The 228259-nt window shown below is 70.2% G+C and carries 209 protein-coding genes, 2 tRNA genes, 2 pseudogenes and 1 riboswitch (1 of these 214 cut by a window edge); of the genes and pseudogenes, 138 read left to right on the top strand and 75 right to left on the bottom strand.

What is annotated here, in order from left to right:
• Positions 1 to 502, top strand: partial view of an ATP-binding protein gene (locus ACZK5N_RS03895; protein ID WP_459020176.1) — the 3' portion only. It extends 752 nt beyond the left edge of the window; 502 of the gene's 1254 nt are visible here — the last part of the coding sequence; its start codon lies off the left edge, out of view; it ends in the stop codon at positions 500 to 502.
• An 82-nt stretch (positions 503 to 584) separates the two neighbouring features.
• On the top strand, positions 585 to 1793 hold the full coding sequence (locus ACZK5N_RS03890) for a winged helix-turn-helix domain-containing protein (RefSeq protein ID WP_459020175.1): 1209 nt from the start codon (positions 585 to 587) through the stop codon (positions 1791 to 1793).
• Positions 1794 to 1857: 64 nt separating this feature from the next.
• On the opposite strand, the gene ACZK5N_RS03885 is transcribed toward ACZK5N_RS03890, so the two are convergent.
• Positions 1858 to 3234 carry an HNH endonuclease signature motif containing protein gene (locus tag ACZK5N_RS03885; protein ID WP_459020174.1) on the bottom strand — a complete coding sequence of 459 codons (1377 nt, stop codon included), beginning with the start codon at positions 3232 to 3234 and terminating at the stop codon, positions 1858 to 1860.
• A gap of 188 nt (positions 3235 to 3422) precedes the next feature.
• On the opposite strand from ACZK5N_RS03885, the gene ACZK5N_RS03880 reads away from it, so the two are divergent.
• Positions 3423 to 3593 (top strand): CsbD family protein, encoded by a 171-nt coding sequence (locus tag ACZK5N_RS03880; RefSeq protein WP_459020173.1) that lies wholly within the window; start codon positions 3423 to 3425, stop codon positions 3591 to 3593.
• A gap of 110 nt (positions 3594 to 3703) precedes the next feature.
• Here the strand turns inward: ACZK5N_RS03880 and ACZK5N_RS03875 are convergent, their stop codons facing one another.
• The 4 genes and pseudogenes from ACZK5N_RS03875 to ACZK5N_RS03860 all read right to left on the bottom strand — a co-directional run.
• Complete coding sequence (locus ACZK5N_RS03875) at positions 3704 to 4435, bottom strand: arsenate reductase/protein-tyrosine-phosphatase family protein (protein ID WP_459020172.1); 732 nt, start codon at positions 4433 to 4435, stop codon at positions 3704 to 3706.
• Positions 4372 to 5703 carry a dTDP-4-dehydrorhamnose 3,5-epimerase family protein gene (locus tag ACZK5N_RS03870; RefSeq protein WP_459020171.1) on the bottom strand — a complete coding sequence of 444 codons (1332 nt, stop codon included), beginning with the start codon at positions 5701 to 5703 and terminating at the stop codon, positions 4372 to 4374. Before ACZK5N_RS03870 ends, ACZK5N_RS03875 begins: the two co-directional genes overlap by 64 nt.
• Before the next feature lie 25 nt (positions 5704 to 5728).
• A complete protein-coding gene (locus tag ACZK5N_RS03865) occupies positions 5729 to 6193 on the bottom strand; it encodes an SGNH/GDSL hydrolase family protein (protein ID WP_459020170.1) in 465 nt (154 codons plus the stop codon).
• A 151-nt stretch (positions 6194 to 6344) separates the two neighbouring features.
• Positions 6345 to 6599 (bottom strand): annotated as a pseudogene (locus ACZK5N_RS03860) (sunset domain-containing protein); the annotation flags it as partial.
• A gap of 804 nt (positions 6600 to 7403) precedes the next feature.
• Here ACZK5N_RS03860 and ACZK5N_RS03855 point away from each other — a divergent pair.
• Positions 7404 to 8840, top strand: coding sequence for a MauE/DoxX family redox-associated membrane protein (locus ACZK5N_RS03855; protein WP_459020169.1), 1437 nt, complete (start codon positions 7404 to 7406; stop codon positions 8838 to 8840).
• A 61-nt stretch (positions 8841 to 8901) separates the two neighbouring features.
• Entirely contained in the window at positions 8902 to 9411 is a 510-nt protein-coding gene (locus ACZK5N_RS03850) for a peptidylprolyl isomerase (protein ID WP_459020168.1), read from the top strand.
• 75 nt (positions 9412 to 9486) lie between these two features.
• Here ACZK5N_RS03850 and ACZK5N_RS03845 read toward each other — a convergent pair whose 3' ends face one another.
• From ACZK5N_RS03845 to ACZK5N_RS03820, 6 genes are all read right to left on the bottom strand, one after another.
• Positions 9487 to 10245, bottom strand: coding sequence for an ABC transporter permease (locus ACZK5N_RS03845; RefSeq protein ID WP_459020167.1), 759 nt, complete (start codon positions 10243 to 10245; stop codon positions 9487 to 9489).
• The gene (locus ACZK5N_RS03840) at positions 10242 to 11174 is read right to left on the bottom strand and encodes an ABC transporter ATP-binding protein (RefSeq protein WP_459020166.1); all 933 of its coding nucleotides are present in this window, start codon (positions 11172 to 11174) and stop codon (positions 10242 to 10244) included. Before ACZK5N_RS03840 ends, ACZK5N_RS03845 begins: the two co-directional genes overlap by 4 nt.
• Positions 11171 to 11509: a PLD nuclease N-terminal domain-containing protein gene (locus ACZK5N_RS03835; RefSeq protein ID WP_459020165.1), complete on the bottom strand. Its 339-nt coding sequence runs from the start codon at positions 11507 to 11509 to the stop codon at positions 11171 to 11173. The genes ACZK5N_RS03840 and ACZK5N_RS03835 overlap by 4 nt, the downstream gene beginning before the upstream one ends.
• Positions 11510 to 11949: 440 nt before the next feature.
• On the bottom strand, positions 11950 to 12132 hold the full coding sequence (locus ACZK5N_RS03830) for a hypothetical protein (RefSeq protein WP_459020164.1): 183 nt from the start codon (positions 12130 to 12132) through the stop codon (positions 11950 to 11952).
• On the bottom strand, positions 12129 to 12929 hold the full coding sequence (locus tag ACZK5N_RS03825; RefSeq protein ID WP_459020163.1) for a GAF domain-containing protein: 801 nt from the start codon (positions 12927 to 12929) through the stop codon (positions 12129 to 12131). Before ACZK5N_RS03825 ends, ACZK5N_RS03830 begins: the two co-directional genes overlap by 4 nt.
• Before the next feature lie 58 nt (positions 12930 to 12987).
• Positions 12988 to 14754 carry a DEDD exonuclease domain-containing protein gene (locus ACZK5N_RS03820; protein ID WP_459020162.1) on the bottom strand — a complete coding sequence of 589 codons (1767 nt, stop codon included), beginning with the start codon at positions 14752 to 14754 and terminating at the stop codon, positions 12988 to 12990.
• Positions 14755 to 14815: 61 nt separating this feature from the next.
• On the opposite strand from ACZK5N_RS03820, the gene ACZK5N_RS03815 reads away from it, so the two are divergent.
• Both ACZK5N_RS03815 and ACZK5N_RS03810 read left to right on the top strand, forming a co-directional pair.
• The gene (locus tag ACZK5N_RS03815; protein ID WP_459020161.1) at positions 14816 to 15016 is read left to right on the top strand and encodes a hypothetical protein; all 201 of its coding nucleotides are present in this window, start codon (positions 14816 to 14818) and stop codon (positions 15014 to 15016) included.
• Positions 15017 to 15112: 96 nt separating this feature from the next.
• Positions 15113 to 16228 (top strand): C40 family peptidase, encoded by a 1116-nt coding sequence (locus ACZK5N_RS03810; protein ID WP_459020160.1) that lies wholly within the window; start codon positions 15113 to 15115, stop codon positions 16226 to 16228.
• Positions 16229 to 16244: 16 nt separating this feature from the next.
• On the opposite strand, the gene ACZK5N_RS03805 is transcribed toward ACZK5N_RS03810, so the two are convergent.
• A complete protein-coding gene (locus tag ACZK5N_RS03805; protein ID WP_459020159.1) occupies positions 16245 to 17024 on the bottom strand; it encodes an alpha/beta hydrolase in 780 nt (259 codons plus the stop codon).
• A gap of 66 nt (positions 17025 to 17090) precedes the next feature.
• Between ACZK5N_RS03805 and ACZK5N_RS03800 the strand changes: the two genes are divergently transcribed.
• Genes ACZK5N_RS03800 through ACZK5N_RS03780 form a run of 5 tightly spaced genes read left to right on the top strand, consistent with a single transcriptional unit; the run spans position 17091 to position 22206 of the window.
• Positions 17091 to 17852: a lysophospholipid acyltransferase family protein gene (locus ACZK5N_RS03800; RefSeq protein ID WP_459020158.1), complete on the top strand. Its 762-nt coding sequence runs from the start codon at positions 17091 to 17093 to the stop codon at positions 17850 to 17852.
• Positions 17845 to 19062 carry a sensor histidine kinase gene (locus ACZK5N_RS03795; RefSeq protein WP_459020157.1) on the top strand — a complete coding sequence of 406 codons (1218 nt, stop codon included), beginning with the start codon at positions 17845 to 17847 and terminating at the stop codon, positions 19060 to 19062. Before ACZK5N_RS03800 ends, ACZK5N_RS03795 begins: the two co-directional genes overlap by 8 nt.
• Positions 19059 to 19739: a response regulator gene (locus ACZK5N_RS03790; protein WP_459020156.1), complete on the top strand. Its 681-nt coding sequence runs from the start codon at positions 19059 to 19061 to the stop codon at positions 19737 to 19739. Before ACZK5N_RS03795 ends, ACZK5N_RS03790 begins: the two co-directional genes overlap by 4 nt.
• Before the next feature lie 56 nt (positions 19740 to 19795).
• On the top strand, positions 19796 to 21181 hold the full coding sequence (locus tag ACZK5N_RS03785) for a class II 3-deoxy-7-phosphoheptulonate synthase (RefSeq protein ID WP_459020155.1): 1386 nt from the start codon (positions 19796 to 19798) through the stop codon (positions 21179 to 21181).
• Positions 21178 to 22206: a threonine aldolase family protein gene (locus ACZK5N_RS03780; RefSeq protein WP_459020154.1), complete on the top strand. Its 1029-nt coding sequence runs from the start codon at positions 21178 to 21180 to the stop codon at positions 22204 to 22206. The genes ACZK5N_RS03785 and ACZK5N_RS03780 overlap by 4 nt, the downstream gene beginning before the upstream one ends.
• A gap of 175 nt (positions 22207 to 22381) precedes the next feature.
• On the opposite strand, the gene ACZK5N_RS03775 is transcribed toward ACZK5N_RS03780, so the two are convergent.
• The 3 genes from ACZK5N_RS03775 to pknB all read right to left on the bottom strand — a co-directional run bounded on the left by ACZK5N_RS03775 (position 22382) and on the right by pknB (position 26797).
• Positions 22382 to 23590 carry a hypothetical protein gene (locus ACZK5N_RS03775; protein WP_459020153.1) on the bottom strand — a complete coding sequence of 403 codons (1209 nt, stop codon included), beginning with the start codon at positions 23588 to 23590 and terminating at the stop codon, positions 22382 to 22384.
• A 154-nt stretch (positions 23591 to 23744) separates the two neighbouring features.
• Positions 23745 to 24638, bottom strand: a complete 894-nt coding sequence (locus ACZK5N_RS03770) for a DMT family transporter (protein ID WP_459020152.1) — start codon at positions 24636 to 24638, stop codon at positions 23745 to 23747.
• Positions 24639 to 24661: 23 nt separating this feature from the next.
• Positions 24662 to 26797, bottom strand: a complete 2136-nt coding sequence (pknB, locus tag ACZK5N_RS03765; protein WP_459020151.1) for a Stk1 family PASTA domain-containing Ser/Thr kinase — start codon at positions 26795 to 26797, stop codon at positions 24662 to 24664.
• Between the two features lie 149 nt (positions 26798 to 26946).
• Between pknB and ACZK5N_RS03760 the strand changes: the two genes are divergently transcribed.
• Positions 26947 to 27627 carry a thiamine phosphate synthase gene (locus tag ACZK5N_RS03760; RefSeq protein ID WP_459020150.1) on the top strand — a complete coding sequence of 227 codons (681 nt, stop codon included), beginning with the start codon at positions 26947 to 26949 and terminating at the stop codon, positions 27625 to 27627.
• Here the strand turns inward: ACZK5N_RS03760 and ACZK5N_RS03755 are convergent.
• A complete protein-coding gene (locus tag ACZK5N_RS03755; RefSeq protein ID WP_459020149.1) occupies positions 27615 to 30002 on the bottom strand; it encodes an HAD-IC family P-type ATPase in 2388 nt (795 codons plus the stop codon). The genes ACZK5N_RS03760 and ACZK5N_RS03755 overlap by 13 nt on opposite strands.
• The gene (locus ACZK5N_RS03750; RefSeq protein WP_459020148.1) at positions 29992 to 31083 is read right to left on the bottom strand and encodes a polyprenyl synthetase family protein; all 1092 of its coding nucleotides are present in this window, start codon (positions 31081 to 31083) and stop codon (positions 29992 to 29994) included. The genes ACZK5N_RS03755 and ACZK5N_RS03750 overlap by 11 nt, the downstream gene beginning before the upstream one ends.
• Positions 31084 to 31120: 37 nt before the next feature.
• On the opposite strand from ACZK5N_RS03750, the gene ACZK5N_RS03745 reads away from it, so the two are divergent.
• Complete coding sequence (locus ACZK5N_RS03745; protein WP_459020147.1) at positions 31121 to 32011, top strand: methylenetetrahydrofolate reductase; 891 nt, start codon at positions 31121 to 31123, stop codon at positions 32009 to 32011.
• Between the two features lie 134 nt (positions 32012 to 32145).
• On the opposite strand, the gene ACZK5N_RS03740 is transcribed toward ACZK5N_RS03745, so the two are convergent.
• Positions 32146 to 34344 (bottom strand): HelD family protein, encoded by a 2199-nt coding sequence (locus ACZK5N_RS03740; RefSeq protein ID WP_459020146.1) that lies wholly within the window; start codon positions 34342 to 34344, stop codon positions 32146 to 32148.
• 218 nt (positions 34345 to 34562) lie between these two features.
• On the opposite strand from ACZK5N_RS03740, the gene ACZK5N_RS03735 reads away from it, so the two are divergent.
• Positions 34563 to 35405 carry a formate/nitrite transporter family protein gene (locus ACZK5N_RS03735; protein WP_459020145.1) on the top strand — a complete coding sequence of 281 codons (843 nt, stop codon included), beginning with the start codon at positions 34563 to 34565 and terminating at the stop codon, positions 35403 to 35405.
• Positions 35406 to 35407: 2 nt separating this feature from the next.
• On the opposite strand, the gene ACZK5N_RS03730 is transcribed toward ACZK5N_RS03735, so the two are convergent.
• Positions 35408 to 36541, bottom strand: coding sequence for a hypothetical protein (locus ACZK5N_RS03730; RefSeq protein WP_459020144.1), 1134 nt, complete (start codon positions 36539 to 36541; stop codon positions 35408 to 35410).
• Positions 36542 to 36758: 217 nt separating this feature from the next.
• Here ACZK5N_RS03730 and ACZK5N_RS03725 point away from each other — a divergent pair, with 217 nt between their 5' ends.
• From ACZK5N_RS03725 to ACZK5N_RS03710, 4 genes are read left to right on the top strand one after another with little or no spacing between them, the layout of a single operon-like run.
• Complete coding sequence (locus ACZK5N_RS03725; protein WP_459020143.1) at positions 36759 to 37073, top strand: DUF6504 family protein; 315 nt, start codon at positions 36759 to 36761, stop codon at positions 37071 to 37073.
• Positions 37073 to 40882 carry a DNA polymerase III subunit alpha gene (locus tag ACZK5N_RS03720; RefSeq protein ID WP_459020142.1) on the top strand — a complete coding sequence of 1270 codons (3810 nt, stop codon included), beginning with the start codon at positions 37073 to 37075 and terminating at the stop codon, positions 40880 to 40882. Before ACZK5N_RS03725 ends, ACZK5N_RS03720 begins: the two co-directional genes overlap by 1 nt.
• 1 nt (position 40883) lies before the next feature.
• On the top strand, positions 40884 to 42071 hold the full coding sequence (gene dinB, locus ACZK5N_RS03715; protein ID WP_459020141.1) for a DNA polymerase IV: 1188 nt from the start codon (positions 40884 to 40886) through the stop codon (positions 42069 to 42071).
• A 37-nt stretch (positions 42072 to 42108) separates the two neighbouring features.
• Positions 42109 to 42837, top strand: a complete 729-nt coding sequence (locus tag ACZK5N_RS03710) for a gamma-glutamyl-gamma-aminobutyrate hydrolase family protein (RefSeq protein ID WP_459020140.1) — start codon at positions 42109 to 42111, stop codon at positions 42835 to 42837.
• Between the two features lie 6 nt (positions 42838 to 42843).
• Here ACZK5N_RS03710 and ACZK5N_RS03705 read toward each other — a convergent pair whose 3' ends face one another.
• From ACZK5N_RS03705 to ACZK5N_RS03690, 4 genes are read right to left on the bottom strand one after another with little or no spacing between them, the layout of a single operon-like run.
• Complete coding sequence (locus ACZK5N_RS03705; RefSeq protein ID WP_459020139.1) at positions 42844 to 43236, bottom strand: SCO2097 family morphological protein; 393 nt, start codon at positions 43234 to 43236, stop codon at positions 42844 to 42846.
• A 44-nt stretch (positions 43237 to 43280) separates the two neighbouring features.
• Positions 43281 to 45440: a transglutaminase TgpA family protein gene (locus ACZK5N_RS03700; RefSeq protein WP_459020138.1), complete on the bottom strand. Its 2160-nt coding sequence runs from the start codon at positions 45438 to 45440 to the stop codon at positions 43281 to 43283.
• Positions 45437 to 46624, bottom strand: a complete 1188-nt coding sequence (locus tag ACZK5N_RS03695; RefSeq protein ID WP_459020137.1) for a DUF58 domain-containing protein — start codon at positions 46622 to 46624, stop codon at positions 45437 to 45439. Before ACZK5N_RS03695 ends, ACZK5N_RS03700 begins: the two co-directional genes overlap by 4 nt.
• Before the next feature lie 43 nt (positions 46625 to 46667).
• Entirely contained in the window at positions 46668 to 47633 is a 966-nt protein-coding gene (locus ACZK5N_RS03690) for an AAA family ATPase (protein WP_459020136.1), read from the bottom strand.
• Positions 47634 to 47801: 168 nt separating this feature from the next.
• Between ACZK5N_RS03690 and mraZ the strand changes: the two genes are divergently transcribed.
• From mraZ to pyk, 20 genes are all read left to right on the top strand, one after another.
• Positions 47802 to 48236: a division/cell wall cluster transcriptional repressor MraZ gene (gene mraZ, locus ACZK5N_RS03685; protein WP_459020135.1), complete on the top strand. Its 435-nt coding sequence runs from the start codon at positions 47802 to 47804 to the stop codon at positions 48234 to 48236.
• Positions 48237 to 48370: 134 nt separating this feature from the next.
• Positions 48371 to 49333 (top strand): 16S rRNA (cytosine(1402)-N(4))-methyltransferase RsmH, encoded by a 963-nt coding sequence (rsmH, locus tag ACZK5N_RS03680; protein ID WP_459020134.1) that lies wholly within the window; start codon positions 48371 to 48373, stop codon positions 49331 to 49333.
• Complete coding sequence (gene ftsL / locus ACZK5N_RS03675; RefSeq protein WP_459020132.1) at positions 49330 to 49839, top strand: cell division protein FtsL; 510 nt, start codon at positions 49330 to 49332, stop codon at positions 49837 to 49839. The genes rsmH and ftsL overlap by 4 nt, the downstream gene beginning before the upstream one ends.
• A 2-nt stretch (positions 49840 to 49841) precedes the next feature.
• Positions 49842 to 51965, top strand: coding sequence for a peptidoglycan D,D-transpeptidase FtsI family protein (locus ACZK5N_RS03670; RefSeq protein ID WP_459020131.1), 2124 nt, complete (start codon positions 49842 to 49844; stop codon positions 51963 to 51965).
• Entirely contained in the window at positions 51965 to 53524 is a 1560-nt protein-coding gene (locus tag ACZK5N_RS03665; RefSeq protein WP_459020130.1) for a UDP-N-acetylmuramoyl-L-alanyl-D-glutamate--2,6-diaminopimelate ligase, read from the top strand. The genes ACZK5N_RS03670 and ACZK5N_RS03665 overlap by 1 nt, the downstream gene beginning before the upstream one ends.
• Positions 53502 to 54941: a UDP-N-acetylmuramoyl-tripeptide--D-alanyl-D-alanine ligase gene (locus tag ACZK5N_RS03660; RefSeq protein ID WP_459020129.1), complete on the top strand. Its 1440-nt coding sequence runs from the start codon at positions 53502 to 53504 to the stop codon at positions 54939 to 54941. The genes ACZK5N_RS03665 and ACZK5N_RS03660 overlap by 23 nt, the downstream gene beginning before the upstream one ends.
• The gene (gene mraY, locus ACZK5N_RS03655; RefSeq protein WP_459020128.1) at positions 54938 to 56008 is read left to right on the top strand and encodes a phospho-N-acetylmuramoyl-pentapeptide-transferase; all 1071 of its coding nucleotides are present in this window, start codon (positions 54938 to 54940) and stop codon (positions 56006 to 56008) included. The genes ACZK5N_RS03660 and mraY overlap by 4 nt, the downstream gene beginning before the upstream one ends.
• A complete protein-coding gene (gene murD, locus ACZK5N_RS03650; RefSeq protein WP_459020127.1) occupies positions 55990 to 57459 on the top strand; it encodes a UDP-N-acetylmuramoyl-L-alanine--D-glutamate ligase in 1470 nt (489 codons plus the stop codon). Before mraY ends, murD begins: the two co-directional genes overlap by 19 nt.
• Before the next feature lie 12 nt (positions 57460 to 57471).
• A complete protein-coding gene (gene ftsW, locus ACZK5N_RS03645; RefSeq protein WP_459020126.1) occupies positions 57472 to 58707 on the top strand; it encodes a putative lipid II flippase FtsW in 1236 nt (411 codons plus the stop codon).
• A 1-nt stretch (position 58708) separates the two neighbouring features.
• Positions 58709 to 59806, top strand: a complete 1098-nt coding sequence (murG, locus tag ACZK5N_RS03640) for an undecaprenyldiphospho-muramoylpentapeptide beta-N-acetylglucosaminyltransferase (RefSeq protein ID WP_459020125.1) — start codon at positions 58709 to 58711, stop codon at positions 59804 to 59806.
• On the top strand, positions 59803 to 61254 hold the full coding sequence (gene murC / locus ACZK5N_RS03635; RefSeq protein WP_459020410.1) for a UDP-N-acetylmuramate--L-alanine ligase: 1452 nt from the start codon (positions 59803 to 59805) through the stop codon (positions 61252 to 61254). The genes murG and murC overlap by 4 nt, the downstream gene beginning before the upstream one ends.
• A complete protein-coding gene (locus tag ACZK5N_RS03630) occupies positions 61251 to 61979 on the top strand; it encodes a cell division protein FtsQ/DivIB (RefSeq protein ID WP_459020124.1) in 729 nt (242 codons plus the stop codon). Before murC ends, ACZK5N_RS03630 begins: the two co-directional genes overlap by 4 nt.
• 176 nt (positions 61980 to 62155) lie before the next feature.
• Complete coding sequence (gene ftsZ, locus ACZK5N_RS03625; protein ID WP_459020123.1) at positions 62156 to 63301, top strand: cell division protein FtsZ; 1146 nt, start codon at positions 62156 to 62158, stop codon at positions 63299 to 63301.
• A gap of 106 nt (positions 63302 to 63407) precedes the next feature.
• Complete coding sequence (locus ACZK5N_RS03620) at positions 63408 to 63860, top strand: cell division protein SepF (protein ID WP_459020409.1); 453 nt, start codon at positions 63408 to 63410, stop codon at positions 63858 to 63860.
• A gap of 4 nt (positions 63861 to 63864) precedes the next feature.
• The gene (locus tag ACZK5N_RS03615) at positions 63865 to 64149 is read left to right on the top strand and encodes a YggT family protein (RefSeq protein WP_459020122.1); all 285 of its coding nucleotides are present in this window, start codon (positions 63865 to 63867) and stop codon (positions 64147 to 64149) included.
• Between the two features lie 107 nt (positions 64150 to 64256).
• Positions 64257 to 65195: a DivIVA domain-containing protein gene (locus tag ACZK5N_RS03610; protein WP_459020121.1), complete on the top strand. Its 939-nt coding sequence runs from the start codon at positions 64257 to 64259 to the stop codon at positions 65193 to 65195.
• A gap of 104 nt (positions 65196 to 65299) precedes the next feature.
• Positions 65300 to 65725, top strand: coding sequence for a TraR/DksA family transcriptional regulator (locus tag ACZK5N_RS03605; RefSeq protein ID WP_459020120.1), 426 nt, complete (start codon positions 65300 to 65302; stop codon positions 65723 to 65725).
• The gene (lspA, locus tag ACZK5N_RS03600; RefSeq protein WP_459020119.1) at positions 65689 to 66246 is read left to right on the top strand and encodes a signal peptidase II; all 558 of its coding nucleotides are present in this window, start codon (positions 65689 to 65691) and stop codon (positions 66244 to 66246) included. The genes ACZK5N_RS03605 and lspA overlap by 37 nt, the downstream gene beginning before the upstream one ends.
• A complete protein-coding gene (locus tag ACZK5N_RS03595; protein WP_459020118.1) occupies positions 66243 to 67163 on the top strand; it encodes an RluA family pseudouridine synthase in 921 nt (306 codons plus the stop codon). The genes lspA and ACZK5N_RS03595 overlap by 4 nt, the downstream gene beginning before the upstream one ends.
• A gap of 56 nt (positions 67164 to 67219) precedes the next feature.
• Positions 67220 to 68644, top strand: a complete 1425-nt coding sequence (pyk, locus tag ACZK5N_RS03590) for a pyruvate kinase (RefSeq protein WP_459020117.1) — start codon at positions 67220 to 67222, stop codon at positions 68642 to 68644.
• Between the two features lie 54 nt (positions 68645 to 68698).
• Here the strand turns inward: pyk and ACZK5N_RS03585 are convergent.
• Positions 68699 to 68784, bottom strand: a tRNA-Leu gene (locus tag ACZK5N_RS03585).
• 132 nt (positions 68785 to 68916) lie between these two features.
• Between ACZK5N_RS03585 and ACZK5N_RS03580 the strand changes: the two genes are divergently transcribed.
• Entirely contained in the window at positions 68917 to 69495 is a 579-nt protein-coding gene (locus ACZK5N_RS03580) for an ANTAR domain-containing response regulator (protein WP_459020408.1), read from the top strand.
• A 281-nt stretch (positions 69496 to 69776) separates the two neighbouring features.
• Here the strand turns inward: ACZK5N_RS03580 and ACZK5N_RS03575 are convergent, their stop codons facing one another.
• A complete protein-coding gene (locus ACZK5N_RS03575) occupies positions 69777 to 70604 on the bottom strand; it encodes an endonuclease domain-containing protein (RefSeq protein WP_459020116.1) in 828 nt (275 codons plus the stop codon).
• 187 nt (positions 70605 to 70791) lie between these two features.
• A complete protein-coding gene (locus tag ACZK5N_RS03570; protein ID WP_459020115.1) occupies positions 70792 to 71196 on the bottom strand; it encodes a PaaI family thioesterase in 405 nt (134 codons plus the stop codon).
• 90 nt (positions 71197 to 71286) lie between these two features.
• Between ACZK5N_RS03570 and polA the strand changes: the two genes are divergently transcribed.
• Positions 71287 to 73962, top strand: a complete 2676-nt coding sequence (gene polA / locus ACZK5N_RS03565) for a DNA polymerase I (protein WP_459020114.1) — start codon at positions 71287 to 71289, stop codon at positions 73960 to 73962.
• 1 nt (position 73963) lies between these two features.
• Here polA and ACZK5N_RS03560 read toward each other — a convergent pair whose 3' ends face one another.
• Positions 73964 to 74698: a class F sortase gene (locus tag ACZK5N_RS03560; RefSeq protein ID WP_459020113.1), complete on the bottom strand. Its 735-nt coding sequence runs from the start codon at positions 74696 to 74698 to the stop codon at positions 73964 to 73966.
• 204 nt (positions 74699 to 74902) lie between these two features.
• On the opposite strand from ACZK5N_RS03560, the gene rpsA reads away from it, so the two are divergent.
• Positions 74903 to 76342, top strand: coding sequence for a 30S ribosomal protein S1 (gene rpsA / locus ACZK5N_RS03555; RefSeq protein WP_459020112.1), 1440 nt, complete (start codon positions 74903 to 74905; stop codon positions 76340 to 76342).
• Positions 76343 to 76399: 57 nt separating this feature from the next.
• Here the strand turns inward: rpsA and ACZK5N_RS03550 are convergent, their stop codons facing one another.
• On the bottom strand, positions 76400 to 76555 hold the full coding sequence (locus ACZK5N_RS03550) for a lmo0937 family membrane protein (protein ID WP_459020111.1): 156 nt from the start codon (positions 76553 to 76555) through the stop codon (positions 76400 to 76402).
• Between the two features lie 60 nt (positions 76556 to 76615).
• Between ACZK5N_RS03550 and coaE the strand changes: the two genes are divergently transcribed.
• Positions 76616 to 77212 carry a dephospho-CoA kinase gene (gene coaE / locus ACZK5N_RS03545; RefSeq protein WP_459020110.1) on the top strand — a complete coding sequence of 199 codons (597 nt, stop codon included), beginning with the start codon at positions 76616 to 76618 and terminating at the stop codon, positions 77210 to 77212.
• 3 nt (positions 77213 to 77215) lie between these two features.
• Here coaE and gcvP read toward each other — a convergent pair whose 3' ends face one another.
• The 6 genes from gcvP to ACZK5N_RS03515 all read right to left on the bottom strand — a co-directional run bounded on the left by gcvP (position 77216) and on the right by ACZK5N_RS03515 (position 85651).
• Positions 77216 to 80047, bottom strand: a complete 2832-nt coding sequence (gene gcvP / locus ACZK5N_RS03540; protein ID WP_459020109.1) for an aminomethyl-transferring glycine dehydrogenase — start codon at positions 80045 to 80047, stop codon at positions 77216 to 77218.
• Entirely contained in the window at positions 80044 to 80406 is a 363-nt protein-coding gene (gene gcvH, locus ACZK5N_RS03535) for a glycine cleavage system protein GcvH (RefSeq protein ID WP_459020108.1), read from the bottom strand. Before gcvH ends, gcvP begins: the two co-directional genes overlap by 4 nt.
• A gap of 12 nt (positions 80407 to 80418) precedes the next feature.
• Positions 80419 to 81528: a glycine cleavage system aminomethyltransferase GcvT gene (gcvT, locus tag ACZK5N_RS03530; protein WP_459020107.1), complete on the bottom strand. Its 1110-nt coding sequence runs from the start codon at positions 81526 to 81528 to the stop codon at positions 80419 to 80421.
• 126 nt (positions 81529 to 81654) lie between these two features.
• A riboswitch (glycine riboswitch) is annotated at positions 81655 to 81740 on the bottom strand.
• 42 nt (positions 81741 to 81782) lie between these two features.
• Positions 81783 to 82787 (bottom strand): Gfo/Idh/MocA family protein, encoded by a 1005-nt coding sequence (locus tag ACZK5N_RS03525; RefSeq protein WP_459020106.1) that lies wholly within the window; start codon positions 82785 to 82787, stop codon positions 81783 to 81785.
• Positions 82788 to 82854: 67 nt separating this feature from the next.
• Complete coding sequence (uvrB, locus tag ACZK5N_RS03520) at positions 82855 to 84909, bottom strand: excinuclease ABC subunit UvrB (RefSeq protein ID WP_459020105.1); 2055 nt, start codon at positions 84907 to 84909, stop codon at positions 82855 to 82857.
• Between the two features lie 52 nt (positions 84910 to 84961).
• Entirely contained in the window at positions 84962 to 85651 is a 690-nt protein-coding gene (locus ACZK5N_RS03515; protein WP_459020104.1) for a maleylpyruvate isomerase family mycothiol-dependent enzyme, read from the bottom strand.
• Between the two features lie 25 nt (positions 85652 to 85676).
• On the opposite strand from ACZK5N_RS03515, the gene uvrA reads away from it, so the two are divergent.
• On the top strand, positions 85677 to 88529 hold the full coding sequence (uvrA, locus tag ACZK5N_RS03510) for an excinuclease ABC subunit UvrA (RefSeq protein ID WP_459020103.1): 2853 nt from the start codon (positions 85677 to 85679) through the stop codon (positions 88527 to 88529).
• Between the two features lie 629 nt (positions 88530 to 89158).
• On the opposite strand, the gene ACZK5N_RS03505 is transcribed toward uvrA, so the two are convergent.
• The gene (locus ACZK5N_RS03505) at positions 89159 to 89548 is read right to left on the bottom strand and encodes a Rieske (2Fe-2S) protein (RefSeq protein ID WP_459020102.1); all 390 of its coding nucleotides are present in this window, start codon (positions 89546 to 89548) and stop codon (positions 89159 to 89161) included.
• 31 nt (positions 89549 to 89579) lie between these two features.
• Between ACZK5N_RS03505 and uvrC the strand changes: the two genes are divergently transcribed.
• From uvrC to ACZK5N_RS03445, 12 genes are all read left to right on the top strand, one after another.
• Positions 89580 to 91499 carry an excinuclease ABC subunit UvrC gene (gene uvrC, locus ACZK5N_RS03500; protein ID WP_459020101.1) on the top strand — a complete coding sequence of 640 codons (1920 nt, stop codon included), beginning with the start codon at positions 89580 to 89582 and terminating at the stop codon, positions 91497 to 91499.
• 65 nt (positions 91500 to 91564) lie between these two features.
• Positions 91565 to 92155 (top strand): biotin transporter BioY, encoded by a 591-nt coding sequence (locus ACZK5N_RS03495; RefSeq protein ID WP_459020100.1) that lies wholly within the window; start codon positions 91565 to 91567, stop codon positions 92153 to 92155.
• Positions 92152 to 92847 (top strand): energy-coupling factor ABC transporter ATP-binding protein, encoded by a 696-nt coding sequence (locus ACZK5N_RS03490; RefSeq protein ID WP_459020099.1) that lies wholly within the window; start codon positions 92152 to 92154, stop codon positions 92845 to 92847. Before ACZK5N_RS03495 ends, ACZK5N_RS03490 begins: the two co-directional genes overlap by 4 nt.
• Positions 92844 to 93464: a CbiQ family ECF transporter T component gene (locus ACZK5N_RS03485; RefSeq protein ID WP_459020098.1), complete on the top strand. Its 621-nt coding sequence runs from the start codon at positions 92844 to 92846 to the stop codon at positions 93462 to 93464. Before ACZK5N_RS03490 ends, ACZK5N_RS03485 begins: the two co-directional genes overlap by 4 nt.
• A gap of 52 nt (positions 93465 to 93516) precedes the next feature.
• The gene (gene rapZ / locus ACZK5N_RS03480; RefSeq protein ID WP_459020097.1) at positions 93517 to 94380 is read left to right on the top strand and encodes an RNase adapter RapZ; all 864 of its coding nucleotides are present in this window, start codon (positions 93517 to 93519) and stop codon (positions 94378 to 94380) included.
• Positions 94377 to 95324 (top strand): gluconeogenesis factor YvcK family protein, encoded by a 948-nt coding sequence (locus ACZK5N_RS03475; RefSeq protein WP_459020096.1) that lies wholly within the window; start codon positions 94377 to 94379, stop codon positions 95322 to 95324. Before rapZ ends, ACZK5N_RS03475 begins: the two co-directional genes overlap by 4 nt.
• Before the next feature lie 32 nt (positions 95325 to 95356).
• Positions 95357 to 96340, top strand: coding sequence for a DNA-binding protein WhiA (whiA, locus tag ACZK5N_RS03470; RefSeq protein ID WP_459020095.1), 984 nt, complete (start codon positions 95357 to 95359; stop codon positions 96338 to 96340).
• A 120-nt stretch (positions 96341 to 96460) separates the two neighbouring features.
• Positions 96461 to 97456: a type I glyceraldehyde-3-phosphate dehydrogenase gene (gene gap / locus ACZK5N_RS03465; RefSeq protein WP_459020094.1), complete on the top strand. Its 996-nt coding sequence runs from the start codon at positions 96461 to 96463 to the stop codon at positions 97454 to 97456.
• A gap of 98 nt (positions 97457 to 97554) precedes the next feature.
• Entirely contained in the window at positions 97555 to 98766 is a 1212-nt protein-coding gene (locus tag ACZK5N_RS03460) for a phosphoglycerate kinase (protein ID WP_459020093.1), read from the top strand.
• Positions 98766 to 99545, top strand: coding sequence for a triose-phosphate isomerase (tpiA, locus tag ACZK5N_RS03455; protein ID WP_459020092.1), 780 nt, complete (start codon positions 98766 to 98768; stop codon positions 99543 to 99545). Before ACZK5N_RS03460 ends, tpiA begins: the two co-directional genes overlap by 1 nt.
• 126 nt (positions 99546 to 99671) lie before the next feature.
• Positions 99672 to 99932 (top strand): preprotein translocase subunit SecG, encoded by a 261-nt coding sequence (gene secG / locus ACZK5N_RS03450; protein ID WP_459020091.1) that lies wholly within the window; start codon positions 99672 to 99674, stop codon positions 99930 to 99932.
• A gap of 43 nt (positions 99933 to 99975) precedes the next feature.
• Complete coding sequence (locus ACZK5N_RS03445; RefSeq protein ID WP_459020090.1) at positions 99976 to 100332, top strand: RNA polymerase-binding protein RbpA; 357 nt, start codon at positions 99976 to 99978, stop codon at positions 100330 to 100332.
• A 22-nt stretch (positions 100333 to 100354) separates the two neighbouring features.
• Here the strand turns inward: ACZK5N_RS03445 and pgl are convergent, their stop codons facing one another.
• Genes pgl through ACZK5N_RS03425 form a run of 4 tightly spaced genes read right to left on the bottom strand, consistent with a single transcriptional unit; the run spans position 100355 to position 104978 of the window.
• Positions 100355 to 101086 (bottom strand): 6-phosphogluconolactonase, encoded by a 732-nt coding sequence (pgl, locus tag ACZK5N_RS03440; RefSeq protein WP_459020089.1) that lies wholly within the window; start codon positions 101084 to 101086, stop codon positions 100355 to 100357.
• A gap of 1 nt (position 101087) precedes the next feature.
• Positions 101088 to 101990 (bottom strand): glucose-6-phosphate dehydrogenase assembly protein OpcA, encoded by a 903-nt coding sequence (locus ACZK5N_RS03435; RefSeq protein ID WP_459020088.1) that lies wholly within the window; start codon positions 101988 to 101990, stop codon positions 101088 to 101090.
• Positions 101991 to 102000: 10 nt separating this feature from the next.
• Complete coding sequence (zwf, locus tag ACZK5N_RS03430) at positions 102001 to 103533, bottom strand: glucose-6-phosphate dehydrogenase (RefSeq protein WP_459020087.1); 1533 nt, start codon at positions 103531 to 103533, stop codon at positions 102001 to 102003.
• A 53-nt stretch (positions 103534 to 103586) separates the two neighbouring features.
• Positions 103587 to 104978 carry a glycosyltransferase family protein gene (locus ACZK5N_RS03425; RefSeq protein WP_459020086.1) on the bottom strand — a complete coding sequence of 464 codons (1392 nt, stop codon included), beginning with the start codon at positions 104976 to 104978 and terminating at the stop codon, positions 103587 to 103589.
• 103 nt (positions 104979 to 105081) lie between these two features.
• On the opposite strand from ACZK5N_RS03425, the gene ACZK5N_RS03420 reads away from it, so the two are divergent.
• The 3 genes from ACZK5N_RS03420 to ACZK5N_RS03410 all read left to right on the top strand — a co-directional run bounded on the left by ACZK5N_RS03420 (position 105082) and on the right by ACZK5N_RS03410 (position 108862).
• The gene (locus tag ACZK5N_RS03420; protein ID WP_459020085.1) at positions 105082 to 106008 is read left to right on the top strand and encodes a heme o synthase; all 927 of its coding nucleotides are present in this window, start codon (positions 105082 to 105084) and stop codon (positions 106006 to 106008) included.
• 36 nt (positions 106009 to 106044) lie between these two features.
• The gene (locus tag ACZK5N_RS03415; protein ID WP_459020084.1) at positions 106045 to 107370 is read left to right on the top strand and encodes a DUF4921 family protein; all 1326 of its coding nucleotides are present in this window, start codon (positions 106045 to 106047) and stop codon (positions 107368 to 107370) included.
• Positions 107371 to 107431: 61 nt separating this feature from the next.
• A complete protein-coding gene (locus tag ACZK5N_RS03410) occupies positions 107432 to 108862 on the top strand; it encodes an MDR family MFS transporter (RefSeq protein WP_459020083.1) in 1431 nt (476 codons plus the stop codon).
• A gap of 59 nt (positions 108863 to 108921) precedes the next feature.
• Here ACZK5N_RS03410 and ACZK5N_RS03405 read toward each other — a convergent pair whose 3' ends face one another.
• The 5 genes from ACZK5N_RS03405 to ACZK5N_RS03385 form a co-directional block, all read right to left on the bottom strand.
• On the bottom strand, positions 108922 to 109488 hold the full coding sequence (locus ACZK5N_RS03405) for a DinB family protein (protein WP_459020082.1): 567 nt from the start codon (positions 109486 to 109488) through the stop codon (positions 108922 to 108924).
• A gap of 66 nt (positions 109489 to 109554) precedes the next feature.
• A complete protein-coding gene (locus ACZK5N_RS03400) occupies positions 109555 to 111531 on the bottom strand; it encodes a M3 family metallopeptidase (RefSeq protein WP_459020081.1) in 1977 nt (658 codons plus the stop codon).
• Complete coding sequence (locus ACZK5N_RS03395) at positions 111482 to 112408, bottom strand: COX15/CtaA family protein (RefSeq protein WP_459020080.1); 927 nt, start codon at positions 112406 to 112408, stop codon at positions 111482 to 111484. The genes ACZK5N_RS03400 and ACZK5N_RS03395 overlap by 50 nt, the downstream gene beginning before the upstream one ends.
• Complete coding sequence (locus tag ACZK5N_RS03390) at positions 112396 to 113154, bottom strand: ABC transporter permease (RefSeq protein WP_459020079.1); 759 nt, start codon at positions 113152 to 113154, stop codon at positions 112396 to 112398. Before ACZK5N_RS03390 ends, ACZK5N_RS03395 begins: the two co-directional genes overlap by 13 nt.
• A complete protein-coding gene (locus ACZK5N_RS03385) occupies positions 113151 to 113852 on the bottom strand; it encodes an ABC transporter ATP-binding protein (protein WP_459020078.1) in 702 nt (233 codons plus the stop codon). Before ACZK5N_RS03385 ends, ACZK5N_RS03390 begins: the two co-directional genes overlap by 4 nt.
• Before the next feature lie 215 nt (positions 113853 to 114067).
• On the opposite strand from ACZK5N_RS03385, the gene ACZK5N_RS03380 reads away from it, so the two are divergent.
• From ACZK5N_RS03380 to ACZK5N_RS03335, 10 genes are all read left to right on the top strand, one after another.
• Entirely contained in the window at positions 114068 to 114685 is a 618-nt protein-coding gene (locus ACZK5N_RS03380) for a helix-turn-helix transcriptional regulator (RefSeq protein ID WP_459020407.1), read from the top strand.
• 8 nt (positions 114686 to 114693) lie between these two features.
• Positions 114694 to 116136: a Fe-S cluster assembly protein SufB gene (gene sufB, locus ACZK5N_RS03375; protein WP_459020077.1), complete on the top strand. Its 1443-nt coding sequence runs from the start codon at positions 114694 to 114696 to the stop codon at positions 116134 to 116136.
• Between the two features lie 48 nt (positions 116137 to 116184).
• Positions 116185 to 117372, top strand: a complete 1188-nt coding sequence (gene sufD, locus ACZK5N_RS03370) for a Fe-S cluster assembly protein SufD (RefSeq protein ID WP_459020076.1) — start codon at positions 116185 to 116187, stop codon at positions 117370 to 117372.
• Complete coding sequence (locus ACZK5N_RS03365) at positions 117369 to 117695, top strand: Rieske (2Fe-2S) protein (protein ID WP_459020075.1); 327 nt, start codon at positions 117369 to 117371, stop codon at positions 117693 to 117695. Before sufD ends, ACZK5N_RS03365 begins: the two co-directional genes overlap by 4 nt.
• Before the next feature lie 60 nt (positions 117696 to 117755).
• Positions 117756 to 118520 (top strand): Fe-S cluster assembly ATPase SufC, encoded by a 765-nt coding sequence (gene sufC / locus ACZK5N_RS03360; RefSeq protein ID WP_459020074.1) that lies wholly within the window; start codon positions 117756 to 117758, stop codon positions 118518 to 118520.
• 192 nt (positions 118521 to 118712) lie between these two features.
• Positions 118713 to 119951: a cysteine desulfurase gene (locus ACZK5N_RS03355; protein ID WP_459020073.1), complete on the top strand. Its 1239-nt coding sequence runs from the start codon at positions 118713 to 118715 to the stop codon at positions 119949 to 119951.
• A 3-nt stretch (positions 119952 to 119954) separates the two neighbouring features.
• Positions 119955 to 120404: a Fe-S cluster assembly sulfur transfer protein SufU gene (sufU, locus tag ACZK5N_RS03350; protein WP_459020072.1), complete on the top strand. Its 450-nt coding sequence runs from the start codon at positions 119955 to 119957 to the stop codon at positions 120402 to 120404.
• Between the two features lie 51 nt (positions 120405 to 120455).
• Positions 120456 to 120854, top strand: a complete 399-nt coding sequence (locus ACZK5N_RS03345) for a metal-sulfur cluster assembly factor (protein ID WP_459020071.1) — start codon at positions 120456 to 120458, stop codon at positions 120852 to 120854.
• Positions 120855 to 121008: 154 nt separating this feature from the next.
• The gene (locus ACZK5N_RS03340) at positions 121009 to 121920 is read left to right on the top strand and encodes a hypothetical protein (RefSeq protein ID WP_459020070.1); all 912 of its coding nucleotides are present in this window, start codon (positions 121009 to 121011) and stop codon (positions 121918 to 121920) included.
• 74 nt (positions 121921 to 121994) lie between these two features.
• On the top strand, positions 121995 to 123071 hold the full coding sequence (locus tag ACZK5N_RS03335; protein ID WP_459020069.1) for a hypothetical protein: 1077 nt from the start codon (positions 121995 to 121997) through the stop codon (positions 123069 to 123071).
• A 163-nt stretch (positions 123072 to 123234) separates the two neighbouring features.
• Here ACZK5N_RS03335 and ACZK5N_RS03330 read toward each other — a convergent pair whose 3' ends face one another.
• On the bottom strand, positions 123235 to 123837 hold the full coding sequence (locus ACZK5N_RS03330; protein ID WP_459020406.1) for a sensor histidine kinase: 603 nt from the start codon (positions 123835 to 123837) through the stop codon (positions 123235 to 123237).
• Between the two features lie 213 nt (positions 123838 to 124050).
• On the opposite strand from ACZK5N_RS03330, the gene ACZK5N_RS03325 reads away from it, so the two are divergent.
• The 3 genes from ACZK5N_RS03325 (at position 124051) to ACZK5N_RS03315 (ending at position 127541) form a co-directional block, all read left to right on the top strand.
• Positions 124051 to 124878, top strand: a complete 828-nt coding sequence (locus ACZK5N_RS03325) for an alpha/beta fold hydrolase (protein WP_459020068.1) — start codon at positions 124051 to 124053, stop codon at positions 124876 to 124878.
• A gap of 32 nt (positions 124879 to 124910) precedes the next feature.
• Positions 124911 to 125807 carry an EamA family transporter RarD gene (gene rarD, locus ACZK5N_RS03320; protein WP_459020067.1) on the top strand — a complete coding sequence of 299 codons (897 nt, stop codon included), beginning with the start codon at positions 124911 to 124913 and terminating at the stop codon, positions 125805 to 125807.
• Between the two features lie 135 nt (positions 125808 to 125942).
• On the top strand, positions 125943 to 127541 hold the full coding sequence (locus tag ACZK5N_RS03315) for an ABC-F family ATP-binding cassette domain-containing protein (protein ID WP_459020066.1): 1599 nt from the start codon (positions 125943 to 125945) through the stop codon (positions 127539 to 127541).
• Between the two features lie 80 nt (positions 127542 to 127621).
• On the opposite strand, the gene ACZK5N_RS03310 is transcribed toward ACZK5N_RS03315, so the two are convergent.
• The 5 genes from ACZK5N_RS03310 to ACZK5N_RS03290 are packed head-to-tail and all read right to left on the bottom strand — an operon-like array spanning position 127622 to position 132824.
• Entirely contained in the window at positions 127622 to 129589 is a 1968-nt protein-coding gene (locus ACZK5N_RS03310) for an alpha-glucosidase (protein WP_459020065.1), read from the bottom strand.
• The gene (locus ACZK5N_RS03305) at positions 129567 to 130931 is read right to left on the bottom strand and encodes a glycoside-pentoside-hexuronide (GPH):cation symporter (protein WP_459020064.1); all 1365 of its coding nucleotides are present in this window, start codon (positions 130929 to 130931) and stop codon (positions 129567 to 129569) included. The genes ACZK5N_RS03310 and ACZK5N_RS03305 overlap by 23 nt, the downstream gene beginning before the upstream one ends.
• 25 nt (positions 130932 to 130956) lie before the next feature.
• Positions 130957 to 131748, bottom strand: a complete 792-nt coding sequence (locus ACZK5N_RS03300) for a putative RNA methyltransferase (protein ID WP_459020063.1) — start codon at positions 131746 to 131748, stop codon at positions 130957 to 130959.
• Entirely contained in the window at positions 131745 to 132509 is a 765-nt protein-coding gene (locus ACZK5N_RS03295; RefSeq protein ID WP_459020062.1) for an SURF1 family cytochrome oxidase biogenesis protein, read from the bottom strand. Before ACZK5N_RS03295 ends, ACZK5N_RS03300 begins: the two co-directional genes overlap by 4 nt.
• A complete protein-coding gene (locus tag ACZK5N_RS03290) occupies positions 132510 to 132824 on the bottom strand; it encodes a DUF3099 domain-containing protein (protein WP_459020061.1) in 315 nt (104 codons plus the stop codon).
• 69 nt (positions 132825 to 132893) lie between these two features.
• Between ACZK5N_RS03290 and ACZK5N_RS03285 the strand changes: the two genes are divergently transcribed.
• Genes ACZK5N_RS03285 through ACZK5N_RS03265 form a run of 5 tightly spaced genes read left to right on the top strand, consistent with a single transcriptional unit; the run spans position 132894 to position 136945 of the window.
• On the top strand, positions 132894 to 133604 hold the full coding sequence (locus ACZK5N_RS03285; RefSeq protein ID WP_459020060.1) for a beta-ketoacyl-ACP reductase: 711 nt from the start codon (positions 132894 to 132896) through the stop codon (positions 133602 to 133604).
• Between the two features lie 13 nt (positions 133605 to 133617).
• Complete coding sequence (gene fabI / locus ACZK5N_RS03280; protein ID WP_459020059.1) at positions 133618 to 134391, top strand: enoyl-ACP reductase FabI; 774 nt, start codon at positions 133618 to 133620, stop codon at positions 134389 to 134391.
• Positions 134392 to 134438: 47 nt separating this feature from the next.
• Positions 134439 to 135224: an ABC transporter ATP-binding protein gene (locus ACZK5N_RS03275; RefSeq protein ID WP_459020058.1), complete on the top strand. Its 786-nt coding sequence runs from the start codon at positions 134439 to 134441 to the stop codon at positions 135222 to 135224.
• Positions 135221 to 135697 (top strand): NfeD family protein, encoded by a 477-nt coding sequence (locus ACZK5N_RS03270; RefSeq protein ID WP_459020057.1) that lies wholly within the window; start codon positions 135221 to 135223, stop codon positions 135695 to 135697. The genes ACZK5N_RS03275 and ACZK5N_RS03270 overlap by 4 nt, the downstream gene beginning before the upstream one ends.
• Before the next feature lie 60 nt (positions 135698 to 135757).
• Positions 135758 to 136945 (top strand): SPFH domain-containing protein, encoded by a 1188-nt coding sequence (locus ACZK5N_RS03265; protein ID WP_459020405.1) that lies wholly within the window; start codon positions 135758 to 135760, stop codon positions 136943 to 136945.
• Here the strand turns inward: ACZK5N_RS03265 and ACZK5N_RS03260 are convergent.
• Both ACZK5N_RS03260 and ACZK5N_RS03255 read right to left on the bottom strand, forming a co-directional pair.
• A complete protein-coding gene (locus ACZK5N_RS03260; RefSeq protein ID WP_459020056.1) occupies positions 136921 to 137892 on the bottom strand; it encodes a bile acid:sodium symporter family protein in 972 nt (323 codons plus the stop codon). The genes ACZK5N_RS03265 and ACZK5N_RS03260 overlap by 25 nt on opposite strands.
• A complete protein-coding gene (locus ACZK5N_RS03255) occupies positions 137889 to 139610 on the bottom strand; it encodes a chorismate-binding protein (RefSeq protein ID WP_459020055.1) in 1722 nt (573 codons plus the stop codon). Before ACZK5N_RS03255 ends, ACZK5N_RS03260 begins: the two co-directional genes overlap by 4 nt.
• A 54-nt stretch (positions 139611 to 139664) precedes the next feature.
• Between ACZK5N_RS03255 and ACZK5N_RS03250 the strand changes: the two genes are divergently transcribed.
• Genes ACZK5N_RS03250 through ACZK5N_RS03240 form a run of 3 tightly spaced genes read left to right on the top strand, consistent with a single transcriptional unit; the run spans position 139665 to position 141916 of the window.
• Positions 139665 to 140444 (top strand): TrmH family RNA methyltransferase, encoded by a 780-nt coding sequence (locus ACZK5N_RS03250; RefSeq protein ID WP_459020054.1) that lies wholly within the window; start codon positions 139665 to 139667, stop codon positions 140442 to 140444.
• Positions 140445 to 140456: 12 nt separating this feature from the next.
• On the top strand, positions 140457 to 140939 hold the full coding sequence (locus ACZK5N_RS03245) for a transporter substrate-binding domain-containing protein (protein WP_459020053.1): 483 nt from the start codon (positions 140457 to 140459) through the stop codon (positions 140937 to 140939).
• On the top strand, positions 140936 to 141916 hold the full coding sequence (locus ACZK5N_RS03240) for a cation diffusion facilitator family transporter (protein ID WP_459020052.1): 981 nt from the start codon (positions 140936 to 140938) through the stop codon (positions 141914 to 141916). The genes ACZK5N_RS03245 and ACZK5N_RS03240 overlap by 4 nt, the downstream gene beginning before the upstream one ends.
• Before the next feature lie 55 nt (positions 141917 to 141971).
• Here the strand turns inward: ACZK5N_RS03240 and ACZK5N_RS03235 are convergent, their stop codons facing one another.
• Together ACZK5N_RS03235 and def are read right to left on the bottom strand one after the other, a co-directional pair.
• The gene (locus ACZK5N_RS03235; protein ID WP_459020051.1) at positions 141972 to 144272 is read right to left on the bottom strand and encodes an ExeM/NucH family extracellular endonuclease; all 2301 of its coding nucleotides are present in this window, start codon (positions 144270 to 144272) and stop codon (positions 141972 to 141974) included.
• A 108-nt stretch (positions 144273 to 144380) separates the two neighbouring features.
• Positions 144381 to 144983 (bottom strand): peptide deformylase, encoded by a 603-nt coding sequence (gene def, locus ACZK5N_RS03230; protein WP_459020050.1) that lies wholly within the window; start codon positions 144981 to 144983, stop codon positions 144381 to 144383.
• Positions 144984 to 145081: 98 nt separating this feature from the next.
• Here def and ACZK5N_RS03225 point away from each other — a divergent pair, with 98 nt between their 5' ends.
• Positions 145082 to 145987: a tyrosine recombinase XerC gene (locus tag ACZK5N_RS03225; RefSeq protein ID WP_459020049.1), complete on the top strand. Its 906-nt coding sequence runs from the start codon at positions 145082 to 145084 to the stop codon at positions 145985 to 145987.
• A gap of 13 nt (positions 145988 to 146000) precedes the next feature.
• Here ACZK5N_RS03225 and ACZK5N_RS03220 read toward each other — a convergent pair whose 3' ends face one another.
• Entirely contained in the window at positions 146001 to 146900 is a 900-nt protein-coding gene (locus ACZK5N_RS03220) for a M23 family metallopeptidase (RefSeq protein ID WP_459020048.1), read from the bottom strand.
• Between the two features lie 289 nt (positions 146901 to 147189).
• On the opposite strand from ACZK5N_RS03220, the gene rpsB reads away from it, so the two are divergent.
• From rpsB to gdhA, 7 genes are all read left to right on the top strand, one after another.
• Entirely contained in the window at positions 147190 to 148176 is a 987-nt protein-coding gene (rpsB, locus tag ACZK5N_RS03215; RefSeq protein ID WP_459020047.1) for a 30S ribosomal protein S2, read from the top strand.
• Between the two features lie 29 nt (positions 148177 to 148205).
• Positions 148206 to 149015, top strand: coding sequence for a translation elongation factor Ts (gene tsf, locus ACZK5N_RS03210; protein ID WP_463624608.1), 810 nt, complete (start codon positions 148206 to 148208; stop codon positions 149013 to 149015).
• Between the two features lie 108 nt (positions 149016 to 149123).
• A complete protein-coding gene (gene pyrH / locus ACZK5N_RS03205; protein ID WP_459020045.1) occupies positions 149124 to 149831 on the top strand; it encodes a UMP kinase in 708 nt (235 codons plus the stop codon).
• 37 nt (positions 149832 to 149868) lie between these two features.
• Positions 149869 to 150423, top strand: a complete 555-nt coding sequence (gene frr, locus ACZK5N_RS03200) for a ribosome recycling factor (RefSeq protein ID WP_459020404.1) — start codon at positions 149869 to 149871, stop codon at positions 150421 to 150423.
• Positions 150424 to 151284, top strand: a complete 861-nt coding sequence (locus ACZK5N_RS03195; protein WP_459020044.1) for a phosphatidate cytidylyltransferase — start codon at positions 150424 to 150426, stop codon at positions 151282 to 151284.
• A 26-nt stretch (positions 151285 to 151310) separates the two neighbouring features.
• On the top strand, positions 151311 to 152429 hold the full coding sequence (rlmN, locus tag ACZK5N_RS03190; RefSeq protein ID WP_459020043.1) for a dual-specificity RNA methyltransferase RlmN: 1119 nt from the start codon (positions 151311 to 151313) through the stop codon (positions 152427 to 152429).
• A gap of 86 nt (positions 152430 to 152515) precedes the next feature.
• Positions 152516 to 153853, top strand: coding sequence for an NADP-specific glutamate dehydrogenase (gene gdhA, locus ACZK5N_RS03185; protein WP_459020042.1), 1338 nt, complete (start codon positions 152516 to 152518; stop codon positions 153851 to 153853).
• 1 nt (position 153854) lies between these two features.
• Here gdhA and ACZK5N_RS03180 read toward each other — a convergent pair whose 3' ends face one another.
• Complete coding sequence (locus tag ACZK5N_RS03180; protein WP_459020041.1) at positions 153855 to 154547, bottom strand: phosphotransferase; 693 nt, start codon at positions 154545 to 154547, stop codon at positions 153855 to 153857.
• Between the two features lie 64 nt (positions 154548 to 154611).
• Between ACZK5N_RS03180 and dxr the strand changes: the two genes are divergently transcribed.
• The 5 genes from dxr to ACZK5N_RS03155 all read left to right on the top strand — a co-directional run bounded on the left by dxr (position 154612) and on the right by ACZK5N_RS03155 (position 160967).
• The gene (gene dxr, locus ACZK5N_RS03175) at positions 154612 to 155808 is read left to right on the top strand and encodes a 1-deoxy-D-xylulose-5-phosphate reductoisomerase (protein WP_459020040.1); all 1197 of its coding nucleotides are present in this window, start codon (positions 154612 to 154614) and stop codon (positions 155806 to 155808) included.
• Positions 155805 to 157088, top strand: coding sequence for a M50 family metallopeptidase (locus ACZK5N_RS03170; protein WP_459020039.1), 1284 nt, complete (start codon positions 155805 to 155807; stop codon positions 157086 to 157088). Before dxr ends, ACZK5N_RS03170 begins: the two co-directional genes overlap by 4 nt.
• A gap of 67 nt (positions 157089 to 157155) precedes the next feature.
• Positions 157156 to 158298 (top strand): flavodoxin-dependent (E)-4-hydroxy-3-methylbut-2-enyl-diphosphate synthase, encoded by a 1143-nt coding sequence (gene ispG, locus ACZK5N_RS03165; RefSeq protein ID WP_459020038.1) that lies wholly within the window; start codon positions 157156 to 157158, stop codon positions 158296 to 158298.
• Positions 158299 to 158308: 10 nt separating this feature from the next.
• Positions 158309 to 159145 (top strand): GNAT family N-acetyltransferase, encoded by an 837-nt coding sequence (locus ACZK5N_RS03160; RefSeq protein ID WP_459020037.1) that lies wholly within the window; start codon positions 158309 to 158311, stop codon positions 159143 to 159145.
• A 52-nt stretch (positions 159146 to 159197) separates the two neighbouring features.
• The gene (locus ACZK5N_RS03155) at positions 159198 to 160967 is read left to right on the top strand and encodes a proline--tRNA ligase (protein WP_459020036.1); all 1770 of its coding nucleotides are present in this window, start codon (positions 159198 to 159200) and stop codon (positions 160965 to 160967) included.
• A 2-nt stretch (positions 160968 to 160969) separates the two neighbouring features.
• Here the strand turns inward: ACZK5N_RS03155 and ACZK5N_RS03150 are convergent, their stop codons facing one another.
• A complete protein-coding gene (locus ACZK5N_RS03150) occupies positions 160970 to 161866 on the bottom strand; it encodes a hypothetical protein (protein WP_459020035.1) in 897 nt (298 codons plus the stop codon).
• Positions 161867 to 161931: 65 nt separating this feature from the next.
• On the opposite strand from ACZK5N_RS03150, the gene rimP reads away from it, so the two are divergent.
• The 4 genes from rimP (at position 161932) to ACZK5N_RS03130 (ending at position 166535) form a co-directional block, all read left to right on the top strand.
• A complete protein-coding gene (gene rimP, locus ACZK5N_RS03145) occupies positions 161932 to 162420 on the top strand; it encodes a ribosome maturation factor RimP (protein ID WP_459020034.1) in 489 nt (162 codons plus the stop codon).
• Positions 162420 to 163394 carry a transcription termination factor NusA gene (gene nusA / locus ACZK5N_RS03140; protein WP_459020403.1) on the top strand — a complete coding sequence of 325 codons (975 nt, stop codon included), beginning with the start codon at positions 162420 to 162422 and terminating at the stop codon, positions 163392 to 163394. The genes rimP and nusA overlap by 1 nt, the downstream gene beginning before the upstream one ends.
• 37 nt (positions 163395 to 163431) lie before the next feature.
• Positions 163432 to 165303, top strand: coding sequence for an LTA synthase family protein (locus tag ACZK5N_RS03135; RefSeq protein WP_459020033.1), 1872 nt, complete (start codon positions 163432 to 163434; stop codon positions 165301 to 165303).
• Positions 165304 to 165398: 95 nt separating this feature from the next.
• A complete protein-coding gene (locus ACZK5N_RS03130; protein ID WP_459020032.1) occupies positions 165399 to 166535 on the top strand; it encodes a resuscitation-promoting factor in 1137 nt (378 codons plus the stop codon).
• 61 nt (positions 166536 to 166596) lie between these two features.
• Here ACZK5N_RS03130 and ACZK5N_RS03125 read toward each other — a convergent pair whose 3' ends face one another.
• Complete coding sequence (locus tag ACZK5N_RS03125; protein ID WP_459020031.1) at positions 166597 to 167166, bottom strand: hypothetical protein; 570 nt, start codon at positions 167164 to 167166, stop codon at positions 166597 to 166599.
• Between the two features lie 121 nt (positions 167167 to 167287).
• On the opposite strand from ACZK5N_RS03125, the gene ACZK5N_RS03120 reads away from it, so the two are divergent.
• From ACZK5N_RS03120 to ACZK5N_RS03100, 5 genes are all read left to right on the top strand, one after another.
• Entirely contained in the window at positions 167288 to 167521 is a 234-nt protein-coding gene (locus ACZK5N_RS03120) for a YlxR family protein (RefSeq protein ID WP_459020030.1), read from the top strand.
• 197 nt (positions 167522 to 167718) lie between these two features.
• Positions 167719 to 170646, top strand: coding sequence for a translation initiation factor IF-2 (infB, locus tag ACZK5N_RS03115; RefSeq protein ID WP_459020029.1), 2928 nt, complete (start codon positions 167719 to 167721; stop codon positions 170644 to 170646).
• Positions 170646 to 171086, top strand: a complete 441-nt coding sequence (gene rbfA, locus ACZK5N_RS03110; protein ID WP_459020027.1) for a 30S ribosome-binding factor RbfA — start codon at positions 170646 to 170648, stop codon at positions 171084 to 171086. Before infB ends, rbfA begins: the two co-directional genes overlap by 1 nt.
• Complete coding sequence (truB, locus tag ACZK5N_RS03105; RefSeq protein ID WP_459020026.1) at positions 171083 to 171952, top strand: tRNA pseudouridine(55) synthase TruB; 870 nt, start codon at positions 171083 to 171085, stop codon at positions 171950 to 171952. Before rbfA ends, truB begins: the two co-directional genes overlap by 4 nt.
• Complete coding sequence (locus ACZK5N_RS03100; RefSeq protein WP_459020025.1) at positions 171949 to 172854, top strand: bifunctional riboflavin kinase/FAD synthetase; 906 nt, start codon at positions 171949 to 171951, stop codon at positions 172852 to 172854. The genes truB and ACZK5N_RS03100 overlap by 4 nt, the downstream gene beginning before the upstream one ends.
• Before the next feature lie 8 nt (positions 172855 to 172862).
• Here ACZK5N_RS03100 and ACZK5N_RS03095 read toward each other — a convergent pair whose 3' ends face one another.
• The gene (locus ACZK5N_RS03095) at positions 172863 to 173342 is read right to left on the bottom strand and encodes a GNAT family N-acetyltransferase (RefSeq protein WP_459020024.1); all 480 of its coding nucleotides are present in this window, start codon (positions 173340 to 173342) and stop codon (positions 172863 to 172865) included.
• A 204-nt stretch (positions 173343 to 173546) separates the two neighbouring features.
• Between ACZK5N_RS03095 and rpsO the strand changes: the two genes are divergently transcribed.
• A complete protein-coding gene (gene rpsO, locus ACZK5N_RS03090; protein ID WP_459020402.1) occupies positions 173547 to 173810 on the top strand; it encodes a 30S ribosomal protein S15 in 264 nt (87 codons plus the stop codon).
• 56 nt (positions 173811 to 173866) lie between these two features.
• Here the strand turns inward: rpsO and ACZK5N_RS03085 are convergent, their stop codons facing one another.
• Positions 173867 to 177205, bottom strand: a complete 3339-nt coding sequence (locus ACZK5N_RS03085; protein ID WP_459020023.1) for a proline dehydrogenase family protein — start codon at positions 177203 to 177205, stop codon at positions 173867 to 173869.
• A gap of 219 nt (positions 177206 to 177424) precedes the next feature.
• On the opposite strand from ACZK5N_RS03085, the gene ACZK5N_RS03080 reads away from it, so the two are divergent.
• Entirely contained in the window at positions 177425 to 179626 is a 2202-nt protein-coding gene (locus ACZK5N_RS03080; RefSeq protein WP_459020022.1) for a polyribonucleotide nucleotidyltransferase, read from the top strand.
• 134 nt (positions 179627 to 179760) lie between these two features.
• On the top strand, positions 179761 to 180501 hold the full coding sequence (gene dapB / locus ACZK5N_RS03075) for a 4-hydroxy-tetrahydrodipicolinate reductase (protein WP_459020021.1): 741 nt from the start codon (positions 179761 to 179763) through the stop codon (positions 180499 to 180501).
• 45 nt (positions 180502 to 180546) lie between these two features.
• On the opposite strand, the gene ACZK5N_RS03070 is transcribed toward dapB, so the two are convergent.
• Positions 180547 to 181074 carry a GNAT family N-acetyltransferase gene (locus tag ACZK5N_RS03070; protein WP_459020020.1) on the bottom strand — a complete coding sequence of 176 codons (528 nt, stop codon included), beginning with the start codon at positions 181072 to 181074 and terminating at the stop codon, positions 180547 to 180549.
• A 70-nt stretch (positions 181075 to 181144) separates the two neighbouring features.
• Between ACZK5N_RS03070 and ACZK5N_RS03065 the strand changes: the two genes are divergently transcribed.
• The 6 genes from ACZK5N_RS03065 to ACZK5N_RS03040 all read left to right on the top strand — a co-directional run bounded on the left by ACZK5N_RS03065 (position 181145) and on the right by ACZK5N_RS03040 (position 186946).
• Positions 181145 to 182821 carry a ribonuclease J gene (locus ACZK5N_RS03065; RefSeq protein ID WP_459020019.1) on the top strand — a complete coding sequence of 559 codons (1677 nt, stop codon included), beginning with the start codon at positions 181145 to 181147 and terminating at the stop codon, positions 182819 to 182821.
• 117 nt (positions 182822 to 182938) lie between these two features.
• Complete coding sequence (rplU, locus tag ACZK5N_RS03060; protein WP_459020018.1) at positions 182939 to 183247, top strand: 50S ribosomal protein L21; 309 nt, start codon at positions 182939 to 182941, stop codon at positions 183245 to 183247.
• An 11-nt stretch (positions 183248 to 183258) separates the two neighbouring features.
• Entirely contained in the window at positions 183259 to 183510 is a 252-nt protein-coding gene (gene rpmA / locus ACZK5N_RS03055; protein ID WP_459020017.1) for a 50S ribosomal protein L27, read from the top strand.
• 90 nt (positions 183511 to 183600) lie between these two features.
• A complete protein-coding gene (obgE, locus tag ACZK5N_RS03050; protein WP_459020016.1) occupies positions 183601 to 185112 on the top strand; it encodes a GTPase ObgE in 1512 nt (503 codons plus the stop codon).
• Positions 185102 to 186196 (top strand): glutamate 5-kinase, encoded by a 1095-nt coding sequence (gene proB, locus ACZK5N_RS03045; RefSeq protein WP_459020015.1) that lies wholly within the window; start codon positions 185102 to 185104, stop codon positions 186194 to 186196. The genes obgE and proB overlap by 11 nt, the downstream gene beginning before the upstream one ends.
• 147 nt (positions 186197 to 186343) lie before the next feature.
• Positions 186344 to 186946, top strand: a complete 603-nt coding sequence (locus tag ACZK5N_RS03040) for a PQ-loop domain-containing transporter (RefSeq protein WP_459020014.1) — start codon at positions 186344 to 186346, stop codon at positions 186944 to 186946.
• 247 nt (positions 186947 to 187193) lie between these two features.
• Here ACZK5N_RS03040 and ACZK5N_RS03035 read toward each other — a convergent pair whose 3' ends face one another.
• A complete protein-coding gene (locus ACZK5N_RS03035; protein WP_459020013.1) occupies positions 187194 to 188042 on the bottom strand; it encodes an endonuclease domain-containing protein in 849 nt (282 codons plus the stop codon).
• A 287-nt stretch (positions 188043 to 188329) separates the two neighbouring features.
• On the opposite strand from ACZK5N_RS03035, the gene ACZK5N_RS03030 reads away from it, so the two are divergent.
• From ACZK5N_RS03030 to ACZK5N_RS03005, 6 genes are read left to right on the top strand one after another with little or no spacing between them, the layout of a single operon-like run.
• Positions 188330 to 189571 (top strand): glutamate-5-semialdehyde dehydrogenase, encoded by a 1242-nt coding sequence (locus tag ACZK5N_RS03030; protein ID WP_459020012.1) that lies wholly within the window; start codon positions 188330 to 188332, stop codon positions 189569 to 189571.
• Between the two features lie 46 nt (positions 189572 to 189617).
• The gene (locus ACZK5N_RS03025) at positions 189618 to 189755 is read left to right on the top strand and encodes a hypothetical protein (RefSeq protein ID WP_459020011.1); all 138 of its coding nucleotides are present in this window, start codon (positions 189618 to 189620) and stop codon (positions 189753 to 189755) included.
• Complete coding sequence (gene nadD / locus ACZK5N_RS03020) at positions 189752 to 190420, top strand: nicotinate-nucleotide adenylyltransferase (RefSeq protein WP_459020010.1); 669 nt, start codon at positions 189752 to 189754, stop codon at positions 190418 to 190420. The genes ACZK5N_RS03025 and nadD overlap by 4 nt, the downstream gene beginning before the upstream one ends.
• A complete protein-coding gene (gene rsfS, locus ACZK5N_RS03015) occupies positions 190407 to 190811 on the top strand; it encodes a ribosome silencing factor (RefSeq protein ID WP_459020009.1) in 405 nt (134 codons plus the stop codon). The genes nadD and rsfS overlap by 14 nt, the downstream gene beginning before the upstream one ends.
• Positions 190808 to 191425: a histidine phosphatase family protein gene (locus tag ACZK5N_RS03010; RefSeq protein ID WP_459020008.1), complete on the top strand. Its 618-nt coding sequence runs from the start codon at positions 190808 to 190810 to the stop codon at positions 191423 to 191425. Before rsfS ends, ACZK5N_RS03010 begins: the two co-directional genes overlap by 4 nt.
• Positions 191426 to 191432: 7 nt before the next feature.
• Positions 191433 to 192446: an LLM class flavin-dependent oxidoreductase gene (locus ACZK5N_RS03005; RefSeq protein ID WP_459020007.1), complete on the top strand. Its 1014-nt coding sequence runs from the start codon at positions 191433 to 191435 to the stop codon at positions 192444 to 192446.
• Positions 192447 to 192452: 6 nt separating this feature from the next.
• On the opposite strand, the gene hemQ is transcribed toward ACZK5N_RS03005, so the two are convergent.
• From hemQ to ACZK5N_RS02990, 3 genes are read right to left on the bottom strand one after another with little or no spacing between them, the layout of a single operon-like run.
• A complete protein-coding gene (gene hemQ, locus ACZK5N_RS03000) occupies positions 192453 to 193181 on the bottom strand; it encodes a hydrogen peroxide-dependent heme synthase (RefSeq protein ID WP_459020006.1) in 729 nt (242 codons plus the stop codon).
• Positions 193178 to 194233, bottom strand: a complete 1056-nt coding sequence (locus ACZK5N_RS02995) for a ferrochelatase (RefSeq protein WP_459020005.1) — start codon at positions 194231 to 194233, stop codon at positions 193178 to 193180. Before ACZK5N_RS02995 ends, hemQ begins: the two co-directional genes overlap by 4 nt.
• Positions 194230 to 195495, bottom strand: a complete 1266-nt coding sequence (locus tag ACZK5N_RS02990; RefSeq protein ID WP_459020004.1) for a glutamyl-tRNA reductase — start codon at positions 195493 to 195495, stop codon at positions 194230 to 194232. Before ACZK5N_RS02990 ends, ACZK5N_RS02995 begins: the two co-directional genes overlap by 4 nt.
• Positions 195496 to 195551: 56 nt before the next feature.
• On the opposite strand from ACZK5N_RS02990, the gene hemE reads away from it, so the two are divergent.
• The 8 genes and pseudogenes from hemE (at position 195552) to ACZK5N_RS02950 (ending at position 203562) form a co-directional block, all read left to right on the top strand.
• Entirely contained in the window at positions 195552 to 196559 is a 1008-nt protein-coding gene (gene hemE, locus ACZK5N_RS02985) for a uroporphyrinogen decarboxylase (protein ID WP_459020003.1), read from the top strand.
• The gene (locus tag ACZK5N_RS02980; RefSeq protein WP_459020002.1) at positions 196556 to 197839 is read left to right on the top strand and encodes a protoporphyrinogen/coproporphyrinogen oxidase; all 1284 of its coding nucleotides are present in this window, start codon (positions 196556 to 196558) and stop codon (positions 197837 to 197839) included. Before hemE ends, ACZK5N_RS02980 begins: the two co-directional genes overlap by 4 nt.
• Positions 197836 to 198720: pseudogene (gene hemC, locus ACZK5N_RS02975) on the top strand (hydroxymethylbilane synthase); the annotation flags it as partial. The gene ACZK5N_RS02980 and the pseudogene hemC (ACZK5N_RS02975), both read left to right, overlap by 4 nt.
• Positions 198721 to 198765: 45 nt before the next feature.
• Positions 198766 to 199470 carry a uroporphyrinogen-III synthase gene (locus ACZK5N_RS02970; protein ID WP_459020401.1) on the top strand — a complete coding sequence of 235 codons (705 nt, stop codon included), beginning with the start codon at positions 198766 to 198768 and terminating at the stop codon, positions 199468 to 199470.
• The gene (gene hemB, locus ACZK5N_RS02965; RefSeq protein WP_459020001.1) at positions 199467 to 200432 is read left to right on the top strand and encodes a porphobilinogen synthase; all 966 of its coding nucleotides are present in this window, start codon (positions 199467 to 199469) and stop codon (positions 200430 to 200432) included. Before ACZK5N_RS02970 ends, hemB begins: the two co-directional genes overlap by 4 nt.
• A complete protein-coding gene (hemL, locus tag ACZK5N_RS02960; protein ID WP_459020400.1) occupies positions 200429 to 201715 on the top strand; it encodes a glutamate-1-semialdehyde 2,1-aminomutase in 1287 nt (428 codons plus the stop codon). The genes hemB and hemL overlap by 4 nt, the downstream gene beginning before the upstream one ends.
• A 36-nt stretch (positions 201716 to 201751) precedes the next feature.
• Positions 201752 to 203416, top strand: coding sequence for a hydroxymethylbilane synthase (hemC, locus tag ACZK5N_RS02955; protein ID WP_459020000.1), 1665 nt, complete (start codon positions 201752 to 201754; stop codon positions 203414 to 203416).
• 73 nt (positions 203417 to 203489) lie between these two features.
• Positions 203490 to 203562: transfer RNA gene (locus tag ACZK5N_RS02950), tRNA-Ala, on the top strand.
• A 54-nt stretch (positions 203563 to 203616) separates the two neighbouring features.
• Here the strand turns inward: ACZK5N_RS02950 and ACZK5N_RS02945 are convergent.
• Positions 203617 to 204300 (bottom strand): ferredoxin--NADP reductase, encoded by a 684-nt coding sequence (locus ACZK5N_RS02945; RefSeq protein ID WP_459019999.1) that lies wholly within the window; start codon positions 204298 to 204300, stop codon positions 203617 to 203619.
• A 107-nt stretch (positions 204301 to 204407) separates the two neighbouring features.
• Here ACZK5N_RS02945 and ACZK5N_RS02940 point away from each other — a divergent pair, with 107 nt between their 5' ends.
• The gene (locus ACZK5N_RS02940) at positions 204408 to 204821 is read left to right on the top strand and encodes a thioesterase family protein (RefSeq protein ID WP_459019998.1); all 414 of its coding nucleotides are present in this window, start codon (positions 204408 to 204410) and stop codon (positions 204819 to 204821) included.
• A 3-nt stretch (positions 204822 to 204824) separates the two neighbouring features.
• On the opposite strand, the gene ACZK5N_RS02935 is transcribed toward ACZK5N_RS02940, so the two are convergent.
• From ACZK5N_RS02935 to mmsA, 5 genes are all read right to left on the bottom strand, one after another.
• Positions 204825 to 205034, bottom strand: coding sequence for a helix-turn-helix domain-containing protein (locus tag ACZK5N_RS02935; RefSeq protein WP_459019997.1), 210 nt, complete (start codon positions 205032 to 205034; stop codon positions 204825 to 204827).
• 1 nt (position 205035) lies between these two features.
• On the bottom strand, positions 205036 to 205542 hold the full coding sequence (locus tag ACZK5N_RS02930; protein ID WP_459019996.1) for a DUF2975 domain-containing protein: 507 nt from the start codon (positions 205540 to 205542) through the stop codon (positions 205036 to 205038).
• A gap of 418 nt (positions 205543 to 205960) precedes the next feature.
• Complete coding sequence (locus tag ACZK5N_RS02925) at positions 205961 to 207076, bottom strand: substrate-binding domain-containing protein (RefSeq protein ID WP_459019995.1); 1116 nt, start codon at positions 207074 to 207076, stop codon at positions 205961 to 205963.
• Between the two features lie 132 nt (positions 207077 to 207208).
• Complete coding sequence (locus ACZK5N_RS02920) at positions 207209 to 208516, bottom strand: sugar ABC transporter permease (RefSeq protein ID WP_459019994.1); 1308 nt, start codon at positions 208514 to 208516, stop codon at positions 207209 to 207211.
• 21 nt (positions 208517 to 208537) lie between these two features.
• The gene (gene mmsA / locus ACZK5N_RS02915) at positions 208538 to 210097 is read right to left on the bottom strand and encodes a multiple monosaccharide ABC transporter ATP-binding protein (protein ID WP_459019993.1); all 1560 of its coding nucleotides are present in this window, start codon (positions 210095 to 210097) and stop codon (positions 208538 to 208540) included.
• 259 nt (positions 210098 to 210356) lie between these two features.
• Between mmsA and ACZK5N_RS02910 the strand changes: the two genes are divergently transcribed.
• The 6 genes from ACZK5N_RS02910 to ACZK5N_RS02885 all read left to right on the top strand — a co-directional run bounded on the left by ACZK5N_RS02910 (position 210357) and on the right by ACZK5N_RS02885 (position 216367).
• Entirely contained in the window at positions 210357 to 211532 is a 1176-nt protein-coding gene (locus ACZK5N_RS02910; protein WP_459019992.1) for an ROK family transcriptional regulator, read from the top strand.
• Between the two features lie 5 nt (positions 211533 to 211537).
• On the top strand, positions 211538 to 212287 hold the full coding sequence (locus ACZK5N_RS02905) for an ATP-binding cassette domain-containing protein (protein WP_459019991.1): 750 nt from the start codon (positions 211538 to 211540) through the stop codon (positions 212285 to 212287).
• Positions 212284 to 213303, top strand: a complete 1020-nt coding sequence (locus ACZK5N_RS02900) for a LacI family DNA-binding transcriptional regulator (RefSeq protein WP_459019990.1) — start codon at positions 212284 to 212286, stop codon at positions 213301 to 213303. Before ACZK5N_RS02905 ends, ACZK5N_RS02900 begins: the two co-directional genes overlap by 4 nt.
• A gap of 30 nt (positions 213304 to 213333) precedes the next feature.
• Positions 213334 to 214032 carry a M48 family metallopeptidase gene (locus tag ACZK5N_RS02895; RefSeq protein ID WP_459019989.1) on the top strand — a complete coding sequence of 233 codons (699 nt, stop codon included), beginning with the start codon at positions 213334 to 213336 and terminating at the stop codon, positions 214030 to 214032.
• A gap of 162 nt (positions 214033 to 214194) precedes the next feature.
• Complete coding sequence (locus ACZK5N_RS02890; RefSeq protein ID WP_459019988.1) at positions 214195 to 215358, top strand: L,D-transpeptidase family protein; 1164 nt, start codon at positions 214195 to 214197, stop codon at positions 215356 to 215358.
• A 145-nt stretch (positions 215359 to 215503) separates the two neighbouring features.
• Positions 215504 to 216367, top strand: coding sequence for a DMT family protein (locus tag ACZK5N_RS02885; RefSeq protein WP_459019987.1), 864 nt, complete (start codon positions 215504 to 215506; stop codon positions 216365 to 216367).
• On the opposite strand, the gene ACZK5N_RS02880 is transcribed toward ACZK5N_RS02885, so the two are convergent.
• Entirely contained in the window at positions 216364 to 217002 is a 639-nt protein-coding gene (locus ACZK5N_RS02880; RefSeq protein ID WP_459019986.1) for a hypothetical protein, read from the bottom strand. The two genes, ACZK5N_RS02885 and ACZK5N_RS02880, sit on opposite strands and share 4 nt — an antisense overlap.
• An 83-nt stretch (positions 217003 to 217085) precedes the next feature.
• On the opposite strand from ACZK5N_RS02880, the gene ACZK5N_RS02875 reads away from it, so the two are divergent.
• The 4 genes from ACZK5N_RS02875 (at position 217086) to ACZK5N_RS02860 (ending at position 222343) form a co-directional block, all read left to right on the top strand.
• Positions 217086 to 217982 carry a DUF4192 family protein gene (locus tag ACZK5N_RS02875; protein ID WP_459019985.1) on the top strand — a complete coding sequence of 299 codons (897 nt, stop codon included), beginning with the start codon at positions 217086 to 217088 and terminating at the stop codon, positions 217980 to 217982.
• Between the two features lie 47 nt (positions 217983 to 218029).
• The gene (locus tag ACZK5N_RS02870; protein WP_459019984.1) at positions 218030 to 218950 is read left to right on the top strand and encodes a carbohydrate kinase family protein; all 921 of its coding nucleotides are present in this window, start codon (positions 218030 to 218032) and stop codon (positions 218948 to 218950) included.
• Between the two features lie 84 nt (positions 218951 to 219034).
• Positions 219035 to 221500, top strand: a complete 2466-nt coding sequence (gene leuS / locus ACZK5N_RS02865) for a leucine--tRNA ligase (RefSeq protein WP_459019983.1) — start codon at positions 219035 to 219037, stop codon at positions 221498 to 221500.
• 60 nt (positions 221501 to 221560) lie between these two features.
• Positions 221561 to 222343: a ComEA family DNA-binding protein gene (locus ACZK5N_RS02860; protein ID WP_459019982.1), complete on the top strand. Its 783-nt coding sequence runs from the start codon at positions 221561 to 221563 to the stop codon at positions 222341 to 222343.
• Positions 222344 to 222365: 22 nt separating this feature from the next.
• Here ACZK5N_RS02860 and ACZK5N_RS02855 read toward each other — a convergent pair whose 3' ends face one another.
• Together ACZK5N_RS02855 and ACZK5N_RS02850 are read right to left on the bottom strand one after the other, a co-directional pair.
• A complete protein-coding gene (locus ACZK5N_RS02855; RefSeq protein WP_463624607.1) occupies positions 222366 to 223190 on the bottom strand; it encodes a glycosyltransferase family 2 protein in 825 nt (274 codons plus the stop codon).
• Between the two features lie 41 nt (positions 223191 to 223231).
• Entirely contained in the window at positions 223232 to 224449 is a 1218-nt protein-coding gene (locus tag ACZK5N_RS02850; protein ID WP_459019980.1) for an FAD-dependent oxidoreductase, read from the bottom strand.
• A gap of 110 nt (positions 224450 to 224559) precedes the next feature.
• On the opposite strand from ACZK5N_RS02850, the gene ACZK5N_RS02845 reads away from it, so the two are divergent.
• Positions 224560 to 226896 carry a ComEC/Rec2 family competence protein gene (locus ACZK5N_RS02845; protein ID WP_459019979.1) on the top strand — a complete coding sequence of 779 codons (2337 nt, stop codon included), beginning with the start codon at positions 224560 to 224562 and terminating at the stop codon, positions 226894 to 226896.
• A gap of 40 nt (positions 226897 to 226936) precedes the next feature.
• Positions 226937 to 227905, top strand: a complete 969-nt coding sequence (holA, locus tag ACZK5N_RS02840) for a DNA polymerase III subunit delta (protein ID WP_459019978.1) — start codon at positions 226937 to 226939, stop codon at positions 227903 to 227905.
• A 69-nt stretch (positions 227906 to 227974) separates the two neighbouring features.
• On the opposite strand, the gene rpsT is transcribed toward holA, so the two are convergent.
• On the bottom strand, positions 227975 to 228235 hold the full coding sequence (rpsT, locus tag ACZK5N_RS02835) for a 30S ribosomal protein S20 (RefSeq protein WP_459019977.1): 261 nt from the start codon (positions 228233 to 228235) through the stop codon (positions 227975 to 227977).
• Positions 228236 to 228259: the final 24 nt, after the last annotated feature.

Here is a 228259-nt window from a genome sequence, read left to right as displayed (position 1 = left end):
TCAGGATGCACTCACCAGGCTCATGCTCCTTGAGGTACAGCCGGCATGGGCGACGCACCTGAGATCTCGGGCGCGACTGCGGGGGAGGCCGCGAACCCATCTCGTAGACCCCTCTCTCGCTGCGGCGGCCCTGGAAGCCAGCCCGACGAAACTCGTGCGAGATCTCAACACCTTCGGACTACTTTTCGAGTCGCTGGCGGTCCGGGACGCTCGTGTCTACGCTGATGCCCTCGATGGTTCGGTCTACCACTACCGTGACTCCGATGGGCTGGAGGTGGACCTGATCATCGCGACCCGGGACGGGACCTGGGGCGCGTTCGAGGTCAAGCTGGGGCCGGGACAGGTGGACCGAGCGGCGTCTTCTCTGCTGAAATTCGCGGCCAAAGTCGACACCGACAAGAGCGGTGCCCCGGCCGTCCTCGGGGTGATCACCGCGAGTGGCTACGGCTACACCAGGCCCGACGGAGTGATGGTGATCCCGATCGGTGCCTTCGGGCCGTGATCCCAGGCGCGCTCGGGGGCAAGGCGCAGGGGCGTACCGGGCTCGCGCCTCGGGTCCAGTGCCAGCCGCCTATCCTGTCCCAATGCCGCGACACTTGAGCCCAGCGGAAGCCAGACGACTCGCCATCTCCGCGCAGGGCCTAGCCGCGCCACGCCCGACGACGCCCACCACCGCGTCCATCAACCGGGCGATCGCACGTATGGGCGTCCTCCAGCTCGACACCGTCAACGTCTTCGAGCGCTCCCACTACCTCCCGCTGCTCGCGCGCCTCGGGCCGTATCCGAAGGCCGCCCTCGACGCCCTCCTCCACCACGACACCCCCGCCACACCGCGCCTCGGCCGCTACACCGAGTACCTGGCCCACGAGGCCACCGTCATCCCCGTCTCGGACTGGCCGCTGTGGCACTGGCATCGCGTCGCCCCGAAGCGCCCGGGCTTCCAGAACTGGGCCACCGAGAACAAGGAGCTGATTGCCGACGTCCTGGCCGAGTTCGCCGACCGAGGCCCGCTGCGCATCCGCGACCTCGACCATCCCCAGAACGTCTCCCTCGGCGGCGGCTGGTGGAACAAGAACGACGTGCACTGGGCAGCGCAGTACCTGTTCCGCACCGGCGATCTGGTCACCGTCGGCCGCCAACGCTTCGAGCGCGTCCTCGCCCCCGCCACCGCCGTCCTCCCACCCGAAACCCTCGAACCCATGCCCAAGCAGGACGCCGTCCGCGAGCTCGTCCGTCGCGCCGCCGTCGCGCATGGGGTCGCCACCCTCGACGACCTGGCCGACTATCCCCGCCTCAAGATCGCCGACGCGCGCCTCGCCGTCGAGCAGCTCGTGGCCGACGGCGAACTCCAGCCCGTGACCGTCGACGGGTGGGCGAAGGACGCGTGGATGCCGGCCGGCCGGCGCATCCCCAGGCGGGTCCATGCCGACGCGTTACTCAGCCCGTTCGACCCCCTGGTCTGGTACCGCCCCCGCGCGGAGCGGCTGTTCGACTTCCATTACCGCATCTCCATCTACACGCCCAAGGAGCAGCGCGAGCACGGCTACTACGTGCTGCCGGTGCTGCTCGACGACCAGATCGCGGCCCGCATCGACCTCAAGAGCGACCGCAAGGCCGGCATCCTGCGCGTCCAGCACGCCCACGTCGAGCCGACACATGAGGGGAGCGTCGACGACGTGGCGAGGCGCGTTGCCTCCCTGCTGACCGAGGCGGCCGAGTGGCAGGGCCTGTCCGACGTCGCGGTGACCGGCCCCGGCACCCTCGCCCCAGCACTGGCCGGACTCGTCAGCTGAGGGTCGCGAACTTCCCGACGCTGGGCGCGTCGGTCGATGTGCTCGATCTAGGGGCGACCGCATCCTACGGCCGACGGGGGACATGGTCCGGCCGTCGATCCTGGCCCCTCAAGTACAGCTGCATCCGTTTCGTGGGCGAGATCACCGGTTTCCTGGTGACTGGATCGAACGTGACGGTCCACTGGTCCGCGGCGTCGTTGAAGCGCTGCGGCTCTACGACCGCGTGGTGGTGGGCGCAGAGCAAGACCATGTTTCCCAGCGATGTGGGCCCGTCGAGGTACCACGGCACGACGTGGTGGGCCTCGCACGCCGTGTCCGGTGCGGTGCAGTTGGGGAAGGCGCAGCCTCCGTCGCGGATGGAGAGCGCCTTGCGCAGCCCGGCGGGGACGAGCCGCTTCGTCAGGCCGAGGTCCAGCACCTCGGACCGGGCGCCGAGAACCGCGGGCGTGAGGTCCGCGTCGCAGCAGAGCCGGCGCAGGTCCCCAGGCGCGATCTCCGCACCCGACGCCAACACGCCCACCGCCTCTGCGCGCTCCCGCAGGTCCGACTCCTGGATGGTGACGACGATCCGCGGCCGGTCTCCGGCCACCGTCGGCGCCCCGCGATGCTCCTTCATCAAGGTGGCGAACGCGTCCGCCCGGCGCTGCTCGGGGGTGCGGCCCTGATCCGCCGCCGCATGGTCGCGCAGCATCTGCGGGCCGGGGCGCAGCGCCCGGACGTCTGCCAGCCGATCCCGCGCCGCGCGTCGGTCCGCCTGCACGTACGCCTCGACGGCCGCCACGAGCGGCGCGGCGTCCACCGCGGGCAGCGACCCCCGGAACCACACCGACCCGTCGCCGTCGTCGCCGTAGCTGAACGCCCGCTTCGCACGGGCCCGTCGCGCCTGCGCCTCGACGTCCGCCACCCGCTGCTCCGGCGTGGGGACCTGCTCGGGTGCGACCTCCGCCAACACCACCGGCGCCAGCTTCGACAACTCGCGCGGCGTGGTGGAGCCCGCGCGCCCGAGGAACACCTCCTCAGCCCGCACAAGCTGCTCCGGGCTCAGCCCGGCCGGCAGCTGCGACATGCCCTGGGAGATGGCCACCGCATGCGCGGGCGAGACGTCACCGTCCAGCGCGGCCTGCTTCACCTGGGAGTGGGCGGCCACGTCGCGTGCCTGGAACACCTTCGCGGCGGCCTCCTTCGCGTCTCGCTGCTCCGTCACAGCAAGGAACGATGTGAGGGGAGTCCCGGCCGCCCTCATCGATGCCTGCGCCCGGTTGGCCTCGTCGGTGAGCACATGGGCGAGCGTCTCCAGCCGCTCCGACAACCGCCGCGCACGCTGCATCAGCCGGAGCCTGGCCGGGGCGTCGAGCCTCTCGCGCTCAGCGTGGTCCACCAGCGACAGCGCGGATTCCAACGCGCTGAGCGCCTGGTCCGTGGTGAGCCGCTTCTGGAACATGCCTCCATGCTAATCGAACACAAGAGCCATTCCAAGCCCCAGGGGAGACTGTTATCCAATCGTGATAATCGAACGCGTGAGCGGTAACGGGCTGAGGGTGGCCCCGGAGGAAGCGACCACCCGATGGAGGTTTGAGACGCCAAGTTCTGGGTACGAGACAGGTAACCATCTACCCCACAGGAGGAATCATGGGAGCCGACGACAAGATCCGCAACGCCGCTGAGGAAGCGGGCGGCAAGGTCAAGGAAGGCCTCGGCAAGGTCACCGACAACGAGCGCCTCGAAGCCGAGGGCAAGGCCGACCAGACCTCGGCCGATATCAAGCAGGCCGGCGAGAAGGTCAAGGACATCTTCAAGTAGCCAGCCCAGCCCCGACGACGGCGGCCGGTCACCTCAGCAGGTGGCCGGCCGCCGCCACGTCCATCCGCTCGCCGAGGAGGGCCCGCGTCTCGAAGGGGCGAGACCCAACGTCACCCGCCCAGCCGCGACAATGCTCCGACGATGACCCCCAGGTACCCGTCGATCTGCCGAGCCGCGACCCCAGCAGCCTCCGATCCCCGACGGTACGGATCCGCGACCTCGTCGCCCTCCTCGGACGTCCGGTGCCGCCACAGGTGCTCAACCACGGAATCCAACGTCACCTCAGCAGGCAGTTCGCCCAGCACCCGCGCCGCGTGCCCGATGACGAACGCCTTTCGCCCGAGCGCCGGCCACTCGTCGAGGATGTAGCGACGGTGCTCCGCGGCCATGGCCAGGATCAGGTCCGCCTCCTCCACCAGGGAGCGCGTCAGCTGCCGTGCCCGGTGCGCGTCCGCCTCTCCGCGACCCCCGAGCTCCGCGGCCATCGGCGGATCGATCCCCTGCCCGACGAGGGCGCGCGTCCCGGCCGACACGAACACCACCCCCTCCGGAGCCGACGCCCCTGCCGCGACCTCGGCATACGCCGACCGGCAGATGTTCCCCGTGCACACGAACAGCACGGTGTACGGCCGCTCACGCCCAGCACCCCCCGCCATGGCCGCCCCGGACGCCACCGGCACGGCAGCCACAGCCCCAGCCCCGGATGACTCGACGGCGCCCTCACCGGCGACGGCGCCACCGGACCCCGCTGGGCCGCTCTGTCGGGGCAGGTGGTCGATCAGATCCAGCCACGCGTTTCCAGGCCGGAAACCGCTGGCCTTGATCCGTTCGAGGCTGAGCACCCCCTCCTCCACGGCCGTACCGCCTGAATCCCCGACGGCGGTCTGCACCAGCCGCGGATCGGCGCCCATCGCTTGGTAGACGCGCCGGGCCACATCGGCCCAGCTGACCCCACGCGACCGTCGCCGGTCAGGTTGTAGGTGCCGGCCGCGACCCCGGCGTCCAGCAGGTGCGTGATCCCGGCGGCCAGCTGCGTGGCGAACGTCAACCGCCCGCTGCGCTCGCCGTCGACGGTGACCCGCTGACCGTGACGGGCGGAGGTCACCAGGTCGTGCACGAACCCCTCGTCCCGTCCCGCCACCCATCCGGTCCGTACGACGAGGTGGCGCGGCACGCCCGCCGCCACGGTCTCGCCGGCGGCCAGCGCCTGCCCGTGCGCGGTGGCGAGGCTCAGCTGGTGGTTCTCCGGGTGTTCGGGGGCGGGGCGGTCGAAGGGGCAGTCCGAGGACACGTGCACGTATCGCATGCCGTGCCGGCGGGCGAGGTCTGCCAGGCGCTGCGCCCGCCCTGCCGCGACACTCCAGCTCTCCCGCGCCCCCGTCTCGCCGGGGCGCCCGGTGGCGGTGGCTCCGTGGGCGTGGACGAGGGTGTCGTAGGCGGAGGCGTCGACGGCGTCGGGGCCGTCGAGGTCCTCGGCGGAGATCCCGTCAGCGCGGGGGAGCGCGGCCCGCAGGGCGCGGCCCAGGGGGGTGTCGGTGCCCAGCACCAGGGTACGGCGCGGCTCGACGGGTGTGGCGTCGGCGAGGAGGGGGTAGAGGGAGTCGCGGTGGGCAACGATGGCGCGGTCGCTGCTGATGGGCCAGGGGATGTGCAGGGCCGGGTCGAACAGGTTGATCGACGAGTACGTTCTCCGCGCCTGAGCGGACCAGTGGTGGTCCAGCAGGTAGGTGAGCGTGGTGTCGTCCTCGAGCACCTGGTGGCCGTTCGCGACGCCGCGGGGGACGAAGGCCGCGGTGTTGGGGTCGAGGTCCGTCGTGAAGGTGCGGCCGTAGCCCTCCCCGGCCCGCAGGTCCACCCACGCTCCCATGGCGCGGCCGCGCACCACGCTGACCAGGCGGTCCCACGGCTCGGCGAGGAAGCCCCGGGTGATGCCGCGCTGCACCATGTGGGTGACGTTGTGCTGCACGGGCTGGAAATCGGGCAGCCCGAGGGCGGTCATCTTGGCGCGGTGCCAGTTCTCCTTGAACCAGCCGTCGTCGTTGTACTGCACGCCCAGGTGCAGGATCAGCAGACCCGGGATCTCGGTGTGGGTGATGCGAAGCTCGTGCACGGGTCTCCTCTCTGGCCGCTGGGTACTACTGGAGCTGGTCCACAACCTTCTGCGCGATCTCCGCCTGCGCCTCACCGGACAGCGTCTCGCCGTCCCCGGCGCCGGGCTGCCCCACGTTGACGAACGTGCCGTCGACGGCCTCGACGGCGGCGCGGATGGTGCGGCCGTGCAGGGTGAGGAAGTACGGCACGGAGCCCTCCGTGGTGACGGGGGAGATGGCCACCAGCTCCGCATCCGGCAACGCCTGCCGCAGCGCGTCGAAGTACTTGGTCGCCGGGTCGGCGAGGCTGTAATCGCCGTCGGAGGTGCCACCGAACGTGACGACGACATCGGGCTCGGCCTCGGCGATAGCCGGGGATAGTGCGGACGAAGCTCGACGTCGCAGGACCTCGGTGCGGTCAGGTAGCCACGCCGGGGGAGGCGAGGTTGATGACGGTGCCCCAGCCGAGTTCTTCAGCGGCGCTGCCCACCCAGCTGTCCGACCGCTCACCGAGCGAGAAGCACTGTTCAGTCCGGATCCCGGCGAGCTGAGATTCGCGGGCGACGGACGAGCATTCCTGGCTGGCACCTGAGCCTGTTGCCGGGACGACAAGGGCGACGCCCCCGTCGGGGAGCGCCGCCCTTGTCATTGCGGTAATGCGTTACCGCTGGGCCTTCGTGAAGCCGGCCGCCTTGGCCGCGTCCTCGGAGTTGAACCACACCTCGGCGATGGTGCGGTCATACCCACCGCTGCCTGCCACGTGGTACTTCTTCGAGCGCTCGTTGCCCTTGATGGTGAAGCCCTCCGGCGGCTCGGTGCCCACGTAGGCGCCCTCACCGTAGGTGGCCTCGACAGCCGCGACACCCGGCTCCTCAACCGGCTCCGGCGTCCCGCCGTCGTGGTAGGCATCCTCGGCCACGCTATGCCCGAAGGCCTCGTCGGCCGGCTCGGGGGTCGTGTCCTCGACGGGCACGTCCGTCTGGACGCTCTCGTCGGTGGGGGTGACCACCTCGTCGGGCTGGCCCTCCGGTGCGGTGTCGGCGGCGAACTTCGCCGCGGTGGAGAAGGTGTCGTTGTTGTTGACGTACGCCTTCGACGGCTCGTGGGCCGTCCAGCCGTCGTCCTTCGGGGCAAGGAAGTGCCGCACAGCGGCGACGGCGCCTGCGACGATCGCGGCGATGGCGAGGAACTTGCCGAACCCCTTCAGCTTGGAGTGCTTCGGCTTCGGGGCCAGTTCGCCCTTCAGTGCCATGACGGCGGCGCCGCCACGCTTGCTGGCCTCGGCGATGGCCGGGTGCTCGGCCGCGGCGTGCAGGACCTCCTGCAGCCTGGGCAGGAAATCGTCCTCCACCCTCTCGCGCGCAGCGTCGACGGCGGGCGTCACGCGGTCCAGCGCGTCCTTGATGTGCGGCTCCAGATCATCCAGCCTGCGTGAGGCGAAGTCCGCGGAGCGGACCCTCGCGTCGTGCAGGATGGGGCCGGCCTGGTGGCGGGCCTCGTCCAACAGGACCTGGGCGCGCTCAATGCCTTCCTTGAGTGCGTGCTGACCGTACTCGGCGGCGGCGGAAGCGGATTCCGCGGCGGCCTTCTTCAGCTCTTGTGACTTCTTCACAAGTACCTCCCTAGTTGTGGCTCGTAATCGAGCAGTTTCTACGCTACCCGCTTGTGGGGTTCATGCAAGGTGCGTTTGAGGAAGATTGGTAGGGGATAGGGTCTGCGCGTGAGCTATCTGGTGTTGGGGAACCTGACGTGCGCCGTTCTACTGGCCGTCTCCGGGTGGGCCAAGCTGCGCGCGACGGCCGAGACGCGCGACGCCTTCCAGGCGCTGCGGCTGCCGGAGTGGCTGCGCCGCTCGCCGGCGCCGTCGCTGCTGCCGTGGGCGGAACTGGTGCTGGCCGTGGTGCTGGTGCTGGGGACGGGCTGGGTGCTCGTCGCGGGCTCGGTGGCCGCGGTGGCGCTGTTCGCCGCCTACGCCGTCGTGATCGGGCAGGCGCTGCGCTTCGACGAGCCGGTGCGCTGCAACTGCTTCGGGGCGCTGGGCTCGCACGACGTCTCCTGGCGGACCCTGGTGCGCAACCTGCTGCTCCTCCTCATGGCCGTGCTGGGGGTCATGGGCGTCCTTGTGGGGGTCGAGCTCTACAACCTGGAGGGCGGCAGCTGGGGCTGGGTGGCGATGGCCGCGCTGAGCACCGTCGTCGTGACGTTGTCGCTGGTACCGGGGCGCGACGCGGGGGCGGGTACCGGGGACAGGCCGCTCGGCTTCGCGGCGAACCTCAGCCTCACCGATGCGGAGACCGGCAAGGGCGTGCAGCTGCGCGCCCTCGCGCACCAGCACCGCGGGATGGTGCTGCTGTTCGTGGTGGCCGGCTGCGGCGGATGCGAGCGGGTCCTCGCCCAGCTGCCCGAGTGGCTGGCGCGGGTGCCCGGGCGCGTCATCGTCCCGGTGCGACCCGCCGGCTACTCCCTGCACGACCCGAAGTGGACGGACCTCACCCACCTCCACGACGACTGGGGCTCCAACGTCGCGCAAGCCCTCGTCGGCCCCTACACGCCTGCCGCGGTGGAACTGGACGCCAAGGGCGCCGTGGTGGGGTCCCCGGCCGTCGGAGAGAAGGCCGTGCGGGACCTCATCCTCCGGACCGCCGCCGAGCCGGAGGCGGCCGGGGCACCCGCGGCCAAGCCAGAGCCGGAAGCGGTGGAGCCCGAGCCTGCCGTCGTCGAGGAGGACGACGGCCTCGAGGACTATCAACGCCTCCCCATCCCAGACGGCGTGCTCCTGCGCCCCGACGGCGAGCCCGTCACGCTGCGGGCGCTCGCCGCGCAGCACGCGCAGCTGCTGGTCACCATCGACTGCCTGTGCGCTCCGGCCCGCGAGGCCATCGCCCGCGTGGGGGAGTGGCAGCGGCGTCTTCCGGTGCTGGAGGCCAAGCTGGTGCCCTCGATCCGCCCCTCGACGGGCACGCTGACCCGGGAGGTGGAGGCGGTGTCGCTGTACGACCACGACGGCGTCGCGGCCCGGGCGCTGCGCGCGACGGGCAAGGTCGCGGCGGTGCTCCTGGGCGCCGACGGCATGATCGCCGGCGGACCGGTCTCCGGGATCGACGCCGTGGAGGAGTTCGTGGCCGACATCGAAGCCCAGCTCCCGCCGTCGGAGTGACCCGCTTGCCCTCCTCTGCCACACTGGTCCAGACCACGAGAGCCAACCGAAAGGACCCTTTGTGAGCACCGCTACGCTCCACACGAACCACGGTGACATCGTCATCGAGCTCTTCCCGGACCACGCGCCCAAGACCGTCGAGAACTTCGTCGGCCTCGCCACCGGCACCAAGGAATACTCCGACCCGGCCACGGGGAAGAAGACCACCGGCAACTTCTACGACGGCCTCACCTTCCACCGCGTCATCGACGGCTTCATGATCCAGGGCGGCTGCCCCAACGGTGACGGTCGCGGCGGACCGGGGTACCAGTTCGGCGACGAGTTCCACCCGGAGCTGACCTTCAACAAGCCCTACCTGCTGGCCATGGCCAACGCCGGGCCCGGCACCAACGGCTCCCAGTTCTTCATCACCGTGGGCCCCACGCCGCACCTCAACCGGCGCCACACCATCTTCGGTGAGGTCAAGGACGAGGCCAGCCAGAAGGTGGTGGACTCGATCGCCACCACGAAGGTCGGTCGCGGCGACAACCCGGTCGAGCCCGTGGTGATCAACTCCGTCACGGTCGCCTGACCCAGATCGTCGAGAACGCCCGCCCGGCTGAGCCCGGGCGGGCGTTTCCGTTTCACAGCCAGCGAGGGGAGCGCGTCAGAGCTCGCGGCGCTCGAACACCCGGGCCGTCGCCCACACCAGCACGGCGGTCAGCGCCGCCGTCGTGAGCGCGGGCCACAGGAGGGAGACCTCGACGTCGGCACCGAGCGCCACCGGCGCGTTGACCATCCCCGCGGGCGTCCAGCGGAGCATCGGGCCCCAGATCCCCGAGATCATCAGCAGGAAGAAGAAGCCCAGCCCGATGCCGGCCGCGCCGGCGCCCGAGTCCACCGCCGCGGAACCCAGCAGCACCACCGCCACCAGCAGCAGCGCGAACAGAAGCCACGCCGCCGTCGCCGCCAGCAGGGGGCGCAACGGCGCGTCGGGGAACCAGATCAGCGTCACGCCCCACGTCACGAGCATCGCGGCCAGGGTGGCGCCCACCAGCAGCACCGCCGTCGAGACGAACTTCGACACCACGAAGCCCGCGCGCGACACCGGCTTGGTCAGCACCATGACGGCGGTGCCCGCGCGCTTCTCGCCGGAGATGGCGCTGCCCAGCATGATGACGAGAGCGAAGGCGACGATCTGGCTGAGGTTCTTGGTCCACTGCGCGTAGGAGTCCACCCAGGTGGGGTCCGGCATCTCGGCGGTGAAGATGTCGCCGCCGAGCGTGGCCAGCAGCTCGGGCGTGTAGGCGGCCGTCGGGGGCCCGGTGACGGCCGAGAACAGCAGGATCCCCGGCAGCACCCAGATCCGCCACGTGCGGACGATCTCCACCAGGTCCTTGGCCAGGAAGGCCCTGAAGCTCCTCATCGGTTCACCCCCACCAGGCCCACGAAGACCTCCTCGAGCGAGACCTCGAGCTCGTCGAAGCGGCGCAGCCCGAGCCTTAGCCCGGCGACGAGCCCGGGGAGTGCCTGCCGCGCGGCGGCGAGATCGCTGACCACCACGTCGATCGCCTCGTCATCCCGCGGCACCGGCATGTGCCGGACCGCCCACGGCTCGGCCGCGACGGCGGCGACCAGCGCCTCGATGCCGTGCGTGACGGCGATGCGCACGGTCGTCGAGCCGCCGTGGGAGCGACGGAGGTCAGCCACGGTGCCCTGCACTACGAGCCGGCCGTGGTCGAGGACGGCCACCTGGTCGCAGATCCGCTCCACGTCGCCCAGCAGGTGGCTGGAGAACAGGACGGTGGTGCGGCCCCGCAGTGAGGCGATCATCTCCAGCACCTCCGCGCGTCCCAGCGGGTCCAGGGCCGACGTCGGCTCGTCGAGGATCAGCAGGTCCGGCGCGTTGATGAGCGCCTGGGCGATGCCGAGCCGCTGCTTCATGCCGCGCGAATAGCCGCCCACGGGGTGGCGGTTCCCGGCCAGGCCGGCCATCTCGAGGAGGGCGTCGGCGCGCTGGGCGAGGACCGGCTCGGCGATGCCGAAGAGGGAGCCGGCCAACCGCATGAATTCCGCCCCGGTCATCCAGGGGTAGAAGCCGGGCACGTCCGGCAGGAACCCGACGCGGGCGTGGACGGCGTCCCGGCCGGCATGGGTGTCGTGGCCGAAGATCGTCGCGCCACCGGAGGTGGGACGCGCCAGGCCGAGCAGGATCCGCAGCATGGTGGTCTTCCCGGCGCCGTTGGGGCCCAGGAAGCCGAACACGGAGCCCTCCGGCACGGTCAGGGTGACGCCGTCGAGGGCGTGGACGTCGCCGTACAGCTTGGTGAGGTCGTGTGTCTCGACGACGTTCAACTCTTGTCCTCGTTCGTGCCGTAGAGGAGGTCGGCGGTGTCTGCGGCCGTGCGGCCGGCCGCGTGGCGCGCTCCGGGCTGGGCCTCCGGCTGCGCGGCTGCGGTGGCGTACCTGGCCTCGCTGCGCCGGACCAGGAGGAAGGCGATCGGGCCGAGGATCTGCACGAAGAGGATCAGCGCCAGCCACACCCACTTGTTCGGCTTCGGCATGAGCGCGTCAGGGGTGCGGGCCCAGGTGACGACGCCCACGATGAGGAACGCCAGTTCGATGACAAGAACGATGCCCAGCACCACGAGGAGCCAGGCGGGGAGGTCGAGGAGCTGCTCGAGAGGCATGTCTGTTCCCTTCTGTCGGGCGGGCGGCGTGTGGACGGACCGCGGCCCGTCGTCGCGCCATCGCCACTAGTCAACCGTAGTCCTCTCCCGCGGCGGAGGAGCCGCGGCGCGGCCGTCGATCCCTTCCGTGAGGAGGTCCGCCTGGGGAGAGGCGCGGGCCGTCTCGAAGGGTTGTGACGAGAGCTTCGAGCGGGACCGGCTGTCGGGGAGGGTTACGACCCTTCGAGACGCCCAACGGTCGCTTCGCGACGTGGGGCTCCTCAGGGGGCGAGGGAGGGTTCCGCCGGTGGAGCGGCGCGGGTTGTCAAATCCGTTCCCTGAGGAGGTCCGTCCGCGGAGCGGCGCGGGCCGTCTCGACGGGTGAGACTCCCGACTTCCTTCTCAGCCAGTTCAGCGAGGGGCAACGGTGATCGGCCCGGGAGATCGCTGCGTTCGGGATCCTACTTGCGCTCGTCGCGAGCCTGGAAGCCCACACGGCGCCGCGAAGCGTAGTACCCCCGACGGCTGGAGTCGAGGATACTGCGGGCTTCTTTCATTGCTCGCTCGTAGTACGCCTGTGCTTCGGGTCCGCTCGCCGAGACACCTCGGTCGCGGTCGTCGTTGCTCATTCGCACGTCAGTCATGATTCACCCTCCTCCTTCATAACAGCGTAGGCCACCGACAAAGTCCGGGCGAGGAGTTCCAGAACGGTTTCGTCGATGCCTGTGAACACATCAGCAACCTCGGCATCGATGTTCAGCATGCCGTAGACCTCGCCTTTGACGTCGAGGATGCCGCAGGTGCTGAAGGTCGCGTACTTGTTGCTACCAGGGATGAACCCCGGCGGCTGGTGTTGTGCCAAATCTGGGTAGGTCTTCGGCTTCCCGGTGCGGGCGGTCCGCCAAGCCTCCTTGTCGGCCAGCCCTCGGCCGCGGGCGGCGAACCGGCGCTGCGAAGGCTGCCCTGAGCTGAACCTGTCCAGCTTCGGCTGCAGGAACCCGTTTGTTGCTTCGAACAGGACACCGCGCACCCGAACGTCCGAGGGCCCGCAGATGTGGTCCGCCGCACTGATGATTGCCTCCTCGACGGATGCCAAGTGCTCCTTGCTCGGCTGTCCGACTTGCCTGGCCAATCGCATCAGAATTGGAAGGTAATAGAACTGAACCAATGCGATGAGCTCCTCAGCAGTGGCCCGCTCGTACTCGCGCGTCCACTTCGAACGCAGGCTTGGCAAGCCCAGGACGGCCATTACGATCACGACCGCCCCTACGATGGCTAGGACTGTGAACCGTCCTGGCGGGATGCTGCCGAGGTAGGCGCCGAGCAGCACCAACCCGACGTTCAGTACGACGATGATGGGCCAATAGAGCCAGCCTGTGACAAGGCTCCTGAGGAAGTCACCACCAGTCCTGGAGATCGGTGGGCTTGCGGTGGGTTGCACGGCCGGGAGTCTATTGCCTCGTTGGGTCCAATCCGGGCTGGTGGACCGGCCAGCTCCGCTAAGAGGCGAGGAGGGCCGCGACCGTTCGCCCCAGCGGATCGTCGACAGGCAGGGGCGGTGCCGGGCCGAGCAGCTCGTGGGCCAGGGCGCCGTCGGGTAGGCCCGCGTGGAGAGGCCAGGCCCACTCGCCGTCGGTCTCGATGAGGCGGACGCCCGGCAGCTCCAGCCACGCCGCGATCCGTTCGGCCTCCTCGACGCTGCCAGCGGGAATCCCGCCGCGCGGCGGGAGGATGGTCTCTGCCGCCGCCATGGCCTCCTCGGCCGCGGTGCGCGCCCGGGCCGAGGGCGCCGTCGTGGCGGCGGCGAGCTTCCCGTAACGGATGACGTGGATGTCCCAGCCCGCGGCCGACGGGATGGCCGCCACGAGCTGCCGGCACAGCGCCAGGGACCGCAGGCGGTGGAAGCGGATGGATGTGCGGTAGTAGGCCGTGAGCCGGTCCGAGATGGTGCCGGCCTCCTCGAAGCGCTCCTGCGCCACCAGCTTGCGCATCCGCACCCGCACGCTCCGCAGCACCGGGCGCACGTCGCCCAGCCAGCTGCTGGACACAGCCTCGGCGATGGCGGGGTACTGGGCGGCGCCGTCGCCCAGCTCACACGGCGCCACGCAGCGGCCCATCTCCCCGAGCGCGCAGGAGGAGGAGGGCTTCTTCGCCGAGAGTCTGGTGGTGCAGCGGCGGAGGCGGAAGGCGTCGTAGAGGGTGAGCGCGGCCTCGTCCGCGGCGTCGCGGCTGCGGAAGGGGCCGAAGTAGGTGCCGTCGTCGCGGACCTGCGTCACGATCGACAGCCGAGGAAACGCCTCGTCGGTGAGCTTCAGCCAGCTGACCTTGCGCTGGTTCTTCGAGCGACGGTTGTAGCGCGGGGCCAGCGACTCGATCATCCGCAGCTCCCGCACCTCCGCCTCCAGGTCCGTGGCGCAGGGCACGAACTCCACGCCGGTGGCCACGCGCACCATCTCGTGGATCCGGCCGCGCTTCTCCGCGGCGGAGAAGTAGGAGCGGACCCGGCGGCGGAGGTTGGTGGACTTGCCGACGTAGAGGACCTCACGCTTGTGCTCGCCGGTGGGGGTGACGGAGTCCGTGTAGAAGTAGTAGACGCCCGCGCACTCCGGGGCCGTGGTGGCCCAGGTGCGCTTGGCCCGCCTGTCCGGGGAGACCTGCAGCGCGAACTCGGTGAGGTCCTCCAGCGTGTGCACACCGAGGTTGCCCACGCGCTCCAACAGGCCGTGGAGGACGTCGACGGTGGCGCGGGCGTCGCTGAGGGCGCGGTGGTTGGGCTCCGTGCCGGCGCTGAAATAGCGGGCAAGGGTGGCCAGCTTGCAGTTGGGCACCTCGTCGCGAAGCAGCGCGGTGCGGGCCAGGGCGACGGTGTCCACGACGGTGGGCCGCGGCCACGCCAGGCCGAGCTGCTCGTATCCGCGCTTGAGGAAGCCGGTGTCGAAGCGGGCGTTGTGCGCCACGATCACCGCGCCTGCGGCGAACTCCGCGAAGGCGGGCAGCACCTGTGACGGCGGGGGAGCGGTGGCCACCATCTGGTTGGTGATGCCGGTGAGCACCTGGATCATGGCGGGGATGGGGGCCGACGGGCGGACGAGGGTCTGGAACTCGCCCAGGATCCGGCCCCCCTGGACCTTCACCGCGCCCACCTCGGTGATCTCCGAATCGGCCGAGCCCCCCGTCGTCTCCAGGTCCACCACCACGAACGTCACCTGGGAGAGGTGGACGCCGAGGTCCTCGAACGAGGGTTGCGCGACGGAGACGGTGGCCATGGGGAGAGGCTAGGTGGGCGGTCTGACAGAACTGTCGGTGGGGTGGGGGAGGGTGGGGCGCATGGCTACCTTGCATGTTGACTGCAACTCCTGTTCCGAGCGCGGCGCCGCGTGCTCGGACTGCGTGATCTCCCTGCTCCTGGGGCCGCCGGACGTGGGCCTCGAGGACGACGAGCAGCAGGCGCTGGTGGTGCTCGCGGAGGCCGGCCTGGTGCCACCGCTGCGGCTCGCGCACGACGGCGGGCACCGGCGCGCGGGCTAGTTGCGGGGCTCCCGATGGACACGGGAACTGGGACTTTGAGAAAAGGCTGAAGGCGCTTAGGATTCTCTCAGACTTACCCCCTCACCTGGAGTACCCGTGAACCGAGTCCGCATCGCCCTCGTCAGCAGCCTTGCTGCCGTCCTCGTCGCCACGTTGGGCATCTCCGCCCAGGCAGACCCGGCCGCCGTCGAGAAGGCCCGCGAGGAACTGGCGCGCATCCACCAGGAGTCCTCCGCCATCGACCAGGAGCTGATCGAGGCCAGCGAGCGCCTGCAGCAGGCGGAGGTGAAGCTCACCACCATCTCGGCTGACCTTCGGACGCAGGAGTCCAAGGTCGAGAAGCTGTCGGCGCAGATCGGCGACGTCGCCACGCTGCAGATGCGCAACGACTCCTTCAGCGTCACCGCCAAGCTCCTCACCAGCGGTTCGTCGGACAACCTGCTCAGCGGCCTCGCCGCGTTCCAGACCGAGATCGACCGCTCGAACGCGGGCGTCCAGCAGCTCCAGCTGGTCCAGGCCAAGCTGGCCACCCTGCGCGAGGACGCCGCCGCCACCGAGGCCGCGCTGAAGAAGGACACCGAGGCCAAGAAGGACCTCGCGAAGCAGTTCGAGGCCAAGGAGGCCGAGGCCGAGCGCGTCTACAACCGCCTCTCCGAGGAGGAGCGTCAGCGTCTCGCGGCCATCGAGGCCGAGCGCCAGCGTGTCGCGGCAGAGGCCCAGGCCGCCGCCGAGGCCCGCGCCGCCGCAGCTGAGGCCGCCAGCCGCTCCCGTGAGACCACCTCCAGCACGTCGGCTCCCGCCGCTGCCGCGGCCCCCAAGGTCGAGGCCGCCGCGCCGGTCAGCGACGGCGCCGCGTCGTCGCGCGCCCAGGGCGCCGTCAACGCAGCGCTCGCCAAGGTGGGCAGCCGCTACGTGTGGGGCACCTCGGGTCCCGACACCTTCGACTGCTCCGGCCTGACCAGCTACGCGTACCGCCAGGTGGGCATCACGCTGTCGCGCTCGTCGCGGACGCAGTACTCCAGCGAGGGCCGGAAGGTCTCGCTGTCGGAGATCAAGCCGGGTGACCTGGTGTTCTACTACAGCCCGGTCAGCCACGTCGCGCTCTACATCGGCAACGGCAAGATCGTCGACGCTGCCAACCCGCGGACCGGGGTGCGGATCGCGAGCCTTCAGTCCATGCCGATCACCGGCGTGCGCCGCGTCGTCGGCTGACGCTCGCCCCCTGGGGTCAGCGGAGGGATGTGATGAACCGCCGCGACTCCGCGACGATCAGGTCCGCGTCGTAGTCCAGCGTCGCCACGTGGTAGCTGCGGTCCAGTGAGGCGAGCCGGACGTCACGCACGTCGCGGCGAATGATCTCCGAACCCAGCGGCTCGACGACGTGGTCCACCGCGGACTTCATGAGCAGGACCGGCGCGTCGATGCGGCGCAGACCCTCCTGCACCTCGCGCCAGAGGCCGGCCATCGTGGCCGCGCTCCTCGCCGAGAAGCGCGGATAGGCCAGCTCCACCACGCCGGGCTTGGCGATGTCGGACGAGATCCCCGGGAAGGACGGCAGCAGCCCCGGCAGACGGGTCACCACCGGTGCCCGCCGGTCCGTCGTCGCGATCGACGGGTTGACCAGCACCACGCCGGCCACCGAATACTGGGCGGCCAGGTGCAGGGCGAGCGCCCCACCCATCGACAGACCGGCCACGAAGACGGTCTTGTGCTGCCCGGCGAGCTCCAGGTACGCGTCCTCGACGGCGCCGTACCAGTCCCACCAGCGGGTGCGCGCCAGGTCCTGCCACGAGGTGCCGTGCCCCGGGAGGCGGGGAGCGACGACGCGGGCCCCGGCCCAGTCGCCGTCGGAGGTGGCCAGCGCCTCGGCCCAGCCCGCGATCGCCTGCACGGACCCGGTGAAGCCGTGGATCATCACCACGCCGACGTCGCCGCCGCCGAGATGGAGCGGGCGCGCCTCCGGCCAGACGGGTGTCGCGGTGGGGCGGGGGAACAGCGAGCGCAGCATGGTCCGAGGATAGGCGCCTTCGGCGATCCGGGTGGGCGGCCCGGCCCCTGCCATAGACTGCGGCGCATGTGGTACCGCCTGTTCAAGACCCTGATCTTCCGCCCCCTGGTGAAGTACGGATACCGGGCCAAGGTGATCGGCGCGGAGAACTTCCCCCGGTCCGGCGGTGCCATCCTGGCCAGCAACCACATCGGGGCGCTCGACTCGCTCGTCGTCCCCGCCATGATGCCGCGACCCCTCACCTTCCCCGCCAAGGCCGAGCTGTTCGCCGGGCAGGGCGGGCTCGCCGGTAAGGCCATCGCCTGGTTCCTCACGGTGGTGGGCATGGTGCCCATGGACCGCAGCGGCGGCCGGGCCAGCGCCGACGCCCTCGGCGCCATCTCCGACGTCCTGGCCGAGGGCCGTGTCGTCGCCATCTACCCCGAGGGCACCCGCTCGCCCGACGGCCGCCTGTACAAGGGCAAGACCGGCATGGCGCGCATCGCGCTCATCAACGGCGTGCCCGTCATCCCCGTCGGGGTCATCGGCACCAAGTCCCACAAGGGCATCTTCGGCATCCCGTGGGCCAGGCGCCCCGTCGTCATCATCGGCAGGCCGCTGGACTTCTCCGAGTTCGGCCACGTCCCCGGCAACACCAAGGTGCTGCGCTGGGTCACCGACGAGGTCCTCGCCTCCATCCAGCGACTGACCGGCCAGGAGTACGCCGACGTGTACGCGGCCCGGGTCAAGCACGGCGACCTCAAGGACACCGGTTCCGACGCCTTCCTCCTCCCGCGCCCCGGCGGAGGCGCGAAGCCCCAGCTGCAGGCGACGGAGCCCGTTGAGTGACCGGCCCGCGCTGATCGACCGCACCCTCCTGCGCCGGCTCGGCCGGCCCAGCGCCGAGCGGATGGGATTCCGCGACCGCTCGGACCTCCTGGGCCGCGTCTACACCGTCGCGGTGGTGGCACGCTCACTGCTGGGGCTGCACGCCGTGTTCGTCAACCTCTTCTACGTGGTCAACTACACCGACAAGCCGCTGGGCGTCGTCGCCGCGACCCTCGCGCTCATCGCCTGGCACCTCTTCATCTCCTGGCGGATGCGCACCCCCGCCAACCGCACGTGGCAGGCGCACGTGGCGGACCTCGGCGTGACCGTCACCCTCATCCTCACCACCGTCGTCACCGTCCCGCCGCTCGCGGCGCCCCTGTCGCTGGCGGGGTACTGGATCAGCGGCTGCGCGGCCTACGCGGCCATCTTCCTCAGCACCCGGTGGGGCGTGGCCTTCGCCCTCGTCACGTCCGCGGCGCTGCTGGGGGTGCCGTCGCACTTCGAACTCCAACGCCTCGGCGCGGCGTTCGTCACCGTCATCCTCATCGCCAGCCTGGGCGTGCTGATCGAGCAGTTCCGGGCCACCATCGTCGAGCAGGAGGAGGAGCGCTCCCGCACCGCGGCGCTCGCGGAGCGGGAACGGCTCTCGCGGATCGTGCACGACGGCGCACTCCAGGTGCTCGCGCTGGTGGAGCGGGAGGGGCCGGGGCTCGGGGGTCGCGGCATCCGGCTGGCGGCGCTTGCCCGCGAATCGGAGGCGCAGCTGCGGGTGCTGCTGCAGGATCGCGAGATCGCGGCCGTCGAGCCCACCGCGTTGGTGGATCTGGCGGCGGCGCTCGACCGGTTCCATGCGGCGCGGGTGACGGTCTCGACGATGGCCAGCGTCGTGAGGGTGCCGCGGCATCTCGCCGCCGAGGTGCAGGCCGCGCTGACGGAGGTGCTGAACAACGTGGAGGCGCACGCCGGCGACGACGCGCAGGCCTGGATCCTGCTGGACCAGGAGCGCGACGACGAAGTGATCCTGTGGGTCCGCGACAATGGAGTCGGCATGGACCCCAGCCAGGTGGTCCAGGCCGCCGAGTCGGGCCGGATGGGCATCAAGGACTCGATCGTGGGCCGGATGACGGCCCTCGGCGGGTCGGCGATCCTCAAATCCTCACCCGGCGCCGGGACGGAGTGGGAGCTGCGGTTCCCCATCGATGTCGAGGCAGTGGAGCAGGAGCGATGACGCACGCAGACGAGGTGCCGGCGCGGCGGCGGGTGATGCTCGTCGACGACCACCCCATGTGGATCGACGCGCTCAGCGAGGACCTCACCGAGGTGGGGTTCGAGATCGTCGCCGTGGCCAAGAGCGGCGTCGACTGCCTCACCCGGGCCCGCGCCAGCCGCCCGGAGATCGTCGTGATGGACCTGCAGATCCCGGCACCCGACGGCGCCACCTGCATCGAGATGCTGCTGCAGGAATTCCCGGACCTCCAGGTGCTGGTGATCTCCGCGTCGGGGGAGCGCGACGACGTGCTCCGCGCCATGAAGGCCGGCGCCAAGGGCTACCTGGTGAAGTCCGCGTCGAAGGAGGAGTTGATCGACGGGGTGCGCAGGACCGCGGTGGGCGACGCGGTGTTCACTCCCGGGCTCGCCGGCCTCGTGCTGGGGGAGTTCCGGCGGATGGTGAACCTGGCCAGGTCGCTGAACGAGGAGAGTCCCGCGCTGACGTCACGCGAGATCGAGGTGCTGCGCCGTGTGGCGAAGGGCATGGCGTACCGGGAGATCGCCGACGAACTGTTCGTCTCCCACCGCACGGTGCAGAACCATGTGCAGAACGTGTTGAAGAAGCTGCAGCTGCACAACCGGGTGGAGTTGACGCTGTACGCCATCGACCAGGGCCTGCACGACCCGTCGGCGTAGTCCACCGTCGGCTCCGGGGCGAGGGCCGATTGCGGCGGTGCAGTAACCTTCGGGGCATGTCTAGCATCATCTCCCGGGAAGAACTACGCGCGCTGCCGATGGTCCAGCAGCCCACGTACCCGGACCAGGCAGCCCTGGACAAGACCATCGACGCGCTGGAGTCCCTGCCCCCGCTGGTGTTCGCCGGCGAGTGCGACGACCTGCGCCACAAGATGGCCGACGTGGCCGAGGGCAAGGCCTTCCTGCTGCAGGGCGGGGACTGCGCGGAGACGTTCGACGCCGTCACCGCGCAGAACATCAAGTCCAAGCTGCTGGTGCAGCTGTCCATGGCCGTGGTCATGACCTACGCCGCGCAGGTCCCCGTCGTCAAGGTGGGGCGCATCGCCGGGCAGTACGCCAAGCCGCGCTCCAACGACCTCGAGACCCGCGGCGGCGTGTCGCTGCCCGCCTACCGCGGCGACGCCATCAACGGCTTCGACTTCACCCCGGAGGACCGCGCCCACGACCCCGCGCGCCTCCTGCAGGTCTACAACTCCTCCGCCGCGACCCTCAACCTGGTGCGCGCCTTCGTCAAGGGCGGCTTCGCCGACCTCCGCGGCGTCCACACCTGGAACGGCCAGTTCGTCCGCGATTCCGAGGTGGAGGCCGAGTACGAGGAACTCGCCTCGGAGATCGACCGGGCGCTGGCGTTCATGGTGGCCTGCGGCGTCCACGACTCGGCCCTCGACACCGTGGACTTCTACGCCTCCCACGAGGCCCTCCTGCTGGAGTACGAGCGCGCGCTCACCCGCGTCGACTCCCGCTCCCAGGAGCTCTACACCTGCTCCGGCCACATGCTGTGGATCGGCGAGCGCACCCGGCAGCTCGACGGCGCCCACGTCGAGCTGCTGCGCCGCGTGCAGAACCCGCTGGGCATCAAGCTCGGCCCCACCACCACCGCCGAGCAGGCCATCGCGCTCGCGGACCGGTTGGACCCGAACCGCATCCCCGGCCGCATCACCTTCATCACCCGCATGGGCGCCAAGAAGGTGCGCGACGTGCTGCCGGGCGTCATCGCCGGCGTCGAGGCCACCGGCCGCAAGGTGGCCTGGGTGTGCGACCCCATGCACGGCAACACGTTCGAGGCCGCCAACGGCTACAAGACGCGTTCCTTCACCGACGTCGTCGACGAGGTGCACGGCTTCTTCGACGTCCACGAGCAGCTCGGCACCTGGCCCGGGGGGCTGCACGTCGAGCTCACCGGCGACGACGTCACCGAATGCGTCGGCGGCGTGATGAACCTCGTGGAGGACGACCTCTCCAGCCGCTACGAGACGGTGTGCGATCCCCGGCTCAACCGCAACCAGTCACTCGAACTGGCCTTCACCGTCGCCAAGCGCCTGCGCTCCGGGCGCCTCGGGCGGGTGAACCCGGTCCAGGAGTACAAGGCCAAGGACCTGTGATCGACCTCCGCTCAGACACCGTCACCCGGCCCAGCGCCGGCATGCTGGCCGCCATGGCCGAGGCCCCCGTCGGCGACGACGTCTACGGCGAGGACCCGACCGTGCTCGCCCTGGAGGCGCACGTCGCGGGGCTGTTCGGCAAGGAGGCGGCGCTGTTCTGCGCCACCGGGAGCCTGTCCAACCTGCTCGGCATCTGGCTGCACACCGAACCCGGCCGCGAGGTGCTGTGCGACGCGCACGCGCACATCGCCCGCGCCGAGATGGGCGCCCACGGCGCGCTGCACGGCGTGACGATGCGCACCTGGGTCTCGTCGTCGGGGCGGTTGGTGGCAGGCGACGCCCTCAGCCTGGTGGCGGTCAACTGCCGCCCGTACCTGGTGGAGACCGCCTGCCTCGAGGTGGAGGACACCCACAACTTCGGCGGCGGCACCGTGCAGGACTACGCGGAGCTCGTGGCGCTGAGCGAGGGGGCGCGGGACCTGGGGGTCGCGACGCACCTCGACGGCGCGCGCCTGGCCAACGCGGTCGCGGTGACCGGCCGGCCGCTCACCGACTACGGGCGGTTGTTCGACACCGTCTCCCTCTGCCTCTCCAAGGGCCTCGGCGCCCCCGTCGGCTCCGTGCTCGTGGGCACGGCCGACGAGATGGCGCGGGCCCGCGTGCAGCGCAAGCGCCTGGGTGCCGGGTGGCGCCAGGCCGGGGTGCTGGCCGCCGCCGGCCTGTACGCGCTGGAACACAACCTGGACCGGATCGTCGAGGATCACCGGGCCGCGTCGACGCTCGCGTCGGCCATCAACGAGGCGTGCCCGGGGGCGGTGGACGAGGCGTCGGTGCAGACCAACATCGTGATGATCCCGGCCGACGGGGCCCCCGGTGTCGCGGCGGGGCTGGCCGAACGGGGCGTGCGGGTCAGCGTGCTGGGGCCGTCGTCGCTGCGGGCGGTCACCCACATGGACGTGACGGAACAGGAGTGTCGCGAGGCGGGGGCCGTCATCGGCGCCGCCCTGGCGTCGCCCTCCGCCTGATCCCACTTCCTCTCGGGTGACGCGTGTGGGTTTGGCTCGGGCTGGGTATGGGTTTGAGCCGATGGATGGGTTCGTGGAGACCCTCCCGCGTGAGGTGAGCGTGGCCTGCTCCGCGAACCCATCCATCGGCTCAACCCCACCCCCCAGCCGGGGCAGCGCCCCAAGCCGCCCCGGCTCAGGCGTCGTAGGCCAGTTCAGCGATGGGGCGCGGCCAGGCGCCCAGTTGGCGCCACACGTGGTCCGGGACGCGGGCGAAGAAGCCGTGCAGGAAGCGCGAGGCCGCGTCGATGTCCTCCGGATACCAGGACCCGCCACCCCCGACGAGGATCCGGTCACCCGCGACGGCGAACTTCGGCGCACCGCAGCCCATCAGGTACTCCATCTGCCGCTGGTGGATCACGTCCGAGGCGAACCGTGGCGCCGAGGAGCGCACCTTGTAGCGGCGGTTGAACTCCTCCCACTCGAACTTCTGCGCCGCCCCGAACAGCTCCCAGTTCACCGACAACGCGTGGAACGGGAACGTGGTGCGGAATTCGCACAACTCCTCGCTGTGGTGGCGGGTCTCCGTGCGCGTGCGGCCCTCGGAGTCCGTGCGCGTGTGGGTGGTCTCCCACTCGTGGCGCAGGCGGAGGAACGGGAGGCCGTCGTTGTCGGAGTAGATGATGTCGTGCGCCTCGTGCCTCCGGCCGCCGCCGGTGTGGTCGAGCAGCGCCAGGTAGCTGTCGTCGCGCGGCACGTAGGTCCACCCCGGGCGCTGGTAGAAACTCAGCGACGGCGGGGCGGCCGGGCCCACGAAGGTCGCGGCGGGGGAGGCCAGCAGGCGAGAGCGGAGTGCGGCGAGCTGCTCGACGGCGGCCGCCAGCTCCTCGGCCGGCTTCGGCGCGTCGACCAGCACGAGGCGGTCGTGGTCCACCGTGACGCGGAACGGCCCCTGGAGCGGCGTCGCGGCGGCCTCGACGAGGGCCTGCGCGTAGCCGGCGTCTCCCGCGGCGGCGGTGAGATCGCCCAGCACCATCGTCTGGCCGGGGATGCTGAGCGTGGGCGCGGCGGTGCGGAAGATCTCGGCGGGCTGGAGGGGGCGTGGCAGGGGCATGGTGACGACGTAGCCGTCGGACCTCCACTGCGAGCACTTGTAGCGGAACGCGGAGAACCCGGTGCCGTCCGAGGCGCGGCCGAGGATCTGGTCGTCCACCGAGCGCTGGAACCCCATCCCGAACGGGGGCACGTTGAGGCCGTAGACGATCCCGATCGACGGTGAGGTCACGAACGTCCAGCCGCGCTCGCGGAGCTGCTTCACGTACTGGTGGCGGTGGATCCCCCACGCGGCGAACCCGAGGGCGGCCAGCGCCGCGACGACGATGAGGATCCAGACGATCTCGGACATGGATACGAGTGTGACAGGCGCGGGGGTCGCGCCGGATCGGAGAGCGGTCGCTCGCCTGCCCGGGAGGAGCTGCAGGATGCTATCTATACAGCGGCTTCTGCGTATATGCGCAGAAGCCGCTGTATAGATAGCAGGGTGCAGGAGCGAGCATCGCTCAGCCGACGGAGGCGACCTCAGGTATCGCCGAACGGCGGGGCAGGACCGCCAGCAGGAGCGCGCCCAGCACCAGCGATCCTCCCGCCAGCATCGTCACCGTCAACGGCTCCACCCCGAGGCCGACGGCGAACACGGCCGCCCACAGCGGTTCGGTGCACATGATCACCGCGGCCGGCGTGGCGGGCACATGGCTCTGCCCCCAGCTCTGCAGCAACAACGCGACCGCGCCGCAGATGATCCCCAGGTACAGCAGCTGCGCCCACGTCACAGGGTCGGTGGGCAGCGGCTCGCGCAGCAGCGGCCACAGCGCCACGCTCACCGCGACACCCGCGCCCGCCTGCGCCACCGTCAGCTGCACCACGGTGTTGCGCGTCACCCGCCTGCCGAGCAGCACGATGTGGACGGCGTAGAGCACGGCGCTCAGCAGCGTGAGGGAGGCGCCGACGGCGAAGTTGGTCGACTCGCCGTCGTGACCCAGCGCGAGCACCGTGATCCCCGCGACCGTCAGCAGCACCGCCACCCACGTCGCCGCCGGCTGGCGCTGGCGCAGGAACACCGCCGAGATCAGCGCGGTGAAGATCACGTACGTGGCCGTGAGGAAGCCCGTGGTCGACGGCGCGATCAGCTGCAGCCCGAGCGTCTGCGTGGCGAGGCCCGCGAACAGCAGCAGCCCCAGGCCGGCGCCGACGGCGGCCTCCCGCAGCGGCATCCGCAGGCGGTGCGGGAACATCAGCGCCAGCGTCACGCCGGTGAGGAACAGGCGGATGGCCACCACCCCGAGCGGCGACATGGTCGCGAACGCGCTCTTCGTCACCACCACCGTCGATCCCCACGCGACGGCGGCCACCAGCAGCGCGGCGACGGGCAGCCAGGCGCCGCGGGGGGAGGTCACGCGGTCACGCTAGCGCAGTTCGGTCAGGCGACGTGGAGGATGACCTTGGTGCCGACCGGCACGGATGTGCCCTCGCCCGGGTCCGTGCCGGAGGCGATGTCCAGCGGGATCGGGAAGTCCGACGACCTCCGCACCTCCACCACCAGATCCAGGTCCGTCAGCAGCTTCGTCGCCTCGTCGGTGCTCTTCAGCCGCACCGACGGGATGGTCACCATCACCGGCCCCAGCGAGCGGGTGATCGTGATGGTGTCGCCCCGCTTGCCCGTGCCGGTCCTGGGGTCCTGCTTGATGATCCGCCCGGCCTCGACCGTCGCGGAGTTCTCCTCCTTGACGCTCACCTTGAAGCCGAGCTTCTCCAGCTCCTTGACGGCCTGATCCGACTTGTCGCCCGTGAGATCCGGGATCCTGATCGGCTCCGGACCCTTGGACACCGTCATGTCGATCACCGTGCCCGGCTTCAGCTGCGCGCCCACCTCCTGCGACGCCTTCAGCACCTCGCCGGCCGGCCGCGACTCGGACCACGCCTCCGTGACGGTGCCCACCGCCATCCGGCCCTCCACGATGGCCCGCTCGGCCGCCTCGCGGGTGGCGCCCACCACCTTGGGCATGGGGTACCGCTCCGGCCCGCGCGACATCACGACCGTCACGGTCGAGCCGCGCAGCAGCCGGTCGCCCGCCGTCGGATCCGTGCTGATCACCAGCCCGGCGGGGACGGTCTCGGAGTACTCCTCGAGGGTCTCGATCACCACCGCGTTGGCCTCGGCCGCCTCGCTGGCCTTCGCCTGGTTCAGGTTCGCCATCGCCGGCACGGTGGTGAACCGCCCCGCCATCCACCACCACGAGCCGACGCCCGCGCCCACGGTGAGCATGACGATGAGCAGCATCGCGATCACGCCGCGACGCCGCCGGTGCACCGGGTCGTGGGAGACGTGCAGCTGGGGGAAGACGGGGGTGCGCTGGCTGCGCGGGCCGGCGCCGGGATGCGGGCGCGGCGAGACCGGCGCGCGGTCCGGGTGGCCGGCCTGCGCGAGGGGCGGCCGACGTTTCCCGGCCGGGTTCGCCGTCGACGAGGCCGCGACCCCGGCGACCGACCCGCCCGATCCCGTCCCCGCGACACTCGCGCCCCGCCAGTCATCGCGCTCACGCCGCACGACGACGGTCTCGGGCGTGTGCGGCGACGACGGCCTGGGCCGCTCGGAGGTCCGCGGATACCCGGGGGAGGGCTCGTCCTCCGCGGGGCTGGCCGGCAGGATCGCCGCGGCCAGCGCCGGATTGTCCGAGCCGCCGGTGCGGGACAGCTCGTGCCGGATGCGCCGCACCGCCGTCAACAGTTCCCGCCCGTCGGCGATCCGGGCCCGTGGGTCGCGCGCCACGCACGCGAGCACCAGCGTGTCCACATAGTCCGGGATCTGCCACTCGGCAGCGTGCCCGATCTCGCTGAGCCGCTCCGACGGCTTCTCGATGTCCACGTTCACGTGCCGGTAGGCGATCTGGTAGTTGTTCTCGCCCGTGTGGGGCTTGCGGCCGGTGAGCATCTCGAACATCATCACGCCGGCGGAGTACACGTCGCTGCGGCCGTCGGGCCTCGAGTGCGTCACCAGCTCCGGCGGCAGGTAGCTGGCCGTGCCGACCAGGACGCCGGTGGCCGTCATCTGCGGGGAGCCCACCTGGCGGGCCAGCCCGAAGTCCGCCACCTTGATCTGCCCGCGGGCGGTGATCATCACGTTCTCGGGCTTGATGTCGCGGTGCACCACGCCGGCCTCGTGCGCGCAGGCCAGCGCGGCGGCCACCTGCTCGAAGATCTCCAACGCCCGGTCCGGCGGCAGCGGGGCCTCGCGGCTGATCACCCGGCGCAGCGTCTCGCCGTCGATGAACTCCATCACGATGTAGGGCTGGCCCTGCGAGCTGCCCTGGTCGAACACGCTGACTACGGCCGGGTGGCTGAGGACGGCGGCGGAGCGGGCCTCCCGGTCGAACTTGGCGGCGAACTCGTCGTCCTCGCCGAGGTCGCTTCGCATCACCTTGACTGCCACCGCGCGCGACAGGCGCAGGTCGCGCGCGCGATAGACCGTGGCCATGCCACCGCGCGCCACCTTCGCCACAATCTCGTAGCGGCCGTCGAGCACGTGACCGACCAACGGGTCGAAAGTGCTGTTCATACCACTCCATGCACGGTCGGGGAAGAGGCCGTACGAGCCCGTCTGGACCCCGAGTGTAGTGCCGGTGGCGCGCCGAGCCGGTGCCGACGCGGCGGCGAGTCGGTGAGGAACCCGGAACAACGTGCCCGCCGCGGGCTAGATTGGGTCACATGACCGCTCTCGTCGGACTCAAGACACGCCTGCGCATGGCCCGCCTCGCCCTCGTGATCCCGCCGGATCAGGCGGACGCCTCAGCCGCCGATTTCGCCGCCCACGGCGCGGACCTGCTGATCCTCAGCCGCGGCGGGCGCAGCGTCGACGAGGCCGCCGAGGTGCTCGACGTGGCCCGCCGTCGCCTCTTCGGGCTGCAGACCATCGTCGCCACGGATTCCGCCGACGTCGGCGAGGCGTGCAACGCCGACGTCGTGTTCTACCGCCGCCCCGGCTGGCGCCCGTTCGGGATCCGCCGCCCGCACGACTTCTCCCTGCTCGGCCGCTCCATCGACGGGCCGGAGGACGCGGACAAGATCGACGGGGACCCGTTCACGTTCGGCTTCGTCGGCCCCGCCGTCGTCGACGGACGGGTGAGCGACGAGGTGGCCGAGATGGCGCGGCAGTACCCGCCCATGTCGCTGCCCGCCGCGCCCGTCTGGTTCGCCGCGGGTGGCATCGAGATGGGCAACCTCGCCGAGGTGCTGGCCGCCGGCGCCCGCCGCGCGGTGGTGTCGACGGCGGTGTTCCGCGCCGCGGACCCGTTCGCGGCCACGCAGGAGCTGGCCGACGCCCTCAAGGCGGCGTGGCTCGTGGAACCCGGCGCCGAGCACTACGGCGACGACGCCTACCACGCCTGACGCCGTCGTCCCCTGCCCGGCTCCCAGACGACGGGGCGTTCCCCGCGCACGGCGGCCGTGACCCACCACGTCGCCTCGACCACCGCCATGCCGACCGCCCCCGCGACGAGGCCCACCGTCAGCGCCGCGGGGTTCGTCGTGTCCAGCACCAGCGCGTCGTGCCACACGGGGATGTAGAACATCAGGAAGTAGAACCCGTACGCGAACGCCACCAGCCCCAGCCGCCACCAGTAGTAGGGCCGCGCGACGGTGGCCAGCACCCACGTGGCCGTCATGATCAGCGCCACGAGCGTCGCCGTCGACGCCTGCTGCTGCACCGCGTCCGGCACCTCACCGAAGCCGCGGGTCATCACGTAGGTGACGGTGGCCACCGCGGTCACCGTGAGGCCACCGGGGACCGCGACCGTCAACGTCCTGCGCACGAAGCCGGGCCGGGCGCGCTCCCGGTTGGGGGCGAGGCTGAGCAGGAACGCCGGGATGCCGATGGTGAACCACCCCACCACCGTCATCTGCAGCGGCAGGAACGGGTTGGGCAGCCCCATGAGCCCGATCACCAGCGCCAGCCCCACGGCGTAGATGGTCTTGGTGAGGAACAGCTTGGCCACGCGCTCGATGTTGCCGATCACCCGCCGCCCCTCCGCGACGACGTGGGGGAGCGTGGCGAACCTGTCGTCGAGCAGCACGATCTGCGCCACCGCGCGCGTGGCGGGCGCGCCGGACCCCATCGCCACACCCAGGTCCGCGTCCTTGAGCGCCAGCACGTCGTTGACGCCGTCGCCGGTCATCGCCACCACCTGCCGGCGCTGCTGCAACGCCCGGACCATCTGCCGCTTCTGCTCCGGGACCACCCGGCCGAACACGTCGTTGGCCTCGACGGCGTCCGCCAGCTCCTCGGATCCGCCGGCGGGGAGTGAGCGGGCGTCGATCGGGTCGCCGATGTCCATGCCCAGCGAGCGCGTGACGGCGCCGACGGAGGCCGCGTTGTCGCCCGAGATCACCTTCACCCTCACGCCCTGGTCCTGGAAGTAGGCCAGCGTCTCCGCCGCGTCCGGGCGGATCAGCTGGTCCAGCACCACCAGCGCCAGGGGGGTGAGGTGCCCGGGGGCGTCATCGTCGTCCACCCGCGCCGCGCAGCTGCCCAGCATCAGCACGCGGCGCCCGGACGCGGCGATCGCGTCGGCTTGGGCGGCGACGGCGGGCCCGGCCAGCACGTCCGGCGCGCCCAGCACCCACGACTCGCCACTGCCGAAGCTCGCCCCGGACCACTTCCGGGCGGAGGTGAACGGCGCCCGGGCGATCACCGGCCACGGCTCGGCAGCGGGCCCGATGGCCGCGGCCACGGCCTGCATCGACGCGTTGGGCGCGGGATCCGCCGCCACCAGCTGCGCCAGCACCTCGCGGGCGCGGGCGTCGTCGCCGGCGAGGCACACGATCTCGCCGAGCGTCATCGCGTGCTGGGTGAGGGTGCCGGTCTTGTCCGCGCACACCACGCTCACCCGCGCCAGGCCCTCGATCGCGGGCAGCTCCTGCACCAGGCACTGCCGCCGGCCCAGCCGGATCACGCCCAGCGCGAACGCCATGGAGGTCAGCAGCACCAGCCCCTCCGGCACCATCGGCACCAGCGCCCCCACCATCCGCAGCGCCGACTCCTGCCACGTCGTGTCCGGCTGGTTGAACTGCACGTAGATGGTCAGCGCGCCCACGGGCACGAGCAGGAACGAGACGTACTTGAGAATCTGGTTGATGCCCTGGCGCAGCTCCGAGTGCACCAGCGTGAACTTCGCGGCCTGCGCGGTGATCTGCGCGGCGTAGGCGTCGGCGCCGATCTTCTGCGCGGTGTAGGCGCCGGACCCGGACACGACGAAGGCGCCCGAGAGCACCTCGTCGCCGGGGCTCTTGGCCACCGGGTCCGCCTCGCCGGTCAGCAGCGACTCGTCCACCTCCAGGTAGTCCGCCGCCACCACGGTGCCGTCCACCACGATCTGGTCCCCGGGGCGCACGACGATGAGGTCGTCGAGCACCACGTCGTCGCGGGCGATCTGGCGGCGTTCGCCGTCGCGCACCACGACGGGGTGCGCCTCGCCGACCACCGCCAGGTTGTCCAGCGTGCGCTTGGCGCGCAGCTCCTGCACGATGCCGATGACGGAGTTGGCGACGATGAGCAACGCGAACGCGCCCTGGCTCGGGCTGCCGGTACTGAGCACGATGACGAACAGCACCAACAGGATGCCGTTGACGCGGGTGAACACGTTGGCCCGCACGATGCCCCACGTGGTCCGGCCGGAGCGCGACGGCAGGGTGTTGACCTGGCCGGCCTCGACGCGGGCAGCGACGTCCGCGGCGGTCAGGCCGCTCAGTTCGGGGTCAGTGGACACGCTGCACGCTCCGCGCGGCGAGCTCGCCCAGCGCGGTGCGGCCGTCGTGGGTGAGGGTGGCCCGGTCCAGCACGGCCAGCGCACGGGTGAGGCTGTCGTCGATGACGGCCTCCACGTGGGCGCGGGCGCCCGAGGCGTCGATGAGCTGTCCGGCGCGGGTGACGTCGCCGTCGGTCAGGCCGGGCGCGCCCAGCAGGTCCCTGAGCTCAGCGGCGGCGTCGGGGGCGGAGTCCCTCAGCGCGGTCAGCACCAGCACGGTCCGCTTGCCCTCATGGATGTCGCCGCCGTAGGGCTTGCCGGTCACGGCCGCCTCGCCGTAGACGCCGAGCACGTCGTCGCGCAGCTGGAACGCGCGCCCGATGATGGAACCGAACTCGCCGAGCGCGTCGATGAGCGCGTCGTCGGCCCCGCCGAGCGCGGCCCCGATCTGCGCCGGGCGGCGGATGGAGTAGCTGGCCGACTTGTATTCCAGCACCCGCTGCGCCACCTCGAGCTCCTCGGCGACCGTGGACGCGCCGGTCACGCCGTACTGGGCCGCGACGTCGAGGTACTGGCCGGCGGTGACCTCCGCCCGCATGAGGCTGAGCAGGGGACGCGCGCGGTCGAGGTGGGGTGCGCCGGAGGCGTCGACCAGGTCCAGGCTCCACATGAGGAGGAGGTCGCCGAGCAGGATGGCCGACGACGTGCCGAACGCCTCGGCGCTGCCGCGGCCCTCCCGGGCCGCATGCAGCTGCTCGAACCGCTTGTGGGCGGCGGGAAGGCCGCGCCGGGTGTCGGCCGCGTCGATGAGGTCGTCGTGCACCAGGGCGCTGACGTGCAGCAGGTCCAGGGAGGAGGCCACCTTGAGGACGGCGGTGTCGTCGTCCGGCCGGCCAGCGGCCGCCACGGAGGCCCAGTAGCAGTAGGCGGGACGCAGCCGCTTGCCGCCGGCGGTTGCCTCGCGGGCCACGTCGAGCATCGCCTCGGCCCCGATGGCCCGCAGCATGGGCTCCTGCGCCGCCAGGTAACCGTCGATGGTTTCGCTGACCGCGGACAGGAGTGTCGCGGCGAGCGGAAAGGCGGGGTCCAGGGAGCGGCTCACGCATCGAGCGTAGTCGCCCGAACCCTATTGTTGCCCCATGCCTGTGACTGAATCGAGCCTGCGGACCGTGGGAGAGCTGTTCCGCTCAGCCCTGGGTCCCCTCTACTCGTTCGAGTTCTTCCCCCCCAGGTCCGAGGACGAGGAGCCCATCCTGTGGGCCGCCGTCGAGGCGCTGGCGCCGCTGGAGCCGTCGTTCGTGTCGGTGACCTACGGGGCGAACGGGTCGCGGCGGGACCGGACGATCAGCGCCACGCGCCGGATCGCGGCGTCTGGCGGGCCGCTGACCGTGGGGCACCTGACGTGCGTGGGGCAGTCCAAGGCGGACCTGTCGGCCGCGCTCGCGGAGTACCGCGAGGCGGGCGTGACCAACATTCTGGCCATCCGCGGCGACATGCCGGGCGGCGGCCCCTGGACCGCGCACCCCGACGGCCTGCCCAACGCCACGGAACTGGTGCGCTTCGTGAAGGCCGAGGGCGACTTCTGCGTGGGTGTCGCGGCGTTCGCGAACCCGCACGAGACCAGCAACGACCCGGACCTCGACGCCCGGATCCTCCTGGACAAGGTGGAGGCGGGGGCGGAGTTCGCCATCACGCAGCTGTTCTTCGAGGGGGAGCGCTACGGCGAGCTCGTGGAGCGGATGCGCGGCCTGGGCTGTGGGATCCCGATCATCCCGGGGATCATGCCGTTGACGGTGATCTCGCAGATCGAGCGGTTCGCTGCCTTGTCAGGCCGGGAGCTGCCGTCTGGTTTCGTCGCGGAGCTGCGGGCCTGCTCGTCGAAGGAGGAGGTCCGGGAGGTGGGCCTGGCCGCGGCGGTGCGCATGTGTCGCGGCCTGCTGGACGCGGGCGCCCCTGGGCTGCAGTTCTTCACGCAGAACCGCTCGAAGGCCACCCGCGAGGTCCTCGCCGAGCTGAAGCGCCAGGACTGACGCCCGTTCCCTGGGGAGCCGCCTCGCCTTTCGCGGGAGTCCATCCGCAGGGATCCGCAATTGGCCCGTCCAGTGGTGATATCTGGTCGGTCTGCCATCCATGGATCCCCACTGTGGAGCGCTCCTCGGGATGATCAGGCGAGGAGGGCCTGCCAGCGCGAGGTGCCGAGGTCCAGCGTCACCATCCGCTGCGTCGCCCGGGTCAGCGCGACGTACAGCACCCGCTCCGCGCCGGGCGCCTCCGCGACGATCGCGTCCGGCGCCACCACCACCACCCCGTCGTACTCCAGGCCCTTCGCCTGCAGCGCCGTCACCACGATGAGCCGGTTCTCGAACTCCCGCAGCCGCACGTCCTGCATCACCAGCCGCTGCACCTCCTGGGCGAGCGACGGCGGGCAGATCACGCCGATCGTGCCGCTGACCTGACCGGCCAGCTCCAGCAACTCCTCGCGCAGCGCCTCGTGAAGGCGCTCGGAGGTGGCGTGCGCCAGCCTCGGCTCCACGCCCGTCGAGCGCACCGCCTTCGGTAGCTCCGCGCCGGGGAACACCTTCGTGATCACCCGCGCCGCCAACGCGAACACCTCGCTGGGGGAGCGGTAGTTGGTGCTCAGCGTGAAGGTCCGGTTCGGGCCCCGACCCACAAGGTCCGCCAACGCTCGCGCCGTCTCCTCCTGATGGGGATAGGAACTCTGCGCCGGGTCCCCGACGATGGTCCACGACGACTGCGGCCCCCGTCGGCGCAGCATCCGCCACTGCATGGGCGTGACGTCCTGGCCCTCGTCGACGAGGATGTGCGCGTAGGTGGTCTGTGGGTCGTCGTCGAGATCCACCACACGTTCGAAGCGCAGCAGGTCCGCCGTGCTCAGCACCTCCGGCACGTCCCCGCCCTCGAGGAACACGTCCATCTCCGGCTCCGGGTCCTCCGGTGCGGCGCCCAGCACGTCGATCAGCTCGTCGAGCAGCGCGATGTCGGCCACCGACCAGCCGCGCACGATCTCCGGCCCCTCGTCGCTGCCGCCCACCCACGCGTAGGACCGCACCAGAGCCTCCCGCTCGGCGGGCGTCAGGTCGGGCGCCACCTGCTCCACGACCGCGGGCTCCGCCAGCCGCGACAGCACGCGCGTGGCGGTGAGCGTGGGCCACCAGGCGTTCATGAACATCGCCAGGCTGGGGTGCTCCCGGACGCGGTCCTCCAGCTCGGCGGGCTCGATGGGCACGTCGTCGGGGAACTTGCGCATCAGCGCCTGAGCCACCAGATCCGTGGCCTGCTTGCGGCCGCGGTTGAGCTTGGTGCCGGACAGGACCTGGTCCCGGATGCGGCCGAGCTCGGACTGGCCGAGCCCGAGCACCTCGCCCTTGACGGTCACCCGCACCCGCAGCGCCTCCGGGTGGTCGATCAACGGGGTGCGCACCAGCCGCCGCAGCACCGAGAGCATGCCGAGGCTGCCCTTGACGGTGGCCGCGGCGGCCTCGTCGACCCGCTCGCTGGTGAGGCCCAGCACGTCGCCGGCCACGCCGCCGATGGCCTTGAGGGTCACCGAGTCCTCCCCGAGGCTGGGCAGCACCCGCTCGATGTAGTTCATGAACACGTTCGACGGGCCCACCACGAGCACGCCGCCCTTCTCGAGGCGGGCGCGGTTGGTGTAGAGGAGGTAGGCGGCGCGGTGCAGCGCCACGACGGTCTTGCCGGTGCCGGGGCCGCCGGCGATCACGGTGACGCCCTGGTAGGGGGCGCGGATGGCCTCGTCCTGCTCGGCCTGGATGGTGGCGACGATGTCGCGCATCGTGCGGCCTCGGGCCCGGCTGAGCGACGCCATCAGCGCGCCCTCGCCGAAGATCGGCAGGTCCGACTCGACCGAGTCGTCGAGCAGGTCGTCCTCGAGGCCGATCACGCGGTCGTCGCGGCACCGGAGGACCCGACGGCGCACCACGTTCATCGGGTCCGCCTGCGTTGCGCGGTAGAACGGCTCGGCGGCGGGGGCGCGCCAGTCGATCACCAGCGGCTCGTACTCCTCGTCGCGCACGCCGATGCGGCCGATGTAGCGCGTCTCCTCGACGGCGAGGTCGATCCGGCCGAAGACCAGGCCCTCGTGCTCGGCGTCGAGGATGGCGAGGCGACGCGCCGCCTGGTAGGCGAAGGCGTCGCGCTCGAACAGCGCGGTGCCGTCCTCCTCGCGGAGGAAGTTGGTGCGGTCGGTGAGGAAGATCTCGCGTCCCTGTTGGGCCATGGACTTCGCCGTCGCGGTGGCGGTGGACAGGTTGGCGTAGACCTTGTCCACGTGCCCCTGTTCCAGGGCGATCTCTCGTTCGAGGTCAGCGCGCGATGTAGACAAATCAATGCATCCTCTGGGTGAGACAGACAGTCAAGCCTACTCGGTGCGCGAGGGTCGCGGCGACGGGTCCGCCTGGCTCCGCCGTCGGCGCTGCCTCGGGTCCTGACGCCTGGTTGATGGCCACAGACGCGCTGTCACACCTATTTGTTTTGACAATTGAGGGACGAAATAGCCCAGCCCCCCTGTCCCAGCGAACTAAGTCATGTCAAACTTGTCCCGTGGACCCTTATCGCCAACGCCTGTTCCCCGGCCTCTTCTTCATCGACGCCGTCCTTGAGGCCGCCGACACCAAGGCGGAGATGTCGCGGCGGATCACGCTGCAGTACCTGCAGCGCGCCGCCATGGCGGGCATCCTCATCGGGCTGTTCTACCTGGCCTACTTCACCGTGCTGTCCGTCGTCGCCTCCGTCCCGGCCCTGGGGGAGGGCGGCTACGGGCTCGGCAAGGCCATCGGTGCCTTCGTGTTCGGCTGGGCGCTGGTGTTCATCTACTACACCAAATCCGAGCTCCTCACCTCCAACATGATGGTCAGCGCCATCGCCGTCTACCACCGCCGGCTCGGGCGGATGCGCGGGCTCCGGCTGCTGGGGCTGTGCTTCCTGGGCAACGCGCTGGGGGGCCTCGTCCTCGCGATCATGGCGAGGTTCTCCACCCTGACGGGCGGCGCCGTCGGCGAGAAGATGCTGGGCGCCGTCGAGGTGAAGCTCGGGTACATGTCCTCGATGTCCGGCGTCGGCGACCTGTTCGTCCGCGCCATCCTCTGCAACCTCATGATCAATGTGGCGATGCTGCTGGTCTACAACGGCTTCCTCAAGGACTCCATCACCATGGCGCTGACCATGGTGATGTCGGTGTTCATCTTCGCGTTCCTGGGGCTCGAGCACTCCGTGGCCAACACCATCCTGTTCACCATCGTGGGCTTCACCCAGGGGGTCGACGTGTGGCCCGCCATCGGCAACGTCGCGGTGGCCCTGCTGGGCAACTTCATCGGCGGCGGCGTGCTCATCGGCGTCTACTACGCCCATGTCAACGACGACCGGCGGCTCGCGGCGCGCGCCTGAGGTCACCGCCGCGCCCGGTTGGTGGGGCGCGCGTCCTCACCCGTGAGGCGCTCGTGCACCTCGTAGACCGCCAGGGCCGCGCTGGCCAGCTCGGCCCACGGCTCGGGGCCGGCGGGGGAGCACGACGACGCGGCCGGGACCGCCCCGACCACGCGCGGCCGGCGCAGCGCCGCCCGCCCCGACGTGGGCTCCAGCCCCCAGGCGAGGTCCGGCCGAGCGCGGGTGAAGTCCCACGTCAGCAGCCGATCCCCGTCCGGGCCGGGCGTCCGCCAGGTCACCACCGGCTGGGCCCCGGTGTGGTCCACCGCCTCGCCCGCCACGCCGCCACGGTCCGCCACCGAGGAGCCGACGGCGGGCGCCAGGGCAGGGCGCGCCCAGCGGGGGCGACGGGGGAGGCAGTCCACCGCGGGCGCCGCGGGGGCGCCGTCGACGACCTCCACCCGGCGCGTGGCCAACCGCCCCTCGAGCAGATCGACCAGCCGCGTGGCGCTCTGCGTGCGGCCGGCGTCGTCGACGACGATCCACCGCCCGAACGTGCGCTCCACCACCAGCCGGGTGGCCAGCAGCGCCGGGGCGCGGCGGGACCGGGTGCCGGCCGGCGGGGCCAGGTCCAGCACGATCCGCGCCAGGTGGGGATGGCCCACGCGGTCCGCGACGTCGGCGAGGGTGCGGTCCAGCAGCAACGCCCGGCGGTCCGCCCGGGTGGCCGGCGCGTCCGGGCGCTCCACGCCGAACCGCCGCGCCGCGAGCCAGGCGTCGTCCAGGGTGTCGAGGGTGTCGCGCCACCGCTCCGCGACCGGCCGCCCGTACCGGCTGCTGAGGACGGCGAACTGCTGCCCGCGCTCGGTGGGCAGCGCGAGCTCGGCGCCGTCGTCGAAGCGGTGGACGGCGGGCGGCGCCTCCGTCATGGCCAGGCCGGCGCGGGCCAGCTCCGCATCGAGGGTGCGGCCCGATTTCTTGAACAGGTCGCGCCAGGGGGCCGGCAGCGTCACGACGGGGGGCAGCTGCCCACGCTCGGCCGCCCACCGGCCGCCCATGGCCTCACCGCAGAGGTCGAGGCGCACCTGGTGGCCCAGTTTCGCGAGCCGGGCGGCGCAGGCCATGCCGGCCAGCGTGCCGCCGCGGATCGTGAGCATGCCGCCCAGGATAGGGGTTGACGTTCTGTCGGTGGGGGGGCATATAGTAGGAACTACCGAACGCCTGTTCTATTAGTTCGGGGAAGCTCTGGTGGAACAGGCGCACGGTATGGGCCGCCTGGGCCTGGCGTGGCTTCGACCCCTACGCCGGGCCAGGGCTCCCGGGTCGAGAAGCACAGTCTGCACCCCCTCATCTCCCCGGAAGGCCGCCATGCGCATGTACGACGAACCCATCCACGTGCTGTTCAGCGACGAGCCCCGCCAGTTCATCTGGCGGGACCGGCTGCTGCTGGTCAAGGAGGTCCAGGGGCGGTGGAGCCGCGCCACGCCGTGGTGGTCCGGGCGGCAGGTGCGCGCGGCGCGGGGCGAGGAGGTCGCGGCGGAGCGGGGCGAGGAGGTCGCGGCCCGCGACCTGCTCGGCGAGCGGGAGGTGTGGCGCGTCGAGGCCGGCAACGGGCGGCACCGCGGCGTCTACGAGCTGGCGCGCACGGTGGACGCAGAGGACTGGGTGCTCCAGGCGGTGCTGGACTGATGTCGGAGTTCGTGCACCTGCGCGTGGCCTCCGGATACTCCTTCCAGTACGGCGCGTCGCACCCCGGTGAGCTGGTGGCCGAAGCGGTGCGCCACGGCATGGACGCGCTCGCGCTCACGGACCGCGGCGGCCTCTACGGCGCGGTCCGTTTCGCCAAGGCCTGCCTCAAGGCCGGGATCGCCCCCATCGTCGGGGTGGACCTGGCGGTGCGCCCGGCCGGGTGGCAGGCCACGCGGCGCCCCTCGGCGGCCCGCGGCGGGCAGTTGCGCGACGAGCGCCTCCCGCGCGTCGTGGTGCTGGCCACCTCCAGGGCGGGGTGGGGCACGCTGTGCGCGCTCATCACCGAGGCCCAGCTCACGGGCGAACGCGGTGATCCGGTGGTCTCCCTCGGCATCCTCGCGCGGCACTGCGCAGGGCACGACGCCGTGGTGCTGCTCGGCGCGGATTCGGAGGTGGGCGAGGCGCTCGCCGTGGGCCGCCCGGATCTGGCGGAGGTCGCGGCCAGGCGGTGGCGCGCGGAGCTGGGCTCCGGCCTGGTCCTGGCCGCCACCAACCACCAGGTGGGTGGCCGCGGGGCGGGGTCGGCGCACCACGCGGCGGGCATGATCCGCCTGGCCCGCCGGCTGGGCCTCCCCGTCGTGCTCACCAACGCGGCACGGATGGCGCGCCGGGAGCAGGCCGCCACCGCGGACGTGCTGGACGCCGCGCGCCGCCTGGCGCCGCTGGACGTGCGCACCATCGACAGGCGAAACGCGGAGGGCTACCTGAAGACGGGGGAGGCCATGGCGGTCGCGGCGGACGAGGCGGCCAGGCTCGCCGGTGAGCCGGACGGCACGGCCCTGCTGCGCGCCACCCGGCACCTCGCCGAGCGGTGCCGGCTGGACCCCGTCGGGGACGTCGGGCTGGGGGAGATCCGCCTGCCGGAGTTCGAGACCCTCGGCACCACCGTCGAGCTGGCGCCCTCGGTGCTGCGGGCGCGCTGCGAGGCGGGCCTGGCGCAGCGGTACGGCGCCCTCACCGCAGAGGTGACCGGCCGCCTCGACGACGAGCTGGCCGTCATCGGAAAGCTCGGTTTCGAGTCCTACTTCCTCACGGTCGCCGACGTGGTGGGCCTCGTCCGGGAGCTGGGCATCCGCTGCGCCGCCCGCGGCTCCGGCGCCGGCAGCCTGGTCAACTACGCCCTCGGCGTCTCAGGGGTGGACCCCATCCGGCACGGCCTGATCATGGAGCGCTTCCTGTCCCCGCTGCGGGTGGCGCTGCCGGACATCGACCTCGACGTGGAGTCCGCCCGCCGCACGGAGGTCTACGACACGATCCTGGCCACCTTCGGCGGCCAGCGGGTGGCGTGCGTGGCCATGATCGAGACCTACCGGGTGCGGCACGCCGTGCGGGACGTGGGCGCCGCGCTCAGCCTGGCGCCGGTGGAGGTGGACGCCATGGCCAAGGCCTTCCCGCACATCCGCGCCCGGGACGCGCGCGCCGCGCTCCGGGACCTGCCGGAGTTGCGCGCCGCGGGCCTGGGGGAGGAGCGGCTGGACGTGCTGTTCTCGCTGGTCGAGTCGCTCGACGGGCTGCCCCGGCACATCGCCCTGCACCCCTGCGGCGTGATCCTCAGCGATTCGTCGCTCGGGCAGCGCACCCCGCTGGAGGCCAGCTTCGGCGGCTACCCCATGAGCCAGTTCGACAAGGACGACGTGGAGGATCTCGGCCTGCTCAAGCTGGACGTGCTCGGCATCCGGATGCAGTCGGCCATGGCGCACGCGCTGACGGAGATCGGGCGCACCTCGCCGTCGGGGCCCCCGGCCCTCATCGACGAGCTGGAGCCCTTCGACGACCCGGCGGTCTACGACATGATCGCCCACCGCGCCACGCTCGGCTGCTTCCAGATCGAGTCGCCCGGCCAGCGGGAGCTGGTGGGCAAGTTCGGGCCGGAGACCTTCCACGACATCATCGTGGACATCTCCCTCTTCCGGCCCGGCCCCGTGAAGTCGGACATGGTCACCCCGTTCCTCGAGGCGCGGCAGGGCTGGGCGGAGCCGGAGTACCTGCACCCCAGCCTCATCCCGGCGCTGGAGCAGACCCAGGGCGTCGTCGTGTTCCACGAGCAGATCATCCAGATCATCTCGGTGGTCACGGGCTGCTCGCTGGCCCAGGGCGACGAGGTGCGCCGGGCGCTGGGGGACAAGGAGGGCCAGGCGCAGGTCAAGGAGTGGTTCTGGCCCAAGGCGCGCGCCCGCGGCTACGAGGACCCCATCGTCGAGCAGATCTGGGACATCCTCGAATCGTTCGCCTCCTTCGGGTTCTGCAAGGCGCACGCGGCGGCGTTCGCGCTGCCCACCTACCAGTCGGCGTGGCTGAAGCGCTATTACCCGGCGCATTTCCTGGCCGGCATCCTCACGCATGATCCGGGCATGTACCCCAAGCGGCTCCTGCTGGAGGAGGCGCGTCGGATGAACATCGCGGTCCTCGGGCTGGACGTCAACCGCAGCACGGCGCAGTACCGCGCCGAGCGCCTGGCCGACGGCGAGGCCCCGATGGCCCTGCCGGAGCACCTCGCCATGGGGGCCCCGCCCAGCACCGACGGGCTGCCTCAGATCGACGGGTGGGGCATCCGGCTCTCGCTGGCGGACGTCAAGGGCATGGGGGAGGCGGAGATGGAGCGCATCGTCGCCGGCCAGCCCTATGCCTCGCTCTCGGACTGCTGGGCGCGGGCGCGGGTGGCGGAACCCGTCGTCGAGCGGCTGATCCTCGCCGGCGCGTTCGACCACCTCTACGGCATCGGCCGGCACGCGTCGGTGCAGCGCCGCGGCCAGGTCACCCGCCGGGATCTCCTCCTGGCGCTGGCGGACCTGCACCGCGAGCGACGGGCGGACGAGCGGGCCGCCACCCGCGCGAAGGGCCGGCGCCGCGCCGTCGCCGGGCAGGACCCCGGTGACCTCGCCTGGGCGCAGCGGCAACGGCTGGGCCACGCGCCGCAGGCGGTGCAGGGCGCGCTGGACTTCGGGGACGCGGAGGCTGAGCCGACGGCGGACGTCCCCGTCACCGGCCTGCCGGAGATGGACGACGAGCAGCGCCTGAAGGCGGAGCTGGAGATCCTCGGCCTGGACGCCAGCCAGCACATCATGGAGCGCTACCTCCCGCTGCTGCGGGCGCTGGGCGCCACCAGTTCCCGCACGCTGCTGGAGCAGCGCAACCAGTCCGAGATCCTCGTCGCCGGGGTGAAGGTGGCCACGCAGACGCCGCCGGTGCGGTCGGGGCGGCGGGTGATCTTCCTGACCCTGGACGATTCCACCGGCCCGGTGGACACCACCTTCTTCGAGGACGCGCAGGGGCCGTATGCGGCCACGGTGTTCTCGTCATGGATGGTGCTGGTGCGCGGCAAGGTCCGCCGCACGGGGCCCAGGGGCGTGTCCATCCGCGCCACCGGCTGCTGGGACCTGGGCCGGCTGGACCAGGCGTGGCGCGCGGCGCTGGCGGAGGGGGCGACGGAGGCGGAGGCGGTCGCGGCGGTGGTGGCCATCATCGACGAGGAGCCCGTGGGGTACAGCATGGTGGGCGAGTGGCGCCCCTCGAAGCCCTCGCCGGAGGTCGTCCCGGCGCCCCGGCCCGGCCCCGCAGGCCAGGACGACGAGCCGCCGCCGGATCCGCAGGAGCACACCCGCGCCGGGGGCATGGGGCGCCGTCGCGTGCTGGTGCACGCCAGCGGCTTCACGCAGTCGCCGTACTCGGACATCAAGCCGGCGGGCACGGGCGCGGCCGAGGCGCCGCGCAAGCTGTGGCATTCCAGCCCGGGAAGTTCGGGGAGGTGACATGCGCGTCATCGCACACGTGGACATGGACGCGTTCTACGCGTCGGTGGAGATGGCCCGCCACCCGCAGCTGCGCGACGTGCCGATGTTCGTCGGCGGCTCCACCCGCGGGGTGGTGCTCTCGGCCAACTACCCGGCCCGCCGGTTCGGGATCAGCGCGGGGATGCCATCGAGCCGGGCCCGGCGGCTGTGTCCCCAGGTGGCCGTCGTCCACCCGGACTTCGACCACTACTCCGCCGTCTCGGCGGGCGTCAGCGAGATCTTCGACACGCTGACGGACAAGGTGGAGATGGCCTCCATCGACGAGGCGTTCATCGACCTCACCACCGCGCTGCGCCGGCTGGGCGGAGACCCGGTCTCCGTCGCGGAGCAGCTGCGCGCCCAGGTGATGGACGAGCAGAGGGTGGCGTGCTCCGTCGGCATCGGCCCCAGCAAGTTCATCGCGAAGCTGGCCTCCAAGCAGGCCAAGCCCGACGGGTTGGCGCGGGTGCGCGACGAGGAGGTCATCGCCTTCCTGCACCCGCTGCCGGTGGAGGCCATCTGGGGAGTGGGGGAGGCGACGGCGGAGCGGCTGCACCGGCTGGGGCTCAGCACGGTGCGGGACCTCGCCACCACCCCCCGCGCCACCCTGCAGAGGGCCCTCGGCGACGGCCAGGGCGCGCTGCTGTCGGACCTCGCCTGGGGCCGCGATGAGCGCTCGGTGCTGTCCCGGGAGCCGGCGGAGCACAGCGTCGGCTCGCAGGAGACGTTCCCGCAGGACACCGACGATGCGGAGGTGGTCGCCACCGAAATCCTGCGGATGGCGGACCGCACAGCCTCGCGGATGCGGGCACAGTCCATGGTGGGGCGCACGGTGACGCTCTCGGTGCGGTTCGCGGACTTCACCACGATCACCCGCACCGGCACGCTCGCCGCGCCCACGGACCGCACCAACGACGTCTACGCCGAGGCGATGCGCCTGTTCACCCGGCTCAACCTCCAGCGCGCCCGGATCCGCCGGGTGGGGGTGCGGGTGGAGAAGCTGGTGCCCAGATCCAGCACCTACCAGCAGCCCGCCCTCGACGAGCCGGCGCGCGGATGGGCGGAGGCGGAGGAGGCGATAGACAAGGCGGTGCTGCGGTTCGGCCCGCATGCCGTGCAACGGGCCCGGCTCGCCCGCCGAAAGGACCCCCGATTGATCCACGCCTGATACCCGTTCGCAACGCGTCATGAGCACGATGGGTGAGATGAAGCTCCTTGTCATCGCCCCCGCCTCCCGCTACGAGCCCGGGCATTTCGGCGAACTCCTCACGGCCCTGGCGGACCGCACCGTGGACCTCGCCGCCGACGAGGGGTGGCAGGCCACCCTCATCGGCCTGCAGGACTGCGGAGACCACGTGTGGCACACCGCGCTGGCCGCGGCGGACGCCGTCGTCCTGCTCGGCGGGCACGACGTGGACCCTCGGGTGTACCACGGCCGCTCCGAATACCCCGGGTCCGGTGACCATCTCGGCACAGCGGACCGCCGCTCCATCGCGGTGGTGCAGGCCTGCGTGGCGGATCGCCGCCCGTTGCTCGGGATCTGCCGCGGCCTCCAGCTCATCAACGTCGCCTACGGCGGTGACATCGCCCAGCACCTACCCACGCACCTCACCCACCGGCTTCCGGACGGCGAGCGCGGCATGCGCGATCACCTCGTCGACGTGGCGCCCGGCTCGCAGCTGGCCGACGCCCTTCCCGGCGAGCAGCTACTGGTGCGCAGCTCTCACCATCAGGGTGTCGAACGGCTCGGCGCGGGCCTGGTGGCCACGGCGTGGGCCACGCATGACGGCGTCATCGAGGGCCTCGAGGACCCGGAGCGCCCGGTGCTGGCCGTGCAGTGGCACCCGGAGGACGCGGGGGCGGAGCCGGCTCAGCTGACCGGGCTCCTCGCCTGGCTGGAGGCGCACGTACGCGCGCAGCGGCTCAGCGCCTGATGTGCCTCAGAGGTCGCCCTGTTGGCGGCGGCGCCACCGCTCCTCGAGCTTGTCCATGAAGTCCTGCGAGGAGGTGGACGACGGGGGCCTGGGGGCCTGCGGGCGCAGCTTGCTTGCGTGCCCGCCGTCGTCCTCGACGCGGCGCCACGAGTGGATGCCGATGAGTGCCCCGCCGAGCATGAGCAGGAAGCCCAGCACGCTCACAGCCGGGTGAACCTGCACGCCCACGAGCAGCACCACGACCCCGACGATGAAGCCCAGCCCCGCGACGGCCGCCCGACGGCGGTGGATCCGGATGGACGACGACCCGCTCAGCGCATCAGCGAGCTTGGGGTCCTCGGCCATGAGGGACGCCTCAAGCTGCTCCAGCAGCTTGCGTTCCTGCTCAGAAAGCGCCATTGGTTCTCCCTCGTCCAGCCTTTCATCCCAGTCTATGCGCGGGGTCAACCCGCTGGAGCCCGCCTCCAGAGAGAGGCTGGAAGCAGTACCGCGCGGGCCCGGACCATGGGCGTGGACCGCGCCACCAGCGCGGCGCGCAGGGCCCGCACCTCGGCGGGGAGCCGCCCGGGATCCGCGGCCGTGCGCGAGAACCGGCTGACCTCGACGGTGTGCGCGATCGCCTTGAGAGCGGCGGCGCCGTTGGCGCCCAGCCCCTCGGCAGCCGCGACAGCCACGGGTCCGGGGGAGCCGTCGGGCCATGGGCGCCCGAAGTCGCGGAAGAGCGACTCCACCTCGAGCCAGGCGGACCCCGCCGCGACCCTCGGGTCCCCGCCCCGCAGCCGCCACCAGCGCTGGATGAGGCGCACGAGCGCGGGCAGGGCCAACAGCACCAGCACGCCGACCCCGACCAGCAGCCAGATCGTCCAGTCGGTTCCGCCGAACCCGCCGGGCGCAGTGGGGGTGAGCGTGGGCGTGGGGGCCTCCGGCGGGAGGGCCGAGGGCGTCGCGGACGCCGACGGGCTGGGCGAGGCCGACGCCGACGGGCTCTCCGAGGGCTGCGCGGCGGGATCGGTGTACTCCGTGGGCCCGTCGTAGGCAGGCGTGGGCTCGAACGGGATCCAGCCGAGGCCGTCGAAGTAGAGCTCGGGCCACGAGTGCGCGTCGTGGGCGGTGACCTCGAAGGAGCCGTCCTCGAGGCGCTCGCCCGGCGCGAACCCGATCGCCATGCGCGCGGGGATCCCCTCGGTCCTGGCCATGGTGATCATCGCGGCCGCGAAGTGGATGCAGTAGCCGGCCCGCTCGTCGAGCAGGAAGCTGCTGATGGCGTCGGTCCCCGTGGACGGCGGCGCGTCGAAGGAGTAGGCGAACTCCTCCGAGCGGAGGAACTCCTGGATGGCAAGGGCCTTCTGGCCGCTGGTCTCGGCGCCGGCCACCACCTCGGCGGTCAGCTCGGCCACCCCGGGGTCCAGCCCCTCGGGCACCGCCAGGGTGACCGCGTCGGTGCTGCCCGCCTCGGCGGCCTCGATGTCCTCGCGCGTCGGGGAGGGCATGGTCGAGACCACTGAGTAGGTGAGGTCGATGGTCTGCTCGAGGCGGTCCGGGCCGGAGGCCACCACACTCATCGTGTCCGGGTCGAAGCTCCAGCTCCCCGCGGCGTCGATGGAGTCGACGGCGAACGGCGCCGGGAGGTATTCCGAGGGGACGCCGGCCATGGTGACCTCGACCTCCACCCGTTCGCCCGGGAACGAGTAGGCGCCCGACAGCCCGAAGCGCGACAGCCGCATGGGCAGGAGCCGTGCCCCTGACGTGCTCAGTTCCGGCAGTGCGACCGTGCGGATGTAGGCCGGCTCGTCGTTGCTTGTGCGGTAGGTCAGCACCCGGCTGTCCTGGGGGCGTTTGAGGTCCTGCTCGAGGCGCACCGTCGGGTCGCTCAGCTGGATGGGGCCGTCGAGGCCCGTGGTGTTCCAGGGCTGCTTCTCGCCCAGGGGCACCAGCGGCGCCAGTAACAGGGCCAGAACAACGGCCACCGCGCCGGCCGCCACCGCCACCTGCGTGCGCGACAGCAGGTAGGCGCCCACCCGCGACGCCTTCCCGGTGACCTCGTCGGCGAGGCCCGTGGCGCTCAGCAGAACGGCCAGGTAGCCCACCACCACGGGCAGCAGGTAGGGGAACTCGAGGTCGGTGACCAGCGTGACGGCCGCGATGCCGTAGGCCAGTCCCAGCGGTGCGATGGCCCACCCCGGCTGTTCCAGCACGTTGATCAGCAGTTCCACCACCAGCACGAGGAGTGCGGTGAGGGCCACGATCAGCCACATCAGGCCGGGGGTGGGCTCGACGGGCGCCGCGCCCGTGCGGATGGTGAGGACCCCCTCGGCCACCAGTGACCCGATGGAGGAGACCGGCGCCATGATCCCGGCGCCGGCCAGCGCCGTCGCCCGCCAGGCGACGTAGGCGCCGACGGCCAGGATCTGGGCAAGGAGGACCAGCGCCCGCGGTAGCCGCAGCGCCGCCAACCCCGCCCCGAGCACGCCTGCCCCAGCCGTCACGACGGCCGCCTCGAGGAGGTAACCGGTGCCCTGCACCATCGTCGCCAGCGGGAGCAGCCCGAGCCACACGGCCACGGCGGCCACGACGCTCGTCCAGGGGTGGTAGCTGAATCTCACCGCGACACCCGGGTCCACACCTGCGGCACCGGCTCGCCGGGCCGGTAGCTCTCCAGGGTCCAGCCGTGGTTGCGCAGGAGCCGGCAGGCGTCGTCGTGCTCGTCGTCGACAGCTCCCCACGCCCGGGCGTCGGGGACCAGCGCCACCAGGCTGCGCGCGCGCCCGCCCGCCGCGACCAGCGCCGCCGCGTCAGCCGCGCGCAGCAGGCCCGTGGCGGCGATGATGGAGGCGGCCGAGGTGAGCGCCTCCGTGTCCGTGACGGCGCGACCGAGCCACGTCTCCTCCGACGGCGCCAGGTCCGTCATCGCCTCGAGCAGGGCGTGCTGGGCGCCGTGCCCGACGGCGTGTCCGGACTCGAACACCGTGCCCGACGGCGCCACCACCGCGAGCCGGTGGCGGCCCTCGACCAGGAGCGCGGCGATGGAGGTGACCGCGGAGACGGCCCACTCGAGGCTTCCCGTCGGCCCCTCCCCGCGGTGGGCGGCGAGGCGGTTGTCCACGACGAGCGTGCTCGACGGGTCCCACGGGTGCTCCTCCAGCCGGACCATGAGATCGCCCTGTTTGGCGGACATCTTCCAGTGCACGCGCCGCATGTCGTCGCCGTGGCGGTGCTCGCGCACCAGCACGTCGTCCTGCCCCGCCTGGCCGATCCGCTGCGGCGTGGCGTCGCCCGCCGCGCCGAGCCCGGCCCCGCCCGTGAGCTCGCCCAGCGGCCACACCCTCGGGGTGACGCGCAGGAGGGAGGAGTCGCCGGCCGAGGTGAACGTGCGGGTGGCGAGCCCGAAGGGGTCCGAGGCGTTGCCGAGCAGGGGCCCGACCTCGAACCGCCCCCTCAGGTCGGCCTCGAGGGTGTAGCCCACGGCCTGGCGCCACCGGCCGAAGCCGCGGGCGATGACGAAGCGGGCCCCGCCGCCGAGCACCTCGGGCGCCTCGTCGAGGAAGCGCAGCGCGCTGGCCTGCGCGGGGGACTGGTTGGCCACCTGCAGCACGATGCGGGTGGAGGAGCCGACGGGGATGGTGGCGGGGGTCAGGGAGCGCTGGTGGCTCACCCGTGGGCCCGCCAGGATCAGGTAGCCGACGGCGAGCAGCGGCAGGACCGCGAGCGTGAGGGCCACCCACATGAGGTCCCGCTCACCCAGGTAGCCCGAGCCGACGGTGGCGGCGGCGCCCAGGACCAGCAGCATGATGCCGCGGCCCGTCAGCCGTGTGCCCCGTTTCGGCAACGTGTCAGCCCCTGTTCGGCGCGGCGGTGGCGTCAACGATGGCGGCGACGATGCCCTCCGGGTCACGCCGCGACACCAGCGCCTCGACGGTGGGCAGCACGCGGTGCGCCAGCACGGACACCGCCAGGGTGTGCACGTCCTCCGGGATCACATAGTCCCGGCCGGCCAGCGCCGCCTCGACGCGGGACGCCCGCATCAGGTGCAGCGACGCGCGGGGGCTGGCCCCCAACCGCAGGTCGGGGTGGTGCCGGGTGCCCTCGACGATGGCCACGATGTAGTCGTTGATCACGGGCGCCACGTAGACCGTCCGGATCGTGCGGATGGCGGCGGCGATGGCGTCGGCGTCCGTGACCGGCGAGATGCTCGCCAGCTGGTCGCCGCCGGCGTTGTGCGTGAGCATCGCCACCTCGGCCTGCCGCGCCGGGTAGCCCATGGTGATCCTCGCCATGAAGCGGTCCCGCTGCGCCTCGGGGAGGGGATAGGTGCCCTCCATCTCGATGGGGTTCTGGGTGGCGATCACCATGAACGGCTCGCTCAGGTGGTAGGTGTGGCCGTCCGCCGACACCTGTCCCTCGGCCATGGCCTCGAGCAGCGCGGACTGTGTCTTGGGAGACGCGCGGTTGATCTCGTCGCCCAGCACGATGTGGGCGAAGATGCCGCCGGGCTTGAACTCGAACTCCCGCGTCGACTGGTTGAACACCGACACGCCCGTCACGTCGCTGGGCAACAGGTCCGGCGTGAACTGGATCCGCTTGACGTTGCCCGAGATGGCGCGGCCCAGCGATTTCGCCAGCACCGTCTTCCCGACCCCCGGCACGTCCTCGATGAGCAGGTGCCCTTCCGCCAGCAGCACGGCCACAGCCATCCGGATCTGATGCGGCTTGCCCTCGATGACCCGTCCCATCTCCTCAGCGATCCGGCGGGCGAGCTCGGACACCTCGGCGAGCGAGGGGGTGGCGGGTTGGTTCACCGGGACTCCTTGGGCTGACGGGTCGGGACGGCGAGTTCCAGCGTAGTTGAGCGCCGCAATGCGCAGCCAACACGCCGAAAAGTGGTGTGCTGGTGGAGGGAAGTGGGGTACGGTGGGGCGAAATGGAGTGAAGTGGATGGAAAGTGGAGCGAAAGGAGGTGCTCGGTCATGTTTCTGGGGACGTACACACCCAAGCTGGACGACAAGGGGCGCCTCATTCTCCCCGCGCGATTCCGCGACGCACTGGAGGCAGGACTGGTCGTCACCCGCACGCAGGAGCGGGCGTTGGCCGTCTACCCCAAGGACACGTTCGAGGCGCTGATGGCCGAGGCCATGTCCGCCCCGAGCACCGTGAAGCAGGTCCGCGATTACCAGCGCATGATGACCGCGGGCGCCAGCTTCGAAGTTCCGGACCGGCAAGGGCGGGTGACCATTCCCCAGATCCTGCGCGACTACGCCGGCCTGGATCGAGACGTCGTGGTGATCGGTGCGATGAACCGCGCCGAGATCTGGGACGCCGAGACCTGGCAGAAGTACTCCCAGGCCAGCGAGGAGAACTTCTCCGAGATGGACGACGAGCTCACCACCTTCCAACGGTTGTGACGGCCCACCCGGTGGCTCCCGGCCGGCGGCCCTGACCTCACTTCCCCGAGGTCAGGTCCACTCCGGAAGGGAACCTCCGGGTGGGGCGCGAGACGACGAACACGCACGAATCAACAGGACAAGGGTCGAGACACATGCAGGGCTACGCCGACGTTCATGATCCGGTCATGCGTGACCGCATCGTCGAGCTCCTGCGCCCGGCCCTGCAGCACCCGGGCGCCGTGTACGTCGACGGCACCCTCGGCCTCGCCGGCCACGCCATCGCCGTGCTCGAGGCGTGCCCCGAGGCCCGCCTCGTCGGCATCGACAGGGATCCCGACGCCCACGCCGTCGCCCGTGAACGCCTCGGTCCCCTCGCCGAGCGCGCCACGCTGGTGCACGCGGTCTACGACGAACTGCCGGACGTGCTCGAGGACCTCGGGCTCACGTCGGTGGACGCCATCCTGCTGGATCTCGGCCTGTCGTCGCTGCAGATCGACCGCCCGGACCGCGGCTTCGCCTACCGCATCGATGCGCCGCTGGACATGCGGATGGACCCGACGGAGGGCGCCACGGCCGCGGACGTGCTCAACACGTATTCCGCGGGGGAGCTTGCCCGGATCCTGAAGTGGTACGGCGAGGAGCGGTTCGCGGACCGGATCGCCCGCGCCGTCGTCGCGGAGCGTGCGCGTGAGCCGTTCACGCGCTCGGGGCGGCTGGTCGAGGTCATCTCCGGCGCCATCCCGGCAGCTGCCCGCCACACCGGCGGCCACCCCGCCAAGCGCACGTTCCAGGCCCTGCGGATCGAGGTGAACCGCGAGCTCGCGGCGCTGGAGGGCGTGATGCCGGCCGCCGTCGACGCCCTGGCGCTGGGTGGCCGGATCGCAGTCCTCGCCTACCACTCGCTCGAGGACCGGCTGGTCAAGCGCACCCTCGCGGCCAGGTCCGCGGACCGCGCCCCCCGGGACCTCCCCATCGTCCCCGAGAACCTCAAGGCCGAGCTGTCGCTGCTCACCCGCGGTGCCGAACGGCCCAGCCCGCATGAGACCGCCACCAACCCCCGGGCCGCCTCCGCACGGCTCCGGGCCGCAGTTCGCATCAGGGAGGCCACCGCATGAGCGCCCAGCCGATCACCGCCGCAGACACCACCGTCACCCCACGCCTGCGCGTGGTCAGGGTGCCCGGGGCCGCCGTGTCCACCCTGGGGTTCGCCGTCATCGTGCTCCTGCTCGTCGCGGCGGGTCTCGGCGCGGTGATGGTGGTCACCACGTCGGTGGGCGCCCAGTCCCGCGAGCTCGCCGCGCTGCGCCGCGAATCCACCGAGCTCGGCTACACCCAGGCCGCGCTGACCTCCCAGCTGCAGAAGGTCTCCAGTGCCAACGCGCTGGCGCTGCGCGCCTCGCAGCTCGGGATGGTGCCCAACCCGTACCCGGCCTTCATCCACCTCGCCGACGGGACGGTCACCGGGGTGCCCACGCCCGTGACCGGTGACGAGCTGCCCTTCCTGCGCGGCCGCCGGTCGGAGGCGCCGCCGGCGTCGGCCACCGTCACCACGCCGAGGCCGGTCGCCCCGTCACCCCAGCTGCCCGACGACCTCGTCGCCGCCGGAACGACGGGGGCATAGCAGTGTCGGACCGTACCCCGCCCCCTCGTCCCGCCAAGGACCCCCGCGGCACCGGCTCCGGGAAGTCCGCGGGCTCCGGCAGGTCCGCGGGCTCCGGCAGGTCCGCGGGCTCCGGTAAGGTCGCCGGCTCCGGCAAGGCCGCCGGCTCCGGCAGGGCCAAGGGCTCCGCCCGAACCTCCGCCGACCGCGCCGCCGCGGCCCGCACCGCGTCGGGCCGCGGATCGAAGTCCGCCCCCCGCCCGGCCGCGAAACCGGCCGCGAAGCGCCCCGCCCGCCCGAAGGCACCCACGGCCACCCCCGCCGCGCGCCGCTACCGCAAGACGATGCGGCTGCCCGTGGGGCGCACCAGCGTGCGGATCCGCGTGTTCATGGTCACCCTCGGGGTCCTGCTGTCCATCGCCGGCGTCCGCGCCGTCCAGCTCCAGGGCATCGACGCCCAGGCGTTCGCCGCTGAGGCCGCCGCGCAGATGCAGTCCACGCGCGAGCTGCCCGCCACGCGCGGCACCATCACCGACCGCAACGGCGTCGTGATGGCCGCCACCGAGCCCGCGATGATCGTGTCCATCGACCCGGACATGATCCGCACCAACGGGGCCGACAAGCGCTACGCCATGAGCGAGAAGAAGCAGGAGGAGGCCGCCGCCGCCCCGGACGCCGTCGCCGACATCCTCGTCAAGCACCTCGGGGGAAAGAAGTCCACCTACCTGGACCTCATCGCCACCCCGGACTCCCGCTACGAGATCGTCGAGCGCAAGGTCTCGGCCGCTCTCTACACGGCCATCCAGGCCGACATGAAGCTCGGCCTGGGCGGGGACGGGACGCGCCCCTGGAAGGGCGTCTTCGGCGACCCGGACCCCATCCGCGTCTACCCCAACCGCTCCGTCGCCGCCAACATCGTCGGCTTCGTCAACAGCGACGGGGCGGGCGCCGCCGGTCTCGAGTACGCCCTCAACGAGAATCTCGACGGCACGGCCGGCGCGATGGTCTTCGACTGGTCGACCTACGGCCGGATCCCGCTGGGCACCAACATCATGACCCCGGCCGTCGACGGCGACTCCTACGAGCTGACGATCGACTCGGACCTCAACTGGATGACCGAGCAGATCCTGGCCGAGTACGTGCGGCAGGCGGGGGCCTCCACCGGCAAGGCCGTCGTGATGAACGTCAAGACCGGCGAGGTCCTCTCCCTCGCCAACTGGCCCGGCTACGATTCCGCCAACCCCGCCGGCGCCGACAACGAGGACCTCGGCAACCGCTCCGTCACGGAGGCCTACGAGCCCGGGTCGGTGGAGAAGGTGCTCACCATGGCGGCCCTGGCGGACCAGGGGCTGGTCACGCCCAGCACCAAGGTCAAGGTTCCGGGGCGGATCGCCTCAGGCGCCGGGTACGTGCGCGACTCCTTCGAGCACGGCGACATCCAGCTCACCGCCGCCGGGGTGGTGGCGCAGTCCTCCAACATCGGCACCATCCTGCTGACCCGGCAGATGGAGAAGGACACCCTCGCCGATTACCTCACCAATTTCGGTCTGGGCTCGAATTCCGGCGTCGGCCTCCCCGGTGAGACGCCCGGCAGCCTGCCCGGAGCGGACATGGCGGACTACACCCGCGACCAGATCTCCTTCGGCCAGGCCCTGTCGGTCAACGCCATCCAGATGGCGGCCGCCATCAACACCGTCGCCAACGGCGGCGTCTACGTGGCACCCACCATCGTGAAGTCCGCCAAACGGGCCGACGGCACGGCCGTCGAGCTGCCGGAGCCCGCCACCCGCCGCGTCGTCTCCGAGGAGGCCGCGGACGCCACGCTGACGATGATGGAGGCCGTGATCGGGCTCAACGAGAACCGCGCCATCCCCGGCTACCGCACCGCGGGCAAGTCCGGCACCGCCCAGCGCTTCGACTCGTCCTGCAAGTGCTACAACGGCTACACCGCCAGCTTCGTCGGCGTGGCCCCCGCGGAGGATCCGCAGATCCTCGTCTACGTGGTGCTGGACCAGCCCACCAACGGCAACCTGGGCAGCCGGCTGGCGCTGCCGGCGGTCAACGACATCCTGGAGCTCGCGCTGCCCCGCTACAACGTGGCGCCCTCGACGACCCCCGCACCTGAGATCCCGCTAACGTTCAGCTGATGGACACGCCGCTTCGCCCCGCGCCCCCGCCCCCCGCGCCGCTCGCGGTGCTGGCCGACGGGTTGGCGCTGCTGGGCGATGCGCAGGCCGGCGTGGCCGTGGCGGGCGTCACGCTGGACTCGAGGGCCGTCGAGCCCGGCTGGCTCTACGTCGCCCTGCCCGGCACCCGTAGCCACGGCGCGTCCTTCGCGCAGACCGCCGTCGAGGCAGGTGCCACCGCCATCCTCACGGACGCGGCCGGCCGCGCCCTCCTCCCCGAGCTGGGCGTGCCCGTGCTCCTGGCCGACGACGCCCGCCACGCGGCGGCCGTGGTGGCGGCCCGGTTCTACGGCGAGCCCGCCCGCGCCATGACCATGCTCGGCGTCACCGGCACCAACGGCAAGACCACCACGGTGGCGCTGCTGCAGGCCGGGCTGGCCGCAGACGGACGGCTCGCGGGCACCATCGGCACCATCGGATTCAGGCTGGGCGCCGAGGAGCTGCGCACCACCCGCAGCACGGTGACCACGCCGGAGTCCCCGGACCTGCAGGCCCTCCTGGCGCTCATGCAGCAGCGCGGGGCCCGGGCCGTGGCCCTGGAGGTCAGCTCGCACGCGCTCGCCCTGGGCCGCGTCGACGGCATGGCCTTCGACGTGGTGGGATTCCTCAACCTCGGCCGCGACCACCTGGACTTCCACCGCGACCTCGACGACTACTTCGAGGCCAAGGCCCGCCTCTTCGCCCCCGGCCGCGCCGCGGCGAGCGTGGTGTGGATCGACGATCCCAGGGGCCGCGAGATCGCCCACCGCGTGGCCACGCACGGTCGCAGCCGGCTGGTCACCGTCGGCACCACCCCGGACGCCGACTACGTCCTCACCGGCTACGGCGCCGTCGCCCCGCTGGGCGGTCGCGCCACCCTGACGCGGGCAGGGGAGCCGCTGGCATTGGAGCTGACGCTGCCCGGCGAGTACAACATGATCGACGCCGCCGTGGCCTTCGCGATGCTCGAGGTGGTGGGCGTCCCCCCGGAGGCGGCCCTCACCGGACTGAGGCACGCGCAGGTCCCCGGACGCATGCAGCGCGTCGACCTCGGCGACGACGCCCCCCTGGTGGTGGTGGACTTCGCGCACACCCCCCAGGCCGTGGGAGCCGCCGTCGACGCCCTGGCCGGCCTCGGCCGCGTCGTCACCGTGCTGGGCTGCGGCGGGGACCGGGACCCGGACAAGCGCCCCGAGATGGGGGCCGCGGCCGCCCGCGGGAGCGACCTCACCATCATCACCGACGACAACCCGCGCACCGAGGACCCCGCCGCCATCCGCGCCCAGACCCTCGCCGGGGCCCAGGCGTCCCGCCGGGCCGGGGCGGAGGTCCGGGAGGTGCCCGGGCGGCGCGCCGCGATCGAGAGCGCGCTCCGGGGGGCCGACGCCGGTACGGTGGTGGCCATCCTCGGCAAGGGACACGAGCGCGGGCAGATCCTGGGGGACCGCGTCGTCGACTTCGATGACGTCGAGGAGGCGACGCGAGCGTGGCGCCGCCTGACCGAGGAAGGGGCGTCCGATGCGGCCGCGCACACTGAATGAACTCGTCGAGCTGATGCAGCCGGCACCCGTCGAACTCTTCGGCGACCCGGCCGACGCCGTGGTGGGCCCGGACGTCGTCATCGACAACCGGGCCGCCACGCCCGGCGCCCTGTTCGTCGCCATTCCCGGCGAGCGGGTCGACGGCCACGCCTACGCCCCAGCCGCAGTGGAGGCGGGCGCCGCCGCCGTCATCGGCCAGGCCCTCACGGCAGCGCCTGTGCCGCACATCCTGGCCGAGGACTCCGTGGCGGCCCTCAGCTGGCTGGCCCGCGGCATCGTGCGCGAGGCCCGGGCCCGCGGCATGATCAGCATCGGCGTGACGGGCAGCTCCGGCAAGACCAGCACCAAGGACCTCCTGGCGCAGGTGTTCGAGGCCGCCGGCCCCACCGTCGCCCCCGCAGGCTCACAGAACAACGAGGTCGGCGTACCGCTCACCGCCTGCCGGGTGGGCGACGACACCGCCTATCTCGTCTCCGAGATGGGCGCGCGGGGCGTCGGCCACATCGCGTGGCTCACCTCTCTGGTCGGCCTGGACATCGGCATGTGCCTCAACGTGGGCCGCGCCCACGTCGGCGAGTTCGGTGGCGTGGAGGCCACGGCTCGGGCGAAGTCCGAGATCGTCGCGGGCCTCGCCGAGGACGGCTGGGCCGTGCTCAACGCCGACGACCCGGCGGTCGCGGCGATGCGCGGGCGCACCCGGGCCCGCATCGCGTGGTTCGGCGAGGGCGACCTGCCCGACGGCGGGCTGCGGGTCACGGCCCGCAACGTCACGCTCAACGCCCTCAGCCAGGCCGCCTTCGACCTCGTGGTCGACGACGGCGAGGGCGAGCGCACCGCCCGCGTGACGCTCACCGTGATCGGGCGCCACCAGGTGGGCAACTCGCTCGCGGCCGCCGCGGCCGCCGTGGCCGCCGGGCTGGACCTCGGCCTCATCGCCTCCGCCCTTTCGGGCGCGGCCCCCCGGTCCAGCTGGCGGATGGAGCTGCACCCGCGCGCCGACGGGGTCCTCATCCTCAACGACGCCTACAACGCCAACCCCGATTCCATGGCGGTGGCACTGCGCACCGCCGTCGAGCTGGGCCAGGGCACCCGCACCGAGCATCCGGAGGCCCGCGTCGTCGCCGTGCTGGGCGACATGCTGGAGCTGGGCCCGATGGCTCCGGCGCTGCACGAGGAGGTGGGCCGGCTCGCGGCAGATCTCGGCGTCGCCGAGGTCGTCGCGGTGGGGGGACTGGCCGAGCACGTGGTGGCCGGCGCGGCCGCCGAAGGGCTGTCCGCGCGCGTCTCGGATCGGGATTCGGTGGCCGCTTCCCTTACCCTGGCACCCGGCGACGTGGTGCTCATCAAGGGCTCCCGCGGCGTCGGATTGGAAACGGTCGCGGCGGAGCTCGCGGACGGAAACGGAGGCGACCAGTGATCAACATCCTGACGGCAGGGGCCTTGTCCCTGCTGTTCGCCATGGTGGGCACCCCGCTGCTCATCAAGTTCCTCACCCGCCGCCAGTACGGCCAGTTCATCCGTGAGGACGGACCGACGGCGCACTACGTCAAGCGCGGCACGCCCACCATGGGCGGGCTCGTCATCATCGGTTCGGCCGTGCTGGCCTACTTCCTCTCCCACCTGGTCAGGTGGCAGGCGCCCAGCCTGTCGGGCGTCCTGCTGGTCGGGCTCGCCGTCGGCATGGGGTTCCTCGGCTTCCTCGACGACTGGGCCAAGATCTCGCAGGAGCGCAGCCTCGGGCTGACCGCGCGCGGGAAGCTGATCGGGCAGTTCGCCATCGGCGGCACCTTCGCGCTGCTCGCCCTCAACTTCCCCGACGACCGCGGCCTGACCCCCGCCTCACCTGCCGTGAGCTTCCTGCGCGACCTCCCCTGGCTGACGCTGCCCCTGGTGCTTGCGGTGGTGTTCATCATCTTCCTCATCATGGCCTGGTCCAACGCCGTCAACCTCACCGACGGCCTCGACGGCCTGGCCGCCGGCAGCGCGACACTCGTGTTCGCGGCCTACGCCATCATCAACATCTGGCAGTTCAACCAGTGGTGCGCACGCACCTCCACCGCCGGGCCCCGCTGCTACGAGGTGCGCGACCCGCACGACCTCGCGGTGGTCGCCATCGCCTTCGCCGGCGCCTGCTTCGGCTTCCTCTGGTGGAACGCCAAGCCGGCCAAGATCTTCATGGGCGACACCGGCTCGATGGCCATCGGCGCCACCCTGGCCGGCCTGTCGATGATGACCCGCACCGAACTGCTGCTGGTCATCCTCGGCCTCCTGTTCGTCATCGAGGTGGGCTCCGTCGTGCTGCAGGTGGGCTACTTCAAGGCCACCAAGGGCAAGCGCATCTTCAAGATGTCGCCCATCCATCACCACTTCGAGCTCCTGGGCTGGGACGAGGTGACGGTCGTGATCAGGTTCTGGATCATCGGCGGCCTCTGCGTGGCGCTGGGCGTGGGCGTCTTCTACGCCGAATGGGTGGTGGGTCAGTGACCGTGGACTGGATCAACGACGCCACGCGTCTCTCGGACTGGCCGTCGGCGCAGGTGGTCGTCGCGGGCCTCGGCGTGTCCGGCTTCGCCGCCGCCGACGGCCTCATCTCGCTCGGCGCCCGGGTGGTGGTCCTCGACGAGTCGGAGGCCCACGCGGACAAGGCCACCCTGCTGCAGCACCTCGACGCGACGGTGCTGCTCGGCCCGGGATCCACCGCGCACCTGCCTCCCGGCACGGATCTGGTGGTCACCTCGCCGGGCTGGCGCCCCAGCGCGCCGCTGCTGCGTCAGGCCGTCGCGGAGGGCGTCCCCATCTGGGGCGAGACCGAACTGGCCTGGCGCATGATGCAGCCGGACCGCGCCATCCCGTGGCTGGCGGTCACCGGCACCAACGGCAAGACCACCACCACCCAGATGCTCGAATCCATGCTCATCGCCGACGGCAGGAAGGCCGCCGCCGTCGGCAACATCGGCCGCCCCATCATCGAGGCGATCCTCGACGACGTGGACTACGACGTGTTCGCCGTAGAGCTGTCCAGCTTCCAGTTGCACTGGATGAACAACGTCAACCTTCACTCGGCCGCGGTCCTCAACCTCCACCCGGACCACCTCGAGTGGTACGAGGGCGACGGCGACCCCATGGCCCGCTACGCGGCGGACAAGGCGAAGATCTACCACGGCGTCACGCACACCTGCGTCTACAACGTGGCCGAGCCGATGACCGAGACCATGGTGGAGGAGGCCGACGTCGTGGAGGGAGCCCGTGCCGTCGGTTTCACGCTCGGCACGCCGGCCGTCTCCATGCTCGGCATCGTCGACGACCTCATCGTGGACCGCGCCTTCGTCGAACAGCGTCGCGATTCGGCCATGGAGCTGGCGAAGGTGGCCGACGTCCAGCCCTACGCACCGCACAACGTGGCCAACGCGCTGGCGGCGGCGGCGCTGGCGCGCAGCTACGGGGTCAAGGCGTCGTCGGTGGCCGGTGGACTCAAGCGGCTGCGGCTGGCCGGCCACCGGATCCAGCAGGTGGCCGACGACGGGGGAGTGCGATGGGTCGACGACTCCAAGGCCACGAACCCGCACGCGGCCAACTCGGCCATGCAGGCCTTCGATTCGTTCGTGTGGATCGCGGGCGGCCAGGCGAAGGGCACCACGTTCGACGACCTCATCCGGCACCACCGGGCCAAGCTGCGCGGTGCGGTGATCATCGGCGTGGATCGTCGGCTCATCGCCGACGCGCTTGCCCGACACGCGCCCGAGGTCCCCGTCCACGTGTTGGACAGCACTGAGACTGGGGTGATGGACGAGGTGGTTGCCCTGGCGGGTGCCTTGGCGCGTCCGGGGGACACGGTGCTGCTCTCCCCGGGATGCGCCAGCCTGGACATGTTCGACAGCTATTCAGCCAGAGGCGAGAAGTTCGCCGAGGCGGTGCAGCGGTACCTAGCCGGATAAGGAGGAAACCCGATGGCGTCCGACGCAGCTTCCCCGGCGCGGCCGATCACCGTCTGGTCCCAGGTCAAGACGCTGGCCGCCTCCCCGATGGCGCCCTACTACTTCATCGTGGCGAGCGTCACCGTTCTGGTGGGCCTGGGCTCGCTGATGGTGCTGTCCGCGTCCTCGGTCCTGGCGCAGGCCACCGAGGACGGCCCGTACTACTTCACCGTCAGGCAGATGGGCTTCCTGGTGGGCGGCGTGGCGGCGGCGCTGGTGCTGAGCAGGCTCAGGCCCGAGCATCTCCGACGGCTGGGCTGGCCGGCGTGGGGGCTCGCGGTGGTGCTGCTGATCCTCGTGGTGACGCCGATGGGCGTCAGCGTCAACGGCAACCGCAACTGGCTGGCCATCGGGAGCCTCCAGTTCCAGCCCTCGGAGTTCGCCAAGCTGGCCCTGGTGGTGTGGTGCGGAGCCGTGTTCCACATCAAACGCGGACGGCTGCACGAGCCGGGCCAGCTCGCCATCCCCCTGATCCCGCTGGGCGGGCTGATCCTCGCGCTCGTCCTGGCCGGCAAGGACCTCGGCACCGGCCTCATCGTCGGCGTGATCCTGGTCCTGGTGCTGTTCTTCGTCGGCACCTCGATGCGCGTGCTGGTCCCGCTGGGCGCCTCCGCGCTGGTGCTGGTGGGGCTCCTGGTGTACGGCTCCGGCAACCGGATGGACCGCATCAGCATCTTCCTCAACCCGGACTCCAACACGGACCTGTCCTCGCAGCCCATGGCCGCGCTCTACGCGTTGGCCTCCGGCGGCTGGTGGGGGCTGGGGCTGGGTGCGAGCAAGCAGAAGTGGGGCGGGCTCAAGACCGGCGCCCACACCGATTACATCTTCGCGGTGATCGGCGAGGAGCTCGGCCTGTTCGGCGTGCTGCTGGTCATCGTGCTGTTCGCGCTCCTCGGGTGGGCCGGTCTGGAGGTGGCCATCCGCTCCGAGGCCATGTTCAACAAGGTGGTGGCCGCCGGCATCACGGGCTGGTTCCTGGTGCAGGCCGTGATCAACATCTTCGTCGTCCTCCACCTGCTGCCCGTCCTCGGAGTGCCGCTGCCCTTCGTCTCCTACGGCGGATCGGCGCTGCTGTCGAGCCTCATGGCCGTGGGGGTCCTGCTGGCGTTGGCGAAGGACACCCCCGAGGCGCGGGTGTTCCTCGCCTCCAGACCCAAGAAGTCACGGCCGCGGATGACCAGCGTCATGGCCGCCACCAGGGAGGACTGACATGCCCAGCATCGTGCTGGCCGGCGGAGGCACCGCCGGCCATACCTCGCCGCTCATCGCCACCGCCAAGGCCATCCAGGAGCGCGCGGACGCGGACATCGTGTGCATCGGCACCGCCAAGGGGCTGGAGACCCGCGTCATCCCGGAGGCGGGCCTCGAGCTGCGCCTCATCGAGCCGGTGCCGCTGCCGCGCACCGTCAACCTCGAGCTGGCCAGGCTGCCCCTCACGCTGACGCGGTCCGTCCGCCAGGCCCGGCGGATCCTCACCGACGCCAGGGCCGACGTGCTGGTGGGCTTCGGCGGCTACGTGTCCATCCCGGCCTATCTCGCCGCCAGGCTGTCCGGCGTGCCGGTGGTGGTGCACGAGGCCAACAAGCTGCCCGGCATCTCGAACCGGATCGGCGCCCGCTTCGCCCGCTTCGTCGCCACCACGTTCAAGGAGACGACGATGCCCGGTGCCCGGCTGGTGGGCATGCCGATGCGCCGCTCCATCACGGATCCCACCGTCACCCCCTCCGAGGCCCGGGAGTCCTTCGGGCTCAGCGCAGACCTGCCCACGCTGCTGGTCAGCGGCGGTTCGCAGGGCGCGCGCAGCATCAACCTCGCCGTCGAGGAGGCCCGCGACGAGCTGCTCGCCGCAGGCATCCAGATCCTGCACGTGCTGGGCCCCAAGAACATGACGGAGTCCCACGTCGTCGTGACGCACCCCCTGGGCGCGAGGTACGTCCCGGTGGCGTTCGTCTCCGACATGGCCGTGGCCTACGCCGCCGCGGACCTCATGCTGGGCCGGGCCGGAGCGGGCACGGTGATGGAGACGGCCGTCTCCGGGCTCCCCGTGATCTTCGTCCCGCTGCCCTACGGCAACGGCGAGCAGGCGCGCAACGCCGCGGAGCTGGTGGCCGCGGGTGCGGGCTTCCTGGTGCCGGACGGGGAGATGACCGCGGCTAGACTGACCCAGCTGGTGCTGGACACGTTCGGAGACCCCGGGCGGCTGTCCGCAATGTCGGAGGCGTGTCGCGGGATGTACCCGTCCAACGCCGCCGACGTGCTCGCAGAGGCCGTCCTCGAGGTGGCCGCACATCGAAAGGGTTCCCACTGATGCTCCTCAATCCCATTGAGGTCCTCCCCGCCGATCAGGTCGGGCCCGTCCACTTCATCGCCGCCGGCGGATCCGGCATGAGCGGCATCGCCCGGCTCTACGCCGAGCTGGGCATCAAGACCTCCGGCTCGGACCGCTCGGACTCGACGGCGCTGCGCAGCCTCGCGCGCGCCGGCATCACCACCTACGTGGGTCACGAGGCGTCGCAGGTCGGCGACGCCCGCACCGTCGTCATCTCGTCGGCCATCCGCGCGGACAACGTGGAGCTCATCGAGGCCCGCCGCCGCGGTCTGCGGATCTGGCACCGCTCCGCCGCGCTCGCCGCCCTCATGCAGGGCAGGCGGGCGGTCTCCGTCGCCGGCACCCACGGCAAGAGCACCACCACCGCCATGACCGCCGTCATGCTGAGTGAGGCGGGCCGGGACCCCAGCTACGTCATCGGCGCCCCGCTGTCCACCACCGGCGCCAGCTCCGCCGTCGGCTCCGGGCCGGCGTTCGTCGTCGAGGCCGACGAGTCGGACGCGTCGTTCCTGCAGTACCCCACCGAGATCGCGGTGATCACCAACGTCGAGGCGGACCACCTCATCAACTGGGGCACGCCGGAGGCCTACGCCGACGGGTTCCGCGCCTACGCCACCCGGCCGCACGTCAAGCACGTCATCATCAACGTCGACGACCACGGCTCCCGCGCGCTCGCCCACGACCTCGTCGGCGAGGCCAAGCACATCATCCGCTACGGCGAGGCGGAGGACGCCGACGTGCGGATCACCGACGTGGAGGCGCACGGCAACGGGGTCGCGGCCACGCTCACCTACGGTGAGGACTCAGGCCGCATCGTGTTGCAGGTCCCCGGCAACCACAACCTCGCCAACGCGTCGGCCGCATACGCCGTCGGCCGCGTGCTCGGCCTCACACACCAGGAGGCGGTGGACGCCCTCGGCCGGTTCGAGGGCACGCTGCGCCGCTTCCAGCTGATCACGCACACCGCGGGCGTGCGGGTCTACGACGACTACGCGCACCACCCCACCGAGATCCGCGCAGCGCTGACCGCCGCCCGGCGTGCCACCGCGGCCGGCAACGAGGCCACGGGCCTGCCGGGCCGGCTCATCGCCTGTTTCCAGCCGCACCTGTACAGCCGCACGGTGGACTTCGCCGACGAGTTCGGCGAGGTGATGACCCTGGCGGACGTCGCGGTGATCAACGACGTCGACGGTGCCCGCGAGGACCCGGTGCCGGGCGTCACCGGGCAGCTCGTGGTGGACGCCGCGCTCAGGCACGGCGCCCAGGACGTGCACTACGTCAAGGAGAAGTACGACCTGCCGGCGGCCCTCAACGAGCTCGCCCGCCCGGGCGACCTGGTCATCACGCTGGGCTGCGGCGATGTGACCATCGTCGGCCCGCTGCTGGCGGACCTGCTCAAGCAGCGCCCCGACGCACAGGTGTCGTGACGGAGGCGCTCCCACCGGGCGAGTTCGCGAAGGCGCTGCAGCACAAGCGGCTCTCCGACCGGCGCCGCCGGTGGATCCTGCGCGGCTCCCTCATCGGAGCCGTCGTGCTCCTCCTGCTGGGGGGCTGGTTGGCGTACTTCTCCCCGGTGTTCGAGACGCGCGCGGTCGTCGTCGAGGGCACGGTGCTGCTCACGACGGAGGAGGTCGCGGCCGCGGCGGCCGTCGAGATGGGCATCCCGTTGATGCGTCAGGACGTGGCCGCCATCACCGAGCGGGTGCGGGCGTTGGCGCCGGTACGCGAGGCGCGGGTGTCGCGGCGGGCGCCGGACACCGTCGCGGTCGTGGTCACTGAGCGGGAGGTCGCGTTCCAGCGCCAGCGCGACGGTCAATGGGACTGGGTGGACGCAGAGGGCGTGCCCTTCCACCGCACTGCGGAGCCGCACGGGGCTGCCATCCAGGTGACCAGCAGCAGCACCGACGAGCGGCTGCTGCGCGACGTGGCCGTCGTCGCCGGCCGCGTGCCCGACGAGCTGCGGCCGGAGGTGGTGCGGATGACCGCCGAGGCGGTCGACCGGATCACCCTCACCCTCGACGGGGGCCGCACGCTGGTGTGGGGGAGCGCGGAGGAGTCGGAGCTGAAGTCCGAGGTGGCCTCGGCGCTGGTCAGCTCCGTCGACGCGAAGGTCTACGACGTCTCGGCCCCCCGCCACCCCACCACCCGGTAGGCCCATCCGCGGCTGAGGTGCGGCGCGGCTCCTGCGCTCAGCCCACCCGGTCATCGGCTGCCGTCAGCGCGCGCTGATCACCTCAGGTGAACCCTGAAGTAGCACTTGAGGTCAATCCGGATCGATTACGTCGTGCCGTTGGACGCTGGCCGCGCCACTCCCATAACCTTCGGGACATGGCAAGTGCATCTCAGAACTACCTCGCGGTGATCAAGGTCGTCGGCGTCGGCGGCGGCGGAGTCAACGCCGTCAACCGCATGATCGAGGCCGGCCTCCGCGGTGTGGAGTTCATCGCCATCAACACGGATGCGCAGGCGCTGCTGATGAGCGACGCCGACGTGAAGCTTGACATCGGCCGCGAGCTGACTCGCGGCCTCGGCGCAGGGGCGGATCCGTCGAAGGGCCGCCAGGCCGCCGAGGACCACTCCGAGGAGATCGAGGAGGCGCTCAAGGGCGCCGACATGGTCTTCGTCACCGCGGGCGAGGGCGGTGGTACGGGCACAGGCGGGGCACCGATCGTCGCGAAGATCGCCCGCTCGCTCGGAGCGCTGACCATCGGCGTCGTCACCCGTCCGTTCTCGTTCGAGGGCCGCCGTCGCTCCTCGCAGGCCGAGACCGGCATCGAGGGGTTGCGCGAAGAGGTCGACACCCTCATCGTGATCCCCAACGACAAGCTGCTGCAGATGACGGACCGCCAGGTGGCCATCCTGGACGCCTTCAAGCAGGCTGATCAGGTGCTCATGCAGGGCGTCTCCGGCATCACGGACCTCATCACCACGCCCGGGCTGATCAACCTGGACTTCGCGGACGTCAAGTCCATCATGAGCCAGGCCGGCTCGGCCCTCATGGGCATCGGGTCGGCGCGCGGTGAGGACCGCGCACGCGCCGCCGCCGAGATGGCCATCTCGTCGCCCCTGCTCGAGGCCAGCATCGACGGCGCCCACGGCGTCCTGCTGTCCATCGCGGGCGGCTCGGACCTGGGCCTGTTCGAGGTCTCCGCCGCGGCGCAGCTGATCGAGGAGGCCGCGCACGACGAGGCCAACATCATTTTCGGCACCGTGATCGACGACGCCCTCGGCGACGAGGTGCGCGTCACCGTCATCGCTGCCGGGTTCGACGGCGGCCAGCCGCAGAAGCGCCAGGCCCGCCCCATCGAGCAGCGTCCTGGGCAACCCTCGCGTCCCGCCGCCCAGGCGGCGGCGGTGTTCACCGCGCCGCAGGCCAGCCCGATGCCCGGCCAGCGCCCGGCCCCCGCGCCCCAGCCGGCGGCCAAGCCCGTGCTGGACGACGACGACCTGGACGTGCCCGACTTCATGAAGTGATCGGCGCGCTTCGGTGCGTCGGGCCCCCATTACCGGCGGTGCGCGCTAGCCTCGTGGCAATATCTATGAAGGAGGCAACGTGGGCGTTCGGAAGCTTGCTGCGTGGATGGGCCTCGTCGAGGACGGCCGCTACCGTGACGACGAGCACCAGGACGTCGACGGGGACCTCACCGACGACATCTACGTGGACGAGGAGAGCGAAGAGATGAGCAAGGTGGCTGCGCTGCCCACGCGCCGACCCGTGCCGGTGGCCGCCGTCCCGCAGAAGGAAGTGGCTGATCTCAGCCGCATCGTCAGCGTCCGGCCGCGGTCCTACAACGAGGCCCGCGTCATCGGGGAGAACTTCCGCGACGGCATCCCGGTCATCATGAACCTGACGGACATGGAGGACGGCGAGGACAAGCGCCTCGTGGACTTCGCCGCCGGCCTGATCTTCGGGTTGAAGGGCAACATCGAGCGCGTGTCGAGCAAAGTGTTCCTCCTGTGCCCGGTCAACCTCGTCGTGGGGCCGGAGGACAAGGAGCGCATCGCCTCCGGCGGCTTCTTCAACCAGAGCTGAGCCCGTGGTCGCCTACATCCTCTGGTGGCTGATCGGCCTCTACATCTGGGTCCTGCTGGCGCGGGTGATCCTCACGTGGATCCCCATGTTCGCGCCCACGTGGACGCCCCGCGGCTTCGTGCTGGTGATCGTCGAGTTCATCTACACGCTCACGGATCCCCCGGTGAAGGCGCTGGGTCGATTCATCAAGCCGGTCCGCATCGGCAACGCCTCGCTGGACCTGAGCGTCCTGGTGCTGTTCATCGGGCTGCAGATCCTGCAGTCCTTCGTCGGTCTCATCCCCTTCTGACCCAGCCCTCAACCCCAGCTGTAGCTGTTGGCCGGGGCGCGAAGCGCTACGCTAGCCTGAACTGAGCCGGGCCTGACCGGTCCGATCCGACTTCTATTGGAGCAACTATGAGCCTGACCCTGGATGAGGTTCGCCAGATCCGCTTCCGCATGTCGCGCCGTGGCGAGACCGGCTACCAGGTCGGTGACGTGGACACGTTCATCGACAAGGTGGAGCTGACGTTCGACGAGTTCGACAAGGAGCGCGAGCGCATGCGCCGCGAGCTCGAGTCCGCTCAGACCTCCAGCGTCTCCGGTGGCAACGATGCGCAGGCCGGTGCCGCTCTGCAGGAGAAGGACCGCGAGATCGAGTCCCTCCGGGCAGAGGTGGACCGCCTCAACGCAGCCATCACCGAGGGCGGCGAGTCCAGTGCTGCCCTGTCGGCCTCCGAGCAGCGCGTGCGGGAACTGTCCGCGGAGAACGATCAGCTGCGCGAGCAGCTGGAACAGGTCCGCTCCGAGTTCGACCGCGTCCGCTCCGAACGGGTCACCTCGGCCGGCGGCGTGCAGCACCTCACCGTCACCTCCAGCGAGGAGGCCGCTCCGGCCGTCACCCGCCTGCTGCAGATGGCCACGGACCAGGCCACCACCCTCGTCAACGAGGCCCAGGTGGAGGCCCAGCGCAAGCTCGACGAGGCCGAACAGCGCGCCAACGAGATCAAGACCGACGCCCGCACCAAGGCGGAGCGCATCGAGTCCGAGGCCCGCGTCAATTCCGAGCAGATGACCAACGAGGCCTCCTCGCGGGCCGCCGCCGTCGACCAGCAGGCCGCAGACCGCCGCCGCGAACTGTTCGCGGACCTGGAGCGGGAGCAGGGCGAGCTCACCGCCAAGGTGAACCACCTGCGCACCTTCGAGTCCAGCTTCCGCGAGAACATGACCGGCGTCCTGCACCGCTTCATGAGCACCCTCGACGGCGAGCGCCCCGAGCCCGATGACCAGCCCGAGCTGGCCCAGCGCTCGGAAACCCCCCGCCTCGACGCACTCGCCGGCGGAGATCAGCAGTAGTCACCCACACCTGTCAACAGGCCGACGCCTTCGGGCGTCGGCCTGTTCACGTGATCGGCGTGTGGTGTACCCTTCCCGAACAGCCCTGAGCAGGAGAGCAGACAATGCCCACGTCGAAGAAAGCCGCCGAGCCGATCGCGGTGCTTCCGGTCCTCGAAGGAGAGGAGCCCTGGACGCCCGAGGAGGTGGCCGAGCAGCGCGCCGAACTCCACGATGAGCTGGCGCGTCTCGAGCGCCGGATCGCGGCCACCGAAGCGGAGCTGGAGGCCCTCCTCAAGGGCGGCACCGACGGCGCCGGCCGGGATCCGGCGGACGTCGGATCCAGCAACTTCGAGCGGGACCAGGAACTGTCCCTGGCGCAGAACGTGCGCGAGATGGCGGAGCAGCTGCGGCTGGCCATCCACCTGTTCGACAGCGGCGAGTACGGCAACTGCGAAGTGTGCGGCAACGCCATCGGCAAGGGTCGCCTCCAGGTGTTCCCCCGAGCCACCCTGTGTGTCACCTGCAAGCAGCGCGAGGAACGGCGCTGACCGCCCGGCGCCGCGGCATCCGCAGGATCGCCGTCGGCATCGGGCTTCTCGGAGTGGGGCTGGACCAGCTCGTGAAGCTGGCCAGCCTCGCCGCGCTTGAGCCGGGCGTCCCGGTGGAGCTGGTGGGGCAGTGGCTCCGCCTCAATCTCATCTTCAACCCGGGCGCGGCGTTCGGCATGGGCGCGGACGCCACCGTCGTGTTCTCCGTGTTCGCCGTCGTGGCCCTCGCCGCCTGCCTCGCCGTGGCGCTGCCGCGGATCACGAGGCTGTGGCACGGCATCGCGCTCGGCCTGCTCCTGGCCGGTATCGCCGGCAATCTGGTGGACCGGATGACGCGGCCGCCCGCTTTCCTCCACGGGCACGTGGTGGACATGTTCCAACTGCAGTACTTCGGCGCCATCTTCAACGTGGCGGACGTCTGCATCACGTCAGCGGCGGCGCTCATCGTGATCGGCGGATTCCGCGATGAGCGGCAGGAGGCCAAGGCCGAGCTGCGGGCCTCCGAGGCGGGGCGCGCGTGAGCCTCTTCATCATCCCCGACTCACTGGCCGGTGAGCGGCTGGACGCCACCGCCGCGCGCATCTCGGGCTACAGCCGCTCCCGCATCGAGACACTCATCGACGCCGGCGGGGTGCAGCTCGACGGGACGGTCATCGGCAAGGGGTCCCACCGCGTCGGCGGCGGGGAGTTGCTGGAACTCACGGACGACGCCGCCCCCGCGGGTGTGCGGGTGTCGCCGCACCTGGCCGACGGCGTGCGGATCGTGTTCGAGGACGCGGACCTCGTGGTGATCGACAAGCCAGTGGGTGTGGCCGCGCACCCCAGCGTCGGATGGGAGGGCCCGTCGGTGGTCGAGCACCTCGCCGCCGCCGGCGTGCGGGTCTCCACCTCCGGGGTGGCCGAACGTCAGGGCATCGTGCAGCGGCTCGACGTGGGTACCAGCGGGCTCATGGTGGTGGCCAAGTCCGAGGTGGCCTACAGCGTGCTCAAGCAGGCCTTCCGGGACCGCACGGTGGACAAGACCTACCACGCGCTGGTTCAGGGCCATCCGGACCCGTTCGAGGGCACCATCGAGGCGCCCATCGCCCGGCATCCCGGCTCGGACTGGAAGATGGCCATCGTGGACGGGGGGCGGCACTCCGTCACGCACTACGAGACCATCGAGGCGCACCGCGCCGCCACGCTGCTGCGCATCCACCTCGAGACCGGCCGCACGCACCAGATCCGGGTCCACATGGCAGCCATCGGGCACCCGTGCGTGGGCGATCCGCTGTACGGGGCCGACCCCGTGCTGGCCACCCGGCTGGGGCTGGTGAGGCAGTGGCTGCACGCCGTCGAACTCGGGTTCACGCACCCCACCTCGGGGGAACAGGTCGTCTTCGGCTCGTCGTACCCCGCCGACCTCGAGCACGCCCTGGAGCTGGTCCGCGAGGGGTGAGTCGCCCCGTCGGGGCCCCCGGTGCGTGGCCGGACCTGTTCCGGTAGGGTTGCCCCGTGCGTAGAGCAAAGATCGTATGTACCCTCGGCCCATCGGCCGAGACTGTCGAGCGTCTGACTGAGCTCCTGAACGCGGGCATGAACGTCGCCCGCCTCAATATGAGCCACGGCGATTACGAGGAGCACGGTAACCGTCTCCGCAACGTCCGGGCGGCGGCGGAAGCCACCGGCGCCACGGTCGGCGTGTTCGCAGACCTCCAAGGACCCAAGATCCGCCTGGGCCGGTTCGAGAACGACCAGAAGGTCTTCCTCGCCACCGGTGCCCGGTTCACCATCACCATCGACGACATCCAGGGCACGGTCGAGCGCTGCTCGACCACCTACAAGGGCCTCCCCGGCGATGTGTCCGTGGGTGACCACATCCTCATCGACGACGGCAAGGTGGGCCTCAAGGCCATCGAGGTGACTGCCACCGACGTGGTGTGCGAGGTCACCGTCCCCGGCACCGTGTCGAACAACAAGGGCATCAACCTGCCCGGCGTCGCCGTCTCCGTCCCCGCGCTCAGCGACAAGGACGAGCGGGACCTGCGGTGGGCGCTGCACCAGGACGTCGACATGGTGGCCCTGTCCTTCGTCCGCTCTGGAGACGACGTCAAGCGCGTCCACGAGATCATGGACGAGGAGGGGCGTCACGTCCCGGTCATCGCCAAGCTCGAGAAGCCGCAGGCGATCGCCAACCTGCAGGACATCATCGATTCGTTCGACATGTTCATGGTCGCCCGTGGTGACCTGGGCGTCGAGCTGCCCCTCGAAGAGGTGCCGCTGGTGCAGAAGCGGATCATCCGCGCGGCCCGCAAGTGGGCCAAGCCGGTCATCGTCGCCACGCAGATGCTCGAGTCCATGATCACCAACCCGCGCCCCACGCGGGCCGAGGCCTCGGACGTCGCCAACGCCATCCTCGACGGCGCTGACGCGGTCATGCTCTCGGGCGAGACCTCCGTCGGTGACTTCCCGGTGGAGACCGTCGCCACCATGGCTCGGATCGTCGAGAAGACCGAGCGTGAGGGCCACGCCGAGATCCACATCATCGACTGGGACCCGCACACCACTGGCGGCATCCTGGCCAAGGCTGCGGCTGAGGTCGCGGAGCGCATCGGCGCCCGGTACCTCGTGGCCTTCACCAAGTCGGGTGACACGGGACGCCGGCTGTCGCGGCTTCGTTCCCCCATCCCCATGCTGGTGTTCTCCCCGGAGAAGTCCACGCAGCGGACCATGACCCTGTCGTGGGGCGTGGACACCCAGGTCACGCCTGAGTTCGCGGAGCAGGAGGAGATGGTCGAGGCCGTGGACCGTCACCTGCGCGAGCGCGGCATGATCGAGGTGGGCGAGCGCATCGTCATCGTGTCGGGCTCGCCCATGGGCATCCCCGGCAAGACGAACAACCTGCGCGTGCACAAGGTCAAGGAGCTCGGCGAGAGCTGAGTCCACCAGACAGCGAAAGGGAGCCCTCAGCGGGGCTCCCTTTCTGCGTTGCGGTGGTGCCCGGGAGGGGAGTCGAACCCCTAAGGCCTTTCGGCCAGACGGGTTTGAGCCGTCCGCGTATGCCATTCCGCCACCCGGGCGCAGCGCGTCAAACATTGTGCCACACCCTGCGTTCCGGCGCTGACTGGGCAAGCTGTGCTGATGCCGAGTAGGATCAGCGCAGTATTTCGGCCACCGCTCGTAGCCGGCCCGAGGAAGAAGTGACCAACAAGATGAACAAGAAGCCCACTGTGATCGTCGCTGAGGACGAGGCGCTCATTCGCCTCGACCTGGTGGAACTCCTCACCGAGGAAGGGTACGAGGTGGTCGGCGAGGCCGGCGACGGCGAAGAGGCCGTCAAGCTGGCCCGCGAACTCGAGCCGGACCTTGTCATCATGGACGTGAAGATGCCCAAGATGGACGGCATCAGCGCCGCGGAGATCATCGCCGAGGAGCGGATCGCCCCCGTCGTCATGCTCACCGCCTTCAGCCAGCGGGACCTGGTCGAGCGCGCCCGCGAGGCCGGCGCCATGGCCTACGTCGTCAAGCCGTTCGGCGCCTCGGATGTGATCCCGGCCATCGAGATCGCCATGGGCCGATTCCAGGAGATCAAGGCCATCGAGGACGAGTTGGTCTCCCTCGAGGAACGCCTCGAGTCGCGCAAGGTGATCGACCAGGCCAAGGGCATCCTGCAGCAGGACCTCGGGCTCACGGAGCCGGAGGCCTTCCGCTGGATCCAGAAGACGGCCATGGATCTGCGCAAGTCCATGCGCGACGTCGCCGAGGGCGTCATCTCGCACAAGAAGAAGTAGCCTTCCGAGGGCTCTCGTGGCGGGGGGCGTGTCTGGCGGGACCCCCGCGCCGGCCCGCTGCCTCCCGCGCACGCACGCCCGCCCGTCGCGCCCCGCCCGCCCGCCGCGCCCCCCGCGCACGCCCCGCCGCGCCCGCCGGCCTGCTTCGAAATGTGCACGACACGCCGGCCCGCTTCGAAATGTGCACGACACGCCGTCGAACCCTGCACCGGAGACCGAATACGACCGCCATGGGTGCAAACGGCGTGTATTGGTGCGCGACGGACGACGCCGCGGCTGGCTCAGCGACGCAGACCGCGCGTCCGCAACGCGGACAGGACGTCCGCGAGCACCTCGTCCCACTGGGCGATGACCTGGTGCCAGGTGATCCGGATGACAACCAGCCCCAGGCTCGCCGCGACCCTGTCGCGCCGTCGGTCCTCTTCGAAGCTGCCGTCCTGTGTGTGGTATTCACGGCCGTCCACCTCGATCACCAATCGGCCGATCATGAGATCCACTCGGCCGAGACCGGGCACCTTCACCTGAAGCCTTGGGCGCAGTCCGGCCGCGCGCAGGCGTTGCCGGACGATGGATTCGAGCGCGGATTCCGTGCGCGAATCGGCGCGCGGCAGGAGGAGCGGGGCGGTCTTCCCGTATTCGAGCAGCATCGATTCGAGCTCTGCGCGGCTGTACAGGCGCTGGTGAAGGATGGAGTCGAGAGCCATGACCACCTCCTCGGGGCCATGGTGGCGGATCGCGGCTCCAAGCGAGGCGGGAATGCCGTCAAGCGGCTGGGTGGTCGGGCCTGCTGGGCTTGAGCACAGGCGTGCACCAGGTGGGAGGCTGCGTCGACGCATGCCGTAACCGAGACGGCGGAGGTGCAGACCGCTCGACGGCATGGTCCAGATGCCGTGCGCCGCGAGCGCGGAAACGCAGGTGAGCGTGGCATCAGCCCGCGCTGCCTCGACCACGTCGGCGTTGGCATCGGGCCTCGCGTAGCGGCTCCGGTCCACCCGCACGAGCGTGCCGTCGCGTTCCTCTGCCTCGATCCGCCGTCGGGAGTAGCCCTCTGCGAGGAGTTCCTTGCGTGTGACGACGCCGCCGGCGCCATGAGAGTGGTAGATCCGCACCCTGCCTTGATCGTCGGGCGTTCCCCGGATTTCCCGGAGCGGCTCGCGCTGTGGAGGGGCGTGCACCAATGTCCACAGTTGTTGCCACTCAAGCCCGGTGGGAGGCTCCGGGGAGGGGTTCGACGGCGTGTCGTGCCCGGGGAGGTGGGCACGGAACGTGCGGTAGACGCGCGGTACGGATGAGCTGTCAGCGGGGAAGGGCGATCATCTGGCAGGTGAGCCGGCCGACGGCGGTGGTGCGGCCCTCGTCGTCGACGATCTCCACCGAGTAGGTGACCACGCGCCCACCGAGGCGGACCGCGGTCGCGGTCCCCGTGACGCGCCCGGAGCGGGCCGCTCGCACGTGTGTGACGCTCAGGTCCACGCCGACGCCCGCGCGCTCCGGGTAGCCGTACGCCATCGCGCCCATCGACGCCAGCGTCTCGATCAGCACGCCCGACGCGCCGCCGTGCAGGAGGCCGAAGGGCTGCTCGTTGCCCTCAACGGGCATCGAGCCGACCACGCGCTCCGGCGTCAGCTCGGTGATCTCGACGCCCAGTTTCACGTCGAGGGGGGAGACGACGTCCGCCAGCCACGGGGGAACCCTGTTCATGGGGGAACTCTGCCACACGTGGCGCGCCTCAGGAGAGGCGCTGCACGCGGCACGATTCGCCGGTGTGCCGGCTTCGGTAGGCTCGCCGGTGTGACTGACTCGGGCAAGCTGCTGTTGATCGATGGCCATTCGGTGGCCTACCGCGCCTTCTTCGCGCTGCCCGTGGAGAACTTCGCCACCACGACGGGGCAGCACACCAACGCGGTGTTCGGGTTCACGTCGATGCTGATCAACGTGCTCCGCGACGAGATGCCCACGCACCTGGTGGTGGCCTTCGACGTGGCGCGCGAGTCGTTCCGCACCGAGCAGTACCCGGAGTACAAGGCCAACCGGGCCAAATCGCCCGAGGAGTTCAAGGGGCAGGTGGCGCTCGTCAAGGACGTCCTCGACGCCCTCAACATCCCCTGGCTGGAGATGCCGGGTTACGAGGCCGACGACATCATCGCCTCGCTGTCGACCCAGGCGGCCGCCGAGGGCTACGACGTCTACATCGTCTCGGGTGACCGGGATGCCATGCAGCTGGTCAATGACCACGTCACCGTGCTCTACCCGCGCAAGGGCGTCTCGGATCTCGCCCGCATGACGCCGGAGACCGTCACCGAGAAGTACCTGGTTTCCCCCACCCGCTACCCGGAGCTGGCGGCCCTCGTCGGTGAGACCAGCGACAACCTGCCGGGCGTCCCGGGCGTCGGCCCGAAGACGGCCGCCAAGTGGCTGGACCAGTTCGACGGGCTGGACAACCTCGTCGCCCGCGCCGAGCAGGTGCCGGGGAAGGCGGGGGAGTCGTTCCGCGCCAACCTCGACGGCGTGGTGCGCAACCGACGTCTCAACGCTCTGGTGTGCGACCTGGACCTGGGCATCACGCTGGACGCCACGCAGCGCCACGAGTGGGACCGCGAGCGCGTCCACCAGCTGTTCGACGCGCTGGAGTTCCGCGTGCTGCGCGAGCGGCTGCTCGAGCTGGCGCCGGCCGAGCCGGCCACGACGGAGAGCTTCTCGGTGCAGGGCGAGCGGGTGGCCACAGGAGGGGTCGCGGCGTGGCTCCAGGCCCACGCCGTGGGCCGCACGGCCGTGCACTTCGTCGGCCATTGGGGCGGCGGAGGTGGGGACGTCACGGCGCTGGCCCTTGCCGCCGCTGACGGTGCGGGTGCCTACATCGACACCGCGGACCTCTCGCCGGCCGACGACGCCGCCCTCGCGGAGTGGCTCGCGAATCCGGCCCACGCCAAGCTGGTACACGGCTCCAAGGGCCCCACGCTGGCCTGCTGGTCACGCGGGTGGGACCTCGTCGGCGTGGCCCAGGACACCCTGCTGGCCGCCTACCTGCTCCGTCCGGACCAGCGCACCTACGACCTGGGCGACCTCGTCGTCCGCTACCTGCAGCGTGAGCTGTCGGCGGAACCCGCCACCGCGGAGGCCCCGCAGGCGGCCCTGGACTTCGGCGACGCGGACGACGGCTCCGTCGACAGGGCGCTGCTGCACGCACGCGCCGTCTTCGACCTCGCCGACGCACTGGAGGCACAGCTGGTCGAGCGCAACGCCACCGCGCTGCTGGCGGACCTCGAACTCCCCTTGCAGCGCACCCTGGCCGAGATGGAGCGCGTGGGCGTCGCCGTCGACACGGCCCGGCTGCAGGCGCTGCGCGACGAGTTCGACGCGGCGGTCGCGGCCGCCCAGCAGGCCGCCTTCGACGTGCTGGGCCACGAGGTCAACCTCGGCTCACCCAAGCAGCTGCAGGCGGTGCTCTTCGACGAGCTCGCCATGCCCAAGACCCGCAAGACCAAGTCCGGCTACACCACGGACGCAGAGGCCCTGGAGTCGCTGTTCGCCAAGACGGAGCACCCCTTCCTCGGCCACCTGCTGGCACACCGGGACCAGATCCGGCTGCGGCAGACCGTCGACGGGCTGCTGGCCGCGATCGGCGACGACGGCCGCATCCACACCACCTACGTGCAGACCATCGCCGCCACGGGACGCCTGTCGTCGACGGACCCCAACCTGCAGAACATCCCCATCCGCACGTCCATGGGCCGCCAGATCCGCTCCGCGTTCATTCCGGGCGAGGGGTACGAGTCGCTGATGTCGGCGGACTACTCGCAGATCGAGATGAGGCTCATGGCCCACGCGAGCGGCGACGAGGGGCTGATCGAGGCGTTCACCTCCGGCCGCGACTTCCACAACGAGATGGCGTCGCTGGTGTTCCGCGTCGAGCCCGAGGACGTCACCGGTGAGATGCGCGCCAGGATCAAGGCCATGAACTACGGCCTGGCGTACGGCCTCAGCGCGTTCGGTCTGTCCAACCAGCTCAAGATCTCCGTGGGGGAGGCGAAGGCGCTGATGGAGGACTACTTCTCCCGGGTCGGCGGAGTCAGCGCGTACCTGGCCTCCGTCGTCGACGAGGCGCGTAGGACGGGGTTCACCGAGACCATGCTGGGCCGACGGCGGTACCTGCCGGACCTCACCACCACGAACCGGCAGCGCCGCGAGATGGCGGAGCGGGCGGCGCTCAACTCGCCCATCCAGGGATCTGCCGCCGACGTGATCAAGGTGGCCATGATCCGCGTGGCGAGCGCGCTGTCACGGGAGGGGTTGGCCAGCCGGATGCTGTTGCAGGTGCACGACGAGCTCGTGTTCGAGGTGGCGCCGGGCGAGCGGGAACGGTTGACGGAAGTGGTGAGGGCGGAGATGACCGGTGCCTTCACGCTGGCCGTGCCGCTCGAGGTGTCGGTCGGGGTGGGCGGCTCGTGGCAGTCCGCCGCCCACTGACTCAGGCCGGGACCGGGGTTCCGTAGAAGAAGATCCGCGAGTCCCAGTCCTCCGTGGAGCGGTTGAAGTCCCAGCAGATGATGATGGCCAGCTGCGGGTCGCCCGTGTAGTCCACCATGACGTCGGAGTTCGGGTCGTAGTCCGCCACCCACACCTTGGTGGCGCCGGTGAATTCGTAGCACTGGACCTGGCCGTCGTCGCCGTACAGCTTGATCAGGTCCCCGGCCGCCAGCTGCGGCTGGCCCCCCGCGTAGAGCTCGTTGCCGAGCGCCTTTCCGGTGCGGTACGTGTGGATCGACAGCAGCGCCTTGCCCGCGTCGCTGCCTGGCATCGGGCCCGCGTTCCACCAGGACGCGGTGCGGGGCTCGTCCTTGGGTGGGGCCGCGATATTGCCGTCCTCGTCCAGGTTGAGCGACACGACCCGCTCGTCGGCGCCCATCGCGGGAATCGCGAAGCGGGTGGGGACGAATCCGCCGGCCGGCACCGTGCAATCCGCCAGTGCCGGGTCGGCCGGAGCGGAGGGGGACGGGCTGGCCGTCAGGGAGGGGATGGCTGACGGGGTGGCAGCCGGCGTCGGGGTGGGGGAGGCGGTGGGCGTCGGTGACGCGACCGGCGCCGCCACAGTGTCCCCGCCGCGGGGGAGGATGAGCGCGATCAGCGCGACGACGGCGACTGCGACGGCGAGGACGACGACCAGCGTCAAGCGGGAGCGACGGGGGTGCGGGGTGGAGCTCACGGAGCCAGCTTATGCAGTGGTCGGTTCGGGCCGGAACGGCCGGCCAGGCCAAGCCGGGAGAGCGGCGCTCGTCAGGTTGCTCTCGACCCCTCATGGCAGCTACGCTGAGCGGGCATTGTGGCCTGCATTCCCTCAGACGGAGTAGGGACCGCGCGTTTCGACAGGGCCCCGGTGCATTGTCATTCATTTTCGGAGCCCTACTACATGACCTCCTCCACTGAGGCATCGACGATCGCCGTCGACGACTTCGCATCACCTGAGGCCTTCATGGCCGCGGTGGACGCCACCATCAAGTACTTCAACGACGGAGACATCGTCTCTGGCATCGTCGTCAAGGTCGACCGGGACGAGGTCCTGCTCGACATCGGTTACAAGACCGAAGGCGTCATCCCCTCCAAGGAACTCTCCATCAAGCACGATGTGGACCCGTTCGACGTCGTCAAGGTCGGCGACGAGATCGAGGCCCTCGTCCAGCAGAAGGAGGACAAGGAGGGTCGTCTGATCCTGTCCAAGAAGCGCGCACAGTACGAGCGCGCCTGGGGCACGATCGAGAAGATCAAGGAAGAGGACGGCGTCGTCACCGGCCACGTCATCGAGGTGGTCAAGGGTGGCCTCATCGTGGACATCGGCCTGCGCGGCTTCCTGCCGGCCTCCCTCGTCGAGATGCGTCGCGTCCGCGACCTCCAGCCCTACGTGGGCATGGAGCTCGAAGCCAAGATCATCGAGCTGGACAAGAACCGCAACAACGTGGTCCTGTCCCGCCGCGCCTACCTGGAGCAGACGCAGTCCGAGGTGCGCCAGACGTTCCTCACCGGCCTGCAGAAGGGCCAGATCCGCAAGGGTGTCGTGTCCTCCATCGTCAACTTCGGCGCGTTCGTCGATCTGGGCGGCGTGGACGGCCTCGTGCACGTCTCCGAGCTGTCCTGGAAGCACATCGACCACCCCAACGAGGTCGTCGAGGTGGGCATGCCCGTCACCGTCGAGGTGCTCGAGGTGGACATGGACCGCGAGCGCGTCTCGCTGTCGCTCAAGGCCACGCAGGAAGATCCGTGGCAGACGTTCGCGCGCCTGCACCAGATCGGCCAGATCGTTCCCGGTAAGGTCACCAAGCTCGTCCCCTTCGGCGCGTTCGTGCGCGTCGGCGAGGGCATCGAGGGCCTGGTGCACGTCTCCGAGCTCGCCGAACGCCACGTCGAGATCCCGGAGCAGGTTGTCTCCGTGGGCGACGACCGCATGGTCAAGGTCATCGACATCGACCTCGAGCGTCGCCGCGTCTCGCTGTCGCTGAAGCAGGCCAACGAGGGCGTCGATGTCGCGGCTGACGACTTCGATCCGCTGCTCTACGGCATGCAGGCGTCCTACGACGATCAGGGTAACTACATCTACCCCGAGGGCTTCGATCCGGAGACCAACGACTGGAAGGAAGGCTTCGACGAGCAGCGCGCTGCCTGGGAAGCCCAGTACGCCCAGGCGCACGCACTGTGGGAGACCCACAAGCGTCAGGTCGAGTCCGCTGAGACCGCGGATCGCGACGCCTCCACGCTCGCCGCGGCCGGCTACACCACCGAGTCCGAGGGTTCGGGCGAACTCGCCTCCGATGAGACCCTGCAGGCTCTGCGGGACAAGCTCACCGGCGGTCGCTGACCGACAGGCACCAAGGAGCCGCCCCCCTCATGCGAGGGGGGCGGCTCCTTGCGTATGTCAGACTGCGCGCCGGCCGGTGACCAGGTTGTAGACCAGGATGGCCAGGGCGACGAGCAGCAGTAGGTGGATGAAGCCACCGGCGACCTTGGCGATCAGCCCGATCAGCCAGAGCGCAATGATGACCACGAACACGATCCACAGGATTCTTGCCATGGACGGAACCTCCTCAGGTAGGTGAGCGTGTCTCCAGCCTAACGGCGATAGCATCGGGCCATGGCACGGATCGCGCTGACGGGGGGCATCGCCTCCGGCAAGTCCATGGTGGCCGACGAACTGGCCAGGCTGGGCGCCGTCGTCGTGGACGCGGATCTCATCGCCCGCGAGGTGGTTGAGCCGGGCTCTGAGGGGCTCCGGCGCATCGTCGAGCGGTTCGGTGCCGGGATGCTGCGCCCGGACGGCACGCTGGACCGCGCCCAGCTCGGTGACCTGATCTTCGCCGATGACGAGGCGCGGGAGGATCTCAACGCGATCGTGCACCCCCTGGTTCGGGCCCGCTCGGACGAGCTGGTCGCGGCCGCACCCCCCGGGTCGGTGGCCGTCCAGGTGATTCCCCTGCTCGTGGAGACGGGCCTGGACAAGGCCTTCGACCACATCATCGTCGTGGACGTGCCGACCGAGACCCAGGTCCGGCGCCTCATGAACCGCAACGACCTCGGCCCCGACCAGGCACGCGCGCGGGTGCGCGTGCAGGCGTCCCGGGCGGACCGCAGGGCGGCGGCGGACTGGGTGATCGACAACTCGGGGGACCAGGCCGCCACGGTCGCCCAGGTCGAGGCGCTCTGGCCCAGCCTCGTCGCCCTCGCCGGGTGAGCGCTACGCGTCGGTGCCCTCCCATGGGGGGCAGGCGCACACCAGGTGGCGGTCGCCGTAGGCGTTGTCCACCCGGCCGACGGGCGGCCAGTACTTGTCCACCCGGAACGCTCCCGGCGGGAAGCAGCCCTGCTCCCGCGAGTACGGGCGGTCCCACTCACCCACCAGGTCCTGGGCGGTGTGCGGGGCGCGCCGCAGCGGAGACTCCTCGGCCGTCATCCCGCCCGCGACCACCACGTCGGCCTCACGCGCGATGTCGAGCATCGCGGTGACGAAGCGGTCCAGCTCGGCCAGGGTCTCCGATTCGGTGGGCTCCACCATGAGCGTCCCCGGCACCGGGAACGACATCGTGGGGGCGTGGAAGCCGTGGTCGATGAGCCGCTTGGCGATGTCGTCGACGGTGACACCGTGGGCGGCGTAGCCGCGGGGATCCAGGATGCACTCGTGCGCCACCCGCCCTCGCGCCCCGCGGTAGAGGATCGGGAAGGAGCCGCTGAGCCTGGCCGCCAGGTAGTTGGCGCTCAATATCGCGACCCTCGTGGCCTGGGTCAGCCCCGCCCCGCCCATCAGCAGCACGTATGCCCAGGAGATGAGGAGGATCGACGCGGACCCGAGCGGCGCCGCCGACACCGCGCCGGGCTCGCCGGTCCGCGGGTCGCCGGGGAGGTGCTCGACGAGATGACTCTTGACCCCGATCGGACCCATGCCCGGGCCGCCGCCTCCGTGGGGGATGGCGAAGGTCTTGTGCAGATTGAGGTGGGAGACGTCTCCGCCGATGTCGCCCGGCCGCACGAGACCCACCATGGCGTTCATGTTGGCGCCGTCGATGTAGACCTGCCCGCCGAACTCGTGGGTGATGTCACACACCTGCCGTACGGATTCCTCGAACACGCCGTGGGTCGACGGGTAGGTGAGCATCACCGCGGCCAGCGCGTCGCCGGCGGACTCCGCCTTCGCGCGGAAGTCGTCGACGTCGATCTCGCCGTCCACGGTGGCCCTGACCGCCACCACCCGCATGCCCGCCATCTGGGCGGACGCGGGATTTGTGCCATGGGCGGAGGTGGGGATGAGGCACACGTCACGCCGCTCACCGCGGGCGCGGTGGTAGGCGGCGATGGTCAACAGCCCCGCGTATTCGCCCTGGGCGCCGGAGTTGGGTTGCATGGAGAACGCGTCGTATCCCGTGATCTCGCACAGCTTCCGCTCCAGGTCCTCGACCATCTCCGCGTAGCCGGCGGCCTGATGGGCCGGCGCGTAGGGGTGGAGGGCGCCGAACTCGGGCCACGTCAGCGGCATCATCTCGGCCGCGGCGTTGAGCTTCATGGTGCACGAGCCGAGCGGGATCATGGCCCGGTCCAGCGCCAGGTCGCGGTCGCTCAACCGCCGCATGTAGCGCATCATCTCGGACTCTGCCCGGTTCATATGGAAGACGGGATGGGCCAGGTACTCGCTGGTGCGCAGCAGCGCGTCCGGGATGGCCGGCTCGTCGGCCAGGCCCGGGCGCTCGTCGATGCCGAAGGCGTCCAGGACCCTGCCGAGCACGTCGAGGTCCGTGGTCTCGTCGAGCGAGATGCCCACCCGGTCACGGCCAACGCGGCGCAGGTTGATGCCCCGATGCTCGGCGGCCGCCAGGATGCCGGCCTGACCCACGCCCACCCGCACCGTGACGGTGTCGAAGAAGTGCTCCGGCTCCACCTCGGCACCGTTGGCGCGCAGCGTCGACGCGAGGGTGGCGGCCATGAGGTGGGTGCGCTGGGCGATGGCGCGCAGCCCGACGGGGCCGTGGAACACGGCGTAGAACGATGCCATGACTGCCAGCAACGCCTGCGCCGTGCACACGTTCGACGTCGCCTTCTCCCGGCGGATGTGCTGTTCGCGGGTCTGCAGCGCAAGCCGGTAGGCCCTGGTGCCCGCGGCGTCCACCGAGACCCCGACGAGCCGGCCGGGCATGGCCCGTTTCAGCTCGTCGCGGCACGACAGGAACGCGGCGTGCGGGCCGCCGAAGCCCATGGGCACGCCGAAACGCTGCGCCGAGCCGATGGCGATGTCCGCGCCCATGGCACCCGGCTCCTTCAGGACGCACAGGGCCAGCAGGTCCGTGGCGACGACGGCGATGCCCCCGGCCTCGCGGACCGCGGCGCACTGCGCGGTGAGGTCGCGCACGTGGCCGTAGGTCCCGGGGTGCGCGAAGATGGCCCCGCACAGGTCGTCGGCGACGAACCCGTCGACCGGACCCACCACGAGTTCCATGCCCAGCGGCCGCGCGCGGGTCGCGAGGACGGCGAGCACCTGGGGGTGCAGGTCGTCGGCGGCGAAGAACCGGCTGCTCGTCGACTTCGCCGTTCGCCTGGCCATCCCCATGGCCTCCGCCGCCGCGGTGGCCTCGTCCAGCAGGCTGGCGTTGGCGATCGGCAGGCCGGTGAGGTCCGCCACCATGGTCTGGAAGTTGAGCAGCGCCTCGAGCCGGCCCTGGGCGATCTCCGGCTGGTATGGCGTGTAGGCCGTGTACCACGCCGGGTTCTCCAGCACGTTGCGCTGAATGGCCGGCGGCGTGACCGTGCCGTAGTACCCCTGGCCGATGAGGGAGGTGGCCACCTGGTTCCTGGCGGCCACGGCGCGCAGCCGCTGCGTGAGCTGATGCTCGGTGAGAGCCTCCCACGTCAACGGGTCCGCCTGCCGGAGCCCTTCGGGGACCGTCTGGTCGATCAGCTCGTCGAGAGAGCCGACGCCGATGGCCTCGAGCATCCGCTCCATCTCGGCCGGGCTGGGCCCGATGTGGCGACGGTGGGCGAAGTCGTCCGGGTCGTAGTCGACCCGCTGCCAGGCCCCCGTCATGCGCCGATGAGTGCGGTGTAGGCGTCCTCGTCGAGGAACTGGTCCACGTCGTCAGGATCGGTGGGGGTCATCCGGAAGAACCAGGTGCCCTCCGCGTCCTCGTTGACCAGCCCGGGATTGTCCGCCAGTTCGCCGTTGACGGCGGTCACCACGCCGCTGATGGGGGCCATGATCTCGGAGGCCGCCTTGACGGACTCGATCACCACCACCTCGGCGCCCGCGACCAGCTCCGTGCCCACCTCGGGCAACTCGATGAACACGATCTCGCCCAGCTCCTTGGCGGCGAACTCGGTGATCCCGACGGCGAAGTCGGACCCGTCGGTGTCGATCCACTCGTGGCTCTCGGTGTACTTGATCATGGGGGTGTCTCCTCAGCGCTTGTAGGACGGGGTGATGAAGGGGAGGTCGACGACATCGACGGGGACGCGCTTGCCGCGCAGCTCCGCCACGACGGTGGGGCCAACGTCCGTGGGGAGCATGGCCATGGCGATGGGGTGGGCCACGGTGGGCCCGTAGCCGCCGGACGTCACGGCCCCGAGGGGCTCGGTGGCGCCCGCGTCGGCGAACAGGAGGACGCCCTCCCGGATGGGGGCCCGGCCCTCGGGGCGCAGCCCGCGCCGCACCCGCGCGGCGCCGTCGCGCAGCTCGGCCAGCACCACCTCGGCGCCGGGGAAGCCGCCCGCGCGCGCCCCGCCGTCGCGGCGCACCTTGGGCACTGCCCAGCCGAGCGCGGCCTGGGCGGGTGTGATGTCCGGGGAAAGATCGTGCCCGTAGAGCGGCATCCCGGCCTCGAGGCGCAGCGAGTCCCTGGCGCCGAGTCCGGCGGGGAGCACCCCGTCGACCGAGAGGAGCGCGCGGGCGAAGCGCTCTGCGTCCGCGTCGGGGACGGAGATCTCGAAGCCGTCCTCGCCGGTGTAGCCGGACCGCGACACCCACACCTCCCGACCCTCCCACTGGAGGGGGAGCGAGTCCATGAAGGTCAGGCCGGTCACCGCCGGGATGAGGGTGGCCAGCGCGGCCTCGGATTCCGGGCCCTGCAGCGCCAGCAGCGCCCTGTCGGTGACGTGCTCGACGGTGACGTCCTCCAGTTGCGCCAGCCAGGCCAGGTCGTGTGCGGTCCGCGCCGCGTTGACCACGAGGAGGAACCGGTCACCGTGGTGGGCGACCATCAGGTCGTCCAGGATGCCCCCGTTCTCGTCGGTGAACAGTCCGTACCGCTGCCGGTGCTCGGCCAGGCCGAGGATGCTGGCGGGGATCAGCCGCTCCAGCGCCACCGCCGCGACACTCGTGTCCCCGGGCCGCGGCCGGACCAGCACCTGACCCATGTGGGACACGTCGAACAGGCTGGCGCGCGAGCGGGTGTGCAGGTGCTCAGGCATCACCCCGGCGAACTGCACGGGCAACTCCCAGCCCGCGAACTCGACGAGCTTCCCGCCGGATTCGAGGTGGAGATCGTGCAGTGCAGTGGTCAGCAGTGACATGGCTTGCCCCTTCCCGCCGGGTGACGGCGCCGTCGGGCGGCGTGATCCACCCTAGCGCCCCCTCTGTCGCGGTGCCTGAGATTTTTGATCCGTCGGCGGGCCTGGCGGCCTCTTTCCAGAGCTTGTCCTGCGTGCGCGGTCCTGGGGCCTGAGAGTTTCCGGGGCGGTTGCTCCTTCGGCATCGGCAGAGCCGATTCTCCCGCGAACGGGCCTCACTCTAGACGACGACGGGGCCCGAGGTCACGCGGCAGCCGTCAGTGGACCCCGGCCCACGCGACCGCGTGGCGAGGCTCCAGCCCGGCGGCGCGGTAGCAGGCGTCGATGACCTCCATCGTGGCGATGGAATCAGCCGCGTCGATCACCACGGGCCCACCGTGCTCGACGGCGGCGACGAACGCGGCGAGCTGCTCGCCGTAGCTGGTCACGTCCGGGGCCACCGTCTCCGTCGTGGACTGCCCGTCCACCGTCACGGTGAGCGAGTTGCCGCCGTGCGGCTTGACGAAGCCCTCGATCTCGAGGGTGCCGAGGGTGCCGACGAGGCGCGCGGACTGCTTCTCGACGTCCTCGAAGAGCGAGCTGGATGCGACGGCGGTGATGCCGCCGGGGAACTCGAGCTGCGCGGTGAGCGCCTCGTCGATCTGACCGCCCGCGAATCTTCGCGCCTCGGCGGACACGACGGTGGGCTCCGCCTTGAGCAGCGTGCGCAGCAGGTGGATGGAGTAGCAGCCGAGATCCATCGTGGCGCCGCCGGCAAGCTCCCAGTTGTACCGGATGTTGCTGCGGTCCGCCACCTGCACGTCGAACACGGCGCTGGCGGACAGGACCGGGCCGATGGTGCCGGCGGCCAGGATCTCCTCCGCGCGGTGGATGAGGGGATGGTGCCGGTAGTGGAACGCCTCCATCACGACCACCGGCAGGCCCGAGACGGCCTCGACGACCCGCCTGGCCTCCTCGGCGTTGGAGGCGTACGGCTTCTCCACCAGGACGTGCTTGCCGGCCTGGGCCGCGCGGACGGTCCACTCGGCGTGGGCGGAGTTGGGCAGCGGGATATAGACGGCGTCCACGTCCGGGGAGGCGAGGAGGGCCTCGTAGGACTCCAGCACCTGCTCGACGCCGTGCTCGGCGGCGAACTCCTCCGCGCGCCCGCGGTTGCGGGCCGCGACGGCGGTGAGCCGCACGTCGTCGTTGGCCCGGGCGGGGGCGATGAGGGCCGAGGGGGTGATCCCGGCGGCGCCGAGGATGCCGAAACGCACGGTCATGGTGGCCTCTCTTCAGTGGTGGTGCGGTCAGTCTAGGGGGGCCTCCGGGAGGGGCATGGCCCGAGGGCTACCTGCTGGCCTCGATCATGGCGCGCAGTTCCTTCTTGAGGTCCGCCACCTCGTCGCGGTGGCGGGCCGCCACCTCGAACTGCAGCTCGGCGGCCGCCTGGTGCATGGCGGAGGTGAGCTCCTCGATCAGCGTGGCCAGCTCGGTCTGCGCCATCGTCGACGGGTCCAGTCCCTTGCGGCCGGAGGGCTTGGCGGCCTCGAGGAGCTCGTCGGTGTCCGCGTCCTCCCGGGCGAGCATCTCCGACACTGCGGCGATGCGCTTGCGCAGGGGCTGCGGGTCGATGCCGCGCTCGGTGTTGTAGGCCACCTGGATGGCGCGGCGCCGGTTGGTCTCCTCGATGGCCGCCTCCATCGACGGGGTGATCTTGTCCGCGTACATGTGCACCTGCCCCGCCACATTTCGGGCGGCTCGCCCGATGGTCTGGATGAGCGAGCGGGCCGAGCGGAGGAACCCCTCCTTGTCCGCGTCGAGGATGGCCACCAGCGAGACCTCGGGCAGGTCGAGGCCCTCCCGCAGCAGGTTGATGCCCACCAGCACGTCGTACTCGCCCAGCCTCAGCTCGCGAAGGAGCTCGATGCGGCGGATGGTGTCGATGTCCGAGTGCAGGTAGCGGGTGCGGATGCCGTGGTCCATCAGATAGTCGGTGAGGTCCTCGGCCATCTTCTTGGTGAGGGTGGTGACCAGGACGCGCTCGTTGCGTTCGACGCGCAGCTTCACCTCGGCCATCAGGTCGTCGATCTGGCCCTTGGTGGGCTTGAGGATCACCTCCGGGTCCACCAGCCCGGTGGGACGGATGATCTGCTCGACGAAGCCGTCCGAGCGCTCCATCTCGTAGGGGCCGGGGGTGGCGGACAGGTAGACCGTCTGGCCGATCCGCTGCACGAACTCGTCGAACTTCAGCGGCCGGTTGTCGATGGCGCTGGGCAGCCGGAACCCGTGCTCCACCAGGGTGCGCTTGCGGGAGGCGTCGCCCTCGTACATGCCCCCGATCTGCGGGATGGTGACGTGGCTCTCGTCGACGATGAGGACGAAATCCTCCGGGAAGTAGTCCACCAGACAGCTGGGCGCCGACCCGGCCGTGCGCCCGTCGATGTGGCGGGAGTAGTTCTCGATGCCCGAGCAGGTGCCGATCTGACGCATCATCTCGATGTCGTAGCTGGTGCGCATCCGCAGCCGCTGCGCCTCCAGCAGCTTGCCCTGGGACTCGAATTCCGCCAGCCGCAGCGCCAGCTCCGCCTCGATCCCGCTGATCGCCCGCTCAATGCGGCCCGGGCCGGCCGAATAGTGCGTGGCGGGGAAGATGTAGATCTCCTGCTCCTCCCGGATCACGGTGCCGGTCAGCGGGTGCATGGTGGCGATGCGCTCGATCTCGTCACCGAAGAACTCCACCCGCACGGCGTTCTCCTCATACACGGGGAAGATCTCCAACGTGTCGCCCTTGACGCGGAAGGTGCCGCGGCCCGCCCCGATGTCGTTGCGGGCGTACTGGATGTCCACCAGGTGCCGCAGCAACTCGTCGCGATCCATCTCGCCGCCGACGCGGAGCGTGACGCGCTGCTCGAGGTACTCCTGAGGCGTGCCGAGGCCGTAGATGGCGGAGACGGTGGCCACCACGATCACATCCCGGCGGGTGAGCAGGGAACTGGTGGCCGCGTGGCGCATCCGCTCCACCTCCTCGTTGAGGGAGGAGTCCTTCTCGATGTAGGTGTCCGTCTGCGGAAGGTAGGCCTCCGGCTGGTAGTAGTCGTAGTAGGACACGAAGTACTCGATGGCGTTGTTGGGCAGCAGGTCCCGCAGTTCGTTGGCGAACTGCGCCGCCAGGGTCTTGTTGGGCTGCATCACCAGCATGGGCCGCTGAAGCCGCTCGGCCAGCCACGCGACCGTGGCGGTCTTGCCGGTTCCGGTGGCGCCGAGGAGCACCACGTCCTGCTCGCCGCTGCCGATGCGGCGCTCCAGCTCGGCGATGGCGCGGGGCTGATCTCCGGACGGCCGGTACTCGGAAATCACCTGCAGCGGCGCCACCTGGCGCTGGAGCTCTTCGATGGGACGCATACCAGCCAGGGTAATAGGCCCCGGCGACAGTCTCGCCGGTGGCGAGCGCCCGTCAGGACCAGGAGCGGATCAGCCGGGGGGACTTGACGCCACGCGCGAGCCAGGCGATGAGGTCACCGGCGGGCCCGCGCACCTCTGCCCGGTCTCCGTCACCCTCAAGCGTGGCCTCGTAGCCCTCGTCGGCCACCAGCCGCAGCGACGGTGGGTGGTGGCGCTCGGTCATGCGCTCCACCTGGAACGCCAGCAGCGACACCGCCGTCTCCGGTGCCAGGTCGGTGGTGGAGGTGTCGCTTCCCATGTCCATGTGGTGCAGCACCACCTCGCCCAGCCGCGCCAGGGGGATCTGCCAGGCGTGGATGGGATAGTCCGGCCGCAGCCACACCCGGGTGTCGTCGCCCTCCAGCGCGCCCAGGAGCTCCTGGAGCTCGCTGGCGGTGGTGTCCAGGTGGATCTGCAGCTCGAGGCCGCCGGCCAGTGCGCCGAGCTCGATGCTGCGGCGCTCCGCGTCGTCCGAGACGTGCATGGTGCAGGGCCGTCCGGAGTGCATGCCGTCGATGACCCTGACGAGGCCGCGGGCCCCGTCGACGAGGTGCGCGGCCACGTGGCTGCGGGTCCAGCCCGGCAGCGTCGTCGGCCTGGCCCAGTCCTCATCCGAGAAGCTGATGGTGTGCCCCAGGAGGAGGGAGGTGTGCTCGCGGACGGCGGCCACCACGTCTGCGAAGCGGGCGCGGCTCGTGGACATGGTCCCAACCTAGCAAAGCCGTACCATGGCGGGCGTGAATGATCGGCTCGTCGTGCGGGGTGCCCGCGTCCACAACCTCAAGAACGTGTCGCTGGATCTGCCCCGGGACGCGCTGATCGTGTTCACCGGGTTGAGCGGGTCGGGGAAGTCGTCGCTGGCGTTCGACACGATCTTCGCGGAGGGCCAGCGCCGCTACGTCGAGTCGCTGTCGGCGTACGCCCGCATGTTCCTGGGCCAGATGGACAAGCCGGACGTGGACTTCATCGAGGGGCTCTCTCCGGCGGTCTCGATCGACCAGAAGTCCACCAGCCGCAACCCGCGCTCCACCGTGGGCACCATCACGGAGGTCTACGACTACCTGAGGCTCCTGTTCGCGCGGATCGGGGTGCCGCACTGCGAGGTGTGCGGCGCGGTGATCGGGCGGCAGACGCCTCAACAGATCGTGGACCGGCTCATGTCCATGGACGAGGGCACCCGCTTCCAGATCCTGGCGCCGCTGGTCCGCGGCCGCAAGGGCGAACACGCGGAGCTGTTCCGCCAGCTCGTCGGCGACGGCTACAGCCGCGTCCGGATCGACGGCGACACCTTCCCGCTGACCGAGCTGCCGGCCATCGACAAGAACCGCAAGCACGACGTCGAGGTGGTGGTGGACCGGGCCGTGGTGCGGCCCAATGCCAAGCAGCGGATCACCGAATCGGTGGAGACCGCGCTGGGCCTGGCCGGCGGCGTGGTGACGATCGACTTCGTCGACCTGCCGGCGGGCGATCCTGAGCGCGAGCGCCGGTTCTCGGAGAAGATGGGGTGCCCCAACGAGCACGACGTCAACATCGACGAGCTGGAACCCCGCCAGTTCTCCTTCAACGGCCCCTGGGGCGCCTGCCCGGACTGCTCCGGCCTCGGCACGCTCCTGGATCCGGACCCCGAGCTGATCATCCCCAACGACGACCTGTCGCTGGCCGACGGCGCGCTGGCGCCCTGGAACACCCCCACCATCAAGGCCCACTACGAGCACGTGCTCCGCTCACTGTCCGAGGAGCACGGCTTCTCCGTCGACGTGCCCTGGCGGGAGTTGAGCGCGGCGGCGAAGAAGGTGCTGCTGCAGGGGGTCAAGGGCAACGTGGTGGTGAGCTACCGCAACCGCTTCGGCCGGGTGCGGTCCTTCTCCCAGAAGTACGAGGGGATCATCCCGTTCATCCGCCGCCGCTACGACGAGGCGGAGACCGACGCCGCCCGCGACCGGTGGGGCGGCTACATGCGCGAGATCAACTGCGCGGCCTGCGACGGGGCGCGCCTCAAGCCCTCCAGCCTGGCCGTGACCGTGGCGGACCGGACCATCGCAGACCTGTCGGCCCTGTCCATCGGTGACGCCGCGACCTTCCTCGCCACGCTGGAGCTGACGGAGCGGGAGGCGACCATCGCCGAGCGCCTGGTCAAGGAGATCAACACCCGCCTGCGGTTCCTTCTCGACGTCGGGCTGGACTATCTGACGCTGTCGCGGGCCGCGGGGACGCTCTCCGGCGGTGAGGCGCAGCGCATCCGGCTGGCCACGCAGATCGGCTCCGGGCTGGTGGGCGTGCTCTACGTCCTCGACGAACCCAGCATCGGCCTGCACCAGCGGGACAACCTCCGCCTCATCGAGACCCTCCACCGGCTCAGGGACCTCGGTAACACGCTCATCGTCGTCGAGCACGACGAGGACACCATCCGCGCGGCGGACTGGGCCGTCGACATCGGCCCCGGGGCGGGCGAGGGCGGCGGTGAGGTGGTGGTGTCCGGCCCGGTCGAGGCGTTGCTCAACCATCCCGAGTCCCGCACCGGCGCGTACCTCTCCGGCCGCCTGTCCATCCCCGTGCCCGCCATCCGCCGCCCCGGCAACGGGAGTCAGATCGTGGTGAGGGGCGCGCGGGAGCACAACCTGCGCGGCGTCGACGTCGCCTTCAACCTGGGCCAGTTCATCGCCGTCACCGGGGTGTCGGGCTCGGGCAAGTCCTCGCTGGTCAACTCGATCCTCTACACCGCCGCCGCCAAGGCCATCTACGGCGCCAAGGCGGTGCCGGGGCGGCACAAGTCCGTGCAGGGTCTGGAGCACATCGACAAGGTCATCCAGGTGGACCAGTCGCCGATCGGCCGGACCCCCCGGTCCAACCCCGCGACCTACACCGGCGTGTTCGACAAGATCCGCACGCTGTTCGCCAAGACCCCCGAGGCGAAGGTCCGCGGCTACCAGCCGGGACGGTTCTCCTTCAACGTCAAGGGCGGCCGCTGCGAGCACTGCATGGGCGACGGCACCATCAAGATCGAGATGAACTTCCTGCCCGATGTCTACGTGCCCTGCGAGGTGTGCCACGGCGCGCGCTACAACAGGGAGACCCTCGAGGTGCACTACAAGGGCAAGACCATCGCCGAGGTGCTGGACATGCCCATCAGCGAGGCGGTGACCTTCTTCGAATCCATCACGTCCATCGCCCGCTTCCTTCAGACGCTGACCGAGGTGGGTCTCGGCTACGTCCGATTGGGGCAGCCGGCCACGACGCTCTCGGGCGGTGAGGCGCAGCGGGTCAAGCTGGCCGCCGAGCTGCAGAAGCGCTCCACGGGACGGACGCTCTACGTGCTCGACGAGCCCACCACGGGCCTGCACTTCGAGGACATCCGGCGCCTGCTCGCGGTGTTGCAGCGTCTCGTCGACGCCGGCAACACGGTGGTGACGATCGAGCACAACCTCGACGTGATCAAATCAGCCGACTGGGTCATCGACATGGGGCCCGACGGCGGCAACCGGGGCGGGCAGGTGATCGCGACGGGAACCCCTGAGGAGATCGCCGTCACCGAGGGGTCCGCCACGGGAACGTTCCTCAAGGCGCTCCTCGACCGCGCCTGAGCCGAGGCTGCGGTGCCGTGGCGGGTCGGTTGGTCCTTGAGCGCTGTGGTCAGGTTGGACGTCGTGTGGTGGGGGCCGGGCCGCCCATGGTGCCGGCCGCGGCGTTTCGCGTTGGCCGTCGTCGAAACACCCCGCACCCGGTGCAGGGAGCCCGGACACGAGGCACAGGCGGCCGCTCTCCCCACGTCAGTACGCATTCGCCAGCTGGCCTGGAGTCAGGTATCGAGGCCGCCCGTGCCTCGTCTCCCGTCTCCCTGCACTGGATTGCCCGTGGCATGGTCGCGTTCGGGCGCGACCCGGCAGGGCGGCCCTGGGTCGAGCCTGTCTGGGCGGGAAGCCAGTTGGGTGATCGTCGGGTTGGGCACCGCTGCGCAGTGCCGCCCTGCCGTTTCCCGCCCTCGCGTCCATGGCGCGTTGCCCTAGCAAGTCCGGTTGCCTGGCTGTCACTTCTGGTGCCGTAGTCGACACCAGAAGTGACGGTCAGCGCTCCTGCCTCCAACTCCGTCCCGCTAAGAGTCAGAGGTGGCGGCGTAGTCGACACCAGAAGTGACATTTAGGCTGTCGGACCCAGCCCATCGACACGCAGGGAGGTCCAAACCCCTGGGGCATTCTCGGTCTGCAGAGTGGTGTCAGCCGGAGATGATCAGGTCGGTGCCCGATTCGGTGAGGGTGGCGCGCACCAGCGGGTCCGTGGCCGGGCCCTGCAGCGGCGTGCCGTCGAGGAGCGCGAAGAGCGAGCCGTGGCACTTGCAGAAGATGCCGTCGTCGCGCACGTCGGAGACAGTGCAGCCCTGATGGGTGCATCGCGACGAGAAGGCGAAGAACGCGCCCTCCTCGGGCTGGGTGACCACGAACCCCCCGTCGAGCACCAGACCGCCGCCGACAGGCACGGAATCCTTGCTCACCGTGACCTCATCGGCGGGGGCTGAGCTGGACGACGTCACATCCGCCGCGCACCCGGCCAGCAGGGCGGTGGCGATGGCGGCACCGGCGGCGATCAGCTCTCTCCGCGTGGTCATGGGCCCACCCTACGCACCTACACTAGCCGGCATGGCCGATCCCGCGAGCTACCGCCCTGCTCAGGGCAGCATCCCCACGGATCCCGGCGTCTACCGCTTCTTCGACGCGTTCGGCAACGTCATCTACGTGGGCAAGGCCAAGAACCTGCGCCAGCGCCTCAACTCCTACTTCGCGGACCCGTCGGCCCTGCACTTCCGCACCCAGACCATGGTGCGCACGGCCGCCAAGGTGGAGTGGACGGTGGTGGCCAACGAGTTGGAGGCGCTGCAGCTCGAGTACACGTGGATCCAGCAGTTCGACCCGCGGTTCAACGTCAAGTACCGCGACGACAAGTCCTACCCGTGGCTCGCCGTGACGATGGCCGAGGAGTACCCGCGCGTGTTCGTCGGACGCGGCGCCAAGAAGCGCGGCACCCGCTACTTCGGCCCCTTCGGGCAGGCGTGGGCCATCCGCGAGACCGTGGACCTCCTGCTGCGGGTGTTCCCGATGCGATCGTGCACCCAGGGCGTGTTCAACCGCGCCCGGTCGTCGGGCCGGCCGTGCCTGCTGGGCGACATCGGCAAGTGTTCGGCCCCGTGTGTGGGGCGGGTCACCGCGGAGGAGCATCGCGTGATCGCAGAGGACTTCTGCTCCTTCATGGGCGGCAACACCGGCGGCATCATCGGCCGCATCGAACGCGACATGTACGCGGCCTCGGCCGAGCTCAACTTCGAACGGGCGGCCGTGCTGCGGGACTCGCTCGGAGCGCTCAGGCGCGTGCAGGAGAAGAACTCGGTGGTGCTCAGCGACGGCACCCGCGCGGACATCGTCGGCCTCGCCGACGACGGGCAGCAGGTGGCCGTCCAGGTGTTCCACGTCGTGGACGGGAGGATCCTGGGCGAGCGCGGCTGGATCGCCGACCGGGCCGACGACCGCCCACTGACCGAGCTGCTGGAGGCGTTCCTCGAGACCGTCTACACCGACGACCTGGAGATCCCGCCCCACATCCTCAGCTCCGTCGAGGCCGAGCGGACGCTGGTGGAGCACCTCAGCCGGCGGCGTGGGTCCAAGGTGTCGATCAAGGTGCCGCTGCGGGCCGAGAAACGCGCCCTGCTGGACACGGCGGTGAAGAACGCCGAGATGGCGCTGACGCAGTCCAAGCTGCGCCGCGCCTCGGACCTGACGACGCGCAACGCTGCGCTCGACGAGATCGCCGACGCGCTCGGGCTGGCGGACCCCCCGCTGCGCATCGAGTGCTACGACATCTCCCACACCATGGGTTCCGAGGTGGTGGGCTCGATGGTGGTGTTCGAGGACGGGCTGCCGCGCACCAGCCAGTACCGACGGTTCATCATCAAGAGCTTCGAGGGGTCCAACGACGTGGCCGCCATCAGCGAGGTCCTCAGCCGGCGGGTGCGTCGCCTGCTCGACGAGCGCTCCTCCGACGTGAAGGTGGACGCCACGACGGGTGAGGCGGCCAGGTTCGCCTACCCGCCGGCCCTCATCGTCGTCGACGGCGGCCTGCCGCAGGTCAATGCCGCGGCGGCGGTGCTGCGCGAGGCCGGCCTCGACGGGGAGATCGCGCTGTGCGGGCTGGCCAAGCGGCTCGAGGAGGTGTGGGTGCCGGGGGAGGATTTCCCGGTGATCCTGCCCCGGGCGTCGGAGGGGCTCTACCTGTTGCAGCGGCTGCGCGACGAAGCCCACCGCTTCGCCATCACGCATCACCGGTCGCGGCGGGCCAAGCAGGTGGTCGAGTCCGTCCTCGACGACGTCCCGGGCCTGGGCGACCTACGGCGCAAGGCGCTGCTCACCTACTTCGGCAGCCTACGGAAGCTGCGGTCGGCCAGCGTCGAGGAGATCGCCGCCGTGCCGGGTTTCGGCCCCCGGCTCGCCCAGACCGTCAAGGCCGCCGTGGCCGACACGGGCGGCGAGGCGATCAATCTCACCACGGGCGAGGTGACGCAGACGTGACCCGATTTGAACATCGTTCAATCTCCAGGGCAAGATGGGGCCACCCCGTACCTCAGGAGCACGACATGACCACCACCACCGCCCCCTCCGTCCGGAGCTTCGCGCCGGCCGACCTCGCCTACGTCGCGGTCTTCGCGGCCCTGATCGCCGCGCTCGCGCTGACGCCCGCCATCCCGATCGGCAGCCTCGGCGTCCCCATCACGCTGCAGACCCTCGGGGTCGCGCTGGCCGGACTCTGCCTCGGGGCGTGGCGGGGCGCGGCGGCCGTGGGCCTCTATCTGCTCGTCGGTCTCGCCGGGCTTCCGGTGTTCTCCGGAGGCAAGGCCGGCCTCGCCGTCCTGGTGGGCCCCACCGGCGGATACCTCGTCGCCTTCCTCGTCTCCGCCTTCGCGGTGGGCCTCGTCGCCCAGTGGGTGGTGCGTCGCGGCCTGAGCCCGTGGACCCCGGTCCTGTTCTTCCTCGGCGTGTTCGCCGCCCGCGTGCTGATCATCTGGCCCCTCGGCGTGGTCGGCATCGCGCGCGCCGTCGGCAAGCCCGTCGGAGACATCTGGCTCAGCGACCTGGCGTTCTGGCCGGGCGACATCCTCAAGGGCATCATCGCCGCGCTCATCGCCTACGCCGTGCACAAGGCCTTCCCGAGGCTGCTGGGCCGATGATCAGCCTGCACGCGGTCACCGTCGTCATCCCGGCCGTGCGCCGGGGCGACGCGGACCACGTGCTGCTTCACCCCCTCACCCTCGACCTGTCCGAGCGACGCATCGCGGTGGTCGGGGCCAACGGGTCGGGCAAGTCCACGCTGCTGCGCCTGCTCAACGGCCTGCGCACCCCGACGGCGGGGACGGTCACCGTCGACGGGCTGGACACGGTCAAGGACGCCAGGGGGGTCCGGTCCCGGGTGGGCTTCGTCTTCACGGACCCGTTGGCGCAGCTGCTCATGTCCACCCCCGTCGAGGACGTCGAACTCAGCCTCCGCGGCCGGATCAAGGGTCGCGGAGAGCGGACGCGCCGCGCCCTGGACCTGCTCGAGGGTCGCGGACTGGGGCATCTGGCGCACCAGAGCATCTACGACCTCAGCGGCGGCGAGCGGCAGCTGGTCGCGCTCACCAGCGTGCTCGCCGTCGACCCGGCGATCCTGGTGGCCGACGAGCCCACCACCCTGCTCGACCTGCGCAACAAGCGGGCGCTGCGACGCACCTTCGCCGGCCTGGACCAGCAGATCATCTTCTCCACCCACGACCTCGAGGTCGCGGCGGACGCGGACCGCGTCCTGGTGCTGCACGAAGGTCGCGTCATCGCCGACGGGGCCCCCGCCGCGGCCCTGGCCGCCTACGAGGACGTGCTGGTGTGAACGCGCACGCGTCGCTGCTCGGGCTGTACGAGCCGGGGGAGGGCTGGCTGTTCCGGCTCCCCGCCGGCGCGAAGTACGTCCTGATGCTCGCCGTCACCGTCCCGCCGCTCGTCGCGGGCACGTGGTGGGCCACCGCGGCCGCCCTGATGGTCGTGCTGGGGCTGCTGTGGACCTCGGGCATCACGCCGTGGCGCGCCCTGCGCATCGGGTGGGTGCTCTGGATCCTGCTCGCCGTCATGGCGGTCTACCACCTCATCTCGCTCAACCCCGGCGCCGCGGTGGTCCAGTCCGGCACCATCCTCGTGGCCGTCCTCGCCGCGAGGATGCTGACCCTCACCACGTCGACGCCGGTGCTCATGGACGCGCTCGGCGCGGCACTGGGCCCGGTCCGGTGGGTCAGGCTCGACCCCCGGCAGGTCGCGTTGGCGGTCGCCCTCATGATCCGCTCCGTGCCCTACCTCATAGGGTCCATCGACGACGCCCGCGACGCCGCCCGCGCCCGAGGCCGGGACCGTAACCCGGCCCTGCTCCTGACGCCCGTGGTGGTCGGGGCCGTGGCGTACGCGGAGCGCACCGGTGAGGCCCTGCACGCCCGCGGACTCCCGGACGACGCCTGACCGGAGCGCATCGGGGCGCGCTCAGGATGCCTCCGGCTACTAGGCTGGCGCCATGACCGATGCCCCGCAGGAGATCGCCCTCATCACCGGCCTGTCCGGCGCGGGCCGCCGGACAGCGGCGCACACCATGGAGGACCTCGGCTGGTACGTGGTGGACAACCTGCCGCCGGTGATGCTGCCCAGCCTGGCCCAGACCCTCCGCGGCTACGGCACCCGGCGGATCGCCGTCGTCGCCGACGTGCGCTCCCGCGAGCAGTTCGAGCAGCTCCCCGAGGCCATCGACCGCCTCAAGGCGGAGGGCGCGACGGTGACCACCGTGTTCCTGGAGGCCGCCGACGACGTCATCGTCCGGCGGCAGGAGTCCAACCGCCGGCCGCTCCCGCTGCAGGGCGGCGACCGGCTGATCGAGGGCATCGAGCGCGAACGAAGGCTCCTGGCGGACCTGCGGGCAGACGCGGACATCGTCGTAGACACCACCTACCTGTCCGCCCGGCAACTGACGCAGCGGGTGGCCAACCACTTCGGCGACGAGGCCACGGACAAGCTCAAGATCGCCCTCATCTCCTTCGGGTTCAAGAACGGGGTGCCCATCGACGCGGACATGGTCTTCGACGTCCGATTCCTGCCCAACCCGTACTGGATCCCCGAACTGCGCCCCAAGTCCGGCCTCAGCAAGGACGTGGCGCAGTACGTGCTCAAGCACGACGCGGCGCAGACCTTCCTGGTCGCCATGGTCAACCTCCTCGAAGGGGTGGCGCCCGGCTACCTGGCGGAGGGCAAGCGTCAGGTCACCGTCGCCATCGGCTGCACCGGCGGCAAACACCGCTCCACGTCCATGAGCGAGGACTTGTCGCTGCGGCTCCAGGGTCGCGGCTTCCCGACCACCGTGCTGCATCGGGACCTGGGCAAGGAATGAGCCTCCAGCATCTTCCGCGGGTGGTGGCCCTGGGCGGCGGACACGGCCTCGCCACGTCGCTGACGGCGCTGCGCCGCGTGACGGACCGGCTCACCGCGGTGGTCACGGTCGCGGACGACGGCGGCTCCTCCGGCCGCCTGCGGCAGGAGCTGGACTGCCTGCCGCCGGGCGACCTCCGGATGGCGTTGGCCGCGCTGTGCTCCGACGACCACGTGGGGCGCACCTGGGCGAGCGTGCTGCAGGCCCGCTTCCACGGTGACGGGCCGCTCGGCGGCCACGCCATCGGCAACCTGCTGATCGCGGGCCTCTGGCAGCAGCTCGACGATCCCGTGGCAGGGCTGGACATGGTGGGGGACCTGTTGCGGACCCGCGGCCGGGTGCTGCCCATGAGCTCGGTGCCGCTGGACATCGAGGCGGACGTCGTGGGCCTGGACCCGCTGGCGCCCGACGAGGTGTGCACACTGTCCGGGCAGGCCACCGTCGCGAAGACGCGGGCCACCGTGCAGTCCGTCCGGCTGATCCCGGACCGCCCCCCCGCGCGGCCTGAGGTGCTGGCCGCCGTGCGCGAGGCGGACAGCGTGGTGCTGGGCCCGGGATCGTGGTTCACCAGCGTGATCCCGCACCTGCTCGTCCCGGAGCTGGCCAAGGCGCTGCTGGAGACGGACGCGCAGCGGGTCCTGGTCCTCAACATCGCTCCTGCCGAGGAAACCGACGGCTTCTCACCGTCACGGCACATCGAGCTCCTCGCGGAGCACGCGCCGGGCCTGATGCTGGACGTGGTCATCGCCGACAGCAGCTTCGCCGACACCGATCACCACCTCGAGGCCTACATCCGCTCCCTGGGCGGGACCCTCGTCACCGCGGACGTGAAGTCGCGCGACGGGTCGCCGACGCACGACCCGAACCGGCTCGCCGCGGTGTTCAGCGAGGTCCTCGGCCGCTGAAGCTGTGCCGGGGGGTGTGGCAGACTGCCCGCATGGCCCTGACCCAGAAGGTGAAGTCCGAGCTCGCCACCGTCCTCGCGCCGCACCCCTCCGTGCGCCGCGCCGAGGTCGCGGCGATGCTGCGCTTCGCCGGCGGCCTGCACCTGGTGGGGGGCCGCATCGTCGTGGAGGCCGAGCTGGACACCGGCTCCGCCGCACGCCGCCTCCGCACGTTCATCACAGACCTGTACAACGTCGAGAGCGACCTGCTGGTGATCAACGGCTCCGGGGTGCGCCGCGGCCCCCGCTACACCCTGAGGGTCGTCCGCGACGGAGAGCAGCTCGCGCGGCTCAGCGGGCTGGTGGACCAGCACCGCCGCCCCGTGCGGGGGCTGCCGCCGTCCGTGGTCGGTGGGTCCCTGGCCGACGCGGTCGCGATGTGGCGGGGCGCCTTCCTGGCCCGCGGGTCGCTCACCGAGCCAGGCCGGTCGATGTCGCTGGAGATCACGTGCCCCGGATCCGAGGCGGCGCTGGCACTGGTCGGCGCGGCGCGCCGGCTGGGCATCTCGGTCAAGGCCCGGGAGGTACGCAACATCGACCGCGTCGTCATCCGCGACGGCGACGCCATCGCCGAGCTGCTCACCCGCATGGGCGCGGGGGAGACGCGCCTGGCCTGGGAGGAGCGGCGCAAGCGACGCGAGGTGCGCGCCAGCGTCAACCGCCTCGCCAACTTCGACGACGCCAACCTGCGCCGGTCCGCCCGCGCCGCGGTCGCGGCGAGCGCCAGGGTGGAACGTGCGCTGGAGATCCTCGGCGAGAACGCTCCGGAACACCTGCGCACCGCGGGCGAGCTGCGGCTGGAACACCGCCAGGCCAGCCTGGAGGAACTGGGGCGCCTGCACGAGCCGCCGCTGACCAAGGACGCCGTCGCCGGCCGCATCCGCCGGCTCCTGGCCACCGCGGACAAGGCCGCCGAGGACGCGGGGCTCCCCACGACCGAGGCCAGCCTTCCCGCGGACATGGCAGACGACGACTGACCCCTCCCCGCCCGCGGAGGCAAACGACCCCCGCTCTTGCCGCGCGTCGGCATCTGGATAGGATGAGGGACGTCCGCATGCGCTTCTCGCGCAAGGTAGCTGAAAGGGATCGATTTCCTCATGACCGTAAAGGTTGCAATCAACGGCTTTGGCCGTATCGGCCGTAATTACTTCCGCGCGCTCGTCGCGTCGGGTGCTGATCTTGATGTCGTCGCCGTCAACGACCTGACCGACAACAAGACGCTGGCCCACCTGCTCAAGTACGACTCGATCCTCGGACGCTTCCCCGGCGAGATCACCTTCAACGACGACGCGCTCACCGTCGACGGCAAGGAGATCAAGGCCTTCGCGGAGAAGGACCCGACGAATCTGCCCTGGGGTGACCTGGGCGTCGACATCGTCATCGAGTCCACCGGATTCTTCACCGACGCCACGAAGGCCCAGGCCCACATCGCGGCCGGCGCCAAGAAGGTGCTCATCTCGGCCCCGGCCAAGAACGAGGACATCACCATCGTCATGGGCGTCAACGACGACAAGTACGATCCGGCGGCGCACAACATCATCTCCAACGCCTCCTGCACCACCAACTGCCTCGCCCCGATGGCCAAGGCGCTCAACGACGGCATCGGCATCGTCAAGGGCCTCATGACCACCATCCACGCGTACACGCAGGACCAGAACCTGCAGGACGGCCCGCACAGCGACCTGCGTCGCTCGCGCGCCGCGGCCCTCAACATGGTCCCCACCACCACCGGTGCGGCCAAGGCCGTGTCGCTGGTGCTCCCGGAGCTCAAGGGCAAGCTGGACGGCTACGCCATGCGCGTGCCCACCCCCACCGGCTCCGCCACGGACCTCACCTTCGAGGCCGCCCGCGAGACCACCGTCGAGGAGATCAACGCGATCGTCAAGGCGGCCGCGGACGGCAAGATCCTCGTCTACACCGATGACGAGATCGTCAGCAAGGACATCGAGACGGATCCCGCTTCCTGCGTGTTCGACTCCAAGCTCACCAAGGTGATCGGCAACCAGGTCAAGGTCCTCGGTTGGTACGACAACGAGTGGGGCTACTCCAACCGCCTCGTCGACCTGACCGTCCTGGTCGGCTCGAAGCTCTGATCTGACTCCCAGTGGTCGATACGACGGCCCTGTGATCCCCGACCGGGATCACAGGGCCGTCGTCGCCTCACAACACCTATGAAGAAGAAAGGCTCACTGTGAAGTCTGTTGCAGATCTGACAGATCTGGCCGGCAAGCGGGTACTCATCCGCTGCGATTTCAACGTCCCGCTGGACGGTGACAGGAACATCTCCGACGACGGCCGCATCCGCGCCGCGCTGCCCACGCTCAATGCGCTGCGCGAGGCCGGCGCCCGCGTCGTCATCATGGCCCACATGGGCCGCCCCAAGGGCCAGGTCAACCCCAAGTACTCGCTGGCGCCGGTCGCCGAGCGGCTCGGTGAGCTGCTCGGCGTCGAGGTGAAGCTGGCCGACGACGTCGTCGGCGAGTCCGCCGCCGCGACGGTCGCGTCGCTGGCCGACGGCGATGTGGCGCTCCTCGAGAACGTGCGCTACGAGCCGGCTGAGGAGTCCAAGGACGAGGCGGCCCGCCAGGAGTTGGCGGCCAGGTACGCGGCCTTCGGCGACGTGTTCGTCTCCGACGGTTTCGGCGTGGTGCACCGCAAGCAGGCGTCGGTCTACGACGTCGCGAAGCTGCTGCCGAACATGGCGGGCTTCCTGGTGGCCAAGGAGGTCGACGTGCTGCGCCGGCTCACCGAGACCCCCGAGCGCCCGTTCGTGGTGGTGCTGGGAGGCGCGAAGGTCGCGGACAAGCTCTCTGTGATCGACAACCTGCTGAAGGTCGCCGACACGCTCGTGATCGGCGGCGGCATGGTCTTCACCTTCCTCAAGGCCCAGGGCCACGAGATCGGCGACTCGCTGCTCGACGAGACCAACCTCGAGACCTGCCGCGGCTACCTTGAGGAGGCCAAGGCCAAGGGCAAGACGATCCTGCTGCCGGTCGACGTGCGCATCGCCGACGGGATGGACTTCGACGCCCGGGAGGTCACGGGAGAGGTGGACGTCGTCTCGGCTCACGCCATTCCCGCTGGGAAGCAGGGCCTGGACATCGGCCCGGAGTCCGAGAAGCTGTTCGCGGATGCCATCACCGGCGCCAAGACGGTGTTCTGGAACGGCCCCATGGGCGTGTTCGAGATCGAGGCACTGTCGCACGGCACGGCCGCTGTGGCCGAAGCACTGACGAAGGTCGACGGTCTCTCGGTGGTCGGTGGCGGAGACTCCGCCGCGGCCGTGCGGGTCCTCGGCCACGCCGACGACGAGTTCGGCCACATCTCGACGGGTGGCGGCGCCTCCCTCGAGTTCCTGGAGGGCAAAGAACTGCCCGGCATTTCTGTACTGGAGGAGAACTGATGACCCGCAAGCCGATCATGGCCGGTAACTGGAAGATGAACGTCGACCACATCGAGGCCACCGGACTGGTGGAGAAGATCCACTACGCACTGCTCGACAAGGACTACGACCCGTCGAAGTCCGAGGCCGTTCTCATCCCGCCGTTCACGGACCTGCGCACCGTGCGCACTCTCATCGACGGCGACCGCCTCCCGTTCCAGCTCGGTGCGCAGACCGTCTCCGAGCACGACAACGGCGCCTACACCGGCGAGATCTCCACCTCGATGCTGGTCAAGCTCGGGGTCTCCTACGTGGTCGTGGGCCACTCGGAGCGCCGCCAGTTCTTCGGTGAGACCGACGCGATCATCAACGCCAAGGCCGCCAAGGCCCTGGCCGCGGGCATCACGCCCATCATCTGCGTCGGCGAGGGCCTGGACATCCGCAAGGAGGGCCGCCACGTCGAGTACACGCTCGAGCAGGTGCGCGGCACCCTGGCCGGCCTGACGGCCGAGCAGGTGGCCGGTCTCGTCATCGCCTACGAGCCCGTGTGGGCCATCGGCACCGGCGAGGTCGCCACCCCCGAGGACGCACAGGAGGTGTGTGGCGCCATCCGCAAGGAGGTCGCCGCACTGTACGACGGGCCCACGGCTGAGGCCGTGCGTATCCAGTACGGCGGCTCGGTCAAGGCGGACAACGTCGCGCAGATCATGGCCCAGCCCGACGTCGACGGTGCTCTCGTCGGTGGCGCCAGCCTGAAGCCGGACGAGTTCGCGGCGGTCGTGCGGTTCTACCAGTTCTGAGGCTCGGCATGGGGAAGCGGCGCGGGCACCACGCCCGCGCCGCTCTTTCCGTTCCGTGGCCCGGCTGCGGTGGGCGAAGCAGGGCCGAATGTGGATTACCGGGCCGCGTCGGATAGTCTTGACGGCGTGATTGTCCCCCTCGTGTCTTGGCCGGTGACGACGCTCTCGATCATTGCGATTGTGCTCAGCGTGTTGCTCGCGGCCACTGTCCTTTTCCACAAAAGTCGTGGCGGAGGAATGTCAGATCTGTTCGGTGGCGGAATGTCGACCTCCATGGGTGGGGCGTCGACGGCGGAACGCCGGCTCGACCGCATCACGGTCGTTCTGGCACTGGCCTGGCTTCTGACGATCATCGGGCTTCTGGTGCTGTACCGCATCGGCGCCTGACCCCGGCACGACCCTTCATCACTGCTCTCAAGGAGAAACACAAGTGGCAGGTGGCAACGCCATTCGCGGCAGCCGTGTCGGCGCCGGTCCCATGGGTGAGGCCGAGCGGGGGGACACCGCTCCGCGGCTCCACGTCTCGTACTTCTGCGCGAGCGGTCACGTGACGCGTCCCGCGTTCGCGATCGACGCACCCATCCCCGAGTCCTGGGACTGCCCCAGGTGCGGGCTCCCGGCGAACACGGACGCGGACAACCCTCCGCCTCCGCCGAAGATCACCCCGTACAAGACGCACCTCGCCTACGTGAAGGAGCGCCGCTCAGACGCGGAAGCCGCTCAGATCCTCGAGGAAGCCGTCACGTCGCTGAGGGCGCGGCGCGCCTCAGGCGAGATCATCTACTGATCCCGACGCCCGGCGGCGCTCTTCAGAACGGGCAGGAGTACTGCTCGGGCAGACCGGAGGCAGCCGGGTCGTCGAGGTACCAGAAGGTGGCCACCTCGCCTCGGATGTGGGCAGCGGGAAGGCTGAGGTCGCCCTTGAGGGCGCGCGCGAGGGCGTCTGCCTTCGCCTCGCCGGTGGCCATCACCCAGATCTCGTCGGAGCGGTTGAGGGCCGGAATGGTCAGGGTGATCCGCTCCACCGGCGCCTTGGGTGCCTCGGTCACACCGATGACGTTGCGGGTGGTGGGATCGAAGCTCGGGTGGCCGGGGAACACGGAGGCGACGTGGCCGTCCTCACCCACGCCCAGCAGCGTGACGTCGAAGTGGGTGTCACCCAGTTCCGCCTCGTAGGCGGCGGCGCACTCGTGCGAGTCCTTCCGGCCGTCCTGGGCCGCCATCATGTGCGTGTCGGCCGACTTGATCGACACCGTGCGCGCCAACCGCGACACCGCCTGCAGGGAATTGCGGTCCGGGTCCGTGGCCGGCACGAACCGCTCGTCCCCCCACCACAGCTGCAGCTTGGCCGCGTCCAGCTCTGAGCCCTCCGCCAGCTCCGCGAACCGTTCGTACATGGCGTTGGCGGCGTTGCCGCCGGTGAGGCACACGTGCACGATGGGCTGCGTCTCCTGCAGCTCGATGAGCCGATCCAGCAGCCGCTGGGCCACGAGGTCGCTCACCTCGTCGGCCCGGGGCATCCGGATGACGCGGGTGTACACGTCAGCGGGCCTCGGCGTCGGCGACGATCTGCGCGCTCGCGGCCTCGAAGATGTCGTCGGCGTCCATGCGCTGCAGTTCCTCGGTCAGGAGGTCGGTCAGGGGACGACGGCGGAGGGCCACCGTGCGCTGTGGCTGGTGTGGCACCTGGTAGAGGGCCGTGCCCTCCGCCACCCGTCGGACGGTGATGTCGCCCTCGGTGGTGGTGAGCCGAACCTCGTTGACGCCCGGGCGGTCGCCGTCGAGGCGCTCCACCGTCACCCCCAGCCGGTCGCTGAGCCACGCGGCCAGCAGCGTCGCGGGGGCGTTGTCCGGGGCGGCCATCACCATGGCGCCCGTCACCTCGGCCTGGGTCTGATCCATGGCGGCCGCGAGGAGCGCGCGCCACCGCGTCAGCCGGGTCCAGGTGAGGTCAGTGTCCCCCGGAGCATGGTTGCGGGCCCGGCGCAGCAGGGCGTCCTGCGGGTCGTGACAGCCCGCAGCATCGGTGATCCTGCGGTCCGCAAGACCGCCGATGGGATCGTCGGCCAGGTGGTCCGGCGCCTCGTGCGGCCACCACACGATGGTGGGGGAGTCCGGGAGCAGCAGCGGCAGGCAGATGGAGTCCGAGTGGTGGCGCAGCTCGCCGTGTAGGCGCAGGACGATGAGGTCGCCCGGAAGGCCCTCGCCCACCTCGATCGTGGCGTCCAGCCGGGCCTCAACGGCGTCGGTGTAGGTGACGACGATCACCCGCGACGGATGTGCGGTGGCGGATGCCTTGGCGGCGCCCAGCACCTCGTCGAAGTGCTCGTCGGTGGTGACGATGAGGAGCGTCAGCACCAGGCCGCTCGCCCCCGCGGTGCGCTTGGCGCTGATGAGCGCGGACGCCACGTCGCGCGACGACGTGTCTGTCAATTCGATGATCATGGGTGGCTCCTCACGGCCTGCGCCAGCTGAAACCGTCACGGGCCAGCATCTCGTGGGCGGACGCGGGTCCCCACGTGCCGGACTGGTACTGCTCTGGCTGATCCTCGACGGAGGCCCAGTAGTTGATCACCGGGTCCAGGATCTTCCAGCTCAACTCCACCTCCTCCTGCTGCGGGAACAACGGCGGGTCTCCGAGCAGCACATCCAGGATGAGCCGTTCATAGGCCTCCGGCGACGACTCGGTGAATGAGCCGCCGTAGCCGAAGTCCATGGAGACCTCGCGGATCTCCATCTGCGTGCCGGGGACCTTTGCGCCGAACCGGAGCGTAACGCCCTCGTCGGGCTGGATCCGCATCACGAGGGCGTTGGTGCCGAGCTCCTCGGTGTCGGTGGCCGTGAACGGCAGGTGGGGGGCGCGCTTGAAGCTGAGCGCCACCTCGGTGACGCGACGCGGCATCCGCTTGGCTGAGCGGAGGTAGAAGGGGACGCCCGCCCACCGTCGGTTGTCGATGTCCACCCGCATGGCTGCGAAGGTCTCGGTCCTGGAGCCCTCCGGCACCCCGTCCTCCTGCAGGTACCCGATGACTGGCCTGCCGCCCTGCCAGCCGGCGGCGTACTGGCCGCGGGCGGTGTGCAGGTCGTAACGGTCCGGGACCCGGGCGGCGGCCAGCACCTTCTGCTTCTCCGCGCGCAGCTGGCCGGCCTCGAAGGACGTCGGCTCCTCCATGGCGGTCAGCGCCAGAAGCTGCAGGAGGTGGTTCTGGATGACGTCGCGGGCGATGCCGATGCCGTCGAAGTAGCCCGCCCGGCCACCGATGCCGATGTCCTCCGCCATGGTGATCTCGACGTGGCTGACGTAGTGGTTGTTCCAGATCGGCTCGAACATCTGGTTGGCGAACCGGAGCGCCAGCATGTTCTGCACCGTCTCCTTGCCCAGGTAGTGGTCGATGCGGAACACCTCATGGGGCTGGAACAGCGCCGAGACCACGTTGTCGAGCTCCCGGGCGGAGGCGAGGTCGTGCCCGAAGGGCTTCTCGATCACCACCCGGTTCCAGTTGGCCTCGTCTCGCTCCGTCATCCCGTGGCGTCGCAACTGAGTCATGACCTGCTCGAAGCTCGACGGCGGGATCGACAGGTAGAAGGCGTGGTTGCCGCCCGTGCCGCGGGCGTCGTCGAGCTCCTGGATGGTGGCGCGAAGGCGGTCGAAGGAGGCGTCGTCGTCGAAGGTGCCGGGCACGAACCGGATACCCTCCAGCAGTTGCTCCCACACCTCCTCCCTGAAGGGGGTGCGGGCGTTCTCCTTCACCGCGTCGTGGACCACTTGCGCGAAGTCCTGGTCCGCCCAGTCCCGCCGGGCGAATCCCACCAGGCCGAAGCCCGGCGGCAGCATGCCGCGGTTGGCGAGGTCGTAGACGGCCGGCATCAGCTTCTTCCGCGACAGGTCACCGGTCACCCCGAAGATGACCAGGACACAGGGCCCGGCGATCCGCGGAAGCCGACGGTCCTGAGGGTCGCGCAGCGGGTTCTCATACGTGTTCATCATGGCCAACCCTAGTCCCCGTTCCTCGGATTTGGCAGGATGGTTTCAGCTCGGCCTCATCCGGCGGTGCACATCTGCCGGTGCACCGTGTAGGGCGGCCACGTGAACGACTCCACCACGGCGCAGCCGTCGAGGGGATCCACCGAGATCATCCAGGTGGTGCCTGGGCCGGGCCGAACGGCCGATTCGGTCCGTAGGCCGCCCTCGTCGATCCATGTGATCCGGGCGTGCACCCGACCCCGGGGACCGACATCGAGCGCCAGTCGCCGCGCGTCCTCCCACAGCGACTCGTCCCGAAGGCCGAGCGCGATGGCCCCGATGTGTCCTGTGCTGGCGAACGTCTGGTCGATGACCAGCGAGTCGCCGACGCGGGCCCGGTCGGCCAGGCCGACGAGCAGCGGCGGGGGGTGGGGTGTCGCAGGGCGCTCCTGCGCCTGCCAGGTCCAGGTGGCGGCCAGGGCCGCAGCCAGAACCACGACCGAGCCCCCGAGGCGGCGCGACCGCGCCATCCCTGCCCATGCGGCCAGCATCAGCGCGAAACCGAAGGGCAGCAGCAGGAGGTAGCGAGGATAGAACATCGGAGTCACGACGGCAGAGACGACCACGTTGGCGGCCACCGGGATGATGACCAATGCCACTCCCAGCAACGGTTCCCCCGAGAGGCGCCTCCCGCCCCCCAGCAGTACCACGATCAGCACCCCGACGAGCGCCCAGAACCAGAGCCCCCCGCTGGCAGATCCGTACAGGGCTGTGACCGACTCCACCGTCGCGGGTGGAATCCACGAGAGTTGTCCAGTGGTCACGCGGCTTGACAGAAGCAGGCTGACAGGGATTCCGGCCGCGGTGCTCCAGGCGAGCAGCGGGGCCCACCGGGCCCGTCGCCGCATCCGCACGGCGACGTGGATGACGTGGATGAGGACCGCGGGCGCCATCAGCATGTTCATCAGGATGGCCATCGTCAGTGCCGCGCCGTAGAGAGCCCATGTCCCTCCGCTGGGAGTGCCCGCCATCAACAACGCCGTGGCGACCATGAAGAACGCCGTGACGAGTGTGTAGCTCCGAGCTTCGAGAAGATAGGGGCTCAGCAGCGGGTTGACCAGGAGGAACATGCCGGCCACCAGCCCGGCGGGCACACCCCACCACCGGGTGGCCAACCAGGCGGTCACACCGATGGACACACCGCCTGCGACGAGGCTGACGGCGCGCAGAGCGGTGAGGGACTGGGCGAGGGGAGAGACGAGAACGTAGTAGACCACCATGGTGCGGTCCACGTGCCCGGTGGCCCGCCAGAGGTCGGCAGGCGGAAATGAGGCGAAGATCATCGTGGCCGCCTCGTCCCGCCACGCTGCCCGATCGTCAAGGTGAGGAGCCCAGACGACGATCGTCGTCACAAGCATCAGTGCGGCGACCAGCCAGGGCCACCAGAGGCGGCGGATGATCGTCTGCACGGGCCCAGCTTGCCGCATGTGCGGGCCGGCAGGGGGGACGGTCTGCTTTGGGCACCCTCGCGCCGCGCGATAGACTGCCGGGAGCTAACTGAGAAGGAATGGGGTGGGTGTGGCCGTCGGCTCCGTCGCTGCGTCCCCGGGGGCCCGCTTCCTGGATGTGGTCAAGGCGTACATCGCCCTCACGAAGCCGCGCATCATCGAACTCCTCCTGGTGACCACCGCACCGGCGATGTTCCTCGCCGCCGGTGGCCTGCCCCCGTGGCGGCTGATCGTCGTGGTCATGGTGGGCGGGCTCTTCGCCGCAGCGTCGGCCAACACCTTCAACTGCGTGATCGACGCCGACATCGACGAGGTGATGCGGCGCACCCGGCGTCGTCCCGTGCCGAGGCATCAGGTCTCCACGCGCAACGCGCTGATCTTCGGCGTCGTGCTCGGCATCCTGGCCACCCTGGTGCTGGGCCTCGGAGCCAACTGGCTCTCCGCCGTCCTCGCGTTGGTGGCCAACGCCTTCTACGTGTTCGTCTACACGATGTGGCTCAAGCGCCGCACGTGGCAGAACATCGTCTGGGGCGGGATCGCCGGGTGCTTCCCTCCGCTCATCGGATGGACTGCCGTGACCAACCGGATCGACTGGGCGCCGCTGATCCTGTTCGCCGTCGTGTTCCTGTGGACGCCTCCCCACACGTGGGCGCTGGCCTTCCGGTACCGCGACGATTACGCCGCGGCCGGGGTGCCCATGCTGCCCGTGGTCTCCACGCCCCCGCGCGTCGCGGCGCAGATCTTCTGGTACACGCTGGGCACCGTCGCGGTGTCGCTGCTGCTGTGGCCGGTCACCCCCACGGGGCCGCTGTACCCGATCGTCGCGGGGGTGCTGGGGGTCGTCTTCCTGGTCGAGGCGGGTGCGCTGTGGCGGCGTGCACGCTCCGGCGCCGATGGGCCGCAGCTGAAGGCGATGCGGCTGTTTCACTGGAGCAACACCTACCTGGCGCTGCTGTTCCTGGCGGTCGCGATCGACCCGCTGATCTTCTAGGGTCCGCCGCCGCGCGCCGCGGACTATCGTCGGGGCATGCAGCCCTTCGCGCGCGAGCCCGATTACGTGAGCGTGCTGCGCGATGGCACCGTCAAGCAGATCAACCCGTTGACAGGGACCGAGGTGTGGACGGTGGCGGGACGCGCCGACCGGCCCCTGGGCGTCCATCCTCGGACCCCTCAGCCTCTGGATCCGGCCGCTCACGGGCGTCACTGCCCCTTCTGCCAGGCCCGCTATCTGGACACGCCGCCGGAGAAGTCCCGGGTGATCCGAACCGGCGGGCAGTGGGAGACGCTCTACCGGAACCCCGCTGAGGATCTGTTCGACACCGTCGCGGAGTTCCGCCGTGTCCCGAACCTCTTCGAGATCCTCAGCTTCGACTACTGGCACAGCAACTACGGATACGAGTTGCCGGAGCGGGTCCGCGTCCGCCGCGACGCCTACCTGGCGTCCCCAGCCGGACGGGCGCACGTGCTCGCCGTCATCGGGGCGAAGCTGCGGGCCTCCGGGCTCACGGCGGTGGAGGTGGAGGCGCTCCCCGTCGAGGAGCGGATCGCCCGCGCGAGCGGGTTCTTCGGCGGCGGCCACGACCTCATCGTGGCCCGGCGGCACTTCGTCGACGGCGCCACCGACGACTCACAGCTCGCCTCGTCTGGGACCCTCACGCCCGACGAGCACGCCCGGTTCGTGTCCTACACCGTCGAGTCGGCCAGGATGGCCTACGACATCAACCGCTACGCCCGGTACGTGGCGGTGTTCCAGAACTGGCTGAAGCCCGCCGGCGCCTCCTTCGACCACCTGCACAAGCAGTTGGTCACCATCGACGAACGCGGTGCGCAGCACGAGGCGACCCTGGCCAGGCTCCGCGACAATCAGAACCTGTTCAACGAGTCGGGCCCCAACTACGCGGCCCGCGGCAACCTCATCATCGCCGAAAGCGAGTACGCCGTCGCGTTCGCGGGCTTCGGCCACCGGTACCCGACGATCGAGATCCACTCCACCAGCGAGGAGTCGGACCCGTGGCAGCAGCGCGACGACGAGGTGCGCGGCATGTCCGACATGATCCACGCAATGCACGCGGCCACCGGCCCGGCCGTCCCGTCCAATGAGGAGTGGCACTACCGCCCGATCGACGTGACCCTGCCGATGCCGTGGCGGGTGCTGCTCAAATGGCGGGTCTCGACGGTGGCGGGCTTCGAGGGAGCGACGACGATCTACCTCAATACCATCGCACCGGCTACGCTGCGTGCCCGGGTCGTTACCGCGCTGGTCGATCTCCGTGAGCGCGGACTCATCGCTCCGGGCCTCGCCATCGGGACGGAGGCGCCCGGCCGCCCCAACCCGTTGCGGTACCGTCGCTAGGCTCCTGCCTCTGCGCTCAGGCGTCCGGCCCGCAGCCCGACCTGCCACGAAGGGACCGTCCATGTCCACCGATATGCCCCGCCCCGCCAGCCCCGGGGTCATCCCCATCCTGCTGGTGGCTGCCTTCGTCGTCATCCTGAACGAGACGACCATGAACGTCGCCCTGAGTTCGATCATGTCCGACCTCGGCATCACGGAACGCACGGCCCAGTGGCTGACCACGGCATTCATGTTGACCATGGCCGTCGTCATCCCTGTCACGGGCTGGCTGCTGGACCGGTTGCCCACGCGCCGGATGTTCGCGCTCGCCATGAGCCTGTTCAGTCTCGGCACCCTGGCGTGCGCCGTGGCGCCGAGTTTCACGTTCCTGGTGCTGGGGCGCGTGGTGCAGGCCACCGGGACCGCCATCATGATGCCCCTGCTGATGACCACCATCATGCAGCTCGTCGAGCGGGAGCATCGGGGCCGGGTGATGGGCAACGTCTCGATGGTGATCTCGGTGGCCCCCGCCGTCGGACCCACCCTGTCCGGCGTCATCCTCCAGGCGGCATCGTGGCGCGGGATCTTCTGGGTGGTGCTGCCGATCGCGCTGCTCATGCTGGTGCTGGGATATCGGCGCCTGACCGACGTCGGTGAGACCAAGGCCACTCCGCTGGACCTCGTCTCAGTACCGCTGACACTGCTCGCGTTCGGGCCGCTGGTCTACGGACTCAGCCTCGTGGGATCCGACGAGGTGGAGGTCTGGGTGCCGATGCTCGCCATCGGGATCGGCGTCGGTGGTCTGGCCGCGTTCATGGGCCGGCAGTTCGTGCTCCAGTCGCGGGACGCGGCGCTGCTGGACCTGCGAACCTTCAGCGACCCGACGTTCACGGTGGCGGTGGTGGTGATGTCGATCGCGATGATGGCGCTGTTCGGCACCATCATCATGTTGCCGCTGATCCTTCAGCGGGCATTCGGCCTGGAGCCGCTCCAGGTGGGGCTGATGCTTCTCCCGGGCGGGATCGCGATGGGGCTGTTGTCCCCGGTGGTCGGGCGGCTCTACGACCGCTACGGGCCCCGGGTGCTGGTGGTGCCCGCCAGCGTCGTCGTGATGGGCGTGTTCGCGTTCTTCGCCACCATCACGATCGCCACTCCGTGGTGGGCGATCACGCTCGGGCACGTCGTGATGAGTGTCAGTTTCGCCGCCATGTTCACGCCGCTGTTCACCGTGGCGCTCGGCTCCCTCCCGCGCGCGCTCTACTCGCACGGATCCGCCGTGGTCGGCACGGTGCAGCAGGTCGCGGGCGCCACCGGCACCGCGGTCTTCGTCACCGTCTTCGCCATGCAGTCAGCTGCTGCCGCCCCGGCCGCGGCATCCGAGGAGGAGGCCATGCTCGCCGGTGCGCGGTGGGCGTTCATGGCCGCGGGCGCCATCTGGACCGCGGCGGTCGTCGCGGGGCTGTTCCTCAAGCGGCCCGCGGACGTCGACGGGCCGGGCTTCGCGGCCCACTGACCCCCGGCGGGTGAAGCCGCACCGCTTCGCGGCCGCCACTTCTTAGGGAGGGGGCGGCGTCAGGCTTCCTCCGCCAGACGGGTCAGCTTCTCGGAGTGGGCAGCCCACCCCTCGACGGGCTCCCACAGGTTGGTGTGTCCGCTGCGCAGCCCTGCCACCCCGTCGATGCCCTCACGGAGGATGTCAGCATGGCCGGCGTGACGGGTGACGTCGCCCAGCACGTGCACCAGCACCCGGCCCAGGGTGGTGTCGCCCTTGTCACCCCACCAGGGCACACGCCCCGGCGTGTCGAGCGGCATCTCACCGATGGCCCGATCCACCACCTCACCCACCTCGCGGTAGAGGCGAACGAGGTCCACGGCCCGCTCACCGGCCGTGGCGTAGAAGTCACCGTTGGGGTCCGCGTCGTAGTCGATCACGGGGAGGGTGAGCGGGGAGGTACGCCCGAAGCAGTCGACGAAATAGCCGTGTTCGACGAGGGAGCAGTGCTTGACCAGCCCCAACAGGTTGGTGCCGGTGACGGTGCGGGGGAGGCGTAGCTCCCGCTCGCTCAGTCCTTCCACCTTCCACAGGAGTCCCTCCCGGGAGGCGCGAAGGTGGCGGAGCAGGGTCTCCTTGATGTCCATGCAGCCATTCTGCCCCCGCGACCCGGCCGCCGCGGCCTACCGACTGTCGTGGGCCGACCCTTCGGGCTAGAGGGTCAGCCCCAGCCGCTCCAGCAGTGGTGCCAGCTGCGGGTCGCGGCCGCGGAACCGGCGGTAGGTCTCCATCGGGTCCACCGACCCGCCCGGGGCCAGAAGCGTGCGCCGGAAGTGGTCTCCGGCCTCGCGCAGGGGACCGGTCTGCTCCTCGAACCACGCCACGGCGTCGGCGTCCATCACCTTCGCCCAGGCGTAGCCGTAGTAGCTGGCCGCGTAGCCGCCGCCCCAGATGTGTGCGAAGTACTGGCTGCGGTAGCGGGGCGGCACCAGGTCGTCGACGAGACCCCACCGGTCCAGGGCCGCGCGCTCGAAGGCCTCCACCTCGTCGGCCGAGGTGGGGAGCTCGTCGAGCGGGGTCATGTGCCAGGCCAGGTCGAGCAGCGACGCCAGTTCGGTCTCCGCCGTCGCGTAGCCCTGCCCGAACCGGCTGGCCTCCTCCAGCCGCGACGCCCACTCGCCCGGCAGCACGCGGCCGGGCGTCCACGCCCAGTGCTCGTTGACCTGGCTGGGGAACTCCACGAAGTCGCGTTGCGTGTTGGCGCCGGACCGGGAGGCGTACTTCGAGTTCGCCAGCAGGCCGTGCAGGGCGTGACCGAACTCGTGGAACATGGTGATCACGTCGTCCCAGCTGATCGACGTGGTGGCGCGCGTGTAGTTGCAGTTGTTGGTCACCACGGGCAGCGTCCGGTCCCGTGTGGACTGGTCCACGATGTTGCTCATCCAGGCGCCGCCCTGCTTGGTGGGGCGGGCCCAGAAGTCCATGAGGAACAGGCCGAGGGTGGAGCCGTCGGCGTCGCGCACCTCGAACGCCTGGGTCTCGGGTGCGTGCCCCACCACCCCGTCGACAGGCTGGAAGGTGATCCCGTACAGCTCGGTGGCCGCGGCGTAGACGGCATCCAGCACCTTGCCCACCTGCAGGTAGCCGCCCAGTTCGGCCTCGTCGAACGCGAACCGTTCCCGGCGCACGATCGCCTCGACGTAGCTCCAGTCCGCCGCCGTGAACTCCTGGCCCGGCGCGAGGTCCGCGTAGCGGGTCCGCAGCTCGGCGGCCTCCTCCCGAGCCTTGGCGAGCGCCGCCCGGGCGAGCGGCACCAGCATCGCCAGGATCGCCTCGGTGCTCGTCGCGGTTCCCGCCTCGGCCACGATCGCCGCGTGGTGGGGGTAGCCCAGGAGTGTGGCGCGCTCGGCGCGGGCGCGGGCGATCGCGACGACCACGGCCCGCGTGTCGAACTCCCCGGCCAGCGCGCGGGTGGTGGACGCCTCGAACAGCCGACGGCGCACCCCGGCGTCGGCCAGCTTGACCGCGAGCGGCTGCTGCGTGGTGTTGACCAGGTCGATCCGGGCGACGCCGTCGCGCCGCAGGGAAGCGCGCTCGTCGTCGGAGAGGCCCACGAGTTCCTCCTCCGTGACGACGATGCCGCCGGCGTTGCGCGCCTCCCGGTTGAGCACCTCGAACCTCGTCGACAGCTCGGCCAGGCGCCGGTTGAGCTCCCGCACCCGGGACTGGGCCTCGGTGGCGAGTTCGACGCCCGCCCGGCGGAACGCGCGGAGCAGTTCGTCGAGCGCGTAGCGGTCCTGCTCGTCGGCCTCCCCGTCGCCGCCCTCGATCCGCGACCGGAGCGCCTCCAGCCGGGCGAACAGGCCGCGGTCCAGGAAGATGGCGTCCCAGTGCTCCGCAAGCCTCGGCGACATCTCCTCGTCGATGGCATCCAGCTCCGGCGAACCGTCGGAGGAGTGCACCGCATAGAAGGCGTTGAGGGTGCGGCGAAGCGTGGCCTCGGCGTCGTCCCAGGCGCCGAGCACGTTGTCGACGGTGGGTGGAGCGTCCTCGTCGCGGAGGCGGCCCAGCGCCGCCAACTGCGCGGTCATGCCGGTTTCGAACGCCGCCCGGTAGTCGGCAGGCGTCGCCGACGCGAAGTCAGGAAGCGTGAAGGGAAGGTCGGTGGTCAGGACCGGGTTGGTGGGCACGGGCACTCCTCGTCGTCGACACCAGCAGCCAGGACACAGCCGCGGTGAGCACTGTCAACCCCACCATATGCAGTATCACGATGCCGACGGGCAGGCCGAGGAAGTACTGCGCGTAGCCGATGACGCCCTGGAGGGCGACCGTGATCAGCGTGAGCCGTGCGGCCCGCGCGGGGCGGCGTTGACCGGTTCGGCTGAACAGCCACACGCAGGCGACGACCAGTGCCACCACCAGCCACGCGGACAGGGAGTGCAGCCGTGCGACGGATTCGATGTCCGCACCGTTGCGGGGGGCCGCGGCGTCGCCGGCGTGGGGTCCCGCCCCGGTCACCACGGTGCCCACCACGATGGAGGTCATGGACGCGGCGAATGTGGCGATGACGAGCCACCGGGCGCCGGGGGCCACAGGCGTGGGCGCCGTGCCGTAGCCCACCCGCAGCGCCCACACGCACACCACGATGAGCACGATCGACAGCAGGAGGTGCGGCGCCACCCAGGACGGGTCGAGGCTGGTCAGCACGGTGATGCCGCCCACGATGGCCTGGAGGGGGATCCCCAGCCCCACGCCGAGCGTGATCCACCACAGCGTGGAGCCGCGACCGCGGTTGCGCCAGGCGGCGATGAAAGCGCCGAGCGCGGCGGCGACAAGCACGAAGGTCAGCAACCGGTTGCCGAACTCGATCACCCCGTGGATTCCGTAGGCCTCGTGCGGAACGTAGGACTCGTCGGTGCAGCGCGGCCAGGTCGGACAGCCCAGGCCGGAGCCGGTGAGGCGCACCACGGCCCCGGTGACGATGATGCCCATATTGCACACCAGGGAGATCCACAGCCAGGTGCGCAGGGCGCGTTCGCCGTCCACCAGTTTCCTCAGGACGTCCACTTGAACACCTTCCACGCGAGCGTCAGGGTTGCCGCACACCATAGTGCGGCCACCAGTAGCGGCCAGCCTAGGGCCTGGCCCTGCGCCGCTGCCCGCAGGGTCTCGCCGAGGGCGCCGGTGGGGGTCCCGGCGACGATGGGGTGCGCCCATGCCGGAAGCCGCGACACCGGGAGCAGTACGCCCATCGGCATGCCCACGAGGTAGAGCAGGTTGGCGACGGCGAGGGTGGCCTCCGGCCGCAGCGAGCCGGCGATGGCCAGGGCGAGACCCGCGAAGGCGCCCATCGAGAGCACGCCGACGGCGAGAGCGACGGCCGCTGACGCCGGCGTGAAGGTGGGATCCCATCCCAGGGCGAGCGCCACCACGGCCAGGACCGCCACCTGGCCGGCCGTGATGAGCGCGATACCCAGGCCCTTGCCCAGGAGGATGCCGGTCTTTCCCAGCGGCGTGGCGGCCATGCGCTCGAGCACGTTGTAGCGGCGCTCGAAGCCGGTGGCGATGGCCAGCGTGGTGAGGCCCGAACTCCACATCGCCAGGGCCAGCACCGAGGGGGCCGTCTCCTGGAGGCCCAGCCCCAACCGGCCGCCGAGGAACCGCCCGCCCAGCAGGATCGCCACCGGGATGACGACCGCCAGCAGGGCCTGCTCGCCGTTGCGCAGGATCAGTCCGGCCTCGGTGGTGGCGTGGGCCCAGACGCGCCGGCCGAGCGTGGCCGGCGCGGCGGCGGGGGCGAAGTCCAGGGTCATGACCGGTCTCCGGTGGTGTGGTGCAGGAAGGCGTCCTCGAGGCTGCCGTGCTCGGTGAGCTCGGTCACGGTGCCGGAGGCGGTCACCCGCCCCCGGTCGACGATGTAGACGTAATCCGCGAGGGCCTCGGCCTCGTGCATGTCGTGGGTGGTGAGGACGACGGCGACACCCGCGGCGCGCACGCGCTCCATCAGTTGCCAGGTGGCCCGTCGGCTTCGTGGATCCAGCCCGGCCGAGGGCTCGTCCAGGAACACCAGGTCCGGCCGGCCGACGAGGGCGCCGGCGAGGTTGACGGCCTGCTGCTGGCCGCCTGACAGGCGTCGGTAGGGAGTGGTGGCGAAGCCCGATATCCCGAGCAGGGAGATGAGACTCTCCACGGGCTGTGGTGATGCGTACAGGCGCGACAGGTACCGCAGCAGGCGGAGCGGGGTGATGCCGGACCAGGCGCCGGTGGCCTGCGGCATGAGGCCGATGCGGGGGAGAACCTGCGGCGATCCCGGTGCGGCCCCGAAGAGGGTGAGGGCGCCGCCTTGGGGGTGCTCCAACCCGGTGCAGCAGCGGATGAACGTGGTCTTGCCGGCCCCGTTGGGCCCGAGCAGCGCGGTGATCCGCCCGGCCTCAGCCTGCAGTGTCAGCCCGGCGAGGGCCTGGACGGGGCCGTACGACACGGTGAGGTGGCGGGCTTCGAGGACGGGCACCCGGACAGCGTAGCGCCGCGACGGCGGGACAACTCCGCGGAGACCGGGGGCCGCCGAGGTCCCAGGCCGTGAGACTTAGGGTGGCCTTCCTTGAATTGTGAAGGAGAATTGGAAAGACTGACGTAGGCTAATTCGAGGAAGGGGTGAGGCAGGTGACCATTGGTGCGCTGGAGGGAACCGATCTCCCGACCCGACGACGCGTCGTCGATCTCATCATGAACGACGGCCCCCAGACGGCCAAGCAGTTGGCCGAGCGCCTGCACCTCACCCCGGCGGCCGTGCGCAGGCACCTTGCCGTGCTGCTGGGCGACGGCACGCTGACCTCCCGCGAACAGCGCGTGTTCGGGGTGCGTGGCCGCGGGCGCCCCTCCAAGGTGTTCGCGCTGACCGACAGCGGCCGCGCCGTGTTCCGCCAGGCGTATGACGATCTGGCCATCGCGGCGCTCAGGCGCCTGGCCCAGGCCGAGGGCCCGGAGGCCGTGCGGGAGGTCGCCGAGGGTCGGGTGGCGTGCATCGAGGACCGCTTCCGCGCCGCCCGGGACGCGGACCCCGAGCGCCCCGCCATGGACCTGCTCGTCGAGGCCTTGGCCGTCGACGGATACGCCCCCTCGATCCGCCCACTGCATTCGGGCAACCAGTTGTTGCAGCATCACTGCCCGATCGCGCACGTGGCCACCGAGTTCCCGGTGCTGTGCGAGATCGAGACCGCCCTGTTCGCGCGGCTGCTCGGCACGCATGTGCAGCGGCTCGCCACCATCGCCCACGGCGACGGGGTGTGCACCACCCACGTGCCGCACCGCCTGCCCACCCCCCAGATCCCGAGAAGAAAGTGACGTCAGATATGACTCAGACTGCACCGCAGGCCCCCGGATTGGGCGCCACGCAGGACGAACACATCGAGGCCCTCTCCAAGTACCAGTGGGGATGGCACGACAGCGATTCCGCCGGCTCCACCGCCAAGCGCGGTCTCAACGAGGGCGTCGTGACGAACATCTCCGGGTTGAAGAACGAGCCCGAGTGGATGCGCGACCTCCGCCTGAAGGGACTCAAGCTGTTCGAGAAGAAGCCCATGCCCACCTGGGGTGCGGACCTCAGCGGCATCGACTTCGACAACATCAAGTACTTCGTGCGCTCCACGGAGAAGCAGGCCCAGACCTGGGAGGACCTGCCCGACGACATCAAGAACACCTACGACAGGCTCGGCATCCCGGAGGCTGAGAAGGCGCGCCTGGTCTCCGGTGTCGCGGCCCAGTACGAGTCCGAGGTGGTCTACCACAAGATCAACGAGGAGCTCGAACGGCAGGGGGTCATCTTCCTGGACACCGACACCGCGCTCAAGGAGTACCCGGAGATGTTCCAGGAGTACTTCAGCACGGTGATCCCGGTCGGGGACAACAAGTTCGCCTCGCTCAACACGGCCGTGTGGTCCGGTGGCTCGTTCATTTACGTGCCCAAGGGCGTCCACGTCACCATCCCGCTGCAGGCCTACTTCCGGATCAACACCGAGAACATGGGCCAGTTCGAGCGGACGCTCATCATCGTCGACGAGGGTGCCTACGTGCACTACGTCGAGGGCTGCACCGCCCCGATCTACTCCTCGGATTCGCTGCACTCGGCCGTGGTCGAGATCATCGTGAAGAAGAACGCGCGCTGCCGTTACACCACCATCCAGAACTGGTCCACCAACGTGTACAACCTGGTGACCAAGCGCGCCGTCTGCGAAGAGGGCGCCACCATGGAGTGGATCGACGGCAACATCGGCTCCAAGGTCACCATGAAGTACCCGGCCGTCTACCTGATGGGTGAGCACTCCCGCGGCGAGACGCTCTCCATCGCGTTCGCCGGTCCTGGGCAGCACCAGGACGCCGGCTCGAAGATGGTGCACTGCGCACCCCACACCTCGAGCTCCATCATCTCCAAGTCGGTGGCCCGGGGCGGCGGACGCTCCTCCTACCGGGGCCTGGTGAAGGTTGAGCCGGGGGCGTCGCACTCCGCGTCGTCGGTGAAGTGCGACGCGCTGCTGGTGGACAACATCTCCCGCTCGGACACCTACCCCTACGTCGACGTCCGCGAGGACGACGTCTCGATGGCCCACGAGGCCACCGTGTCGAAGGTGTCCGAGGACCAGCTGTTCTACCTCATGAGCCGCGGGATGGGCGAGGACGAGGCCATGGCGATGATCGTGCGCGGTTTCGTCGAGCCCATCGCCCGCGAGCTGCCCATGGAGTACGCGCTGGAGCTCAACCGCCTGATCGAACTGCAGATGGAAGGCGCGGTCGGCTGAGGCCCGGCCATTCCTCCCCACCCACCTGTGATGAAAGTGAATTCTGACGTGAGTACTGCAACCATGCCCGACGCCGCACTGAACGTGGCGGGCGCCATCGAGACCATCGAGTCCCACCTGCACCCGGAGCCCAGCTTCGACGTGGCCAGGCACCCCATGCCCACGGGCCGCGAGGAGATCTGGCGGTTCTCGCCGCTCAAGGCGCTCCGCCCTCTCCTGCAGGAGGGCGCCGTGCTCGGCGGACTCGATTGGGCCGGCGACCTCCCGCCCGGCGTCGAGCTGCGCAGGGTGACGCCCGCAGAGGCCCGCGAACTGGCCGTCGAGCCCCCGGTGGACAGGCTGTCCGCCATCGCCGCCCAGCGCACCGCCGAGGCGGTCCACATGGTCGTCGCGGCGGAGTCCGTCATCGACGAGCCCATCGTGCTCACCGCCACCGGCACAGGCCAGCACGCGGCGGAATCCTTCGTCGTGGAGTTCGGCCGCCACTCCCGGGCCACCCTGGTGCTGCACTTCGAGGGGTCGGCCCAGTACGCGGCCAAGTACGACTTCCGCGTCGCAGACGGCGCCGAGATCAACCTGGTCTACGTCAACGACTGGGCCGAGGACGCCGTCCACGGCGCGCAGATCTCGGTGCAGGTGGGCCGCGACGCCCGGGTCCGCACCATCCATGCGTCCCTCGGAGGCAAGGCCATCCGGATCGCCGAACGCGCCAGCTTCGCGGGGCCAGGCGGGGCGATCGAGCAGTTCGGCCTCTACTTCGTCAACGGCGGCCAACACGTCGAGCACCGCATGTTCGTCGATCACAACGAGCCGCACACGAAGAGCAACGTTGACTACCGCGGCGCACTCCAGGGCAAGGGCGCGCATTCGGTGTGGATCGGCGACGTGCTGATCCGCAAGGTCGCCAAGCAGATCGAGACCTACGAGTCCAACAAGAACCTGGTCCTGACCGACGGCTGCCAGGCCGACTCGGTGCCGAACCTCGAGATCGAGACCGGCGAGATCGCGGGCGCCGGGCACTCGTCGACCACCGGCCGCTTTGACGACAACCAGCTGTTCTACCTCAACAGCCGCGGAATCCCGGAGGACGAGGCGCGCCGCCTCATCGTGCACGGCTTCTTCAACGAGATCATCCGCCGCATCGGCGTGTCGGCGATCGAGCAGCGGCTGCTGGCCCAGGTGGAGCGGGAGCTGGAGTTGGTCCACGGCAGCACCGCGACGAAGGCGCACGAATGAGTTTCGTCACCGTCGCCCAGGTCGCGCAGCTGGATCAGGACAAGCCGTTGGCGGTGGACGTCGACGACGAGCTGACCGTCGCCCTGGTGCTGCACGACACCAAGGTGTACGCCATCGAGAACGAGTGCAGCCACGGCAAGGTCGCGCTCAGCGACGGTGACGTCGTGGGCGGGACCATCGAGTGCTACCTGCACGGTTCCACCTTCGACCTGGCCACCGGCCGCCCGCTCAACCTCCCCGCCACCGCACCCGTCCGGGTGTTCGCGTGCCGCATCGAGGGTGACGACGTCCAGATCGACGTCGACGCTCCCGCCACCTACTGACGCACGGGGGCCAGCCCCCACCGACCCCCCACCTCGATTCACTCAGGAGAACCAGCAACCATGTCCACTCTTGTCATCTCAGACCTGCACGTCGACGTCATCACCGAGGAGGGCAACAAGCCCATCCTCAAGGGCGTCAACCTCACCGTGAGGCCGGGTGAGATCCACGCCATCATGGGCCCGAACGGCTCGGGCAAGTCCACGCTCGCCTACGCCATCGCCGGCCACCCGAAGTACGTCATCACGCAGGGTTCGGTGACCCTGGACGGTATCGAGCTCACCGCACTGAAGGTTGACGAGCGTGCCCGCGCCGGCCTGTTCCTGGCCATGCAGTACCCGGTGGAGGTGCCGGGCGTGTCCGTCGCGAATTTCCTGCGCACCGCCAAGACCGCCCTCGACGGTGCGGCCCCGAAGGTCCGCACCTGGGTCAAGGAGGTGGAGGGCGCCCTCGGGCGGATGCAGCTGGACAAGACCTTCTCCGCGCGCTCCGTCAACGAGGGATTCTCCGGTGGCGAGAAGAAGCGCCACGAGATCACCCAGCTCGAGCTGCTCAACCCCAAGGCGGCCATCCTCGACGAGACCGACTCCGGCCTCGACATCGACGCGCTCAAGATCGTCTCCGAGGGAGTCAACCGCTACTCCGAGCAGGGTGACCGCGCGGTGATCCTCATCACGCACTACACCCGCATCCTGCGCTACATCGAACCCACCTTCGTGCACGTGTTCGTCGACGGCCGCATCGTCGCCGAGGGCGGCAAGGAGCTGGCCGACGACCTCGAGGCCACCGGTTACGAGGCCTACGTGAAGGCGTCCGCGGCGGCATGATGCGGTCGGGAGCGGTGGTGGACGGGTCCCTGTGGTCGGGTGCGGGCTGCCCGACGGGGGCCGGCACGCCGTCAAGGCGGCGTGCCTTGCCCAGCGCCCGACCTACCGCGACCGGCCCCCTTCGCTGGCCCAAACCGACCACTGGGCCGTTTCTCCGCTCACATTCGACGCTCACAGACTTGGTGACCACTCATGTTGACTGAACAGATCCGCGGGGACTTCCCGATCCTGCAGCGCGGGGTGGGGGAGTGGCCCCTGGTCTACCTGGACTCGGCCAACACGTCGCAGAAGCCTCGTCAGGTCGTCGACGCGATCGCCGAGCACTACCTGCAGCACAACGCCAACGTGGCGCGCGCCATGCACCTGCTCGGCGCGGAGGCCACGGAGGCGTTCGAGGGTGCCCGATCCAAGGTGGCCGGCTTCATCAACGCCGCGCGTCCCGAGGAGGTCGTGTTCACCAAGAACGCGTCGGAGGCGCTGAATCTCGCGGCGCACACGCTGGGCTCGCGGCTGAAGCCCGGCGACGAGGTGGTGATCTCGGTGATGGAGCACCACTCCAACATCGTGCCGTGGCAGATGGCCTGCCAGCGCAGTGGCGCCACCCTCCGGTGGTTCGACGTGACCGACGAGGGCCGCCTGGACCTGGAAGGCGCCGTCGGCGAGGACCTGATCAACGAGCGCACCAGGGTGGTCTCGCTGACGTGGGTCTCCAACGTCCTCGGGACGAAGAACCCGATTGCGGAGATCGCGGCCCAGGCGCACGCCGTCGGCGCGGTCATGGTGGTGGACGCCTCCCAGGGCGTGCCGCACCAGACCACGGATGTCGCCGCGCTGGGGGCGGACCTGGTGGCGTTCACCGGGCACAAGATGTGTGGCCCCACGGGCATCGGCGTGCTCTGGGGGCGCTACGACCTCCTCGCCGAGCTGCCGCCGTACATGGGTGGCGGCGAGATGATCGAGGTGGTGGAGATGAGCCACTCGACGTACGCTCCGCCGCCGCACCGCTTCGAGGCCGGCACCCCGCCGATCGCGCAGGCCGTGGGGTTGGGTGCTGCCGTCGACTACCTCACAGGCATCGGCATGGAGGCCATCGCGGCGCACGAGCAGGAGCTGACGGAGTACGCGCTGGCGAAGCTCACCGGCATCGAGGGCCTCGTTCTCCTCGGCCCGTGGACAGCCGTGGACCGCGGCAGCGCGATCTCCTTCAACATCACCGACGTGCATCCCCACGACGTGATGCAGGTGCTCGACTCACGCGGCGTCGCCATCCGGGGCGGTCACCACTGCGCCCGCCCCCTGCACAAGCGGCTCGGGCACCAGAGCTCCACCCGGGCATCGTCGTACCTGTACACGACACGCTCTGAGATCGACGCGCTGGCCGACGCGCTCGTGTTCACCCGCAACTATTTCGCCCCGCGATTCGGAGGTTGACCCGTGAATATCGACGAGCTGTACCAGACGATCATCCTCGATCACTACCGCGAGAAGCACCACTCCGGGCTCCGCGAGCCCTACGAGGTGCAGGTGCACCACGTGAACCCGTCCTGCGGCGACGAGCTCACGCTGCGGGTGCACCTCGACGGCGACACCATCCGTGATATCTCGTACAAGGGGGAGGGCTGCTCCATCTCGCAGGCCTCCACCTCGGTGATGACGGACCTGCTGATCGGCGACTCGACGGCCCACGCGCTGGACCTCCACGACAAGTTCCTGGAGATGATGCAGAGCCAGGGCCGCATCGAGCCCGACGAGGAGGTGTTCGAGGACGCCATCGCGTTCGCCGGCGTCTCCAAGTTCCCGGCCCGAGTGAAGTGCGCGCTGCTCGGCTGGTCCGCCGTCCGCGACGCGACGCTGCAGGCCACCTCCCACAACCCCGCCGGCTGATCCGCCCAACCCCCGGCGAACACGCCTGGACAACTCTCGAAGGAGCACCTCATGTACACCCCAGAACAGCGGCCCAGCGACCTCGTCAAGGACGAGCTGCCCCACGTCGACCTCTCCCAACCCGCCGCCCCGGCGAGCGCACTGCCCACCGAGGACGAGATCCTCGAGGCGATGAAGGACGTCGTCGACCCCGAACTGATGGTCAACGTCGTCGACCTCGGCCTGGTCTACGGCGTCCAGGTCGACGAGTACGGCAACGCGACCATCGACATGACGCTCACGTCGCCCACCTGCCCGCTCACGGACAAGATCGAGTACGACACGAAGTACGTCCTCGAAGGCCTGGTCGCCTCGGCGACGATCAACTGGGTGTGGCTGCCGCCGTGGAGCCTCGAGGCGATCACCGAGGACGGCCGCGAACAGTTGCGCGCCATCGGCTACAACCTCTGAGTGGTCCGGGCCCTTCTCCCGCCTGGCGGGGTGGTGCCGTGCTGCCAATTCCCCAGGTTCTTCGGTGTCCAGACACCCCCGAAGTGAGCTACTACGTCGCGTAGTGTCACGGTAAGGGCGTCGCCGCCCCCGCTTCCGAAAGGGGGATCCACGCATGATCAAGAGGTTGTCGGCTGCACTGATCGGCTGGGCCATTGTTCTGGGTGGGGCGCAACAGGGGTGGGCGTCGCCGCCGTCAGAGGACACTTCGACAATCGGGTTGGATGGTGACGGCGGTCCGCGGCGGACAGATGATCCGGCTCCGCCACCCGAGGTCGAGGAGATTCTGGCCTCCCGTCGCGTCGCGCGCGACGCCGCGCTGCGACGCTTTGACGTCACTCCACAGGGAGTGGTGGCCAGTGAGTTGAGCAGTGCAGTCATCTGTGACAGCACTGAACGGGGACGTTCCGACCTACAGCTCCTATATGGTCAACAACTGGCAGCCTCAGCAGTGCTCCAATTGGTGCGGGCCCGCGTCGATGCGCATGGCGCTGAGCCACATGAGTGTCGTGAAGACACAATCCGAACTGGCCGCGTCGGTGGGGATCACATGCGGCGGAACCGGCACCTATCTCGGGACGATGCATTCGGTCCTGAATGGAATCGGGGGCGCGGCTTCGCGTGGGACATCCAGTGGCTGCCCTACACCCCGACATCCGCCGACAAGTCGACATATGTGGGGCGGCTCTATGTGAGCATCCTCGGACTGACGGGATCGGGACGACGTTATCCACTGATCGGAAACATGTACATGGTGTCAGGTGGGCCCCATGCCCCTGGCTACAGCGAGACGAAGACGTACAAACAGCATGTGGAAATCAGCGGCTTCAAGGACTACGGCGCCACGTCCCATGTGCGGGATCCCGCGAGTGGAATGTCAGGATTCGAGGCAGTGCCCTCGAAATACCATATCGATTCCAATAAACTCGTGACAATCCTGGGCGCTCGTGGGCTACCTCTACTGAGTGCGCTATGGAACGAGGACTCGGGCTCGGCATGTGGCTGGCCCTATTCAGCATTCTGTTGACGAGTTGCTCAGGGATTCCGCGAGGCATGTCATCGTCGGATCCGCCGAATGTCACCCCCACGCATCCTGCTCTCGTGACACTTGGCCCCCGGCAGTCTTCCGCCCTGTATTCCGAGGATCCGGTGCTCGCGACGTGCCTGGTCGACGCTCTGGTGCAGCCTGAGGATTTCAGGCGCGACTCGGACGTTGTTTATCGCGATGAGGCACTGGTGTTGCGGCACCCGGCGATGAGGCTCGTGTGGGAGATGAATGGTGACTCTGGTCTCCTTTACGAGAGTGAACCACTGCCGAGGCCGGACCCGGACGGCTGGAATGGTGATCGTGTGAATGGACCGCCGCAGGTGAGCGATCGCTACGTCGTCTTCTACACGAATGACACACCCGAGGTTGCGTCCCCGTGGCAGATCTGGGCCTGGGACAGGCTTCACCCGCATGAGCCGCCCTGGGAGATCGGGGCGCTACCTGATGGCACGGAGATGAGTGGATTCGTCTCTCCGCAGCTCCGGGGCTCGCAGGTCGTCTGGAGCCAGCCCTCGAAGGACCACCCAGGCGAGATCGTGCTGTACGACCTCGATAAGCGACTCGGTCGAGTTCTCGCGGCGGGCGTGGTGTACGCCCCCCAGCTCTTGGATGATCACACCGTTGTGTGGCAGGCGCTCCACCCCGCACGCGAGTATTTCACCACGCTCACGGGTGTTGATCTCTCCACGGGCGCGAGCTGGTCTATTCCGCATGAGTTGGCCGATATCGACATGGGCTATTCGGGATATGTTGCGACTGGTGGACTCTACGTGCTGACCCGTGATCCGGGCGACGGGGGCGCATCCGGTACCTATGGTCTCGTGATCTGGCGCCCTGGATGGCCGGCTGCGATCGAAATCGAGGCAACCGAGCAGAGCGCGTTCCTCAGTGGCGCGTCACAGCTAGTCCAGGACGATCTGTTCACGTACCTGGTCTGGGAAGGTGACTACTACACCGTGCGGGTGATCAACACGAGAACCGGCGTGATTCACGAGGTATATCGGGATTGGGCCGTGCCGCGTTTCGTTGGCGGCTCGCTGCGCCTAATGCGTCTGCTCGACCGAGAGACTTTGGCCACCGGCAGTGTGGAGATTCCGGCATCCGAGTTCGACTCAACAGTGTGCGGCTGACACGTGGTTCTTCGTCATAGTTATACGCGTGGTGACTACCCTGGGCGGATCGTGGCTACCTGTATTGAGCGCGCTGCGGCACGCGTCAGGTCCGAGGCGCCGGTCTCCTGACACTGCTTGTGGCGTTGTCTGCGTGCCAATCGGGTGAACTTCCTGGGCCAGGTCAGGGGTGCGTGGCCTCGAAACCGCGGGGGAATCTCACCCTCACGTGCCACCAGCCGCCGTCACGATCCAGGGTGCATGTCCCCCGGAGCAGGCCGTCGCGCTCCTCGATGCCGATGAGGCCCAGCCTTCGTGGGTTGACCTTCCTGGCGAGCGTGCGGTTGCTGAGCACGGCCAGGAGGTCGCCGCCGTCGTCGGTGACGGAGAGCTGGCACAGCGTTCCGGCGGGGGCGTGCTTGAACATGTTGGTGGTGGCCTCGACGGTGACCTTCGTCAGCGTCGCGGCACGGGCCGGGCTGAGGGGCCCCACGCGCACCTCGGTGGCTGCCATGAAACCGTGTGCGCGCAGGCGCTCTGCCTGCTCCTCCACGGCGGCCTCGAGCGTGTCCGCATCCGCGAAGGGACCGACGAACGACGGCGAGGCGCCGTCCTCATGCTCGCGCAGCGGCGACAGCAGTTGCCGGCGGTCGTGCGCGGACGAGGAACACTCGTCGGCGATCACGGCGAGCTCCTCGGGGATGGGGGGTGACGCGTCCGGGTGCATGGCGAGCACGTGCGCGCGCATCGCGGCGTGCGAAAACGTCTGTGCGACGGTGTCGTGCAGGTCCCTGGTTGATCCGACGGTGACGTTAGGCCCCCACGAGGAACACCTCGCCCACGATCAGGACGCAACGGCGCAGCCGCGGAGGAACCGGGCACGTTGGTCGACTCCCCGATCAACTTTCGGGCATCGCCAGGAGCCCGGAACGGCTGACGGCCGCCCGGAACCGCACTAGCCTCGGGGGCAGGACCCTTGCACCGACCCGGGGAGGCGACGATGCCCACGTTCATGACCGCCGATGGCCTCAGCCTGCACTACACCGACAGCGGGGGCGGCGGCCGTCCGCTCGTCCTGGTCCATGGCTGGCCGCTGTCCGGGGAGGCCTTCTCCGGCAACACGGCGGCCTTCGTCGCGGCCGGGCACCGAGTGATCACCTACGACCGTCGCGGCTTCGGCGCCTCCGACAAGCCGGAGGGCGGCTTCGGCTACGACGTGCTCACCGATGACCTCGCCGCCCTCATCCAGCACCTGGACCTGCGCGACGCCGTCCTGCTCGGATTCTCGATGGGAGGCGGGGAGGTGGCCCGCTACTTCACGCGCCACAGCCACGAGAGGATCGCCGGAGCAATCTTCTCGGGCTCTATCACGCCCGCGCTCTGCATCACGGAGGACAACCCTGACGGCGCCATGCCGATCGACGGGTTCCAGGGCATGGCCGATCAGTGCGCCCAGGACCGGGACACGTTCCTCGACCAGTTCATCACCTGGTTCTACAGCACCGCCGACGGCGGGCTGCAGGTGGACGAGGGCACCCGCCTCCGGGCGCTGGCCATCGCGAAGCAGTCTGACCCGCGCGCCGCCGTAGAGACGATCCTGCTGTGGGCAACGGACCTGCGCGACGATTGTCGAGCCATCGACGTCCCCACCCTTGTCATCCACGGCGACGGCGACATCAACGTGCCGCTGGAGAAGTCCAGCCGCCGCATGGGCGAGTTCGTGCCGGGCTCCGAACTCGTGGTCCTCGAGGGGGCTCCGCACGGCGCCAACGATTCCCACGCCGCCCTCTGGCAGGGTGCCGTCCTGGACTTCCTGGCTCGCCTGTAAGGGCGCAGGGGCCCGGGCGGTAGGCTCGCCCGGTGCGCGATCACAGGGCTGGCCTGAGCTACGGGCTCGCGGCCTACGGGCTGTGGGGCCTCTTCCCGCTGTACTTCCAGTTCTTCGGCCGCTCGGGTCCGTTCGAGGTGGTGGCCCACCGCGCGCTGTGGTCCCTGGGCTTCTGCCTGATCCTGCTGACGGCGCTGCGGCAGTGGGGTCACCTGCGTGCCGTGTTCGCCGACCGGCGGACCGCCGCCTCCCTGGCGCTGGCGGGCGTGCTCATCGTCGTGAACTGGACCACCTACGTGTTCGCGGTGATGACGGAGCGGACGCTGGAGACCGCGCTGGGCTACTTCATCAACCCGCTTGCCGTGGCGGCGCTGGCCATCGTCGTCCTCGGCGAGCGCCTGCGCCGGCTGCAGTGGCTGGCGATGGCGTTCGGCGCGGCCTCCGTGGCGGTGATGGTGGTGGGCTACGGCCAGTTCCCCTGGATCGCCCTGACACTGGCCGGCTCCTTCGGCGTCTACTCGCTGGTCAAGAAACTCGCCGGCCGTTCCGTAGGCGCCCTCCCCGGGCTGGCGATCGAGACAGCCGCGGTGGCGCCGGTGGCCGTGGTCTACCTCGCGGTGCTCACTACGACGGGCGCGTCCACCGCGACGGGCGGGTACGGGGTGCTTCTGGCCACCACAGGCATCGTCACCGCAGTCCCGCTGCTGCTGTTCGCGGCCGCCGCCAGGCGGGTCTCGATGGTCACCATCGCCATCCTGCAGTACCTGGCCCCCATCGGGCAGTTCCTGCTGGGCTGGCTGGTGTTCGACGAGCCGATGCCGGCGGCGCGCTGGGCGGGATTCACTCTGGTGTGGGCGGCGGTGGCGCTCTTCGTCGCCGACGCCCTGCTGCAGACGAGGCCCTGGGGCGCGAAGAAGGGCTGGCGCTAGTGGAAGTAGCGCCAGCCCGACCGGTCAAGCATACACGCCCTCAGCGCTCCAGCCCCCACTCGTGCGCCGGGGCCGCGCGCACGCAGCGCCGGAGCCCGGTTTGCCCTGAGGGCACAACGCAGGGAGACTAACAAGGTGCTACAGGTCAAGGACATCGAGGTGCGCGCGGGCGCGAGGCTGCTGCTGTCACCGGTGTCCTTCCAGGTCATCGCTGGTGACAGGATCGGTCTGGTGGGCCGCAACGGTGCCGGGAAGACCACGCTGACGCGGATCCTCGCGGGCGAATCGTTGCCCGCCGGTGGGGCCGTGACGCGCGCCGGCCAACTGGGCTACCTTCCGCAGGACCCACGCTCGGGGGATCCCGAGCAGATCGCCCGGGACCGGATCCTGGGCGCCCGAGGCTTGGATCAGGTGATCCATCGGATGCGACGCGCCGAGGAGGCGATGGGCAGCCACAGCGAATCCGTCCGCGAGGAGGCCATGGCCGCCTATACCCACGCCGAGGCGGCGCTGATGGCCGCGGGCGGATACGCCGCCGAGGCGGACGCGGCGCGGATCGCCGCCAATCTCGGTCTGGCGGACCGCGTGCTGGGCCAGCCCCTCAAGACGCTGTCCGGCGGGCAGCGCCGACGCATCGAACTGGCGCGCATCCTGTTCTCCGACGCGGAGACCCTGCTCCTCGACGAGCCCACCAACCACCTCGACGCCGATTCCGTGGTCTGGCTGCGCAGCTACCTCCAGGCCTTCCCCGGCGGCCTGATCATCATCTCCCACGACACCGAGCTGCTCGACGCCGTGGTCAACAAGGTCTACCACCTGGACGCCAACCGCGCCGAGCTGGACATCTACTCCATGAACTGGAAGCGCTACCTGCTGCAGCGCGAGACGGACGAGAAGCGACGCAAGCGGGAGCTGGCCAACGCCGAGCGCAAGGCCACCCAGCTGATGGCCCAGGCGGACAAGATGCGCGCCAAGGCCACCAAGGCCGTCGCGGCGCAGAACATGGCGAAGCGGGCCGAGAAGCTCATGGCCGGTGTCGAGGGCGAGCGCCGTGTCGACGCGGTGGCGAAGATCCGCTTCCCGGAGCCGGCCCCGTGCGGCAAGACCCCCCTGCGCGGTCACGACCTCAGCAAGTCCTACGGTTCACTTGAGGTCTTCACGGCCGTCGATCTGGCCATCGACAAGGGCTCCAAGGTGGTCATCCTCGGCCTGAACGGCGCCGGCAAGACCACCATGCTGCGTCTCCTGGCGGGCATGGAGGAGCCCTCGTCTGGCGAGGTGGAGCACGGCCACGGCGCCAAGCTCGGCTACTACGCTCAGGAGCACGAGACGCTCGACGTCAAGCGCAGCGTGCTGGACAACATGAAGAGCGCTTCACCCAACCTCAACGACACCGAGGTGCGCAAGGTCCTGGGTTCGTTCCTGTTCACCGGAGACGACGTGGAGAAGCCGGCCGGAGTGCTGTCCGGCGGCGAGAAGACCAGGCTGGCGCTCGCCATGCTCGTGGTGTCCGCGGCCAACGTGCTCCTGCTCGACGAGCCCACCAACAACCTGGACCCCGCGTCTCGCGGCGAGGTGCTCAACGCCATCCGCACCTACGCGGGTGCGGTGATCCTCGTGACGCACGACCCGGGGGCGGTCGAGGCATTGGAGCCCGACCGGGTTCTCGTCATGCCGGACGGCGTCGAGGACCTGTGGAGCGACGAGTACCAGGAGTTGATCGACCTCGCCTGACGGACGCCCGGAGGCTCCCTCGACGGGCGGAGCTGGCCTGCGAGGGGTTCCGCAGGTTCCTGAGGCTCTGATGTCCTGCGTCAGAACACGCGGCTGACGGTCGCCTCCCACGGCTCCATCACGGCCGAGCGGGCGCCTCCCATCACCGGCACGATCCTGCCGCCGACGTGCGGCCGGGGCCGCTGCCTGGCAGAGGTGTTGCACTCGATGAGGAACACCTCGTCGCCGAGCTTGCGGTAGTAGGCGAAGTAGAACTTGTGGTGCGGATGCACCCACTTCAACGCCCCGATGGTCAGGGCGCGGTGGTTGCGGCGCAGCTGGATCAGCGCCTTGTGCCAGGCATAGACCGAATCCGGGTCCGCCACCTGTTCCTCGGCAGAGAAGCCCTCCTCCGCGTCGGTGCCCACCAGCCACGGCGTACCGTCGCTGAACCCCCCGTCGGGGGTCCACCTCATCGGGACCCGCGAGTGGTCCCGCGAGCCCGCCAGGATCTGAGCCCACGCCTCGTCGTCGGCCATCCCACGGTCCACCAGGGCCTGGTGCCGGTTGATGGACTCCACGTCGCGCAGCTGCCCGACCTCGACGAACGTCTGGTTGATGGCGGCCAGTTCCTGGCCCTGGTAGAGGAAGGGCGTGCCGCGCATGGTCAGCTGGATGGTGGCCAGCATCTTGCCGATGGACGTCCGCACCGCGGGGTCCCTCTCGAGACCCATGCCGAACTTGCTCAGCATCCTGGGGTTGTCGTGGTTGTCCAGGAACACCGCGATCCAGTCGTTGGGCGAGAGGTGCGAATCGTAGGCGCGGTAGAACCTCTTGAGGTAGTAGAGGTGATACCGGTAGGAGTCCCAGCGCACGTGCCCGGGATTGTCGAGCACGTCGAAGTTGAAGATGAGATCCAGCTCGCCGCGGCCGTACCCGCTGAGCAGCCGCCCCAGCTCCATCCCGATGCCGGGCGTCTCACCCACCATCACCCCGATCATGTCCGGGGGCAGCGGGTCGGCGAGGGTGCCGTCAGGGAGCCGACGGCGGGGCGAGGACACCGGCCGCTCCCGCCGGGTGAACCCGTCGCGCCGCAGTCCGCGGAGGAACTCGTGCAGGCGGGGTCCGTAGAAGTAGTGTTCGACGCCGACGAATTCCAGCACCTTCCCGATGAACGGGTGACCGTCCGGCAGGCCCGGTTTCTTGGAGATGTAGTTGATCACGTCCAGGCGGAACCCGTCGATGCCGCGCTGCATCCAGTAGCGCACGATGTCGGCCACCTCGTCGCGGACCTCCTCGTTGTCCCAGTTGAGGTCCACCTGCCCGTCGGCGAACAGGTGCAGCACCCAGCGCTGCGCCTCGGGGATCCACTTCCAGCCCGGCCCGGAGAAGAACGAGGTCCAGTTGTTCGGGGGGGTGTCCGGGTCGCCCTCCACCATGAAGTAGTAGCCGCCGTAGCGACCCTCGGGATCCGCGACCGCCTTCTGGAACCACTCGTGCTCGGCGGAGGTGTGGTTGACCACGAGGTCGAGGATCAGCCGCATGCCGCGCTCGTGGCAGGCCTCGATGAGCTGGTCGACGTCCTCGAGAGTGCCCATCTCCTCGTTGACGTCGCGATAGTCGCTGACGTCGTAGCCCATGTCCTCGTTGGGGGACCTGAAGATGGGGGAGAGCCACACGCAGTCGACGCCGAGGTCCTGGAGGTAGTCCAGCTTGCTGATCACGCCCTGGATGTCGCCCACCCCGTCGCCCGACGCGTCCCGGAAGGATCGGGGATAGATCTGGTAGAACACGGCCTCGCGCCACCACGGGGTGGGGTGTGGGGCGATACCGTGCAGGGGACGGTCACGCTCCGAGTTGACCAGGTCCAGGACTACGTCGAGCATGCCTGGGCCGGTCAGCGGCTCCACGAGCCGCTCGACCCACTTCAGCCGCATCCACTCGATGGTGTAGACCAGGCGCCTCGGCAGCCCGGTCTGCAGCAGGAGCTTGTCGATGATGTCCCGGCCCACCGGGTGGCGGTAGAGCTGGCGGACGGTGTGGCTCTTAGTCAGCAGCCTCGTTGACACGGGCGTTCCTCTCGGACAGGTCATCCACGACGGTGGCGTAGAACTCCTCATGCAGCCGGTACTTCGCGCGGAGGACGACATAGCTCACGATGATCAGGATGAGGGGAAGGACGAGCATCGCGAGGCGCAGGATGGTGAGCCCCTCGCCGGTGACGTCCTCCGGTGTGCGGGCCACGTCGATGCCGGACCAGATGAGCGTGGCGCCGACGACGGCGCTGGCGACGGCGTTGCTCAGCTTGTAGATGAACGGCTGCAGGGAGAACGTGACGGACTCGTTGCGCCGCCCCAGCTTCCACTCGCCGTATTCGACGGAGTCGGCGATGAACATCACCATCAGCAGCTGGATGGCGCCCTGCCCGGCGAACAGCAGCACCCCGGCCACACCCACCAGGAGGAGCGAGGTGCCGGAGACGAGGAAGACGAGGTAGCCGGCCACGCACATGAGCGTGGCGAGCAGGTGGATCCTGGAGCGGCGAAGCACCTTGGACACCAGGGGGAACAGGGCCAGCGCTGCGATCTGGGACACGCCGAGGACGGCCGCGAAGATCGAGTAGGCGCCCTCGTCGAGGAAGTAGTACTTGAAGTAGTACAGCCCGAAGGATGCGGTGGTGAGGTAGCCCGCCATGAACGACACCATGGCCAGCGTCACCCACAGCAGCTGGTCGTTGCCCGCGATGACCGAGAACAGCTCGCGCAGCGGCGTGGTCTCCCGGTGCCCGGCCACACGCTCCCGGGTGAACAGCAGCGTCAGCGTCTGGAACGCCAGCATGACCACGACGAGGCCGACAGCCAGCGCGAACCAGGCAGTTCTGGCGTCGCCGAACACGCTGCTCAGCCAGCCGGTGAGGGGAACCAGCGCCACCACGATGGCGAACAGACCGACGTTGGCGGCTATGCGCGCCACCACGCCGATCTTCTCGCGCTCCTTCTGGTCCTGCGTCAGTGACGGCAACATGGACCAGTAGGAGATGTCGTTGATGGTGTAGGCCACCTCGTAGACCAGGTAGACGGCCGTGAACAGCACCACGTACGCCCAGCCGTCGATGCCGAGATCGGCGAACATCAGCAGGCTGGCCGCCCCCCACAGCACGGCGCCGACGAGGATCCAGGGCTTGAACTTGCCCCACCGGCTGCGGGTGTTGTCCACCACGACGCCCATGACCGGGTCGTTGACGGCGTCGAAGACGCGCATCACCACGAGGATCACGGTGACGGCGGCCAGCTGTGCGCCGGACACGTCGAGCACCTCGGTGAGGTAGAACATGAGGTACAGCGACACCAGCGCCGCGAGCATGTCGCGGCCGAGGGTGCCGAGTCCGAAACCCCAGCGCGTCGCGGTCATGCGAACACAGTAGGACCTGCGCCGGTCATCGGGGGCGGGTGAGGGTGAGGACAGTGACCGCCAGGCGCGTCGACGCCGGGGCGGTGGAAGGGGGCGGGCCGTGGAAGGCGTTGGGTCCCATGGCGATGAGATCCGCCACCTCAGCGGCGGTCAGGTCCAGTGGCGCGGTGAGGGTCTCCGGGCGGTCCATGTCCCAGCCGGGCAGCGACGCCGCGACCGTCTCGGCCTTGTCCGCGGCCACGCCCAGAAGCCCGTAGTGGGCGCGGACGTCGGCGAGGTGGGCGGCTGTGGGGACCGCCACGACGAGGCGCCCGCCGGGTGCGAGGACGCGTTCGAACTCGGACGGGTTGCGGGGGGCGAACACGCAGAGCACGGCGTCGGCGACGCCGTCGCGGAGGGGGAGCCCGGCCCAGGTGTCGGCGACGATCGACATGGCCCTGTGATGGGCCCGCGCGGCGCGTTTCGCGGCCGCCACGGAGACGTCGGTGGCCAGCCCTTCGGCGTCGGGGTGTGCGTCCAGCGCCCGGGCCAGGTAGTGCCCCGTTCCCGCGCCCACCTCGATGATCCGCAGGGCGCCGTCGAGCCGGGCCGCGACGGCGTCGGCGAGGGGCGCGTAGTGGCCGGCGGCGAGGAAGCGGGCGCGGGCGTCGAGCATCCGGGGGGTGTCGGCGTTGGCGGGAGCCGCCCGGCCGAGCAGGTTGGCGTACCCCTGGCGTGCGACGTCGAAGGCGTGGCCGGTGGAGCAGCGCAGCGCTCCGTCGCCGCGGGTGAGCGGCTCCGCGCAGTGCGGGCAGCGCAGCCAGTCGAACCCGCTCACCGGGAGGGGTGCGCCGGGCGTGGGGGCGCGACACCGGGCGGGGACTGCTCCCTCCTCCGGTCGCGGAGGTCTGCTCGGACGAGGACCACCATGCCCACCACGCCGATGACGGTGAACGCGAACCACTGCAGGGCGTAGCTCAGGTGGGGCCCCTCGTTCAGGTCGGGCTCGGCCAGGGTCCGCAGCACGTCCGTCTCCGCGGGCGTCGACTCGATCAGCGCCACGTACCCGTCGACGAGGTCCTCGCCCATCGCGGCGCCGAGGGCGTCGGAACTGATCAGCCGGATCTGGTCCTCGTGCGGCGTCATGGCGCCCTCGTCACCGCGCTCGTTGCGGCGCACGAATCCGGTGACGGTCACCTCGCCCGGCGGCGGGGCCGGGAGCACGCCGTCGGGATAGCCGGGCTGCCGCACGAGGAAGCCCCTGTTGACCAGGAGGAGGTCGCCCTCGTTGGTCCGGAGGACGGCCACCGCCTCGCTGCCGTACGCGCCGTCGAGCGAGCGGTAGCGCACCTGGAACTGTTCCGGCTCGTAGCTGCCCGTGGCGGTGACGCGGTACCACTGGTCCGCGTCGGTGATGGGGCCGGTCATCACCTCGGTGTAGTGAGCGACGGGGAGGTCGCGGTGCGCCTCGACGACCGCGTTGTTCGCGCGCCGCTCGTCGAGGCGCCGCAACTGCCATTGGCCGAGCATGACGAAGACGGTGGCCAGGATCGCGGCGAACACGCCCATCGCGATCCAGCGCCTGACCTGCCTGCTCACTCAGTCCTCCTCAACGGTGCCGCGCACCACGTCTCCGCCGGTGATGGCAGGGTGAGTCACATCCGGCTCGTCGGCCGGGACCACGGGCGGCGGCCTGTGGTCCGCGCTGTTGGCGAACAGCACGGCGAACGCCGGCAGGAGCGCCGCGGCACCCAGGGCCGCCACTTTCCACCATCCCGGAACGACGAGGAACAGCAGGAAGCATGCGGTCCGCACGCCCATGGTGATGAGGTAGCGCCGCTGTCGTTCCTCCAGGTCCAGGGACCGGCCGCGACCCGCGCTGGTGATCAGCGTCGCGTCGCGATCCTTGGCCATGGCCGCCAGCATAGTCCGCGCTCCGCGGCGGCCCCGCCGCAGCGGGGCGGCTTAAGGTAGGTTGCTCCCGTGGCTGAATCAAGAGTCGTCCTCGTCACCGGAGGATCCAAGGGCATCGGCAGAGCGATCGCCGAGGCGTTCCGCGACGCCGGCTACCGTGTCGCGGCAACCTATCGATCGGGCGGCGTCCCAGACGGCGTGCTCGGCGTGACCTGTGACATCACTGACCAGGGGCAGGTGGATCAGGCGTTCGCGCAGGTGGAGGCGGAACTTGGCCCCGTCGAGATCCTCGTCGCCAACGCAGGCGTCACCAGGGACACCCTCCTCATGCGCATGTCCGACGAGGACTGGCAGTCCGTGATCGACACAAACCTCACCGGCACCTTCCGCGTGGTTCGCCGCGCCAGCCGCCCCATGATGCGCGGCCGCTTCGGCCGGATCATCCTCATCTCGTCCGTGGTGGGCCTGCTCGGCTCGCCGGGCCAGATCAACTACTCGTCGTCGAAGTCGGCGCTCGTGGGCATGGCGCGCAGCCTCACCCGCGAGATCGGAACCCGCAACGTCACCACCAACGTGATCGCACCCGGGTTCATCGAGACGGACATGACCGCAGTGCTGCCCGCGGACACCATCGCGGACTACACCAAGCGGATCCCCGCGGGCCGGTTGGGCAGCGTCGACGACGTGGCCCAGGCCGCACTATTCCTGGCCGGCGAGCACGCCGGCTACATCTCCGGCGCCGTCATCCCTGTTGACGGCGGCCTCGGCATGGGTCACTGAGAAAGGACCGTCGATGGGTCTCCTCGAAGGTAAGAACATCCTGGTCACCGGCGTGACCATGCGCACCTCCATCGCCTACGCGGTGGCGGAGATCGCGCAGCGCGAGGGCGCCAGGATCGTGGTCTCAGCGGCCGGGCGCGCCATCGGCCCAGCCCAGCGGGCCATCTCCAAGCTGGACCCGGTGCCGCCGCTCATCGAGCTGGACGTCACGGACCCGGAGCACCTCGCCGCGCTCCCGGGCGTGCTGGCGGAGCACTTCGAGGGCGGCCTCGACGGCATCGTGCACTCGATCGCCTACGCCCACCCGGAGAAGGCCCTGGGAGGCGCGTTCCTCACCACCGACTGGGAGACGGTCGGGGCAGCCCTGCACATCTCCGCCTATTCGCTGCAGTCCCTCACCATGGCCTGCAAGCCGCTGCTGAACCGCGGCGCCAGTGTGGTGGGCCTCACCTTCGACGCCCGGATCAGCTGGCCCACCTACGACTGGATGGGTGTGGCGAAGGCCGCGCTGGAGTCCACCTCGCGCTACCTGGCCCGCTACCTCGGCCCGGACGGCATCCGCTGCAACCTGGTGGCGGCCGGTCCGTTGGACACCGTGGCCAAGAAGGCCATTCCCGGGGCCGGGTCGTTCAACGACACCTGGTCGACGCGTTCGCCGCTGCCCTGGGACACCTCGGACGCCGTCCCGTCGGCCAAGGCCGTCGTCGCGCTCCTCAGCGACTGGTTCCCGGCCACCACCGGCGAGATGATCCACGTCGACGGCGGGCTGCATTCCACCGGAGCCTGACCGCACGCCTGCAGTCGACCGCTGTCAGCGTCCGGTAGGTTGGGGGCATGGCAGCGGTGGCAGAACTTGCGGGTGTGTCGATCAGGCGTGGCGGCGCCACTCTCCTGGACGACGTGAGCCTGGTCATCGGCGAGTCGGACCGCTGGGTCGTCATCGGCCCCAACGGCGCCGGTAAGACCACCCTGCTGCAACTCCTGTCCGCCCAGCTGCATCCCAGCGACGGGATCGTGGGGATCCTCGGGGAGGTGGTGGGCACCGTCGACGTCTTCGAGCTGCGGCCGCGCATCGGCCTGACCTCCTCGGCGCTCGCGGACCGTATCCCCGCGGAAGAGCTCGTGCGCGACGTGGTGCTGTCGGCCGCCTACGCCATCGTCGGACGCTGGCGTGAGGACTACGACGAGTACGACATCACGCAGGCGGACCAGCTGCTCGGCTCGCTCCGGGTGAGCCAGCTGCGGGACCGCACCTTCGGCACCCTCAGCGAGGGGGAGCGCAAGCGCGTGCAGATCGCGCGGGCGCTCATGACGGACCCGGAGCTACTGCTCCTGGACGAACCTGCCGGCGGCCTGGATCTCGCCGGCCGGGAGGCGCTGGTCGACACGCTCTCGGACCTGTGCCAGGACCCCGACTCCCCGGCCACGGTCCTGGTGACCCACCACGTGGAGGAGATCCCAGAGGGCATCACCCACTGTCTCCTGATGCGCGACGGCCGCGTGGTCGCCGACGGCCCGCTGCGCAGCACCCTCACCGACGAGAACCTCAGCCGCACGTTCGACATGCCCCTGCAGGTCACCCACGACGGCGTGCGCTGGAGCGCGAGGAGCCGTCGGTGAACGAGTTCCTCGACTGGGTCCGCGCCAACCTCTGGGCCGGCTGGGGGATCCTCGCGGCGCTGCTCGCCACCGCCGAGCTGCTCACCATGGACCTGACGCTCCTCATGCTGGCCTCGGGGGCCCTCGCAGGTGGGGTGACCGCCCTGATCATCCCGGGGCTCGTCTGGCTCCAGGTCCTCGTCGCGCTCACCACCGCCGTGCTGACGCTGTTCCTGCTACGTCCCACGCTGCTGGAGCGCGTCCGAAGGGCACCCGGGTACCGCTCGTCGCTGGACAAGCTGGTGGGTGCCTCGGGCCGCGCGCTCGGCGAGATCACCGGCAGGAGCGGCGAGGTCAAGGTGGAGGGCCAGATCTGGGAGGCCCGCTCGTTCGACCCGTCGGTGGTCATCGATGCCGGCGAGGAGATCGAGGTCTACGGTCTCGATGGCATCACCCTGATCGTCTATCCCGCACGTCGACAACTCGACAGCTAGGAGAAAGCAATGCCCGACATCACTGTCTGGGTGCTCGTCGCCCTGGCCATCCTCATCGTCATGATGCTGGCCGCCACCCTCAAGATCATCCGCCAGCAGCAGGTCGCGCTGGTGGAGCGCCTCGGCAAGTTCCGCAAGGCGCTGGAACCCGGCCCGCACCTGGTGGTGCCGTTCTTCGACCAGGTCCGCTACACGCTGGACATGCGCGAGCAGGTGGTCCCGTTCCCGCCGCAGGGGGTCATCACCGAGGACAACCTCATGGTGAGCATCGACTCGGTCATCTACTTCCAGATCGTGGACCCGGTGCGTGCCGCCTACGAGGCGCAGAACTACCGCGCCGCCATCGAGCAGCTCACCATGACCACGTTGCGCAACATCATCGGGGGCATGGACCTGGAGGCAGCGTTGACCTCCCGCGAGGAGATCAACCAGCGGCTCCGCATGGTCCTGGACGAGGCCACCGGCAAGTGGGGCATCAAGGTCAACCGGGTGGAGCTGCGCGCCATCGAGCCGCCGCCCACCATCCGCGACGCCATGGAGAAGGGCGCCCGCGCCGAGCGCGACAAGCGGGCATCGATCCTCATCGCCGAAGGCCAGCGCCAGTCCCAGATCCTCTCGGCCGGGGGTGACCGCGAGGCCGCCATCCTGCGCGCCCAAGGCGACAGGGAGGCCGCCGTGCTGCGCGCCCAGGCGGACAGGCAGGCGCAGATGCTGCGCTCCGAGGGCGAGGCCCAGGCCATCACCCGCGTGTTCAACGCCATCCACGCCGCCGAGCCGGACCAGGCGCTGCTCGCCTACCAGTACATGCAGATGCTGCCGAAGTTGGCCTCCGGGGATTCGAACAAGGTATGGATCATCCCGAGCGAACTCAACGATGCGCTCAAGGGCCTCGGCCAGGTGACCGACGCGCAGGGCATCCGCGAGTACGTGTCCCAGGCGGCGCAGAAGTTCGAGGCGCCAGCCATGGTGGACGTGCAGGCGGAGATCGAGGCTCAGGCCGAGCGAGACCGGCAGCGGTCGTCGGAGACGGTCGAGCAGGCCATCGCCGACGCCCAGGCGCTGGATGCGGGCCGAGCGGCGTCGCGCCGGGCCCATCGGGCCAGCCAGTCGATCTCCAGGTCACGCGCCAGGGAGGAGCAGCGCCAGCTGTCCGCCGGCGAGCATCTGCTGGAGGACCACGTCGACGAGCCGGCGCCGGTCAGCGATGAGGGCGAGGGCCAGCCTCACCCGTTCGGGCCCCCGGCCTGACCTTCGCGCAGTCTCGTGGCCAGCACCGAGCTGGCCAGGAGCTGTGCCTGGTGGAAGAGCATCAGGGGGATCACCAGTACGCCGACGGTGGCCCCGGGAAACAGGACGCTGGCCATGGGGACCCCCGTGGCCAGCGACTTCTTGGTGCCGCAGAACATCAGGGCGATCCGATCCTCGCGCGGGAAGCCCAGCCACCCGCCCAACGCCCACGTGAACCAGAACATGAGGGCCAGGAGGGCCAGTGCCAGGGGGATCAGCAGCGCGAGGTCCCGCCATCCGATCTCGCGCCACACGCCGGAGACGCGCAGCTCGGAGAAGGCGCCGTAGACGATGAGCATGATCACTGCCTGATCCAGGAGCTTGAGCCGCTTCCGGTGCGTCGCCATGAAGCCGGCGGTCACCACCCTGGACAGCTGCCCGAGGACGAAGGGCAGCAGGAGCTGCAGCACCACGCCCCACACCTGCTCGAAGCCGATGGATCCGCCGCTGGCCGTCGGGATGAAGGCCATCGCCAGCAGCGGGGTGATCACCACGCCCAGCACGTTCGACGCGGTGGCCGACACCATCGCCGCCGCCACGTTCCCGCCGGCCAGGGAGGTGAAGGTGATCGACGACTGCACCGTCGACGGCACCAGGCACAGGAAGATCAGCCCCACCCGGATGGGCGCCGACAGCACCGAGTCCGGAATCGCGAGGACGGGGAGGGCGAGCACGGGAAACACCACGAACGTGGTGCTGAGGATGGCCAGGTGGAGTTTCCAGTTCCTGATCCCGGAGCGGGTCTCCGCCGCGGAGAGGCGTGCGCCGTAGCCGAAGAACAGCACGAAGATGCCGACGCGCGTCACCACGTCGAGGACCTCGGCGGGGCGGCCGCTGACCGGCAGGAGCAGGCCCAGCGCGAGCGTGGCGAGAATGATGACCAGGATCGGGTCGACCTTCAGTTTCACTGGTGCGCCTCCAGCCGGGCGGGCAGGACCCCGCGCACGGCGTTGGTGACGACGATGGCGTCGGCGCGGCGAAGCTCGGCCACCGTCAGGGGGTGTTCGTGGACGGCCGCGGCGCCGAGGAGTCCTGGATCGGCCAGGACGGCGGCCCGCTGCACGCCGTCGAGCACCCCGAGGTCGAGCGGCGGCGTGACCCAGCGCCCGTCCAGGTGCGCGAACACCGAGGTGCGGCCGCCCTCCAGCACACGACCGGCGTCGTCGAACCCGATGGTGTCGAATGCGCCCACCGCGTCGGCGTCACTGATGGCCTCGTCGTACAGCGCGCGGGCGGACGTCTTGTGCCGGGCCAGAGGGCCCGGGACCCAGGGGTGGTCGGCCAGCCGGACGAGCACGTCCGAGACGACGTCATCCAGGGACGTGCGCGCAACGCTGAAGGAGCCGTCGGGCGACACGTCGACGGCGACGCGCCACCGGCCGGCGGGGGTGGCGCGGACGGCCTCGTCGATCACGCCACCGACGGCCGCGAAACCCAGCTCGCGGGCGGAGGCGCTCAGTCGAGCCTGGTGGCGCTGACCGAGCGTCGCGGTGTGGTCGACGACCCGCAGGGTCTCCTTGAGGGTGACGGTGGGCTCGAGTGTCGCGACGAAGGCTGCCTTCGCGAGGCATTCGGCCCACTCCGCGTCGGCGGTGCTGTCGGCCACCACGCCCGAGCCGATACCGAGCCGGACCGCCCCCTCGGCGTCGATCTCGAGCGTGCGGATGGCGATGCTGAGGTGCATCCGCCAGCCGAGGTCGTCGTCGGAGGGCTCCAGGAGTCCGAGGCTGCCGGTGTACAGGCCGCGACCCTCGCGCTCCACATTCCGGATCAGCCGCATGCTCGCCAGCTTGGGCGCCCCGGTGATCGACCCGCACGGGAAGGTCGCCGCGAGGAGGCCTGACGGCGTGGTGCCCGGGACCAGCCGCCCGCTGACGGTGCTGGTCATCTGCCACAGGCCACCCACGCGCTCCACCTCGAACAGCCGCGACACTCCGACGGTGCCCGGCACCGCCACGCGGCTGAGGTCGTTGCGGAGCAGGTCGACGATCATGAGGTTCTCGGCGCGGTTCTTGGGGTCGTCGCGCAGGGCTGAGGCGTCGGTGGCGGCGGGGGCGGTGCCCTTCATCGGCCGCGCCACGGCCGTGCCGCCCTCGACGTGCATGAACAGCTCCGGGGAGAGGCTCAGCGTCCAGGGCGCGGCGGGGGGCGGCAGGTGCGCCAACACCCGGTAGGCCACGGGCTGGCGCTCGCGCAGCCGGGCGTAGAGGGCCTCGGGGGAACCGACGAGGCGGCCGGTCACCCGGTGGGTGTAGTTGGCCTGGTAGCTGGTGCCGGCCGCGATGGCCTCCTGCACGTCGGCCACCCGGGCCGAGAAGTGGGCGAAGTCGACGTCGTGGGCCACGTCGGCGAGCCAGGCGTGCGCATCCGCGGGCAGGACGGCGAGGGGGTCGGCGGCGGCGCGGTCGGTGAACCAGTACAGGGCGCCGTGCCCCTCGTCGCGCAGGCCTGCGATCGCCTCGCCGAACTCGTAGGGCAGCCAGGCGAAGCAGTGCAGGCCCTCGGCCCATCCGGTGGCCAGCGCGGCGTCCACGGTGCCGAGGGTGACAGGTGTGACGCGCCGCAACCCCGTCAGCAGGGTCGCGCTGCCACGACGGGCGTCGTCGAGCAGCACGAACGGGTCCATGGCCGCAAGGCTATCCCGATCGTCCGCAGGGCGGTCCGGCGGTATCGTCGGTGCGTGCTGATCGACGTCACCGACCCCTCAGATCCGCGGCTGGCGGACTTCGTCGGACTCCGGGACGCGCAGTTGCGCCGCGGCGACGGCGCACGTTTCATCGCCGAGGGCGTCAAGATCATCGAGCGGGCCTTCGCTGCCGGGTGTGCGCCCCGGTCGCTCCTGCTGCAACCGCGGTGGCTGTCCGGGGTGCGGCACCTCCTCGACGACTGGCCGGACACGCCGGTGTACGTGGCCACGGAGGCGCTGATCGAGCGCGTCAGCGGCTTCCACGTCCACCGCGGCGCGCTGGGCTCGTTCGGCCGGCCGGCGGAGGCGTCGTGGGACTCGATCGCCGGGGCCGGCCGCGTGATCGTGTGTGAGGAGATCGTCGACCACGCCAACATCGGGGCGATCGTGCGCGTGGCGGCGGGCCTGGGGTGGGACGCGGTGCTCGTCTCACCCGGCAGCGCCGACCCGCTCTACCGCCGCGCCATCAAGGCCTCCATGGGGGCGTCGCTGACGTTACCGTGGCGACGGATGTCCTCGGACGAGGACCTGGACCGGCTCCGCGCGGCCGGATTCGCCCTCGTGGCCTCCACCCTCTCGCCCGGCGCCGTCGATCTCGCCTCCTTCGATGCGCCGGAGCGGGTGGCCCTGCTTCTGGGTACCGAGGGTCGCGGCCTGAGCGCCGCGTGGCTGTCGGCGGCGGACCACCACGTCACCATCCCTATGACCCCGGCCGTGGACTCGCTCAACGTGGCGACCGCCGCCGCGATCCTGGCCTATCGGCTGGCCCCGTGACACACTGCGACGATGGAGCGCATCGTCAGGCGGTGCGTGGCTGTCGTCCTGATGGTCACGCTGTCGGGCTGCGCTGAACCAGGGTTCCCCCGTGACCCTGACGGGACGCTCGAGCGGGCGCGCGGCGGGCCGCTGCTGGTGGGGGTCTCCGATCACCCACCGTTCACCGAGGTGTCCGACGACGGAAGGGTGGGCGGGGACGAGGCCGAGATCATCGAGGCCTACGCCGACAGCATCGGAGCCACCGTCGAGTGGCGCGAGGGGGCCGAGAGCGAGCTGATGGAGTTGGTGAAGCTCGGGCAGCTGGACCTCGTCATCGGGGGCCTGGCATCCGACTCGCCGTGGTCCACCCACGCCGCCTTCACCCGCCCGCACACGAGAACGATCGGATCCGACGGCAAGGCGGAGAAGCTCGTGTTCGCCGTCAGGATGGGGGAGAATGCGCTGTTGACCAACCTGGAGCGTTTCCTCATCGCGGAGGGGCACCAGGCATGACCAGCGTGACGCCGTCGGCCCTGCCCCCCGAACAGTCCGCCCTGCTGCACAAGGCGATCCGACTGGAGTGGATCTCCCTGGTGGTGATGGGGGTCATCATCGCGGCGGTCGGGATGGTGGCGGGTCAGTCGCAGGCCATGCGCACCGCCTTCGTGGAGGATTCGCTCGCACTGCTCCCGCCGATCGCGTTCCTCATCGGAGTGCGACGCGCCGCACGGCCACGCAGCCCCGAGCATCCCTACGGGCATCATCGGGCGATCGCCGCCGGGCACCTGGTCTCGGCTGTCGCGCTGCTGACCTTCGGGCTCTCGCTGCTCTACAACGGCGCATCCGGCCTCGTCACGGGGGCGCGGCCTCCCGTCGGTGCCGTCATGCTGCTGGGCCAGACCCTCTGGTCCGGCTGGCTGATGATCGTCGTCATGACGCTGAGCGCCATCCCGCCCGTGATCCTCGGACGGATGAAGCTGAAGCTGGCCGAGAAGCTGCACGACAAGGTGCTCGCCGCGGACGCGGACATGCTGAAGGCAGACTGGCAGACGGGACTTGCCACCGTCGCCGGTGTGGTGGGCATCGGGTTCGGGTTGTGGTGGGCGGACTCGCTGGCCGCGGTCCTCGTCTCGACCAGCATCGTCAAGGACGGCGTCACCAACCTCCGTGGCGCCGTCGCCGCCCTCCTCGACGCGAGGGCGACGCCGATCGAATCCCAGGACCCGCACCCGGTGATCGCGAAGCTGCGCGAGGCCGCGCTGCGCACCGACTGGGTGGCCGAGGCGGCCGTGCGGACCCGGGACATGGGCCACGTGTTCCACAGCGAGGTCTTCGTCGTCCCTGTCGAGGGGGCGTCCCTCTCGGTCGGTCGGGTCGAGGAACTGCGCCAACGGTGCTGCGACGTGGACTGGAAGGCGATCGACACTGTGGTGGTGGTCACCGACGAGATCCCCCACGGGCTGTCCGCGCTGGATCGCACCCCGTCCTGAGGAGACGCGCCGGGCCGGCCCCCCGGAGGAGGACCGGCCCGGCGATGCCTGCGGATCAGGGCCGGCCGAGGCCCTTGCCGGGCTTGGGTTCGGTCAGGTCGAGTCCCACGAGGACCGGGTCGTGGTCGGAGGATCGGTAGGGGTCGGCGGCCCACAGCTGCTCCTCGAGGGGCTGCTTGAAGGTCATGTCGTAGTCGAACAGGTCCGACTCGTCGGCGTTGATGTGCCAGGCCGCGGTGCCCGTGACCATCGCCGAGAGGGCGGCGTTGGACAACGCGTAGTCGAGGTAGCCGACCATGCCGTCGAAGACGTAGGTGTAGGCGCCCGCGCCCTCGTACTGCTTGAGCAGGTCGGTGTAGCCGGCGTCGACGAACGCGTCGATCGGGGCCTCGTGGTCGTAGCTGTTGAGGTCGCCGATCACCAGGGTCCGTGCCTCGCCCACGCCGGTGGGGTCGGCGGCGAGCCACTCGGTCATCCGCTCCACCGCGCCCAGGCGCGTGAGGTTGCAGTTGCCGGAGCCGTCGCCGGTGTCGGGATCGCCGACGGCGTTGCAGTTGGAGCCCTTCGACTTGAGGTGGTTGACCGCGACATTGACCTTCTCCGGGGACCGCACCTGCTTGAAGGTCTGCACGATGGTGGGTCGGTTGAGGTCGTCACCGTAGTCCAGCGCGGCCCATTCGCCGACGGGCTGGACCGTCGAAGGCTTGTAGATGAGGGCCTGGATGATGGCGTCCGTGCCCACGACGCCGGTGTTGACGGCACGGTAGGTGTCGGCGCCGAGGTGGGCGTTGAGGGCGGTGACGAGGTTCTCCACGGCGGTGCCGTTGTTCTCGATCTCCATGAGCCCCACGACGTCGGCGTCCATCTCCGCGAGCGCGGCCACGATCTTGGCCTGCTGGCGCTCGAACTCCTCCACGGTGTCCGCGCCGCGGGCGCTGCTGTCTTCAGACCTCAGAGTCGTGAAGTAGTTGAGCACGTTCATGGACGCGACGGTGATGTCGCCGCCCACCTCGGGCACCTCCGGGCGCGGGTTGGCGGCCGTGTGATCGGCCCCCTGCGTCGGCTGGATCTTCCATGCGCCGAAGTTGTAGCTGAGGACGCCGGTGATGTTGCCCACCACGTCGCCACCGCGGAAGTAGTTCCCGGCCGAGAACTCCTCGCCGTTGGGGTGGATGGCAGGGGTCGGATTCTGGGACGTGCGCCCGTCGTCGACGGTGATCCGGTTGGCCAGGTTCACGGCCCGCAGGTTACTCGCGGCGTTTCCCGGCTCGACGACTGCGGTGGGGGTGTGCTGGCGGGACGTGCCGTAGACGATCTCGCCGAAGCGGTCGTAGTTGAAGTACTCGATGATGGTGAGCTCATCGGGGAAGGTGACCAGCATCGACTCACGGCTCTCCGGGGCGGTGAGTGGTAGGCCGAGCTCGAGCGGTGTGACGGTCCTGCCGGTGGCGATGGTCTCGAGGGTGCCCTGCCGGATCTGGGTCTGGCCGTTGAATTCGCTCACCCCACCGGTGACGCGGACCTCGGTGCCGACGGGGACGGTGTCGGCGCCGGGGGCGTAGACGAAGAGGCCGTCGCTGGTGGTGTCGTCGTCGTCGCCGTCGTCCTGGATGAAGTAGCCGTTGAATCCGCCGGTCTGGAAGTTGCCCGTCACCACACCCTCGACGGTCACCTCCGTGCCCGCGTAGGGCGAGGTGTTCGTCGATCCCTGCACGGCGCCGATCTTCAGCACCTCAGGTGCCGGAGGCTCGGCGGGGGGCGTGGCGCCCCCGCAGCCGAATGTGCCGAGAATCGAGAGATCATCCTGGGCGTACGCGACCCACTGGGCCGTGGGGTCGAACGCGTCCGACGGCACTGTGTCGACGACACACGCGCTGCGCTTCAGGGAGCGGTTGGCCGTGGAGAGGTCGCCGCTGATCCATGCTGTTCCCGGATCGTTGCCCGTCTGTCCGAAGGAGTCGACGACTGCGCCGTCCTTGACCAGCTGGATCGCGTCGTCGCCGTTCCAGAGTCCGCTGGCGGTCTGGTCTGCCAGTGCGAGAAGCACCTCGGACGCGGCGCTGTCCACGAGGTGGCGGTAGCCTCCCGGCTCGAGCGTGCCGGTCATCGACCAGGTGTAGTTCGGCGTCGTGCGGCCGTTGGAGAACAGCAGGACCTGGTAGCCGGCCAGGGCGACGGGTGAGCCCGTGGGGTTGTAGATCTCCAGCGCCTTGTTCGAGCTGCTGCCCTCGATGTAGGCGCTGATCATCAACGTGTCGGGCGTGTCGGCGGTGGCCGGCTGCGGCGCCGCGGCCAGCAGGCCGGTGGCCAGCGCCGTGGCGGCGCCGATGGCCGTGAGGCGGGTTCTCATATGCATGGGCGTCTCTCTCGTCGTCGAAGCAACTTCTCGAGAGACTAGGCGACCCATCTGAACCTGAGTAGGCCCTTTGGTGAACGTCAGGTGAACCAGCTCACGGTGGTGGCGTTACTCCGCCGCGACGGGAGTGGCGTGTGGGGCCTTCGGTGAGACCGGCCAGTCGTCCGGGTAGCGCCACGCCAATTCCGCCACCTTCGCGTCGAGTTGGCGGCGTGCGCGCGCCGACAGCCTGTCGCCGAACACGGTTCCGTTGAGGTGGTCCGTCTCGTGCTGGAGGCAGCGGGCCAGGAGGCCGGTGCCCTGCACCTCGATCTGGCGTCCCCACGGGTCCTGCCCCACGCAGCGCGCCTTGTCCGGCCTGGCCAGCTGGGCGTAGCCCCCCGGGAACGACAGGCAGCCCTCATCGGCCGCCTCGAGCTGCCGGTCGACGCCCTCCGGGACGGTGATCACGGGGTTGCAGACCACCCCCACCTGGACCACGTCGTCGGCATCCGGGCACTGGTAGATGAACACCGAGAGACCGACGCCCACCTGCGTGGCGGCCAGGCCGACGCCGTCGGAGGCGCGCATGGTGGCGAACATGTCACGGATGAGGGTGTGCAACTCCTCACCGAACTCGGTCACCGGTGCGGTCTTCTCGTGCATGACCGGTTCGCCCCACCGCGTCATCGGCCGCACGGAGCCGCCCTGGGTGAGATCGTCCTGCGCCATGTTTCCTCCACTTGTCGAGCAGGCAGTTTCCGGCTGCCCAGTATGCCGCACGGGTGTCGTGCCGTGGCCTGGCCGGTCCGTGCGCGACACTGGCGGGCATGGAGCTCCCCCCGGGCTGGTCCGCCGTGCTGGACGAGTACTCGACGCATCTGCGCGTCGATCGCGGGCTGTCGGCGCACACGGTCCGCGCCTACGAGACCGACCTGCGGGACCTGGCGCGCTTCGTCGACGTGGAGGTCCGGCGGGTCACGCTGCCGCGTCTCCGGGGGTGGTTGGCGCTCATGGCCGACGAGGGCCACGCGTCCGCGACGGTGCAGCGCAGGGTGGCCTGCGTGCGCGGCTTCTTCGCATGGGCGCAGAAGGAAGGTCTCGTGGCCGACGACCCCGCCGCGCGGCTGAAGGCACCCAAGCGGCAGAGACGGCTCCCGACGGTGGTGGCGGCAGGCGCCGTCGAGGTCAGCCTGGCCAGCGCCGAGCAGCGGGCGGGCGAGGAGGACGATCCCCTCGCGAGGCGGGACCTCGCTCTAGTGGAGGTGCTCTACTCCAGCGGGCTGCGGGTCTCCGAGTTGTGCGGACTGCTCCTGCGGGATGTGGACCGTGAACGCAGCTCGCTGAGGGTCCTGGGGAAGGGGGGTAAGGAGCGCACGGTCCCGCTGGGGCTCCCGGCACTGCGCGCCATCGACGCCTGGCTGGAGGTGCGCCCGCACGTGGCGACCGACGCGAGCCCTGACACCGTGTTCCTGGGTGCCCGCGGGGGAGTCCTGGACCCGCGGGTGGCGCGACGTGTGGTGCACGCCACCACCTCCGCGGCCGGTCCCGGGGCGGACGTCGGCCCGCACGGACTGCGCCACGCGATGGCGACGCACCTCATCGACGGCGGCGCCGATCTGCGCAGCGTCCAGGAGATGCTCGGCCACGCGTCTGTGGCCACGACCCAGATCTACACCCACGTCTCCTCCGAACGCCTGCGCCAGGCGTACCGGCAGGCGCACCCCCGCGCCTGAGAGCGCGCGCCGGCTACTCCAGGGACAGGGGGTCCAGCAGGGCACCGTCGCGCCACGCCATCCAGTGGAGGTGGCACCCGGTGGACAGTCCGGTGGTGCCGACGCGCCCGATACGCTCCCCGGCCCGGACCCGCCGGCCCTCCCGCACGTCGAGCCCCGGAAGATGCGTATAGGCCATGACCAGCCCGCCGCCGTGGTCGATCCGGACCCGGTAGCCGTACGAGACGTGGAAGGAGGCGTCCACCACCAGCCCCGGCAACGTGGCGACGACGGCGGTGCCGCATGCAGCAGCGATGTCCACCCCGTCGTGCAGTCTCATCTCGCCCGAGACCGGGTGGCGGCGCATGCCGAACGGCGACGACACGGGGCCGCGCACCGGCCGCGATCCCACTGCGGCGACGTGGGCGGCGGAGAGTTGCGGAACGGCGGACGGCCTCGCGCCTGCAGGTAGGAGCCGGATCACCGGGACGCTCAGGTACGCAGTGGGGTCCAGGTAGGATCCTCCGTCGGTCAGGCCCCAGTGCAGGCACGACGATCCGGCGCAGTGCCCCGCCTCGAGCGTGCCGATCCGGTCACCTGTCGCGACGACGTCGCCCTTCCGCACCCCGGGTATCACGGGCTGGTAGGTGGTGCGCCAGCCGTTGCCGTGGTCCACTGAGACTGTGCCGCGGCCGGCCACGTGGCCGGCGAAAAACACACGGCCGGCCGCAGCCGCCAGCACCTCGGAACCGACGTCACCCGCGAGATCGACGCCCCGGTGACCGGCGGCGTAGGGGGACGGCGGCGCGTCGAACCCGCGCAGCACGCGGCCGCCCAGCGGAGGCTCGAGCAGGAAGCCGCCCTCGGCCGAGGCGGTGAGCGGGGTGAGGGTCAGCGTGAGCAGGACCCCGAGGGACAGGAGGAGGGCGCGCATGTCACCTTGATCGCCCGCCGGCCGGTGCGTTTCCCACGTGGATCCCCGGCTGTGGAGAAGGGTGGTGTTTGTGGCGCTGCGCCGGACTGTCTAAGATGAGCTCCGCAACCCTTGTGGGTTGACATCGCATGCGCTGCGCGGGTCACCGCCGGTGGTCGCGTGGTCCCGCTCCCCGGAGCGGGCGCGGCCCCGGGCGCATCAGGCAGGTCCACTCGGACCAACGTAACCACACGTGAGCGTCGCTCACCACAATCAGGCGGGGCGCAGCCTCGCCGCGAAAGGACCGGCCATGGCCGTCGTCACCACCCGCCAGCTCCTGGAGTCGGGCGTCCACTTCGGACACCAGACCCGTCGATGGAACCCCAAGATGAAGCGGTTCATCTTCGCCGAGCGCAATGGCATCTACATCATCGACCTGCAGCTGTCGCTGAGCTACATCGACAAGGCCTACCACTTCGTCCGGTCCACGGTGGCCCGCGGCGGCCAGGTGCTGTTCGTCGGCACCAAGAAGCAGGCGCAGGAGGCCGTGGCCGAGCAGGCCACCCGCGTGGGCATGCCCTACGTCAACCAGCGCTGGCTCGGTGGCATGCTCACCAACTTCCACACCGTCACCAAGCGGATCCAGCGACTCAAGGAGCTGGAGGGCATGGACTTCACCGACGTGCCCGGCTCCGGCCTCACGAAGAAGGAGCTGCTGCAGCTCGAGCGCGAGAAGATCAAGCTCGACAAGACCCTCGGCGGCATCCGTGACATGGCCAAGACCCCGCAGGCGGTCTGGATCGTGGACACCAAGAAGGAGCACCTCGCCGTTGATGAGGCGCGCAAGCTGCACATCCCGATCGTCGGCATCCTCGACACCAACTGCGACCCCGACGAGGTGGACTACGCGGTCCCCGGCAACGACGACGCGATCCGCTCCGTCCACCTGCTGACCCGCATCATCGCCGACGCGGTGGCCGAGGGCCTCATCGAGCGTTCCGCCGGCCGTGGGGGCGAGCAGGTCGCTGCCGAGCCCATGCCCGACTGGGAGCGTGAGCTGCTGGGTGCGGACCAGGCCGTCGCGGCGCCCGTCGTCGAGGCTGAGGCTCCGGTCGCCGAGGAGGCTCCGGTCGTCGAGGCTGAGGCTCCCGTCGAGGCCGAGGCGCCCATCGTCGAGGAGACCCCCGTCGAGGCCGAGGCGCCCATCGTCGAGGAGACCCCCGCCGCCGTGGACGAGGCGCCTGCCACCGAGGCTGAGGTCCCCGCTGAGGACGACACCACCACCGCCGCCAACTGAACAACTCGAGAAGACGGGAAACACCACTCATGGCAATTGCTGCCGCTGACGTGAAGAAGCTCCGCGACGCCACGGGCGCGGGCATGATGGACGCCAAGAGGGCTCTCACCGAGGCCGAGGGCGATTTCGACAAGGCCATCGAGGTGCTGCGCATCTCGGGGCTGGCCAAGGCCGCGAAGCGGGCAGACCGCGAGGCCACCAACGGCATCGTCGCGGGCCGCGACGGCGCCCTCATCCAGTTCGCCTCGGAGACGGACTTCGTCGCCAAGAACGCTGAGTTCGTGGGCCTGGCGGAGGAGATCGTCTCCGCCGTCATCACCTCCGGAGCAACGGATGTGGCCACCGCCAACGAGGCCACGCTGGCCTCCGGCGCGAAGGTCTCCGACGCGGTCCAGGACCTCGGCGTGAAGATCGGCGAGAACCTCTCGGTCGTCAACGCCGCCAACTTCGACGGCGCCACGCACCTCTACCTCCACCGCCGCGCCGCGGATCTGCCCCCACAGGTCGGCGTGCTCGTCGAGTACCAGGGCGACGAGGCGCTCGCGCACCAGGTCGCCATGCAGATCGCCGCGATGTCACCCCAGTGGGTCACCCGCGACGAGGTTCCGGCAGACGTCGTCGCCAACGAGCGTCGCATCGCCGAGGCCACCGCCAAGGAGGAGGGCAAGCCCGAGGGCGCCATCCCGCGCATCGTCGAGGGACGCGTGGGCGGGTTCTTCAAGGACGTCTGCCTCGTGGACCAGGCCGCGGTCTGGGAGGACAAGAAGTCGGTGGGTGACGCCCTCAAGGCGGGCGACACCGAGATCGTACGCTTCGTACGTTTCGCTTTTGGCGCCTGACCCAGGCAAACACCCCGCAGTTCAAGGGAAGTAGAGTGACGTGCGCCGCGATCCTTTCGGGTCGCGGCGCACGCGCATGATGCGCACCAGCCAGCACGAGGAGGCCCAGTGGCTTATCAGCGAGTCTTGTTGAAGCTCTCGGGGGAGGTGTTCGGCGGGGGACGGCTAGGCGTGGATCCCATAGTGGTGTCCAACATCGCGGCGGAGATCGCCGCAGTGGTGCACTCCGGGACCCAGGTGGCGGTGGTCGTCGGTGGTGGCAACTACTTCCGCGGCGCCGAGCTGTCGCAGAACGGGATGGCGCGGGACCGCGCGGACTACATGGGCATGCTCGGCACCGTGATGAACGCCATCGCCCTGCAGGACTTCTGCGAGAAGGCCGGGATCGAGACGCGAGTGCAGTCGGCGATCAGCATGGCTCAGGTCGCGGAGCCCTACATCCCGCGGCGCGCCGAACGGCACCTGGAGAAGGGCCGCCTGGTCATCTTCGGTGCAGGATCCGGCATGCCGTACTTCTCAACGGACACGGTCGCGGCGCAGCGCGCCCTCGAGATCGGGGCGGAGGTGCTGCTCATGGGCAAGCAGGGGGTCGACGGGGTGTACAACAAGGATCCGAAGACCAATCCGGACGCCACGAAGTTCGACCATCTCACCTACGACCAGTTCCTCACCGAGGATCTGAAGGTGGCCGATGCCACTGCTATCTCGTTGGCGCGTGACAACAATCTCAACATCGTCTTCTTCAACCTCTCCACCCCGGGCAACATCGGGCGCGTGGTCGCCGGCGAGCCGATCGGCACGCTGGTCTCGCGCTAGGCCCACACCCGCAAGCCACCCCAGAGGAGCACCCATGATCACCGAAACCCAGAAAGAAGCCTCCACCAAGATGCAGCATGCGGTGGAGCATGCCCGCGAGGACATGGCCACCATCCGCACCGGCAGGGCCCACCCCGCCATGTTCAACAGGATCACGGCGGACTACTACGGGGCGCCCACCCCGCTGCAGCAGCTGGCCACCTTCACCTCGCCTGACCCTCGCTCGATGGTGATCACGCCCTTCGACCGCAGCGCGATCGGTGCCATCGAGAAGGCGATCCGCGACGCGGACCTCGGCGTCAACCCCAGCAACGACGGCAACTCCGTGCGCATCCTGGTCCCTCAGCTCACCGAGGAGCGCCGCAAGGAGTACATCAAGATGGCCAAGTCGAAGGCCGAGGATGCACGCGTCGCCGTGCGCAACGTCCGCCGCCACTCCATGGACACCCTGAAGAAGGCACAGAAGGACGGCGAGATCAGCGAGGACGAGTTGCGAAGCGCAGAGAAGGCCCTCGACGCCTCCACCAAGAAGTTCGTGGAGAGCATCGACGAGCTTTTCAAGCACAAGGAAGCCGAACTCCTCGAGGTCTGAATGACCCAGAGCATCGCGCAGCCGTCAACCCCGAAGGCGGGCCGGAATCTTCCGGTCGCCGTCGGGGTCGGCGTCGCACTGTTCCTGGTGTTCGCCTTCGGCCTCATCTGGGCCCCGTGGGTCTTCATCGTCACCGCGGCGCTGGGGTTGTGCCTGGCGGCGGTTGAGCTCAACGGGGCGATGCTGCGCAAGGGCATGCGTGCAGAGATCGTGCCCATCGTCCTCGGCACGGCACTCAGCGTGATCGGCGGGTACCTCTCGGCCGTGGTCGACCTGCGCGTGACGCCCACCTCGTTCGTGATCATCTGCCTGGGTGCCACCATCATCGTGGCCCTCGCGTCGCGGCTCTTCCGGGGCGCGGAGGGATTCATCCGCGACATCGCGGCCAGCGCGCTGCTCATCGCCTACATCCCGGCGCTGGGCATGTTCGTCCCGCTGCTCATGGGCGCCCCCGACGGGCAGCTGCGGATCCTCACCGTCATCGTCTGCGTCGTTGCGTCGGACACCGGCGCGTACGCAGTCGGCTCGTTGCTCGGTCGCCACAAGCTGGCTCCGCACATCAGCCCAGGGAAGACGTGGGAGGGGCTGGCCGGGGGCGTGACCGTCACCGCGGCCGTCGCCGTACTGGCCACGGTCTTCCTGCTCGACGCGCCGTGGTGGGTCGGCATCCCGCTGGGCGTGCTGGTCTCCCTGGCCGCCACCGTCGGCGACCTCGTCGAGTCGCTGGTCAAGCGCGACGCCGGCATCAAGGACATGTCCAACTTCCTGCCCGGCCATGGCGGCGTCATGGACCGGCTCGACTCCATGCTGGTGGCATTCCCGGTGGGATGGCTCGTCCTGCACCTGGCCCTCGGCGGCTGACCTCCTCCCCCTCTCGAAGGTGACCCATGACCCGAACCCAGCTGCCCATCGTCTTCGACGCCCCGGCGCGAGGCAAGGCGCCCAAGCACTGGCTTGATCTCAGCGTGGACGAGCGGCTCGAGGCCACGCAGCGGCTGGGCCTGCCCAAGTTCCGCGCCAACCAGATCTCCCGCCACCTCTTCGACCGGCTCGAGGACGACGTGGCGGGTTTCTCGGACATCCCGTCGTCGATCCGCGAGGAGCTGGGAACCCAGCTGTTCCCGAGGCTGCTGGATCGGGTGACCCAGCGCACTGCAGACAAGGGGGCCACGGTCAAGACCCTGTGGCGGCTCCACGACGGCTCCCTGCTCGAGTCCGTCCTCATGCGCTACCCCGGCCGATCCACGCTGTGCATCTCATCGCAGGCGGGCTGCGGCATGGCCTGCCCGTTCTGCGCCACCGGGCAGGGTGGGTTGCAGCGCAACCTCAGCCAGGCCGAGATCACCGTGCAGGCGCTGGCCGCCAACCAGATGCTGGCCGCAGGGGAGGTCCCCGGCGCAACCGGCCGGCTCAACAACATCGTGTTCATGGGCATGGGAGAGCCGCTGGCCAACTACAAGGCCGTCCTGGGCTCCATCCGCACCCTGCTGGCGCCCAGCCCCGACGGGTTCGGCATGAGCGCGCGCGGCATCACGGTGTCCACCGTCGGACTGGTGCCGAAGATCCAGCAGCTGACGAGCGAGGGCCTCCCCCTCACGCTGGCGGTCTCGTTGCACGCCCCTGACGACGAGCTGCGCGACGAGATCGTGCCGATCAACACCCGGTGGAAGGTCAACGAGGTCGTGGACGCGGCATGGGAGTACGCGCGCACCACGAAGCGCCGGGTGTCCATCGAGTACGCCATGATGCGCGACATCAACGATTCGGTGCAGCGGGCGGAGTTGCTCGCCACCGTCCTGAAGAAGCGGGGCGACTGGGGGTGGGTGCACGTCAACCTCATCCCCCTCAACCCCACGCCGGGCTCGAAGTGGACGGCCTCCCGCAAGGAGGACGAGCGCGCTTTCATGCAGACCCTTGAGCGTCGCGGCGTCCCCGTGACGCTGCGCGACACCCGCGGCTCCGAGATCGACGGAGCCTGCGGACAGCTGGCCGCATCCGTGCAGTAGAGAGCGCGGATCCGGGACCCGCCCCCGCAGCCGCCCGTGAGGGTGGCTACTATCATCCCGCTGACAGTCAATCCGAAGGAGTATCGATGGAGCAACAACTGGAGGGTGTCTTCCAGAGTGTCGTCGCCCGCAACCCCGGGGAGGCCGAGTTCCACCAGGCCGTTCGCGAGGTCTTCGAGAGCCTCGACCCTGTGATCAAGCGCCACCCCGAGTACCTCGAGTCCAAGGTGCTGGAGCGCATCTGCGAGCCGGAGCGCCAGATCATCTTCCGCGTGCCGTGGATGGACGACAAGGGCGAGGTCCAGGTCAACCGCGGCTTCCGCGTCGAGTTCAACTCCGCGCTCGGCCCGTACAAGGGCGGCCTCCGGTTCCACCCCAGCGTCTACCTCGGCGTGATCAAGTTCCTCGGCTTCGAGCAGATCTTCAAGAACTCGCTGACCGGCCTGCCCATCGGCGGCGGCAAGGGTGGCTCGGACTTCGATCCCCGCGGCAAGTCCGACGCCGAGGTCATGCGGTTCTGCCAGTCGTTCATGACCGAGCTGTACCGTCACCTCGGCGAGTACACCGACGTCCCGGCCGGTGACATCGGCGTAGGGGGCCGTGAGATCGGCTACATGTTCGGCCAGTACAAGAGAATCACGAACCGCTACGAGTCCGGCGTCCTCACCGGCAAGGGCATCGCCTGGGGCGGCTCGCTGGTGCGCACCGAGGCGACGGGTTACGGCACCGTCGTGTTCGCCGACGAGATGCTCAAGACGCGCGGCGAGTCCTTCGACGGCAAGAGGGTCACGGTCTCCGGCTCCGGCAACGTGGCCATCTATGCCATCGAGAAGGTCCACCAGCTGGGCGGCACCGTCATCAGCTTCTCGGACTCCACCGGCTACGTCGTCGACGAGGCGGGCGTGGACCTGGACCTGCTCAAGCAGATCAAGGAGGTCGAGCGTGGGCGCGTCAGCGACTACGCCGAGCGCCGAACCTCCGCCACCTACCAGGCCGGCGGTTCCATCTGGGACGTCCCTGTGGATGTCGCGCTGCCGTCGGCCACGCAGAACGAACTCAACGGGGACCAGGCGGCCACGCTGATCAGGAACGGCGTCATCGCCGTCGCCGAGGGCGCCAACATGCCCACCACCCCTGAGGGCATCCGCGCCTTCCAGGAGGCGAAGGTCCTCTACGGTCCCGGCAAGGCCGCCAACGCGGGTGGCGTGGCCACCTCAGCGCTGGAGATGCAGCAGAACGCCTCGCGTGACTCGTGGAGCTTCGAGTACACCGAGGAGCGCCTGACCACGATCATGCGCAACATCCACGACATGTGCGCGGAGACCGCCGAGTCCTACGGCGCGCCCGGGGACTACGTGGTCGGCGCGAACATCGCCGGTTTCGAACGGGTCGCGGCCGCCATGCAGGCCTTCGGCCTGGTCTGAGTCAGGGCTCACCCCACAGGGTGCGATAGCGCCGGATCCGCTCAGGGTCCGGCGCTTCGCCGTACCCGGCCCAGAAGGCGTCCTCGTGGCCGCGGCCGAAGTTCCACTCCAACGACCACGACGCGATGGCCAGGTCCGCCCACCGGTCGGCCACGCCGAGCTCGCCGACGTCCACGGTGCCGACGAACGAGCCGTCGGGACCGAGCAGCGTGTTGGGCGCGCAGGCGTCCCCGTGGGTCACGACGAGGACGTCCACCTCGTCCTGGACACCGATCCAGCCGGCGGGTCCGAACGGACAGTCGTCCGGGTCCAGGGTGTGCAGCCGGGCGAGCCCGGCGCCGATCGCGAAGGCCGCCCGGTCCGGCTCTCCTGCCCACCTCGTCGACACGGCCGACTCGCCGGGGAGGCCGACCGTGACGACCAGCCAACCGTCGTCCAGTTCCTCGAAGTCCGCCATCCGCGGCGACGGGTGGCGGCCGGAGAGCCACGAAAGGCGCTCCGCCTCGGGGAGGAGGTCATGCGGGCTCCACTTGGCGTACAACGGGGTGGCGTCGTCGGCGACGAGGCGGGCGGTGAGGCCGCCCAGCTCGTTGCGCCAGACCAACTGCTCGACATGGCGGCGGTTCACGGCGGCCCAGTGGGTGATGGCGAACGGGACGGGGGTCCCGGGAGGGGGAGGGGCGGCGAGCGGCATGGGTCGATCGTCGCACAGCTCCTCGGCCAGGATGCGGCGGCGGGGCCGCGTCTACACTTGCCCGGTGCGCACACTCGTCCTGCTCGGCTCCACCGGCTCGATCGGTACCCAGACCCTCGACGTGGTCTCCACCAGGCGGGACCGGTTCCGGGTGGTCGGGCTGTCGGCCTCGGGCGGGAACCTCGAGCTGCTGGCGCGCCAGATCATCGAGTTCGAGCCGGAGACGGTGGGGCTGGCCAAGGCCAGCGCCGCTCAGGAACTCCAGCGGGCCCTCTACGCGGAGGCGGACCGGCGCGGGTGGAGCTCCGGCCAGTACCAGCTGCCCAAGCTGCTCCTCGGCCCGCAGGCGTCGACGCAGCTCGCCGCCCTCGGATCCGACGTGGTGGTCAACGCCATCACCGGCGCCGCGGGCCTCGGGCCCACCCTGGCCGCGCTCGCTGCGGGCAGCACGCTCGCGCTGGCCAACAAGGAGTCGCTCGTCATCGGCGGGCGGCTCGTCACCCAGGCGGCGGCGCCCGGCCAGATCGTCGCGGTGGATTCCGAGCACTCCGCGTTCGCGCAGGCACTCCGCTCGGGCCGTGCCGACGAGGTGCGGCGCCTCATCCTCACCGCCTCCGGCGGCCCGTTCCGCGGGCGGAGGGCCGACGAGCTGCTGGACGTCACCCCGCAGCAGGCCATGGCGCATCCCACCTGGGACATGGGCCGGGTCATCACCATCAACTCCGCCACCCTCGTCAACAAAGGCCTCGAGCTGATCGAGGCGGCCCTGCTCTACGGCGTGGACTACGACGACATCGTCGTCACGGTGCATCCCCAGTCGATCGTGCACTCCATGGTGGAGTTCCACGACGGATCGACGATCGCGCAGGCATCGCCGCCGGACATGCGGCTGCCGATCGGTATCGCCCTCACCTGGCCCGAGCGGCTGCCCGACGCCGCGGCGCCCTGCGACTGGTCGACCGCCGCCACCTGGACGTTCGAGCCCTTGGACCACGAGACGTTCCCCGCGGTGGAACTCGCCCGGCGTGCGGGGAAGGCGGCAGGCACCGCTCCCGCCGTCTACAACGCCGCCAACGAAGCCTGCGTCGAGGCATTCTGGTCCGGGAACATCGGTTTCCTGGACATCGCGCGCATCGTCGGTGTCTGCGTCGACGAGCATCTCGCGGGCGGGCACGTCGCGGACGAGGACCTCACCGTGGAGGCGGTACTCGGCGCCGACAGCTGGGGCCGGGTCCGCGCCGCCGAGTTGGCGGGCGCATGACCGCCCTGCTCACCGTGGTGTTCGCGGTGCTCTTCTTTGCGCTCATCATGGCGTCGATCGCCCTGCACGAGGTCGGCCACCTCGTCCCGGCGAAACTGTTCGGGGTCCGGGTCAGCAAGTACTTCGTGGGCTTCGGCAAGACGCTGTGGTCCACCCGTCGCGGCGAGACCGAGTACGGCATCAAGGCCATCCCGCTGGGCGGCTACGTGCGCCTCATGGGCATGTACCCCCCGCACCGTCCCTCCGCCAGGCCAGGCTGGCTGAGCCGGATGGCTGACGAGGCGCGCTCGGTGGAGTACGAGGACATCACCGACGCGGACAAGGGGCGCCTCCTCTACGAGAAGAAGACCTGGCAGAAGATCGTGGTGATGCTCGGCGGCCCGCTGATGAACATCGTGCTCGCCTTCGTCATCTTCCTCGGCATCAATGTCGCCTACGGCGTCCCCACGGCCACGTTGACGGTGGCCGCCGTCTCGGAGTGCGCCGTGCCGGTCGACCGGGCGGACCGCACCTGCCGCGACGGCGATCCGGTCACCCCCGCGGTCGAGGCCGGCGTGCGCGAGGGGGACCGCCTCGTCTCGTTCAACGGGACCGAGCTCACCAGTTGGGAGCAGATGGGCGATCTGATCCGGGTCAACCGCGACGGCGAGGCCCGCGTGGTCGTCGAGCGAGACGGTGAACGGGTGGAGCTCCCGGTGGTCACCACGGTGCTCAACAACGTGGCGGACCGGCTGGATCCGACCCGCACGGTGGAGGCCGGATTCTTCGGCGTCAGCCCCTCCATCGAACAGCGGCGCGGAGGCGTGGTGGAGACCGCGGACCAGATGTGGACCATGACGAAGCAGTCGGTGGTGGCCCTGGCCGGCTTCCCGGTGCGCGTCTACAACGTGGCGGCTGATCTGGTCACGGGTCAGCCGCGCGACATCAACTCGCCGCTGTCCATCGTCGGCGCCTCACGCGTCGCCGGTGAGATCGGGGCCAGCACCGAGCTCGAGGTGGCGGACAAGGCCGCGACCTGGCTGTCCCTGCTCGGCTCGGTCAACCTCTTCGTCGCGCTGCTGAACCTCGTCCCGCTGCTGCCGCTCGACGGCGGGCATGTGGCCGCGGCCGTGTGGGAGTGGCTGCGCCGCAGCTCCGCGCGGGTCCTCGGGCGCCCGGATCCGGGCCACGTCGACACCGCAAGGGGACTGCCGGTCACCTACATCGTCGGTGGATTCCTCCTTCTCGGCGGCGTGGTGCTGATCCTGGCCGACATCATCTCGCCCATCAGCATCTTCTAGTGGGCGGGCGGGCCCACCGCTCCGCAGCCGGAGCGGTTCACGCCCCGTAACAGGTAGTCTGGGCGCCATGTCCGTGAACCTCGGTATGCCCGCCGCGCCCGCCCCCGTTCTCACTCCCCGTCGCAAGACCCGGCAGATCAAGGTGGGCAAGGTGCTGGTCGGCGGAGACGCGCCGATCAGCGTCCAGTCGATGACCACCACCAAGACCACGGACATCAACGCCACGCTGCAGCAGATCGCGGAACTCACCGCCACGGGCTGCGACATCGTGCGCGTGGCGGTTCCGAGCCAGGACGACGCGGAGGCGCTGCCGATCATCGCGATGAAGTCGCAGATCCCGGTCATCGCGGACATCCACTTCCAGCCTCGCTACGTCTTCGCGGCCATCGACGCGGGCTGTGCCGCGGTCCGGGTCAACCCGGGCAACATCAAGCAGTTCGACGACAAGGTGGCGGAGATCGCCAAGGCGGCCTCGGACTCCGGGGTGTCGCTGCGGATCGGCGTCAACGCGGGTTCGCTGGACCGGCGGCTCCTCGCCAAGCACGGCGCGCCCACCGCGGAGGCGCTCGTCGAGTCGGCGCTGTGGGAGGCCTCGCTGTTCGAGGACGTCGGCTTCCACGACTTCAAGATCTCGGTCAAGCACAACGACCCGGTGGTGATGGTGCGCGCCTACGAAATGCTGTCGGAGAAGTGCGACTACCCGTTGCACCTCGGAGTCACGGAGGCCGGCCCCGCGTTCCAGGGCACCATCAAGTCATCCGTCGCGTTCGGCTCCCTGTTGAGCCGCGGCATCGGCGACACCATCCGCGTCTCGCTCTCGGCACCCCCGGCCGAGGAGGTCAAGGTGGGCCTCAAGATCCTCGAGTCGCTCAACCTCAAGCCCCGCAAGCTCGACATCGTGTCCTGCCCGTCGTGTGGCCGCGCGCAGGTGGACGTCTACACCCTCGCCGAGCAGGTCACGAAGGGGCTCGAGGGCATGCAGGCCCCGCTGCGGGTGGCCGTCATGGGCTGCGTCGTCAACGGGCCCGGCGAGGCGCGCGAGGCCGATCTCGGCGTGGCCTCCGGCAACGGCAAGGGTCAGATCTTCGTCCGGGGCGAGGTGATCAAGACGGTCCCGGAGGACGAGATCGTCGAGACCCTCATCATCGAGGCCCAGCGGCTGGCGGCCGAGATGGGCGAGATCGGCACGCCTGCCGTCTCCGTCTCCTAGGCTGTCGCGCATGGCTCCCCGGGTTCGCGCGCTGACAAGCGCAGACCGGGACGAGGCCCTCAGCTTTCTGGCCCGCAGCCCCATCGAGAACCTCTTTCTCGCGGCCAAGGTGGCCGCCTACGGCATCGACCGCCGTCGTCTGGGCAACGTCTACGCCTACCAGCAGGGTGGCGAGGTGACCGCGCTCATGCTCGACGGCGGCACGGTGTTCGTCGCCGGATTCGATCCGGGTGCCCTGCCTGCGTTCGTGGGCCAACTCGGCCCCGTGCGGCGCTGCACCTCCATCCTCGGGCCCTCGATCTCAGTGCTCGGGCTCCACCTTGGGCTCACCGAGAGATGGCGGGGATCCTGGGGCAACGTCAGCAACATCCGTGCCCGCCAGCCCCTGATGCTGCTGGAGACGCCGCCCGCCGTCGAGGCCGACCCGCGGGTCCGGCAGCTGACCGTCGACGACTACCCGAGCTACCTCGACGCCTCCGTCAACATGTACACCGACGAGATCGGCAGCTCGCCCTTCAAGTACGGCTCCGGATACGAGCGGTTCGTCATGCAGCGGCTCGTGGACGGCGACGCGTACGGCGTCGTCGACGAGCGGGGCACGGTGATCTTCAAGGCGGACCTCGGCCCCAAGCTGGGGCGGCAGGCGCAGCTGCAGGGTGTGTGGGTGGAACCGGCCCTCCGCGGCCGCGGCATGAGCGTGCCGGCGCTCGCGGGGATGCTCAGCCTGGCCATGCAGCGCTTTCCGCAGATCAGCCTCTACGTCAACGATTTCAACACCCCCGCCATCAAGGCCTACGAGCGTCTCGGGTTCGTGGAGGTCGGCGCCCTGGCCACCGTGCACTTCTGACCCATGGACTAGGCTTTGCTGCGCCCCACCCCCATGAAAGGCGCCCTGAACGATGCTTTCCCGCCTGTCGAGCCTGTTCGTCCGTACGCTCCGCGATGATCCCGCCGACGCAGAGGTGCCGAGCCACCGGTGGCTGGTGCGGGCCGGCTACATCCGTCGCGCCGCCCCGGGGGTGTACTCGTGGTTGCCGCTGGGCCTCAAGGTGTTGCAGAAGGTGGAGGCCATCGTCCGGGAGGAGATGGACGCCATCGGGGCCCAGGAGGTGCGCTTCCCGGCGCTGTTGCCGCGCGAGCCCTATGAGCTGACCGGGCGGTGGGCGGACTACGGGGACAACCTCTTCCGGCTGGTGGACCGCAAGGGCGCGGACATGCTGCTGGGCCCCACCCACGAGGAGATGTTCACCCTCATGGTCAAGGACCTGTACAGCTCCTACAAGGACCTGCCGCTGTCGCTCTACCAGATCCAGATCAAGTACCGCGACGAGGCCCGGCCGCGGGCGGGCCTGCTGCGCGGGCGCGAGTTCATCATGAAGGACTCCTACTCCTTCGACGTCGACGACGCCGGTCTCGAGGCCAGCTACCAGCGGCACCGCGCGGCCTATGAGCGGATGTTCCAGCGCCTGGGCCTGGAGTTCGTCATCGTCTCGGCGATGGCCGGTGCCATGGGCGGTTCCCGTTCCGAGGAATTCCTCGCGGTGGCCGCCAACGGCGAGGACACCTTCGTGCGATCCCCGGGCGGGTATGCGGCCAACGTTGAGGCCATCCGCGTGGCAGCGCCGCCCGACCTGCCCCTCGAGGACGCCCCGGCCATGTCGGTGGTCGAGACTCCGGACGCCGGCTCGATCTCCGCGGTGGTGGAGATTCTCAACCGTGAGCTCCCCGAGCGCTCGTGGACCGGTGCCGACACGCTGAAGAACCTGCTGTTCACCGTCACGGGCGCCGACGGGAAGAGCCGCCCTCTCGCCGTCGGCCTCCCAGGGGACCGCGAAGTGGACGTGAAGCGCCTCGCTGCTGCGCTGGAGCCCGCCGTCGCCGAGCCGTTCGGTCCGGACGACTTCGCGCGCCACCCCGCTCTGGTGGTCGGCTACATCTCCCCGGTCTCGCTCGACGGGAGCCGCGTGCTCGGCAAGGACTCGGCCACCGGCATCGAGTACCTGGTCGATCCCCGCGTGGTCTCGGGCACGTCCTGGGCCACGGGGGCCAACGAGCGCGACAGGCACCTGGTGGGCGTCACCGCGGGCCGGGACTTCGTCGGCGACGGCGTCCTGGACGTGGCCGAGGTCCGCGAGGGCGACCCGGCGCCGGACGGTTCGGGGCCGCTCACGCTGGCACGGGGCATCGAGATGGGCCATATCTTCCAGCTCGGCCGCAAGTATGCCGACGCGCTGGGCCTCAAGGTCCTGGACGCCAACGGCAAGCTGGTCACCGTCACCATGGGCTCCTACGGCGTGGGCGTGTCCCGTGCGGTGGCCGCGGTGGCGGAGGCGACCTGCGACGACAAGGGCCTGTGCTGGCCCCTCGCCCTGGCTCCCTATCAGGTCCAGCTGCTGGCCACGGGCAAGGATCAGTCGATCTTCGCCGAGGCCGAGCGGATCTCCGTCGAGCTGTCGGACCGGGGCCTGGACGTGCTCTACGACGACCGCAAGGCGAGCCCGGGCGTGAAGTTCGCAGACTCCGAGGTGATGGGGATGCCCATCGTCGTCGTCGTGGGTCGCGGCCTGGCCGACGGGGTGGTGGAGGTGCGCGACCGCCGGACGGGGGAGAGGCGAGAGATCCCCGTGGCGGACGCCGTTGATGTGGTCGTAGCGGCGGCCGGGCGCTGACCTCAGGCCCAGCCGGGCCACGACGGCAGGGGAGTGCCCACGGCGCGCGCCGCGTCGACCTGGGCCACCATGAGGTCCAGCCACCGGGGCACCCCCGGCCCCCCCGCCGCGACCAACCGGCCCAGGCCCTCCAGCAGGCCGAGTTCGAGCGCGCCCCATCCGGCTCGGATCTCGGCGCTCGTGGCCATGCCGGTGGGGAGCTCGAAGCTGGCCGGTTGCACCGGAGGGACCCCCGGAACGGCGTCGCGGAGCTCGTTGCGCACCTCCTTGGCATCAGCGAGGCGGGCCGCGCCCAGCGCGCGCAGCGGATCCGCCCCGTCCAGGCGCCCCAGCCCCACCCCCAGCCCGTAGACCAACGCCCAGGCGTGACTCAGGGCGATCGGCAGCGAGGCCGCGACCGTGGTGCCCTGGAAGTGCCGCGGGGCGGCGTCGCTCTGCACCGACGCCGGGCCGTCGCTGCGGTGGGCCCGCGCCGTGCAGGCACCCGAGGCGAAGAGCAGGCGCAGCGGCTGGCGGTCGGCCGCCAGTGCGGCGGCGCGAAGCGCATCCTCCGCCTCCTGCGCGGCGGCGGCCACCGTCTCCCCGGCGGCGACGGCGGACGGGGCCGGGGGCGGTGAGGGGGATGCGAAGACCGGCTCGCCGCCGGCCACCGGGTCCTCCGCGCGCAGCCGGTCCAGGAGCGCGGTGAGGGCAGAGGCGGCCCCCTCGGTGGGCGCCGGCGTGGCGTCGACGGCGGCCAGCAGGCGGGCCACGGCCTGGGCAGCCGCCAGCGTCTCCGGCGCCTGGCTGGGGGTGGGCCCGGGATCCGGGACCGGGCGGGTGGAGGACTCGACGGTGGCGTCCACCCCGCACCCGGACAGCAGGAGAGCGACCACCACCGCGCGTCGGCCACACCTCATGCGTTTCAGCCTATCGGTATGCTTGGGCTTCACAATTGAGGCCAACAACCGGATAGGGAGCCGAAATGCAGGAGAACTCGCTTGCGGCGGTCATCGAACCGATCCTCGCAGAGCACGGACTCGAGCTCGACAGCATGGAGATCACCCCCATCGGGAAGCGTTCGGTCCTGCGTATCGCCGTCGACGGGGACGGCCCCGTCGGTCGCGGACCGCTGCTGGACGACATCGCCCGCGCGTCGTCGGCCATCTCCGCGGCGCTGGACGAGAGCGCGGCCGTGGGGGAGCGTCCCTACACGCTCGAGGTGAGCTCGCGCGGTGTGAGCACCCCGCTCGTGGCGGCCAGGCACTACCGCCGGAACACCGGCCGCCTGGTGAGGCTGTGGCTGGTCGAGGGCGGAGAGATCACCGGCAGGATCCTGGAGGCCGCCGACGAGGCGGTCACCGTGGAGGTCGACGGCGCTCCCCGGACGGTCACGCTCGGCGACATCAGGAAGGCCGTCGTCCAGGTGGAGCTCAACCGCCCCGTGGCCGACGAAGACGGAGAGGATGCATGATGGATGTCGATCTGGCCGCACTGCGCGCTATCGAGCGTGACAAGGAGATCTCCGAGGAGTACCTCATCAAGACGCTGGAGGACGCGCTCCTCAACGCGTACAACAAGACTCCCAACGCGCTGCGCGGCGTCAAGGTCGAGGTGAACCGCAAGTCCGGCAAGGTCAGTGTCCTGGCGCCCGAGTTCAACGACGACGACGAGATCATCGGTTACTTCGACGACACCCCCACAGACTTCGGACGCATCGCGGCCGCGACGGCGCGTCAGGTGATCTTCCAGCGCATCCGGGAGGCCGAGGATGACCAGAAGTTCGGCCACTTCTCCGGCACCGAGGGCGACATCGTCGTGGGCACCATCGCGCAGGACCGCGACACCCGCGCCGTCCGCGTGGACCTGGGCACCCTCGAGGCCATGATGCCGCTGGCCGAGCAGGTGCCCGGCGAGGACTACTCGCACGGCCGGCGGTTGCGCGTCTACGTGGTGGCCGTGCGGCGTGAGCTGCGCGGCCCGCAGGTGATCGTGTCACGTACCCACCCGAACCTGGTGAAGAAGCTGTTCGCGCTGGAGGTGCCGGAACTCGGCCGGGGGATCGTGGAGATCATGGAGATCGCCCGCGAGGCCGGGCACCGCACCAAGATCGCTGTCCGCTCGAACCATGCCGATGTCTCCGCCAAGGGCGCGTTCATCGGGCCGATGGGTCAGCGCGTGCGGGCCGTGACCAACGAGCTGGGCGACGAGAAGATCGACATCGTCGACTACTCCGACGACCCGGCACGGTTCGTGGCGGCGGCGCTCTCGCCGGCCAAGGTGCTGTCGGTGACGGTCGTGGACGAGCAGGCTCGCGCCTGCCGGGCGATCGTGCCGGACTACCAGTTGTCCCTGGCGATCGGCCGCGAGGGCCAGAACGCGCGTCTGGCCGCCCGGCTCACCGGATGGCGGATCGACATCCAACCCGACACCGCGCCCAGCACATAGTGCTCCGCGTCGTCGGGGGGCGTAACATGTCCCGACGATGTCTGTTCACCGTGCGTTCACCTCGCGTTTCCTGAAGCCCCGACACACGTGGGGGCGACTCGTCGTGCTCCTTGCCCCCGTCGCAGTGATGGGCGTCTGGTTGAAGCTCGTGCGCACGGAGCGGTATTTTCCGGACGCCGGCGCCCTCGAGGTGACGGCCCGCATGTGGTCCGACGTCGCCTTCGGCGCCGGGTGGGCCCTTCTGTGGGCGGTGCTCTGCGCCGTCGGCGCGCAGTGGTGGCGGACGTCGGCCTTCTATCTCGCCCACGCCGCGACCCTGGTGCTGGGGCTCTTCTCAATCGTCAGCCACGAGTACGTGATGGAGACCGGCAATCCCCTGACCTGGGAGCAGATCGACTACGCCTGGCGGGCGAGGGGCGAACTGAGCGGGCTCCTGGGGTCGCAGGTCAGCCCATCCATGGTGGGGTGGTTCGTCGCGGTGGTGATCGGCACGTTCGTCGCGCCGCTGCTGCTGGGGCCGACGGTGTCGCGGCTGCTTCGCCGCACGCCCTCCCGGCGGGTCCACCGCGCCGTCGTGGCTGCCACGGCGGTCCTGCTGGCCGCGTCCACGTGGAGCGCCCCCACCATCTCGGCCGCCTTCGCACTGGCCCCACCCGTGCAGCTCATCGTGTCGCCGATCAGGGAGGCCTCCGCCTATCCGGTCAGCCCGGAGGACGCGGACCCGTCCGAGGGGGACGCCGCGCGCCTGGTGCCCCGCGGTGACGCCTCGCGGCGCAACCTGGTGGTGATCACGCTCGAGTCCCAGCGCGCCACGTCGACGCTGCCGGCGACCAGCCAACCGGTCACCCCGGTGCTCGACGCTCTGGCCGGGTCGAGCCTGACCCCCAGCCGCGGCTACACCGTCCTCCCGCACACGTCCAAGGCGATCACCGCCGTTCACTGCGGCCTCGCGCCGCCCACGGACAGCGACAACACCGAGGCGGATCCGGCGGGCCTGCCGATGCCGTGCCTGGCCGATCTCCTGGGCGCGCAGGGCTACGCCAGCGCGTTCTTCCAGTCCGCCACCGAGCACTTCGAGCGTCGCCGCAACACGGTCGAGAACCTCGGGTTCGACTTCTTCCGCGGCGTGGACTCCATGCGCAAGGTCGGGTTCCAGAGGGCCAACTACTTCGGCTACGAGGACGACATCATGCTGGGCCCGCAGCGTGACTGGCTCGAGACGCTCGACGGGCAGCCGTTCCTGATGAGCATGCTCACCGTGACGGGGCACCACGACTACGCTCTCGAGGGCTACGAGCCCATCAGCTTCGTCGAGGACCCGCTGCTCAACGACTACCTCAACGGCATCCACTACCAGGACGCCTTCGTCGGCCGCGTCATCGACATGTTCAAGGAGCTCGGGCTCTACGACTCCACGGTGTTCGTGGTCACCGGCGACCACGGTGAGGGATTCGGTGAGCACCGGATCTTCCAGCACGACAACACCATCTATGAGGAGGGCGTGCGCATCCCCTTCCTCATCCACGACCCCCGGCGCAGCGGTGAGCGCCTGACGCAGCCGGCCAACCAACTGGCGGTCCTGCCCACCGCCGTGGACGCCCTCGGCTTCGACCTGATCAGCGATCACACGTACCAGCCCTCGCTGTACAGCGACGCGCCGCAGGGCCCGCTGGTGTCCACCTGCCTCGACAGAGGGCGGTGCACGGCGGTGGTCGACGGTGACATGAAGCTGATCCACCACTTCGGGGACCGCCGCGACGAGGTCTTCAACCTGGCCGAGGATCCCTTCGAGCTCACGGACCTGGCCGCCTCCACCGACGAGGACTGGATGACCGCGATGCGCGACGAGGCGCTGGCCTGGTACGTGGAGACCGAGGCCGTCTACGCCGCGCACCGGGCGGCACAGTAGTCCATCACTGAGAGAATCTCAGGGTTTGTTTGGTTTTTTCTCAACTCCCGGGTTAGCCTGATTCACGTACCACTGAATCTGCTGAGGAGTTTTTGTTGAAGGCGAAGAAGTTCTGGATCCCCGCTGCTGCCGGCGGCTGTGCGCTCGCGCTGGTCACCGCAGCCGGCGTCGCCACTGCGCTGCACAAGAATGACGTGACCCTCGTGGTCGACGGCGTGTCCCGCACCATCGCGGTGCGCGAGGACACGGTCGCCGAGGTTCTGCAGTTGGAGGACATCAGCCTCGGACAGCACGACGTCGTCCTTCCCGGCCCGGACACCGAGGTCTCCGACGACATGGAGATCAGCGTCGCGTTCGGCCGCGAACTCGAGGTCACGGTCGACGGGGAGAAGCGCACGGTGTGGACCACCGCCCGCACCGTCGGGCAGGCCCTGGCCATGCTCAACCTCGGCGCCACCGATTCGAAGCTCTCGACGTCGCGCTCCACCGCCATCACCCGCGAGGGCCTCACCATGCAGGTGGCCACCGCCAAGGACGTGACGCTCACCGTCGCCGGCACCCCCGCACCGCTCACCGTGGCGGGCACCGTCGCTGATGCGCTCGCGCTCGCCGGCGTCAAGCCAGACGCGGACGACAAGGTGACCCCTGCCGCCGGCACCGCCCTGGAGGACGGTCTGGCCATCTCCGTCATCGACGTCGAGGTCAAGCAGGCGTCGAAGGACGTGTCCATCGCGTTCGAGAAGACCTCGGTCAAGTCCGACAAGCTGACCAAGGGCACCAGCAGGATCACCACCAAGGGGGTCGAGGGCCTCGCCCGGGAGACCTACACCGAGGTGTACGAGGACGGCGTCCTCAAGAGCTCGACCCTCGACGAGCGGGTGGTGTCGCGGCAGCCCGTCAGCCAGGTCACCACCGTCGGTACCAAGGTGGTCGCCCCGAAGCCGGTCGCCAGGACGAGTTCCTCCAGCTCGTCGTCGACGTCGTCGTCGGGTCTCAACCTGGCGCGTGAGGCGATGTGGGACCGGATCGCACAGTGCGAGTCCACCGGACGCTGGGACATCAACACCGGCAACGGCTACTACGGCGGGCTGCAGTTCAACCTCGCCACGTGGCGCTCCGTCAACGGCCAGGACTTCGCCGCGTACCCGCACCAGGCGAGCCGCGCCGAGCAGATCACCGTGGCCAACCGCCTCTACGCCATCCGGGGCACCCAGCCCTGGAGCTGCGCGTAACTCCACAGGCACGACAAGACCCGATGGCCGCTAGGCCATCGGGTCTTGTCGTCGCGCCCGGTCAGCGGCCGTGGTGCCCGCCGCGCGTCGACACGATTCCGGCGTCGATCGCCTTCTGGACGACGTCCGCCTCGGACTGGGTCAGGTCCCCGTCGGTGACGGCCTGGTCCAGTACCTCCTGGTCGGCTGCCGCGCGATCGGCCTCCCGCTCCGCCTGGATCTCGTCGAGCGCGGACTGCACCGTGCTCTCGTCGATGCCGAGCTCCCCGGCCAGGGCCTCGGCGATGGCCGCCTGCCGCTCCGTCCGCGCGGCCTCGCGCTCCTCCTGCGTGTCGTCAGAGGACCGCTCCGCGGGATCGACGGCGTCGCGAGCCGCGTCGAGGGCCTCCTCCAGCGCGTCCTCCTCGACGCCCAGCTTCTCGGCAAGCGTCGCGACGTCGGCGCCGAGCATGCCGCGACCTCCGTGGGCGCCCCTGCCGGTGCGCTCGGTGTCGGTGGAGGTGTCCGCCGAGGCGGTGGCGCTGGGCGTGGGGTCGGTGGTGGTGTCCGCACTGGCCAGCTGGGTCAGGCCGAAGCCGAGCCCCGCGGCCATGGCGGCAGCTGAGATCCCTGCGATCATCTTGTTCTGCATGATGTCTCCTTGTGGTCGTGGACGGGCTGAGTGCCCGACAGGACAACCATCCCGCCGGCCCCTGTCAGGATCCTGTGCGCGGACTGGGGGGTTGCTGGCAGTTGGCCGTAGGCTGCTGCCGATGACTCCGCAACGCACGTGCCTGGGCTGCCGACGGCGCGACGACCAGGGCCAGATGGTCCGCATCGTCCGCCGTGGTGACCTCGTCGTCGACGGCACCAGCCCCAGGCTCCCGGGGCGGGGGGCCTACATCCACAGCACGTGCGTCGGCCTTGCCGTCAAGCGCCAGGCCGTCCGCCGGGTCTTCGGGCCGGGCGTGGATCTGGCGCCGGAGCTGCTTCACCTTGCGCAGTGACGAGGCTGGCTGGTACCGGGCCGTTCTGAACGATATGATGACCAGCGGCCCATGCGTGCATGGGCGCATCGTTCCACGCCCCACGGGGCGGCAACCAGAAGGTGGGCTAACGCTCATGACCACTCGATGAGAACCCAACGATGATTCAGCACAACTAAAGGTCCGCCCCCTTGGAGGTCGGGCCGCAAAGGAGAGTAGTGGCAAAGCCTCGCGTCCACGAGATCGCCAAGGAAATCGGGAAGACAAGTAAAGACCTGCTGGCCTGGCTGGGAGAGAACGGCGAATACGTTCGCGGTCCGTCCTCCACGCTGGAATCGCCAGTGGTGCGCAAGATCCGGGAGGCCTTCGGAGGGTCCCCGGCCGGAAACACCCCGGCCGCCGCTGCTGGCGGCCCCACCGCCGCGCCGGTCGCGCGTCCCCAGACCCCGGCGGCCCCGGCCGCCCAGCCGGTAACCCCCGCGCCTGCGCCGTCGGCCCCCGCGCCCGCTGCCGTCCCAGCCGCCCCCGCTGCCGAGGCGCCCCGTCCGGGCGCGCCCCGTCCGCCCGCACCCGGTCCCCGACCGGCCACCCCGCCCGCGCCTGTGGCGCCTGCCGCTCCGGTCGCTCCGGCGGCTGCGGCCACGCCGGCGCCGTCGGAAGCCCCGAGCGTGCGTCCGCCCGCCCCCGCGCCTCAGCGTCCCACCCCTCCGGGCCAGCGCCCCGGCCCCGGTGCCCCGGCTCCTCGGCCGGGCGCTCCCGGCCCGCGTCCCGGCGCTCCCGCGCCTGGCGCGGCGGCCCCCCGCAAACCCGGCGCCCCGCGGCCGGGCAACAACCCCTTCGCCCCGGCGCAGGGTATGGGGACGCAGCAGCGTCGTCGTCCCGAGACGCCTCGTCCCGGTGTTCCGGGTGCCCGTCCCGGCGCTCCCGCCGCCCCCGGTGACCGGATGCCCAGGCCCGGCGGTACGGGCGGCGTGCCCGGCATGCCGCGCCCGAACCCGGCGATGATGCCCAAGACGGCCAACTCCCAGCTCGGCGCCCCCACGCGCGGCGGCGCCCGCCCCGGTGGTCCCGGTGGTCCCGGCCGCGGCCGCCCCGGCGGCGGTGGTGGCGCTGGTCGCCCCGGCGGCGGCACCGGTGGTCCCGGTGGTCCCGGTATGGGTGGCGGCATGGGTGCCCCCGCGGGCGGTGGTGGTCGCGGAGGCGGTCGCGGTCGCACCGGTGGTACCCAGGGCGCGTTCGGTCGCGGTGGTGCTGCCGGCCGTCGCGGACGCAAGTCCAAGAAGCAGCGTCGTCAAGAGTTCGACCAGATGGAGGCCCCGTCGATCGGCGGTGTGCGCCTCCGCAAGGGCGACGGCGCCACCGTGCGCCTCCGTCGCGGCGCCTCGCTGACCGACCTGGCCGAGAAGATCGGTGTGGAGCCGGCGTCGCTCGTGCAGGTGCTGTTCCACCTCGGCGAGATGGTCACGGCCACTCAATCGGTCGCGGACGACACCCTCGAGGTGCTCGGTGCGGAACTGGACTACAACATCGAGGTCGTCTCGCCTGAGGACGAGGACCGCGAGTTGCTGGAAAGCTTCGACCTGGAGTTCGGTGAGGACATCGGCGACGAGGACGACCTCGAGGCACGCCCGCCCGTCGTCACGGTCATGGGTCACGTGGATCACGGCAAGACCAAGCTGCTGGACGCGCTGAGGCACACCAACCTGGTGGCGAAGGAGGCCGGCGGCATCACGCAGGCCATCGGCGCGTACCAGGTGGTCACCGAGGTGGACGGCACCATCCGCCCCATCACCTTCATCGACACCCCGGGCCACGAGGCGTTCACCGCCATGCGTGCCCGTGGCGCCAAGTCCACCGACATCGCGGTGCTCGTGGTGGCGGCCGATGACGGCGTGATGCCGCAGACCATCGAGGCGCTCAACCACGCCAAGGCGGCCAACGTCCCGATCGTGGTGGCGGTCAACAAGATCGACAAGGAGGCTGCAGATCCCACGCGGGTCCGCGGACAGCTCTCCGAGTTCGGTCTCGTCCCGGAGGAGTACGGCGGCGACACGCAGTTCGTCGACGTCTCCGCGATCACCCGCCAGGGCCTGGAGGAGTTGCTCGAAGCCGTCGTGCTGACGGCCGATGCCGCACTGGACCTCCGCGCCAACCCGGACATGCCCGCTCAGGGCGTGGCCATCGAGGCCCACCTCGACAAGGGACGCGGCCCGGTTGCCACGGTGCTCATCCACCGTGGCACGCTACGCATCGGAGATTCGATCGTGGCGGGTTCGGCCCATGGGCGCGTCCGCGCTCTGGTCAACGACCAGGGCGAGACGATCAGCGAGGCCCCGCCGTCGATGCCCGTGCAGGTGCTCGGACTGACCTCCGTGCCCGGCGCCGGTGACAACGTGCTGGTCGTCGAGGACGATCGCATGGCCCGGCAGATCGCTGATAAGCGTGAGGCCCGCATGCGCGCCGCACAGCAGGCGAAGACGAGCCGCCGCAAGACCCTCGACCAGCTGTTCGAACAGCTCGAAAAGGGCGAGGCGCAGGAGCTCCTGCTCATCCTCAAGGGCGACGGCGCAGGCTCGGTCGAGGCCCTCGAGGACGCACTGTCCAAGATCGAGGTCAGCGACGAGGTGTCGCTGCGCGTCATCGACCGCGGTGTGGGTGCCATCACCGAGACCAACGTCTCGCTGGCGGCAGCCTCCAAGGCCGTCATCATCGGCTTCAACGTGCGGCCCACGCCGCACGCAGCCAAGATGGCGGACAACGAGAACGTGGACATGCGGTTCTACTCCGTCATCTACTCGGCCATCGACGAGATCGAGGCGGCGCTCAAGGGCATGCTCAAGCCGATCTTCGCCGAGGAAGTGCGTGGTCAGGCGGAGATCCGAGACATCTTCCGCTCGTCCAAGTTCGGCAACATCGCCGGCTGTATGGTCACCGACGGCACCATCCGTCGCAATGCCAGCGCGCGTCTCCTGCGCGACGGCATCGTGGTGGCCACCACCTCCATCGCGTCGCTGCGGCGCGAGAAGGACGACGCCACCGAGGTCCGCGAGGGCTTCGAGTGCGGTGTGACGTTGAACAACTTCAACGACATCCGCATCGGTGACGTCATCGAAACCTTCGAGATGGTCGAGAAGGAGCGTTCCTGATGCCCGGACCGAGAAACGCCAAGCTGGCGGATCAGATCAAGGTCATTCTGGCCACGACGATCGAGCGGCGCGTCAAGGATCCCCGCCTGGGGTTCGTGACGATCACGGAGGTGAGGCTCACCGGTGACAACCGGGAGGCCACCGCCTTCTACACCGTCCTCGGCGACGACGAGGCCCGAGCCGGATCGGCGGCGGCTCTCGAGTCGGCCACCGGCATGCTGCGCTCGACGGTGGGCCAGCACCTGGGCATGAAGTTCACGCCCACGCTGGCCTTCGTGAGGGACGCCACCCCAGAGGTGGCGCGCCACATGGAGGACCTCCTCGCGGAGGTGCAGGCCAAGGACGCCCAGGTGGCGGCCGCGGCCCAGGGCAGCACGTTCGCCGGTGAAGCTGATCCGTACCGGAAGCCGCGCGAGTCCGAGGAGGACGACGAGCAGTGACCCAGGCCTCGGGGGTGGTGATCGTCGACAAGCCGTCGGGGGTCACCTCCCACCAGGTGGTGGGTCGCCTGCGCCGCCTCCTGGGTACACGCAAGATCGGTCACGCCGGCACGCTGGACCCGATGGCCACCGGCGTCCTCATCCTGGGCGTCAACCGCGCCACCCGGATGCTCGGCCATCTCGCCCTCCACGACAAGCGATACCTGGCCACGGTGCGGCTGGGGGAGTCCTCTCCCACGGACGACGCCGACGGCGACGTGACCGCCGTGGCCGACGCATCCGCCATCACGGCGGTGCAGATCGAGGCCGCGCTGGAGCCCCTGCGGGGCCATATTCTCCAGGTCCCGAGCGCAGTCTCGGCCATCAAGGTCGACGGGAAGCGCTCCTACGCCCGCGTGCGGGCGGGGGAGACGGTGGAGTTAGCCTCCCGGCCGGTCACCGTGTCCCGGCTGGACGTGGTGGGGGTCCGCACGGACGGAGCCCGGATGGACGTGGACCTGGACGTCGAGTGCTCCTCGGGCACCTATGTCCGGGCGCTCGCACGAGATCTCGGGGCAACGCTCGGGGTCGGCGGCCACCTCACTGCGCTGCGGCGCACCCGGATCGGCCGCTACTGCCTGGAGGACGCCGTCGTGCTGGGCGACGAGGCGCCGCCCCTGATGTCGATGGCCCAGGCCGCCCGCCTGAGCTTCCCCGTCGTCGACCTCACCGACGAGGAGGCGCGTGACGTGGGATTCGGCCGGCCGCTGGCGCGGTCCGTGCCGGGCAGCCCCACAGGCGTGCTGTCTCCCTCCGGTGACCTGCTCGCGCTGTACGAGCCCGCGGGTGAAGGCGCCCGGCCGGTTGCGGTGCTGGTGGGGGCATGACAGATTTGACCACTGTGACGGAGACGGTGGTCGTGATCGGTAACTTCGACGGCGTGCACCGCGGCCATCGCCGCGTCCTGGCCGAGGCGGTCAGGGACGTCGACCACCCCCTCGTCGTGCTGACGTTCTGGCCGCACCCCGTCACGGTGCTGCGCCCCGCCGCGGCCCCCAAGCTGCTCAGCGACCTGCGCACCCGCATCGACCTCCTCAAGGGCGCCGGGGCGCACGAGGTCCGAGTGATCAGGTTCACGCCAGAGGTCGCCGCCATGTCACCGGCGCAGTTCGTCGACCGCTTCCTCCTCCCGCTCCATCCCGTCAGGGTGGTGGTGGGACAGAACTTCCGCTTCGGCCACCGGGCCGCCGGAGACGTCACGACGCTGGCGGAGCTCGGTGAGGGCCGGTTCGAGGTCCTCCCGCTTCCGCTCGAGGTGATCCACGACGAGGTGTCCTGCTCCACAGGCATCCGCGAGCTCCTGGCCGCCGGCGATGTCGCCGAGGCGGCTGAGCACCTCACCCGCCCGTTCCGTTTCCGCGGGGTGGTGGTGGTGGGGGACCAGCGAGGCCGCGACCTCGGCTTCCCCACCGCCAATCTCACCGTCCCGCCGGACATGGCGGTGCCGGCCGACGGAGTGTACGCCGGGTGGCTGACGAATCTCGACGACAGGGGCGGCGCACCCATGCCGGCGGCGATATCGGTGGGCACCAACCCCACGTTCGACGGTGCCGACCGCCGCGTCGAAAGCTATGTCCTGGACCGCACGGACCTTGAGCTCTACGGCGCGGAGGTGGCCGTCGACTTCGTCGAACGGCTGCGCGGGCAGGTCCGCTTCACCGGGATCGAGCCGCTCATCGAGCAGATGCACGCCGACGTCGAGGCCGCTCGACGCTGCCTCGGGGCCTGAACAGGGGCTCAGCGAGCGGTGAGCGACTTCTTGTAGATGGCGTAGTGCTCGCTGGGTTCCGCGTCACCCTCCACCTGAGGCACCTCCGGGCGGTCTACGAAGAGATGCTCACCCGTGGGGTGGTACTCGAGGGAGACGTACAGGGGCACGGCCTTCTCGTTGTTGGGATCCACCGCCAGGTAGACCGCCGAGAAGCCCCGGGCACGCGCCTCGGACTCGAGGTACTGGCTGAGCGCGCGGCCTGCTCCCTTGCGGCGGGCGTGGGGGTAGACGAACATGTTGCGCAGCTCGGGTGTCATGGAATCGGCGTCGAGGTCCAGCACCGCCGTGCCGAGGGGCTCGGCACCGTCGTGGGCGACGGCGAAGATGAGGTCTCCTCGCTCCTGCGCCTCGAAATGCTGGTCCACGAGGCCGAGCTCGGGGCGCGCCTGGTGGGCGCGAAGGGCTTCGAGGTCTGCGGATGTCGCAGGACGGACGCCGATGGCCATCAGGGGCTCCTTGCTCAATCTTCCGGGACGCTCCTACCCTACCCCGTGCTGGGGCGCCGCTTCGGCGCGTGCAGGCGTTTGGAGCCGGTCCCGCCCGATGATAGGGTTCTCAGGTTGCCGTTAGATCGGCCACGGACCAGTCAGAGCCCCGACAGCACCCGCGCCTGGGGCGCCGTGCAGCGATCCGGAAGGAGCCCCATGTACATGGACGCTGAAAACAAGAAGAAGATCATCGACGAGTACGCGACCACCCCTGGTGACACCGGATCGCCGGATGTGCAGATCGCCCTGCTGACCAAGCGGATCGCTCACCTCACCGAGCACCTCAAGGCACACAAGGGTGACCACCACAGCCGTCGTGGCCTCATGCTCATGGTCGGCCAGCGCCGCCGCCTGCTCAACTACGTCGCCAAGAACGACGTCGAGCACTACCGCGCGCTGATCGCCCGCCTGGGCCTGCGTCGCTGATCGCACCGAAAACTCACCTTCTCAGGGCACCCCGGACGGGGTGCCCTGAGTCGTCTCTAGCCCGCCGCGCGAGGGTGGCCGAACCGGTGGGCCGTGACGGAGACCGCCTGCTCCCGCACGTACGGCAAGCACGCCAGGGGCCCCGGCAGTGGCGGGCCGGCATGGACGGTGGCGTCGATCGATCCGCCGAGGTCGGCGAGGAGGTCGCGGGTCCCGAGGTGCCGTATCCGTCCTGACGCGGTGGCGTCGAACGCGGTGTCCGCGACCTCCTCCACCTCGAGCCCTGCGGCGCGCAACACCGCCGCGACCCCGGGGTCCAGGCCCTCCCGCGCCGAGAACCGCGCGGGCGCGCCGACGGCGAGCGCGGCCGAGGCCTCCCGCAGCGCCGGCCACGCCTCCGTGGTCTCCACCCGCACGGTCACGACCGTCGGCCGGTACCGCAGCACGTTTCGCTCCACGGTGAGGGCCGACGGGTCGTGCGACGCGGTGAACACCGTCCTTGCCGCCTCCTCGTCGCCCACCGCCGCCGCGCGCAGCCGGCCCAGGTCGTCGTCGCCCAGCACGCCGCGCGCACCGCGCACGAGCCGCGCCAATGCCGGGGTGGTCGGCTCGCCGCCAGGGCCGGGCCGCCCGGGTGAGGGTTCCCACCGCCCCAGGCCGGCCACGTAATGCGGGCCGCCCGCCTTGGCGCCGGGTCCCACGGCCGAACGCTTCCACCCGCCGAACGGCTGCCGGCGCACGATGGCGCCGGTGATGGTGCGGTTCACGTAGCAGTTGCCCGCCTCGATCCTCTCCAGCCAGGTCTGGATCTCACGCTCGTCCAGCGAGTGGAGGCCGGCCGTGAGTCCGTAGGGGGTGCCGTTCTGCCAGGCGACGGCCTGCTCGAGGGTCGCGGCGTGCATGAGCCCGAGCACAGGGCCGAAGTACTCCACCTGGTGGAACTCGCAGCCTGGGCGGACGCCGGCACGGATGCCCGGGCTCCACAACCGGTCGCCGTGGCGCCGCGGCTCCAGCAACCACCGCTGACCCGGTTCCAGGCGCGTCAGACCACGGAGGAGCTTGTCCCCGGGGGGCTCGGTCAGGGGGCCCATCTGGGCGGCAGGGTCCGACGGCCAGGCCACCCGCAGCGACCCGACGGCATCGAGGAGCTGATCGCGGAACCTCCGCGACCGACCCACCGAGCCCACCATGATCCCGAGCGACGCGGCCGAGCACTTCTGGCCGGCGTGCCCGAAGGCCGAGGTGACAAGGTCCGCCACAGCCAGGTCCAGGTCCGCCGACGGCGTCACGACGATCGCGTTCTTGCCGGAGGTCTCCGCCAGCAACGGCAGCGACGCGCGCCACGACCGGAACAGCGCCGCGGTCTCGGCCGCGCCGGTGAGGATGACCAGATCCACGCCGGGGTCGGTGATCAACGCCCGGCCGAGCGGGCCGTCGTCGAGCACCGCGAACTGGACCACGCCCCCGGGGAGGCCGGCTCGTGCGCACGCCTCGGCCAGGACGGCGGCCGTCCGGCGGGCCGGGGGAGCCGGCTTGAGGATGACCGCGGAACCGGCGGCGAGCGCCGCGGCCACCCCGCCCAGCGGGATGGCGATGGGGAAGTTCCACGGGGGTGCGACCACGGTGAGCGTGGGCGGCACGTGGCGGGCCCCGTCCACCACGTCCAGCGCCCGCGCCGCGTAGTAGCGCGCGAAGTCCACGGCCTCGGACACCTCGACGTCGGCCTGGTCGATCAGCTTGGCCACCTCGTCGGCCGCGACCGTGATCAGCTCCGTCCGGGACTCCTCCAGTTCCTGTGCGAGGCGGCGCAGCGCGGCTGCCCGCTGCGGCGCGGGAACAGCGGCCCATTGCGCGCCGGCGGCGCGGCCGCGGCGCACGACCGCCCGAAGCGCCGGCGCATCGGTCAGCGTCGCGTCGCGCACCGTGGCGGCGCCCAGCGCGGGGACCGGCAGCGAGGCGTGGATGGCCGCCGCCCACTCCTGGTTGGCGGGGAGCGCGGGGTTGGTGTCCTGTGCGTTGGCGAACGCCGGCCCCCCTCGGGGGCGGGCCTGCCGCGCCCAGCTGTCGGGCACCGGGGCGCCGACGAGGCCCGTCGCCGCCCGGAAGCGCGCCTCCTCGCGATCTAGGAACGAGGCGTCGTGCCCGAGCCGTGCGGCACCGGACATGAAGTTCTCGTGCGCCGCGTTCTCCTCGAGCCGGCGGACCAGGTAGGAGATCGCGGAGTCGAACTCGGCGCGCGGCACCACCGGGACGTAGAGCCTCAACCGGCCCACCTCCCCCAGGATCACCTCCTGCAGGGGGACACCCATGCCGGAGAGCATCTCGATGTCGACCTGGCCCGTGACGCCGCGCTCCTTCGCCAGCTCCCAGGCCATGGCCAGTGCGTAGACGTTGTGGCTGGCCACGCCGACGTGCAGCCGCCTGGCGCGCTCCGGGGCGAGGCAGAAGTCGAGGGCGCGCAGGAAGCTGGCGTCGGTGTGCTCCTTGTCCGGGTGCACCGGGTTGTCCCAGCCCCGCAGCTCCGCCTGGACCCGCTCCATCGCCAGATTGGCGCCCTTGACGAGGCGCACCTTCAGCGGGACGCCGCCGGCGGCCTCGCGTCGCCGCGCCAGGTCGTCGAGAAGGTCGATCACCAGGCCGGACTCCTTGAGGTAGGTCTGCACCGCGACGCCGGCCCGCAGACCCAGCAGGTCCGGCTCCAGGACGAGCCGGCTGAACACGTCGAGGGTGAGGTGGAGGTCGCGGTACTCCTCCATGTCCAGATTCACGAACTTGCCGGCCGCCGCTGCCTGCAGCAGGAGCGGCCGCAGCCGGGTGACGGCCTCCTCGACGGTCGCGGCGTGGGCCCACGGGGCGTGCGGGCCGAGGACCGCTGACACCTTGATGGAGACGTAGTCGACGTCGTGGCGGGCCAGGAGGCGCATCGTCTCCCGCAGCCTCCCACCGGCGTGGGCGTCGCCCAGCACCGCCTCGCCGAGGAGGTTGACGTTGAGGTCGCTGCCCCTGCGCCGCGCGCGGCGCAGTGCGGGACCGAGACGGCGGCCCACGTCCACGACGTGGTCGCCGACCAGCGCGCGGAAGGCGGCCCGGACCAGGGGTAGCGCCGGGCGTGGCGCCACCCGGACGGCCCGCAGGCCCACACGCAGCGGCACCGGAAGGAACGGCGCCGGGCGCTTGGCGAGCTCACCGAGCGCCCTCGAGGCCACCGATGCGTCCTCCGGGCGGAGCACGTCGTCGACGAAGTCGAGCGTGAAGGCGAGGCCCTGCGGGTGGGCCAGGACGCGCGCCAACAGCCGTGCGGCAGGGGGTTCGGGATGGCCGGCGCTGGCGGCCGCCCACCGCCTGGCGGTGGCCACTGCCGCCTCGATGGCCTCCGGCGAGGTGACACTGAGCATTCAACCATCGTGGCTCAAGCGGCTAGACTGCACAGGACAACTGAAACAACTGTCAACACAATTCCACCCCCGCCGCCCAGCGCACGTGTCCGTCTGGTCCTCGGTAGTGGTCTTCGGGTGCGCCGTCGGCGGCCCCGCGGGCCTCGATCAAGGACCGGCAGGCGTGGCGAGCATCGCCGTGCGCACGGGTGGCGAAAACCCCCCGAAAGGAGCCTGTCCATGGAAGGACCAGGCATCGAATTCGCTGAGGCCGTTATCGACAACGGCAAGTTCGGCAAGCACACCGTCCGCTTCGAAGCGGGCGTTCTGGCCCAGCAGGCCGACGGCGCCGCCGTCGTGTACCTGGACGACGACACCATGCTGTTGTCGGCCACCACCGCGCAGAAGACCCCGCGCGACTCGCTGGACTTCTTCCCCCTCACCGTGGACGTCGAGGAGCGGATGTACGCCGCGGGCCGGATCCCCGGCTCGTTCTTCCGCCGCGAAGGCCGCCCCGGTGAGGGCGCCATCCTCGCGTGCCGCCTCATCGACCGCCCGCTGCGCCCCGCGTTCGTCAAGGGCCTGCGCAACGAGGTCCAGGTGGTGGTCACCATCATGGCGCTCAACCCCAACGTCATCTACGACGTGGTCGCGATCAACGCCGCGTCGATGTCCACCCAGATCGCGGGCCTTCCGTTCTCCGGCCCCATCGGCGGCGTCCGTGTAGCGCTCATCGAGGACCAGTGGGTCGCGTTCCCGACGGTCGAGCAGGTCGCCAAGTCCGTCTTCCAGATGGTGGTGGCCGGCCGCGTGCTGGCCGACGGTGACGTCGCGATCATGATGGTCGAGGCCGGCGGCACCGAGGCCACGTGGGAGCTCGTCCGCTCCGGCAGGACCGCCCCCACCGAGGAGGTCGTGGGCCAGGGCCTCGAGGCGGCCAAGCCGTTCATCAAGGCGCTGTGCGACGCGCAGTCCGAGCTGGCTGCCAAGCTTCCCAAGGAGACCTTCGACTTCCCGGTCTTCCGGGACTACCAGGACGATGTGTTCGAGGCCGTCTCGGAGCTCGCCTCGGATCGTATGGCCCAGGCCATGCAGATCGCCGGCAAGCAGGAGCGCGACGAGGCCACCCACGGCATCCGTCAGGACGTCACCGAGCAGCTCGCGGGCCGCTTCGAGGGTCGGCAGGGCGAGGTGTCGGCCGCTCTCAAGGCGCTGACCAAGAAGATCGTGCGGCACCGCACCCTCACGGACCAGATCCGCATCGACGGCCGCGGCCCGGCGGAGATCCGCGAGCTGGCCGCCGAGGTGGCGGTCATCCCACGCGTGCACGGCTCGGCGCTGTTCCAGCGCGGCGAGACCCAGATCCTGGGTGTCTCCACGCTCAACATGCTGGACATGGAGCAGAAGATCGACACGCTCTCCCCGGAGAGCACCAAGCGCTACATGCACAACTACAACTTCCCGCCCTACTCCACCGGTGAGACCGGCCGGGTGGGGTCGCCGAAGCGCCGCGAGGTCGGTCACGGCGCGCTGGCCGAGCGGGCCCTCGTGCCCGTGCTGCCGACGCGTTCGGAGTTCCCCTACGCCATCCGTCAGGTGTCCGAGGCCCTCGGGTCCAACGGGTCCACCTCGATGGGTTCCGTGTGCGCCTCCACGCTGTCCCTGCTCAACGCCGGGGTGCCGCTGAAGTCGGCCGTCGCCGGCATCGCGATGGGCCTCATGTCCGAGGACGTCGACGGCGAGACGAAGTACATCGCGCTGACCGACATCCTGGGCGCCGAGGACGCGCTGGGTGACATGGACTTCAAGGTGGCGGGCACGCGGGACTTCCTCACCGCGCTGCAGCTCGACACCAAGCTCAACGGCATCCCCGCCGTCGAGCTCCAGAAGGCCCTGCTGCAGGCCCGCGACGCCCGCCACACCCTGCTGGACGTCATGAACGAGGCCATCGACGTGCCGGATGAGATGAGCCCGTTCGCTCCCCGCATCATCACCGTGCGGATCCCGGTGGACAAGATCGGCGAACTCATCGGCCCGAAGGGCAAGATGATCAACCAGATCCAGGACGACACGGGCGCGAACATCTCGATCGAGGACGACGGCACGGTGTACGTCGGCGCCGAGACCGGTGAGGCCGCTGACGCCGCCGTCGTCATGATCAACGCGATCGCCAACCCGCACATGCCGGAGCGCGGCGAGCGGTACCTCGGTACCGTCGTGAAGCTCACGACGTTCGGCGCCTTCGTGTCGCTCATGCCGGGCAAGGACGGCCTCCTGCACATCTCGAAGCTGCGCCCGCTCGCGGGCGGCGCCCGCGTCGAGAACGTGGAGGACCTCCTCTCGGTGGGTCAGAAGCTGCAGGTGGAGATCTCCGACATCGACGATCGCGGCAAGCTGTCGCTGGTCCCGGTGGTGGAGGAGAAGGCGGAGTCGAACGACTGACCTCGGTCACACGCACATGCCGCAGGGGCGGGTCCGGACGAACCGGGCCCGCCCCTGCGGCATGCACCCGCGGGTGGCGGCGCCCCGCCGTCGATGCTTGGATGGACGTGGATCAAACCAGAAGGGATCACCTCATGACAGAGATTCGTGTGGGCGTGTTCGGGGTCAGCGGCAGGATGGGCAGCGAGGTGGTCCGGGCCGTCACCCGCGCAGAGGGCATGACCCCCGTGGGTGGCGCGGACCTGGGAGAGTCACGGGACCTGGTCAACCGCGCCCAGGTGGTGGTGGACTTCACGCACCCGGACGCTGTGATGGACAACATCGAGTGGTGCCTCGGGCGAGGGCTGCACATGGTGATCGGCACCACCGGCTTCACAGACCAACGCCTTGCGAGGGTGCGGGAGCTCTGCGCGGCGCACCCTGAGGTGGGCGTGCTGATCGCCTCCAACTTCTCGATCGGCGCGGTGCTCATGATGAAGTTCGCCGCACTGGCAGCGCCCTTCTACCCGTCGGCGGAGATCATCGAGCTGCACCACCCCAACAAGGCCGATGCGCCCTCAGGTACCTCCGCCACGACGGCGCGTCGGATCGCGGCGGCCCGCGCGGAGGCGGAGCTTGGCCCGGTCCCCGACGCCACCGTCCACGACGACGGCGCCCGGGGGGCGGTGGTGGACGGCATCCACATCCACGGCGTCCGCCTGCAGGGCCTGGTGGCGCACCAGGAGGTTCTCCTGGGGGCCGCGGGGGAGACGTTGACCATCCGCCACGACTCCTACGACCGGGCCTCGTTCATGCCCGGCGTGGTCGCCGGCGTCCGCCACGTCATGAACCACCCGGGCCTGACCCTCGAGATGGAGTCCGTGCTCGGGATCTGATCCCCTGCAGAGGGCGCGGCGGTCTCGAAGGCTCGCGGACGCGGCCTACTGTGAGATGTCGGTGTGCATGCGGATCAGCTTCACGGGCTCCGCGCCGTCGTCGAGGCCCACCTCCTGATGGGCCCCGTCGGGACCCCATCCGCCACCCGTGAGGAAGGCCCTCAGGGCGTCGTCGCGGGCAGGCACCCACATCGTCGCCACCTGGTAGCCGTCCTGGCGCAGGGTGTCGACGGCGGCGTTGATCAGCCGCGAGCCGTGCCCGGCCCCCCGGTGCCGCGGGTCGACGACGAACTCCGCGATCGTCCCGTCGCGGTCGTCGCGGTCCGGGTCACCGCTGGGGCCCGTGACCGCGAAACCCACCACACCCGGCTCGCCGATCGCCACCAGCACCCGGAGGTGGGCGAGCGGGGGCTTCACGATGGCCTGGTGCCAGGCCCTCGTGGCCTCGTCGGCCGACACCGCCCCGCCGGCCGCGGCCAGCAGGCCGGACCCGGCCCACGCGCGCCGCTGGATGCGGGCCACGTCGACGGCTTCGGCGGGCAGTGCGAGGCGAACGGTATCGACGGCAGACATGAACGCCATCCTAGGCGGCGGCGGTCGCCCGCCCGGCTCGTGACCGCGGCTCATCCACTAGCCTGAGCCCATGACCGACATCAAGACACCCCCGAAGCTCGCTCCCGGCACGCTGCGCGTGATCCCTCTGGGCGGGCTCGGTGACATCGGTCGCAACATGACCGCGTTCGAGATCGACGGCCAGATCGCCCTCGTGGACTGCGGCGTGCTGTTCCCCGAGGACACACACCCCGGGGTGGACCTCATTCTCCCGGCCCTGGACTACCTCGACGACCGGCTCGACGACATCGTCGCCCTGGTGCTCACGCACGGTCACGAGGATCACATCGGCGCAGTGCCCTACCTGCTCAAGAAGCGCGCCAACATCCCGATCTACGGCTCCAAGCTGACGTTGGCGTTCGTCGCCACGAAGCTGCGGGAACACCGCCTGCGGGACTTCGACCTCGATGCGGTCGAGGAGGGCGAGATCATCGAGATCGGCAACTTCGAGTTCGAATTCCTGGCCGTCAACCACTCCATCCCCGACGCGCTGGCCGTGGCGATCCGCACGAAAGCCGGCCTGGTGCTGCACACCGGCGACTTCAAGATGGACCAGCTGCCCCTCGACGGCCGGATCACGGACCTGCGGGGCTTCGCCCGCCTCGGCGAGGAGGGCGTGGACCTCTTCATGGTGGACTCCACCAACGCGGAGACCCCCGGCTTCACCACTCTGGAGCGCGACATCGAGCCGGCCATCTCCCGCGTGTTCGATCAGGCAGCGGGCAAGCTCATCGTCGCCTGCTTCGCCAGCCACGTGCACCGCGTCCAGCAGGTGCTCAACATGGCCGTGCGCTATGACCGCAAGGTGGTCTACGTGGGACGTTCCATGATGCGCAACATGGCCACCGCGCGGGACCTCGGGTACCTCAAGGTGCCCGCGGGCACGCTGATCGAGCTGAAGGACATCGACAAGTACCCGAAGAACAAGGTGGTCATCGTGTCCACCGGGTCCCAGGGCGAGCCGATGGCGGCTCTCAGCCGGATCGCGAACCGCGAGCATCCGGTGATCGAGGTGGGCCCGGGGGACACCGTCCTCCTGGCCAGCTCGCTCATCCCAGGCAACGAGAACTCGGTCTACCGGGTGATCAACGGGCTGTCCAAGCTGGGCGCCAACGTCGTGCACAAGGGCAACGCGCTGGTGCACGTGTCCGGGCACGCGTCGGCCGGCGAGCTGCTCTACTGCTACAACATCCTCACCCCCCGCAACGTGCTGCCGGTGCACGGCGAAGCGCGCCACCTCATCGCCAACGCCAAGCTCGCCGTCGCCACGGGGGTTCCCGAGGCGCGGGTGGTCGTGGCCGGCGACGGTGACGTCATCGACCTCGCCGACGGTGTGGCGCGGAAGGTGGGAGCCATCGACGCCAGCTACGTGTTCGTCGACGGGTCGATCGTCGGCGACATCTCCGAGTCGATCATGGACCGTCGGATCCTGAGCGAGGAGGGGTTCGTCTCCGTGATCACGGCGGTGGACCTGCACAACCGCACCATCATCAGCGGCCCGGACATCCACGCGCGAGGCATCGCCGAGGAGAGCAGCGCGTTCGACGAGGTCCGCGAGCGTGTGGCCACCGCCCTGATCGCCGCGATGCGTGACGGGGTCGACGACGCGTTCAGGCTCCAGCAGGTGACGCGGCGCACGGTCGGGCAGTGGGTGGCGAAGTCCCTGCGGCGCCGGCCTATGATCGTTCCTGTGGTGATCACCACGTGACGGGCGACGTCGGTTTGACCCGTCACGGACCGCCGCGTAGAGTTGGCCCTCGGTGCTTTGCCCCCTCAGGGTTGGGCGCGCCGCGAGGCTTTAAGCAAACAAGAAGGTAGGTCAGTCGTGTACGCGATCGTGCGCAACGGTGGACGTCAGCACAAGGTTGCTGTTGGCGACGTCCTGGACATCGATCTGGTGTCCGAAGAGGTCGGCAACACTGTCACTCTGCAGCCCCTGCTGCTGGTCGACGGCGACTCGATCACCTCGGACGCCAAGGGTCTCGGCAAGATCAGCGTCACCGCTGAGGTGCTGGGAATGAAGAAGGGTCCGAAGATCCGGATCCTCAAGTACAAGAACAAGACCGGCTACAAGAAGCGCCAGGGGCACCGCCAGCGGTACACCCAGGTCAAGGTCACTGGGATCGAGAGCTGAGGAGCTGAACTATGGCACACAAGAAGGGCGCGTCCTCGACGCGCAACGGTCGTGACTCGAACGCCCAGCGCCTCGGCGTGAAGCGCTTCGGTGGCCAGGTCGTCGGCGCGGGCGAGATCCTCGTGCGCCAGCGCGGCACCCACTTCCACCCCGGCGACGGCGTGGGTCGTGGTGGCGACGACACCCTGTTCGCACTGGTCGAGGGCCAGGTGCAGTTCGGCGTGAAGCGCGGCCGCCGCGTCGTCAACGTCGTCTCCGCCTGATCGTCGTCACACTTTTTCGAGAACGGCCCTCCGGGGCCGTTCTTGCTTTCTGGATACACTGAGCTTCGGCTTTGAGAAGGAGCTTTCCCTATGGCTATTCCCTCGTTCGTCGACCGGGTCAAACTGACCGTACAGGCCGGCAACGGCGGCCACGGCTGCACCTCCATCCACCGCGAGAAGTTCGTGCCGCTCGGCGGGCCGGACGGCGGTAACGGGGGCAACGGGGGCTCCATCATCTTCCGCGTCGACGACTCGCTCTCGACGCTGGTCGAGTTCCACCGGCAGTCTGTCCGGAAGGCCGTCAACGGCCAGCCGGGCAAGGGGGACCACCACGACGGTGCCCGCGGGGAGGACGTCGTGCTCGCCGTGCCGAGCGGCACCGTCGTGACCGATGCCGAGACCGGAGAGGTGCTCGCGGATCTCACCGAGCCGGGGGCCGAGTACGTCGCCGCCGCAGGAGGCAGGGGCGGGCTCGGCAACGCGGCGCTCGCCTCCGCTGCGCGCAAGGCCCCCGGTTTCGCACTGCTCGGTGAGGAGGGGGAGAGCCGGCTGGTCCAGCTCGAACTCAAGGTGGTCGCGGACGTCGGCCTGGTCGGTTTCCCGTCCGCCGGCAAGTCCTCACTCATCGCGGCCATCTCGCGTGCGCGCCCGAAGATCGCCGACTACCCCTTCACCACGCTCATTCCGAACCTCGGCGTGGTCGTCGCGGGGGAGGTGACCTACACCGTCGCGGATGTGCCGGGGCTGATCGAGGGGGCGTCCGAGGGCCGGGGGCTAGGCTTCGACTTCCTGCGCCACATCGAGCGGTGCCAGGCCATCGTGCATGTCATCGACCTGGGTACCTACGAGCCCGGGCGGGACCCGGTCACGGACCTCGAGGTGATCGAGGCGGAGCTCGCAGCGCACGGCGGTCTCGAGGACCGGGTGCGGCTCATCGCCCTCAACAAGGTGGACGTGCCCGACGCCCACGACCTGGCGGAGATCGTGCGTCCCGAGTTGGCCAGGTTCGGCCACCGGATCTTCGAGATCTCCACCAAGACGGGCGAGGGCCTCAACGATCTGAAGTTCGCGATGGCTGAGATCGTGGCTGCCCGCCGCGCCGCGCTGCCCGAGGCGGCGAAGCCGAAGCAGGTGCTGCGCCCCGCCCCAGTCGCACGCAAGGCTGCAGGCCCGGAGTTCACCATCGTCCAGAAGGGCGACGGCGAGGGCGGCCTGGTCTGGCGGGTGCGCGGTGAGAAGCCGGAGCGGTGGATCAGGCAGACGGACTTCGGCAACGCCGAGGCCGTGGGCTTCCTGGCGGACCGCCTCAACCGGCTGGGCGTCGAGGACAGGCTGCTGGAGATGGGCGCCAGGCCTGGTGACGCGGTGGCCATCGGCGGCGAGAACGCCGTGGTGTTCGACTTCGCTCCCCAGGTGGAGACGGGCGCGGAGATCCTCAGCCGCCGTGGCGAGGACGTCCGGTTGGAGACCGAGCGCCCCGCCGCCGCGCGACGCCGTCGGATGGACACTGACTATCACGCCGCCAAGGCCTCCGGCATCGACTTCACCACCTCGGGATACGAGCCCGATCCGGAGGTGCGGGGCGACGACGATGAGGCCTGAGGTCTCCGCCGCCACCCGTGTGGTGGTGAAGGTCGGCTCGTCGTCCCTGACCAGGGCCGACGGGCACCTGGACCCCGCCCGGGTGCAGATGCTCGCGCGAGTGCTGTCCTCGCTGCACGACCGCGGTACCCGAGTGGTGCTCGTGACCTCCGGCGCCATCGCCGCTGCGCTGGGGCCGCTGGGGTTGACGCGCCGGCCGCGGGACCTGGAGACCCAGCAGGCGGCCGCCGCCGTCGGCCAGGGGCTGCTCATCCGGCACTACTCGGACGCGTTCGCCGAGCACGGCGTCACCGTCGCCCAGCTGCTCCTCACCGTCGAGGACGTGCTGCGGCCCTGCACCTACCGCAACGCACTCAACACCATCTCGCGGCTCTTCCGCCTGGGCGTGGTCCCCATCGTCAACGAGAACGACACGGTGGCCACGCACGAGATCCGGTTCGGCGACAACGACCGCCTCGCGGCCCTCATCGCCCACCTGGTGCGGGCGGACACGCTGATCATCCTCAGCGACGTGGACGGCCTGTACACCGCGCACCCGGACACCCCCGGGGCGGAGCGGATCGACCGCGTCGACGACATCGCCGCCCTTCGCGTGGATACCTCCCGCGTCGGCTCCAAGGTGGGCACCGGCGGCATGCGCACCAAGGTCATGGCCGCGGACATCGCCACCCAGGCGGGTGTGAGCGTCGTCCTCAGCCATGCCGACCACCTGGAGAGGGCCATCGCGGGCGAGGACGTGGGCACCTACTTCCTGCCCACCCGCAAGCGCCGGCCCCGCCGGCTGCTGTGGCTCGCGTTCGCGTCGGAACCGCGCGGCTTCCTTCACGTCGACGAGGGCGCCCGGCGGGCGCTCGTGGACAAGAAGGCCTCCCTGTTGGCCATCGGGGTGCGCGACGTGGTCGGCACCTTCGCCGAGGGCGAGCCGGTGGAGATCGTGGGGCCGGACGGCCAGCCCGTGGGTCGCGGCTTCGTGGGCTACTCGAGCGCGGAGCTGATCGCCGAGGTCGGGCACAGCAGCGTCGAGGAGGGCCACCGCAGCCAGCGCCCCGTCGTGCACCGCGACCACATGATGCTCGCGGAATAGAGGCAGCCAGAGGATTCCAGCGGACGTCAGCGGCTCCACGCTCGGCCGGTGCCTTGCATCAGGCGTACAGCCCGCACAATCGTTTCCGTAATTTGGGCGACGGTCAACCGATTTCATTCCGTCGCGCGCCCGGCTTAGGCTTGTCCGGTGATAGAGGTCTTCGGGTGGGTGGCGGCTGCCATCGGTGTGGCGTCCAACCTTCCCCAGTTGATCCGGATCCTGCGGGCGAGGACCAGCGCCGGGGTGTCGCTGCGGCTCTGGCAGATCTCGGCCGCCACCACGGGCGCGTGGATGGTGCACGGGTTCCTGGTCCAGAAGGGTCAGATGCAGTGGCCCAACCTCTTGATGTCGCTGCTGGGCCTCGTGATCGTGGTGTTCGTCCTGCGCGACAGGAAGCAGGCCGTCGCCCCCCAGCTCGTGCTGCCGGTGGTGTTGGCGGCCGCACTGTCCGGAAGCGAGCTCCTCTTCGGCGCCATGGCCTTCGGTCTCGTCATCGCGGTGCCGCAGCTGTACGGCCAGGTCTCACAACTGCGCGAGATGGTGTCCGCCCCTGATCTTTCCGGCGTGTCGGTCGGCTACCTGTCGATCATGCTCGTAGTGCAGGTGATGTGGTTCATCTTCGGCCTGTACACCTTCGACTGGGCGTTGATCATCTGCGCCGGCGCGATGACGGCGGTGTGCAGCATCAACCTGACGGTGTTCATCGTGCGCCACCTCCGCGCCCGCGCCCGCGTCGCGCTCGCCGTCTGAGCCGTCCACATCAGCCCGGCCCCGACGTCGGTGCGTGGCCGTCGTCGATCCGCTGCCGTGGGCGCCCCATCGTCGCCCCGCTGCGATCAGGGCCGTGGCTCTGAGTGGAGTTGAGCCGGACACGGCTTTCGGCGGAGGTGCTTGAGCCGGACACGGCATTCGTTCGGGCGCGACGAGCCTGGCCTGGACGTCGCGACGGGTCGATCGTTCAAATCGCCCCGGCGCTTCGTCGACATCCAGATCAGGCTCAACGCCGGCTGTGCAGAAGCGCAATCAGCGTGTCCGGCATGGAGGCGAGGTTCTCGCTGGAGAACCGAAGGACGTGCCAGCCTGCTGCTGTGAGTGCGGCATCGCGTTGCCTGTCCGCGTGGAACGACTCCTTGGTTCCGTGGAACTCGTATCCGTCGATCTCGACGGCGATCTTCAACAGTGGCCAGGCGATGTCGAGGTAGTACGTGACAGTGCCGAGGCGGACCCGAAGGTTCGTCACCCAGCCGTTGATGCGAGCCTCGCGGAGCGTACGGTGCGCCAGCCTCTCCAGCGCGGACCAGGGGGAGTCCCGGGAATCGGCCAGGGCCTCCCGTCGGGCACGGTTTCCACGGCGGCGAGGGGTCATCGCGAGCGCGGCTTGAAGCTGGCCCAACGTGACGACGCGTCGGCGCAGCGCCTCGTCGACAACGCTCGAGCCGATGTCGGGGATCAGATCCAGCACGGTGAGAGGGGGCGAAGTGATAGGGAGGGCGCCTGCACGGTTGACCATCGGTTCGGGGATGAACCGCTCATGGAACTCGAACCCGGACCTGTTCTCCAGAACCCCGGGATGGACCAGTGACACCACCGGGCACTCGAGTTCCGGCCACCAACTCGATCTCGCAGCTGCCCTGCCGACGGCGATATAGGGACGGGTGGAGACTGCGGCGGCGGCCATTCGGGTGCCGAACTCGTGTGCGCGATCCGGCAGCGAATAGATGCCGGGCAGTACCGCCGCCAGTTCGCCGCGACAACGCAGGGCGTTGAGCGCCCTGTCGAGCTCAGGGTGTGCTGTGGAACTGATCACGCCGTCGTGTTCCAGGCGGATCCGGATGTCTTCTCTCATGCCCCCTTGATCGCCGACTGAGCGATCCGTTTCCCGTTGTCACCAGCATCCATGAGCCGGATCTGCGGCTCGACGATGGGGTAGGGCGATATTGATCGTTCCAACCGTGTCGACGTCCATGCCAGGCTCGTCGCGCCACACCGAGAGCCGTGTCCGGCTCAAGGCCCTCCAGCGAGAGCCGTGTCCGGCTCAACTCCCATACATCCCCAGCACCCAGACGGTGAGAACGAATCTCCGCTGAGTCGAGACGGGGGAGGGGCTCGGGCGGGGGCCAATAGACTGATGCCATGGATTTCCGGACCCAGGCCACCGCCGCCCGTCGGGCCGCCGTCGAACTCGCCACGCTCCACCGCGCAGCCAAGGATCGCGCCCTCGCGGCCATGGCCGACGCGCTCGCCGCCGCCGAGCCCGAACTGCTGGCGGCCAACGCCACCGATGTCGCGGCCGCCCGTCAGGCCGGCACACCGGAGTCCATCGTCGACCGCCTCGCGCTCACGCCATCACGCGTCTCGGGCATGGTGCAGGGTCTCCGCGACCTCGCCGCCCTCCCCGATCCCATCGGCGACGTGGTCCGCGGCTGGAGGCTGCCCAACGGCGTCTCCGTCACCCAGGTGCGGGTGCCGTTCGGTGTGGTGGGCATCATCTACGAGGCGCGCCCCAACGTCACCGCGGACGCGGCCGGCATCTGCCTCAAGTCCGGCAACGCGGCTCTCCTGAGGGGCTCCTCGTCGGCGCTCAACACCAACCGCGCCACCGTCGCCGCGCTCCGCAAGGGGCTGGAGGACGCGGGCGTGACCCCCGACGCTGTCCATCTCGTCGAGGGCGGCCGCGAGGTGACGGGCGAGCTCATGCGCGCCCGAGGGCTGGTCGACGTCCTGATTCCGCGCGGCGGGGCGGGCCTCATCCAGGCGGTGGTCGACGGCTCCACGGTGCCGGTGATCGAGACCGGCACCGGCAACTGCCACGTCTACGTCGACGCCGACGCTGATCTCGACCAGGCCCTGGCCATCCTGCTCAACGCGAAGACCCAGCGCCCCAGCGTCTGCAACGCGGCCGAGACCCTCCTGGTGCACCGCGACGCGGCCGACGAGTTCCTGCCGATGGCCCTGGCCGCCCTCGGGCACTCGGGGGTCACCGTGCACGGTGACCCGGCCACTGCCGCCTACTCGGACGCCGTCGTGCCGGCCACCGCGAACGAGTACGACGCCGAGTACCTGACGCTGGACCTCGCCGCCAAGGTGGTGGAGTCTCTCGACGAGGCCCTTGAACACATCCGTGCCTACACCACCGGGCACTCGGAGACCATCGTCACCCGGAGCAGGAAGAACGCCGATCGGTTCGTCGCGGAGGTGGACGCGGCGGCGGTGCTGGTCAACGCCTCCAGCCGGTTCGTCGACGGCGGGGAGTTCGGCTTCGGCGCCGAGATCGGCATCTCCACGCAGAAGCTGCATGCCCGCGGGCCGATGGGGCTGCCGGAAATGACGAGCAGCAAGTACGTCATCGAGGGCGACGGGCAGGTCCGCACATGAGCGCGACGCCCGCCGCCTCGGCATCGCCTTGCTAGGATCGGGCGCCATGAGCCTTCTTCTGGAGACCGCCGCTGCCGCACCTCCCGTGCCGAGCTGGGTGATGGGCGCGTTGGCACTGGCAGTGCTGGTCGGCGTGATCGCCTGGATCGTCGGATTCGGGTCGGGCCGCCCGCACTCCAAGTGAGCACCACGGAGCTCGCACTGGCGCGCAAGGAGAAGTCGCGCCGATACCGGTTGGGCGTGATGGGTGGCACGTTCGACCCCATCCACCACGGCCACCTCGTGGCCGCATCCGAGGTGGCCGCCAAGTTCGCCCTCGACGAGGTGGTCTTCGTGCCCACCGGGATGCCGTGGCAGAAGAGCCACCGTGAGGTCTCGCTCGCCGAGGACCGCTACCTCATGACGGTGATCGCCACCGCGTCGAACCCCCGCTTCTCCGTGTCGCGGGTGGATATCGACCGGCCCGGCAACACCTACACCGTCGACACTCTCAAGGACCTGCGGGCCGAGCGAGGCGACAACACGGACCTGTTCTTCATCACCGGCGCGGACGCGGTGCGCCAGATCCTCACCTGGTACGGCGCCGACGAACTGTTCGACCTCGCGCATTTCGTCGGAGTCACCCGCCCGGGCGTGCCGATGACCCGCGACGACCTGGCCCACCTCCCCGAGGACGCCGTCACCCTTCTCGAGGTGCCGGCCCTGGCCATCTCGTCGACGAACTGTCGCGAGCGGGTCCACGCCCACGAGCCGATCTGGTACCTGGTGCCAGACGGTATCGTGCAGTACATCGCCAAGAGGGGGCTGTACCCGGCCTCCGGATCAGGAGTTCCCAGTGACCGTAGCTGACGACGTGCTCAAGCCCGTCCAGATCGCCGCCCAGGCAGCGGCAGACAAGAAGGGCCACAAGATCGTCGCCTTCGACGTGTCGGAGCAGCTCGTCATCACCGACGTGTTCCTCGTCGCGTCGGCGGGCAATGAGCGCCAGGTCGGCGCCATCGTCGACGGCGTGGAGGAGCGGTTGCTCGCGGCCGGCTACAAGGCCGTGCGGCGCGAGGGGGACCGGGAGAACCGCTGGGTGCTGCTGGACTTCATCGACTTCATCGTGCACGTGCAGCACACCGAGGAGCGCTCCCTGTACAACCTCGAGCGGTTGTGGAAGGACTGCCCGCAGATCCCGCTGGAGCTGCACCTCCCCGAGCCGGACGACGACGAGGCCCCCGACGACGCGGCGCAGTGAGGCTCGAGCACTCGACGCGCCTCCTGGTCCTCCGCCACGGGCAGACGGACTGGAACGCGCAGCAGCGCTTCCAGGGGCTCGCCGACGTGCCGCTCAACGACGTCGGCCGCCGTCAGGCTGAGGACGCGCGCGCGGCGCTGGCCGACGTCCGGTTCGACGCCGTCTATGCCTCGCCCCTGTCGCGGGCGGTGGACACCGCGACACTCGTGCGCCCCGGCGAGCCCGTCCGCACCGATCCGCGGCTCATGGAGATCGACGTCGGCAGCTGGGCCGGGCTGACGTGGGACGAGGTGAAGGCATCCATGCCGGACTACGAGTCCAAGTACGCCAACGGGGTGGACTTCCGCCGATCGCCGGAGGGGGAGACCCTGGCCGATGTCGTGGCGCGCGGGCTGCCGGCTTTCGAGGAGATCGCCGGCGCCCACGCGGGCGGCACCGTCCTCGTCGTGTCCCACGGACTGCTGCTCAACCGGATCATCCACGCGCTGCTGGGCCTTGAGGGACGCGTGCTCGGAGGGTTGGGCAACGCGCACTTCTCGGAGCTCGGTCTAGCCCACGGCGCGTGGCGCCTCGTGGCGCACAACGTGGGAATATTCCACCCGACGTCGCGTTAGGCCAGATATGAAGAGGATCGGGTTCCTGTCCTTCGGCCACTACCGCCATGTGGTGGGGGCCCGGGTGCCCGATGCCGGCGCTGCGTTGCGCCAGCACGTCGAGTTCGCCCGGATCGCCGACGAGGTGGGCCTGGACGGGGCCTGGGTCAGGGTGCACCACTTCGAGGAGTCCCACACCGCACCGTTTCCGTTGCTCGCCGCCATGGCTGCCGTCACCACACGGATCGACGTCGGTACCGGGGTGGTGGATCTGCGCTACGAGAATCCCCTGTACCTGGCGGAGGAGGCCGCCGCGACGGATCTCCTCTCCGGTGGGCGGCTGCAGCTCGGCATCAGCAGGGGCAGCCCCGAGCAGGCCGTCGACGGACAGAAGCAGTTCGGCTACCGCCTGACCGACGGCGATTCGTGGGCGGACCACGCCCACTCGAAGGCCGCCAGGTTCCGCCGTGCCATCTCCGGGGAGCCTGTGGCCCACTCGGCGGCCGCGCAGTTCTCCGGGGACGGCCCGGACCTGCCCATCCGGCCGCTCAGCCCCGGTCTGCCGGACCGGATCTGGTGGGGTGCCGGGAGCCAGGAGTCTGGGGTGTGGACCGGCGAGCAGGGCATGAACCTGCTGAGTTCCACGCTACTGCTGGCCGACGACGGGCGGCCGTTCCACATTCAGCAGGCGGATCAGCTGCGGGCCTACCGCCGTGAGTTCCGGCGGCACGCCCATACCGGCCCGGGACTGGCCGCCGTGACCCGCCCCGTCTTCCCGGTGACCAGCGACGACGACCGCCGATATTTCGGGCTCCGAGGGGACAACCACGACAGCGTCGGCATCCTCGACGGCTCCAAGGCCCGCTCCGGCCCGCAGATGGTGGGATCGGTCGACGAGGTGGCGAGGATGCTGCGCGCCGACGAGGCCGTCAGCGAGGCTGATTACGTGCTGTTCGCCATGCCCAGCCAGCTCGGGGTGGACTACAACGCGCACTGGATGGAGAACCTGGTGGCCGTGGCTCGGGAGCTGGGCTGGGCCTAGCGCCGATCAGACGAGGGGTTGCCGCGAGATCCACTCGTCGAGCCCGATGCGTGGCCCGGTGAAGAACGGCGTCTCCTCGCGCACGTGCAACCGTGCCTCCACCGAGCGCTGGTGGCGCATCGCGTCGGTGAGCCGGTGCAGTTCGTCGGCTTCGAACGCCAGGATCCACTCGTAGTCGTTCAGCGCGAACGACGACAGCGTCGAGGCCACCACGTCCGGGTACTCGCGCCCGGCCAGGCCGTGCTCCATGAGCATCTTCGAGCGGTGGGCGTCGTCGAGGTAGTACCAGTCGTAGCTGCGCACGAACGGGTACACCGTCAGCCACGGGCGGGGCGCGAAGCCCGCGAAGCAGCTGGGCACGTGGGTGCGGTTGAACTCGGCGGGGCGGTGCACGCCCATGACGGACCACACCGGTTCCAGGAAGGAGCCGAGGTCGCTCTGCCGGATGGCGTGGTAGCCGGCCTGCAGCGACGCCGGGTCGTTCGACAGCGTCCACACCATGAGGTCTGCGTCGGCGCGGAAGCCGCCCAGGTCGTAGAAGCCGCGCACGGTCACCCCGGCCGTCCCGAGCGCGGCCTCCAGTTCCACGGCCAGCGCCGAGGCTTCGAACCGGGACGCCGGCAGCGGCGCGGCCGTGGCGAAGACCGAGTACATCGCGTACAGCGGCTGCGCGTTGATGGCCTCGAGGTCCACGTCCTGCTCGTCGCGCTCGTCGCGGCCCGGGTGCTTGCTCATGCGGAGGTCCTGTCGGTGGGGGTGGGGCGGGGCAGGCAGCAGCGGCCTGTGGAGAACCGGCAGCGGCCCTGGGTGGCCACCTCGCCGCGCGCGGCGGCCGCCTTCGCGAGGAGTTCGTCCACCAGGAGGGCCACGAAACCGGCGTCCGTGCCGACGGTGGCCGCGCGCTCGTAGGGCAGGCCCAGGCCGGCGGCCGTCTCGCGTGCCTGGGTGTCGAGGTCGAAGGCCACCTCCATGTGGTCGGAGATGAACCCGATGGGAGCCGCGACAATCCCGTCCACGCCGTCGGCCTGTACCTCGGGCATCCGGTCGTTGACGTCTGGCTCCAGCCACGGAATATGCGGCGCCCCCGACCGTGAGCAGAACGTCAGCTCCCACGCGAGCTCCTCGCCCAGAGCCTGGGATGCCTCGGCGGCCACGGCGGCCGCGACCCTCAGGTGCTGCGCGTCGTAGCGACGCTCGGGCTCGCCGGTGGACGACGCCGCGTTCATGGCGCCGGGGATGGAGTGCGTGACGAACAGCACCCGGAGTGCGCCGTCGCCGATGCGTGCCCGCAGCCGGCGCACGGCCTCGACGAGGGCGCGGGCGTTGGCGGAGACGAACCCGGGCGTCTCGGCGAAGGGGTCCACCTTGTCGATGTGGATGGGGCGGCCGTCGGCGGCTCTCTGGAGATCCTCCCCGTACTGGCGGCATCCGCTGTAGGAGGAGTAGGCCGAGGTGGCCAGCGCCAGGACGCGCTCATGCCCGTCGTCGACCAGGGCCTGTACGGTGTCGGCGAAGTACGGGTGCCAGTTGCGGTTGCCGATCACCACCGGCACGTCCACACCGCGGCGCGCCAGTTCCGCACGCACGGCGTCCATCAGGGCCGCGTTGAGCTCGTTGATGGGGGAGCGACCGCCGAACAGCTCATAGTGCTTCGAGACCTCGAGCAGGCGCTCGTCGGGGATCCCCCTCCCGGCGGTCGCGTTGCGCATGAAGGGCAGCACGTCGGCGGACTCGTTGGGCCCGCCGTACGACGCGAAGAGGACCGCGGTGTACGGGGCGAGGGTCACATGGCCTCCCGGGCCTCGGCGGAGTCGAGATCCTCGACCCCCATGTGGGTGACGGGGCAGTGCTGGGACTCTATGGCGTCCGGGTCAACCACCTCGGGGCCGATGCCGTACAGCTCGGCCATGGCCAGCAGGTATTCCTCCGTGCGGCCGCGCTCGGCGGCGAGCCGGGCCCTCGTGGAGGGCACGTGGAGCAGCCGCGTGGCGAGCCGGCGCAGCGCCAGGGCGGCGTCGTCGTGCGTGAGCGGGCGTTGGGGCAGGCGGGCGGCCTCGTCGTCCACCATGGCCATCACGGCCTGGCGGAGGCCCACGACGGCGGGGTCCACGATCCGGGCCCGCAGCCTGGTCAGGACGTCCGCCACGCCGGCGTCGACGAGCGCCTCCGCGCGCCGCGTGTCGTCGGCGAAGCACGGCTGGATGGAGGCCTGGATGGAGGCCAGGTCCACCACGCGCACGCCCACCAACGCCGCGACCTCCGGTGCCACGTCGCGCTGCAGCGACAGGTCCAGGAAACGCTGCGGGCCGCGCACATCTGCCACATCGATGACGGGTGAGCCCATGCCGCGGCACGTGACGACCAGGTCCGTGCCGGTCAGCGCGTCGGCGAGGGTGGCGACGTGGGCCAGGTCGTGGCTGTCGGCGAACGTGGAACCGCGACCGCTGGCCGAGTGCACGCGCAGCTGGGCCACCCCGCGGGCGCGCAGCGCCGCGACGACCGCGCCAGCATATGAACCGGTGCCGACGATGGTGACCGTGGCCTCGGACCAGTCGGGGATCCCCATGAGGTCCAGGCCCACGCTCACCACGGAACGTCCGGCGCTCTCGAGCGCGGTTTCGTGCGCGATGCGCCGGGAGGTCTTCAGGGCCTCGTCGACGGCGATGCTCAGCGGCAGCGACGCCGATCCGTTCTCCTGGGCCGACGCCAGTGCCCGACGGAGCTGCCCGGCGATCTCGCGCTCGCCCACCACCATCGAGTCCAGCCCGGCAGCCACCCGGAAGACGTGCCCCAGAGCCGCCTCGCCGAGGTAGAGGTCCCAGGAGGGCGCGGCGTCGAAGCCCGCATTGAGGGCGGCACGCAGGTGGGAGTTGGAGGCCCCGCCGGTGGTGTCCAGCAGGATCTCGACCCGGTTGCAGGTGCTGAGCACGATCGCCCCGTTGACCTCCGGCAGGGAGGTGAGGCGGCCGGCGACATCGTCGACGCATGCGCTGACACGTTCAACCTCCGGCAGGCCCTGCCGGTCGTGCTGAATGGAGAACACGCGCATAGTCACAGTGGTCCCTATTCAACCACGCACGCTTGATGAGGCAGAATCGTGTTCAAATGACTTCCATGCTTTCCGCGCTCAGCGGACACCGTCCCGAACGTCTGCCGGTCTGGTTCATGCGCCAGGCCGGCCGGTCGCTGCCCGAATACCGTGCCCTCCGCGAGGGGACCACCATCCTGGAGGCATGCCTGATCCCGGAGCTGGCGGCCGAGATCACGCTGCAGCCGGTGCGACGGCACAAGGTGGACGCGGCCATCTTCTTCTCCGACATCATGACACCGCTGGTCCTGGCGGGCGTCGAGGTGGAGATCCACTCCGGTGTGGGCCCGGTCATCGACAAGCCGGTGCGCACCGCGGCGGACGTGGCCCGCGTCACCCGGCACGCACTGATCGAGACCAGCCCCATCACCGAGGCGGTCCGCATGGTGGTGGCCGAGCTGGGGGAGGACACGCCGCTGATCGGCTTCGCGGGGGCACCGTTCACGCTGGCGGCCTACCTGGTGGAGGGGCGCGGGTCGCGTGATCACCTCGCCGCGCGGGCGATGATGCACGCGGATCCCGAGTCCTGGCACCGGCTGCTGGCCTGGTGCGCGGACCTCTCCGGGCAGTTCCTGAACGTGCAGGTCGACGCAGGGGCCCGCGTGGTCCAGCTGTTCGACTCCTGGGCCGGTGCCCTCACCCGGGCGGACTACGTGGCCCACGTCGCGCCGCACTCCGCCGCCGTCCTGAAGGCCGTGGAGGGACGCGTCCCGCGGATCCACTTCGGCACAGGTACCCGGCACATCCTCACCGACATGGCCGCCTGCGGCGTCGAGGCCATGGGCATCGACTACCGCACACCGCTCGACGAGGCCGCCGCGGTCCTGCCGGGCCTGCCGCTGCAGGGCAACATCGATCCCGCACGGCTCGCCGCGGGATGGGACTCGTTGGAGGCTCACGCGCGTGACGTCGTCGACCGCGGCCGGGCGGCCCCGGCGCACATCGTCAACCTCGGCCACGGCGTGCCCCCCACCACCGACCCGGGGGTGCTCACCGACCTGGTGGCGCTCCTCCACACGCTGTGACTGCCGTCGTCGTCGGCGGGGGCCTCGCCGGGCTCCTGGCCGGGTACCGCCTCACCCAGCAGGGCCGCACGGTGACGCTGCTGGAGGCGTCCACGCGACTGGGCGGGATGATCGCATCCATCGAGATCGGCGGGGTGCGGGTGGACTCCGGCGCAGAGGCCTACGCCGTCCGTGGCGGTGTGGGCCGGGCGCTCTGCGAGGAGCTCGGCCTGGAGGTGGCGGGCCCCGCGGGTCAGCCGCACATCTGGCGGCCCGACGGCGTGTGGCCGATGGCGGAGGGAGTGCTGGGCATCCCGGCCTCCCTGGACGATCCCGCGTTGGGGGCGCTGTCCCCTGAGGACCTCCGCCGCCTGGCGCAGGACGCCGACCTGCCGCCCGAGGTGGGGGCGGACGCCACCACGGTCGGCGAGCTGGTGCGCGCGCGCCTGGGCGACGGCGCCCTCGTCAGGCTGGTGGCGCCCGTGGCGCAGGGCGTCTACTCCCTGGCTCCGGACAGGATGCCGCTGGCGGCCTTCGCGCCCGGGCTCTCCCAGGCCCTGGCGCACCAGGGGACCCTGCTGGGCGCGGTCGCGGCGGTCCGCCGTCCGGGGGTGGCGGCCGTGGAGCAGCCCGTCGGCGGGATGTTCCGGTTGACCGAGGCGCTGGCCGGGGCCATCGTGGCGGGCGGCGGGCAGATCCGGCTCGCCTCGCCGGCGGTGTCGCTGCGACGCTCGGGCGGCCAGTTCGCCGTCGGCCTGCCCGACGGTGAGACCGTGACGGCGGACCGGCTGGTGCTCGCGTCCTCGGCCGCGTCGGCCTGCGCGTTGCTGGCCCGCATCGGCATCGATCTCACGCCTCCGCCGGTGGTGACGGCGCGCCTGGCCGTGCTGGGCGTCTCCCACCCCGGGCTGCTGGAGGGCCCCATCGGGTCCGGGCTGCTCGTGGGCGAGCGCGACGACTCCATCCATGCCAAGGCGCTGACCCACTACTCGTGGAAGTGGCCGGGCGCGCGGCGCGACGGTCAGGAGATCCTGCGCCTGTCCTACCCGGAACAGCTCATCCCCACGCGGGCGGACGCGCTGGCGGATGCCTCGCGATTTCTCGGCATCGAGCTCGCGGACAGGGACGTGACCGGGTTCGCGTCCGTGTCCTGGGAGTCCATGCCCACCCGCATGGAGCACGCCACGCGCGAGTACTACCAGGAGGCCGTCGCAGCGGTGGGCGTGGACCTCGTCGGCGCCTGGGTGGACGGCAACGGGATCGCCTCGGTCATCGCCGGCTGTGATCGGCTGGCACGGTGAGGCTGCGCCTGGGCACCCGCGGCTCTGCGCTGGCCGTCGCGCAGTCGGAGCAGGTCGCCGACGCGCTCCGCGCGCGCGGCCACGCCGTCGAGTTGGTGCGGATCAGGACCGGCGGCGATGTGGAGCGCGGGTCCTTGACGCGGCTGGACACCCTGGGGGTGTTCGCCGCTGAGCTGCGCACGGCGCTGCTCGAAGGTCGCTGTGACTTCGCCGTGCACTCTCTCAAGGACCTGCCCACCGCCGCCGTCCCGGGACTCGTCATCGCGGCCGTGCCGCTGCGGGCGGATGCCCGCGACGCGCTCTGCGCCCGGGACGGCCTGACGCTGAGGGAGCTCCCGCCGGGGGCGACCGTCGGCACCGGATCGCCGCGGCGGGTCGCCCAGCTGCGGGCGCAGCGGCCGGACCTGCTGTACGTGGACGTGCGCGGCAATGTCGGCACCCGGCTGGCCAGGGTCGCCGACGGTGACCTCGACGCCGTCGTGCTGGCCGCGGCCGGCCTCGCCCGGCTCGGCCTGGGCGGACACATCACGGACCTGCTGGACATCCTTCCCGCCCCCGGCCAGGGCGCCCTCGCGCTGGAGTGCAGGGCGGACGACGACGCGGTGAGGGCAGAACTGGCCGCGCTCGAGGATCCCGCGACCCGGGAGGCGGTCGAGGCGGAGCGCACCGTGCTCGCCGGGCTGGGCGGGGGGTGCGCCGCGCCCATCGGCGCCTGGGGGCGCGACGGGGAACTCGTGGCCGGCGTGTTCGCCATCGACGGATCCACGGCCACGCGCACGCGGGTCCAGATGACGGCCCGTGCGGGTGAGACCGCTGCGGAGGAGCTCATCCACCACGGCGCCTCGGACGTGGCCGAACTCGGCGCGAGCCGGCCGTCGCGCCTCGAGGAGCTGCACGACGACACCTCGCTCTGGCGCGGCCCGGCGGTGCTGGCGGGGTTGCGGATCCTGCTCACCCAGGCCGACGGCGCCCTCGCGGACGCGCTGCGGGCCGCCGGCGCCGAGGTGGTCGCGCAGCCGGTCCAACGCCGCGTCACGCTTCGCCCGGACGGCTCGTTCGATCGCGCGGACTGGGTGGCGTTCACCTCCGCGGCCACGCTGGAGGTCATCGCCGAGCTCGGGCTGACGGTGCCGGCGGGCGCCCGGGTGGCCGCCGTCGGACCCCGGACAGCGGCGGCGGCGGAGGCGGCCGGCCTGACCGTGGATCTGGTGCCGGCCGCGGAGTCCAGCGCCGCCGCCCTGGCGCGTGCCTGGCCAGAGGGCTCGGGCCGCGTGGTGATTCCCGGCTCGGCCCTGTCGTCGACGGTGCTGGCCGACGCGCTGCGTGCCAAGGGCTACGGCGTCGAGGTGCTGCCGCTGTACACGATGGAGCCGCTCGACCACCTGCCCGGGGTGCTGGTGTACGAATGGCGCGATGGGCTGTTCGACGCCGTGGCCGTGACGTCCGGATCGGCCGGCGCCGCCGTCGGCCGGCTGCTCGGTTGGCGCGACGACACCGCGGTGGTGGCGTTCGGCCCACCGTCGGCGGAGGCGTTGCGGCGCGAGGGCGCGAGTGTCGCGGCGGTGGCGGCGACACAGGATGCAGAGGGACTGATCCGGGCGATCTCGTCCATAGGAAGGGAACACCCATGATCCAGATGCGGCCGCGAAGGCTCCGCACCACTCCCGCCATGCGCAGACTGGTCCGCGAGGTGGAACCCAGGGCCTCGCAGCTCGTTCTGCCCGTGTTCGTCGCCGAGGCGCCCGGGGCCATCTCCTCGATGCCGGGCGTGCACCGCCACGACCTCGACGGCGTCCGCCGCGTCGCCGAGCAGGCGGTGGCCGCCGGCATCGGCGGTGTGATGCTGTTCGGCGTGCCCGACGACGCAGACAAGGACGACACCGGCACGCAGGGATGGGCCGAGGACGGCATCCTGCAGCGCGGGCTGCGGGCCGTGCGCGACGCCGTCGGCGACGAGACCGTCGTCATGGCCGACACCTGCCTCGACGAGTTCACCACGCACGGACACTGCGGGTTCGTCACCCCGCACGGCCTCGTGGACAACGACGCGACGCTGGCGGCGTACGCGTCGATGGCCATCGCCCAGGCGGACGCGGGCGCCCACGTCGTGTCGCCGTCGGGGATGATGGACGGTCAGGTCGAGGCCATCCGGGCCGCGCTCGACGGAGCCGGACACACCGACACAGCCATCCTCGCCTACGCGGCGAAATACGCCAGCTCGTTCTACGGCCCGTTCCGCGAGGCCGTCACCTCCACCCTGATCGGTGACCGCAAGACCTATCAGCAGGATCCCGCCAACCGGCGCGAGGGCCTTCGCGAGGCCGAGCTGGACCTCGCCGAGGGCGCGGACATGGTGATGGTGAAGCCGGCGGGGTACTACCTGGACGTGCTGGCCGACGTGGCCGCCGTCTCGGATGTGCCGGTGGCGGCCTACCAGGTGTCGGGGGAGTACGCAATGATCGAGGCGGCCGCCGAGCGCGGCTGGATCGACCGCCAGGGGGCGGTCACGGAATCGGTCACCGCCATCGTGCGGGCCGGAGCGGACATCGTGCTGACCTATTGGGCACTGGAACTGGCGGGGTGGATGAAGTGACAGGCATGGACCGGCTCTTCGAGCGGGCGCGCGGCGTGATTCCCGGCGGCGTCTCATCGCCCGTGCGGGCGTTCGGGTCCGTCGGGGGCACGCCGAGATTCGTCTCGTCGGCCCGCGGCCCCTACATCCTGGACGCCGAGGGTGTCGAGTACGTGGACCTCGTCTGTTCCTGGGGCCCGGCCCTGCTGGGACACGCGCATCCCGAGGTGGTGGCGGCCGTGCAGGCAGCCGCTGCGCGCGGGTTGTCCTTCGGTGCCCCCACCGCGGCGGAGGTGGAGCTGGCCGAGGTGATCAGGGCCAGGGTGCCGATGGCCGAGCAGGTGCGCTTCGTCTCCACCGGCACCGAGGCCACCATGACCGCCATCCGGCTGGCGCGCGGCGCCACCGGCCGCGACGCCATCGTGAAGTTCGCGGGCTGCTACCACGGCCACTCCGACGCGCTGCTCGCGGCCGCCGGGTCGGGCGTCGCCACCCAGGGGCTCCCAGGCTCCGCGGGCGTCACGCAGGCCGCGGCGGCGGACACGATCGTCGTGGACTACAACGACATCGAGGCGCTGGCCCGAGTCTTCGACGAGGCGGGGGAGCGGATCGCGGCCGTCATCACCGAAGGCGCGCCCGCCAACATGGGCGTCGTCCCGCCGGCGCCCGGCTTCAACGCCGCCATCCGCGACCTCACGGCCCGCCACGGCGCGCTGATGATCCTCGACGAGGTGCTCACGGGCTTCCGCGTCGCGCCCGCCGGGTGGTTGGGGCTCGAGGGCGGCTACCTGCCGGACCTGGTGACCTTCGGCAAGGTGGTGGGCGGGGGCATGCCCCTGGCGGCCCTCGCGGGCCCGGCCCGGCTGATGCAGATGCTGGCACCGGTGGGGCCGGTCTACCAGGCGGGCACCCTGTCCGGAAACCCGTTGGCCACGGCGGCCGGCCTCGCCACGCTGCGCCTGGCCGACGCCGGCGTGTACGGGGAGGTGGACCGCCGCTCGGCCGAGCTGCAGGTCGCCGTCGCGGACGCACTGACCGCCGCATCGGTGCCGCACGTCGTGCAGAGCGCCGGCAGCCTGTTCTCCGTGTTCTTCCGGGAGGAGCCCGTCGCAGACTACGACGACGCGAAGGCGCAGGACACGGCCGCGTTCGCGCGCTTCTTCCACTCGATGCTCGACCACGGGGTGGCCCTGCCGCCCTCGGCCTTCGAGGCGTGGTTCCTGTCCTCTGCCCACGACGACGCCGCCATGGCCCGGATCACGGATGCTCTTCCGGCAGCCGCTCGGGCCGCCGCGCATTCGTGAGAAGCTAGCCCCGGGCACTTCAGAGAGGAATCAACGGTGAAGTTTCGGTTGGGCACACGCGCGTCCGCGCTGGCGCTGGCGCGTTCGGAGATGGTGGCGGCCACGCTGCGCGAGGCGGGACATGAGGTGGAGATCGTGCCCGTGGCGTCGGCGGGACAGGACACCGTCCACATGCCCGACGGCTACTCGCAGGGCGTCTTCGCGATGGAACTGCGAGATGCGCTGCGCGCCCACGAGGTGGACGTGGTGGTCCATTCGGTCAAGGACATCCCGCTGTCGGACAAGCCGCAGGACCTCACCATTCCCGCCGTGCTGCCGCGCGGCGACCACCGCGACGTGCTGTGCACCCGCGGAGGCGTCACCCTGGCGGCGCTGCCCCGGCACTCGCGCGTGGGCGTCACGTCGTTGCGCCGGATCGCCCAGCTGCGCGCGCTCCGCCCGGACCTCACCTTCGTCGACGTCGGTGGCTCACTCGAGGAGCGCCTGCGCCACCTCGAGCCCGGAGACCTCGACGCCGTCGTGCTCTCCGCGGCGGGCGTCGAAACGCTGGGGCTGGCCGACCGCATCGCCGAGTACCTCCCCATTCTCACGGCCCCGGGACAGGGCGCGCTGGCGCTCGAGTGCCGTCGCGACGACGACGACATCGTCGCCGCGCTCAAGGGGTTCGACGACATCGAGACCCGGATCTGCATCGACGCGGAGCGGGCGGTCCTGGTGGGGCTCGGCACCACCTACATGGCCCCGGTGGGGGCCCTGGCGTCGCGGCGGGGGATCCTGTCGCTCAAGGCCGGTGTCTTCGCCATCGACGGCACCAAGCGCAACGTGCTGGAGGTGGGGCTGCCGACCTCCGAGTTCCACGCCGTCCGCACCGGAGAGAACGCGGCTGCCGCGCTCAAGGAGCGTCGTGCCGAGCGGTTCTTCTCTCCGGAGGCGCTGGCCTCGGTGAAGCTCTCCGCCGAGCACGACGACGAGTCACCGTTCATCGAGGTGCCGGGCGACGACCGCATCCGCGTCCTGCTGCCGCGCCAGGAGGGACGCCTGGCGCAGGCGCTCCGCAAGAACGGACTTCGCGTGGACTGTGTCTCCTTGCAGGAGGCCAAGCTCATCTCGGCGGACAACATCCTCGGCTGGGCGGACTGGGTGGTGCTGCCCTCCGCGCAGACCGTGTGGGCCCTGCGCGAGCGGGGATGGGAGATTCCCGCGAACACCAGGGTCGCGGCGATGGGGTCCACCACGCAGCTGTCGGCAGAGGACGGCGGCATCACCGTCCACCTCGCCCCGGAGGGCACGGCAAGCTCGCAGAAGCTGGTCGAGATGTTCCCTGTGGCGCAGGGGCAGGAGCGCGTGGTCATCGCCTGCGCAGACCAGCTCTCAACGAACCTGGAGAACGGGTTGCGCGCCAAGGGCTACACCGTCGAGCGCCTGGAGATCTACACCATGGTGGACGTCGATTCCCTGGACCCCCGCTTGACTCAGATGTGGTCCGACGGCGCCTGGCAGGCGATCCTGCTGACCCAACCCTCGCTGGCCTCGGCCTACGTCAACCTGCTCGGGCACCGCGACGGCGTGCACGTCCTGGCGTGGGACGAGCCCACGGCCAAGACGCTGGGCGGGCTCGGGGTCCCGGTGCTGGCGGTGGCCAAGTCAAAGGACGAGTTCGGTGTCGCGGCCCTGGCGCGTGAGCTGGTCAAGAGGCGCTGACTAGCGGCTCGCCGCGATTTTCCTTCTGGCTTGAGGTGCGCTATCGTTCTTCGAGTCGCCGGAAGGCGGCGATGGGGCTATGGCGCAGTTGGTAGCGCGCTTCCATGGCATGGAAGAGGCCAGGGGTTCGAATCCCCTTAGCTCCACCGAACGGACAAGGCCCTGCCAATGGCGGGGTCTTGTCCGTTTCTGCGCGACCCTCAGATGTCGTCGGCCTGATATCCCGGGAAGAAGTCCTCCTTCAGCTGCGGGTCCGGCAGACCCGCGTCGCGGAGGGCCCCGCCGAGAGCCTCGACCATCGGCTCCGGGCCGGACAGGTAGACCAGACTGTGGTTGAGCTCGGGCACCAGCCGCTTCAGCACCTCGACCGAGAGGGGCTCGCCCACCACCCTGTGGACGGTGAGCGCGGGGTCAGCCTCCTGCCACTGCCTCAGCTGGTCGCCGAAAGCCACGTCGTCGGAGCTGCTGCCGTAGATGAGGGTCACCGCCAGCGGGTCGCCGTCGTGGGCCCTCTGCTTGAGGATGCTGTGGAACGGCGTGATGCCGATGCCACCGGCCACGAAGACGGTCGGGATATCCGTCTCCTGCCACGTGAAGTCGCCGTCGGGATCCTCCAGGAGCTCGATCCTCTCGCCCGGCTCGAGTCTGGACAGTGCCTGCTTGAAGGTGGTGGACGTGACGCGGGTGGTGACCTGCAGGATTCCCTCGTAGGGCGCGGCGGAATTGGTGAACCACCGGGTGGTGCCCTCGTCGTCGGGATTGTCGTGGGGCACCTCCACCCGCACGAACTGGCCGGCCTCCCAGGCGAGCGGCTCGTCGCTGCGGAAGCGGAACGCCCAGATGTCGGCCGCCTCGTGGGACTTCTCGATCAGGGTCAGGGACATGGGGGCCTCCTGGGGTGAGTGGTCGTCTCCGACGCTACCCCGCCGTCGCGTGCCGCGCCGGGGATTAGCATGTGGGTGCCCACTCCGAGTCGAGTTCAGGAGAAGCCGTGAAAGAGACCCTGCGTCCAGGCATGTCACACACGATGACCTACCAGGTGCCCCCGCACCGCACCGTGCCGCACCTGTTGCCGGAGTCGCCGGATTTCGTGTCGATGCCGGAGGTCCTGGCCACCGGCTACCTGGTGGGCGTCATCGAGTGGGCCTGCATCGAGTCTCTTCATGGGCACCTGGACGACGGCGAGATCACGCTTGGCACCCACGTCGACGTATCGCACCAGGCCGCGACCGTTCCCGGGTCGACCGTCACGGTTCAGGTGAGCCTGACTGACGTCGACCGTCGTGCCCTCGTGTTCGCCGTGACGGCCAGCGACGAGAGTGCCGTCATCAGCACAGGCACGCACAAGCGTGTGGTGGTCGACCGGGAACGGTTCGTCGCGAAGCTGGGGCGCCCCGGAAGCTGACCGCTACCCCTCAGGCCGCCACTGGAGGATGTCGCCGGGCTGGCAGTCCAACGCCTCGCACAGCGCCTCCAGCGTGCTGAACCGCACGGCCTTGGCGCGCCCGTTCTTCAGGACCGCCAGGTTGGCGGGGGTGACGCCCACCTTCTCGGCCAGCGCGCCCACTGCCATGCCGCGTTTCGCGAGCATGACGTCGATGGTCACGACGATGGGCACGTCAGATCACCCCGTCGAGCTCGGTCTTGAGGTCCCGCGCCTCGGCCGCCGTGGCCACGGCCTGCACCAGGAGCGCGCGCATCACGCGGACCAGCATCGCCACCCCCGCGATGACGAGCGAGGCGCCGCAGAGGAGCGCGACGACGCCCGGCGCGACCGCGTCGCCGGGGATGGTCCGGTTGGTGACGGCGGCCACCACCGCCAGGCTGAAGGTGAGCACTGAGGCGGCCGCGATGGCGCCGACGGTGACGTCGACGTAGCGGAACGCCGCGTGGGAGAAGACGGTGTCGCGGCGGACCATCGTGAGCAACCGCCAGATGCACACCCCGCACGCCTGCAGGGCCATCACCCCGAGCGCGAGGATGGTCACGACGGCGACGCGGGTCCAGGCGGGGGCGCCGTCCATGTCGAGCCAGAGCAACGGCAGGAGGACCAGCTGCACGGCGAGCGAGCCTGCGAGCGCGACGGCGATGACGAGGCGGAGCACTGTGATGACAATGCGTCCCATGACGATTCTCCTATCGATAAACAATAGAAATATATCGTGGAACGATAGCCTGGGGCAATCCGCGCTGGCCGGTCTCCCCGGTTTGGATGAGGGTCTGAGCCGGACACGGCATCCGCGGGAGCCCGTTGAGCCGGACACGGCATCCGCGGGAGCACGTTGAGCCGGACACGGCATCCGGGCACCCCCGTCGAGCCGGACACGGCATCCGGGCACCCCCGTCGAGCCGGAACCGGGTCTGGCGAGGGTTTGCTCGTTCAAATCCCGCAGGAACGAGGTTGACACTGGATCCAGGCTCGTCGCGGCTCCGCGAGAGCCGTGTCCGGCTCAACTCCATTCCGACCGGAGAGCGCGACGAACCGGCGAGCACGCACGAGGGGGGCGGCCCTCGCGGACCCGCCCCCCTCGTGCGTGCTCAGGATCAGCCCTCGAGCAGCGCCAGGCGGTCGGGATCGTTGGCGAACACCTCGGCGGCGTTGGCCTGGGTCACGACCACAGGGTCGAGCTGGTAGATGTTGACGTCCACCTTGCCGTTGTTGGCGGTGTCGTCGGTGGCGGGGAGGCCCTCACCGGTCTGCAGCAACTTGATCAGCTCGACGGTCTTCGCGACGAGCGCGTCGGTCGGCTTGGCGACGGTCGAGTACTGCTCGCCGGCGGCGATGGAGATGATCGACTCGTTCTCGGCGTCAAGGCCGGTCACGACGGGCAGGTCCATCCCGGCCTGCTTCACGGAGGTCAGGATGGCGCGGGCGATGCCGTCGTTGGGGGAGAGCACGCCGTCGATGGTCTTGTCCGAGTAGTTTCCGGACAGGAGGGAGTCCATGCGCGCCTGCGCCTTGGCGTTGTCCCAGTCGGGGGTGGCCACCTGCGTGAACTCCTGCTGGCCGGACACCACGACGAGGGTGCCGTCGTCGATCTTCGGCTGCAGGACGCTCATGGCGCCGGTGAAGAAGTTCGGCGCGTTGGGGTCGGCCGGGCCGCCACCGAAGAGCTCGATGTTGTACGGGCCGGGGCCCGTCGCCTCGAGGCCATCGAGGAGGGACTGGCCCTGCAGCTCGCCGGTGCGGATCGATCCGAACTGGACCACGCCGTCGATGGCGGTGGTGTTCTCGATGAGACGGTCGTAGCCGATCACCTCGATGCCCGCGTCGTGCGCCTTCTCCAGGACGGAGCCCAGCTGCGTGCCGTCGACGGGGCCGACGACGATGACCTCGGCGCCCTGCTCGATCATGGCCTCGATCTGCTGCTGCTGCTGCGGCACCTTGTTGTCGGCGGCCTGGATCAGCGAGGCGAAGCCGGCGGCCTCGAGCTGCTCGGCGAACATCACCTCGGCCTCCTTCCAGTTCTGCGTGCCGAGCCAGGGCAGGGCCACGCCGATCGTGGCGTCGGCGGCGAAACCCTCAGCCGCGGCGGCGCTGGAGGAGGTGGAGGAGGTGGGATCGGTGGTCGTGGTTCCCTCGCGTCCGCCACCGCAGGCGGTCAGCGCCAGCGAGGTGACGAGGAGGCCCGTGAGTAGGCCAGCTGCCTTCGTTTTCATTGCAGTACCTTTCGGAAGTTCCCGACCGGCCGATCCGGTTCGGGGACGGGCGTCTGTGCCCGGGTGACATGCGCAGGGCGCACTGGGTGAGGGGTCGGTGCCAATCGGCACCACCCTGAGGGGGTGAAGCGGTTATCTGGCCTGCGTGGGCATCGTGTCGGCGGCGTCCACCACCGGACCCTCCTCCACGGGGACCTCGGGTGCGGGGGAGGGGGGTGCGGCGACGGCGGGCTCGCTGCGGAAGGACCGCATGAAGCTGCCGATCATGGATGGACGTCCCTGCTGCTTGTTGTAGACGTCGAAGGCGACGGCGGCCAGGAGGACGAGGCCCTTGATCACCTGCGTCTGGTCCGCGCCCACGCCCATCAGCATGAGGCCACTGTTCAGCACGGCCATCACGAGCCCGCCGATCATCGACCCGACGACGGTGCCGATGCCGCCGGAGACCGCCGCGCCGCCGATGAACACGGCAGCGATGGCGTCCAGCTCCCACATCGTGCCGTCCGAGGGGCCGGCGGCGGTGGCCCGTCCGACGAACAGGATGCCGGCGATGGCCGCAAGGAAGCTCATGTTGAGCATGACCAGGAAGTAGGTCTTTGCGGTGTTGACGCCCGACAGGGCCGCCGCCGCCTTGTTGCCACCGACGGCATAGATGTGGCGGCCGAAACGGGTGCGCTGGGTGAGCACGTGGTACACGATGACGAGGATCACCAGGATCACGCCCGGGATGGGGAACGACGTGCCGGGGCGGCCGCTGCCGAACAGCCAGGTGACGTAGCCGATGACCGCGACGATCAGGGCGATGCGCACCAGTGTGGCCCACATGGGGGCCTCGACCCCGCGCTCCAGGGCGTGGGAGCGGCGCCGGAACTCGCTCCAGATGATCCAGGCCGCGGCGAGGATACCGAGCAGCAGCGTCGAGTTGTTGAGGCCTGTGAACGAAGGACCCCACTCGGGCAGGTAGCCGGCGCCGAAGAACTTGTACTCGGTGGGCACGGGCACGGAGATGGACTGCGACATCCAGATCACCAGGCCTCGGAAGATCATCATGCCCGCGAGCGTGGTGATGAAGCCGGGGATGCCCACCTTGGCCAGCCAGAACCCGTGCCAGGCGCCGATGAGGGCGCCGGCCAGCAGACCGGCCAGGATGCCGGCCCACCACGGGAAGCCGTAGGTCGCCGTGGTCAGCGCCGTCGTCATGCCGACGAAGCCGGCCACCGAACCGACCGAGAGGTCGATCTGCCCGATCACGATGACCATCACCATGCCGATCGCCAGGATCAGCACGTAGGCATTGCCCGAGATGAGGTTCTGGAAGTTCGACGAGGTGAGCATCCGGCCACCGGAGGCCACGTCGAAGACGACCGCGAGGAGCACCAGCGCAAGGGCCATCGTGTACTGCTGGAGGTTTCCTCCGAGAACTTGCTTCAAAGCCTTCATAGTTTTCTCGTCCGTTTCGGGTCAGGCCGGCAGCGCTGCGGCTGAGGTGGTGCTGGTGGTGGTCATTCGTCGCATGAGGGTTTCCTGGTCGGCGTCGGCCGCGGCCAGTTCGCCGGTGATGCGGCCCTCGCAGATGGTGTAGATGCGGTCGCAGATGCCCAGGAGCTCGGGCAGTTCGGAGGAGATCACGACCACGCCCTTGCCGGAGTCGGCGAGCGCGTGGATGAGCTTGTAGATCTCGTACTTGGCTCCGACGTCGATGCCGCGGGTGGGCTCATCCAGGATCAGTAGCTGAGGCTCGGGGTACATCCACTTGGCGAGCACCACCTTCTGCTGGTTGCCTCCCGACAGGGTGGCCACACCGACGTCGACGCTCGGCGCCTTGATCCGCAGGTCCGTGCGGTACTTCTCCGCCACCGCCGCCTCCTTGCGCAGGCTCAGCAGGAAGCGCGTCACGACGTCCTTGAGATTGGCCGAGACGATGGTGCTCTTGATGTCGTCGATGAGGTTGAGGCCGAGCGTCTTGCGGTCCTCCGTGACGTACGCGATGCCCTGCTCGATCGCCCGGGCGACGGTGGGCGTCTCGATCCGCTTGCCGCCCAGGTGCATCTCGCCCGAGAGCCAGCGCCCGTAGGAGCGGCCGAAGATCGACCGCGCGAGCTCCGTGCGACCGGCTCCCATCAAACCGGCGAAGCCGACGACCTCACCGGCGCGGACGTCGAATTGCGCATCCTTGACGATGAGGCGTCCCGGGATGGAGGGGTGCTCCACGTTCCATCCGCGGATGTCGAAGAGCACGTCGCCGATGTGCGGGGCGCGGGTGGGGTAGCGGTTCTCGATGGAGCGACCCACCATGGCGCGGATGATGCGGTCCTCGTCGACCTGACCGGCCACGACGTCATAGGTCTCGACGGTGCGCCCGTCGCGGATGACCGTCACGGCGTCGGAGATGGCGGCGATCTCGTTGAGCTTGTGGGAGATCATGATCTGCGTGATGCCGCGTGCCTTGAGGCCGCGCATGAGGTCGAGCAGGTTGCGGGAGTCGTCCTCGTTGAGGGCCGAGGTGGGCTCGTCGAGGATGAGGAGCTTGACGTTCTTGGCCAGCGCCTTGGCGATCTCGATCAACTGCTGCTGGCCCACGCCGAGCGTCTTGATCGGGGTGTCGGGGTCGATGTCCAGCCCGACTCGCGCCAGGAGGTCCAGCGCCTTGAGGCGTGCCGACTGCCAGTCGATGAGGAGCCCGGAGGTCACTTCCGATCCGAGGAAGAGGTTCTCCGTGACCGACAGCTCCGGGATCAGGGCCAACTCCTGGTGGATGATCACGATGCCGCGCTCCTCGGACGCCTTGATGCCGCCGAAGCTCATCGCCTCGCCCTCGTAGACGATCTCGCCGCTGTACGTGCCGTGCGGGTAGACCCCCGACAGGACCTTCATGAGCGTGGACTTGCCCGCCCCGTTCTCCCCGCAGATGGCGTGGATGTCGCCTCGGCGCACGTTGATCGTGACACCGTCCAGGGCTTTGACCCCTGGAAATTCCTTGGTGATGCTGCGCATCGCGAGCAAGACGTGACCGTCGTCCATACGTTCCCGTGTCTCCTTCGACTCCGCTGGCGTGCGACATTCGCCGTCGCTGCCCCCGATGTGTAGAAGGTAAGCGGCTTCGGCCATTGGCGTCAATTCTTAAACTCAAGCGTTATCGGATTGTTATCATGCAATCGATACCACTCGGCCTGACTAGGGGCTATGCAATGTGGCCCCGAAGGGCGTTACCCGCCACAGTGACTTCGCGAACTGAAGACAACGTTGATGCTCCCCGCGCACCTCCTGCTAGCCTTCAAGCGTGAACAGGGTCGTTGGCGCGCCGGGCTCGCAGCCCTCACTGCGCGAGGCGAACAGTGCGCGCATCGTTGAAGCAGTGAAGGCGTACGGACGCATCACGCAGGTAGAACTGGCCAGCGCGACCGGGCTGTCGCCGGCCACGGTGTCCAACATCGTCAAACAGCTCCTCGAGCAGGATGTCGTCGTCACCAGCGCCACCACCCGCTCCGGCCGCCGTGCCCAGCTTGTCGCGCTCAAGCCCTCATCTGCGCTCGCGGTGGGAATGCACATCGACCGTCGGTCGCTGGTCCTCGTCATCGCCGACGCGACGCTGGAGGTGCTCGCATCCAAGCGGTTGCCGCTGCCGATGGACCACCGCTCGGACACGACGCTGGACCGGGCCGCCATGCTGGTGGCGGACCTCGCCGACGAGGTGGGCGCCTCCATGGACCACATCGGAGGCCTGGGACTCGCCCTGCCCTCGAGCGTGGGTCGTGGTGGCCGCGCCGGGGCATTCCAGCTACCCGGATGGGAGGAGCTCGACGTCGACCGGCTGCTGTCCGCGCGGATCCAGCGCCCCGTGCTGGTGGTCAAGGAGGCGGACGCGGGGGCGCTTGCCGAGTCCCGCCTGGGAGCGCTGAGGGGGGTCCAGTCTGCGCTGTACGTGCACGCCTCCCACACCACGGAGTCGAGCTTCCTCCTCGGCGGTGTGGTCCATCAGGGGTTTCGGGGCGGTGCAGGCGCCCTCGGGCACGTCCGCGTCGACCCGGCCGGGCAGATCTGCCGCTGCGGCGCCCGCGGATGCCTCAACACCGTCGTCTCGGGTGAGGCGTTGGCCGAGCTGGTCCGGCTCAGTCACGGGGCCATGGACCTGCGCGCCATCGTGAAGGCGGTCCGCGACGGCGACCCGGGATGCAGGCAGGTGGTGGCCGACGCTGGGAGTCTCATCGGCACGGCGCTGGCGGACCTCGCCACCGTCATCGCTCCTGAGCGGATCACGTGGGGTGGGGACCTCGCGACGGTGGGGGAGCCGTTCGTCGTTCCGCTGCGTGACGCCGTCCGTGGCCGCCCCCTCCTGCCCTCCGTCGACGAGCTCCTCGCGGACCCGGCGTTCCCTGTCGACGGCTGCGCACGCGGGGCGCTGGTGGCGATTCACGACCTGATCAACGCCTCGCCCGCCGGATCGATGGAAGGATGATCGCCATGGAAGCTCGCGCGCCGCTGCTCCGGCTCTCGGCCGTCAGCAAGCACTTCGGTGGCGTCCAGGCGCTGGTTGACGTGGACCTGGAGCTCAGCTCTGGCGAGGTCGTGGCACTCGTGGGAGACAATGCCGCGGGCAAGTCGACGGTCGCGCGGATTATCTCGGGGGTGTACCAACCCGACTCGGGGCAGGTGCTTCTGGACTCCAGGCCCGTCACCATCGCGTCGGCCCAAGCGGCCTTCGCGATGGGCATCGCGTCGGTGTTCCAGGAGTTCGCCCTGGCGGAGAACCTGGACGTGACGTCGAACATCTTCCTGGGACGGGAGCTCAGCTCCTCGGGGCTGCTGGATCTGGACCGCATGGACGACCTCGCGAGGTCCTACCTGGACCAGCTCAACGCACGGATCCCCGATCTGAGGGCTCCGCTCGTCCACCTGTCGGCGGGGCAGCGCCAGTGCGTCGCGATCGCCAGGACGCTGGTGCGTCAGCCGCGGCTTGTGGTGCTGGACGAGCCGACGGCTTCGCTCTCGGTGGGCCAGACCGCTGAGGTGCTGAGCTACGTGGAGCGGCTGAGGGACATGGGGCTGGGCGTCATCCTGATCAGCCATAACCTGAACGACGTCCGTGCGGTGGCGGATCGCATCGAGGTGCTCCGGCACGGCCGCAACAACGGATCATTCGACGCCGCGACGGCCAGCTACGAGGAGGTTCTCTCAGCCATCACGGGTGCGACGCGGCGGGTGGCGCAGTGACCGCGCCCGTCCCGCGCTCCACGATGAAGGACGTCGCGGCCCGCGCCGGTGTCGCCGTCACCACCGTGTCGCGCGTCATCAACGGAGACCCGAAGGTGGCAGCCGAGACCCGGGAGCGGGTTCGTGCGGCCATCACCGCGTTGCACTACCAGCCCGATCTCCACGCTGGGAACCTGCGCCGTCGGGGCCGCACCAACACCCTCGGCCTCCTCGTGGGCAATGTGGCCAACCCGTTCTCCGCGTCGGTGCACCGGGCAGTGGAGGATGTGGCGCGCCCTCACCACGTCGCGGTGTTCGCCTCCAGCCTCGACGACGACCCCGCCAGGGAGCGGGAGTCCATCGAGGCGTTCCTGCGCAGGCGGGTCGACGGCCTGATCCTCACCACCGTCGGGCACGACCACACCTACCTCGCGCGCGAGATCGAGCGGGGCACCCCCATAGTGTTCGTGGACCGGCGGCCCTCCGGCGTCATCGGCGACACCGTCCTGTCCGACAACTATGCCGGGGCACGGCTGGCGGTGGCCCATCTGGCCGGGCACGGACACCGTCGCATCGCGTTCCTCGGCGACGACGAACAGATCTTCACCGCCCGCGAGCGGCGCCGTGGTTACCTGGACGAGTGCCGTGAGCTCGGCCTGGACCTCCACCCGGGCCTCGTGGTCACCGGCCTGAGCGACGAGGGCAGGGCGGCCGCTGCGGTCGCGGCTCTGGTCGCCTCCTCCACCCCGCCGTCGGCGCTGTTCTCGGCCCAGAACCTGATCACCATCGGCGCCATCACGGCGTTGCGTCAGGCGGGCGTCGAGCACCGGCTCGCCGTGGTGGGCTTCGACGACATCCCGATGGCGGAGCACCTCACCCCACCGGTCACGGTGGTGGCTCAGGATCCGCGCCGTATCGGTCGGGAGGCGGCCGAGCTCATCTTCGCGCGCATGGACGGCGACACCTCGGCTGCGCGCGAGATCGTGGTCCCGACGAGGCTGGTCTGTCGCGGCTCCGGCGAGATCCCCTCGCCCTGACTGTCCGGAGCCGGTCGTATCATGGCGCCCATGCCCAGAGGATCGTCCAAGCCGTCGGCACTGCTGCGCGTGGCGGGCATCGAGGCGGAGGTGACGTACAAGGCCATCAGGAACCTGCGGGTGAGAGTTCTGCCGCCTGACGGCAGGGTGGCGGTGTCCGTACCCGTTGGTGTCCCGGAGTCGGCCGTGCGCGAGTTCGTCGCGGGTCACAGCGAGTGGATCGCGGTGGCGCAGACTCGGGTCCGCATGGCCACGCCGCCGCGCGAGCCTCTGGTCGACGGTGGGCGCGCGCGGCTGTGGGGGCTCTGGTACGAGCTGCGCACGGAGGCGGCGGCGCGCGCTTCCGCCGTCGTCGAGGGCCGGACCATTGTTCTCTCGGGTCCGGATGAGGATGGGCTCCGGCGAGCGCTGGAGGCCCTCTACCGACGCCAGCTCGACGTGGCACTGCCGGCTCTCCGGGCCCGATGGGAGCCACGCGTCGGCAGGCGGGCCGGATCCATCCGGTTGCGGCGCATGACCACGCGCTGGGGCACGTGCAACACGACGACCGCAGCCGTCACGTTCAACATCGCCCTCGCGGAGCATCACCCCTCGGCGCTCGAGTACGTGCTGGTGCACGAGCTCGTCCATCTGCACGAACGCGGTCACGGGCCGCGATTCGTGTCCTGGATGGATTCCCTGCTCCCGGACTGGCGCGAGCGGAGAAAGAGCCTCCGCGGACGGGCCTGAATCCGGATGCAACCCCTGGGGCCGCTGAGGCGTCTTCAAGGTGAGAGGCCGAGAGGAAGTGCCATGAGCCGAAACGCCCCCGGACGTGTCGTCACCGGAACGCCCCATCGACGCCCTTATGATGCGGGGGACAACGTCCATCGTTCCCACGAAAGGACCTCCGTGACCTTCCCCCTCGGCGTCCGTCGTATCGGCGTGGCCATCCTGGCCTCGGCGGCCCTGCTGCTCGGCGCGTGCGCCCCGGAGGCGACCCCACGCCCGGTACCCACGGTGGGCGCGCCGAGCACCGCAGCGCCGGAGCCGACGGTGCGGCCCTTGCCTCCCTCAACGCCTGCCAAGCCCTCTGCGCCGGTTTCGCCGTCAGTCGTGCCTGAGCCGTCGGTCACACCATCCCCGACGCCCACCCCCACCCCGTCCCCCTCACCGGTGGCGGTGCCTGCGCTCCTGAAGGCCGGGGACGAGGGCGACGCGGTGCGCGATCTCCAGCACCGCCTGCTGCAGCTCGAATGGTTCAGCGGGAAGATCTCGGGGGTCTACGCCGACGCCACGGAGTTGGCGGTCGAGGGATTCCAGACCAAGCGCGGCCTGCCCACCACCGGGGAGGTCGACCAGGCCACCCTGGACGTGCTGCACGGCATGACCCGCCCACCGACGCGTGACGAGATGTACAACGTGCTCCGCCCCGGTCCGGCGTTGTTGGCAGAGGGGAGCAAGGGTGAGGCGGTCAAGGACCTTCAGGCAAGGCTGAAGCAGATCGGCTGGTACGACGCCAAGATCGACGGCGTGTACGGCTCCAGGACGGCCGAGTCGGTCAGGGGATTCCAGGCCAAGCGCGAGATCCCGGTGACCGGCGAGGTGGATCAGCGCACGAAGGACAGGCTGCGCGGCATGACCCGCACCCCCACCACTGATGAGCTCAACAACGTGATGCCCACCAAGGCGCCACCATCCATGGCCTTGGACGACCGCTGCCTTACGGGCAGGGTGATCTGCATCTCCAAGGGGCAACGCAGGCTCGCCTGGGTGATCGACGGCGAGATCCGGATGGCGATGGACGTCCGGTTCGGTTCGGAGCTGACGCCGACCCGCAACGGCGTGTTCTCCGTGTACTGGAAGTCCCGGGACCATGTCTCGAGCCTGTATGACACCCCGATGCCCTATGCCCTGTTCTTCAGCGGCGGTCAGGCGGTCCACTACTCTGCGGACTTCGCCAGGAACGGGTACAACGGCGCGTCCCACGGGTGCGTGAACGTCCGGGACAAGGGCGCGGTCGCGGCCCTCTTCGACGCCGCGAAGGTCGGCGACAAGGTGGTCGTGTACTCCTGACGTCGTACCGGGGGCGGCCCACGGGCCATGTAGGCTGCCGGGAACGGTCGACTGAAAGGCAGCGCGCGTGATCTGGCTCGCCATCGGGATGCAGGTAGTGTCATCCTTCCTGTTCGCAAGTGGGGCGGTGCTGCAGAGCCTGGGCGTGAAGTCAACCTTTGACCCGACGGCGACGGCATCGTCGAACACCCTCACCTTCGCCGGCCTGCTACGGCTGTTCAGGATTCCCAAGTGGCTGCTCGGCCTGGTCTTCGTGTTCGCCGGCGCGAGCATCCACCTCGTCGCGCTGTCCTTCGCGCCGGTCGCCGTCGTCCAGCCCGTCGGGATTCTGGCCGTGCCCTGGTCGGTGCTGCTCGCCTCGCGGATCCACAAGCACGCGCTGACGCGGAAGATGTGGGTCGCGGTAGCCGTCACGGTTGCCGGCGTGGTGGGGTTCACGGTGTTCTCGTCGCTGTTCGCCACTGGTGAGAAGCAGGTCGAATTCCTGCCGATGCTCTTCGCGTTCCTCGTGGTCTGCGTCATCTGCGCAGTCCTGTCCTACCTCGCCACGAAGGCTGCCCCTTGGGCGAAAGCCATGATGTGGTCCTCGGTGGGTGCCACGTTCTACGGGTTGGCCTCCGGTTTCATGAAGGCGGCCATGGACCTGGTGCTGAAGCACGGAGAGTCCTTCGCGGGCTTCCAGGTGGTGGCGACGGTGGCCATGATGCTCGCCTGCTACGGCCTGGGCGTATGGATGATCCAACAGGGCTATGCCTCTGGGCCTGCGGAGATCACCGTCGGAACCATGACGACGGTGGACCCGTTCGTGGCGGTCCTCTTCGGCCTCATCGTCCTGGGGGAGGGCATCGGGATGGGTCCGGGACCTGCCTTGGGCATGCTCGTGACCGGGGCGTTGGCCGTCTACGGCGTGCTCCTCCTCTCGAAGGACCACCCGGATGCGGTGGAGGAGCGGCGCAAGCTGGCCGAGGCCAGCGAGAACGAGCCCGCCTCGGCACCGCCCATGAGCTAGCTTCCCTCGACGGGCAGCGCGTTGAGCGCTACCCGCCCTGACGGTGTGGCCAGCACGATCGTCGAATCAGAGTTGGGCATCGGGAAGAACACGTCCGCCTCGTACGGCAGCCCCGCACGTACGCTGAAGGGATACGGGTCCATGGGGTCGTAGGCCTCCCGCGACTCGTTGTTGAACGCGAAAAGGCCGAACATGTACTCGCCCTCCTCGATCTCCACCCGGATGCGAAGCCGCAGCCCGTCGTCGGTCCACTGGTGGCGCACGATCTCGAAGATGCCGTCGCCATTGCCTTCGAAGGGAATGGAGTTTCCCGAACGGCTCTGCGAGGGCTCCCCTGCCGCGACGGTCGGCGCGGGGCTCGTGGACTCCTCAGCGGCGCCGCCGAGGAACTGCATCCCCAGGATGAGGGCTGCGATCAGGGCCACTGCCCCCAGAACGATCCACAGTGTGGTTCGCGGCGGCCGGGGCGGGCGCATGAGCCCAGGATCCGGCGGTGGCACCGGCGCATGGCCGAACGGCTGACGCGGGTCCCTGCCCTGAACGTCGTGGAACTGGGCGGGACGGTAGCCGGGATCCTGATGGGACCAGGGCGAGTTGTCCGGTCCGCCCGGGGGCGGCCACTGCTGGTTGGTCATAGTGCTGCCAGCCTACCCACGCGGGTTGTCCACACCGCGCAACCCGAGTGGTTGATGGGGCACTGACTGCCTAAGAGTGGGCCATGAGCAGCACACCAGTACTCCGTGGCACCACGCGTGCCGATCTTCTCGCCATGCCAGCCGTCATGCTTGGCTTCCACCCCTCAGACTCCTGCGTTGTCATGGGGCTGAGCGGCAGGACGGTGTCCTTCTGCGCACGCCTGGACCTGGACTGGTTCGTCCACCACTTCGATCAGGTGGCGGATCAGATCATCAACGCCTCGGCGCATGTGCCTGAATGCCGCTTCGTCGTGATCGGTTACGGAGACCCGGACGCGGCCAGCCTGGCCGTCGCCGAACTGGTCGCGGTGGTGGGTGAGCAGCGGGTCCTCGAGGCGATGGTCACCGATGGCCGCACGACGTGGCTCTTCACCTCGGACCTCGAGCCGCAGGAGATCGAGTGCAGCACCAGCGCGCTGGAGGCCCAGGCAGTCTACGAGGGAGTGAGGATCTGTGCGGACAGGGAGGAGGCCGTGGCGCCCGTCGAGCGCCACGAACCTCTCCCCGCTGACGAGGTGGCCTCCGCGGAGGCCCTGGTGATGTCGCTCTCCCCGGCGGACGCGATGGACCTCCTGGCCGAGCTGGTGGAATCCGACGAGCCCCTCAGTCCCACGGAGGCGTGCACGCTGGCCGTGCTGCTGGAGGACGAGGACCGCGTCGCGGCGGTCCTGAGCAGGCTCAGCATCCTGACGGCGGAGGTGATGTGGCTGAACCTGCTGGCCGCCCGGACGGTCGCCCCGGCGGCGTCTGAGGACAACGTCGTGGCGCTGCTGGGGATGGCATCGTGGTTGAACGGTCAGGGTGCCGCCCAGAGCTCCTGCATGGAGCAGTTGGCACGCAGCAATCCCCAGCACACAGTGGGCGGACTCCTCAACCGCCTCCACCGCGAGGGCGTCCCGCCGAGGCGCTGGCACCATTGAGGCACCTCCAGGCTCCCGGAGGGGTGGGTGTGCCGTAGGGTGCAGCCATGCGTTTCGTCGTGTGTGGTGAGGCCCTGATCGATCTCATGCCGGAGGAGATGATTTCCCCTGCCGAGAGTCGCTGGATCGCGCGCTCAGGGGGTGGCCCCTTCAATACTGCGACGGCGCTGTCCAAACTCGGTCAGGACACACGTTTCCTCGGGCGCCTCAGCACGGATGCCTTCGGCAGGCAGCTGCGCAGCCACCTCGACGGCGCCGGTGTGGATCTCAGTCTCGCCGTGTCCACTGCTGACCCCACCTCGCTGGCGGTGGTCTCGCTCGACGAGGCGGGGCATGCCAGCTACCACTTCCACTTCGCGGGCACGTCGGCGTTCAACTGGCAGTCAGGCGAACTGCCGCCCCTCGACGGAGCGGACTGGCTGCATTTCGGCTCCATCGGCGCAGTGATCGGCCCCGGTGCCAAACACATCCTGGACTTCATCCGGAACACGGACGCGGCGGTCAGCTTCGACCTCAACGTCCGGCCCTCCACGCTGCCGGACCGGGCGGAGTACTTCGGCCTCATCGCTGACCTCCTGACCGCCGTCGGGAAGCACGGTGGCATCGCCAAGGCCTCGGATGAGGACATCGCCTGGCTCGTGGACGACGATTCCGACCCCCTCGGCTACGCGGAGGGCTGGGTCGGCGAATACGGGTTGTCCATGTTCATCGTCACGCTCGGCGCTGACGGCGTGGTGGCGGTCAAGCCGGACGGAAGTCGCGTCCGCACTCCCGGACGGCCCGTGGACGTTGTTGACACGGTGGGGGCCGGTGACACGTTCATGGCCGGCTTCCTGTCCGCCTATGCCCAGGATCCCGGAGACGTGGAGGGGGCGCTGGCGCACGGCGCGGCGGCGGCCGCCATCGTATGCACGCGCAAGGGTGCGCAGCCGCCCACGGCTGCTGAGGTGGACGCGCTCCTGGCCTGAGCTGGTGCCGGCACCGGAGGTCGGCCGGGTATATTGAGCAACCGCGTCGCCAGGCGCGTTGATGCCCGAACGCAGGAGAGAGTCGTGAGCCAAGAGGCGGGACACTACGACAAGGTCCAGGCCCAGGAGAAGTGGCAGGCCTTCTGGGAGGAGAACGACACTTTCCGGCCCCTCGACGACGGCAGCCGCGAGCGGCGCTACGTGCTGGACATGTTCCCCTATCCCTCGGGAGACCTGCACATGGGTCACGCGGAGGCCTACGCCATGGCGGACGTGCTGGCCAGGTACTGGCGGCTCAAGGGCTACGACGTCATGCACCCCATCGGCTGGGACTCGTTCGGGCTGCCGGCGGAGAACGCGGCCATCAAGGCGGACTCTCATCCGGCCACCTGGACCTACAACAACATCGAGACCCAGGCCCGGTCCTTCAAGCGCTACGGGCTCAGCTTCGACTGGTCGCGCCGCCTGCACACCTCCGACGAGGACTACTACAAGTGGACGCAGTGGCTCTTCAACCGCTTCTACGAGCGCGGACTGGCCTACCGGAAGGACTCGTTCGTCAACTGGTGTCCCACGGACCAGACCGTGCTGGCCAATGAGCAGGTCGTCGACGGCCGGTGCGAGCGCTGCAAGACCGAAGTCACCAAGCGCAAGCTGAACCAGTGGTACTTCAAGATCACGGATTACGCGCAGCAGCTGCTCGACGACATGGAGCAGTTGGAGGGAGGCTGGCCGGACCATGTGCTGGCCATGCAGCGCAACTGGATCGGCCGATCCGAGGGCGCACACGTGAGGTTCGCCGTCGAGGGCCGCAGTGAACCCATCACAGTGTTCACCACCCGCCCGGACACGCTGTTCGGCGCCACCTTCATGGTCGTCGCCCCCGACGCACCGCTGGCCGCGGAGCTCGTGACCGAGGAGGAGCGGGCCACCTTCGAGACCTACCTGGAACAGGTCAAGAAGGAGACGGAGATCGAGCGGCAGTCCAGCGAACGGGTGAAGACGGGGGTGTGGCTCGGGCGCCACGCCGTCAACCCGGTCAACGGGGAGCGGATCCCCATCTGGGCCGCCGATTACGTCCTTGCCGATTACGGCACCGGCGCCATCATGGCCGTCCCCGCCCACGACCAACGCGACCTGGACTTCGCACGCCAGTACGGGCTCCCGGTGCGCACCGTCATCGATGTCGACGGCACGGATCCGGAACACACCGGTGTGGCCACCAATGGCGACGGCGCCTACATCAACTCCGGCATCCTGGACGGCCTGGCGGACAAGACCTCTGGCGTGGCGCGGATCATCGGACAGCTGGAATCCGACGGCCTAGGCACTGGCACCATCCAGTTCCGCCTGCGTGACTGGCTGCTGTCCAGGCAGCGGTTCTGGGGTTGCCCCATTCCCGTCGTGCACTGTGACGCCTGCGGTGAGGTGCCCGTCCCGGATGATCAGCTGCCGGTCCGGCTGCCTGACCTCCGCGGTGCTGCGCTGGCCCCGAAGGGGACGTCGCCACTGGCCTCGGCCACGGACTGGGTCTCGACCCAGTGCCCGCGATGTGGGGGCCCCGCTCAGCGGGACACGGATACCATGGACACCTTCGTGGACTCGTCGTGGTACTTCTTCCGCTACTGCTCGCCGGGGTACGACAAGGGCCCCTTCGACCCGGACGACGTGAGGCGCTGGATGCCCGTGGCGCAGTACGTGGGGGGCGTCGAGCACGCCATCCTGCACCTGCTCTACATGCGCTTCTTCTCCAAGGTCCTGCGCGACATGGGTCTGGTGGACTTCGACGAACCCATGCTGCGTCTGCTGAACCAGGGTCAGGTCATCAACCAGGGCAAGGCCATGAGTAAATCGCTGGGCAATGGCGTGGACCTCGGCAGGCAGATCGACGAGTTCGGCGTGGACGCGGTCCGGCTGACCATGGTGTTCGCCGGCCCGCCGGAGGACGACATCGACTGGGCGGACCTGTCGCCCGCATCCAGCCTCAAATTCCTGCAGCGCGCCCACCGCATCGCCGCGGACGTGACCTCGACGCGTCATGCCGATGTCTCGCTCGGGGACCCGGCGTTGCGGAAGGCCACCCACAAGGCCATCGGGGAGGTGTCCATGCTGCTGGACTCGGGGCGGTTCAACGTGGCCGTCGCCCGGGTGATGGAGTTGGTCAACGCCACTCGCAAGTCCATCGACGGCTCCGCCGGTCCTGCAGATCCCGCGGTCCGGGAGGCCGCCGAGTTCGTGGCGCAGGCGCTGAGCGTGGTGGCACCCTACGTGGCTGAGGAGATGTGGGAGATGCTCGGTCACGCGCCCTCGGTGGCCCACAGCTCGTGGCCGACGGCGGATCCGGCCCTCACCGTCGACGACACCGTGACCATGGTGGTGCAGATCCAGGGCAAGATCCGGGCCAAGATCGAGGTGCCCACCGACATCTCCGAGGACGACGCACTGGCTGCAGCGATGGCGGATCCCGGCGTCCAGCGGTCGCTGGACGGGCGCGGGATCGCCAAGGTCATCGCGAGGTTGCCCAAGATGCTCAGCCTCGTCCCCAGCTGAGTTCTCCACACCCCTCGGCGGGGATGGAAAATGGGGCGCGGAGCCGCCGAACAAGGAGGCATGGATCCGCGTCAGGCAGACGAGCTTGCCCGGGCCCGTCTGGCGTTCGTGAGCGCGGGGCGGCCCCCGCTGTGCGGGCCCAGGCGCGCCGCGGTGGAGGCAGAGCCGGTACCCGCGCCGTCCACAGAGCTGCTTGAGCCCCTATCCGCGCGCGTGAGCGGTTCCGGTCTTCCACCGCGGCGGCCACTCACGCTGAAACACCTGTGGGTGGTCGCGGTGCTTCTTCTCTGCGGAGTGGGCGTGGCCGTCGCGGCGCTGGCCAGATCCTCGGCCACCGAGATTCCCCTCGCGCCCGTCTCCGTGTCGGCGGCCCCTCAGCCACCCACGCCGAGCCCCGGTCCGCCCGTGATGTTGCGCGTTCATGTGGCCGGAGCGGTGGTGCAGCCCGGTGTGGTCTCGCTGGCAGAGGGCTCGATCGTGCAGGACGCCATCGCCGCGGCCGGCGGGCTGGACGGCGGCGCTGATCCCGCGCAGCTCAATCTGGCCGCCCCGGTCAGCGACGGGATGCAGATCCTCATCGGCACCGAAGACCAACCGCAGGGCGAGGTGCACGGTCCTGCCGCCACGTCGGGTGGTGGGTCCGAGGGAGACGGCGCGGTGGACCTGAACTCCGCCTCCGCCTCGGAACTGGAGTCGTTGCCCGGCATCGGGCCGGTGACGGCGGGCAGCATCGTGGCCTGGCGTGAGGAGAACGGAGGCTTCACCGTCATCGAGGAGCTGCAGGAGGTCAGCGGCATCGGGCCCAAGACCTTCGAGAAGCTGCGGGCGCTCGTCAGGGTCTAGCCCACCGGCCGTCCGTGGGTCGTCAGCGCATCCCCATGACCCGCTTCGCCAGGTCCCGGAGCCAGGATGGCGCGTACAGGCTGAAGAGGAGCGGACACAACACGACGAGCCGGGTCACCGCGGAGGTCGAGCTGCCATTGACCTCGGCCACACCAGCCCTCAGCAGGGCGGTGCGATGCTCCGGGTCGTGCGCCCAGGTCTTGCTCAGACTGGACACCGTGTAGAACTTGTGGCACATCGGCACCGGGACGCGGATGAATCGGCCGAGGAGGGACAGATGGAGGAGCCACGTCCAATCGGCCGAGTACTCGCCGGACTCGTTGCGGTGTATGCCGCCCACCCGACGGTAGGCAGAGCTCCGGAAGACGCCACGATTCGGCACCCACCAGTTCGGGGGACGCAGCGCCAGAGCGATCCCACGCCCCGCTGCCCAGCGCCGGCTCGAGAGGTCGTCGAACACGTGTGTGGTGACTGAGCCGTCCACCTGCGTCACCGTCATGTCGCTGAATGCCAGCACCGCGTCGGGGGCCGACAACAGCGCCGCGGCGAGGCGCTCGGTGTACTCCGGTGCGATGACGTCGTCGTGGAAGGCGAAGAACATGAACTCCCCGTGGGCCCGGCTCATGAGGTCGTTGCTGTTGGCGAGCCAGCCCAGGTTCGTGATCCGGCGGACGACCCGTGTGTCATCGCGCCCCTCAGCGAAGGCGCTGACGATGTTCAGCGTGTCGTCTGTCGAGCAGTCGTCGCCGATGAGTATCTCCAGATGCGGCCAGGTCTGCGCCGCCAGGCTGTCCAGTGTGCGCTGGATGAACGCCGCCCCGTTGTAGGTCGGCACCAGTGCGGTCACGAGCGGGTGGGTGGGTACCGCACCGTGCGCCGTTGGGCTCGTCACGTCACGCCCATCAGCTGGCGGGCAAGACGGTCTGCGAGCCAGGGGGCGGTCGAGAACTTGCCCGTGTCCACCGACACATAGTTGCCGAGGCGGGTGACGCCGAAACGGTCGCGCCTGTGCAGATCCGACGACCGCTCGCCGATGGATCCGAGCCCTTCGGCGAAGACGTGTCCGCCGGCCACGGTGATGGACTCGGCTGCGTCGAGAACGTCGCCGACGCGGGGAATGGCGCCGCAGAGCCCGGCACGCACATCCTCGATGAACTGCACGCGGGCCGGCCCTGTCGGGAGTGCGGGCGCTTCGAGGACGACGTCGGTGCCGTGCGCCACCAGTCCCGACGGGTACCAGGACAGGTAGAAGTCGTGGCCGTTGTAGTTCTTGATGTCCCCGAACGGGCCGAGGGCGACGATCGCGCTGGGGACATCGACGCGGGCGGTCGTTCGCACGAAGAGACACCATCTGACCCGATGGGTCCATCCTCGGGCAGGCCTCAGGCCCGCTGTCAGGTCGATCTCTACCCGTCCGCCCCACAATGCGTTGACGACCACGTCGAAGCGGTCCTCAAATCCGGGAGTGCCGTAGACCGCGATCGTGTCCTCGTCGACACCCGGCGCGACGCCCGTCACCGTGATCCCAGGCAGGAAGGTGACCTGCGGGGTGGCCATCACCGCCTCGGCGAGTGCATCGGCCACCCAACCGGTGTCGACCGAACGCTCGGGCACTCGGTATCCCGCGGTGATCCGATCTGAAGCGATGTTCTCCAACTCCACCCGCGACAGCCGCGACACTGCGGCGTTCGACACGTCCGTCAGGTAGCCGGCCGCCTCGGGATGGTGCCGGACGAGGTCGCTGACGGCGTCGAACTGCGCCCCCAGCGCCTCGGCGTCGATCAGGGAGTCCTGATCGACGAGGTAGATGTCATCGCTGGTTGTGGCATGGGCCCGGATATCACTCCCGATGAGTGGGGAGATGAGCCGGGCGAACGCCAGTCCGCCCGGGAGAACGTGCCGGGCAGTGCTCAGCGTGGTGTCAGCGCCGTACAGGTAGCCGAGGTGGATCTTCCCCTCGTTGTATCGGCTCGCCTCCTGCATCGGCTGGGGATTCCGGTCGATCAGCGTGACGTCAGCCCCGAGCCGGGCCAGATTCATGGCCAGACACGACCCCATGACGCCTGCGCCCAGAAGTCCCACCCGGAGTCGGGGCTTGGCAGCCATGGCTCTCCCTGCCCGGGCCCTGAAAGGGCCCTCTGGCGAAGCGTAGCAACGGTTCTCCACAGCCGGAACAGGTCGTGGGAACAGGAGCTGCGCTGTGCAGATAGTGGGGCATGCAGCCCGCAGAGCGTGATGAGCAGAGCAGGTCGAACGGCCACGACTGGCGCCTGGTTCCGGTAGCCGCCGCGGCGTGGGCGGCTTCCTGGATCGCCACTGCGGGGTGGAGACCGGAGTCGGGACCGTTGGGTGCCCTCGTGGTGGGGCTGGCGCTCATCGCCCTGGTGGCCGCCCGCCTCGGCCGGCTCTGGACCTGCCTTGTGGTCGTGGTCTTCGCGGTGACCTGTCTCACGTCGGGATGGCAGTCGTGGCAGCGGCACAACTCACCTGTGGCGGAGCTGGCCAGGGACAGGGCCATCGGCACCGTCAGAGTCCAGCTCCTCGCCGAGCCTCAGCTCTCCTCGGGCACAACCGTCGCACGGGCAGAGCTGGTGCACGTCGAGGCCCGTGGGCGCCGGATCAGCGCATCGGTGCCGGTGGTTGTTCTCGCCACGGGCACCCCGGGCGCACAGCTGCTCGACGCCGAGGTGGGCGCGCAGTACATCGCGACGGTACGCCTTGGGGCGCCCCGGCCGGAGGAGGCGGTCGCTGCGGTTCTCAGCCTGCGTTCATTGCGTGACGTGGTGCGCCGCCCCAGCCTGCTCGACGCGTCGGCCACCGCCATGCGCCGGGGCCTGCGGGATGCGGTGGCCCACTCGCCGCCGAGCCAGGCGGCGCTGGTGCCTTCCCTGGTGGTGGGGGATACCTCCGGCGTGGACGACGACATGCGGCACCGGTTCCAGGTGACCGGGCTGACGCACCTCATGGCCGTGTCGGGAGCGAACCTGACCCTGATGCTGTCCGTAGTTCTGACGGCCGTCCGCGCCGTCGGTCTCCGCGGGTGGGCCGTTCGGCTGGCTGCCGTGGGCGGGGTGGCTGCCTTCGTTGTGGTCTGTGGGCAGGAGCCTTCGGTGCTGCGTGCCACGGCGATGGGCCTCGTGGCGCTCGCCGCGATCGGAGTCGGCACCGGACGACGCAGCGTGCGGGCGCTCAGCGTCGCCGTTCTGGCGCTGCTGTGGCTGGACCCGTGGCTCGGGCGGTCGGTGGGCTTCGGGTTGTCCGTGTTCGCCTGCGCGGGCATCGTGCTCCTGGGGCCGCCGCTCGTCGGCGCGATGACCCGGTGGGCCCCGCGCTGGGCAGCCGAGGCGGTGGCCGTTCCCCTCAGCGCCCAGATGGCCACCCAGCCACTGGTCACCCTGATCAGTGACCAGGTGTCAGTGGTGGGGGTGATCACCAACGCACTGGCCGGGCCCTTCGTGGGCCCCACCACCGTGCTGGGTCTGGCCGCCGCCATGCTGTGCTGGATTCCCGTCCTCGCGGCCGGACCGGGATGGCTGGCCGGGTGGTGCGCCCAGCCCATCATCTGGCTCGCCGAGGCGGGAAGCTCCCTCCCCACTCCCGCGTGGGAGTGGCAGGCCCGGCCCGCGGCAGTGGCAGTGGTCGTCGTCGCCGTGGCAGCGTTGGTCATGCTGCTGCCCACTCTGCTCCGGACACCGCTGGGAGCCCTCCTCGTCGCGGCCGTCCTCATCCTCGCCTGCCTGGTGCGTCCCGCGCCGCCAGGGTGGCCGGGCCCGTGGTCGGCGGTGTTCTGCGACGTGGATCAGGGTGATGCGACGGTGCTGAGGGCGGGGGAGGGAGCTGCCGTGCTCGTGGACGCCGGCCCGGACGTGAAGGCGACGGCGGACTGTCTCGCCGGTCTGGGTGTGACGTCGGTGCCCTTGCTCATCCTCACGCACTGGCACGCGGACCATACCGGCGGGGCGGCTGCGGTGATCGCCCGGTACCGTCCCGCCCTCATCCTGACGCGCGCGGGGCCACCGCCGCCCTGGCTCGGCGAGGCGGCAGGGGCCGTCGGCGCGGAAGTGCGTCCGGCGCGCCCAGGAGAGGACCTCAACGTGGGGGAGGTGCGGTGGCGGACGGCCTCGGTCTGGGAGCCGGCCGGTGGTGCGGTCCCTGAGGCGGAGGGGGAGGGTGTCGCCGAGAATGACGCGTCGGTGGTCGGCGTGGTGTCGGTCCGGGGACTGACCCTGCTCCTGGCCGGTGACACGGAGCCGGCGGGGCAGGCGGCGGCGCTGCGCAGCGCGCGTCTCCACGGCGTCCCGCTCGCGGCGCACGTGCTGAAGATGCCCCACCACGGCTCGTCCAGGCAGGAACCCAGGCTCTTCGCCGAGACCGGCGCGACGCTGGCCGTGGCATCCGCCGGACTGGACAACGACTACGGGCATCCGGCGCAGGTGACGGTGAGGTTGGCCCAGGATCACGGCATGCGGGTGCTCCGCACGGATCAGCATGGGGCGATCGCGGTCGCGCTGGACGGCGATCGTCTTGTGGCCCGGACGTGGCGTGGGGAGTAGGACGCGCGGATCGTCGCCGGTCACTGGCATGCTAGGGCGCGTGACTTCTTCGCCGTTCGGGACCTCGCTGCTGATCACCGGGCCCGAGAGCCTGCTGGCGCAGCGCCTCGTCGCGGACACCAAGGCCCGTGCGCTGGCGGCCCACCCCGAGGCGGACATCAACGAGATCACAGCCGATGCCCTCGAGAACTCGATGCTCTCCGAGGTGATCGGGGGGTCGCTGTTCTCCACCCACATCGTGGCCGTCATCGACGACGTCGGGGCGTGCCCGCCGGCGGTGGTCGACCAACTGGTGGCCGTCGCCGTCGACCCACCTGAGGAGCTGTGCCTCATCCTCGTCCATCAGGGCGGCATGAAGGGCAAGGCTCTGATCGACAAGCTCAAGAAGGCCAAGGTGCGCACCGAGACCGTGGCCGCGTGGAAGGCCTGGGAGCTGCCGAAGTTCGTCGCCGACGAAGCGCGGCGGCTGGGCCTGCGGATCGGTCAGGACGCGGCCGGTGAGCTCGTGGCCTCCGTCGGGCACGACCTCCGGAGCCTCGCGGCCGCCGTCGGGCAGCTCGCCTCCGATGCGGATACCGGTGAGATCGACGCCGCGCTCGTCAAGCGCTATTTCGCGGGGCGGGCCGAGGTGACGAGCTTCGCCGTCGCGGACGCCGTGCTCGCCGGAAACACCAGCCTGGCCCTCGAGCGGTTGCGGTGGGCGCTGGGCACCGGGGTGGCGACGGTGCTCATCACCAGCGCCATGGCCGGGGCGTTCCGCGGGATGGGCAGGTACGTGGAGGCGCAGGGGTCGCGCATGAGCGACGCCGATCTGGCCCGGCAGCTCGGATTGCCGCCGTGGAAGCTGAAGGACTACGCCCGGACGTCGCGCAACTGGCAGGCGGGGGGCGTGGCGGAGGCCATTCGCCTCATCGCCGTCGCCGACGGCGAGATCAAAGGTGCCGCCACGAACGCGGACTTCGCCCTCGAGCGGATGGTCCTGGGCATCCTGAAGCTGCGCCGGCACTGACCGCCGGCACGCAGAACAGCGCCTTGACGACCGAGGGTCAAGGCGCTGGTCCGGGCGACGCGGAGCGCGTCAGAGAGCGGCGACGGCCGACGAGATGGCCGACTTGCGGTTCGCGGCCTGGTTCGAGTGGATGACACCCTTGCTGACGGCCTTGTCCAGGGCGCGGTTCGCGGCCTTGGCGAACTCGGTGGCCTTCTCGGCCTCACCCGCGGCAAGAGCCGTGCGGAAGTTACGGACATGCGTGCGCAGGGCCGACTTCACGGCCTTGTTGCGCTGCCGAGAGATCTCGTTGGTCTTGATGCGCTTCTTCTGGGACTTGATGTTCGCCACTGGGCAAGCCTCTTTACGGGTGAT

The sequence above is a fragment of the Tessaracoccus pujii genome, from assembly GCF_055326215.1.
This window is presented reverse-complemented; position numbering and strand designations above follow the sequence as displayed.

What these genes read in the sequence shown, in the direction of transcription:
- ACZK5N_RS03890 (WP_459020175.1), top strand. Translation starts at nt 585, where the DNA reads ATGCCGCGACACTTGAGCCCAGCGGAAGCCAGACGACTCGCCATCTCC.
- ACZK5N_RS03885 (WP_459020174.1), bottom strand. Translation starts at nt 3,234, where the DNA reads ATGTTCCAGAAGCGGCTCACCACGGACCAGGCGCTCAGCGCGTTGGAA.
- ACZK5N_RS03880 (WP_459020173.1), top strand. Translation starts at nt 3,423, where the DNA reads ATGGGAGCCGACGACAAGATCCGCAACGCCGCTGAGGAAGCGGGCGGC.
- ACZK5N_RS03845 (WP_459020167.1), bottom strand. Translation starts at nt 10,245, where the DNA reads ATGAGGAGCTTCAGGGCCTTCCTGGCCAAGGACCTGGTGGAGATCGTC.
- ACZK5N_RS03835 (WP_459020165.1), bottom strand. Translation starts at nt 11,509, where the DNA reads ATGCCTCTCGAGCAGCTCCTCGACCTCCCCGCCTGGCTCCTCGTGGTG.
- ACZK5N_RS03830 (WP_459020164.1), bottom strand. Translation starts at nt 12,132, where the DNA reads ATGACTGACGTGCGAATGAGCAACGACGACCGCGACCGAGGTGTCTCG.
- ACZK5N_RS03820 (WP_459020162.1), bottom strand. Translation starts at nt 14,754, where the DNA reads ATGGCCACCGTCTCCGTCGCGCAACCCTCGTTCGAGGACCTCGGCGTC.
- ACZK5N_RS03815 (WP_459020161.1), top strand. Translation starts at nt 14,816, where the DNA reads ATGGCTACCTTGCATGTTGACTGCAACTCCTGTTCCGAGCGCGGCGCC.
- ACZK5N_RS03805 (WP_459020159.1), bottom strand. Translation starts at nt 17,024, where the DNA reads ATGCTGCGCTCGCTGTTCCCCCGCCCCACCGCGACACCCGTCTGGCCG.
- ACZK5N_RS03800 (WP_459020158.1), top strand. Translation starts at nt 17,091, where the DNA reads ATGTGGTACCGCCTGTTCAAGACCCTGATCTTCCGCCCCCTGGTGAAG.
- ACZK5N_RS03790 (WP_459020156.1), top strand. Translation starts at nt 19,059, where the DNA reads ATGACGCACGCAGACGAGGTGCCGGCGCGGCGGCGGGTGATGCTCGTC.
- ACZK5N_RS03785 (WP_459020155.1), top strand. Translation starts at nt 19,796, where the DNA reads ATGTCTAGCATCATCTCCCGGGAAGAACTACGCGCGCTGCCGATGGTC.
- ACZK5N_RS03775 (WP_459020153.1), bottom strand. Translation starts at nt 23,590, where the DNA reads ATGTCCGAGATCGTCTGGATCCTCATCGTCGTCGCGGCGCTGGCCGCC.
- pknB (WP_459020151.1), bottom strand. Translation starts at nt 26,797, where the DNA reads ATGAACAGCACTTTCGACCCGTTGGTCGGTCACGTGCTCGACGGCCGC.
- ACZK5N_RS03760 (WP_459020150.1), top strand. Translation starts at nt 26,947, where the DNA reads ATGACCGCTCTCGTCGGACTCAAGACACGCCTGCGCATGGCCCGCCTC.
- ACZK5N_RS03745 (WP_459020147.1), top strand. Translation starts at nt 31,121, where the DNA reads ATGCCTGTGACTGAATCGAGCCTGCGGACCGTGGGAGAGCTGTTCCGC.
- ACZK5N_RS03730 (WP_459020144.1), bottom strand. Translation starts at nt 36,541, where the DNA reads ATGCTCACGATCCGCGGCGGCACGCTGGCCGGCATGGCCTGCGCCGCC.
- ACZK5N_RS03725 (WP_459020143.1), top strand. Translation starts at nt 36,759, where the DNA reads ATGTACGACGAACCCATCCACGTGCTGTTCAGCGACGAGCCCCGCCAG.
- ACZK5N_RS03720 (WP_459020142.1), top strand. Translation starts at nt 37,073, where the DNA reads ATGTCGGAGTTCGTGCACCTGCGCGTGGCCTCCGGATACTCCTTCCAG.
- dinB (WP_459020141.1), top strand. Translation starts at nt 40,884, where the DNA reads ATGCGCGTCATCGCACACGTGGACATGGACGCGTTCTACGCGTCGGTG.
- ACZK5N_RS03710 (WP_459020140.1), top strand. Translation starts at nt 42,109, where the DNA reads ATGAAGCTCCTTGTCATCGCCCCCGCCTCCCGCTACGAGCCCGGGCAT.
- ACZK5N_RS03705 (WP_459020139.1), bottom strand. Translation starts at nt 43,236, where the DNA reads ATGGCGCTTTCTGAGCAGGAACGCAAGCTGCTGGAGCAGCTTGAGGCG.
- ACZK5N_RS03695 (WP_459020137.1), bottom strand. Translation starts at nt 46,624, where the DNA reads ATGCTGCTGGTCCTGGGCGCCGCCGCCACCGTCGGCTCGGGCTACCTG.
- mraZ (WP_459020135.1), top strand. Translation starts at nt 47,802, where the DNA reads ATGTTTCTGGGGACGTACACACCCAAGCTGGACGACAAGGGGCGCCTC.
- rsmH (WP_459020134.1), top strand. Translation starts at nt 48,371, where the DNA reads ATGCAGGGCTACGCCGACGTTCATGATCCGGTCATGCGTGACCGCATC.
- ftsL (WP_459020132.1), top strand. Translation starts at nt 49,330, where the DNA reads ATGAGCGCCCAGCCGATCACCGCCGCAGACACCACCGTCACCCCACGC.
- ACZK5N_RS03665 (WP_459020130.1), top strand. Translation starts at nt 51,965, where the DNA reads ATGGACACGCCGCTTCGCCCCGCGCCCCCGCCCCCCGCGCCGCTCGCG.
- ACZK5N_RS03660 (WP_459020129.1), top strand. Translation starts at nt 53,502, where the DNA reads ATGCGGCCGCGCACACTGAATGAACTCGTCGAGCTGATGCAGCCGGCA.
- murD (WP_459020127.1), top strand. Translation starts at nt 55,990, where the DNA reads ATGGGTGGTGGGTCAGTGACCGTGGACTGGATCAACGACGCCACGCGT.
- ftsW (WP_459020126.1), top strand. Translation starts at nt 57,472, where the DNA reads ATGGCGTCCGACGCAGCTTCCCCGGCGCGGCCGATCACCGTCTGGTCC.
- murG (WP_459020125.1), top strand. Translation starts at nt 58,709, where the DNA reads ATGCCCAGCATCGTGCTGGCCGGCGGAGGCACCGCCGGCCATACCTCG.
- ftsZ (WP_459020123.1), top strand. Translation starts at nt 62,156, where the DNA reads ATGGCAAGTGCATCTCAGAACTACCTCGCGGTGATCAAGGTCGTCGGC.
- ACZK5N_RS03620 (WP_459020409.1), top strand. Translation starts at nt 63,408, where the DNA reads ATGGGCCTCGTCGAGGACGGCCGCTACCGTGACGACGAGCACCAGGAC.
- ACZK5N_RS03610 (WP_459020121.1), top strand. Translation starts at nt 64,257, where the DNA reads ATGAGCCTGACCCTGGATGAGGTTCGCCAGATCCGCTTCCGCATGTCG.
- ACZK5N_RS03605 (WP_459020120.1), top strand. Translation starts at nt 65,300, where the DNA reads ATGCCCACGTCGAAGAAAGCCGCCGAGCCGATCGCGGTGCTTCCGGTC.
- ACZK5N_RS03580 (WP_459020408.1), top strand. Translation starts at nt 68,917, where the DNA reads ATGAACAAGAAGCCCACTGTGATCGTCGCTGAGGACGAGGCGCTCATT.
- ACZK5N_RS03570 (WP_459020115.1), bottom strand. Translation starts at nt 71,196, where the DNA reads ATGAACAGGGTTCCCCCGTGGCTGGCGGACGTCGTCTCCCCCCTCGAC.
- rpsA (WP_459020112.1), top strand. Translation starts at nt 74,903, where the DNA reads ATGACCTCCTCCACTGAGGCATCGACGATCGCCGTCGACGACTTCGCA.
- ACZK5N_RS03550 (WP_459020111.1), bottom strand. Translation starts at nt 76,555, where the DNA reads ATGGCAAGAATCCTGTGGATCGTGTTCGTGGTCATCATTGCGCTCTGG.
- coaE (WP_459020110.1), top strand. Translation starts at nt 76,616, where the DNA reads ATGGCACGGATCGCGCTGACGGGGGGCATCGCCTCCGGCAAGTCCATG.
- gcvP (WP_459020109.1), bottom strand. Translation starts at nt 80,047, where the DNA reads ATGACGGGGGCCTGGCAGCGGGTCGACTACGACCCGGACGACTTCGCC.
- gcvH (WP_459020108.1), bottom strand. Translation starts at nt 80,406, where the DNA reads ATGATCAAGTACACCGAGAGCCACGAGTGGATCGACACCGACGGGTCC.
- gcvT (WP_459020107.1), bottom strand. Translation starts at nt 81,528, where the DNA reads ATGTCACTGCTGACCACTGCACTGCACGATCTCCACCTCGAATCCGGC.
- ACZK5N_RS03525 (WP_459020106.1), bottom strand. Translation starts at nt 82,787, where the DNA reads ATGACCGTGCGTTTCGGCATCCTCGGCGCCGCCGGGATCACCCCCTCG.
- uvrB (WP_459020105.1), bottom strand. Translation starts at nt 84,909, where the DNA reads ATGCGTCCCATCGAAGAGCTCCAGCGCCAGGTGGCGCCGCTGCAGGTG.
- ACZK5N_RS03515 (WP_459020104.1), bottom strand. Translation starts at nt 85,651, where the DNA reads ATGTCCACGAGCCGCGCCCGCTTCGCAGACGTGGTGGCCGCCGTCCGC.
- uvrA (WP_459020103.1), top strand. Translation starts at nt 85,677, where the DNA reads ATGGCGGGCGTGAATGATCGGCTCGTCGTGCGGGGTGCCCGCGTCCAC.
- ACZK5N_RS03505 (WP_459020102.1), bottom strand. Translation starts at nt 89,548, where the DNA reads ATGACCACGCGGAGAGAGCTGATCGCCGCCGGTGCCGCCATCGCCACC.
- uvrC (WP_459020101.1), top strand. Translation starts at nt 89,580, where the DNA reads ATGGCCGATCCCGCGAGCTACCGCCCTGCTCAGGGCAGCATCCCCACG.
- ACZK5N_RS03495 (WP_459020100.1), top strand. Translation starts at nt 91,565, where the DNA reads ATGACCACCACCACCGCCCCCTCCGTCCGGAGCTTCGCGCCGGCCGAC.
- ACZK5N_RS03490 (WP_459020099.1), top strand. Translation starts at nt 92,152, where the DNA reads ATGATCAGCCTGCACGCGGTCACCGTCGTCATCCCGGCCGTGCGCCGG.
- rapZ (WP_459020097.1), top strand. Translation starts at nt 93,517, where the DNA reads ATGACCGATGCCCCGCAGGAGATCGCCCTCATCACCGGCCTGTCCGGC.
- ACZK5N_RS03475 (WP_459020096.1), top strand. Translation starts at nt 94,377, where the DNA reads ATGAGCCTCCAGCATCTTCCGCGGGTGGTGGCCCTGGGCGGCGGACAC.
- whiA (WP_459020095.1), top strand. Translation starts at nt 95,357, where the DNA reads ATGGCCCTGACCCAGAAGGTGAAGTCCGAGCTCGCCACCGTCCTCGCG.
- gap (WP_459020094.1), top strand. Translation starts at nt 96,461, where the DNA reads ATGACCGTAAAGGTTGCAATCAACGGCTTTGGCCGTATCGGCCGTAAT.
- tpiA (WP_459020092.1), top strand. Translation starts at nt 98,766, where the DNA reads ATGACCCGCAAGCCGATCATGGCCGGTAACTGGAAGATGAACGTCGAC.
- ACZK5N_RS03435 (WP_459020088.1), bottom strand. Translation starts at nt 101,990, where the DNA reads ATGATCATCGAATTGACAGACACGTCGTCGCGCGACGTGGCGTCCGCG.
- zwf (WP_459020087.1), bottom strand. Translation starts at nt 103,533, where the DNA reads ATGATGAACACGTATGAGAACCCGCTGCGCGACCCTCAGGACCGTCGG.
- ACZK5N_RS03415 (WP_459020084.1), top strand. Translation starts at nt 106,045, where the DNA reads ATGCAGCCCTTCGCGCGCGAGCCCGATTACGTGAGCGTGCTGCGCGAT.
- ACZK5N_RS03410 (WP_459020083.1), top strand. Translation starts at nt 107,432, where the DNA reads ATGTCCACCGATATGCCCCGCCCCGCCAGCCCCGGGGTCATCCCCATC.
- ACZK5N_RS03405 (WP_459020082.1), bottom strand. Translation starts at nt 109,488, where the DNA reads ATGGACATCAAGGAGACCCTGCTCCGCCACCTTCGCGCCTCCCGGGAG.
- ACZK5N_RS03390 (WP_459020079.1), bottom strand. Translation starts at nt 113,154, where the DNA reads ATGACCCTGGACTTCGCCCCCGCCGCCGCGCCGGCCACGCTCGGCCGG.
- ACZK5N_RS03380 (WP_459020407.1), top strand. Translation starts at nt 114,068, where the DNA reads ATGAACGACGGCCCCCAGACGGCCAAGCAGTTGGCCGAGCGCCTGCAC.
- sufB (WP_459020077.1), top strand. Translation starts at nt 114,694, where the DNA reads ATGACTCAGACTGCACCGCAGGCCCCCGGATTGGGCGCCACGCAGGAC.
- ACZK5N_RS03365 (WP_459020075.1), top strand. Translation starts at nt 117,369, where the DNA reads ATGAGTTTCGTCACCGTCGCCCAGGTCGCGCAGCTGGATCAGGACAAG.
- sufC (WP_459020074.1), top strand. Translation starts at nt 117,756, where the DNA reads ATGTCCACTCTTGTCATCTCAGACCTGCACGTCGACGTCATCACCGAG.
- ACZK5N_RS03355 (WP_459020073.1), top strand. Translation starts at nt 118,713, where the DNA reads ATGTTGACTGAACAGATCCGCGGGGACTTCCCGATCCTGCAGCGCGGG.
- ACZK5N_RS03345 (WP_459020071.1), top strand. Translation starts at nt 120,456, where the DNA reads ATGTACACCCCAGAACAGCGGCCCAGCGACCTCGTCAAGGACGAGCTG.
- ACZK5N_RS03340 (WP_459020070.1), top strand. Translation starts at nt 121,009, where the DNA reads ATGATCAAGAGGTTGTCGGCTGCACTGATCGGCTGGGCCATTGTTCTG.
- ACZK5N_RS03325 (WP_459020068.1), top strand. Translation starts at nt 124,051, where the DNA reads ATGCCCACGTTCATGACCGCCGATGGCCTCAGCCTGCACTACACCGAC.
- ACZK5N_RS03305 (WP_459020064.1), bottom strand. Translation starts at nt 130,931, where the DNA reads ATGACCGCGACGCGCTGGGGTTTCGGACTCGGCACCCTCGGCCGCGAC.
- ACZK5N_RS03290 (WP_459020061.1), bottom strand. Translation starts at nt 132,824, where the DNA reads ATGGCCAAGGATCGCGACGCGACGCTGATCACCAGCGCGGGTCGCGGC.
- fabI (WP_459020059.1), top strand. Translation starts at nt 133,618, where the DNA reads ATGGGTCTCCTCGAAGGTAAGAACATCCTGGTCACCGGCGTGACCATG.
- ACZK5N_RS03275 (WP_459020058.1), top strand. Translation starts at nt 134,439, where the DNA reads ATGGCAGCGGTGGCAGAACTTGCGGGTGTGTCGATCAGGCGTGGCGGC.
- ACZK5N_RS03265 (WP_459020405.1), top strand. Translation starts at nt 135,758, where the DNA reads ATGATGCTGGCCGCCACCCTCAAGATCATCCGCCAGCAGCAGGTCGCG.
- ACZK5N_RS03255 (WP_459020055.1), bottom strand. Translation starts at nt 139,610, where the DNA reads ATGGACCCGTTCGTGCTGCTCGACGACGCCCGTCGTGGCAGCGCGACC.
- ACZK5N_RS03245 (WP_459020053.1), top strand. Translation starts at nt 140,457, where the DNA reads ATGGAGCGCATCGTCAGGCGGTGCGTGGCTGTCGTCCTGATGGTCACG.
- ACZK5N_RS03240 (WP_459020052.1), top strand. Translation starts at nt 140,936, where the DNA reads ATGACCAGCGTGACGCCGTCGGCCCTGCCCCCCGAACAGTCCGCCCTG.
- ACZK5N_RS03235 (WP_459020051.1), bottom strand. Translation starts at nt 144,272, where the DNA reads ATGCATATGAGAACCCGCCTCACGGCCATCGGCGCCGCCACGGCGCTG.
- def (WP_459020050.1), bottom strand. Translation starts at nt 144,983, where the DNA reads ATGGCGCAGGACGATCTCACCCAGGGCGGCTCCGTGCGGCCGATGACG.
- ACZK5N_RS03225 (WP_459020049.1), top strand. Translation starts at nt 145,082, where the DNA reads ATGGAGCTCCCCCCGGGCTGGTCCGCCGTGCTGGACGAGTACTCGACG.
- ACZK5N_RS03220 (WP_459020048.1), bottom strand. Translation starts at nt 146,900, where the DNA reads ATGCGCGCCCTCCTCCTGTCCCTCGGGGTCCTGCTCACGCTGACCCTC.
- rpsB (WP_459020047.1), top strand. Translation starts at nt 147,190, where the DNA reads ATGGCCGTCGTCACCACCCGCCAGCTCCTGGAGTCGGGCGTCCACTTC.
- tsf (WP_463624608.1), top strand. Translation starts at nt 148,206, where the DNA reads ATGGCAATTGCTGCCGCTGACGTGAAGAAGCTCCGCGACGCCACGGGC.
- ACZK5N_RS03195 (WP_459020044.1), top strand. Translation starts at nt 150,424, where the DNA reads ATGACCCAGAGCATCGCGCAGCCGTCAACCCCGAAGGCGGGCCGGAAT.
- rlmN (WP_459020043.1), top strand. Translation starts at nt 151,311, where the DNA reads ATGACCCGAACCCAGCTGCCCATCGTCTTCGACGCCCCGGCGCGAGGC.
- gdhA (WP_459020042.1), top strand. Translation starts at nt 152,516, where the DNA reads ATGGAGCAACAACTGGAGGGTGTCTTCCAGAGTGTCGTCGCCCGCAAC.
- ACZK5N_RS03180 (WP_459020041.1), bottom strand. Translation starts at nt 154,547, where the DNA reads ATGCCGCTCGCCGCCCCTCCCCCTCCCGGGACCCCCGTCCCGTTCGCC.
- ACZK5N_RS03170 (WP_459020039.1), top strand. Translation starts at nt 155,805, where the DNA reads ATGACCGCCCTGCTCACCGTGGTGTTCGCGGTGCTCTTCTTTGCGCTC.
- ispG (WP_459020038.1), top strand. Translation starts at nt 157,156, where the DNA reads ATGTCCGTGAACCTCGGTATGCCCGCCGCGCCCGCCCCCGTTCTCACT.
- ACZK5N_RS03160 (WP_459020037.1), top strand. Translation starts at nt 158,309, where the DNA reads ATGGCTCCCCGGGTTCGCGCGCTGACAAGCGCAGACCGGGACGAGGCC.
- ACZK5N_RS03155 (WP_459020036.1), top strand. Translation starts at nt 159,198, where the DNA reads ATGCTTTCCCGCCTGTCGAGCCTGTTCGTCCGTACGCTCCGCGATGAT.
- ACZK5N_RS03150 (WP_459020035.1), bottom strand. Translation starts at nt 161,866, where the DNA reads ATGAGGTGTGGCCGACGCGCGGTGGTGGTCGCTCTCCTGCTGTCCGGG.
- rimP (WP_459020034.1), top strand. Translation starts at nt 161,932, where the DNA reads ATGCAGGAGAACTCGCTTGCGGCGGTCATCGAACCGATCCTCGCAGAG.
- nusA (WP_459020403.1), top strand. Translation starts at nt 162,420, where the DNA reads ATGGATGTCGATCTGGCCGCACTGCGCGCTATCGAGCGTGACAAGGAG.
- ACZK5N_RS03135 (WP_459020033.1), top strand. Translation starts at nt 163,432, where the DNA reads ATGTCTGTTCACCGTGCGTTCACCTCGCGTTTCCTGAAGCCCCGACAC.
- ACZK5N_RS03125 (WP_459020031.1), bottom strand. Translation starts at nt 167,166, where the DNA reads ATGCAGAACAAGATGATCGCAGGGATCTCAGCTGCCGCCATGGCCGCG.
- ACZK5N_RS03120 (WP_459020030.1), top strand. Translation starts at nt 167,288, where the DNA reads ATGACTCCGCAACGCACGTGCCTGGGCTGCCGACGGCGCGACGACCAG.
- rbfA (WP_459020027.1), top strand. Translation starts at nt 170,646, where the DNA reads ATGCCCGGACCGAGAAACGCCAAGCTGGCGGATCAGATCAAGGTCATT.
- ACZK5N_RS03100 (WP_459020025.1), top strand. Translation starts at nt 171,949, where the DNA reads ATGACAGATTTGACCACTGTGACGGAGACGGTGGTCGTGATCGGTAAC.
- ACZK5N_RS03095 (WP_459020024.1), bottom strand. Translation starts at nt 173,342, where the DNA reads ATGGCCATCGGCGTCCGTCCTGCGACATCCGCAGACCTCGAAGCCCTT.
- rpsO (WP_459020402.1), top strand. Translation starts at nt 173,547, where the DNA reads ATGGACGCTGAAAACAAGAAGAAGATCATCGACGAGTACGCGACCACC.
- ACZK5N_RS03085 (WP_459020023.1), bottom strand. Translation starts at nt 177,205, where the DNA reads ATGCTCAGTGTCACCTCGCCGGAGGCCATCGAGGCGGCAGTGGCCACC.
- ACZK5N_RS03080 (WP_459020022.1), top strand. Translation starts at nt 177,425, where the DNA reads ATGGAAGGACCAGGCATCGAATTCGCTGAGGCCGTTATCGACAACGGC.
- dapB (WP_459020021.1), top strand. Translation starts at nt 179,761, where the DNA reads ATGACAGAGATTCGTGTGGGCGTGTTCGGGGTCAGCGGCAGGATGGGC.
- ACZK5N_RS03070 (WP_459020020.1), bottom strand. Translation starts at nt 181,074, where the DNA reads ATGTCTGCCGTCGATACCGTTCGCCTCGCACTGCCCGCCGAAGCCGTC.
- ACZK5N_RS03065 (WP_459020019.1), top strand. Translation starts at nt 181,145, where the DNA reads ATGACCGACATCAAGACACCCCCGAAGCTCGCTCCCGGCACGCTGCGC.
- rpmA (WP_459020017.1), top strand. Translation starts at nt 183,259, where the DNA reads ATGGCACACAAGAAGGGCGCGTCCTCGACGCGCAACGGTCGTGACTCG.
- obgE (WP_459020016.1), top strand. Translation starts at nt 183,601, where the DNA reads ATGGCTATTCCCTCGTTCGTCGACCGGGTCAAACTGACCGTACAGGCC.
- proB (WP_459020015.1), top strand. Translation starts at nt 185,102, where the DNA reads ATGAGGCCTGAGGTCTCCGCCGCCACCCGTGTGGTGGTGAAGGTCGGC.
- ACZK5N_RS03035 (WP_459020013.1), bottom strand. Translation starts at nt 188,042, where the DNA reads ATGAGAGAAGACATCCGGATCCGCCTGGAACACGACGGCGTGATCAGT.
- ACZK5N_RS03030 (WP_459020012.1), top strand. Translation starts at nt 188,330, where the DNA reads ATGGATTTCCGGACCCAGGCCACCGCCGCCCGTCGGGCCGCCGTCGAA.
- ACZK5N_RS03025 (WP_459020011.1), top strand. Translation starts at nt 189,618, where the DNA reads ATGAGCCTTCTTCTGGAGACCGCCGCTGCCGCACCTCCCGTGCCGAGC.
- ACZK5N_RS03005 (WP_459020007.1), top strand. Translation starts at nt 191,433, where the DNA reads ATGAAGAGGATCGGGTTCCTGTCCTTCGGCCACTACCGCCATGTGGTG.
- hemQ (WP_459020006.1), bottom strand. Translation starts at nt 193,181, where the DNA reads ATGAGCAAGCACCCGGGCCGCGACGAGCGCGACGAGCAGGACGTGGAC.
- ACZK5N_RS02990 (WP_459020004.1), bottom strand. Translation starts at nt 195,495, where the DNA reads ATGCGCGTGTTCTCCATTCAGCACGACCGGCAGGGCCTGCCGGAGGTT.
- hemE (WP_459020003.1), top strand. Translation starts at nt 195,552, where the DNA reads ATGACTTCCATGCTTTCCGCGCTCAGCGGACACCGTCCCGAACGTCTG.
- hemB (WP_459020001.1), top strand. Translation starts at nt 199,467, where the DNA reads ATGATCCAGATGCGGCCGCGAAGGCTCCGCACCACTCCCGCCATGCGC.
- ACZK5N_RS02945 (WP_459019999.1), bottom strand. Translation starts at nt 204,300, where the DNA reads ATGTCCCTGACCCTGATCGAGAAGTCCCACGAGGCGGCCGACATCTGG.
- ACZK5N_RS02930 (WP_459019996.1), bottom strand. Translation starts at nt 205,542, where the DNA reads ATGGGACGCATTGTCATCACAGTGCTCCGCCTCGTCATCGCCGTCGCG.
- ACZK5N_RS02925 (WP_459019995.1), bottom strand. Translation starts at nt 207,076, where the DNA reads ATGAAAACGAAGGCAGCTGGCCTACTCACGGGCCTCCTCGTCACCTCG.
- ACZK5N_RS02920 (WP_459019994.1), bottom strand. Translation starts at nt 208,516, where the DNA reads ATGAAGGCTTTGAAGCAAGTTCTCGGAGGAAACCTCCAGCAGTACACG.
- mmsA (WP_459019993.1), bottom strand. Translation starts at nt 210,097, where the DNA reads ATGGACGACGGTCACGTCTTGCTCGCGATGCGCAGCATCACCAAGGAA.
- ACZK5N_RS02905 (WP_459019991.1), top strand. Translation starts at nt 211,538, where the DNA reads ATGGAAGCTCGCGCGCCGCTGCTCCGGCTCTCGGCCGTCAGCAAGCAC.
- ACZK5N_RS02895 (WP_459019989.1), top strand. Translation starts at nt 213,334, where the DNA reads ATGCCCAGAGGATCGTCCAAGCCGTCGGCACTGCTGCGCGTGGCGGGC.
- ACZK5N_RS02880 (WP_459019986.1), bottom strand. Translation starts at nt 217,002, where the DNA reads ATGACCAACCAGCAGTGGCCGCCCCCGGGCGGACCGGACAACTCGCCC.
- ACZK5N_RS02875 (WP_459019985.1), top strand. Translation starts at nt 217,086, where the DNA reads ATGAGCAGCACACCAGTACTCCGTGGCACCACGCGTGCCGATCTTCTC.
- ACZK5N_RS02870 (WP_459019984.1), top strand. Translation starts at nt 218,030, where the DNA reads ATGCGTTTCGTCGTGTGTGGTGAGGCCCTGATCGATCTCATGCCGGAG.
- ACZK5N_RS02860 (WP_459019982.1), top strand. Translation starts at nt 221,561, where the DNA reads ATGGATCCGCGTCAGGCAGACGAGCTTGCCCGGGCCCGTCTGGCGTTC.
- ACZK5N_RS02850 (WP_459019980.1), bottom strand. Translation starts at nt 224,449, where the DNA reads ATGGCTGCCAAGCCCCGACTCCGGGTGGGACTTCTGGGCGCAGGCGTC.
- ACZK5N_RS02845 (WP_459019979.1), top strand. Translation starts at nt 224,560, where the DNA reads ATGCAGCCCGCAGAGCGTGATGAGCAGAGCAGGTCGAACGGCCACGAC.